Annotated in this window: 203 protein-coding genes, 3 tRNA genes and 1 pseudogene; 127 read left to right on the top strand and 80 right to left on the bottom strand. The window is 54.4% G+C overall.

Going from position 1 to position 229,272, the window contains the following annotated elements; translation table 11 throughout:
• The 9 genes from ACT3RQ_RS10935 to ACT3RQ_RS10895 form a co-directional block, all read left to right on the top strand.
• The coding region (locus ACT3RQ_RS10935) for a PIN-like domain-containing protein (RefSeq protein ID WP_444680478.1) at positions 1 to 859 on the top strand (859 nt) is incomplete at its 5' end.
• Between the two features lie 47 nt (positions 860 to 906).
• Positions 907 to 1,221 (top strand): hypothetical protein, encoded by a 315-nt coding sequence (locus ACT3RQ_RS10930; RefSeq protein ID WP_444631122.1) that lies wholly within the window; start codon positions 907 to 909, stop codon positions 1,219 to 1,221.
• Between the two features lie 35 nt (positions 1,222 to 1,256).
• A complete protein-coding gene (locus ACT3RQ_RS10925) occupies positions 1,257 to 2,186 on the top strand; it encodes a DUF4238 domain-containing protein (protein ID WP_444680477.1) in 930 nt (309 codons plus the stop codon).
• The gene (locus ACT3RQ_RS10920) at positions 2,179 to 2,715 is read left to right on the top strand and encodes a hypothetical protein (RefSeq protein WP_444680476.1); all 537 of its coding nucleotides are present in this window, start codon (positions 2,179 to 2,181) and stop codon (positions 2,713 to 2,715) included. The genes ACT3RQ_RS10925 and ACT3RQ_RS10920 overlap by 8 nt, the downstream gene beginning before the upstream one ends.
• A 171-nt stretch (positions 2,716 to 2,886) precedes the next feature.
• A complete protein-coding gene (locus tag ACT3RQ_RS10915) occupies positions 2,887 to 3,303 on the top strand; it encodes a lysozyme inhibitor LprI family protein (protein WP_444680475.1) in 417 nt (138 codons plus the stop codon).
• 91 nt (positions 3,304 to 3,394) lie between these two features.
• Positions 3,395 to 4,048 carry a DsbA family oxidoreductase gene (locus tag ACT3RQ_RS10910; protein ID WP_444680474.1) on the top strand — a complete coding sequence of 218 codons (654 nt, stop codon included), beginning with the start codon at positions 3,395 to 3,397 and terminating at the stop codon, positions 4,046 to 4,048.
• Positions 4,049 to 4,108: 60 nt separating this feature from the next.
• Positions 4,109 to 4,756: a glutathione S-transferase gene (locus ACT3RQ_RS10905; RefSeq protein ID WP_444680473.1), complete on the top strand. Its 648-nt coding sequence runs from the start codon at positions 4,109 to 4,111 to the stop codon at positions 4,754 to 4,756.
• Between the two features lie 71 nt (positions 4,757 to 4,827).
• Positions 4,828 to 5,325 (top strand): GNAT family N-acetyltransferase, encoded by a 498-nt coding sequence (locus ACT3RQ_RS10900; RefSeq protein ID WP_444680472.1) that lies wholly within the window; start codon positions 4,828 to 4,830, stop codon positions 5,323 to 5,325.
• 21 nt (positions 5,326 to 5,346) lie between these two features.
• Entirely contained in the window at positions 5,347 to 5,808 is a 462-nt protein-coding gene (locus tag ACT3RQ_RS10895; RefSeq protein WP_444680471.1) for a GNAT family N-acetyltransferase, read from the top strand.
• A gap of 57 nt (positions 5,809 to 5,865) precedes the next feature.
• On the opposite strand, the gene ACT3RQ_RS10890 is transcribed toward ACT3RQ_RS10895, so the two are convergent.
• On the bottom strand, positions 5,866 to 6,993 hold the full coding sequence (locus tag ACT3RQ_RS10890) for a glycerol dehydrogenase (protein WP_087110182.1): 1,128 nt from the start codon (positions 6,991 to 6,993) through the stop codon (positions 5,866 to 5,868).
• A gap of 672 nt (positions 6,994 to 7,665) precedes the next feature.
• On the opposite strand from ACT3RQ_RS10890, the gene ACT3RQ_RS10885 reads away from it, so the two are divergent.
• The 3 genes from ACT3RQ_RS10885 to ACT3RQ_RS10875 all read left to right on the top strand — a co-directional run bounded on the left by ACT3RQ_RS10885 (position 7,666) and on the right by ACT3RQ_RS10875 (position 9,764).
• The gene (locus ACT3RQ_RS10885; RefSeq protein ID WP_444680470.1) at positions 7,666 to 8,262 is read left to right on the top strand and encodes a tetratricopeptide repeat protein; all 597 of its coding nucleotides are present in this window, start codon (positions 7,666 to 7,668) and stop codon (positions 8,260 to 8,262) included.
• Positions 8,263 to 8,313: 51 nt separating this feature from the next.
• Entirely contained in the window at positions 8,314 to 8,574 is a 261-nt protein-coding gene (locus tag ACT3RQ_RS10880; protein ID WP_444680469.1) for a hypothetical protein, read from the top strand.
• Between the two features lie 227 nt (positions 8,575 to 8,801).
• Positions 8,802 to 9,764 carry a ribonuclease Z gene (locus tag ACT3RQ_RS10875; protein ID WP_444680468.1) on the top strand — a complete coding sequence of 321 codons (963 nt, stop codon included), beginning with the start codon at positions 8,802 to 8,804 and terminating at the stop codon, positions 9,762 to 9,764.
• Between the two features lie 79 nt (positions 9,765 to 9,843).
• Here the strand turns inward: ACT3RQ_RS10875 and ACT3RQ_RS10870 are convergent, their stop codons facing one another.
• The gene (locus ACT3RQ_RS10870) at positions 9,844 to 10,266 is read right to left on the bottom strand and encodes a hypothetical protein (protein WP_172118635.1); all 423 of its coding nucleotides are present in this window, start codon (positions 10,264 to 10,266) and stop codon (positions 9,844 to 9,846) included.
• 250 nt (positions 10,267 to 10,516) lie between these two features.
• Between ACT3RQ_RS10870 and ACT3RQ_RS10865 the strand changes: the two genes are divergently transcribed.
• Positions 10,517 to 10,726 (top strand): PcfJ domain-containing protein, encoded by a 210-nt coding sequence (locus ACT3RQ_RS10865; protein ID WP_444665924.1) that lies wholly within the window; start codon positions 10,517 to 10,519, stop codon positions 10,724 to 10,726.
• Between the two features lie 30 nt (positions 10,727 to 10,756).
• Here ACT3RQ_RS10865 and ACT3RQ_RS10860 read toward each other — a convergent pair whose 3' ends face one another.
• The 5 genes from ACT3RQ_RS10860 to ACT3RQ_RS10840 form a co-directional block, all read right to left on the bottom strand.
• On the bottom strand, positions 10,757 to 11,995 hold the full coding sequence (locus ACT3RQ_RS10860) for a PDDEXK-like family protein (RefSeq protein ID WP_444680467.1): 1,239 nt from the start codon (positions 11,993 to 11,995) through the stop codon (positions 10,757 to 10,759).
• 218 nt (positions 11,996 to 12,213) lie between these two features.
• The gene (locus ACT3RQ_RS10855; protein WP_172118640.1) at positions 12,214 to 13,074 is read right to left on the bottom strand and encodes a DUF296 domain-containing protein; all 861 of its coding nucleotides are present in this window, start codon (positions 13,072 to 13,074) and stop codon (positions 12,214 to 12,216) included.
• Positions 13,071 to 14,672 carry an acyl-CoA synthetase gene (locus ACT3RQ_RS10850; protein WP_193055309.1) on the bottom strand — a complete coding sequence of 534 codons (1,602 nt, stop codon included), beginning with the start codon at positions 14,670 to 14,672 and terminating at the stop codon, positions 13,071 to 13,073. The genes ACT3RQ_RS10855 and ACT3RQ_RS10850 overlap by 4 nt, the downstream gene beginning before the upstream one ends.
• Positions 14,669 to 15,838, bottom strand: a complete 1,170-nt coding sequence (locus tag ACT3RQ_RS10845) for an acetyl-CoA acetyltransferase (RefSeq protein WP_192526544.1) — start codon at positions 15,836 to 15,838, stop codon at positions 14,669 to 14,671. The genes ACT3RQ_RS10850 and ACT3RQ_RS10845 overlap by 4 nt, the downstream gene beginning before the upstream one ends.
• Entirely contained in the window at positions 15,838 to 16,677 is an 840-nt protein-coding gene (locus ACT3RQ_RS10840; protein WP_192526545.1) for an IclR family transcriptional regulator, read from the bottom strand. The genes ACT3RQ_RS10845 and ACT3RQ_RS10840 overlap by 1 nt, the downstream gene beginning before the upstream one ends.
• Positions 16,678 to 16,853: 176 nt before the next feature.
• Here ACT3RQ_RS10840 and ACT3RQ_RS10835 point away from each other — a divergent pair, with 176 nt between their 5' ends.
• From ACT3RQ_RS10835 to ACT3RQ_RS10820, 4 genes are all read left to right on the top strand, one after another.
• Positions 16,854 to 17,864: a DctP family TRAP transporter solute-binding subunit gene (locus ACT3RQ_RS10835; protein ID WP_444680466.1), complete on the top strand. Its 1,011-nt coding sequence runs from the start codon at positions 16,854 to 16,856 to the stop codon at positions 17,862 to 17,864.
• Positions 17,865 to 17,939: 75 nt separating this feature from the next.
• The gene (locus tag ACT3RQ_RS10830; protein ID WP_192526547.1) at positions 17,940 to 18,431 is read left to right on the top strand and encodes a TRAP transporter small permease; all 492 of its coding nucleotides are present in this window, start codon (positions 17,940 to 17,942) and stop codon (positions 18,429 to 18,431) included.
• The gene (locus ACT3RQ_RS10825; RefSeq protein WP_444680465.1) at positions 18,424 to 19,773 is read left to right on the top strand and encodes a TRAP transporter large permease; all 1,350 of its coding nucleotides are present in this window, start codon (positions 18,424 to 18,426) and stop codon (positions 19,771 to 19,773) included. Before ACT3RQ_RS10830 ends, ACT3RQ_RS10825 begins: the two co-directional genes overlap by 8 nt.
• Positions 19,774 to 19,794: 21 nt before the next feature.
• Complete coding sequence (locus ACT3RQ_RS10820; RefSeq protein WP_444680464.1) at positions 19,795 to 20,568, top strand: SDR family NAD(P)-dependent oxidoreductase; 774 nt, start codon at positions 19,795 to 19,797, stop codon at positions 20,566 to 20,568.
• A gap of 68 nt (positions 20,569 to 20,636) precedes the next feature.
• Here the strand turns inward: ACT3RQ_RS10820 and ACT3RQ_RS10815 are convergent, their stop codons facing one another.
• The gene (locus ACT3RQ_RS10815; RefSeq protein WP_444680463.1) at positions 20,637 to 21,809 is read right to left on the bottom strand and encodes a UbiH/UbiF/VisC/COQ6 family ubiquinone biosynthesis hydroxylase; all 1,173 of its coding nucleotides are present in this window, start codon (positions 21,807 to 21,809) and stop codon (positions 20,637 to 20,639) included.
• A 123-nt stretch (positions 21,810 to 21,932) separates the two neighbouring features.
• On the opposite strand from ACT3RQ_RS10815, the gene ACT3RQ_RS10810 reads away from it, so the two are divergent.
• Positions 21,933 to 22,835, top strand: coding sequence for an NAD-dependent protein deacetylase (locus tag ACT3RQ_RS10810; RefSeq protein ID WP_444680482.1), 903 nt, complete (start codon positions 21,933 to 21,935; stop codon positions 22,833 to 22,835).
• On the opposite strand, the gene ACT3RQ_RS10805 is transcribed toward ACT3RQ_RS10810, so the two are convergent.
• Positions 22,769 to 23,380: a DNA-3-methyladenine glycosylase gene (locus ACT3RQ_RS10805; RefSeq protein ID WP_444680462.1), complete on the bottom strand. Its 612-nt coding sequence runs from the start codon at positions 23,378 to 23,380 to the stop codon at positions 22,769 to 22,771. The genes ACT3RQ_RS10810 and ACT3RQ_RS10805 overlap by 67 nt on opposite strands.
• A gap of 52 nt (positions 23,381 to 23,432) precedes the next feature.
• Here ACT3RQ_RS10805 and ACT3RQ_RS10800 point away from each other — a divergent pair, with 52 nt between their 5' ends.
• The 4 genes from ACT3RQ_RS10800 (at position 23,433) to ACT3RQ_RS10785 (ending at position 27,281) form a co-directional block, all read left to right on the top strand.
• Positions 23,433 to 24,914 carry a protein adenylyltransferase SelO gene (locus ACT3RQ_RS10800; protein WP_444680461.1) on the top strand — a complete coding sequence of 494 codons (1,482 nt, stop codon included), beginning with the start codon at positions 23,433 to 23,435 and terminating at the stop codon, positions 24,912 to 24,914.
• A 53-nt stretch (positions 24,915 to 24,967) separates the two neighbouring features.
• Positions 24,968 to 26,014, top strand: a complete 1,047-nt coding sequence (dinB, locus tag ACT3RQ_RS10795) for a DNA polymerase IV (protein WP_444631108.1) — start codon at positions 24,968 to 24,970, stop codon at positions 26,012 to 26,014.
• 178 nt (positions 26,015 to 26,192) lie between these two features.
• Complete coding sequence (locus tag ACT3RQ_RS10790; RefSeq protein ID WP_444680460.1) at positions 26,193 to 27,020, top strand: alpha/beta fold hydrolase; 828 nt, start codon at positions 26,193 to 26,195, stop codon at positions 27,018 to 27,020.
• Between the two features lie 9 nt (positions 27,021 to 27,029).
• Entirely contained in the window at positions 27,030 to 27,281 is a 252-nt protein-coding gene (locus ACT3RQ_RS10785; RefSeq protein WP_172118653.1) for a thiamine-binding protein, read from the top strand.
• Between the two features lie 59 nt (positions 27,282 to 27,340).
• Here the strand turns inward: ACT3RQ_RS10785 and gabT are convergent, their stop codons facing one another.
• The 4 genes from gabT to csiR all read right to left on the bottom strand — a co-directional run bounded on the left by gabT (position 27,341) and on the right by csiR (position 31,964).
• Positions 27,341 to 28,615, bottom strand: coding sequence for a 4-aminobutyrate--2-oxoglutarate transaminase (gene gabT / locus ACT3RQ_RS10780; protein ID WP_444680459.1), 1,275 nt, complete (start codon positions 28,613 to 28,615; stop codon positions 27,341 to 27,343).
• Between the two features lie 81 nt (positions 28,616 to 28,696).
• Positions 28,697 to 29,911 (bottom strand): CaiB/BaiF CoA transferase family protein, encoded by a 1,215-nt coding sequence (locus ACT3RQ_RS10775; protein WP_444680458.1) that lies wholly within the window; start codon positions 29,909 to 29,911, stop codon positions 28,697 to 28,699.
• A gap of 39 nt (positions 29,912 to 29,950) precedes the next feature.
• Positions 29,951 to 31,129, bottom strand: a complete 1,179-nt coding sequence (locus tag ACT3RQ_RS10770) for an acyl-CoA dehydrogenase (protein WP_444680457.1) — start codon at positions 31,127 to 31,129, stop codon at positions 29,951 to 29,953.
• A 145-nt stretch (positions 31,130 to 31,274) separates the two neighbouring features.
• Positions 31,275 to 31,964, bottom strand: coding sequence for a DNA-binding transcriptional regulator CsiR (csiR, locus tag ACT3RQ_RS10765; protein WP_087107872.1), 690 nt, complete (start codon positions 31,962 to 31,964; stop codon positions 31,275 to 31,277).
• 118 nt (positions 31,965 to 32,082) lie between these two features.
• On the opposite strand from csiR, the pseudogene lhgO reads away from it, so the two are divergent.
• The 4 genes and pseudogenes from lhgO to ACT3RQ_RS10745 all read left to right on the top strand — a co-directional run.
• Positions 32,083 to 33,191, top strand: a pseudogene (lhgO, locus tag ACT3RQ_RS10760) (L-2-hydroxyglutarate oxidase); the annotation flags it as partial.
• Between the two features lie 207 nt (positions 33,192 to 33,398).
• Positions 33,399 to 34,358, top strand: a complete 960-nt coding sequence (locus tag ACT3RQ_RS10755) for a TAXI family TRAP transporter solute-binding subunit (RefSeq protein WP_193056478.1) — start codon at positions 33,399 to 33,401, stop codon at positions 34,356 to 34,358.
• Positions 34,359 to 34,387: 29 nt separating this feature from the next.
• Positions 34,388 to 34,885, top strand: coding sequence for a DUF1850 domain-containing protein (locus tag ACT3RQ_RS10750; protein ID WP_193056479.1), 498 nt, complete (start codon positions 34,388 to 34,390; stop codon positions 34,883 to 34,885).
• A gap of 34 nt (positions 34,886 to 34,919) precedes the next feature.
• The gene (locus ACT3RQ_RS10745; protein WP_193056480.1) at positions 34,920 to 36,929 is read left to right on the top strand and encodes a TRAP transporter permease; all 2,010 of its coding nucleotides are present in this window, start codon (positions 34,920 to 34,922) and stop codon (positions 36,927 to 36,929) included.
• A gap of 105 nt (positions 36,930 to 37,034) precedes the next feature.
• Here the strand turns inward: ACT3RQ_RS10745 and ACT3RQ_RS10740 are convergent, their stop codons facing one another.
• Positions 37,035 to 39,560, bottom strand: coding sequence for a penicillin-binding protein 1A (locus ACT3RQ_RS10740; RefSeq protein ID WP_444622323.1), 2,526 nt, complete (start codon positions 39,558 to 39,560; stop codon positions 37,035 to 37,037).
• Positions 39,561 to 39,753: 193 nt separating this feature from the next.
• On the opposite strand from ACT3RQ_RS10740, the gene pilM reads away from it, so the two are divergent.
• From pilM to ACT3RQ_RS10695, 9 genes are all read left to right on the top strand, one after another.
• Entirely contained in the window at positions 39,754 to 40,815 is a 1,062-nt protein-coding gene (gene pilM, locus ACT3RQ_RS10735; protein WP_444622324.1) for a type IV pilus assembly protein PilM, read from the top strand.
• Positions 40,812 to 41,384, top strand: coding sequence for a PilN domain-containing protein (locus ACT3RQ_RS10730; RefSeq protein ID WP_193056483.1), 573 nt, complete (start codon positions 40,812 to 40,814; stop codon positions 41,382 to 41,384). The genes pilM and ACT3RQ_RS10730 overlap by 4 nt, the downstream gene beginning before the upstream one ends.
• Entirely contained in the window at positions 41,381 to 42,103 is a 723-nt protein-coding gene (locus ACT3RQ_RS10725) for a type 4a pilus biogenesis protein PilO (RefSeq protein WP_193056484.1), read from the top strand. Before ACT3RQ_RS10730 ends, ACT3RQ_RS10725 begins: the two co-directional genes overlap by 4 nt.
• Complete coding sequence (locus ACT3RQ_RS10720; RefSeq protein ID WP_319643842.1) at positions 42,100 to 42,630, top strand: pilus assembly protein PilP; 531 nt, start codon at positions 42,100 to 42,102, stop codon at positions 42,628 to 42,630. Before ACT3RQ_RS10725 ends, ACT3RQ_RS10720 begins: the two co-directional genes overlap by 4 nt.
• 60 nt (positions 42,631 to 42,690) lie before the next feature.
• A complete protein-coding gene (gene pilQ / locus ACT3RQ_RS10715) occupies positions 42,691 to 44,730 on the top strand; it encodes a type IV pilus secretin PilQ (protein ID WP_193056485.1) in 2,040 nt (679 codons plus the stop codon).
• Positions 44,730 to 45,296: a shikimate kinase AroK gene (aroK, locus tag ACT3RQ_RS10710; protein WP_192526567.1), complete on the top strand. Its 567-nt coding sequence runs from the start codon at positions 44,730 to 44,732 to the stop codon at positions 45,294 to 45,296. The genes pilQ and aroK overlap by 1 nt, the downstream gene beginning before the upstream one ends.
• Entirely contained in the window at positions 45,293 to 46,399 is a 1,107-nt protein-coding gene (aroB, locus tag ACT3RQ_RS10705; RefSeq protein WP_172118668.1) for a 3-dehydroquinate synthase, read from the top strand. The genes aroK and aroB overlap by 4 nt, the downstream gene beginning before the upstream one ends.
• 455 nt (positions 46,400 to 46,854) lie before the next feature.
• Entirely contained in the window at positions 46,855 to 51,297 is a 4,443-nt protein-coding gene (gene gltB, locus ACT3RQ_RS10700; protein ID WP_444622325.1) for a glutamate synthase large subunit, read from the top strand.
• 33 nt (positions 51,298 to 51,330) lie between these two features.
• Entirely contained in the window at positions 51,331 to 52,749 is a 1,419-nt protein-coding gene (locus tag ACT3RQ_RS10695) for an FAD-dependent oxidoreductase (protein WP_192537407.1), read from the top strand.
• A gap of 98 nt (positions 52,750 to 52,847) precedes the next feature.
• On the opposite strand, the gene ACT3RQ_RS10690 is transcribed toward ACT3RQ_RS10695, so the two are convergent.
• Positions 52,848 to 53,783 carry a helix-turn-helix transcriptional regulator gene (locus tag ACT3RQ_RS10690; RefSeq protein WP_444680456.1) on the bottom strand — a complete coding sequence of 312 codons (936 nt, stop codon included), beginning with the start codon at positions 53,781 to 53,783 and terminating at the stop codon, positions 52,848 to 52,850.
• Between the two features lie 405 nt (positions 53,784 to 54,188).
• Between ACT3RQ_RS10690 and ACT3RQ_RS10685 the strand changes: the two genes are divergently transcribed.
• The 3 genes from ACT3RQ_RS10685 to ACT3RQ_RS10675 all read left to right on the top strand — a co-directional run bounded on the left by ACT3RQ_RS10685 (position 54,189) and on the right by ACT3RQ_RS10675 (position 58,989).
• Complete coding sequence (locus ACT3RQ_RS10685) at positions 54,189 to 55,937, top strand: ABC transporter ATP-binding protein (protein ID WP_192537405.1); 1,749 nt, start codon at positions 54,189 to 54,191, stop codon at positions 55,935 to 55,937.
• Positions 55,934 to 57,679, top strand: coding sequence for an ABC transporter ATP-binding protein (locus tag ACT3RQ_RS10680; protein ID WP_192537404.1), 1,746 nt, complete (start codon positions 55,934 to 55,936; stop codon positions 57,677 to 57,679). The genes ACT3RQ_RS10685 and ACT3RQ_RS10680 overlap by 4 nt, the downstream gene beginning before the upstream one ends.
• Positions 57,680 to 57,747: 68 nt before the next feature.
• Complete coding sequence (locus ACT3RQ_RS10675; RefSeq protein WP_087107926.1) at positions 57,748 to 58,989, top strand: MFS transporter; 1,242 nt, start codon at positions 57,748 to 57,750, stop codon at positions 58,987 to 58,989.
• A 72-nt stretch (positions 58,990 to 59,061) separates the two neighbouring features.
• Here the strand turns inward: ACT3RQ_RS10675 and ACT3RQ_RS10670 are convergent, their stop codons facing one another.
• Genes ACT3RQ_RS10670 through ACT3RQ_RS10660 form a run of 3 tightly spaced genes read right to left on the bottom strand, consistent with a single transcriptional unit; the run spans position 59,062 to position 63,679 of the window.
• On the bottom strand, positions 59,062 to 60,099 hold the full coding sequence (locus tag ACT3RQ_RS10670) for an HlyD family secretion protein (protein ID WP_087107928.1): 1,038 nt from the start codon (positions 60,097 to 60,099) through the stop codon (positions 59,062 to 59,064).
• 5 nt (positions 60,100 to 60,104) lie between these two features.
• Positions 60,105 to 61,637: an MFS transporter gene (locus ACT3RQ_RS10665; RefSeq protein WP_087107930.1), complete on the bottom strand. Its 1,533-nt coding sequence runs from the start codon at positions 61,635 to 61,637 to the stop codon at positions 60,105 to 60,107.
• Positions 61,638 to 61,654: 17 nt separating this feature from the next.
• On the bottom strand, positions 61,655 to 63,679 hold the full coding sequence (locus tag ACT3RQ_RS10660; protein ID WP_225736081.1) for a TonB-dependent receptor: 2,025 nt from the start codon (positions 63,677 to 63,679) through the stop codon (positions 61,655 to 61,657).
• A gap of 319 nt (positions 63,680 to 63,998) precedes the next feature.
• On the opposite strand from ACT3RQ_RS10660, the gene ACT3RQ_RS10655 reads away from it, so the two are divergent.
• The 4 genes from ACT3RQ_RS10655 to ACT3RQ_RS10640 all read left to right on the top strand — a co-directional run bounded on the left by ACT3RQ_RS10655 (position 63,999) and on the right by ACT3RQ_RS10640 (position 69,914).
• Entirely contained in the window at positions 63,999 to 65,654 is a 1,656-nt protein-coding gene (locus ACT3RQ_RS10655) for a CTP synthase (protein WP_192537403.1), read from the top strand.
• Positions 65,655 to 65,666: 12 nt separating this feature from the next.
• Positions 65,667 to 66,530 (top strand): 3-deoxy-8-phosphooctulonate synthase, encoded by an 864-nt coding sequence (gene kdsA, locus ACT3RQ_RS10650; RefSeq protein ID WP_444639969.1) that lies wholly within the window; start codon positions 65,667 to 65,669, stop codon positions 66,528 to 66,530.
• Positions 66,531 to 66,587: 57 nt separating this feature from the next.
• On the top strand, positions 66,588 to 67,877 hold the full coding sequence (eno, locus tag ACT3RQ_RS10645) for a phosphopyruvate hydratase (RefSeq protein WP_087107936.1): 1,290 nt from the start codon (positions 66,588 to 66,590) through the stop codon (positions 67,875 to 67,877).
• A gap of 645 nt (positions 67,878 to 68,522) precedes the next feature.
• On the top strand, positions 68,523 to 69,914 hold the full coding sequence (locus ACT3RQ_RS10640; RefSeq protein WP_087107938.1) for an L-cystine transporter: 1,392 nt from the start codon (positions 68,523 to 68,525) through the stop codon (positions 69,912 to 69,914).
• Positions 69,915 to 70,081: 167 nt separating this feature from the next.
• Here ACT3RQ_RS10640 and fdxA read toward each other — a convergent pair whose 3' ends face one another.
• Positions 70,082 to 70,405, bottom strand: a complete 324-nt coding sequence (gene fdxA, locus ACT3RQ_RS10635; protein WP_087107940.1) for a ferredoxin FdxA — start codon at positions 70,403 to 70,405, stop codon at positions 70,082 to 70,084.
• A 157-nt stretch (positions 70,406 to 70,562) separates the two neighbouring features.
• Positions 70,563 to 73,151: a DNA mismatch repair protein MutS gene (mutS, locus tag ACT3RQ_RS10630; protein ID WP_193056488.1), complete on the bottom strand. Its 2,589-nt coding sequence runs from the start codon at positions 73,149 to 73,151 to the stop codon at positions 70,563 to 70,565.
• 148 nt (positions 73,152 to 73,299) lie between these two features.
• Between mutS and ACT3RQ_RS10625 the strand changes: the two genes are divergently transcribed.
• The 9 genes from ACT3RQ_RS10625 to ACT3RQ_RS10585 all read left to right on the top strand — a co-directional run bounded on the left by ACT3RQ_RS10625 (position 73,300) and on the right by ACT3RQ_RS10585 (position 80,453).
• On the top strand, positions 73,300 to 73,833 hold the full coding sequence (locus ACT3RQ_RS10625) for a CinA family protein (RefSeq protein WP_193056489.1): 534 nt from the start codon (positions 73,300 to 73,302) through the stop codon (positions 73,831 to 73,833).
• A gap of 88 nt (positions 73,834 to 73,921) precedes the next feature.
• The gene (gene recA / locus ACT3RQ_RS10620) at positions 73,922 to 74,983 is read left to right on the top strand and encodes a recombinase RecA (protein WP_087107947.1); all 1,062 of its coding nucleotides are present in this window, start codon (positions 73,922 to 73,924) and stop codon (positions 74,981 to 74,983) included.
• A gap of 5 nt (positions 74,984 to 74,988) precedes the next feature.
• The gene (locus ACT3RQ_RS10615; protein ID WP_087107949.1) at positions 74,989 to 75,450 is read left to right on the top strand and encodes a regulatory protein RecX; all 462 of its coding nucleotides are present in this window, start codon (positions 74,989 to 74,991) and stop codon (positions 75,448 to 75,450) included.
• Positions 75,451 to 75,620: 170 nt separating this feature from the next.
• Positions 75,621 to 78,230: an alanine--tRNA ligase gene (gene alaS / locus ACT3RQ_RS10610; RefSeq protein ID WP_193056491.1), complete on the top strand. Its 2,610-nt coding sequence runs from the start codon at positions 75,621 to 75,623 to the stop codon at positions 78,228 to 78,230.
• Between the two features lie 98 nt (positions 78,231 to 78,328).
• Positions 78,329 to 79,579 (top strand): aspartate kinase, encoded by a 1,251-nt coding sequence (locus tag ACT3RQ_RS10605; RefSeq protein WP_087107953.1) that lies wholly within the window; start codon positions 78,329 to 78,331, stop codon positions 79,577 to 79,579.
• A gap of 192 nt (positions 79,580 to 79,771) precedes the next feature.
• The gene (gene csrA, locus ACT3RQ_RS10600) at positions 79,772 to 79,963 is read left to right on the top strand and encodes a carbon storage regulator CsrA (protein ID WP_087107955.1); all 192 of its coding nucleotides are present in this window, start codon (positions 79,772 to 79,774) and stop codon (positions 79,961 to 79,963) included.
• 124 nt (positions 79,964 to 80,087) lie between these two features.
• Positions 80,088 to 80,180: transfer RNA gene (locus ACT3RQ_RS10595), tRNA-Ser, on the top strand.
• Positions 80,181 to 80,197: 17 nt separating this feature from the next.
• A tRNA-Arg gene (locus ACT3RQ_RS10590) sits at positions 80,198 to 80,274 on the top strand.
• Positions 80,275 to 80,376: 102 nt separating this feature from the next.
• Positions 80,377 to 80,453: transfer RNA gene (locus ACT3RQ_RS10585), tRNA-Arg, on the top strand.
• A gap of 135 nt (positions 80,454 to 80,588) precedes the next feature.
• On the opposite strand, the gene ACT3RQ_RS10580 is transcribed toward ACT3RQ_RS10585, so the two are convergent.
• Positions 80,589 to 81,596, bottom strand: a complete 1,008-nt coding sequence (locus ACT3RQ_RS10580; RefSeq protein WP_225733675.1) for a tRNA dihydrouridine synthase — start codon at positions 81,594 to 81,596, stop codon at positions 80,589 to 80,591.
• Positions 81,597 to 81,722: 126 nt separating this feature from the next.
• On the opposite strand from ACT3RQ_RS10580, the gene ACT3RQ_RS10575 reads away from it, so the two are divergent.
• The 3 genes from ACT3RQ_RS10575 to ACT3RQ_RS10565 all read left to right on the top strand — a co-directional run bounded on the left by ACT3RQ_RS10575 (position 81,723) and on the right by ACT3RQ_RS10565 (position 85,214).
• Complete coding sequence (locus tag ACT3RQ_RS10575; RefSeq protein WP_193056492.1) at positions 81,723 to 81,980, top strand: OadG family protein; 258 nt, start codon at positions 81,723 to 81,725, stop codon at positions 81,978 to 81,980.
• A gap of 91 nt (positions 81,981 to 82,071) precedes the next feature.
• Positions 82,072 to 83,880 carry a sodium-extruding oxaloacetate decarboxylase subunit alpha gene (gene oadA, locus ACT3RQ_RS10570; protein ID WP_193056493.1) on the top strand — a complete coding sequence of 603 codons (1,809 nt, stop codon included), beginning with the start codon at positions 82,072 to 82,074 and terminating at the stop codon, positions 83,878 to 83,880.
• Between the two features lie 11 nt (positions 83,881 to 83,891).
• Entirely contained in the window at positions 83,892 to 85,214 is a 1,323-nt protein-coding gene (locus ACT3RQ_RS10565; protein WP_193056494.1) for a sodium ion-translocating decarboxylase subunit beta, read from the top strand.
• Positions 85,215 to 85,287: 73 nt separating this feature from the next.
• Here ACT3RQ_RS10565 and ACT3RQ_RS10560 read toward each other — a convergent pair whose 3' ends face one another.
• Positions 85,288 to 85,920, bottom strand: a complete 633-nt coding sequence (locus tag ACT3RQ_RS10560; protein WP_444680455.1) for an IMPACT family protein — start codon at positions 85,918 to 85,920, stop codon at positions 85,288 to 85,290.
• Positions 85,921 to 86,358 (bottom strand): LexA family protein, encoded by a 438-nt coding sequence (locus ACT3RQ_RS10555; protein WP_172118680.1) that lies wholly within the window; start codon positions 86,356 to 86,358, stop codon positions 85,921 to 85,923.
• Between the two features lie 268 nt (positions 86,359 to 86,626).
• On the opposite strand from ACT3RQ_RS10555, the gene ccmA reads away from it, so the two are divergent.
• From ccmA to smc, 10 genes are all read left to right on the top strand, one after another.
• Positions 86,627 to 87,247 carry a cytochrome c biogenesis heme-transporting ATPase CcmA gene (ccmA, locus tag ACT3RQ_RS10550; protein ID WP_172118681.1) on the top strand — a complete coding sequence of 207 codons (621 nt, stop codon included), beginning with the start codon at positions 86,627 to 86,629 and terminating at the stop codon, positions 87,245 to 87,247.
• Positions 87,248 to 87,250: 3 nt separating this feature from the next.
• Positions 87,251 to 87,979, top strand: coding sequence for a heme exporter protein CcmB (ccmB, locus tag ACT3RQ_RS10545; RefSeq protein ID WP_193056495.1), 729 nt, complete (start codon positions 87,251 to 87,253; stop codon positions 87,977 to 87,979).
• A gap of 14 nt (positions 87,980 to 87,993) precedes the next feature.
• Complete coding sequence (locus ACT3RQ_RS10540) at positions 87,994 to 88,740, top strand: heme ABC transporter permease (protein WP_193056496.1); 747 nt, start codon at positions 87,994 to 87,996, stop codon at positions 88,738 to 88,740.
• Entirely contained in the window at positions 88,740 to 88,949 is a 210-nt protein-coding gene (gene ccmD / locus ACT3RQ_RS10535; RefSeq protein WP_193055343.1) for a heme exporter protein CcmD, read from the top strand. The genes ACT3RQ_RS10540 and ccmD overlap by 1 nt, the downstream gene beginning before the upstream one ends.
• The gene (gene ccmE / locus ACT3RQ_RS10530) at positions 88,939 to 89,415 is read left to right on the top strand and encodes a cytochrome c maturation protein CcmE (RefSeq protein WP_193056497.1); all 477 of its coding nucleotides are present in this window, start codon (positions 88,939 to 88,941) and stop codon (positions 89,413 to 89,415) included. Before ccmD ends, ccmE begins: the two co-directional genes overlap by 11 nt.
• 49 nt (positions 89,416 to 89,464) lie before the next feature.
• Entirely contained in the window at positions 89,465 to 91,468 is a 2,004-nt protein-coding gene (locus ACT3RQ_RS10525; RefSeq protein WP_193056498.1) for a heme lyase CcmF/NrfE family subunit, read from the top strand.
• Complete coding sequence (locus ACT3RQ_RS10520) at positions 91,465 to 91,992, top strand: DsbE family thiol:disulfide interchange protein (RefSeq protein WP_193056499.1); 528 nt, start codon at positions 91,465 to 91,467, stop codon at positions 91,990 to 91,992. Before ACT3RQ_RS10525 ends, ACT3RQ_RS10520 begins: the two co-directional genes overlap by 4 nt.
• Positions 91,983 to 92,453, top strand: coding sequence for a cytochrome c-type biogenesis protein (locus ACT3RQ_RS10515; protein WP_193056500.1), 471 nt, complete (start codon positions 91,983 to 91,985; stop codon positions 92,451 to 92,453). Before ACT3RQ_RS10520 ends, ACT3RQ_RS10515 begins: the two co-directional genes overlap by 10 nt.
• Entirely contained in the window at positions 92,450 to 93,340 is an 891-nt protein-coding gene (gene ccmI / locus ACT3RQ_RS10510) for a c-type cytochrome biogenesis protein CcmI (protein ID WP_193056501.1), read from the top strand. The genes ACT3RQ_RS10515 and ccmI overlap by 4 nt, the downstream gene beginning before the upstream one ends.
• Positions 93,341 to 93,423: 83 nt before the next feature.
• Complete coding sequence (gene smc, locus ACT3RQ_RS10505; RefSeq protein WP_193056502.1) at positions 93,424 to 96,918, top strand: chromosome segregation protein SMC; 3,495 nt, start codon at positions 93,424 to 93,426, stop codon at positions 96,916 to 96,918.
• Between the two features lie 21 nt (positions 96,919 to 96,939).
• Here smc and ACT3RQ_RS10500 read toward each other — a convergent pair whose 3' ends face one another.
• Positions 96,940 to 98,109 (bottom strand): mandelate racemase/muconate lactonizing enzyme family protein, encoded by a 1,170-nt coding sequence (locus ACT3RQ_RS10500; RefSeq protein ID WP_193056503.1) that lies wholly within the window; start codon positions 98,107 to 98,109, stop codon positions 96,940 to 96,942.
• A gap of 99 nt (positions 98,110 to 98,208) precedes the next feature.
• Here ACT3RQ_RS10500 and ACT3RQ_RS10495 point away from each other — a divergent pair, with 99 nt between their 5' ends.
• The 4 genes from ACT3RQ_RS10495 to ACT3RQ_RS10480 all read left to right on the top strand — a co-directional run bounded on the left by ACT3RQ_RS10495 (position 98,209) and on the right by ACT3RQ_RS10480 (position 103,769).
• Positions 98,209 to 99,087, top strand: coding sequence for a LysR substrate-binding domain-containing protein (locus ACT3RQ_RS10495; protein ID WP_193056521.1), 879 nt, complete (start codon positions 98,209 to 98,211; stop codon positions 99,085 to 99,087).
• A gap of 512 nt (positions 99,088 to 99,599) precedes the next feature.
• On the top strand, positions 99,600 to 101,354 hold the full coding sequence (gene zipA / locus ACT3RQ_RS10490; RefSeq protein WP_193056504.1) for a cell division protein ZipA: 1,755 nt from the start codon (positions 99,600 to 99,602) through the stop codon (positions 101,352 to 101,354).
• A 109-nt stretch (positions 101,355 to 101,463) separates the two neighbouring features.
• Positions 101,464 to 103,500, top strand: a complete 2,037-nt coding sequence (gene ligA, locus ACT3RQ_RS10485; protein ID WP_193056505.1) for an NAD-dependent DNA ligase LigA — start codon at positions 101,464 to 101,466, stop codon at positions 103,498 to 103,500.
• Entirely contained in the window at positions 103,497 to 103,769 is a 273-nt protein-coding gene (locus ACT3RQ_RS10480) for a YheU family protein (RefSeq protein WP_172118191.1), read from the top strand. Before ligA ends, ACT3RQ_RS10480 begins: the two co-directional genes overlap by 4 nt.
• Here ACT3RQ_RS10480 and mnmC read toward each other — a convergent pair.
• The gene (mnmC, locus tag ACT3RQ_RS10475; protein ID WP_444680454.1) at positions 103,763 to 105,760 is read right to left on the bottom strand and encodes a bifunctional tRNA (5-methylaminomethyl-2-thiouridine)(34)-methyltransferase MnmD/FAD-dependent 5-carboxymethylaminomethyl-2-thiouridine(34) oxidoreductase MnmC; all 1,998 of its coding nucleotides are present in this window, start codon (positions 105,758 to 105,760) and stop codon (positions 103,763 to 103,765) included. The two genes, ACT3RQ_RS10480 and mnmC, sit on opposite strands and share 7 nt — an antisense overlap.
• A 156-nt stretch (positions 105,761 to 105,916) precedes the next feature.
• A complete protein-coding gene (locus ACT3RQ_RS10470; protein WP_444680453.1) occupies positions 105,917 to 106,216 on the bottom strand; it encodes a YciI family protein in 300 nt (99 codons plus the stop codon).
• 199 nt (positions 106,217 to 106,415) lie between these two features.
• Between ACT3RQ_RS10470 and ACT3RQ_RS10465 the strand changes: the two genes are divergently transcribed.
• The 3 genes from ACT3RQ_RS10465 to ACT3RQ_RS10455 all read left to right on the top strand — a co-directional run bounded on the left by ACT3RQ_RS10465 (position 106,416) and on the right by ACT3RQ_RS10455 (position 109,050).
• The gene (locus tag ACT3RQ_RS10465) at positions 106,416 to 107,357 is read left to right on the top strand and encodes a PHP domain-containing protein (protein ID WP_172118188.1); all 942 of its coding nucleotides are present in this window, start codon (positions 106,416 to 106,418) and stop codon (positions 107,355 to 107,357) included.
• A 64-nt stretch (positions 107,358 to 107,421) separates the two neighbouring features.
• A complete protein-coding gene (locus ACT3RQ_RS10460; protein ID WP_087108002.1) occupies positions 107,422 to 108,045 on the top strand; it encodes an L-threonylcarbamoyladenylate synthase in 624 nt (207 codons plus the stop codon).
• Between the two features lie 228 nt (positions 108,046 to 108,273).
• On the top strand, positions 108,274 to 109,050 hold the full coding sequence (locus tag ACT3RQ_RS10455) for a 5'-nucleotidase, lipoprotein e(P4) family (protein WP_444680452.1): 777 nt from the start codon (positions 108,274 to 108,276) through the stop codon (positions 109,048 to 109,050).
• A 54-nt stretch (positions 109,051 to 109,104) separates the two neighbouring features.
• On the opposite strand, the gene ACT3RQ_RS10450 is transcribed toward ACT3RQ_RS10455, so the two are convergent.
• Positions 109,105 to 109,980, bottom strand: a complete 876-nt coding sequence (locus ACT3RQ_RS10450) for an ion transporter (protein ID WP_444680451.1) — start codon at positions 109,978 to 109,980, stop codon at positions 109,105 to 109,107.
• 88 nt (positions 109,981 to 110,068) lie between these two features.
• Complete coding sequence (locus ACT3RQ_RS10445; RefSeq protein WP_444680450.1) at positions 110,069 to 110,986, bottom strand: CYTH domain-containing protein; 918 nt, start codon at positions 110,984 to 110,986, stop codon at positions 110,069 to 110,071.
• Positions 110,987 to 111,123: 137 nt separating this feature from the next.
• Here ACT3RQ_RS10445 and ACT3RQ_RS10440 point away from each other — a divergent pair, with 137 nt between their 5' ends.
• From ACT3RQ_RS10440 to argA, 3 genes are all read left to right on the top strand, one after another.
• On the top strand, positions 111,124 to 111,804 hold the full coding sequence (locus ACT3RQ_RS10440; protein WP_193055358.1) for a TIGR00153 family protein: 681 nt from the start codon (positions 111,124 to 111,126) through the stop codon (positions 111,802 to 111,804).
• Positions 111,805 to 111,813: 9 nt separating this feature from the next.
• Entirely contained in the window at positions 111,814 to 113,079 is a 1,266-nt protein-coding gene (locus tag ACT3RQ_RS10435) for an inorganic phosphate transporter (RefSeq protein WP_172118183.1), read from the top strand.
• A 188-nt stretch (positions 113,080 to 113,267) separates the two neighbouring features.
• A complete protein-coding gene (argA, locus tag ACT3RQ_RS10430; protein ID WP_444680449.1) occupies positions 113,268 to 114,584 on the top strand; it encodes an amino-acid N-acetyltransferase in 1,317 nt (438 codons plus the stop codon).
• A 318-nt stretch (positions 114,585 to 114,902) separates the two neighbouring features.
• Here the strand turns inward: argA and ACT3RQ_RS10425 are convergent, their stop codons facing one another.
• Positions 114,903 to 115,820, bottom strand: coding sequence for a MurR/RpiR family transcriptional regulator (locus tag ACT3RQ_RS10425; RefSeq protein WP_444680448.1), 918 nt, complete (start codon positions 115,818 to 115,820; stop codon positions 114,903 to 114,905).
• Between the two features lie 210 nt (positions 115,821 to 116,030).
• Here ACT3RQ_RS10425 and ACT3RQ_RS10420 point away from each other — a divergent pair, with 210 nt between their 5' ends.
• Both ACT3RQ_RS10420 and ACT3RQ_RS10415 read left to right on the top strand, forming a co-directional pair.
• Complete coding sequence (locus tag ACT3RQ_RS10420; protein WP_444680447.1) at positions 116,031 to 117,356, top strand: aspartate aminotransferase family protein; 1,326 nt, start codon at positions 116,031 to 116,033, stop codon at positions 117,354 to 117,356.
• A 39-nt stretch (positions 117,357 to 117,395) separates the two neighbouring features.
• A complete protein-coding gene (locus tag ACT3RQ_RS10415; protein WP_444680446.1) occupies positions 117,396 to 117,968 on the top strand; it encodes a carboxymuconolactone decarboxylase family protein in 573 nt (190 codons plus the stop codon).
• 142 nt (positions 117,969 to 118,110) lie between these two features.
• Here ACT3RQ_RS10415 and xseA read toward each other — a convergent pair whose 3' ends face one another.
• Complete coding sequence (xseA, locus tag ACT3RQ_RS10410; RefSeq protein ID WP_444680445.1) at positions 118,111 to 119,451, bottom strand: exodeoxyribonuclease VII large subunit; 1,341 nt, start codon at positions 119,449 to 119,451, stop codon at positions 118,111 to 118,113.
• A gap of 109 nt (positions 119,452 to 119,560) precedes the next feature.
• On the opposite strand from xseA, the gene ACT3RQ_RS10405 reads away from it, so the two are divergent.
• Positions 119,561 to 120,073 carry an opioid growth factor receptor-related protein gene (locus ACT3RQ_RS10405; protein ID WP_444680444.1) on the top strand — a complete coding sequence of 171 codons (513 nt, stop codon included), beginning with the start codon at positions 119,561 to 119,563 and terminating at the stop codon, positions 120,071 to 120,073.
• 20 nt (positions 120,074 to 120,093) lie between these two features.
• Here the strand turns inward: ACT3RQ_RS10405 and ACT3RQ_RS10400 are convergent, their stop codons facing one another.
• Together ACT3RQ_RS10400 and ACT3RQ_RS10395 are read right to left on the bottom strand one after the other, a co-directional pair.
• Positions 120,094 to 120,846, bottom strand: a complete 753-nt coding sequence (locus ACT3RQ_RS10400) for a hypothetical protein (protein WP_444680443.1) — start codon at positions 120,844 to 120,846, stop codon at positions 120,094 to 120,096.
• 106 nt (positions 120,847 to 120,952) lie between these two features.
• Positions 120,953 to 122,683, bottom strand: coding sequence for an SWIM zinc finger family protein (locus ACT3RQ_RS10395; protein ID WP_444680442.1), 1,731 nt, complete (start codon positions 122,681 to 122,683; stop codon positions 120,953 to 120,955).
• A gap of 216 nt (positions 122,684 to 122,899) precedes the next feature.
• Between ACT3RQ_RS10395 and guaB the strand changes: the two genes are divergently transcribed.
• From guaB to ACT3RQ_RS10340, 11 genes are all read left to right on the top strand, one after another.
• Positions 122,900 to 124,369: an IMP dehydrogenase gene (guaB, locus tag ACT3RQ_RS10390; protein WP_087108029.1), complete on the top strand. Its 1,470-nt coding sequence runs from the start codon at positions 122,900 to 122,902 to the stop codon at positions 124,367 to 124,369.
• Between the two features lie 94 nt (positions 124,370 to 124,463).
• On the top strand, positions 124,464 to 126,041 hold the full coding sequence (gene guaA, locus ACT3RQ_RS10385) for a glutamine-hydrolyzing GMP synthase (protein ID WP_444680441.1): 1,578 nt from the start codon (positions 124,464 to 124,466) through the stop codon (positions 126,039 to 126,041).
• A 125-nt stretch (positions 126,042 to 126,166) separates the two neighbouring features.
• The gene (locus ACT3RQ_RS10380) at positions 126,167 to 127,882 is read left to right on the top strand and encodes a class I SAM-dependent DNA methyltransferase (RefSeq protein WP_444680440.1); all 1,716 of its coding nucleotides are present in this window, start codon (positions 126,167 to 126,169) and stop codon (positions 127,880 to 127,882) included.
• On the top strand, positions 127,872 to 129,281 hold the full coding sequence (locus ACT3RQ_RS10375) for a restriction endonuclease subunit S (protein ID WP_444680439.1): 1,410 nt from the start codon (positions 127,872 to 127,874) through the stop codon (positions 129,279 to 129,281). Before ACT3RQ_RS10380 ends, ACT3RQ_RS10375 begins: the two co-directional genes overlap by 11 nt.
• Positions 129,278 to 129,862, top strand: coding sequence for an anti-phage protein KwaA (gene kwaA, locus ACT3RQ_RS10370; RefSeq protein ID WP_444680438.1), 585 nt, complete (start codon positions 129,278 to 129,280; stop codon positions 129,860 to 129,862). Before ACT3RQ_RS10375 ends, kwaA begins: the two co-directional genes overlap by 4 nt.
• Positions 129,859 to 130,857 (top strand): anti-phage protein KwaB, encoded by a 999-nt coding sequence (gene kwaB / locus ACT3RQ_RS10365; protein WP_444680437.1) that lies wholly within the window; start codon positions 129,859 to 129,861, stop codon positions 130,855 to 130,857. The genes kwaA and kwaB overlap by 4 nt, the downstream gene beginning before the upstream one ends.
• Positions 130,858 to 130,865: 8 nt before the next feature.
• The gene (locus ACT3RQ_RS10360; protein ID WP_444680436.1) at positions 130,866 to 131,192 is read left to right on the top strand and encodes a hypothetical protein; all 327 of its coding nucleotides are present in this window, start codon (positions 130,866 to 130,868) and stop codon (positions 131,190 to 131,192) included.
• The gene (locus tag ACT3RQ_RS10355) at positions 131,189 to 133,075 is read left to right on the top strand and encodes an RNA-binding domain-containing protein (RefSeq protein WP_444680435.1); all 1,887 of its coding nucleotides are present in this window, start codon (positions 131,189 to 131,191) and stop codon (positions 133,073 to 133,075) included. The genes ACT3RQ_RS10360 and ACT3RQ_RS10355 overlap by 4 nt, the downstream gene beginning before the upstream one ends.
• Complete coding sequence (locus ACT3RQ_RS10350; protein ID WP_444680481.1) at positions 133,075 to 136,236, top strand: type I restriction endonuclease subunit R; 3,162 nt, start codon at positions 133,075 to 133,077, stop codon at positions 136,234 to 136,236. The genes ACT3RQ_RS10355 and ACT3RQ_RS10350 overlap by 1 nt, the downstream gene beginning before the upstream one ends.
• Before the next feature lie 24 nt (positions 136,237 to 136,260).
• Positions 136,261 to 137,148, top strand: coding sequence for a GIY-YIG nuclease family protein (locus ACT3RQ_RS10345; protein WP_444680434.1), 888 nt, complete (start codon positions 136,261 to 136,263; stop codon positions 137,146 to 137,148).
• Positions 137,149 to 137,338: 190 nt separating this feature from the next.
• Complete coding sequence (locus ACT3RQ_RS10340; RefSeq protein ID WP_444680433.1) at positions 137,339 to 138,289, top strand: DUF808 domain-containing protein; 951 nt, start codon at positions 137,339 to 137,341, stop codon at positions 138,287 to 138,289.
• 35 nt (positions 138,290 to 138,324) lie between these two features.
• Here the strand turns inward: ACT3RQ_RS10340 and ACT3RQ_RS10335 are convergent, their stop codons facing one another.
• On the bottom strand, positions 138,325 to 138,633 hold the full coding sequence (locus ACT3RQ_RS10335) for a hypothetical protein (RefSeq protein ID WP_149573861.1): 309 nt from the start codon (positions 138,631 to 138,633) through the stop codon (positions 138,325 to 138,327).
• Positions 138,634 to 138,797: 164 nt separating this feature from the next.
• Positions 138,798 to 139,409, bottom strand: a complete 612-nt coding sequence (locus tag ACT3RQ_RS10330) for a TetR/AcrR family transcriptional regulator (protein WP_444680432.1) — start codon at positions 139,407 to 139,409, stop codon at positions 138,798 to 138,800.
• Positions 139,410 to 139,583: 174 nt separating this feature from the next.
• Between ACT3RQ_RS10330 and ACT3RQ_RS10325 the strand changes: the two genes are divergently transcribed.
• The 3 genes from ACT3RQ_RS10325 (at position 139,584) to ACT3RQ_RS10315 (ending at position 143,211) form a co-directional block, all read left to right on the top strand.
• Complete coding sequence (locus ACT3RQ_RS10325) at positions 139,584 to 140,816, top strand: MFS transporter (RefSeq protein ID WP_444680431.1); 1,233 nt, start codon at positions 139,584 to 139,586, stop codon at positions 140,814 to 140,816.
• A 360-nt stretch (positions 140,817 to 141,176) separates the two neighbouring features.
• Positions 141,177 to 142,160, top strand: a complete 984-nt coding sequence (locus ACT3RQ_RS10320; protein ID WP_444680430.1) for a DUF1852 domain-containing protein — start codon at positions 141,177 to 141,179, stop codon at positions 142,158 to 142,160.
• Positions 142,161 to 142,188: 28 nt separating this feature from the next.
• On the top strand, positions 142,189 to 143,211 hold the full coding sequence (locus ACT3RQ_RS10315) for a methionine synthase (protein ID WP_444680429.1): 1,023 nt from the start codon (positions 142,189 to 142,191) through the stop codon (positions 143,209 to 143,211).
• Positions 143,212 to 143,330: 119 nt separating this feature from the next.
• On the opposite strand, the gene ACT3RQ_RS10310 is transcribed toward ACT3RQ_RS10315, so the two are convergent.
• The 7 genes from ACT3RQ_RS10310 to ACT3RQ_RS10280 all read right to left on the bottom strand — a co-directional run bounded on the left by ACT3RQ_RS10310 (position 143,331) and on the right by ACT3RQ_RS10280 (position 150,104).
• Positions 143,331 to 144,833: a tripartite tricarboxylate transporter permease gene (locus ACT3RQ_RS10310; protein WP_087108047.1), complete on the bottom strand. Its 1,503-nt coding sequence runs from the start codon at positions 144,831 to 144,833 to the stop codon at positions 143,331 to 143,333.
• The gene (locus tag ACT3RQ_RS10305) at positions 144,833 to 145,285 is read right to left on the bottom strand and encodes a tripartite tricarboxylate transporter TctB family protein (RefSeq protein ID WP_176372196.1); all 453 of its coding nucleotides are present in this window, start codon (positions 145,283 to 145,285) and stop codon (positions 144,833 to 144,835) included. The genes ACT3RQ_RS10310 and ACT3RQ_RS10305 overlap by 1 nt, the downstream gene beginning before the upstream one ends.
• A 53-nt stretch (positions 145,286 to 145,338) precedes the next feature.
• Positions 145,339 to 146,310: a Bug family tripartite tricarboxylate transporter substrate binding protein gene (locus ACT3RQ_RS10300; RefSeq protein ID WP_087108051.1), complete on the bottom strand. Its 972-nt coding sequence runs from the start codon at positions 146,308 to 146,310 to the stop codon at positions 145,339 to 145,341.
• Between the two features lie 77 nt (positions 146,311 to 146,387).
• On the bottom strand, positions 146,388 to 147,089 hold the full coding sequence (locus ACT3RQ_RS10295; RefSeq protein WP_444680428.1) for an RraA family protein: 702 nt from the start codon (positions 147,087 to 147,089) through the stop codon (positions 146,388 to 146,390).
• Positions 147,086 to 148,057 (bottom strand): hydroxyacid dehydrogenase, encoded by a 972-nt coding sequence (locus ACT3RQ_RS10290; protein WP_444680427.1) that lies wholly within the window; start codon positions 148,055 to 148,057, stop codon positions 147,086 to 147,088. Before ACT3RQ_RS10290 ends, ACT3RQ_RS10295 begins: the two co-directional genes overlap by 4 nt.
• A complete protein-coding gene (locus tag ACT3RQ_RS10285) occupies positions 148,054 to 148,890 on the bottom strand; it encodes a citryl-CoA lyase (RefSeq protein WP_192526591.1) in 837 nt (278 codons plus the stop codon). The genes ACT3RQ_RS10290 and ACT3RQ_RS10285 overlap by 4 nt, the downstream gene beginning before the upstream one ends.
• Positions 148,887 to 150,104 carry a CaiB/BaiF CoA transferase family protein gene (locus tag ACT3RQ_RS10280; protein ID WP_192526592.1) on the bottom strand — a complete coding sequence of 406 codons (1,218 nt, stop codon included), beginning with the start codon at positions 150,102 to 150,104 and terminating at the stop codon, positions 148,887 to 148,889. Before ACT3RQ_RS10280 ends, ACT3RQ_RS10285 begins: the two co-directional genes overlap by 4 nt.
• Positions 150,105 to 150,270: 166 nt before the next feature.
• Here ACT3RQ_RS10280 and ACT3RQ_RS10275 point away from each other — a divergent pair, with 166 nt between their 5' ends.
• On the top strand, positions 150,271 to 150,954 hold the full coding sequence (locus ACT3RQ_RS10275) for an IclR family transcriptional regulator (RefSeq protein WP_217883859.1): 684 nt from the start codon (positions 150,271 to 150,273) through the stop codon (positions 150,952 to 150,954).
• 276 nt (positions 150,955 to 151,230) lie between these two features.
• Here the strand turns inward: ACT3RQ_RS10275 and ACT3RQ_RS10270 are convergent, their stop codons facing one another.
• Positions 151,231 to 152,016: an AraC family transcriptional regulator gene (locus ACT3RQ_RS10270; RefSeq protein WP_192526593.1), complete on the bottom strand. Its 786-nt coding sequence runs from the start codon at positions 152,014 to 152,016 to the stop codon at positions 151,231 to 151,233.
• Between the two features lie 107 nt (positions 152,017 to 152,123).
• Here ACT3RQ_RS10270 and ACT3RQ_RS10265 point away from each other — a divergent pair, with 107 nt between their 5' ends.
• The 6 genes from ACT3RQ_RS10265 (at position 152,124) to ACT3RQ_RS10240 (ending at position 156,490) form a co-directional block, all read left to right on the top strand.
• Complete coding sequence (locus ACT3RQ_RS10265; protein ID WP_444680426.1) at positions 152,124 to 152,933, top strand: sulfite exporter TauE/SafE family protein; 810 nt, start codon at positions 152,124 to 152,126, stop codon at positions 152,931 to 152,933.
• A gap of 239 nt (positions 152,934 to 153,172) precedes the next feature.
• Positions 153,173 to 153,913 carry a virulence RhuM family protein gene (locus ACT3RQ_RS10260; protein WP_444680425.1) on the top strand — a complete coding sequence of 247 codons (741 nt, stop codon included), beginning with the start codon at positions 153,173 to 153,175 and terminating at the stop codon, positions 153,911 to 153,913.
• Positions 153,900 to 154,130: a hypothetical protein gene (locus ACT3RQ_RS10255; protein ID WP_444680483.1), complete on the top strand. Its 231-nt coding sequence runs from the start codon at positions 153,900 to 153,902 to the stop codon at positions 154,128 to 154,130. The genes ACT3RQ_RS10260 and ACT3RQ_RS10255 overlap by 14 nt, the downstream gene beginning before the upstream one ends.
• A 228-nt stretch (positions 154,131 to 154,358) precedes the next feature.
• A protein-coding gene (locus tag ACT3RQ_RS10250; RefSeq protein WP_444680424.1) for an IS5 family transposase occupies positions 154,359 to 155,109 on the top strand; the annotation gives its coding sequence in 2 pieces (ribosomal slippage) (positions 154,359 to 154,582 and positions 154,581 to 155,109; 753 coding nt in all).
• Positions 155,110 to 155,194: 85 nt separating this feature from the next.
• On the top strand, positions 155,195 to 155,533 hold the full coding sequence (locus tag ACT3RQ_RS10245) for a winged helix-turn-helix transcriptional regulator (protein WP_444680423.1): 339 nt from the start codon (positions 155,195 to 155,197) through the stop codon (positions 155,531 to 155,533).
• A gap of 24 nt (positions 155,534 to 155,557) precedes the next feature.
• Entirely contained in the window at positions 155,558 to 156,490 is a 933-nt protein-coding gene (locus tag ACT3RQ_RS10240) for a LysR substrate-binding domain-containing protein (RefSeq protein WP_444680422.1), read from the top strand.
• Positions 156,491 to 156,613: 123 nt separating this feature from the next.
• Here ACT3RQ_RS10240 and ACT3RQ_RS10235 read toward each other — a convergent pair whose 3' ends face one another.
• Positions 156,614 to 157,171: an NAD(P)H-dependent oxidoreductase gene (locus tag ACT3RQ_RS10235; RefSeq protein WP_087108069.1), complete on the bottom strand. Its 558-nt coding sequence runs from the start codon at positions 157,169 to 157,171 to the stop codon at positions 156,614 to 156,616.
• A gap of 286 nt (positions 157,172 to 157,457) precedes the next feature.
• Between ACT3RQ_RS10235 and ACT3RQ_RS10230 the strand changes: the two genes are divergently transcribed.
• Positions 157,458 to 158,312 (top strand): AraC family transcriptional regulator, encoded by an 855-nt coding sequence (locus ACT3RQ_RS10230; RefSeq protein WP_225733682.1) that lies wholly within the window; start codon positions 157,458 to 157,460, stop codon positions 158,310 to 158,312.
• Between the two features lie 130 nt (positions 158,313 to 158,442).
• On the opposite strand, the gene ACT3RQ_RS10225 is transcribed toward ACT3RQ_RS10230, so the two are convergent.
• The 3 genes from ACT3RQ_RS10225 to ACT3RQ_RS10215 all read right to left on the bottom strand — a co-directional run bounded on the left by ACT3RQ_RS10225 (position 158,443) and on the right by ACT3RQ_RS10215 (position 160,523).
• Positions 158,443 to 159,198 carry an SDR family NAD(P)-dependent oxidoreductase gene (locus ACT3RQ_RS10225; RefSeq protein ID WP_444680421.1) on the bottom strand — a complete coding sequence of 252 codons (756 nt, stop codon included), beginning with the start codon at positions 159,196 to 159,198 and terminating at the stop codon, positions 158,443 to 158,445.
• Between the two features lie 280 nt (positions 159,199 to 159,478).
• Positions 159,479 to 159,847 carry a hypothetical protein gene (locus ACT3RQ_RS10220; protein WP_087108075.1) on the bottom strand — a complete coding sequence of 123 codons (369 nt, stop codon included), beginning with the start codon at positions 159,845 to 159,847 and terminating at the stop codon, positions 159,479 to 159,481.
• 19 nt (positions 159,848 to 159,866) lie between these two features.
• Positions 159,867 to 160,523 (bottom strand): TetR/AcrR family transcriptional regulator C-terminal domain-containing protein, encoded by a 657-nt coding sequence (locus tag ACT3RQ_RS10215; RefSeq protein ID WP_192526595.1) that lies wholly within the window; start codon positions 160,521 to 160,523, stop codon positions 159,867 to 159,869.
• A 99-nt stretch (positions 160,524 to 160,622) separates the two neighbouring features.
• On the opposite strand from ACT3RQ_RS10215, the gene ACT3RQ_RS10210 reads away from it, so the two are divergent.
• Genes ACT3RQ_RS10210 through ACT3RQ_RS10200 form a run of 3 tightly spaced genes read left to right on the top strand, consistent with a single transcriptional unit; the run spans position 160,623 to position 164,733 of the window.
• Positions 160,623 to 162,059 (top strand): efflux transporter outer membrane subunit, encoded by a 1,437-nt coding sequence (locus ACT3RQ_RS10210; RefSeq protein WP_087108079.1) that lies wholly within the window; start codon positions 160,623 to 160,625, stop codon positions 162,057 to 162,059.
• Positions 162,056 to 163,192 carry an HlyD family secretion protein gene (locus ACT3RQ_RS10205; RefSeq protein ID WP_444680420.1) on the top strand — a complete coding sequence of 379 codons (1,137 nt, stop codon included), beginning with the start codon at positions 162,056 to 162,058 and terminating at the stop codon, positions 163,190 to 163,192. The genes ACT3RQ_RS10210 and ACT3RQ_RS10205 overlap by 4 nt, the downstream gene beginning before the upstream one ends.
• Positions 163,189 to 164,733: an MFS transporter gene (locus ACT3RQ_RS10200; protein WP_444680419.1), complete on the top strand. Its 1,545-nt coding sequence runs from the start codon at positions 163,189 to 163,191 to the stop codon at positions 164,731 to 164,733. The genes ACT3RQ_RS10205 and ACT3RQ_RS10200 overlap by 4 nt, the downstream gene beginning before the upstream one ends.
• A gap of 42 nt (positions 164,734 to 164,775) precedes the next feature.
• On the opposite strand, the gene ACT3RQ_RS10195 is transcribed toward ACT3RQ_RS10200, so the two are convergent.
• A complete protein-coding gene (locus ACT3RQ_RS10195; RefSeq protein ID WP_444680418.1) occupies positions 164,776 to 165,615 on the bottom strand; it encodes an SDR family oxidoreductase in 840 nt (279 codons plus the stop codon).
• Positions 165,616 to 165,723: 108 nt separating this feature from the next.
• Between ACT3RQ_RS10195 and ACT3RQ_RS10190 the strand changes: the two genes are divergently transcribed.
• Positions 165,724 to 166,608, top strand: coding sequence for a LysR family transcriptional regulator (locus ACT3RQ_RS10190; RefSeq protein WP_444680417.1), 885 nt, complete (start codon positions 165,724 to 165,726; stop codon positions 166,606 to 166,608).
• A gap of 358 nt (positions 166,609 to 166,966) precedes the next feature.
• Here ACT3RQ_RS10190 and ACT3RQ_RS10185 read toward each other — a convergent pair whose 3' ends face one another.
• The 4 genes from ACT3RQ_RS10185 to ACT3RQ_RS10170 all read right to left on the bottom strand — a co-directional run bounded on the left by ACT3RQ_RS10185 (position 166,967) and on the right by ACT3RQ_RS10170 (position 169,123).
• Positions 166,967 to 167,263, bottom strand: coding sequence for a DUF1330 domain-containing protein (locus ACT3RQ_RS10185; RefSeq protein WP_417421406.1), 297 nt, complete (start codon positions 167,261 to 167,263; stop codon positions 166,967 to 166,969).
• A 21-nt stretch (positions 167,264 to 167,284) separates the two neighbouring features.
• On the bottom strand, positions 167,285 to 167,962 hold the full coding sequence (locus ACT3RQ_RS10180; protein WP_444680416.1) for a type 1 glutamine amidotransferase domain-containing protein: 678 nt from the start codon (positions 167,960 to 167,962) through the stop codon (positions 167,285 to 167,287).
• The gene (locus tag ACT3RQ_RS10175; protein ID WP_444680480.1) at positions 167,959 to 168,603 is read right to left on the bottom strand and encodes a TetR/AcrR family transcriptional regulator; all 645 of its coding nucleotides are present in this window, start codon (positions 168,601 to 168,603) and stop codon (positions 167,959 to 167,961) included. Before ACT3RQ_RS10175 ends, ACT3RQ_RS10180 begins: the two co-directional genes overlap by 4 nt.
• A gap of 127 nt (positions 168,604 to 168,730) precedes the next feature.
• Positions 168,731 to 169,123 carry a RidA family protein gene (locus ACT3RQ_RS10170; RefSeq protein ID WP_444680415.1) on the bottom strand — a complete coding sequence of 131 codons (393 nt, stop codon included), beginning with the start codon at positions 169,121 to 169,123 and terminating at the stop codon, positions 168,731 to 168,733.
• Positions 169,124 to 169,264: 141 nt separating this feature from the next.
• On the opposite strand from ACT3RQ_RS10170, the gene ACT3RQ_RS10165 reads away from it, so the two are divergent.
• The 3 genes from ACT3RQ_RS10165 to ACT3RQ_RS10155 all read left to right on the top strand — a co-directional run bounded on the left by ACT3RQ_RS10165 (position 169,265) and on the right by ACT3RQ_RS10155 (position 172,772).
• The gene (locus tag ACT3RQ_RS10165; RefSeq protein WP_444680414.1) at positions 169,265 to 170,185 is read left to right on the top strand and encodes a LysR substrate-binding domain-containing protein; all 921 of its coding nucleotides are present in this window, start codon (positions 169,265 to 169,267) and stop codon (positions 170,183 to 170,185) included.
• 127 nt (positions 170,186 to 170,312) lie between these two features.
• Entirely contained in the window at positions 170,313 to 171,473 is a 1,161-nt protein-coding gene (gene lldD / locus ACT3RQ_RS10160) for an FMN-dependent L-lactate dehydrogenase LldD (protein ID WP_192526602.1), read from the top strand.
• Between the two features lie 102 nt (positions 171,474 to 171,575).
• The gene (locus tag ACT3RQ_RS10155) at positions 171,576 to 172,772 is read left to right on the top strand and encodes a Bcr/CflA family efflux MFS transporter (RefSeq protein WP_087108100.1); all 1,197 of its coding nucleotides are present in this window, start codon (positions 171,576 to 171,578) and stop codon (positions 172,770 to 172,772) included.
• Between the two features lie 60 nt (positions 172,773 to 172,832).
• Here the strand turns inward: ACT3RQ_RS10155 and ACT3RQ_RS10150 are convergent, their stop codons facing one another.
• Positions 172,833 to 173,396, bottom strand: a complete 564-nt coding sequence (locus ACT3RQ_RS10150) for a TetR/AcrR family transcriptional regulator (protein ID WP_444680413.1) — start codon at positions 173,394 to 173,396, stop codon at positions 172,833 to 172,835.
• Positions 173,397 to 173,531: 135 nt separating this feature from the next.
• On the opposite strand from ACT3RQ_RS10150, the gene ACT3RQ_RS10145 reads away from it, so the two are divergent.
• The 3 genes from ACT3RQ_RS10145 to ACT3RQ_RS10135 are packed head-to-tail and all read left to right on the top strand — an operon-like array spanning position 173,532 to position 176,340.
• Positions 173,532 to 174,761: an MFS transporter gene (locus ACT3RQ_RS10145; RefSeq protein WP_217883863.1), complete on the top strand. Its 1,230-nt coding sequence runs from the start codon at positions 173,532 to 173,534 to the stop codon at positions 174,759 to 174,761.
• The gene (locus ACT3RQ_RS10140; RefSeq protein WP_087108104.1) at positions 174,758 to 174,973 is read left to right on the top strand and encodes a hypothetical protein; all 216 of its coding nucleotides are present in this window, start codon (positions 174,758 to 174,760) and stop codon (positions 174,971 to 174,973) included. The genes ACT3RQ_RS10145 and ACT3RQ_RS10140 overlap by 4 nt, the downstream gene beginning before the upstream one ends.
• Positions 174,967 to 176,340: an amidase gene (locus ACT3RQ_RS10135; protein ID WP_444680412.1), complete on the top strand. Its 1,374-nt coding sequence runs from the start codon at positions 174,967 to 174,969 to the stop codon at positions 176,338 to 176,340. Before ACT3RQ_RS10140 ends, ACT3RQ_RS10135 begins: the two co-directional genes overlap by 7 nt.
• Before the next feature lie 251 nt (positions 176,341 to 176,591).
• On the opposite strand, the gene ACT3RQ_RS10130 is transcribed toward ACT3RQ_RS10135, so the two are convergent.
• A complete protein-coding gene (locus ACT3RQ_RS10130) occupies positions 176,592 to 177,302 on the bottom strand; it encodes a FadR/GntR family transcriptional regulator (protein ID WP_444680411.1) in 711 nt (236 codons plus the stop codon).
• Between the two features lie 130 nt (positions 177,303 to 177,432).
• Between ACT3RQ_RS10130 and ACT3RQ_RS10125 the strand changes: the two genes are divergently transcribed.
• The 4 genes from ACT3RQ_RS10125 to ACT3RQ_RS10110 are packed head-to-tail and all read left to right on the top strand — an operon-like array spanning position 177,433 to position 181,431.
• On the top strand, positions 177,433 to 178,398 hold the full coding sequence (locus ACT3RQ_RS10125; RefSeq protein WP_192526607.1) for a sialic acid TRAP transporter substrate-binding protein SiaP: 966 nt from the start codon (positions 177,433 to 177,435) through the stop codon (positions 178,396 to 178,398).
• Complete coding sequence (locus ACT3RQ_RS10120) at positions 178,398 to 178,970, top strand: TRAP transporter small permease (protein ID WP_192526608.1); 573 nt, start codon at positions 178,398 to 178,400, stop codon at positions 178,968 to 178,970. Before ACT3RQ_RS10125 ends, ACT3RQ_RS10120 begins: the two co-directional genes overlap by 1 nt.
• Positions 178,967 to 180,238 (top strand): TRAP transporter large permease, encoded by a 1,272-nt coding sequence (locus ACT3RQ_RS10115; protein ID WP_192526609.1) that lies wholly within the window; start codon positions 178,967 to 178,969, stop codon positions 180,236 to 180,238. Before ACT3RQ_RS10120 ends, ACT3RQ_RS10115 begins: the two co-directional genes overlap by 4 nt.
• Positions 180,239 to 180,255: 17 nt before the next feature.
• Positions 180,256 to 181,431 (top strand): mandelate racemase/muconate lactonizing enzyme family protein, encoded by a 1,176-nt coding sequence (locus tag ACT3RQ_RS10110; RefSeq protein WP_192526610.1) that lies wholly within the window; start codon positions 180,256 to 180,258, stop codon positions 181,429 to 181,431.
• Between the two features lie 46 nt (positions 181,432 to 181,477).
• Here ACT3RQ_RS10110 and ACT3RQ_RS10105 read toward each other — a convergent pair whose 3' ends face one another.
• Genes ACT3RQ_RS10105 through ACT3RQ_RS10090 form a run of 4 tightly spaced genes read right to left on the bottom strand, consistent with a single transcriptional unit; the run spans position 181,478 to position 185,418 of the window.
• Positions 181,478 to 182,323 (bottom strand): ABC transporter ATP-binding protein, encoded by an 846-nt coding sequence (locus ACT3RQ_RS10105; protein WP_444680410.1) that lies wholly within the window; start codon positions 182,321 to 182,323, stop codon positions 181,478 to 181,480.
• Positions 182,320 to 183,393 carry a FecCD family ABC transporter permease gene (locus ACT3RQ_RS10100; protein WP_444680409.1) on the bottom strand — a complete coding sequence of 358 codons (1,074 nt, stop codon included), beginning with the start codon at positions 183,391 to 183,393 and terminating at the stop codon, positions 182,320 to 182,322. Before ACT3RQ_RS10100 ends, ACT3RQ_RS10105 begins: the two co-directional genes overlap by 4 nt.
• Positions 183,390 to 184,466 (bottom strand): FecCD family ABC transporter permease, encoded by a 1,077-nt coding sequence (locus ACT3RQ_RS10095; protein ID WP_444680408.1) that lies wholly within the window; start codon positions 184,464 to 184,466, stop codon positions 183,390 to 183,392. Before ACT3RQ_RS10095 ends, ACT3RQ_RS10100 begins: the two co-directional genes overlap by 4 nt.
• The gene (locus tag ACT3RQ_RS10090) at positions 184,426 to 185,418 is read right to left on the bottom strand and encodes an iron-siderophore ABC transporter substrate-binding protein (protein WP_444680407.1); all 993 of its coding nucleotides are present in this window, start codon (positions 185,416 to 185,418) and stop codon (positions 184,426 to 184,428) included. Before ACT3RQ_RS10090 ends, ACT3RQ_RS10095 begins: the two co-directional genes overlap by 41 nt.
• 210 nt (positions 185,419 to 185,628) lie before the next feature.
• On the opposite strand from ACT3RQ_RS10090, the gene ACT3RQ_RS10085 reads away from it, so the two are divergent.
• Complete coding sequence (locus tag ACT3RQ_RS10085) at positions 185,629 to 187,755, top strand: TonB-dependent siderophore receptor (protein WP_444680406.1); 2,127 nt, start codon at positions 185,629 to 185,631, stop codon at positions 187,753 to 187,755.
• Positions 187,756 to 187,892: 137 nt separating this feature from the next.
• Here ACT3RQ_RS10085 and ACT3RQ_RS10080 read toward each other — a convergent pair whose 3' ends face one another.
• Both ACT3RQ_RS10080 and ACT3RQ_RS10075 read right to left on the bottom strand, forming a co-directional pair.
• Positions 187,893 to 188,405 carry a hypothetical protein gene (locus ACT3RQ_RS10080; RefSeq protein WP_444680405.1) on the bottom strand — a complete coding sequence of 171 codons (513 nt, stop codon included), beginning with the start codon at positions 188,403 to 188,405 and terminating at the stop codon, positions 187,893 to 187,895.
• Positions 188,406 to 188,503: 98 nt separating this feature from the next.
• Positions 188,504 to 188,935, bottom strand: a complete 432-nt coding sequence (locus ACT3RQ_RS10075; RefSeq protein ID WP_444680404.1) for a MerR family transcriptional regulator — start codon at positions 188,933 to 188,935, stop codon at positions 188,504 to 188,506.
• Positions 188,936 to 189,006: 71 nt separating this feature from the next.
• Between ACT3RQ_RS10075 and ACT3RQ_RS10070 the strand changes: the two genes are divergently transcribed.
• The gene (locus ACT3RQ_RS10070; protein ID WP_192526617.1) at positions 189,007 to 190,029 is read left to right on the top strand and encodes an SO_0444 family Cu/Zn efflux transporter; all 1,023 of its coding nucleotides are present in this window, start codon (positions 189,007 to 189,009) and stop codon (positions 190,027 to 190,029) included.
• Between the two features lie 68 nt (positions 190,030 to 190,097).
• Here ACT3RQ_RS10070 and ACT3RQ_RS10065 read toward each other — a convergent pair whose 3' ends face one another.
• Positions 190,098 to 191,504, bottom strand: coding sequence for a PQQ-dependent sugar dehydrogenase (locus ACT3RQ_RS10065; RefSeq protein WP_444680403.1), 1,407 nt, complete (start codon positions 191,502 to 191,504; stop codon positions 190,098 to 190,100).
• A complete protein-coding gene (locus tag ACT3RQ_RS10060; protein ID WP_192526619.1) occupies positions 191,501 to 191,929 on the bottom strand; it encodes a DUF2231 domain-containing protein in 429 nt (142 codons plus the stop codon). Before ACT3RQ_RS10060 ends, ACT3RQ_RS10065 begins: the two co-directional genes overlap by 4 nt.
• A gap of 453 nt (positions 191,930 to 192,382) precedes the next feature.
• Here ACT3RQ_RS10060 and ACT3RQ_RS10055 point away from each other — a divergent pair, with 453 nt between their 5' ends.
• The 3 genes from ACT3RQ_RS10055 (at position 192,383) to ACT3RQ_RS10045 (ending at position 195,728) form a co-directional block, all read left to right on the top strand.
• Positions 192,383 to 193,105, top strand: coding sequence for an MIP/aquaporin family protein (locus ACT3RQ_RS10055; protein ID WP_192526620.1), 723 nt, complete (start codon positions 192,383 to 192,385; stop codon positions 193,103 to 193,105).
• A gap of 82 nt (positions 193,106 to 193,187) precedes the next feature.
• A complete protein-coding gene (gene glpK / locus ACT3RQ_RS10050) occupies positions 193,188 to 194,693 on the top strand; it encodes a glycerol kinase GlpK (protein WP_087108130.1) in 1,506 nt (501 codons plus the stop codon).
• A gap of 282 nt (positions 194,694 to 194,975) precedes the next feature.
• A complete protein-coding gene (locus tag ACT3RQ_RS10045) occupies positions 194,976 to 195,728 on the top strand; it encodes a potassium channel family protein (RefSeq protein ID WP_087108132.1) in 753 nt (250 codons plus the stop codon).
• A gap of 72 nt (positions 195,729 to 195,800) precedes the next feature.
• On the opposite strand, the gene ACT3RQ_RS10040 is transcribed toward ACT3RQ_RS10045, so the two are convergent.
• Entirely contained in the window at positions 195,801 to 196,703 is a 903-nt protein-coding gene (locus ACT3RQ_RS10040; RefSeq protein ID WP_444680402.1) for a LysR substrate-binding domain-containing protein, read from the bottom strand.
• A 182-nt stretch (positions 196,704 to 196,885) separates the two neighbouring features.
• Here ACT3RQ_RS10040 and ACT3RQ_RS10035 point away from each other — a divergent pair, with 182 nt between their 5' ends.
• Positions 196,886 to 197,464, top strand: a complete 579-nt coding sequence (locus tag ACT3RQ_RS10035) for an NAD(P)H-dependent oxidoreductase (RefSeq protein WP_444680401.1) — start codon at positions 196,886 to 196,888, stop codon at positions 197,462 to 197,464.
• Positions 197,465 to 197,486: 22 nt separating this feature from the next.
• On the opposite strand, the gene ACT3RQ_RS10030 is transcribed toward ACT3RQ_RS10035, so the two are convergent.
• The 4 genes from ACT3RQ_RS10030 to ACT3RQ_RS10015 form a co-directional block, all read right to left on the bottom strand.
• The gene (locus ACT3RQ_RS10030) at positions 197,487 to 199,568 is read right to left on the bottom strand and encodes an FUSC family protein (protein ID WP_444680400.1); all 2,082 of its coding nucleotides are present in this window, start codon (positions 199,566 to 199,568) and stop codon (positions 197,487 to 197,489) included.
• Between the two features lie 3 nt (positions 199,569 to 199,571).
• Positions 199,572 to 200,444 (bottom strand): efflux RND transporter periplasmic adaptor subunit, encoded by an 873-nt coding sequence (locus ACT3RQ_RS10025; RefSeq protein WP_087108141.1) that lies wholly within the window; start codon positions 200,442 to 200,444, stop codon positions 199,572 to 199,574.
• 11 nt (positions 200,445 to 200,455) lie between these two features.
• Positions 200,456 to 200,674, bottom strand: coding sequence for a DUF1656 domain-containing protein (locus ACT3RQ_RS10020; protein ID WP_192526625.1), 219 nt, complete (start codon positions 200,672 to 200,674; stop codon positions 200,456 to 200,458).
• A 116-nt stretch (positions 200,675 to 200,790) separates the two neighbouring features.
• Positions 200,791 to 201,540: a hypothetical protein gene (locus ACT3RQ_RS10015; RefSeq protein ID WP_192526626.1), complete on the bottom strand. Its 750-nt coding sequence runs from the start codon at positions 201,538 to 201,540 to the stop codon at positions 200,791 to 200,793.
• A 407-nt stretch (positions 201,541 to 201,947) separates the two neighbouring features.
• On the opposite strand from ACT3RQ_RS10015, the gene ACT3RQ_RS10010 reads away from it, so the two are divergent.
• Positions 201,948 to 203,702, top strand: coding sequence for a mechanosensitive ion channel family protein (locus ACT3RQ_RS10010; RefSeq protein WP_444680399.1), 1,755 nt, complete (start codon positions 201,948 to 201,950; stop codon positions 203,700 to 203,702).
• Positions 203,703 to 203,872: 170 nt separating this feature from the next.
• Here the strand turns inward: ACT3RQ_RS10010 and ACT3RQ_RS10005 are convergent, their stop codons facing one another.
• Together ACT3RQ_RS10005 and ACT3RQ_RS10000 are read right to left on the bottom strand one after the other, a co-directional pair.
• Entirely contained in the window at positions 203,873 to 204,472 is a 600-nt protein-coding gene (locus ACT3RQ_RS10005; RefSeq protein WP_444680398.1) for a nitroreductase family protein, read from the bottom strand.
• A gap of 241 nt (positions 204,473 to 204,713) precedes the next feature.
• Positions 204,714 to 208,181, bottom strand: a complete 3,468-nt coding sequence (locus ACT3RQ_RS10000) for an acyl-[ACP]--phospholipid O-acyltransferase (protein WP_444680397.1) — start codon at positions 208,179 to 208,181, stop codon at positions 204,714 to 204,716.
• 140 nt (positions 208,182 to 208,321) lie between these two features.
• Between ACT3RQ_RS10000 and ACT3RQ_RS09995 the strand changes: the two genes are divergently transcribed.
• On the top strand, positions 208,322 to 209,068 hold the full coding sequence (locus ACT3RQ_RS09995) for a helix-turn-helix domain-containing protein (RefSeq protein ID WP_444680396.1): 747 nt from the start codon (positions 208,322 to 208,324) through the stop codon (positions 209,066 to 209,068).
• On the opposite strand, the gene ACT3RQ_RS09990 is transcribed toward ACT3RQ_RS09995, so the two are convergent.
• Positions 209,065 to 210,012 (bottom strand): LysR family transcriptional regulator, encoded by a 948-nt coding sequence (locus tag ACT3RQ_RS09990; protein ID WP_444680395.1) that lies wholly within the window; start codon positions 210,010 to 210,012, stop codon positions 209,065 to 209,067. The two genes, ACT3RQ_RS09995 and ACT3RQ_RS09990, sit on opposite strands and share 4 nt — an antisense overlap.
• A gap of 97 nt (positions 210,013 to 210,109) precedes the next feature.
• Here ACT3RQ_RS09990 and ACT3RQ_RS09985 point away from each other — a divergent pair, with 97 nt between their 5' ends.
• Both ACT3RQ_RS09985 and ACT3RQ_RS09980 read left to right on the top strand, forming a co-directional pair.
• Positions 210,110 to 211,045, top strand: a complete 936-nt coding sequence (locus ACT3RQ_RS09985) for a DMT family transporter (RefSeq protein ID WP_444680394.1) — start codon at positions 210,110 to 210,112, stop codon at positions 211,043 to 211,045.
• A 36-nt stretch (positions 211,046 to 211,081) separates the two neighbouring features.
• Positions 211,082 to 211,957 (top strand): putative RNA methyltransferase, encoded by an 876-nt coding sequence (locus ACT3RQ_RS09980; protein WP_444680393.1) that lies wholly within the window; start codon positions 211,082 to 211,084, stop codon positions 211,955 to 211,957.
• A 137-nt stretch (positions 211,958 to 212,094) separates the two neighbouring features.
• Here ACT3RQ_RS09980 and ACT3RQ_RS09975 read toward each other — a convergent pair whose 3' ends face one another.
• Both ACT3RQ_RS09975 and ACT3RQ_RS09970 read right to left on the bottom strand, forming a co-directional pair.
• Positions 212,095 to 212,301, bottom strand: a complete 207-nt coding sequence (locus ACT3RQ_RS09975; RefSeq protein WP_018917934.1) for a cold-shock protein — start codon at positions 212,299 to 212,301, stop codon at positions 212,095 to 212,097.
• A gap of 271 nt (positions 212,302 to 212,572) precedes the next feature.
• Positions 212,573 to 213,736, bottom strand: coding sequence for an MFS transporter (locus tag ACT3RQ_RS09970; RefSeq protein WP_444680392.1), 1,164 nt, complete (start codon positions 213,734 to 213,736; stop codon positions 212,573 to 212,575).
• 137 nt (positions 213,737 to 213,873) lie between these two features.
• Between ACT3RQ_RS09970 and ACT3RQ_RS09965 the strand changes: the two genes are divergently transcribed.
• The 3 genes from ACT3RQ_RS09965 to ACT3RQ_RS09955 all read left to right on the top strand — a co-directional run bounded on the left by ACT3RQ_RS09965 (position 213,874) and on the right by ACT3RQ_RS09955 (position 216,762).
• The gene (locus ACT3RQ_RS09965; protein WP_444680391.1) at positions 213,874 to 214,761 is read left to right on the top strand and encodes a helix-turn-helix transcriptional regulator; all 888 of its coding nucleotides are present in this window, start codon (positions 213,874 to 213,876) and stop codon (positions 214,759 to 214,761) included.
• A gap of 230 nt (positions 214,762 to 214,991) precedes the next feature.
• A complete protein-coding gene (locus ACT3RQ_RS09960; RefSeq protein WP_444680390.1) occupies positions 214,992 to 216,254 on the top strand; it encodes a dicarboxylate/amino acid:cation symporter in 1,263 nt (420 codons plus the stop codon).
• Between the two features lie 34 nt (positions 216,255 to 216,288).
• A complete protein-coding gene (locus tag ACT3RQ_RS09955; protein WP_192526637.1) occupies positions 216,289 to 216,762 on the top strand; it encodes a nucleoside deaminase in 474 nt (157 codons plus the stop codon).
• A gap of 93 nt (positions 216,763 to 216,855) precedes the next feature.
• Here ACT3RQ_RS09955 and ACT3RQ_RS09950 read toward each other — a convergent pair whose 3' ends face one another.
• The 6 genes from ACT3RQ_RS09950 to ACT3RQ_RS09925 form a co-directional block, all read right to left on the bottom strand.
• Positions 216,856 to 217,872, bottom strand: coding sequence for a proline racemase family protein (locus ACT3RQ_RS09950; protein ID WP_444680389.1), 1,017 nt, complete (start codon positions 217,870 to 217,872; stop codon positions 216,856 to 216,858).
• Between the two features lie 47 nt (positions 217,873 to 217,919).
• Positions 217,920 to 219,200 carry a TRAP transporter large permease gene (locus ACT3RQ_RS09945; protein WP_444680388.1) on the bottom strand — a complete coding sequence of 427 codons (1,281 nt, stop codon included), beginning with the start codon at positions 219,198 to 219,200 and terminating at the stop codon, positions 217,920 to 217,922.
• Positions 219,197 to 219,694, bottom strand: a complete 498-nt coding sequence (locus ACT3RQ_RS09940) for a TRAP transporter small permease (protein WP_444680387.1) — start codon at positions 219,692 to 219,694, stop codon at positions 219,197 to 219,199. Before ACT3RQ_RS09940 ends, ACT3RQ_RS09945 begins: the two co-directional genes overlap by 4 nt.
• A gap of 59 nt (positions 219,695 to 219,753) precedes the next feature.
• Positions 219,754 to 220,740: a TRAP transporter substrate-binding protein gene (locus ACT3RQ_RS09935; protein ID WP_444680386.1), complete on the bottom strand. Its 987-nt coding sequence runs from the start codon at positions 220,738 to 220,740 to the stop codon at positions 219,754 to 219,756.
• Between the two features lie 186 nt (positions 220,741 to 220,926).
• The gene (locus ACT3RQ_RS09930; RefSeq protein WP_444680385.1) at positions 220,927 to 221,901 is read right to left on the bottom strand and encodes a GlxA family transcriptional regulator; all 975 of its coding nucleotides are present in this window, start codon (positions 221,899 to 221,901) and stop codon (positions 220,927 to 220,929) included.
• A 179-nt stretch (positions 221,902 to 222,080) separates the two neighbouring features.
• Entirely contained in the window at positions 222,081 to 222,143 is a 63-nt protein-coding gene (locus tag ACT3RQ_RS09925; RefSeq protein WP_444680479.1) for a YqaE/Pmp3 family membrane protein, read from the bottom strand.
• Between the two features lie 300 nt (positions 222,144 to 222,443).
• On the opposite strand from ACT3RQ_RS09925, the gene ACT3RQ_RS09920 reads away from it, so the two are divergent.
• Complete coding sequence (locus tag ACT3RQ_RS09920) at positions 222,444 to 224,510, top strand: TonB-dependent receptor family protein (RefSeq protein ID WP_444680384.1); 2,067 nt, start codon at positions 222,444 to 222,446, stop codon at positions 224,508 to 224,510.
• A gap of 104 nt (positions 224,511 to 224,614) precedes the next feature.
• Here ACT3RQ_RS09920 and ACT3RQ_RS09915 read toward each other — a convergent pair whose 3' ends face one another.
• The 3 genes from ACT3RQ_RS09915 to ACT3RQ_RS09905 all read right to left on the bottom strand — a co-directional run bounded on the left by ACT3RQ_RS09915 (position 224,615) and on the right by ACT3RQ_RS09905 (position 228,961).
• Positions 224,615 to 227,134, bottom strand: a complete 2,520-nt coding sequence (locus tag ACT3RQ_RS09915; protein WP_444680383.1) for a glucose/quinate/shikimate family membrane-bound PQQ-dependent dehydrogenase — start codon at positions 227,132 to 227,134, stop codon at positions 224,615 to 224,617.
• A gap of 237 nt (positions 227,135 to 227,371) precedes the next feature.
• Entirely contained in the window at positions 227,372 to 228,376 is a 1,005-nt protein-coding gene (locus tag ACT3RQ_RS09910; RefSeq protein WP_444631407.1) for an NADP-dependent oxidoreductase, read from the bottom strand.
• Between the two features lie 261 nt (positions 228,377 to 228,637).
• Complete coding sequence (locus tag ACT3RQ_RS09905; protein ID WP_406565430.1) at positions 228,638 to 228,961, bottom strand: septal ring lytic transglycosylase RlpA family protein; 324 nt, start codon at positions 228,959 to 228,961, stop codon at positions 228,638 to 228,640.
• Between the last annotated feature and the right edge of the window lie 311 nt (positions 228,962 to 229,272).

The following is a 229,272-nucleotide window of genomic DNA, read 5'->3' as shown; positions in this document are numbered from 1 at the left end:
AATTAAAGATTCTATAGCGGCTATTTTCGAAAACAGGGTGGGGTCGCCTTACGAAAAAGAAAAGTTACAAGAGCTAATGACGGAAGGCGAAGAAAGGTATAAACAAAAAATACCGCCAGGGTTCAAAGATGGAGCTAAATCTGGTGATAGCGAGGTATTTGTTGAGAAGTGTCGAAAATATGGTGATCTTATAGTTTGGTCGCAAGTAATTGATAAGGCAATTGAATCAGGAAAAGGTGTCGTATTAGTTACTGATGACAAAAAAGAAGATTGGTGGGAAAAGTTTAAAGGAAAAACTGTTGGTCCACGCCCAGAGTTAGTCAAAGAATTTAAGGACAGGGCAAATAATACATTCCATATGTATCAAGCTGACCGTTTTCTAGAATTGGCGAGAGAAAATCTAGACGAGCAAGTCAGCGAAGAAGTCGTTGCCGAGATCAGGGAAGTTAAGCGGCGAGATAAGATTGCTTATAAGCGCATGAAGGAACTGGAGTATCTAAATAGACGAAAGCATGAACTGAATAGTCTATTCAAAGAGCTCGACCACAGTAAGCATAGAATGATGGCATATGAAGAAGAACGCCATATGCTTCAACAACGGATGCATGAGCTAGAGTCAATGCGAAATGAGATGCGACATTATAAAGAACATCTATTGAGAGAAGACATAGATAACCCAGATTATGAGCCAGTAATGAGCCGATATGCGGCTCTTTCTGAAGAGTATGCGCAAGTAAGGCAGAGTCTAGAAAGTTCATCTATGAGACATCAAGAGATGCAAATGCAAATGATGGAACTGGAGAAAGAAGTTGCCCATCGCATGAAACTCATTGAACAAGAAAATGCAGCGGACTCGTAAACTAGCCGCTGATTTTGGCGTTAGGCGGTAGAAGGTAAGTTTGAGCAATGGCAAATAATTGGAATATTCCGGACTGGCTGGAAAAAGAGGTCCGAGCCCGAGATACGGAGTGCGTCTATTGCCGCAATGAATTTACCGCCTTTAAAGTCTCAAGAAAATATACGGCAAGCTGGGAGCACATCATCAACGATGGCAGCATCACTACTAAAGAAAATATTGCTCTTTGCTGTTGCGGCTGTAATGCCAGCAAAGGGCAAAAGCAGCTATCCGCATGGCTGCAAACTAAGTATTGCCGAGATCGGAGCATCACTCCTGAAACCGTAGCGCCGGTCATAAAGCAGGCTATTGAGCGTGGCTTGTAGCACAGCGCTTAACAAGTCGCTTTAGTACGCGGCCGATGGCCACCGGACGCCCTTTTCATTGCGGCTTCGCCTCCATTGCAAGGGCGCCGCTAAGCTCAGCGTTATATTCAACTATGAACAACCCCAAGAATCATCATTATATTCCCCAGTCTTATCAGCTTCTATTCTCGCTAGATGGAAAGAACCTGTTTTATCTGGATAAAAAGGACTCGAGAATTCTCGGGCCTGCTGGCCCTAGGAACTTCTGCTCTGAAAACTTTCTTTATTCTCTAACGGGAGAAGCGGCAAAGGCATCTGACTCACCTACATTGATCGAAAATCCAATGCTATCAACAATTGATGGTGCCTTCGCAACTGAAGTGGGAAAGTTGATATCAGATGATCCAGACAAAACCGATGTCAATTTATATAACCTATCAAGGTTCTTCGGATTTTTATCCGCAAGACATCCAAGTCTTATCAAGGAATTTCAGGATGGATTTGATCGGGCGCTTATCGGAGAAATTTTAAAGCATGCAAGGGGTGATAAAGCCGCCAAGGAAAAAGCGCAAGAAATGGGTTTAGACCTGAATGATGACAGCCTTTTTGAGGGTTTATCATTTTCAGAATCACGTAATATGACGCTTGTGAAGATGATGGAGAATGCAGAAGAAAACGCAGCTTGTATCCATGATTCCATGGGCTGGCTATTTCTTTATTCATTCGAAGCCGATGTCCTTCTTTGTGATCAACCATTTATTATAAAAGACGAACCAATTGTAATAGATCAATTATTCAGCGGTGGGGATGAATACTTTGTTCTCATCCCTCTGTCTCAGCAATTATGCTTGGCTCTATCGTCAGTTAAATCGGATATTAAACATACATACATTAATTCGAGTCAAGCGATGGCAATAAATAACTTAATAATAAACAATGCTGAAAGGTGGGTGATCGGACCCACTAAAGAGTCTATCCATGGCTAAAGAATATAACAAACGCAGGCACGGCGACGGTTTTTTCGTTGCGGCTTCGCCTTCACTACAAAGCCGCGCGTGCTGCGGGCGCTATAGCAAATCAAAAATGAAACTACTCATACTAACGATTACTCTATTTTTATCAGGTTGTGTTATTTATCCCATCAATAAGACGCTTCAGCCGGAGGCTGAAATTCTCGTCACCAATGTGGAAGGCAAGCCCATTCAGGATGCTTGGGTGTATTTAATATCAAGCTCCTACCCTTATGGCTTTGAACAAATGAGAAAGGGAGATAAAACCAGTGATAGAGGTGAGGCGAGCTTTCCAGAAATGAAGGAGTGGCGCACTGAATCGCTAATGATTCACGGCTCAAACGTATTTTTTTGGAATTGGTGCGTAGTAAAAGCCGATTTTGAAACACACTCGACCATGTGGAGTAGTGGTGATGGCTTTCAGCCTCAATACGACGTCACTCTTACGCCAGGGGAAAGCACGCCATGCCCAGAAGAGCCAAATAAAATTGGCCGCGGGCTATAACAAGCACATGTTGCCGGGCTGATTTTAGCTGAGCTCAGGGCTGGCCGCCCGTGCGAGCCATGAATGCGCGGGCAGGGGCGTTCAACGTTTAGATGATCTCCTTTGCGTCGAGTGTGAGAACATGGCGGTTGTGTTCGCTTGGCCAGCACCTTATGTGCGTTTGGGGAAAAAATGAAACAGTGGCTATTCATAGTGCTCGCTTTGCTGTCGTTGTCAGCCGTGGCTGACGACGAGGAGCTTGATTGCAATAACATAAGGAACACGCTTGAGACCAATCGGTGCGCGGCTATCGAATTAGAAGCCGCCGAGGACGTACTTACCCACTATCTGGAAACGAGCATTGAACATAACGCGTTTGACCCTGAGTTAGTCGATGCTATCAAGGTGGCTCAAAAGCAGTGGCAGGCGTATGCCGCTGCCCATTGCGGCGCTGTCTATACGCAGTGGCGCGAGGGGAGCATTCGGAACGTCATGGGCATTACGTGCAGTACCCGTTTAACGAAACAGCGAACGCACGACATCTGGCAAGACTTCCTGACCTATATGGACAGTACGCCGCCGGTGTTACCGGAACCCACTATCGAGTAACGCCTTTATTCGTTACATGACGGTACTGTCGTTACTTTCTATAGGCACGTACCATGCTTTCTTCAGTTTGATCGAATGAGGGGATTGCCCAATGCAAACGCTGAGAATTGACCTGGTGTCCGATGTTGCCTGCCCGTGGTGTGCGATCGGCTACCGGCGCCTGGAACAAGCGCTGGAAACCTTGAAGGGCGAGATCGAGGTCGAGCTTCACTGGCAGCCCTTTGAGCTCAACCGGGACATGCCGCCCGAGGGCGAGCCAATACTTGAGCACCTTTGCCGCAAGTACGGTAAGGATGCGGCCACCATGGAGCAGTCCCAGCGCGAGATCATGAAGGTCGCCGAAGAGCTGGGATTGAATTTCCGTGGAGCCCAGGAGAGGCGGGCGAGCAATACGTTCGATGCCCACCGCGTGCTGGCATGGGCCGCAACGCAAAACCGTGAGACGCCCCTGCAATTGGCACTGTTTGAGGCCTACTTCGGTGAGGCGAAAAATCCTTCAGACCCAGAGGTTCTACGCGAGAAGGCCATTGAGGTTGGGCTGGACGGTGACACGGCCGAAGCCATCGCCCGGTCTGATCAGTACGCGGACGAGGTTCGAGCGGCACAACAGCGATTCATGGAGGCAGGAGTGAGCGCCGTGCCGGGTTTCATCCTCGACGGCCGCTACCTGATTTCTGGCGCCCAACCCGCTGACGTGCTGGTCGATGCGCTTCGTCAGGTGGCTAAAGAAAACGCGAACGGCTAACGTCTCGCATTAGAGTGGTCACCGAGTCTACTGACTTCAATTCAACTGTGAAAAATGCCCATGACGTCATCACTTCATCGCCTTTACTCTTTTCGTCGTTGCCCCTATGCCATGCGTGCCCGGCTCGGCTTATTGTTTGCTGAGTTACCGGTGGAGCTGCGCGAAATCACATTGAAGAACAAACCGGCCCAGATGCTAGCGATTAGCCCGAAAGGCACTGTGCCTGTTTTACAGCTTTTTGATGGTATTGTGATCGAAGAGAGCCGAGAAATAATGGTGTGGGCGCTTGAGCAACAAGATCCGCAAGGGCTGTTAGATGCGAAGGTTAGCGCTCAGTCCAATGCCCTGATCGAGCAAAACGATAATGAATTTAAACATTGGTTGGATCGCTATAAATACGCCGACCGACATCTCGAAATGACCCAGGCAGAGTACCGGCAACGGGGTGAAGCTTTTTTACAGGTTTTAGAGGAGAAGCTGACTCAAAAGCCTTATCTTCTGGGAGATAAGGCGACCATTGCTGATATTGGCATCATGCCTTTTATCCGCCAATTCGCCCATGTAGATCGCGATGTTTTTTATAGCCTACCTTATCCGCACCTGCAGCGGTGGCTACAACACTGGTTGGAACACGCGTTTTTTCTGCAGGCCATGACCAAGTTTCATCCATGGCAAGAGGGGGATGACGTGGTGGTTTTTCCATCTTGAAAAGCGCTACCTGCTTACTAGGGGAATGCCATCCATGTATCGCTCAAGCTATACCAAGGGAATAGAGATGTATGGACGTTAAAATCAGGAAAGCCGAGCCGTCAGATGCGCGCGCAGTAAAAGAAATTTATGAATACCCAAATGCTTATGCGGGCACTCTCCAGCTTCCCCATCCATCTGTTGCCCTCTGGGAGCAGCGTCTTTCAAGCACGCCAGAAAATGTTTACCAGTATGTCGCGCTCATCAATGGAGAAATCGTAGGTGATTTGGGGTTTGAAGTCTGTCAAAACCCAAGGCGCAGGCATGTAGGCTCGCTTGGGATGGGGGTAAAAGATAAATTCCAAGGGCAAGGTGTTGGTAGCGCGCTGTTATCTACGGTGATTGAACTGGCTGATAATTGGCTTAATCTCAAGCGTATTGAGCTTACCGTATACGCAGATAACGAGCGGGCCATTAGTTTATACAAGAAATTTGGTTTTGAAATTGAAGGTGAGTCAGTTGCTTTTGCTTTTAGGGGCGGCGAATACGTGAACGCATACCATATGGCCCGCCTTTCAAATAATGCATGACGAAGTTAAAAGTTAATCCACATGATATTACGAAGAGCAGAGTCAGCAGACTTCACAACGATTTTAAGCTGGCTTAACACGGAACAGACATTCCGTATGTGGGCAGGGCCAGTGGTACGTTACCCGGCAACGCGCACAAGCGCGTGGGCTGACATCGAGGCATCCGAACAAAACGCTTACGCCCTCCTGGATGCTGAAGGTCAAATGGTAGCATTTGGCCAAATACTGCGACGCGAAGGTGGCGTTATTCATCTAGCACGGCTAGTGGTTGATCCCGCTTCAAGAGGGCAAGGCGTGGGCAGGGCTCTTTGTGTAGCGCTTATGAAAGAGGGCGCGTTAGCGCACTCCCTAAACGCTTTTACGCTCAAGGTTTACGAATCGAATAAGCCCGCTTTCCACTTGTATCAATCTTTGGGTTTTGAGTTAAACGGTAGAGTGGATTCAGGCGTTGTTGCTATGATTAAACGTGTAGTAAAGGTTTGATCCGATAGAGGAAAGGACTACGAAGACGGGGCTCCGCAGAGCCCCGTCTTGTAGGCTTTACTCGCTCAATCCCACCTTCTCCATAAACGCCCGTGCGTGCACATCCACCGCTTTAATAGCGTGAACAATCTGCTTGGGCGTTAGCTCATACGCCAGGTTATGGCTTGATTCACCCTCTTTAAGCGCCGCTTCGGCTACACGATAAAGATCTTCTTCGCTTGCCTGGTCAAGCTTCAGCGCTTTCAGCGTCACCGGTAGGCCCAGCGCCAAGTAGAGGTCTAAATACTCTTCCAGCTCCGCCTGAGGCGCTTGGTCGAGAATCAGCTGCGCGACCGTGCCGTAGGCTACTTTTTCGCCGTGGGTCAGGTTGTGAATCTCGCCGTGCAGGGCGGTAAAGCCGTTATGAATGGCGTGCGCTGCCGCCAGGCCGCCGCTCTCAAAGCCCAGGCCGCTGAGCAGGGTATTGGCCTCAACCACGGCTTCAAATGAGGGCGTGACGATCTGCGCCTCGTTGGCTTGGTAGGCCAGCATGGCGTGCTCGAAAAGGATGTCTTCGCACTTCTCGCCAATGGTCGCGCCTAGTAACGTGGCTTTGCCGCCCGCCATGTTGTTGGCGTTAGCACGAATGGCGGCGCGTGCTTCAACCCAGGTGGCCAGTGCATCGGCAATGCCCGAGGCCAGAAAACGCGGCGGCGCTTTGCAGATGATGCCGGTATCGACCAGTACCAGGTCGGGGTTCTTGCTGTAGAAGCGGTAGGACTCAAACTCGCCATCGTCGCTGTAGATGACCGACAGGGCGCTTGTTGGCGCATCGGTAGAAGCAGTGGTTGGCAGTATGGCACAGGCGGCTTCGAGCTTTTCGGCCACACCCTTGGCGGTGTCAATGGCTTTACCGCCACCAAAGCCGATAACGACATCTGCCTGCTGCTTGCGGCCAAGCTCAACGAGGCGGTCGATTTCGCGGGTAGAAGCCTCACCCTCGAACACTGCGCGCTCGAAACTGACGCCTTCGCCTTCCAGGCTCGCGCTTAGCTCCTTACCCGCGATGTCCCAAACCACATCGTCGGCAATCAGCAGCGCCGTTTTCCCGAGCGCTGACACATAGTGTCCGGCGCGGGCGGTAACACCTTCCCCCTGCACGTAGCGGCCGGGGCTGATAAAGACTTTCTCGTTGATGGCTGTCATGGCAAATCGTCCCTAAAAGAGAGTGGGTTGCCTAACCATTGGTAACACATGAAAGGTGCATGTGTATTGCGTTCGTGTGACTTATTAGCGCTTATGTTGACCGCTGTCAGCCTTGTCGCAGGTTTGTATCTTGGCCACGCTAGCTTAGGTGTGGAAAGGCTAGCAGCAGGTTAAGACCTGTTACTATCAAGAGATATTTGTGTAGGTGACTGCTCTTTTAATATAGTGCAGAGCGATGAATCCGGTACTAAAAGGCGGGTAACAGGTGCAACAATCACATTGAGTGGAAAGCAGCGTTTGTTTATAGCCGACGGGGCTACCCTGACATCAACGCGGTGAGCCTGAGCAAGCATCTGATAGTGGATAGTTAGCGGTACAGGAGATAGAGCAGGTGATCTTTGAAAAAAACGGAAATTAGATGAAGCAGTACGCTGCTCTAACTGTGGTGGCAACACGCAATACATCGTGCCGATCACATTTGGCAATATCGCCCTTATCGCACTCCAGATAATTATATTCGTGATGGGACTTGGCGCTCTCATCTTTTATGTAGCAAACGATATAGCCTCTTTTTTGGGTCTGCTGCTGCTTAGCTCTGTAAGCATTGCAAGGCCTCTTTATAGAACGCGACTGATCTGTAAAGAGTGCGCTGCACCCATTCATGACGCTACCTTGAAGTGGACGCTTGGCTCTGGCCCCTTCAAGCGTATTCCCCGCCTGCGCCGGGTAAACACTGACGTTAAACAGCCTATTCTCAAGGCATGGCTACCTAACGCTACCTGGAAAAAATTATGTATTTCCTATCATCAGTTTATGGCGGCCAGCTTCGAAGATAATAACGAGGCGAGGTCAGTCCGCCATCTCAAGCAACTGGATGCGCTGGGAGGCGAAAAAGGAGCGCTTGGGCTTGGTTATCGCTACCTCAATGGCAAGGGGGTAAAGGAGGATCATGCCAAGGCTTACCAGTATTTTGAAAAAACCGCAGGTCTAAATGGCAAATGGTGTATAGAGGCGGAGTTTCAACTGGGCTGTATGCACATGCTAGGGCAGTTTGTGCCCGTCCATGACGTCAAGGCCGGTGAGTACTTCGAGAAAGCAGCCCATAAAGGTCATTCGCTTTCCCAATATAACTGGGGGCTGGCGCTCATTGATGGCTGGGCTGGCTACGAGGATTATGTGAAAGGCTGTGAGTGGATAGAAAAATCGGCCGCTGCAGGTGTGCCCGAGGCACAGGAGGTACTGGGTCGACTAAATAAATTTAAGTCGTAGGGTGCTAAACGGCAGTATATTACATCTACCAGCGAACGCTTTTTTCAATCGTTGAGCATCGTCGTCAATATTCAAAAAGTACTGTGGGCGCTCAATGGACTGGGGCAAGTGACGCTACAGCCGGGTTTCATGGCGCTTTTTCTACTGCTTATGGCTGCAACCTCGCAAAAGGTTGGCTATTTAAAATATAGAAGCAGCCTTGATCCTGTCAGTTGGGGGGCTGTTTGGGCGTTTACCGTTTTACGCGTTTCTGGGAGTCACTATTTATCTTGCCATGTTTCTATATTGCTGGAAGAGAAGGCGGCGGCATGAACAGTTCTGCGTTCAATGCGAGAAGGTTGTTACGCGAAAAGCGGTCGAGCAATGCTCCTGTGGTGGCGAAGTGGGATATTTGGCAGATTACAAGTACGTCAAGGAGCAGGAAAATACCAATTGAAAACCCACAATCATCGTTGTTTCGCTTGCCGAAGAAGCCGATTTCAAGTCATAACGTCTTGTGCAGGCTGTGTTAAGCCGAGCTTCAAATCACTTGGATAATTATGAACCTGCTCTTTCTAGGCACCTCCGCCGGTGTGCCCACCAAAAGCCGAAATGTGACTGGCATTGCTTTGCGCGAGAGCAAGGGCAAAGGCTGGTACCTGATTGATTGTGGAGAGGGCACCCAGCATCAGGTTTTGCGTACGAAGCTGTCGTTTCATTCATTAAACGCCATTTTGATTACCCATGTGCACGGCGACCACTGCTATGGGCTGCCGGGCATACTGGCGAGCGCGGGAATGAACGGCCGAAAAGCGCCGCTTACCATTGTCGCACCCGCAGGCATCAAAGCGTGGTGGGAGGCTACTTGCGAGGCCACGCAGCTAAGCTTGCCTTTCGCGCTGGAATTTATCTGTTCAGATGACCTGCCGAGCATTGAGTTTGAAAACATGGCGGTTGCCACGTTCAAACTTTCCCATGGGGTGGCGTCCTATGCCTATGCGTTGACAGAGAAAAACGTCGATGCTGCCTTGGACATCGAAAAGCTCATCCAGAAGGGGGTTCCCAGAGGGCCGTTGTGGGGGCAGTTAAAAAAAGGGTTCGATATTGAGTTCGCGGGTGAGACATTAACAAGCCATGAGTTTTTACTCCTCAAGTATGAGGCCAGGAAAGTGGTCATCGCGGGGGACAATGCCCAGCCTGAGCTGTTGTGGGACGCGTGCTCAGGGGCGCAAGTGCTGGTACATGAAGCCACGTATACGCAGGAAATGGCCCAGAAGGCGCTTGAAGTAGGGCATAGCTACGCCAGGCTTGTGGCTGATTTTGCCGAATCGGTAGCGCTGCCCAACCTGGTGCTGACGCACTTTAGCCCGCGTTATCAGCTCAACCCCCTGGCATCGCCCTCTATCGAGGATATCCGCAAAGAGGCCCAAAGCGCCTATTCGGGCGCGCTTTACCTTGCGCGGGATTTTCTTGAATTTAGCCTGGATAAGTCGGGCCACTTTTCTGAAGTGGCGAGCGAATAAGTTTTCCCGGTTTTAACGATTCTTGCGAATGGGCGGCTACCCGAAAGCAGGTAGCCGCTTCTTGTGATTGCCGGGAAAATCAGTCGCGGCAGTAGCCTTCGCCTGCTTGCACTACCAGGCAGTCTTCCTTCTCCGCTAGCCATTTCAAGCCGGTGGCTTCGCCGTCTCCGGCGCGAAGTCGCTGCTGGCCGTCATCGCGGCTGAAGCTAATGCCGTCGTCTGTGGCTTGCCCTTCGAATGTGCCGTGTTGGTCGGCGTCCAGGCCGTACTGCATTTCAAGCAGATAATGGCCGGGGCCTGCCGTCTCGTCCTGTTGGACTTCAAGGTATAAACCCTCCACCCCCGTCCATCTGCCGACCCATTGATCGGTAACCTCGTGAGAGAGCTGGCTTTGCTCGGCTACCGTATCTGAATCGGCGGCACTTGATGCGGCGGTATTGGTGTCTTGATTACACCCGCTGATCAGTATCATGGTGCCTAGGGCTAACGCTGTTTTCATCATGGCGAGTGTCACCGGCGGTGGGGTAGTTGAAGGGTAATCTGAGATTCGTCTTGATCAAGCCCTTTGGCGGAGATTAAAGGTACAGCACTCCCAATAGCGAGCTTTACGAGAAATAGACTACCCCTTTTTTTGCGCATCTATTCGCTAAAACACGGTACTTATATTAGTTACTAACACCTTCTGAGCGTATTCAACCCACAGACCGCTGCATTAATATTCAGTATCATTTAGAAAATCCGATATTGTTGCGTTGGAAAGTTGGGATGCTTTACTGGCTGAAGGCAAGCAAATGCATCACTGCATTGGCAGTTATGCGGCACAAGTCAGCGCTCGTCAGGTATTTGTCTACCACATGGAAGCACCAGAAGCGTTAACCATCGCGATCTCCTCACAAGGCAGCCAGTGGGGAGTGCAAAATACGTGGCTATTGCAATGCATTACCGAGCGAGGCGTCACTTGAGGCAATACAGCGATGGTTAACTGCTCACTATTAGGAGTGGGTTGTGGCTTGGGCTTCTGGCAGGAAGGCGTGCTCGTTCACCCATTTCGCTAAATCGCCCAGCGCTTTCATGGCGCCTGCTTTAGTGTACTCGTGGGGCCATGCACTCAATGCTAAACAGCGCCCTTTAACTTCGTACCAGGTATGCGTGTCATTACCGTCTCTGTACCAGCTACAGCTCGGCTGTTTAGTGTCAGGTGTTACGTCCAGGAAAGCTTGCTCGATATTTTTTAGCCAAGGGTCATTGCTTGTTTGGCTTTCCAGATATACTCGAACTTCAAAACCGATACTTTCATCGCCTTCTGACACTGAAGAAGGATAATAAATGAGACATATTTGGGCAGCTCCTGAATTACCCCAAGTACTGGGGGAAAAGCGCCAGGCTTTTATATTGTCACCCCAGTCCTCGGGGTTATTTTTGGTATTAATGTCTGTCGTCGCTATTTGCAATGCAGCAGCAATATGACTTTTACCTTCCGCCACCAGTTCTTGCTCGAATTGTTTCAAACGTTGAGATGCTTCATATAAGCTATTGAAATGCTTTAACGAAAAATCCAGTTCGTTTTTTGTCATCGTCTTTTCTTCAGTTGGGTGGGCGATAGAGGCGAGATGCTGTAATAATTCCTGGTAGAAAACTTGCCATTTTGTCTGATTGGACGGGGCCACGTCTTGCCCGTAAAGTTCATACGCCGAGGCCACTATTTCCGAGTAGGATAGCGTCGGCCAGCCTGCGTTACGGGCGGGTATCCGAACACCTTCTTTGGTGTCATCCGGGCATAAAACGCACTTGTAGGTGGTAACCGCATAGCTTTCCAGCAATTTGTCATAGGCATAAAACGGATTATTCGTCGCTGCAGCCCATACTTTATGCTCGATGCCTAATACGAAGTCGTTTCCCGAAACCACTAAGTCCAAGCGTTTGGTTGACTCGCTTTCAACATTCCAGCTTCCTACTTCCCGTTCGGTAGTGATTGCTTCCCAGTCGACTTGCTGTAGATCGTCATGATCAAACTTACGAGCTAGCGCATGCAAAATGGCCTTGGCTAACCAGTGCGGTGCGCCGGGATAGCCGCCCATAAAGAAGGCCATTAAGTCGGATAGCCGGTTCTCATGCTGACCTGGCCCTGCAACGGAAAACAAATTGGGTGTTAAAGGTTCTGGTTTAGGCAGCAGTGCCAATTTCTCGAAAAAACGCTCCAACGCTGCCAAATCGGCCGATTCTAAAGACATTGATTAATCCTAAAGAGTGGTAAATGGATCCCGTCCATTAGCTTGCTGCCTAATTATACTATTGGCGAATGCGAATCGTATGACTAGGTAACCTTAAATTATCCAGCGATAATTGGTCACGCGATAGCATAGCGTTAAGGGAAACTGTCGGTATTCGTCATCGTTGCCAGGCGGGCCACGTGGCGCTGACGCCTTCTACGTTAACTGATAAGAGCGAATTAAAAGCTCAGCAATAGCTCACAGGTAACGCAGATAGCATTTCGCCCAGGGGCAAGCGCTCCTTGATGTTGTTCGCCACCGATACCGACAGAGACTGCTTGAAGTGAGGGTTGCCCATCTTTCAATGTTCCATCGAGTATCAGTATTTCATTCGCGTGGCTTTTAAGCTGGTGGCCGTCTGTAAAACAGGTTTGCACCAGGCTTCCAAGGCCCATGATCTGTGCCGTATCAATCCCGTAACGTTTAGCGGTTGCTGCGATGGCGGCATTGAGGTCTTGATTCGGGCGTAGCGTCAGTAAAAGCGCATTGGGCTTAGCAGCACTGCTGGCACCCTGGTAAGGCGCAAAAAGAGGAAACCGGGTTTCTTCATCAGCCGTGACGGCCAAATAGGCGCCTTCTATCGCGATACACGACACCTCAATGTCATTGGCTAATATCGACGCGGGCGCTAGCAGATGGCCAACCGCGGTATGCCCATCGCCTTGCTGCCATATCCCGTGGCAATGCAGGAAAGGTTCACCATCACGCAGGCCTACATGAATGCCTGCGGTGTGTATGTTTGCCGGTGGTGATAAGCGATGCGTTTCACTATACCAGGCAGCATGTTGCCCACTTGGGTCATCGCCCGGGATGACATAGTGAAGCGTTTGCATCGCTGCATTATTGATCGTTAAGTACGCTGACGAGATGGCCTGCTTTTGAAGCGCCTGGACGATGGCGTCATGTAGCGTTTGGCCGCCTTCAAGCGTGAGTGATCGCTCTTGTGTATGGCAGAGCTGCGCCTGGTAGCGCGTTTGTGCAGGCGTGCCTGGGTGTTCGATATAGCCAAGCGCTACCGCATTGCTGGGAGGAGAACTCATGTTGCCTCCTGTAATTCACCACGCTCAGTTAATGTTTCACGAATGAGCTTTTTAGTGATTTTTCCGTAAGCCGTTTTGGGCATTTCTTCCCAGAATACGTAGCTTTTAGGCATCTTGTAGCGAGCAATGCGCTCACTCAGCCATGCATTCAAGGAGGCAGTATCCAGTGGCTGGCCGGGGTAAAGCACACACACGGCCATGCCGACTTCACCCCAGACAGGGTCAGGTACGCCCAATACGGCTGTTTCGGAAATGGCAGGATGGCTAAGCAGCTTCTCTTCGATCTCGCGAGGATAAATGTTGGAGCCGCCCGATATATACATATCCGAAACGCGCCCGGTCAGGTAAATGAATCCTTCTTCATCCCGATGGCCCAGGTCACCCGTTAAAAACCAGCCATCTCGAAAGCTCTTTTGATTGGCTTCGGCGTTATTGTAGTAGCCCGCAAAAACAGCCGGCCCGATGACGGCGATTTCTCCCGTTTCACCGGCGGCCACTTCAGCACCGTTGCTATCCTGAATTTGCACCTGCATGCCGGTACGCGAAAAGCCGCAGCTCCCGATTTTCATGTGGTTATCGTCAACGTGGTGAAGCGCAGGGGGTAGCACCGTTATATTGCCGGTTACCTCGCCAAGCCCGAAATACTGAACCAGCACAGACCCTAATGTTTCCAGCGCTTTCACCTGGTCGGACCGGTACATGGGCGCACCAGCGTAGACAACGTAGCGTAAGGAGGAGTGGTCATGCCGCTTTACACTGGAGTGCTCAATGAGCATTTTGACAATAGTGGGCACGGTGAATAGGTTGGTCACGTTCCACTTTTCCACAAGCTGCCAAATCACCTCGGGGTCAAATTTCTCGTCCGCCGGGAGTATGGTTTTAACGCCGTGAGCGACTTGGGCAAGCTGATGAACGCCCGCGCCGTGCGACAGAGGCGCGACGACGATAGACGCGTCAGAGGCGTTGGTTCCTGGCATCAAGTCACATAAATGGTTAGTGACAACGAAGGCCATTTGGCCATGGGTCAGTACGGCTGCCTTGGGGCGTCCGGTGGTGCCAGAGGTGAAGAAAAACCACGCAGGGTCATCGCGATTAACCGCGGCGGCTGGCATGTGCTGGCCTGAAAAGCGTTCAACCAGCGTTTCGTAATCGACGGCGAAATCACTCTCTCCAATCGAGATCGTCACATCAATAAGAGGGGCACAAGCGGCGGCGTGATGGGTAAAGCTGGCGCCACAAAGCAGGCCTTTTGCCCCAGAGGATTCAGCCAGGTAAGCCACTTCGTCGGGCGACTGACGATAGTTGGTCGGCACCCATACGGCGCCTATTCTCCAACAGGCAAACATCGCTTCAAACATTTGGTGGCAGTTGGAGGACTGAACCAGTAAGCGGTCACCCTTTTGCAGGCCCATTTCATGGCGGAGCGCGTACGCAAACGCTTGTGAACGCTCCTCCATCTCTTTCCATGTCCAGGTCTTTTCGCCCCACACAAAACCAATCTCATTCGAGAAGCGGCGCGAGCTTTCGGTGAGAAGGTGAGACAGATTCATCACTCGGGTAGAAACAGGCACGAGGCTATTGTGTTCATTCAGGCTCATTTCACACGCTCCAGAATAGACACGTAATTAGTGACCGCCGCGCCGCCCATATTGAAGACGCCAGCCAGGTTTGCATTGGGTATTTGCATTTGTTCCGCCTCACCCATTAACTGCATGGCGGCCATTACATGCATGGAAACCCCGGTAGCGCCGATAGGATGACCTTTGGACTTTAGCCCGCCGGATGGGTTGACGGGCAAGGCGCCATCTTTTTGCGTGATACCTTCCTGAATAACACGATAGCCCTCCCCCTTCTTGGCGAGCCCCATCGCTTCGTACTCAAGCAGCTCGGCGATAGTGAAGCAGTCGTGTGTTTCGACGAGGGATAAATCCATAATGTTGACGTCAGCGCTTGCGAGCGCTTTCTGCCAGGCCATCGATGCCCCACGAAACTCCAATATGTCTCGTCTTGAAAGCGCCATTAAGTCATTGGCTTGCGTTCGTGCCCGAAAGGCAATCGCACGCTTTAATTGAGCGGCCGTCTCAGCATCGGCAATAATCATGGCTGCGGCGCCATCCGATATGAGCGAGCAGTCTGTGCGACGCAAAGGGCCTGCGACCGTCGGGTTGTGGTCTGAAACGGTGGCGCAGAAATCGACGCCGATATCTTTGCGCATTTGGGCATAGGGGTTAAACACGCCGTTGGCGTGGTTTTTGGCCGCGATCATGGCGAGTTCGTAGGAGCGGTCCCCGTAGGTTTGGAAGTAACGTTCCGCAATTTCGCCGAACACCCCCGCAAAGCCCCCCGCAATATGGGCTTCTTCACGGTGATAGCTGGCGCTTAGCAGAATGTTGCCCACTTCAGCAGTGGGCGTTGCCGTCATTTTTTCAGCGCCGATGACCAGGGCGATGCGCCCACGCCCAGACTCTATAAAGTCGAGCGCGCCATGCAGCGCTGCGCTGCCTGTTGCGCAGGCATTTTCGTAACGCGTGGCGGGCGTGTGCGCAAAGCGCTCGTCGCCCATCGCCACCAGGGCTGCTTGGAAGTCCTGAGCCGAGAAACCGTTGTTATAGACACCGACAAAAATGCCGTCGATAGCCTCATGATCGACGCCTGCATGAACGAGCGCATCCTGAACCACGCTTTGCATCAGCGCTTGGGTGTCGGGTTCGGGCAATTTTCCAAAAGGGGAGTGGGCCCAACCGACGATCTGTGCTTTTGTCATTATTTGCTCCTGGCGAGGGGAGTGGGAGATGTTTGATGTCTTGTAAATTCAGCGGCTAACAGATGCTCAATCGCTAACGCCTCTTCTTTTAATCTCGGCACAAGCGTTTGGGAACGACGTGGTTCCTGCATACGGCTCTCTATCGCTGCTAGCGAAAGTGAGCCGGCCAGTACGCCATCAGGCCAACGTAGGGCAATGCCGATTCCCCATGAATCCGCAAACACCAGCCCAGGGTTAACGGCATAGCCCTGCAACCGCGTTTCGTTCACCAGGTTTACCATATGCTCTGGAGCCAGTTGGGGGTACTGCTGTTCAAGGAGCGGGCGTTGTGCATCTAATACGTGGGTAATTTCAGCGTCAGGCAGCGCTGCCAACATGGCGAGTGAGCCTGCGCCTACTCCCAGAGGATGATAGGCGCCTTGCACAAGGGCATGGGTCCGAATGGGATAAACGCCGTCTTCACGATACAGACACAGCGAGAAGTGGCCTCGGCGGATAGAAAGACAGGCGGCATCTTCCGTTCGCTGCGCTAAACGAGCGACATTGCACGTAGCCAGTCGCGTCAGGTTATGTTGCTCGGAAGCTCTGTGGCCCAGCAAATAGGCTTCTGGGCCTAATTGATAATGATGATTAGCGGGCGATTGCTCTACCATTCCTGCATTAATAAGTGCCAGCAGCAATCGTCTTACCGTGGGCTTGTTTAAACCACTGTGCCTGGTTAAATCGGCCAGTGAGCTGCCTTCGGCTTGTCGAGCAATCAGGCTTAATAACCCCAGTGCACGGTCGACGCTTTGTGCACCAGCGGTTGTGCTCTCCGTTATTAAGGCTTTGTGTTCCATATTATGGACCGATTGTTGTTGTAATGGCGCGTGTATTGAGCTTATTTTGCTGATACTTTGACTTTCTGGAGTGCTTTTGGCAAATTTTTATTGTCGTATATATAACGAATGGTCCATATTGTGGATTATAACAATCAAGTGCGTTAGCACGGATACGCCACGAGGAATAGAACATAATGAAACGCCATGCTTTTTTAAAAACTGTCTGGGCCACCTCTGCTGCAAGCTTGCTTTTTGCCAGTGCGGCATCCGCTGAAACATTAAGGCTTTCTCATAACACCGGTGACACCACCACGTGGCATGAAGCCGCTGAACTCTTTAACGACTTGTTAAATGAAGCCTCAGAAGGCGAACTGTCGGTTCGTACGTTTCCTAACTCGCAGTTAGCGGGTGGCGACCAGATGCGCCAGTTTGAAATGGTGGGTAGGGGCGCTATTGATTTAGTGATGACCTCCGCCATTAATGTCACGCCGTTAATACCTGAAATGGCTGTTTTTTCACTGCCTTATCTCTACGACGGTTATGATCAGGTAGACGCCACCATGAACGGCGAGCCGGTTAAGTTGCTTGAAGAGATCATGGATGAAAAGGGCGTTAAGGTGCTGGCCTGGGGTGAAAGCGGTTTTCGTGAACTGACCAATAGTAAACGGCCGATTCGTAGCCCTGACGATATGCGCGGGTTAAATATGCGCGTGGCAGGTCCTATGTATGTTGATGTTATGGATGCATTGGGCGCCAACCCGCAGCAAATGCAGTGGGTCGAGACGATCTCGGCATTGCAGCAAGGCGTTGTTGACGGTCAGGAAAATGGAATTGGTGCCGTTATCATTCCCCAGCGTATTTATGAAGTGCAAGACTATATAACGCTCTGGCACTACTCGTATGACCCTATCTTTTTAGGCATTTCCAAGCAGCGTTGGGAAAGCTTCGATGCTGAAACGCAGGAGATGGTTCAGCAAGCGGCTGACCAGGCCATGGCGCATCAGCTCGCCATTACACGCGAAAATACGGCTGAGGGCGTCAATTTACTTCGTGAGCAAGGCATGGATATCACCGAATTGACCCCGGAAGAGATCGAGGTATTTAGGCAAGCAACGGCACCTGCCTTTGATATCTGGGCTGAAAGAGTCGGTCCTGACATCGTTTCCAGCTTTGTCGAAACGATAGAAAGTTCCAAGCAGCAATAACGAATAGCATTTACTGACAATAACTCTGACTAACCTTAGTCAGAGTTATTGGTGTCAGTATAGGGTCAATGCCTTATGAAATTTATAATTAACGAATTTGAAAAAATAGTATGCACTGGCCTCTTCTTGAGTATGGCGCTACTTGGCTTCGCTAATGTCGTTGTTCGATACGGTACTAACTACTCGCTTGCCGCGACAGAAGAACTTCTTACCAATGGGTTTTTGATATTAACTATTTTTGGCGCGGCGATTGCGGCAAGGCGGGGTGAACACTTGGCGGTAACTGTTCTCTATAACGTATTGCCAAGGCACGCTAAAACAGTCGTCTTTATGTTGTCTGTGCTGCTGTCTGTAACGTTACTATGCATGTCAGCCTATTTCTCCTGGGAAGTGTTAAGCAATCAGTTTAATAGTGGAACCCGCTCTTACGGCCTAGGGTTACCCGCCTGGTACTACCACGTTGCGATACCTTTTGGCTTTATTCTCATTGCTATTCGATTTTTGCAGCGTGCATGGCAAGAAATGAACGGCAACGTGGAACCCACGATCGGAGGCGCAGATGTTTGATATCTTCGGCACGCTTTCGACAGGTTCACAGATGATTACCGTCTTTTTCCTGCTGCTTTTGTTGAGAGTACCCGTCGCATTCTCACTCGGTCTATCCGCTATTTATGCAATGTGGCACATGGGGTTTGGATTAGATCTCGCCGGTGATTTGATTGCGACAGGTATTACCAAATTTTCATTATTAGCGATTCCCTTCTTTATTCTTGCTGGAACGTTGATGGGAAGGCTTGGAATCGCTGACCGGATGATCCGATTTTTCAGAGTACTGGTGGGTGGTCTTCCCGGTGGAATGGGCATCGTCGGTACGGTCGTTTGTTTGTTTTGGGGTGCTGTTAGCGGTTCTGGCCCGGCATCGGTTGCCGCCATTGGGCCCATGATCATAAAAGGCATGGAAGAAGACGGCTACCGCAAGGCCTATGCTGCAGGTTTGGTGTGTACGGGCGCGGCCTTGTCGATTGTTATCCCGCCTTCTATCGGGTTGGTGATTTACGGCGTTATTGCTGAAACCTCAATATCGAAGCTGTTTATGGCTGCCATTTTACCTGGCTTGATGATGGGCGGTTTAATGATAGTGACCCTGCCGTGGGGGCGCGTGAAAAACGCGGGAGCTGCGGGATCATCGGGCCTGTCATCTGAACCTTCCGTTATGTCGATGGGCGATAACCCTTACCCGCAACTGGGCTATGCAGGTCGATTATGGGCTTCCTTTAAAGACTCTTTTTGGGGCTTGCTCACGCCGGTCGTTATTTTGGGAGGGATATACGCCGGTGTGTTTACCCCTACGGAAGCCGCATTAGTGGCCACTATCTATGCGTTGCTGGTGGGTGCGGTCATCTATAAAACATTAAGCATCAAAAAATTGTATGAAGCCGTTAGTGATGCGGCGGCATCGTCTGCCGTCGTTATGCTGGTGGTTGCTTACGCAAGCCTGTTTGGTTGGGTGGTGACGGTTGATGACCTGGTAGGCACTTACTCTTCCATGCTGTTAGGCATGAGCAACAATGAGTGGGTTGTTTTATTGGTTATCATGCTGATTTTGCTGATTATTGGCATGTTTATGGATGCGGTGACGGTGATGTTTATTTCGTTACCGGTGTTTCTTCCTATTGTGCACCAGCTTGGCTGGGACCCTGTCTGGTTTGGTGTTTTGGTGATGATTAACCTCTCCATTGGCCTGATAACACCACCTGTGGGTATTAATCTTTATGTCGCTGCGAATGTGACAGGTCTTTCCATTGAAAAAATAGCGCGAGGCACCTTTATTTGTGTTGGCGCGTGTTTGGTAGGGCTCGCATTAGTGGCTTTTTTCCCGCAGATATCCATGCTTTTGGTCAGTCAATAATAACGAGAGAAGAGGTGCTTGATGGTCACTAAAAAAGTTGCCGTTGTAACCGGTGGTGCGCGGGGAATCGGGCTTGCTGCTGTAGAGATTTTTCTTGCAAAGGGTTATGACGTAGCCGTGGTGGATATGAGCTACACGGCTGCCAACGAATTGGCCGAGACGTACAGCGGCGTGCTGCCAATCGAAAGTGATGTTTCTAATCCTGATGACGTTAGCGCCATGGCTGCGGCCATCGAGCGCCAATATGGTCGTGTCGACGCGCTAGTCAATAACGCAGGAATAGCCGCTCTTCATCCGATAGAGGAGACTGGCTTTGATAGTTGGAAAAAAATCATGTCGGTGAACCTGGACGGCACCTTTCTTGTTACGCAGGCCCTTACGCCGCTGATGAAAAAGGTATCCGGAGCGATTGTTAACGTAGCTTCTATCGCGGGTTTGCGCGCCAGTACGTTAAGAACGGCTTATGGTACGTCCAAGGCGGCGGTTATTCATTTAACCAAGCAGCAGGCAATGGAGTTGGGCGAGCACGGTATAAGAGCCAACTGTGTAGCGCCTGGGCCCGTAGAGACGGAGCTATTGGCAAAACTGGTGGAAGCCGCGCCGGAAATGAAAGCAAGCTACCTTGAGACCATTCCTCTTAACCGGTTTGGCCAGGAGAAAGAAATAGCCGAGGTGATTGCCTTTTTATGCTCCCCGGAGGGCGGGTATGTCACGGGGCAGACAATTGCGGTTGACGGTGGTTTTCAGTCAGCGGGAGTGGGACTCACCGCCTTACGAAGTGCTAATAACCCGTAAGTAGCTGGCGCAAGCTCCATTACTTGGCAGCCTGCGCCACTGCGTTTACCGACCGTTATCAAATACGTTTATCCCCTCTTAAACGGATTCAACCCATTGGCCTGCTGCATCATCATGCGCTTGGCGAGTGGGAAGCGTTCGGCCAAATGCAGGCTTAGATCACCCAGCTGGCGCAGCGGTTTGGCACCGGTGAACAGATGGTGGAAGCTGTCGGTCGCGGCGATCATGGCCTGGTTTGCCACGCGACGCTGGCACTCGAAACGGTGCAGGTTAATGTGGTCGCCCGGGTCGCGGCCTTTAATAACCATCTCGGCCAATGTATCGGCATCGTGCAGGCCAATATTCAACCCTTGGCCTGCCAGCGGATGAACCACATGGGCAGCATCGCCAATTAACGCCAAGCGCTTGCCGATATAGCGGCGGGCGTGCTGGCGCTTAATCGGGAAGCTGGCGCGGGCGACAATGCGGGTCAGTTTGCCCAGCCGTTTAGGGTACGCGTTTTCAATCGCCGCTTTAAGCGCGTCGTCATCCAGCGCTTCGCGGGCTTTGGTCGTCTCATCATGGTCGTACCACACTAACGATGCCCGATGGCCGGGTAGCGGCAGCATGGCGATGGGTCCGGTCGGCGTAAAGTATTGCCAGCTCACATCCTGCTGAGGAAGCGCTGTTTCCACGTTCACAATCAGCGCCCGCTGATGGTAGTTATGGCTAGTCACCTCGATGCCCGCTAGCTGGCGTAGCGTTGAACGCGCGCCGTCGGCACCGACCACCAGGCGCGCGCTCAGCATCTTGCCGTTATCCAGTTCGACCACCCGCTTGTCGCCAGCAATCAGCGTATTGATAGGTGCGCAGTGGGTATAACAGGTAACGCTGGGCAGCTCTTTAAGGCGCTGCCAAAGGGCGTACTGAAGCGTTCGGTTTTCAATAAACAGGCCAAAATCGTCCATGCCGCTATCACTGGCAGAGAACACGCTATGCCCAGTGCCGTCCAGGTTGGAGACATCAATATGGCGGAAGGGGCAGCAGCGCTCCTGGGGCAGGTCTGTACCACTGAGCTTAACAAACGCCAGCGAGCGGGCATTAAGCGATGAGATACGCAGGTCGTAATCGCCGCTCATGGGGGTGGGCGCGGCACCTCGTTCGATCAGTCCGATAGAGTAACCCGCATTACCCAGCCGGGCAGCTAGCGCGGCGCCGACCATGCCACCGCCAACAATGATGATATCGTGATCCTTCTGCATGAGGCGCTCCTTGAATGCGTCGTCGGCACCGCGTCAAGTACGTTGCATGTGCCCATAATGTCCTACAGTATCGTCGAGATAGGGGAAACTTGCCTAGGGCATCAATTGACGCAGGCCGTGGAAATGGGAAAAAGTGTGGCCCAAGCGGGGTTTGAACTTGCTCGCTTTATCGAGCAGCACCCCAGGTTGTGGGTAATTACCGGCGCAGGTGTGAGTACCGATAGCGGTATTCCCGACTACCGCGATGCTAACGGGCAGTGGAAACGGCCACCTCCCGTTCAGCATGGCGACTTTATGGCATCGCTTGGTGTGCGCCAGCGCTATTGGGCGCGTGCGCTGGTTGGGTTTAAAGCGCTCCGCGAAGCCCAGATAAGTGGCGCTCACCAGGCGTTGGCCGCGCTAGAAGCGATGGGTTTTGTGGAGCTTTTGGTAACGCAGAATGTTGACCGCCTTCATCAGCGGGCAGGTTCAAAGCGTGTCATCGACCTGCATGGCCGGGCGGATCTGGTGAAGTGCATGACCTGCCATTATCAGATGATGCGCCACGCGATGCATAGCGAAATGGCGCGCATGAATCCTGCCTTTGCGGTACTGAATGCGACCCACGCACCGGATGGAGACGCTGACCTGGAAACCGATTTCAGTACATTTCGCGTGCTTGATTGCCCGCGTTGCGGCGGTATTTTAAAGCCCGACGTGGTTTATTATGGCGATGTAGTACCTGTAGAGCGTCGTCAGGCGGCGCAGGCAGGCTTGAATAAGGCGGATGCGGTGCTGGCCGTAGGCACGTCGTTAATGGTGTTTTCGGGCTACCGCTTCTGTCGTGACGCCCATGCCATGGGGCTACCTGTTGCTTCGCTGTCGCTGGGTGTTACTCGGGCAGATGCGCTACTCAGCTATCAATGGTGCGCCCCATTAACGCCGGTATTAACCCACGCCGTTAAGCAATTGACGCTGGGTCAGCGCGCTTTGGATACCCACGGGTTGCCTTCCAGCCAAAACCGCCAGGGCGCATCACGATCATGAGGCTCGGCGTAGTCGATGCCGACACGCGGACCGCTGGCAATGGGCGTCGAGTGGCTGCCTGCACATACCCACAACTGCTCGGTGCGCGTCATATCGTGGCCGTAAAGTGCTTTATCCACGCCAAGTGCCCGGGTGAGTTTGCCGGGCCCGTTACATAATTGCCTGCCCGGTATACTGCGCCGCTCGCGCATGGTCTGTTCGTTAAGTACGGGTTCAACAGCGCGGATCAGCACCGCACAAGGCGAGCCTTCAGGCTCGGTAACGATATTAAGCAGCCAGTGCATGCCATACACCAGGTACACGTAGGCGTGACCGGGCTGGCCGAACATCGCCGCCGTGCGAGGCGTTAATCCACGGTGGGCATGGCAGGCTGAGTCGTGGGCGCCGCAATAAGCTTCGGTTTCGACAATACGCGCCGCCATCTGAACGCCGTCCATGACACGCACTAACCAGCAACCTAACAGGTCGTTGGCGACGGCGACGGTATCGCGTTGATAAAAGCCGCGTGACACCGGAGGCAAAGGTAACCCGTGAAGTGATGACATTATCTCACCGCCTGCTTGAGTGAACTGCTAGGGTATTAGGAGATAACGCCCAATGATAGAGGAGGTGACTGTGCTGACGTTTGAGCATTTTTACAAAACACTGCCTGAGCCGCTGTGGATAGCGTGCCAGCCCACGCCGATAAAAGCGCCCAGCTTAATTGCCTTTAATCACTCCCTTGCCCAAACCCTTGGGGCGAGTGAGGTACCTGATAATGCCACGCTGGCGCAGTGGTTTAGCGGTAATACGCTGCCCCCAAGCGCGGACCCTATTGCGCTTGGCTATGCGGGCCACCAGTTTGGTAATTTTGTCCCCCAGCTTGGTGATGGCCGGGCGCTTTTGCTGGGCGAAGTGGTAGACGAGCAGGGCCAGCGGCGGGATATACAGCTGAAGGGCAGCGGGCGAACCCCTTTTTCACGCGGCGGTGATGGCCGCTCGCCCTTGGGGCCTGTGCTGCGTGAGTACCTGGTCAGTGAATTTATGGCGGCGATTGGCGTACCCACTACGCGGGCGCTGGCCGCGGTAGCCAGCGGAGAGGTGGTTAGACGCCAACTACCTGAGCCAGGGGCTGTGTTCACCCGAGTGGCTCGCAGCCACGTGCGCGTCGGCACTTTTCAGTTTGCTTCGGTGCTGCGTAATGAACAAACCCTAAAAGCCTTGGCGGATTACGCGATTGAGCGCCACTACCCAAGCGCGGCCCAAGCCGATGATCCTTATCTGGCGCTGCTGGAGGCGGTTGTTGCCCGCCAAGCCGCGCTGGTGGCGCACTGGATGAGCGTAGGCTTTATCCACGGTGTGATGAATACCGATAACACCAGCATTACCGGGGAGACCATTGATTACGGCCCCTGTGCCTTTATGGAGCAGTTTGATCCGCAAAAGGTGTTTAGCTCTATTGACGAGGCAGGCCGCTACGCCTTTGGCAATCAGCCCGCGATTGCCCAATGGAACCTGGCCCGCCTGGCGGAAACGTTACTGCCGCTAATGCAGGCGCCGGGCGATGAAGCGGTGGAGCAGGCAACGCAGGCCATTCATCGTTTTACCGATATACATGCCGATGAGCAGCGCAAGCGTCAGGCGGATAAGTTAGGGCTTTCGTCTGATAGCGAGCAAGCCAATACGCTGATGGCGTCGCTTGAAATCCAAATGTCCCAAGGCAAGATGGATATGACGGCAACCTTTGATGCGTTGACCCAGTACGCGGCCTCACCGGGTGCCCAAGCCCATGATGCCGTGCTTGCGTTAACCACTCAGCCTGACGCCTTGGGCGCGTGGATAGAAGCCTGGCAGGCCGAGTGTGTTGCTCATCAGGATGCAGCGCGTTGGGAGGCGATGCGGCACGCCAATCCGGTCGTTATTCCGCGTAATCACCGCGTTCAGGAGGTCATTAATGCCGCTTACGAGGGCGACTACGCACCTTTTCATACCTTGCTTGCAGCGGTGACCAAGCCCTTCGATGATTCACCGGAAGCGCGCCGCCTAGCCGTTCCCGCCACCAGCAGCGAACAAGTATTAAGAACGTTCTGCGGAACCTGAACAGGAAAAACCTGTGATAAACTGTGTTTTTTTACAGGTGAGAAGGGTGGCCAGTGCGCAAAATTATCCACTGCGACTGTGACTGCTTTTACGCGGCGGTAGAAATGCGCGACAACCCGGCGCTCAAGGATATTCCCATTGCCATTGGGGGGAGCGTCGAGCAGCGCGGGGTGGTCGCAACCTGCAATTATCCCGCCCGCGAATACGGCATTCATTCCGCCATGCCGATGGCTCAGGCACTGAAACGCTGCCCACATTTAACGCTTATCCGTGGCGATATGGCCAAGTACAAGGAAGTGGCGCGCCAGGTCTTTGCGATCTATCGCGAGGTGACCGATTTAATCGAACCTTTGTCGTTGGACGAGGCGTTTTTGGATGTCTCCGAAGTGACGCTGCACCAGGGAAGTGCCACGCGCATGGCGCAGGCGATCCGCGAGCGGGTTCGGCGGGAGGTAGGCATCACCGTGTCGGCGGGGGTAGCACCCAACAAGTTTCTCGCCAAAATCGCCAGCGACTGGAACAAGCCGGACGGCCTGTGTGTGATTACGCCTGATGAAGTGGAGCACTTTGTGCAGGCGCTGCCGGTGAAAAAGATTCATGGAGTGGGCCCACGCACCGCTGAAAAGATGGCGCGGCTGGATATCCATACCTGCGCTGACCTGCGTGCTCGCCCACTTACTGAACTGGTGGAACAGTTTGGCCGCTTTGGTAAACGCCTGCACGAGCTAAGCCTTGGCCATGACGAGCGACCGGTTAAAACCCATCGTGAGCGTAAATCGGTAAGTACCGAGCAGACCTATGCCAAGGACCTGCCCACGCTTGCGGAGTGCCGCCAACAACTCCCCGTGCTGTTAGAAGATTTAGAGCGCCGCTATGCCCGCCTGGACCCACCGCCTGGCGTAAGAGGGTTAATGGTCAAGGTGAAGTTTAACGATTTTACCCAAACCACGGTGGAGCATGCCGACCCCGCGCCCAACCTTGAGCAGTTCGAGACGCTGTTGAACGTTGGTTGGGCGCGCGGCGAGCGCCCGGTGCGTCTGCTGGGGGTGGGGTATCGCTTGGCAGAAGCCGCACCGGCCGAGCAGCTATCGCTGTTTTAGAAATCAGCGGCTACCGATATTTTGTTAGCCTGTTAAACCTTATGTCGATTGACGCTCTTTAGTCCGCACGTTAAAACGGTTGTATGAAAACGCTTATATGAGAAAGATTGTATGAAAACGGTATTGCCACGTGTACTGGCGACCATAACGGCGGCGTTAAAGGCCCAAGAGTTTTTTTATGACAACAACCCCCGCACGGCCTCATCTGATGTTTGCCCATGCCAATGGGTTTCCTGGGCTAAGCTATAAAAGTCTGCTCGAACCCTTGGCCGATACCTTTGAAATCCACCCCGTGGACCGGCTTGGCCATCATCCAGACTACCCAGTGAACCACAATTGGGCCAACCTGGTGGATGAGCTATTAAGCTATCTGCCGGATACCCAAGCGCCCCTGCTAGGCGTGGGCCACTCGCTGGGCGGCACGCTGATGGCCATGGCGGCCGACAAGCAGCCCGAGCGTTTTTGCGGGGTGATCCTGCTTGACCCGCCGTTGATGCTGGGAGCCGATGCCTGGGCCATGAAAGTGGCCAAACGTTTTGGCTTTATGGATCGCATTACACCGGCAGGTAAGACCCAAGGGCGGCGCAGCGTATGGCCAAGCCGCGAGGTGATGGCTAAATCCTTAAGTCAGCGCGGCCTCTTTAGCCGCTTTACCCCGGCAGCGCTTAACGACTACATTGAAGCAGGTACCCGGCTTTTAGAGGATGGCAGCGCAGAATTGACGTTTGATCCGCGTGTCGAGGTGGAGATTTTTCGCCACTTGCCGGACCACCTTTCGCGCTTGCCGAGCCGGGTAGGCTTGCCGCTGGCGATTATTGCCGGTCAGGAGTCGGATTTGCTTACCGCAGCGCGTATCAAACGTTTGAAGCGGAAAGGCTTAACCGTAAGCGACACTCCAGGAACCCATATGTTTCCGATGGAGCACCCCGACGAAACACGGTTAGCCATTCTGGCCGCTTGGCAGCGCTTTTCGAGCGTAACTGGCAGGCCACCACACACAACGTAAGGAGGCGTTATGTATCTTTCTGTACAGCTTAGCTACTACCCGCTGGGCAATGATGTTAAACCGCTAGTAAAAGACGTGGTCAAGCGCCTTGAGGCGACGGGGCTAGAGGTGTATCCCAACCGCATGAGCACTCAGATATTTGGTGAGTTCGATGCGGTGATGGCAGCCTTGAGCGAGGTGATGAAGTGGTCGTTTGAGACCTACGGCAAAGCGGTATTTACGGCCAATTTCCTGGAGGGCGATCGACGACCCCGTGATTGATTTGGCGACGAAACGCCGCTCAATTTGAGCGGCGCGTTTGTTTTCGACACGTGTTCGTTCTAAACCAGCGATTCTAGGCATGACTCGATAATATCCAGCCCTTCGTTCAAAACGTCGTCTTCGATGGTAATGGGCATTAAAAAGCGGATGGTGTTGCCGTACATCCCGCAGGAAAGCAGAATCAAACCCTCTTCGCGGGCCTTTTTGCATAATGCGCTGGCAAGCTCTGCATTGGGCGCTCGGGTAGTTTTATCAGCAACGAGTTCAAAGGCGCCCATAGCGCCCATGTGGCGAACATTAGCGACGCTTTCGTAACGTGCCTGCCACTGATTAAAATGCTTGGCCAGCTTATCGCCGAGGGCTTGGCTTTTTTCCAGGATGTTCTCTTTCTCAAACACTTCCATAACGGCAAGTGCAGCAGCGCAGGCGGTTGGGCTGCCTGTGTAGGTGCCGCCCAGTGAGTTGGGGCCAGAGGCATCCATTATTTTATCGGTACCTACTACGGCTGAAATCGGCATGCCATCGGCCATGCTTTTGGCCATGGTCATGATGTCGGGCTCAACACCGCTGTGCTCAATGGCGAACATCTTGCCTGTGCGCCCGAAGCCAGACTGCACCTCGTCAATAATCATCAGAATGCCGTGCTCATCACAGATGTCGCGGATCTTTTTAAGAAACGAGGCAGGCGCCGGGTAAAAGCCGCCTTCGCCAAGCACGGGCTCCAGGATGATGGCGGCGGTATTGGACGGGCCCGCGTCGGTTTTAAGCGCCATCATCAGGCCGCGAAGGGCTTCATCTTCACTGACACCGTGATAATCGACCGGGTAGGGCGCCCGAAATACGGTGCCTGGCATGGGGCCAAAGTCGGTTTGATAGGGCGCTACTTTGCCGTTCATCGCCATGGTGAAGAAGGTGCGGCCGTGGTAGCCGCCATCAAAGCAGATGACGTTAGCGCGTCCGGTCGCTGCGCGGGCAATCTTGACGGCATTTTCCAGCGCTTCGGCGCCGGAGTTGGCCAGCATTACCTTGGCGTGGCCACGAACCGGTACCAGGTGGCTAAGTTTTTCGGCTACTCGAACGTAGCCTTCATAGGGCATGACCGTTTGGCAGGTATGCATTACCTTGTCGAGCTGTGCCTTCACCGCGGCAACCACTTTAGGGTGGCGGTGGCCGATGTTCAGGACGCCGATTCCGCCAGCAAAATCGATAAATCGGTTGCCATCAGCATCCCACACTTCAGCGTTTTCGGCATGGTCGGCAAACGCTGTGGCAGGGCTCGCTGCGCCGTTGGCAACGTATTTCCGCTTTAGTTCGTTTAGCTCAGCATTGCTCATGGCTCAACTCCTATCTAATAAGGGATAGGCTTTCAGCATAGTGCGTAATTAATAGGCGTAAACACCGTATACGCCGAGCAATCAAATAATACCTGCCTCACGCAGTGCCTGTTGTTGGGCCGAGCTAATGCCGATGTCGTTTAACACACGTTCAGTATGCTCACCCAAGCCTGGCGGTGCTGTGCTGGCGCTCATGGAATGACCATTGACGCGAATAGGGTTAGCCACCAGATCCACCTGGCCAGACTGTGAGTGGGGCAGGGTCTGTTTTAAGCCGCGCGCTTTTACATGCGGGTCATCAAATACGCGGTCCAGCGTATTGATGGGGCCGCTGGGCACGCCTGCTGCTTCAAAAGCGGTGAGCCATGTATCCATGGTTCGCTGAGCAAGGGCCGCTTCGAGTAGGGGCACGAGTGTTTCACGGTGGTTAACGCGGGCGCCGTTGGTGGCGAAACGCTCATCGAGCGGCAGATCGCTTAGCGAGAGCACCTCACAAAAGCGCGCAAACTGTGCGTCATTGCCTACGGCCACAATGATGTGTCCATCCGCGGTCGAAAACGCTTGATAGGGCACGATGTTAGGGTGCGCATTGCCCAAGCGTTGAGGCACGTTGCCGGAGGTTAAGTAGTTAAGCGCTTGGTTGGCCAGCACGCCTACCTGGACATCCATCAGCGCCATATCAATATGGCAGCCAACGCCGCTGTCACGGCGTTGGTAAAGCGCTGCCAGCACAGCGTTGGCGGCATACAGGCCAGTAAAAATATCGGTAAACGCCACGCCGCTCTTCATCGGGCCGCCACCGAGTTCACTGTCGGGTTTGCCGGTCAAACTCATGATGCCGCCCATGGCTTGAATCATAAAGTCGTAGCCTGCGCGGTGGGCGTAGGGACTTTGCTGGCCAAAACCGGTAATCGAGCAGTAGATCAGCGCCGGGTTAAGTTCTTTTAGGCTGGCGTAATCCAGGCCGTATTTCTTCAGGCCGCCGACTTTAAAGTTCTCAAGCAGCACATCTGACTGGGCAACGAGCTGCTTGATCAGCGCCTGACCCTCTGGCCTGGCCATATCAATCGTCACCGAGCGTTTTCCCCGGTTGGCGCACAGGTAATAGGCTGACTCTGCGGTGTCTTCAAGCCAGGGAGGCCCCCAGTGGCGCGTGTCGTCGCCGCTGCCTGGGCGCTCGACCTTCACTACATCGGCCCCCATGTCCGCGAGCATTTGGCCACACCAGGGCCCGGCCAGTACGCGAGAAATATCGAGTACCTTAATGCCTGCCAGCGGTTTGGTTACGTTGCTCATGATGATTCCTGTGGCCTGTTGTGGTTTGTGCGCGGCAGCTTAGAAAAATGCCTGAATGCCGGTTTGAGAGCGGCCAAGAATCAATGCGTGAACATCGTGGGTACCTTCGTAGGTATTCACCGACTCCAGGTTCACCATATGGCGAATTACCCCATACTCGTCGGAAACGCCGTTACCGCCGTGCATATCTCGCGACATGCGCGCAATATCCAGCGCCTTGCCGCAGTTGTTGCGTTTGATCAGCGAAATCATTTCCGGCGCCCAGTTGCCGCTATCCATCAGACGACCCACCTGAAGCGCGGACTGAAGGCCCAGAGTGATTTCCGTTTGCATATCGGCCAGCTTTTTCTGAATCAACTGGTTAGCCGCCAGCGGGCGGTTAAACTGCTTGCGGTCCAGGGTGTACTGGCGGGCGGCGTGCCAGCAGAATTCAGCGGTGCCCATTACACCCCATGCAATGCCATAACGCGCTTTGTTCAAACAGCCAAAAGGCCCTTTAAGGCCGCTGGCGTTAGGCAGCAGGTTCTCTTCAGGGACAAAGGCGCCATCCAGTACGATTTCACCGGTAATCGAGGCGCGAAGTGACACCTTGCCTTCAATTTTGGGGGTGGAGAAGCCTTCCGTGCCGCGCTCGACGATAAAGCCTTTGATCTGGTTGTCGTGGGCAGCCGACTTGGCCCATACCACGGCGATATCGGCAATCGGGCTATTGGTAATCCACATTTTGGCGCCGGTTAACCGGTAGCCGCCGTCGACTTTTTCCGCGCGGGTAATCATCGCGCCTGGATCAGAGCCGTGGTCGGGTTCGGTAAGGCCAAAACAGCCGACCATTTCACCGCTGGCAAGCCTGGGCAGGTACTTTTGTTTTTGCTCTTTTGAGCCATACGCTTCAATGGGATACATCACCAGCGATGACTGTACGCTCATGGCCGAACGGTAGCCGGAATCGACACGCTCCACTTCTCGGGCTATCAAGCCGTACGCAACGTGGTTAACGCCTGCGCCGCCGTACTCCGGGGAAACGGTCGCGCCCAGCAGGCCCAGTTCTCCCATCTCCGTCATGATCTCGCGGTCAAAGCGCTCTTCACGAAATGCACTTAACACACGGGGCTGCAGGTTGTTTTGGCAGTAATCGTGGGCGGCATCGCGAATCTGGCGCTCTTCCTCGGTGAGCTGGTGCTCCAGCAATAGCGGGTCGTCCCAATTGAAATGTGTCATTACATAGTCTCCTGAGGATTCTTGAGGGAAACAGGTTCGCGTCGACACATCCAGGCGCCCACGCCGATCCAGCGATCTACTTTGAAAGCCATTCCAGTTTATCGCCGTTATTTAAAAATATCTACATTTTTTTGAAATGAAGAATTTATTGGATGCCGCGAGCCTTAAGCACTTGCGTAATGATGGGGACTGGCGTCATCAAGTGGTCGCGCATTAACGTGTCAGCCTGCTCGGCATTGCGGGCCAAAATAACCTCAACAAGGGCGGCGTGCTCTTGGCGCTTTTGCGCTAGTGCGGTGGGCGACATAACGGTTTCCTGTAGCCACAAGTGGCGGTAACGTTCCACCTGATCAAACAGAGTGTGGCGCATTTGCAGCAGGTGAGGGGAGTTGCAGCCGCTGGCAATCGCGGTATGGAACGCCTTGTGACGTGTATCCCAGCCATCAAGTAGTTCATCGGGCGAGCTGATATCGGTTACCCTGGAAAGCCGGTGTGCCGTGGCTACCACCGAGGCTTCCCACTCATCGTCGCCCCGCTCGATGGCCAGGCGCAAAATAAGCCCTTCCAGCTGGGCACGTGCGTCGTAAATATCATTAAGCTCAGCAAGTGACATGGGCGCTACGCGGTATCCCCGCTGGCTAATAGCCACGACCAGGCGGTCGGCTACCAGTTGCGAAAGCGCCTCCCGTAGCGGCCCGGTGCTAACGCCGTAATGCTCCTTTAAGCGGCTCATAAGGAGCTTCTCTTCAGGCGCATAGCGGCCTCGGATAATGTCGTGCTTGAGCGTGCGGTAAGCGTTAATCGCTAAATTTTGACGCGGCGCATCTGGCTCCATGGCAATCTCCATTGCTATAACGTCGGCTCGCTGGTGAAAGGGTGGCAAACCGGCGAAGATATAAGAATAGCGGCTATTATTACTAAAAATTAACACTTTGGCATAAGAGGCGTGATTGATGTGGGATTTCATCATTATTGGCGGCGGAATCCTTGGGATGTCTACCGCAATGCAGCTGCAGCAGACCTACCCTGATAAGCGTCTGCTGGTGCTTGAAAAAGAGCACGGCCCCGCTCAGCACCAATCCGGCCATAACAGCGGTGTTATTCATGCCGGGGTGTACTACACGCCGGGTAGTTTGAAGGCGCGGTTTTGTCTTGAGGGCAACCGAGCAACGCGGGCGTTTTGTGATCAGCATGGGGTCGATTACGCCATTTGCGGCAAGCTGCTGGTGGCCACCGATGCCCTTGAGATCCAGCGCATGCAAGCGCTTTGGGAACGTACTGCGGCCAATGGTCTGGAGCGTGAGTGGCTTAGCGCGGAGGCGCTTAAAGAGCGTGAGCCGAATATCCGTGGCGAGGCCGCTATTTACGTCCCTTCAAGCGGTATCGTCGACTATGCCCAGGTGACTCGTGCCATGGCCGCTGAATTTGAACGCCTTGGCGGGAAAATTCGCTATGGCGTTGAGGTGAAAGGGTTGGAAGAGCGCCGTGCCGAGGTGGTGGTCACCACCTCCAGCGATACGTTGAGCAGCCGCTACCTGGTGACCTGTGCCGGGTTAATGGCTGACCGGGTGATCCGCATGCTGGGTCAGAAGCCAGGCTTTACCATCTGCCCGTTCCGGGGGAGTACTATTTATTGCCCGAGCAGCATAATCATATCGTTAACCACTTGATTTACCCTATTCCGGACCCGGGCATGCCATTTTTGGGCGTGCATTTAACCCGAATGATCGATGGTCGCGTAACGGTCGGCCCCAACGCGGTATTAGCGTTAAAGCGTGAAGGCTATCGAAAACAGGATATGTCGCTACGCGATATAGCTCAGATGTTGTCCCATCCCGGTATTTTAAAGGTATTGGGCAAGCACCTTAAGCCAGGAATTGGGGAGATGAAAAACTCGTTCTATAAGCGTGGCTACCTGGAACTGGTCCGCAAATATTGCCCTGATATCACTATTGATGACCTTCAGCCTTACCCGGCAGGCGTTCGCGCCCAGGCCGTATCCCGTGACGGTAAGTTGGTCGATGACTTTTTATTCGTCAATACACGGCGGACGGTGAACGTCGGCAATGCTCCTTCGCCAGCGGCAACGTCAGCGCTTCCTATTGGGGCGCATATTACTCAGCAGGTCGTGGCACTATTGTCCCATTAACATCAACGCAACAGCCGTGCTAACGTCACGTGGCCGCCGCTGCGAATGCAGCGGCAAGCACAACAAATATTCTGATCGTCACGCATACTTATAAGTCCAAGCCGGACGGAGGCAACTCGCATGCAAACACTAAAATATGCAGCCGCAGCATCGCTGCTCGCCATAGCACTGCCCGCCAGCGCCCAACAGCTTTCTATCGCCACTGGCGGTACCGGGGGCGTTTACTATCCTATTGGCGGCGGCCTGGCTGAAATGATCAATAACCATATTGAAGGTGCTCAAGCGACGGCGGAAGTGACCGGCGCCTCGGTTGAAAATATGGGGCTCATCATGCGCGGCGATGCCGATCTTGCCACCGCACTGGCCGACACGGTGTACCAAGCCTATACCGGCACCGACGATTTTGAAGGCCGTCAGGTGGAAAACACTCGGGCGCTGGCATCCCTCTACCCCAATGCGGTGCAGTTGGTGACGCTTGCCGAATCCGATATTCAAAGCATCAATGACCTGGCGGGCAAGCGAGTTTCGGTTGGCGCACCGGGTAGCGGCACCGAGCTTAACGCCCGCGCCGTACTGGAATCCAACGGCATTAGCTACGAAGACTTCACTCCCCAGCGGCTCAATTTCAACGAAACGGCCGATGCCATCCGCGATGGCGATATTGATGCCGGTTTCTGGAGCGTAGGCCCGCCTACCAGCTCAATTCTTAACCTGGCCGCCACTCGCGACATTCGCTTGATCAACCTGTCCGATGAAGAAATTGCCAACGCGCAGGAAGAGGAAGCGGTGTTTGCTCCCTATGAGCTTGCCGCTGGCATGTACGACGGCATGGGCGAAGCCGTTCAGACTATCGGCATTCCCAATGTCCTGGTGGTTAACGCCGATATGGATGAAGAGCTTGCCTACCAGCTGACCCAACTGCTGTTTGAGCATACCGATGAGCTGATTGCCGTCCACCCCGCCGCCAACGACACCACGATTGAGTTCACCATGAATTCAACGCCCGTGCCGCTGCACCCGGGCGCAATTCGCTATTTTGAGGAAATGGATGTCGAAATTCCGGACCGTTTGCGTCCGTAACGACGCCTTCATCTAACGGAGCATTCGTCATGCAGTGGCAACAAAAACTGATGGCGCTCCTGTTGGTCTGCTTACCGTTTGCCGAGGCTGGGGCTTCCCCCGCCTCGGCGTCTGCGTACCTTACGGTTACCACTGAAGATGGCGAAACGCTGTTGGAGGAAGCCGCTCCTGAAGGCGTGCGCTGGTGCATTCAGTGGCAGCATTCGGTCGAACACTTCACGGTGCTGGATTGCTATCGCAACGCCAGCGGTGTCATGCAGCTTGAGCGCAGCCACCAGCCCGACTTTGCCGCAGGACTTGGGCACATTGTGGGTCGAGGCGAGCAAGTGTCTGATGGCCAGGGCGGCTACTGGATCAATGCGATTAATGAGCCTGTCATCAATAACCGGTATGTACTTCGAGTCGGTGCTAATGCGGTCAATCATCAAGTGGTGTGGCCCGATGGCGAGCACCCTGACATTAGCCTGAGCGAGCAAGCGGCAGGGCAGCGAGTCATCATCCAACTGGGTGAGCCAGAGCGCTTCTAAAAGAAACAAGCGAGACAACACTTCCGAGGACTTCATGAACGAATCCACTCCACCGCCGGTATTAATGCCGGGCGGTAATGCGATTCAACCCCGCCTGGTACTGCGGTGTATCACCATCGTGGCTGTCGGGCTTTCCCTGTTTCAGCTCTACTCCGCCGGTATTCAGCCGTTGGGGCTGTTTTACCAGCGCGGTATCCACCTAGCGCTGATTATGCTGTTAGCGTTTTTAATGTTCCCGGTTTTTGGGCCGAACCGTAAGCGAGGTGTACTTGGCTGGGGAATTGATCTTGTCTTTTTAGCGGGCGCGCTGATTACCGGCGGCTATCTTGTGCTGTTTTTAGACGAGATTATCAATCGTGCGGGTTTCTGGAGTGAAACCGATATTCTGGTGGCCTGCATTGCGACGGTCACGGTACTGGAAGCCAGCCGTCGTGCCGTGGGCTTCGGGATGACGATTATTGGCGTGCTGGCCATCATATACGCCTTTGCCGGGCCACGCGGTGAGCTGCCTTGGCTTGGCGAGTGGCTGCCCGGTATTTTAAATCATCGCGGCTATTCTCTGGACCGAGTAGCAGGCCAGCTATACTTGGGTCAGGAAGGTATCTTTGGTTTGCCGTTAGGGGTTGCCGCGACCTACATTTTTATATTTGTGCTGTTTGGGGCGTTTTTAGAGAGCACCGGGGCGGGAAAATTCTTTATTGATATGGCCTACGCAGCCACAGGGCGCCAGCGCGGCGGCCCGGCGAAGGCGGCTGTGCTGGCGTCGGCGGGCATGGGGTCTATCTCGGGTAGCGCGATTGCCAACGTGGTCACCACGGGCGCGTTTACTATCCCGCTGATGAAAAAACTGGGCTATCAGCCTAGGCAGGCGGGAGGAATTGAAGCCGCTGCCTCCACTGGTGGGCAAATTATGCCGCCGCTGATGGGCGCAGGCGCCTTTTTGATAGCCGAGTACACCAATACGCCGTACCTGGATATTGTCAAAGTCAGTATTTTACCGGCGATCATGTACTTCGCGACGGTGTATCTGTTTGTACATATTATTGCCCTTAAACAGGGAATGCAGGGCATGCCGAGAAGCGAGCTGCCGAAAATGCGCCAGGTCATGAAGGATGGTTGGCATTTTCTGCTGCCGCTGGCCGTGCTGGTGTGGCTACTGGTAATGAACCTTTCGCCCATGCGGGTCGGCTACTACGCGGTAATTACCATGATTGCCGTGGCGGTTTTACGTTACGCGTTATGGTACTTCTTTGTCGCGCCTGGCCAAGGCCAGCCGGTGACAGTCAGGCGGACCCAAGAGGTGGTTTGGATCGGCCTGGTGAAGCTGGTGCAGGGCCTTGAACTGGGCGCACGCAATGCCGTGGCGGTTTCCATGGCGTGTGCGGTGGCAGGCATTATCGTGGGTGTAGTTGGGTTAACCGGCCTTGGGCTTAAGTTCTCCTCCATGATGCTCGCTTTCTCGGGCGGCAATCTGGTGCTTGCCCTGGTCATGGTGTTGTTGGCAAGCCTGATTCTGGGTATGGGCCTGCCGGTTACCGCAAGCTATATCGTGCTGATTGTTCTGGTGGGCCCGGCGCTAACGGCGGAGTTTGGCGTGCCGCTACTGGTCGCTCACCTGGTAGTATTCTGGTACTCCCAGGACTCTAACGTGACGCCGCCCATCGCCTTGGCAGGGTTTGCCGGGGCTGCAATCGCGGGCAGTAAACCGATGGAAACCGGCTTTCAGGCGTGGAAGTTTGCCAAAGGGCTTTATCTCATTCCGTTGTTTATGGTGTTCAATCCGGAGATTATTGTCGGCGGCCCGGTGCCGGTGGTGATCTGGAATGCCGTTATTGCTATTTTTGCCCTGTGCGCCTTTGCCGCCGCCCTTGAAGGATATTTGTTTACCCGTATGGGCTGGTTGTCGCGCCTTGCCATTGGCGCCGCTATCGTAGGGGTTTTCTACCCTAGCCTGATCACCGAGATTGCCGGTGTTGCCGTCATGATCGTTGCGATTGGTACAAATTGGCGAGCCAGTAAGCATGAAGCGCCGAGTATTGCATAGCGCTTAAAACGATGGCGAAAGCTGGATGTAAAAAAAGCCCGGAGACCATTAGGTTTCCGGGCTTTTGCGTTTCTTGCCTTAGCGGTTACATGGCTTCAGGCTTGCTTAGAAGATGGACTCTGCTGTGCCCGAGCCTTGTGAGCCGCTGGCCTCTTCCAGCTCTCGGCTAATCCCGCGCGGCTGGTAGGCGGGCAAGTGGTCGCGGTGGAAGAACTCGCTGATGCCTCCCGGCTGATTGTCATGTAAGCGTCGGCCTGAGTTAGGGTCTACCCGCGCAGTCACCACCGTATCAGGACGCTCAGGCACGGCGGAGGGTGTGCCTTCAAGCGCCTTGCCCATAAAGGCGTTCCAAATAGGCAGTGCAGCGTTGGCGCCATACTCGGCAATGGTTTCGTTGCTGTCTTTGCCCACCCAAACGGTTGTCACCAGGTCGGTGTTAAAGCCTGCAAACCATGCGTCACGCTGGCTGTTGGTGGTGCCGGTTTTACCGACGATATCTTCACGGTTAAGGCTCAGTGCCCCACGGCCAGTACCCGAGGTAATAACATCACGCAGCATATCGCGCAGAATGTAGGTGGCCGCTGCGTTGGCAACGCGTTTGGCAACCGGGTATTCACGGCCATCAATCTCAACGGTTTCCTGACCCTCTGCACAGCTGGGGCAAGCCACCTGGGGTGTCGCTTCATCAATGAGCTCATGATCATCATTGCGAGTTACACGTTCAATAAACCACGGCGCCACTTGAAAGCCGCCATTGGCAATCACGGAGTAGGCGTTGGTCATTTCCATAGGCGTTAGGCTTGCGCTGCCCAAGGCCAAAGAGAGGCCATGAGGCAGGCGGCCTGGCGCGAAGCCAAAACCTTCCAGATAGTTGATCGTATGATCAAGCCCCATCGCCTGTAGAACGCGAATAGTGACCAGGTTGCGCGAACGAGCAAGCGCCGGGCGTAAGCGCATTGGCCCTGCGAAGTCACGGCTGGAGTTAACAGGGCGCCAGAGCGAGTTACTGCCGTCATCCAATACAACAGGCGCGTCATTGATCACGGTGGAAGCGTTCATTTCGCCATCTTCAAGTGCCGCAAGGTAAATGAAGGGCTTGAAAATAGAACCCGACTGGCGCTGTGCCTGAACCGCGCGATTAAACTTGCTGGCGTTAAAATCAAACCCGCCCTGCAAGGCGAGAATCGCGCCGGTACGTGGGTCCTGAGCAACGAGAGAGCCTTCTGCATCTGGCCGCTGAGAAAGGCGTACGGTGCCATCCTGGGTTTCGAGAATGCGAACCAGGTCACCGCGTACGGCAATCTGGTCGGCAGAGCTTGGCTCAGCACCACGACTGCGTGGGCTGTTATAGGTACGTGCCCAGCTTAGGCCGTCCCAGTTAATGGTTTTCAGCTCGCCGCCACGGGTAAGTACCTGCATTTCACGACCACCGCTTTCCACGACGATGGCGGGTTTTAACAGGCCATACTCGGGGGTACGCTCAAGTACTTGCAGCCAGTTACTAACATCGCCTTCAACACCGGCGATTTCCGTTTGGCTACGCTCGGCGGCCTGGCGGGCTGTCTGACGAATTTCAGGCGACTCGGCAAGCTCTTCTTCCAATCCTTGGGTTGCCGTACGCTCTTGGGCTTCAACCAGACTGGGGGCGATATCGTGCTGTTCAGCACCCCGCCAGCCGTGGCGTAAATCATACTCAAGCAGGCCAGTTGCCAGGGCCTCGCGGGCAAACGGCTGAAGCTCACTGTCCAGCGTCGTATAAATGCGGTAGCCGCCGGTGTACGCCGCATCGCCAAAGCGCTCAATCGCATATTGACGCGCCATTTCTGCCACGTAAGAAGCATCTACTTCGGTTTGGGTGAAGTGGCGACGTGCAGTAACCGGCTCCTGTACGGCAGCCTGATAAGTGGTGTCATCAATAAAGCCCAGCTCGCGCATACGGAACAGAATCCAGTTGCGACGAATCAGTGAGCGCTCGGAGTTGGCCAGCGGGTTAAACGCGGAAGGCGCTTTAGGCAACCCGGCAATCATGGCCGTTTCTGCAAGCGTCAGTTCGGAAAGCGGCTTGTCGTAATAGGTATCGGCAGCGGCTGCAATGCCATATGCTCGATTTCCTAAGAAAATTTTGTTAACGTAAAGTTCGAATATCTCATGCTTGCTGAGCAGTTTTTCCATCTGCAGAGCCAGCAGAATTTCACGCAGCTTACGAGTAAAGGTTTGGTCAAGCGTCAGCATGTAGTTACGCGCGACCTGCATGCTGATGGTGGAGCCGCCTGATTGAATACTGCCACTTCGGGCCAGCTCTACTGCGGCACGGGCAAGCCCTCGAGGGTCAACCCCCGAGTGCTCAAAGTAATTGGTGTCCTCGGCGGCCACCAGAGCGTTGACCATGTTCTGAGGTATTTCGTCGAAATCAACGACGATGCGCCGTTCCTCACCAAACTCACCGATTAACTTACCGTCATTGGTGAAAATTCGCAGAGGTGAGTGAAGCTCGAAGTCTTGCAACTGACGAACATCAGGTAAGCCAGGCGAAAAATAGATAGCCGCTCCCACCATGGCTAATACGGCGGCCCCGACTAACGACACGATAAGAAAGAACAGCGACAGAATGAGGGTTCGCAAAAACGTCATGAACAGAGGGCACCCATGAAAAGGAGAATAGGATCGGCATCCAAGCGGCCGTATCGCGCAATTGGCTGCCATTATAGGAAGGCGAGGCAGCGGCCACCAGTGTTGATATGCCGTAAATATAACGGCGCGTTACCTGACTAGCGCGTTATGCCACTACTTCTTGGGCATATCAGATGGCAGGAATAAACTCATAATGCGCCTGTTTAAAGCCAGTAAGGGATTGATCGGCATCGATATTACATCGACCGCCATCAAACTGTTGGAGCTTAAAAAGAGTCACGACACCTACCAAGTGGAAAGCCATGCGGTTTGCTCACTTCGTGACGGTGCAGTGGCTGAACGGCGTATTCAGGACATTAATTACGTCACAGATAGTTTAAAACGTGCCATTGACCACGCCAAGCCCTCTACGCGTAATGCCGTGGTAGCACTTCCTGCCTGCATGGCGATTACTAAAATGCTCACGTTTGCTGCTGAGTTGAACGAGCAGGAAATCGAGGAGCGTTTGATGATCGAATCAGACCGTCATCTGCCTTTTCCGTTCAATGACGTGGCGTTTGATTTTGCATGCATGGGGCCTGCTCCCTTGGCTGCGCATTTACAACAAGTAATGTTGGTGGCTTGTCGTCAACAGGATGTTTGGCAACTGACAGAACCCTTGGTGCGTGCAGGACTGGAACCCGTTGCGGTGGATGTCGAAACCTTTGCGATTGAACGTGCCTTTGCTGCGCTGCGCCCTCCGCTATCAGCGGCGTCTGACCCTGCCGCAAGCGTTGCGTTGGTCGATATCGGGGCGCAGACAAGTACGTTTCGCGTTTTTCATAATGCACGCACCGTTTACGTTCGCGAAAACCTGCAGGGCAGCGAACCGTTAACCGCCGCGACTCAAGAGCGATACGCGCTCAGTCGAGAAGATGCCTTGTGGGCTCGTCAGCATGGCGGCTTGCCAGATGATTTTCAGGACGTGGTCCTGAAACCTTTTCTGGGTGCATTCGCACAAAGCATTGCGCGAGCCTTGCAGCTTTATATCGCCACCAGCCGCCAATCGCCTGTGGGTCATATCGTGCTAGCCGGTGATATAAATGCGCTGCCGGGGTTAGCGACCTTTATGGCTGATACTTGTCAGTTACCGGTGACGCCGCTAAATCCGTTGCAGACGATGCCGGTCAACAAACGCGTGGATAGGCAGGCGCTTACTCTGAATCTCCCCGGCTTGCTGACCGCAAGCGGCCTTGCGATGCGGGCACCTTTATGAGCATTACGATCAACCTGCTGGCCTGGCGGGAAGAGCGCCGAGAACAGCACACGCGACGCTTTTATACGGTCATGCTGTTGTTACTGATCGCCGGTATCGCGCTGGGTAGTGGGGTTTCGCATGTCTATCAGAGGATGCTGGGCGCTCAGGAGCAGCGCAATGCGTATATCGCTGCTCATATAGAGCGTTATACACATGAAATTAGTGAAGCTGAACGCACTGTTCTGCAGGGAGAACAGCTGCGCCAGCAGTTAACCCGCTTCCAGCGCCTGCTTCAACAGCGAACACAGACGGCTCAGCTGTTTAACGACCTTGCCGCAAGTCTTGGCGAGGGCGTGGTCTTTCAGCACCTTGAACAGCGCCATAATCGGCTAAGCGTATCCGCGGCCGCAGAAGATGAGCGTCAGATAACCGAGCAGTTACGTCGTCTTGCTGAAATGCCGGGGTTTGATATTCCGGTACTCTCCGAAATGGTCAGTGATCCGCAGGGCAGTGGGAGAACCTTCCATTTTGAAGTAACCCTCACTCAGCCGAGCGTTTCTTTGGTCGATTCTGGAGTATCGCCATGAAATCAGGGGCGCCGCTATACCTGCTGCGATGGGGAAAGGTGTGGCAGCAAGAGTGGCAGCGTTTGCGTGCGCTTGACTGGCAGACGCTTGATCTACGTGATGCAGGCGCATGGCCCAGGTTATTAAAAGTGCTGAGCGGCGGGATGGTGTTTCTAATGGCGTTAGTGGTGACCTGCGCATGGCTGGTGAGTGAGCATCGTGCGTCGCTGGCACAGGCACAGCAACAAGAGATAAGGCTGTTAAGCGATTACCGCAGCAGTGTTCACGCCGCTGGTTTGCTGAACGGTGCGCGTACCCAACTGGCTGGCCTGGAGGAGCAAATGACTCGGATGCGTGCCCTGTTAACACTCCAGGCGGCGCTTCCAGCGTTACGGGATAGCATTAGAGACGCTGCTGATGAGAACCAGCTCACCATCGATGATATTTATCTGCGTCCTGTCGTTAGCCAAGTGTCAGAACATCCTATTGATATTCAGGTAGTAGGCGATTATCACCAGTTGGCGCAGTTTGTTACTGATATTAGTCGGTTGGAACACCTTGTCACGCAGCATGACATTACGCTTGCGCCGATTGATCAAGCTGCGAGCAGATTGTCTCTGTCGTTTGTGGCTAAGGCCTATAGCGACGCTGATGCTGTCAGCCAGGATGAAAGCGAAGAGGCTGAAGGCGAAAAGGGTGGCGGCGAAAATAGCTTAAATCGGCGGGAGGAAGATCAGTGAAGTGGCTTGCCCGCGTGATGAGCTGCCTGGTCAGCGTCGTTTTGCTTTCTGGTTGTCATGGGCCTGAGCTTGATCAACTGGATGACACGCTCTCAAGGATTCGCCAAACCCCAGGCACTCCCTCCGCTTCGCGTATTGAGCCACTGGTTGTATATCCCGTAGAGGCGTATGGCTACTCAGACACGCGCAGTCCTTTTCAAGCAGTGCAGTCGCCTTTGCAGATAGCTGACGTAAACCAGGATGCCCCGCTGGTGCCTGACGCACAGCGAACCCCCGAGCCGCTTGAGCGTTTCTCTATTTCGGAGCTTCGCCTGGTGGGCACGCTGGTTATGGGAAAGCGCCATGTCGCGTTGATAGAAACGCCAGATGGGCATGTAACCAGTGCCCGTGCGGGAGACCATGCGGGCAGCAATGGCGGGCGTATCACGCATATTGAGGCGCACAAAGTCCGTATTACCGAGCGCATTACTACTCAGCAGGGGTGGCAAGAGCAGCAGGTTCTCCTTTCGCTGACATCGCCGCCATGATCAACCCAGGCAACTCGGTGAGCTTACCGAAAGCCTCTTTTTTTCTTATCGGAGCACGCCATGGCCGTGGTTAGTCGAATCATTATGCTTGTGTGGGTGGTACTGCCTTGGCAGGCAGTGGCGTCGGTGTTAACCGATATTGAGGTGCATCCTGTAAGTGCTGGCGCCGTGGATATTGATCTGCACTTCAGCGGTGGCGTCGCCAACGTTCAGGGTTATCGCCTGGAGGCTCCGCCACGCCTGGCGCTGGACCTGGTCGATACACAAAATGGCTTGGGTCATCGCCACATTGAGGTAGCGCGTGCGGGTGTAGAGCACATTAAGGTATTGGAAGGCAGTGGCCGTACGCGGTTAGTTATCGGCCTGGCCAACTCGTCGAATTACACCTCCCGGGTAATGGGGGATCGGCTACGAATTTCCTTGCGTGAATCGACAACGCTTGAATCGCCAATAGAGGGCTCCCTTGACGCCCTCCAGGGCCCGCAGATTAGCGCTATTGATTTTGAGCGTGGGGCTGATCAGGCAGGTCGCTTGCTGGTGACGTTTGACCGCGAAGGCGTCGTCGCAAGCGTTCAGGAAAGCGGCCATGCGAATGTATCGGGCGGCGAGGTAATTGCCACATTGCCTAACGTAACGCTGCCGGATGCGCTTAGCCAGATTTATGACGTCACCGATTTTGCGACACCGGTGATGCGGATCACCCCTCACGTTGATGCGCAGGGAGCGCGTTTGGCACTTACCATCGACGGCCCCTATACCATGCTCTCTTCACAACATGGCCGTGTGCTGAGTATCGAAGTGCAGCCTGCTGACCAGCAACGCTTGGCCGATCATGAGCTCCCGCAAGATAGTTTTAGTGGTGAGCGGATAAGCCTGAACGTCCAGGATATGGAGGTACGTGCGGTGCTGGTAACGCTTGCTGAATTTACGGGGCTAAACCTGATTGCCAGCGAAAGTGTGACCGGACGTATCACGCTGAACCTTAATGAGGTGCCCTGGGATCAAGCGCTTGCCTTGATGTTAAAAAGCCAAGGACTTGCAAGTCGTGAGCATGGCAACGTTATCCTGGTGGCGCCTGTCGCCGAGCTTGCTGAGCTTGAACGCCAGGAAATTGAGGCTCACCGCTATCATGAAGCACTGTCACCAACCATTGATGAATTTATCGAGGTTAAGTACGCGCGTGCTGAAGATCTTGCTCAGTTGCTGCAGGGTGAGGATGGCTTTGGGCTTCTGACCGAGAAAGGGCGGATCAGTGTCGACCCAAGAACCAATGCCTTATTGGTTCAGGACACGGCGAACCAGGTAAGTATTATCAAGCGTACTCTGGAGCGCCTGGATGTGCCGGTGCGTCAGGTGCAAATTGAAGCGCGCATCGTTATCGCCCGGGACACCGCTTCTCGAGCGCTAGGCGTTAACTGGGGCGCTTCGACGACGCGAGGTTTTCAGGCGTTGGATAACGGCAATGTTGGCGCGCGCAATATCAATCCGGATGGCTTGAACCGTGCCCGCAGCGGTTTAGCGGTAGACCTGGGCGCGCCTTCAGGGCCAGGTACAGGATTTAGCTTTGGTTACTTGTCCGGCGACATTTTGCTGGACCTGGAGCTTCGTGCGCTGGAAAGTGAAGGCAAAAGCCAAACCATCTCGCAGCCAAGGGTCATCACGGCCAATCAGCGTACGGCAATTATTCGCCAAGGCGAGGAGCGCGCATTTCAGAGTGTCGATGCGCAGGGAAACCCCGATACTGAATTTAAAGAGGCCGAGCTTTCGTTGGAAGTGACACCGCAGATTACGCCGGATAATCGTATTATCATGGACCTGGTGGTGAAAAATGATAGTTTCAGGGAGTCGGGATTTGGCGGAGAACCGCCCATCGATACCAATCAAATTGAAACGCAGGTGCTGGTCGATAATGGCCAAACGGTTGTATTGGGCGGCATTTTGACCACGGAACAATTAAACCAAATGACCAAAACACCGCTTTTGGGTGATATTCCTTTGCTCGGACACCTGTTTCGCTATACCGAAGAGAGCAATGAAAAGGTAGAGTTGTTAGTCTTTATTACTCCACGACTACTTGACGATGGCTTGGCGGTTCGCTGATGCAGGATTTACCCAACCTTTTTTTGATCGGCCCCATGGGGGCTGGTAAAAGCACAATAGGTCGCTTGTTGGCGGCAGAGCTTACGCGCACGTTTTATGATAGTGACCACGCCATACAGGATCGCTGCGGTGCGGATATCCCGTGGATCTTTGATGTAGAGGGTGAACCCGGTTTTCGCCAGCGTGAGCTGCAGATGATCGATGAGCTGACAAGGCTCTCCTGCGTGGTGATGGCAACCGGCGGCGGCGCCGTGCTGCACCAGGATAATCGCCGGATGCTGCGTGAGCGCGGAACGGTGATCTACCTGATGACCACGGTTGAACAGCAGCTTAAACGCACGGCGAAAGACCGTAATCGCCCGCTTCTTCAGTGCGCAAACCGGGAGCAGGTGCTCAACGATATGTTTGCTGCCCGCGACCCGCTTTATCGCGCCACCTCGGATATTTCAGTGCGCACGGATCGGCGTAGCCCGCGCGCCGTAGTCAATGAGATATTGCGCCGAGTGCGGCGTTTGACCGACCCGCTGGAAAATAGCGCCACGCTTAACTCAAAGGTATCCCAATGACACAGCCCGCCAGTGCTCAGCGTACACTTCATGTTGCGTTGGGTGATCGCAGTTATCCGATCCATATTGGCGCCGGCCTGCTGAGCGACCCAGAGGCGATAACGCCCTATCTGGCCGGTAAGCAGGTGATGGTGGTGACGAATGAAACCATCGCGCCCCTTTATCTGGAGGCACTGTGCGCCAATCTTCCTGACGATGTGGAGGTGCGTACCGTCGTTCTACCTGACGGGGAACAGTACAAGAGCATTGAGCAGGTTAGCCGCATTTGGGACGCGCTGTTGGAGGCAGGGTTTAACCGCCGCTGTACGCTGATTGCGTTAGGCGGCGGCGTAATTGGTGACATGGCTGGGTATGCCGCCGCGTCGTACCAGCGCGGCGTGGCCTTCATTCAGGTGCCCACCACGCTGCTTTCCCAGGTGGACTCTTCTGTCGGAGGGAAAACGGGCGTTAATCACCCGCTTGGCAAAAACATGATTGGTGCTTTCTGGCAGCCGAAAGCGGTACTGATCGACATTGCAACGCTTGCGACACTGCCCGAGCGAGAGCTTTCTGCCGGGCTTGCTGAAGTTATCAAGTATGGCTTTATTCGTGATGAAGCGTTTCTTGGCTGGCTTGAGGCCAATATGGCCGCGCTGCGTCATATTAGCCCCGACGCCATTGTCGAAGCCATCGCACGCAGTTGCCAGATTAAAGCCGACATTGTGGCCGATGACGAAACGGAGCAGGGCGTGCGCGCATTGCTCAATCTTGGTCATACCTTTGGTCACGCGATTGAGGCCCACCAGGGGTATGGCAACTGGCTGCACGGCGAAGCAGTCGGTGCAGGCATGGCCATGGCGGCTGCCCTTTCTCAGCAACTGGGGCGTATCAGTAGTGCTGATTTAACGCGTATCCAGGCGGTGATTGAAAGCGCTGGCCTTCCTCTTCATGCCCCAGCGGATATGCTAAGTGACGACTTTTTAGCCCGGATGCGTCTGGATAAGAAAAACGTGGATACCAGACTTCGGCTGGTGCTGCTAAACGCTACCGGCGATGCATGTGTTGATGACACGACGCCAGAGGCGTTAGTGCGTGCTTTGTTGGATAACTACCCACGGCTGTAACCCGCCTGTAAACGTATTTTGTGCTCACTAAGCCCACCGACAAGGTGGGTTTTTTTATGGCCCGATGTTACCAGGTGATGCGCCGAATAATGTTATTAGCATGCCGTATGCACTATCGGCATGGCTATATTAGGGGTGTTTAGACTAAAGTTTAACGCTCGACACCCTTCGTTGAAATAGCGTTATATGGCTTTTTAAGTGTTTGAAGTGTATGCATTTTTCGTTGAAGGGTGGTTTGCAACTATAGGATTTGAAAAGACTTTTCGGGGTTTTGATGTTGGCGGTGATTGCGCTGGCGGGGAGCAAGTCGCTATGCTGAGCGACCATTTTCTTGCGGCAGTGAATCGGGGAAACACCCAGTTATAGGCGGGTAGAGGTTTGTGTGTGAAAAGAAAAACCGTCTATTAAATCATAATAACGCTGCTAATAAAACACCTTTGACTAGAGGCACGCCCATGAATAAAGGTCTTCACCAGCCCGGCGAGTTTCGCGATAACTGCGGCTTTGGCCTTATTGCCCATATGGAAGGGCAGGCCAGTCACGATTTGCTGAAAACCGCTATCGAATCACTCACCTGTATGACGCATCGGGGCGGGATTGCCGCTGACGGTAAAACCGGTGATGGCTGTGGGTTGCTGCTTAAAATGCCGACCCGTTTTATGCGCGAAGCCGCACAAGACGCGCTGGAGATTACGCTGGGCGACCAGTTCGCCGTGGGCGTTGTTTTTCTACCCAACGATGATGCCCGTGCCGAGGCTGCGCGCGAGACGTTTGCGCGCGAGCTGAGTGTTCGTGGCCTAAATGTCGTCGGCTGGCGCGTTGTGCCCACTGATTCAAGCGTTTGTGGCCCCATGGCGCTTGACTGCCTGCCGCGTATCGAGCAGGTCTTTATCGAGCCCGGTGAGAGCGAGCAGTTCACTGTTGATCTGTTTATGGCGCGCCGTTATACCGAGCAGGCTTTACGGGCCGAAGAAGACTTTTATGTCGCATCGCTCTCCTCTGACGTGGTGTCGTATAAAGGCCTGGTCATGCCGGAAGATCTTCCGGCGTTTTATAAAGACTTAAACGACCCGCGTCTGGAAACTGCTATCTGTGTTTTCCACCAGCGCTTTTCAACCAATACGGCGCCGCGCTGGCCGTTGGCACAGCCGTTTCGTCTGCTGGCTCACAACGGTGAAATCAATACGATTGAGGCTAACCGCGGTTGGGCGAACTCACGCAAAGCCAACTTCGTTAACGAGCGCCTGCCCGATATCGCCCAGTTGGATGAAATCGTTAATACCACGGGGTCCGACTCTTCCAGCATGGACAATATGCTGGAAGTGCTGCTGACGGGGGGGATGGAGCTGCACCGTGCGGTACGCATGATGGTACCGCCTGCCTGGCAAAACGTTGAAACCATGGATGCTGAGCTGCGCGCCTTCTACGAGTACAACTCCATGCACATGGAACCGTGGGATGGTCCGGCGGGTGTGGTCATGACCGATGGCCGCCAAGCGGTGTGTATGCTGGACCGTAACGGCCTGCGTCCCGCTCGCTGGGTCATCACCAAAAACGGCTATATCACCCTGGCATCTGAAATTGGTACTTACGGTTACAAGCCTGAGGACGTGGTCGCCAAAGGCCGCGTAGGCCCTGGTCAAATGCTGGCGGTTGATACCCAAACCGGCGAAGTGCTGCATACCCGGGATATTGATGACCGCCTGAAGTCTGCTTATCCCTATAAGCGCTGGCTCAAGCAGGAAGCCAACTATCTGGAATCCGCGCTCACCGAGCTTGCACGCTTCCAGACCATGGAGGCTGATGCGCTGAACGTGCACCAGAAGATGTTCCAGGTGACGTTTGAAGAGCGTGACCAGGTGCTGCGTCCGCTGGCCGAAAGTGGCCAGGAAGCCGTGGGTTCCATGGGTGATGACACCCCCATGGCGGTGCTTTCTAGCCGTCCGCGCCTGTTAACCGACTTCTTCCGCCAGAAGTTTGCTCAGGTAACCAACCCGCCGATTGATCCGCTGCGTGAAGCCATCGTGATGTCGCTGGAAACCTGCTGCGGTGCTGAGCTTAACGTTTTCAAGGCAACGCCTGAGCACGCGCATCGGTTGATCCTGACTACACCGGTACTTTCACCACGTAAATTTACCGCGCTGGTTAGCCAGGACGACCCGGCCTTTGCAAGCCACACGCTGTCAATGGGCTACGACCCGGAACAGCAGAGCTTAAAGCAGGCGCTGAATGCGCTCTGCCAAGAGGCCGAAGCCCAGGTGAAAGCGGGCAAGGTGATCCTGGTACTTACCGATGCGGAGCTGCCCAAGGGCATTATTCCTATTCAGGCGCCGCTCGCCGTTGGCGCGGTGCATACGCACCTGGGCCGCCTGGCATTGCGTCCCAACGCCAATATTATCGTTGAGACTGGCTACGCCCGGGATGCCCACCAGATGGCCGTGCTGTTTGGTATCGGTGCGACCGCCGTGTATCCGTGGCTTGCCTATCAGATTATGGCCGATATGCACCGTACGGGTGAGCTTACCGGCAACCCGGCCGACGACCGTGAGAACTATCGCAAAGGCTTGCAAAAAGGCCTGTTCAAGATTCTCTCTAAAATGGGCATCTCAACGCTGGCCTCCTATCGTGGCTCCATGCTGTTTGAAGCCGTCGGGCTTTCAGATGAAGTGATGAACACCTGCTTTGTGGGTATGGCCTCGCGTATACAGGGCGCAGGCTTCGCTGAACTACAGATGCAGCAAGAGCTGTTGGCCAAGGACGCCTGGATTACCCGTAAAGGTATCTCCCAGGGCGGTATGTTCAAGTATGTGCATGGTCATGAGTACCATGCGTACAACCCTGATGTAGTAAAGTCGCTGCAGGCAGCCGTTCAGGAAGGCAGTTACGCCAAGTGGAAAAAATTCGCGCAGCTGGTGAACGAGCGTCCTGTCGCGACCATTCGTGATCTGCTCACGCTTAAAGCCGCTGAAACGCCAATTCCGCTGGATGACGTTGAGCCGGTTGATGCGCTGCTGCCACGTTTTGATAGCGCGGGCATGTCCCTGGGCGCACTCTCACCAGAAGCCCACGAAGCCCTGGCCCAGGCCATGAACGAAGCCGGCGGACGCTCCAACTCCGGCGAAGGCGGCGAAGACCCCGCACGTTACGGCACCATTCGCAGCTCCAAGATCAAGCAGATTGCCTCGGGCCGCTTTGGGGTCACGCCGGCTTATCTGGTCAATGCCGAAGTGCTGCAGATCAAGGTGGCCCAAGGCGCCAAGCCGGGCGAGGGCGGTCAGTTGCCGGGTGGCAAGGTCAACGCGCTTATCGCTCGCCTGCGCCATGCGGTGCCCGGCGTCACGCTGATTTCACCGCCGCCGCACCACGATATCTATTCAATCGAAGACCTGGCACAGCTGATTTTTGACCTCAAGCAGGTTAATCCAGAGGCGCAGGTATCGGTGAAGCTGGTATCCGAGCCGGGTATTGGCACTATCGCCACGGGCGTTGCCAAGGCTTACGCCGACCTCATCACAGTATCTGGATACGATGGCGGCACCGCTGCAAGCCCGCTCACCTCGATCAAGCATGCTGGTTCCCCCTGGGAGCTGGGCTTGCCTGAGGTGCATCAGGCGCTGCGTATCAATGGCCTGCGCGACAAGATTCGTCTGCAGACCGATGGTGGCCTTAAAACCGGCTTAGACGTGGTCAAGGCGGCCATCCTGGGGGCGGAGAGCTTTGGTTTTGGTACCGCGCCAATGGTAGCGCTGGGCTGCAAGTTCCTGCGTATCTGCCACCTGAACAACTGCGCTACTGGGGTTGCCACCCAGGACGACTTCCTGCGCGGCGAGCATTTCCGCGGCACGGTGGATATGGTCAAAAACTACTTCCGCTTTATCGCTGAAGAAGTGCGTGAGCTGATGGCCATGCTAGGCGTGCGCCAGTTGACCGACCTGATCGGGCGTACCGACCTGCTGGAAGTGTTGGAAGGCAATACGGCAAGCCAGCGCAAGCTCGATTTAATGCCGCTGCTGACGAACGATTTTGTACCTGCTGATGCGCCGCAGTTCTGCAAGGTGGGCCGCAACGTACCTCACGACCCGGGTGCTAAAAACCAGGAAGTATTGGCAGCGCTTAAAGAGGCTATCGAGAGCCAGTCGGGCGGTGAGTTCAGCTTCAACATCACTAACTGTGATCGCAGTGTGGGTGCGCTTAGCTCAGGCGCTATCGCCAAGCGTTATGGGGAAGAAGGCCTGGAAAACGCGCCCGTTACCGCACGCTTTACCGGGGTGGCAGGGCAGAGCTTCGGCGTCTGGAATGCCCGCGGCCTGAATCTGTACCTGGAAGGCGATGCCAACGACTACGTGGGCAAGGGCATGAACGGCGGCAAGATCGTGATCGTGCCACCTAAGGTTAGCCAGTTCGAAAGCCATAAAACCGCGATTATCGGTAACACCTGCCTGTATGGCGCAACCGGCGGCACGTTGATGGCCGCGGGCACCGCAGGCGAGCGTTTTGCGGTGCGTAACTCAGGCGCCACGGCGGTGATTGAAGGCGCTGGCGACCACTGCTGCGAATACATGACCGGTGGTCTGGTATGCGTGCTGGGTGAAACGGGCGTTAACTTTGGTGCAGGTATGACCGGTGGATTTGCCTACGTGCTGGATGAAGACCGTACCTTCGTGGACAAGTACAACCACGAGCTGGTCGAAATTCATCGCATTAGTACGGAAGCCATGGAGGCGTATCGCCGCCATCTTCGCGAGCTGATTACCACCTATGTCGAAGAGACGGGTTCCAGCCGTGGGGCCGCGATTTTAGAAGACTTTAGCGACTACCTGCGTCATTTCTGGCTGGTGAAGCCAAAAGCGGCAAGCCTGGGCAGTCTGCTGGATCAATCTCGGCGTCAGCCGCAATAAACCGCCTGTGTCTACGCTTCGAGGAGAGAAATCATGGCTAACCGTTTAAACAACGATTTCCAGTTTGTTGATGTGGGTCGTCAAGACCCACAGAAAAAAGCCGCCCATACGCGTGCCAAAGAATTCGCTGAGATTTACGAACCGTTCAAACCCACTGATGCGGCAAGCCAGGCGCATCGCTGCCTGCATTGCGGCAACCCTTACTGTGAGTGGAAATGCCCGGTTCACAATTACATTCCCAACTGGCTACAGCTGGTCGTGGAAGGCAACATCATCGAAGCCGCTGAGCTTTCGCATAAAACCAACTCGCTGCCCGAAGTATGTGGCCGCGTATGCCCGCAAGATCGGCTGTGTGAAGGCGACTGCACGCTCAATGACGGCTTTGGCGCGGTCACCATCGGTTCTGTCGAGAAGTACATTACCGATACTGCGTTTGCCATGGGCTGGCGCCCGGACATGTCCAAGGTCGTGTGGACGGATAAAAAAGTCGCGATTGTCGGCGCCGGGCCTGCCGGGCTTGGCTGTGCCGATATTCTGGCGCGCAACGGCGTCAAGCCCGTGGTATTTGATAAGTACCCGGAAATCGGTGGCCTGTTAACCTTCGGCATTCCTGAGTTCAAGCTTGAAAAGAACGTGATGGAGCGTCGTCGGGCGGTATTCGAGGAAATGGGTATCGAGTTTCGCCTGAATACCGAAATCGGTACGGATATCGAGTTCGATACGCTGCTCCAGGAGTACGACGCGGTTTTCCTGGGCATGGGGACGTATAAATACATGGAAGGCGGCTTCCCCGGTGAAGACCTGCCCGGCGTGTACAAGGCGCTCGATTTCCTGATCGCTAACGTCAACCGCTGCCTGGGATTCGAAAAAGATCCCAACGATTACATCTCGATGGAAGGCAAGCGCGTCGTTGTTCTCGGCGGTGGCGATACCGCCATGGACTGTAACCGCACCTCGATCCGCCAGGGTGCTGCGAGCGTTACCTGTGCTTATCGCCGTGACGAAGAGAACATGCCCGGCTCTCGCCGTGAAGTAACCAACGCGCGCGAAGAGGGCGTCGAGTTCCTGTTCAACCGCCAGCCGGTGGCGGTGGTGGGCGAAGAGAAGGTTGAAGGCGTGAAGGTTGTGCGCACTCGACTCGGCGAGCCTGACGAAAACGGTCGCCGCCGCCCTGAGGTGGTACCAGGTTCTGAAGAGATTATTGCCGCCGATGCCGTGGTCGTAGCGTTTGGTTTCCAGGCAAGCCCTGCGCCCTGGTTTGAGGGCTCGCGCATTGATCTGAACGAGCGTGACCTGGTAAAAGCCCCAGAGCACGGCCAGTTCGCCTTTCAGACCAGCAATGAAAAAATCTTTGCCGGCGGCGATATGGTGCGCGGCTCTGACCTGGTGGTCACGGCTATTTATGAAGGCCGCCAGGCCGCAGAAGGCATCATGAACTACCTGGGCGTGTAATTCACCTTTACTCCAGCTGTCCGGGGCCTTAATTGGCTCCGCGACTACCCCGGCATCAGGCAAACGCGAGACTCCCCAGCCTTTGATTCGACATACTGCTAGTGTGCTCCTCGCACCGATTTCGGCGTACAGCCGAAAAACTTTGTGAAGGCGGCAGTGAAATTATTTGGGTGCTGGTAGCCGACCTGATAGGCCGATTCCGATACCCGATATCCTGCGGCCAGTAATTCTTGCGCTCGCTGCATGCGCATTGCTAGCAGGTGTTGGGCAGGGCTTGTGTCATAGGCTTGGCGAAAGCACCCCTTGAGTTTGTATTCACTGATACCAAGTTTGGCGCACAAGTAGGCATTGTTTAGAGGCTGATCCAAGCGCGCACGCATATAGGCTTCGATTCTTTCAAGCAAGTCCACGTCTCGCCCGATAATTCGTTCTTTCTGCCCCTCCGCAGGGGTTAGCAGGTTGAGTTGTTCGCCGAGTAAGCTGAGGGCATGGATACGCTGGCGTAATCCGTCCTGCTCACCTACCCACGGGTGCTTGTAAAAGCTTAGATGTTGACTGGCGCGGCTGTTAACGTGAGATAGTTGGCGAAAGCTTTCATTGTGACGCAAGGGCTTACCGAGCAGTTGGTCACAGCGCTGTGGTCCGATATAACGCCTTAATGCCGATTCCGATACCACTAATCGTAACTGCTGAGTCTGCTTGTCGGCGGCGTAGCGGCGCTCACCACCCCCTTCCTGAAATACAGACACTGTCGTTTGGTTAGCCGAGAAGTGCAGACGATTGCCTGTACGGTCAAGAAACTCTGATTGACCAGATAAGCCGAAAGTAATCACCAGGGTGCGCTCATTGCCTTCGTGTTGACAGACTTCACGTAATACACGTCCAGACGAGATTTTGGAACGAACAACGGAAAAGCCTGCTTCGCAATCCAGCCGCTCAATCAGGGTATGGCGATGGGGTAAATCGCACTTATGGGAAACCCATTCAGTTAGATGTTGAGCAGTGGTCAACGTTGGGCGTGACAAATTATTCACAGCAAAGCCTTCCTTATTTCCATCCTACTGAGTGCTCTCTATTGCAGAGCATCCAATCATTGCAGAACCAGTCGCCTTGTGATTGAGCTCATAAGAGCACAAGCCCCATAGGCATAAAAACAGCCTAGTCGGAATAGGATATGAATAACGCTGGATGCAATATTAAATGAGAATGATGTGTATTTATTTTGAAAGTATCATTCGTTGACTGCTCAGCCAAGTGGAAGTTGCCGCTTACACACCGTCTGAGTTGGTGTTGAGCGGGGAGTGTGTTTTTAGGGCATATCCGTTTCAGTGTATGTGGTCAAAAGAGGAGGAACTGATGATTTCGATCCTTGTAATATCATCGCTGACAGGCAAATACCCATCATTAGTCTCTGCGCTGACTAACGCGAAGGAGAATTCATGAACCCGGTTCTCTGGCGCTTGTCGCGGCCTTTGCGTCCTTCGATTTTACTGGCTGCGTTCGGCCAAGTGGTTGTCACCGCCTGTCATGTTGGTCAGGCGCTATGCTTAGCCAGTGCTTTGGCCGGGCTATTCGCTGACCAGCCATTGTCCGAACTATGGTGGCCGCTGTCGGTTTTTTTTGTTTTTACTTGGCTACGCATCGTGCTGATGGGGTTGTCTGAAGCACTCGCTATGCGTGTGGCAGGGCTTGCCCGGCACTACTTGCGTCAGCGCCTGATTGGTCAGGTATTACGTGTGGCGGCTGATCCGGCCAGCGACCGAGATAGCGGGGAACTGAGTACCACCTTGGTGCAGTCGGTGGAAGCCTTGCAAGCCTATTACAGCCGTTATGTGCCTGCAGTGCTGGGTGCGGTGTTTGGTGGCGGGGGTGTGCTACTGCTAATGGCGTATTTCGATAGCCGTTCTGCCCTTGTGGCTGCTCTTGCTGCGCTGGCGCTACCCTTTACTGATCGCCTCTGGTTGCGTTGGCGGCGCGCTTCTGCAGGTGGGTTGTTCGCGAGTATGGGGCGTTTTTCCGCGTATTTGCTCGACAGCTTGCGCGGCGTCACCACGCTCAAGGCCTTCAATGCTCAGACCCGGCGCCGTCAGGTACTCAGTCAACAGGCACGGGATCTGCGTGAGCAGGCCATGGGTGTGCTTTACGCCATTCTCATGCGTAACGGCGCAACAGGGCTGCTTAGCTTGGGTGGTTTAGCGTTGGTGACTGCGCTTAGCGCTCAGCGCGCCGTTGCCGGTGAGCTATCGCCGTTTGCGTTGTTGGCCGTTGTGCTGCTGGCCCGCGAGGCCTTCGGTACGCTGGAAAAGCTTGATAAGACCTTCCACATTGCATGGTCGGGTAATGCGGCGGCGGCCCCCGTCATTCGTTTACTTGACGCTATACCTGGGGTGCCAGAGCCGATTGAGGCCCGGGCTTTACCGACCCATCATGGAGTGGCCTTTGATAGCGTTAGTTATACCTGGCCGGGTGGCTGCGAACCTGCGTTGCACAATGTGAATTTTACGCTTGAGCCTGGTGAGTTCGTGGCTGTGGTAGGGCCCTCTGGCGCAGGAAAATCGACCCTGGCAGCTCTATTGATGCGCTTTGTTGCACCTGACTGCGGCCGCGTCAGCCTGGGCGGCGTTGATCTTCGCGATTTGCGCGTCAATGACGTATACGAAAACGTCAGTGGCGTGTTCCAACATAGTGTGCTGCTGCATGGCAGCATCGAAGAGAACTTGAGGATGGGGGCTCCTCAAGCCAGTGATGAGGATCTGGCTGAGGCATGCCGGGTAGCGTCACTGGAATCGTGGATTTCAAGTCTTGAAAAAGGCGTTGCCACTGCCGTGGGAGAAGGCGGCGCGCGACTTTCTGGCGGTCAGCGACAGCGCATAGCTATCGCACGTGCTTGGCTAAAAAATACACCGGTCATGGTGTTGGACGAGGCGACCGCGAACGTGGACGTTGCCAGCGAAACCCACATTGGAGAGGCCATCGAGCGGCTTCGCGGTCAGCGTTCGCTACTGGTGATTGCACATCGTCTAGCCAACGTTCGGAATGCCGACCGCATTCTGGTGCTTGATCGTGGTCGTTTAGTTGAGATCGGTGATCACCACAACCTACTGACCCGAAATGGCCTCTATGCGCGCCTCTGGAACCGGCAGCACGCCCACGAAGCGTCGCCCCAAACCGAGGAAGAACTAATATGAAAGTCAATGCCCACGAAATTCCCCAGGGGCCGCGTAGCACATGGGGTGACCTGTTACGCCTTTCCGCTGGCCAGCCGCGCCTGCTAGCACTCACTATCGCTGCTACGCTCATTGCCCAGGCTGGCATGGTGACAAGCCTTGCGTTGGGTGCCTGGCTAGCAGGTTTGGCGCTGACGGGTGCACCGGAGAGCCTCTGGCAACCCGTGCTTTGGGGCATGCTTGTCAGCGCCGTTGCTGGGGCCGGTGGTCGCTGGTGGCAGGCACATATCTCCCATGCCTTTGCTTTTGCTCTGATCGAAACGCTGCAGGTGGGCATTTACGACGGTCTAGAGCGTGCCGCCCCAGGTGGTTTGTCCGACACCCGCAGCGGCGAGCAGGCCAACGTGGCGCTGAACGATGCTCAGGCGCTGGAACACTTTTTTGCCCACACCCTGGCCGATACCATCGCTGCAGTTGTGGTACCGCTGTTGGCACTGCTGGCGCTGGCCTGGATACAGCCTTGGCTTACTTTAGTGTTACTGCCATTTCTGCCGACTCTGACCAGCGTGCCATTCTGGCTGGGGGAGCGTGCTTTTCGCCAGGGGCGCGAGATGAATGCCGCGCTAGCGGGACTAAACGCTGAAGTGATTGAGGGCATTGAGGCGCGTCGAGAGATCCTCTTGTTCAATCAGGAGGCGGCTTGGCGCGCTCGGCTGGGGCAGTATCTGGCGCGGCTGAAGAGCGAGCAGCGTCGTTACGCCTTGCGAACAGGCGCGGAGCAAGGCGGTATAGAGCTGATCCAGTCCTTAGCATTGATCACCGCGCTGGTGGCCAGCGCAGTGTTGCTTGAATATCAAGCCCTAGCGTTGGCTCAAGTTCCGCTATCGGTCGTGCTGGTAGGCGCGGCACTGCTACCTTTGGCAGAGGTAGCGCGCAGTGCCAGCCAACTGGGTGCAGTGCGCGCCAGTGCGGCACGGGTGTTGGCGTTGCTGCATCAGCGTTCGCCGATTCAGGACAATGGCCAGCGATTGCCTAAGGATGCCAGCATCGAATTCAACCAAGTGGTGTTCGCCCATTCCGAGCGCCCTGTGCTGCAGGGTGTCAACTTCCGGGTAGAAACGGGTGAGATGGTCGCACTGGTTGGCCCCTCTGGATCTGGCAAGACCACCTGCGCCAACTTACTAATGCGCTTCTATGAGGTGCAGAGCGGCACAGTGAAGCTGGGCAGCGAAGATCTGCGTGATATTCCCCTATCCGAGCTGCGCCACTGGATCGCCTGGGTTGGTCAGGAGGCCTACTTGTTTGACGACAGTATCGAGGGCAACTTGCGCTTGGGCAAACCAGAGGCGACGCAGCAGGAAATCGAAATCGCTGCGCATCAGGCCCAGGCCCACGATTTCATTCAGGCCCTACCTGAGGGCTACCAAACGCGTTGCGGCGCGAATGGTGCGCGGCTTTCAGGTGGTCAGCGTCAGCGTATCGCCATCGCCCGGGCACTGCTGTCTCAAGCGCCCGTGCTGGTAATGGATGAAGCTTCATCCAGCCTCGATGCTGACAGTGAACATGCCCTGCAGCAGGCCTTGTTGGCGCTTCGTGGGCAGTACACGCTACTGGTGGTAGCACATCGTCCAAGCACCATTGCTCAGGCTGACAGGGTCGTACTCCTGCAGGATGGCTGCATTCTCGATCAGGGCTCTCATGAGCAGTTGCTGCACCGTTGCGAGCAATATGTCCAGTTGCTCGCGCAGCCAGCCAGCGCTTAAAAACACATGCTTAGCAACGAGTACCTTAAGCGTTTAGCTCCAGAAACTTAAAACCTGGGAATACCGACATGAAAGCCCCCGCCATTTCGTACTGGTCGTTGCAGTTGCTGCTCGGCTGGATCAACTTCGCTATGACCGCACCAATGATCTATCTCTACCTAGGGTTACCGCTGGTGATGCGCCAGCAGGGGTGGTCCGGCACCGCCATCGGCCTCTTCCAATTGGCAGGGTTGCCGGCCGTGCTCAAGTTCGTATTGGCTGCTCCGGTAGATCGCTGGGCGCGAGATACCGCCGGTTATCGGCGCTGGAGCTTAGTACTGTTGGTCGGTTATGCCGCAAGCCTTGTAGCGCTGGCGGGGCTCGACATAGGAAAAACGGGCTTCACGACGTTATTCGCCCTGGCGATGCTGGCTAGCTTATTCGGCACTTGGGCCGACGCGCCGGTCAATGCCTTGGCTATTCGCTGTTTACCCGAGACTGAACGTATGCGCGCAGGCACTATCCGTTCAGCCGCCAGTTCATTGGGGGCAGTGTTCGGGGGTGGTGCGATGCTCATTTTGCATGATCGTGTTGGCTGGTCTTGGCCGTTCTTTGTGCTGGGGGTTGGACTGTTGTTGGCCCTTGTCGGACTTTATCTCATACGCCCAGTGCATCTTGATACGATAGCGACACCCAAACGCTCAGAGGTGGGGGTGCGCCAATGGGTTGGCTATTTCGCTTCTGCTCAGCGTCGCCGTTGGGTGGTCGTGTTGATGCTCTATTTCCCCTTTATTGGCACTGCCTGGGTATACCTTAAACCGTTACTGCTCGATCAAGGACTGCCGTCCGGTCAGGTGGCCGTGGTAGCTGGTTTGCTGGGTGGCGTGGTCGGTGCTTTGGGCAGTCTGCTAGGCGGTTATGTCACTTACCGTCGTGGTTTGCACTATGCCCTGCCTGGCTTTGCAATGCTCGCCCTCGTTGCCTTGGCTGCATTATCGGCGGCGTTGGCCAGCCATGCGAGCTTGCCGTTGCTAACTGCCTGCACCGTGCTTCTGGCGCTGGCCATGGGCGCCTCGGCTGGATTAGTGTTTGGCATGATGATGTACTACACCCGTGAAGGTTTGACGGCTGTGGACTATGGTCTGCAATCGAGTCTATTCGTGCTCACGCGTACGGTTGTGCCCATGCTCGCAGGGCTGCTGCTTGACCATTTCGGGTATCTGGGCATGTTAAGCGCTCTGATGGCTGGCATGCTGGGAATAGGTTACTGGAGCCTGCGATTTGTGCGGGGCATGGGCGAGATGCCACCAAAGATGGGGCGTGTCGCCTGATTCCCGAACCGTTGTGGTCACTATAGTGGGGTACTGCGGAGCTAGGTCGGTTGTGCTGAGAACATCGTGATGTTAGCCGTGTCCGGTGTCGACTTCCGGCACCACTGACATGCCGACTTTTAACTGTTGGGCTTGAGGTTGACCTGGATCGATGGCGATGCGCACCGGTAGACGTTGGACGATCTTGGTGAAATTACCTGTGGCGTTGTGGGGTTGAATGGCTGAAAAGCTCACCGAGCTGGCTGGGCCTAGGCTATCCACTCTGCCGGTTAGGGTGATGTTGGGGAGAGCATCGATGGTGAAACTTACCGGTTGGCTGGGCCGCATACGGGCGATTTGTGTTTCACGGAAATTGGCGGTGATATAGAGATTGTCCAGAGGAACTAAGGTCAGCAGCGTTTCACCGATTTTCATATAGCCGCCGAGGCGCACCACTTTCTGAGCGACGATACCTTTCACCGGTGCTGTAATGTGGGTGTAGGATAATGCCAATTCCGCTGCGTCCAGTTTGGCCTGAGCGATGTTTTGCGCCGCTTGGGCTTTCTCTAGGTCGGCCTGCAACACTTCCAACGCCTGTTGGGTAGCGGTATAGGCGGCCTGGTCGCCGATCAGGGTGGCCCTTGATGCAGCTAACTCTGCCTCTGCCCTTTGCAGCGACTGAACGGTACCGGCACCGCGGGCGCGCAGGTTGAGGTAGCGTTCTCGCTCCTGTCGAGCCAGTGTCACTGCGGCCTGATCGACGTCAAGTTTTGCCTGTGCTTGATGAATGCGACTTTCCTGACGCACGATTTGCGCTTGTAGACTGACGATTTCCGCAGCTGCCTGGGCCAGTCCAGCACTTGCTTCTTCCACCTTAGCTCGTGTATCGCTGTCATCGATCTCTACTAGCAGGTCGCCGACGCTCACCGTCTGGTTTTCTTCCACCAGTACCCGCTGTACACGACCGGCAACCTGCGACGCCACCCGTGTTAGATCTGCCTGTATATAAGCATCGTTGGTGGATTGATATCTGGCGGCGCTTTCCGGGCGGTTCAGCGCATAGACACCCGTAATTGCCAGGGCCAGGAGTATCAGAATGAAAGGAGTTCGCAAGCGACGTAATGAGGTCATGGCTATTATTCCGGTGAACGAGAGGGAGGTGACGGTGGCGTTACGGGCGTGAGACAGAGCGTCAGCGGAATCAGCATCAGGGCAAGCACGCTAAGTGCCCGGTAAGCGTCGGCGGTGGCCAGCGTGACGGCTTGGGTAGTGACGGCGTCGGACAACGTCATCAGTTGGTCTTCATGCATTCCTAGGGCGGCGCCAGCTCGAGCCATGCTGTCCAGCAACATGTCGCTGTGAAAATGGCTTTGAATCAGTATCAACTGAGTGACCAGCGCGCTGCCCAGGGCGGTGCCGAAGGCGCGCAGCATATTCACCAGCCCGGATACGAAGGGGCCTTCCATTGGCTGTACCACACTGGTAGCCAGAAATAGCAGTGAGACCACCGCCATTGGCTGGCCGATCGCTTGCAGTGCTTGTACAGCGACGAACTGGTGCCACATCCATTCACTGGTGATTTGGGCGCCTAGCCAGCAGGCTATCGCCACAATCAGCAGGCCAGTGGCAAATACCTTGCGTGCATCCATCCAAGGCTGGTATAGAAGCAGAGCCACCAGGGAGCCGAGCACCAACTGTGGTAGCCCGATGGTGAGCCCAACGGCACTGGATTGCAGTGGTCTATAACCTTGCACTTGGGCGAGAAAATTAAGCGGCAGTAGAGCGCCGGACATCAGCACAACCAACAGCCCAACAAACAGGGTGAAGCCCAGCCCAAGGTTGCGCCGGGAAAGCAGTTGAAGGCGGATAAAAGGGCTGGGATGATGCCACTCGCTGAGCAGACCGGCGAAGGTGGCGATTAGGCCGCCAGCAAGTGCACTGCAGATCAGTGTTGAATGAAACCAGCCAAGACGTACACCCTGACTGAGAACTATCGCAAGCAGCGCTAATCCGGTAACCAGACAAATATGGCCGATCCAGTTGCCCTGACCGAAGCGCTCATGGCGTGGTGGATCCTGAGGGAGGCCCCATGCACATAGCGCTAAGCTGAACATACCCAGCGGAACGATTTGCCAGTAGACCCACCGCCAGTCGAACAACTGATCTGTCCACACGCCAGCCAGCCACACCGCCAGATTGGGTGCTAGGGTGGCAGTCATGGCGAATAGCGCCAAACCGTGCAGGCGAATATGAAACGGCAGAAAACGCAGCGCTGCCATCATCAGTGTCGGGATCAGACCGCCAGCGACGGCACCTTGCAGACCGCGCAGTAGGAGCATGGACGGTAGCGACTGGGCAAAGGGCAGTAGTAATCCGAGCAGCGTGGCAGCGGAGATTAACACCAGTTGATAACGGCGCAGTGATAGGGTGATGGCGAACCAGGCGGCAAACGGTTGTACCGTGATTTCGCCAACGAGATAGACGGTATCCAGCCAGGAGGCAGCGTCGGCACCCAAACCATGGGCGCCGCGAATATCTGGCAATGATAAGGCAGGAACCCGGTTGTTAAATCCTGCCATGATGGCTGCGATGAATACGCCGGTCAGCCCGGCGATAAGCCGAGGGCCAAAAACAGGCTGGGCTGGGGTGGCGGTGCGGGTATTAGGCATGGAGAGCGCTCCGGCGATCACAATCGCCAAGTGAAGCGCATTCCTACCTCCCGGGGCGGGCTGTAGATGGTGACGAAGCCGTTCTGGTAGCCCACGGCGTCATAGCGCTTATCGCCGATGTTGTCGGCGTAGGCGGCGAGCTCCCAATCACCTAACTGATAGCCAGCGACCAAGTTGAGCAGTGCATAGTCGTTACGCTCGTATTGGTTGGCGGCGTCTAGGTAGACTTTGCTGCTACCGACCAGGCTGCCCTGGGTGTACCAGCCTTCTGGATCGTCGTAGCGTAGGCTCAAATAACCGGTAAAATCGGGAGCGAAAGGATTGTGATTACCAGCGTAGTCGGCTGAGCCATCTTGGAATTGATCAAATCGGGTATGGTTCCAGGCTAACCCCCCTTTAATTTGCCACCCATCGCCAAGCAGATAGTCAAGGTCGAGTTCTACCCCTTTAGAGGTGGCTGTGGCAGCATTGGTGATGTACATCATGCCGGCGGTGGGCATTTGCATGACTTGCATGTTGTCGATGTCCATCAGATAGGCGGCGAGAGAGTAACGCAGGCGCCCTTCGGCTAGCCAACCCTTAGCGCCGGTCTCGTAGGACCAAGTTTTCTCTGGACCGAAGGACTGATAGTTCGTTGCGGGGGATAATATATTGAACCCACCGCTACGCACGCCTCGCGAGATACTGGCGTACCACTGATTGCGTGGGCTGATTTCATATTGCAACGCGATCTTGGGCGAAAAGTGCGACCATGATTCCGACCGGCTTGCCGCACCACGTGGGTGTAGTTCCACCTGATTGTGCTCAATGCGCCCACCGGTAGAAAGGCGCCAGTGTTGTGCCAAGGGTAGGTTCCAATGGGTAAACAGGGCTGTCGTTTGGCTTTCCTGATTGGCATGAAGATCCACAGAGCCCATCATATTTTTGCTGATACTATGCAGCCGGTTATCACTGCTATCGCCGTAGACGCCGAGCAACCACTCTGTCTCGCCAAGAGCACCCTCTAAGCGAAGCTCCTGGGATAGCGTGCGTAGCCGGTTGTCACGACCTACGTGCAAGATATCCTCGGCCCTGAAATCGGTATCCTGCTGTATATGATCCCGGAAATCATTCCAGGCAGTGACGGAATGGAGACTCAAGTCCGAGGCGAATTCATGTTCCGCGGTTAGTGCTAGGGTTTGCCCCCAGGATCGGTTCCAACTTGGGGTGCCTGAGGCAACAGTGGCACGATGCGCGCTAGGTGCCCCCCAGCGGGATGCACCATCATCATACTCTTGGCGCGTATAGCGCAGTGCCAAATCAGTCGCATCACCAGGCGTCCAGCGCAGCCCTAGGTTGAGATCGTGCCGATTGCGGTCATCTTCATTACTGCCGGTGTGGATGTTGTCGATAAAACCATCCTCACTCGACGTGCTACCCGCAATACTGGCATAGAGATTGTCCTGAACGATGGGGTGACTGACGGCGAAGCGAACGGCTCGATGGCCATGGTTGCCGGCTTCACCGCTAACAGTGGCGCGAGGTTGGTTGTCCATCGGCTGGGTGTGGATAGCAATGACGCCAGCTTCGGCATTACTGCCATAGAGTGTGGACTGAGGGCCGCGTAGTATCTCGATTCGGTCGACGTTAAGTAGGCTGCTCTCGAATCCCTGAGCAGACAGTGTTGGTACACCATCCACCAGAAGCAACGTTGAGGTGGAAAAGGTGTTGAAGTTAGCCGTTAGTCCCCTCATTACGGGAGAATTCATGCCGGCCTGTCCGAATGGCTGAAACGATAACCCAGGAACCCGTCCCTCTAACTGTTCGAGGCTGGTCAGGCCCGCTGCTTCAATTTCAGAACCATCAATCACCGCGACACTGGCAGCCACATTTTCCAGTGGCTGCTCGGTTTTTTCCGCGGTCACCGTTATCGGTGTGAGGGTGGCGGGGGCTTCACCCTCTGTCGTTATTGCTGAGTTTGTCGTATTCGCCCACCCGGGGACGGCTTGCAGGCAACTCATCATGGCTGCCAAATGGAAAATTCGACGTCGCTTGTGCTGCATCTTTCGTTTCCCCTTATTCCCTTATGTTATTTCATTACGTGCTAATTTCCCCGCTACAATCTCATCGGTACGGGGAATACGCTGAGAACAAGGATACTCTTAAGGCAAATAGTAATCATTGCTATTAAGTATGGTGGTTGGCGGTTTACCTATGAATGTATGCAAGCGCAGGGCTGGGGCAGCTGCCCATTCTGGTTCGGCCGAGCTGATTTTGACTGCTCAGTTCAAATTGAGCCTTGGGGCGTAGTCTGCTATTCTGTCGTCCCATCCTGGTGTGGCTTTCTGTTACGCCTTTTGATCACGTTTCGACAGGTTTTCCATGACACGATATATCTTCGTGACCGGCGGCGTTGTGTCCTCTCTTGGCAAGGGCATCGCGTCGGCCTCGCTGGCGGCGATTTTAGAGGCCCGCGGCCTTAAGGTCACCATGCTCAAGCTCGACCCGTACATCAACGTGGACCCGGGCACCATGAGCCCGTTCCAGCACGGCGAGGTGTTCGTCACTGAGGATGGCGCCGAAACCGATCTGGACCTTGGCCACTACGAACGCTTTATTCGTACCAAGATGACCCAGCGTAATAATTTCACCACTGGCCGTGTTTACGAGCACGTGCTGCGCAAAGAGCGCCGTGGTGATTACCTGGGTGGCACGGTGCAGGTAATTCCGCACATCACTGATGAAATCAAGCAGCGCGTTTATGCCGGCGGCGAAGGCTTTGACGTGGCGCTGGTGGAAATTGGTGGCACAGTCGGCGATATCGAATCGCTGCCGTTTTTGGAATCCATCCGTCAGATTCGCAGCGAGCAGGGTGCTAATCGCGCGCTGTTTATGCACCTGACGCTGGTGCCGTATATCAAGACGGCGGGCGAGACGAAAACCAAGCCTACCCAGCACAGCGTTAAAGAGCTGCGCTCGATTGGTATTCAGCCGGATATTCTGATTTGCCGCAGCGAAGTCGAGCTTGAAGAGAGCGAACGCCGCAAAATCGCGTTGTTTACCAACGTTGAAGAGCGTGCGGTCGTACCGCTTCAGGACGCAGATACCATCTACCGTATCCCGCTGATGCTTCATGAACACGGCCTGGACGATATCGTCTGCGATAAGCTGCGCCTTGATGCCGAGCCCGCCGATCTTTCCGAGTGGGTGAAAGTGCTGGACTCCAAGCTTAATCCGCTCAAGTCCGTAAGTATCGCCATGGTCGGTAAGTACATGGAACTGCTGGACGCGTACAAGTCGCTTAATGAAGCCTTGATTCATGCAGGCATTCAAGGGCGCATCAAAGTCAATGTCGACTATATCGACGCTGAGGACATCGAACGTCACGGCACCGAGCGCCTAGCGGGTAAAGACGCTATTCTGGTGCCCGGCGGCTTTGGTGAGCGAGGCGTGGAAGGCAAAATTATGACCGCCCAGTTTGCCCGCGAAAATAACGTGCCTTACCTGGGGATCTGCTTAGGGATGCAGGTAGCGGTTATTGAATTTGCGCGTAACGTGGCGGGCTGGAAAGATGCCAACTCCACTGAGTTTACCCATGACACTCAGCACCCGGTGGTCGGCCTGATTACCGAATGGCTGAATGCGGAAGGTAAAATTGAGCTGCGCGATGCGGCGTCTGATTTAGGCGGCACCATGCGTCTGGGCGGCCAGATATGTCATCTGACCTCCGGCAGCAAAGCGCGTGAAGCTTACGGCTCTGATGAAATCGTTGAACGTCACCGCCACCGCTTCGAAGTTAATAACCAGTTTATTGACGAGCTGGAAAAAGCCGGCCTGGTAATTTCAGGTAAAAGCGTTGATCAGTCGCTGGTTGAAATGATCGAGTTGGCCGATCACCCTTGGTACGTGGCGTGTCAGTTCCACCCGGAATTTACCTCCACACCGCGTGACGGGCACCCGCTGTTCTCGGGCTTTGTGAATGCAGCGCTGGAGCACAAAACGGCGCGTACCCGATCTCACGCGACACCTCAGGAATAAGGGGGGAAGCCAATGTCTTCTCAAGCACCTTTTCAAGAGCGTCACATCAACATTGCCGGCCTAACCGCCGGCAATTCTTTGCCCTTAATGCTGCTTGGCGGCATGAACGTGCTAGAGTCGGCAGAGCTTGCCGACGAGGTAGCCCAAGCCTACGTCAGCGTGACGCAAAAGCTCGGTATGCCGTATGTATTCAAGGCGAGCTTTGACAAGGCCAACCGCAGCTCGATTCACTCGTACCGTGGTCCGGGTATTGAAAAAGGCTTGCAGATTCTCGCTGATATCAAGTCGCGTTATGGCGTGCCGATCATCACCGATGTTCACGAGCCCTGGCAGGCGGCCCAGGCGGCAGACGTCGCGGATATCATCCAGTTGCCCGCTTTCCTGGCGCGCCAGACGGATCTGGTGGTGGCGATGGCCAAAACCGGTGCCGCGATCAATATCAAAAAGCCCCAGTTTTTAGCACCTCATGAGATGCGCCATATTCTCAGCAAGTTTCAGGAAGCCGGTAATGATCGCCTGATGCTGTGCGAGCGCGGTTCAAGCTTTGGCTATAACAACCTGATTGTCGATATGCTTGGGTTTGGCGATATGAAGCAGACTGGCTACCCAGTGTTCTTCGACGTTACCCATGCGCTGCAACGCCCCGGCGGGCGTGCTGATAGTGCGGATGGGCGGCGTGCCCAGGTCGCCGAACTTGCCCGTGCAGGCGTTGGCGTCGGGCTTGCGGGGCTGTTTTTAGAAGCGCATCCTGATCCGGATAACGCCAAGTGCGATGGTCCCTGTGCGTTGCCGCTTGACCAGCTTGAGCCATTTTTAACGCAGCTATCTCAGCTTGATTCATTGGTGAAAAATTTTGCGCCGTTGACCATTCGCTGATCGCGGCCATCATGCGATACATAACCTTCTAATAGACCGCCAACCAAGGAGACTGTCATGACCAAAATTGTAGATATCAGTGCACTGGAAGTACTCGATTCACGCGGTAACCCGACGGTGCTAGCGCGTGTGCGCCTTGAAAGTGGGGCAACGGGCGAAGCCTGCGCACCCAGCGGTGCTTCTACCGGTTCGCGTGAAGCGCTTGAGCTACGTGATGGCGACAAAGCACGCTATCTCGGCAAAGGTGTACTGACAGCTGTCGATGCGGTCAATGGCAAAATCCGAGAGGCGCTGCTTGGTATGGACGCACGCGATCAGCGCGGTCTGGACGATGCCATGCTGGCGCTGGATGGCACTGACAACAAAGCCACTCTGGGTGCGAATGCAATTCTCGCGGTATCGCTGGCGGCCGCTAAAGCCGCGGCTAACGCCAAGGGCGTGCCGCTTTATGCACACATTGCCGAGCTTTACGGTCAGCCAGGTCAGTACAGCATGCCCGTGCCGATGATGAACATCATCAACGGCGGCGAGCATGCGGATAACAACGTGGATATTCAGGAGTTTATGGTGCAGCCGGTCGGCGCCAAAAACTTCCGTGAAGGCCTGCGTATGGGCGCTGAAATTTTCCACGCGCTGAAGAAGGTGCTGTCTGCCAAAGGCCTGTCTACCTCTGTGGGCGATGAGGGTGGCTTTGCCCCTGACCTGGCGTCCAATGCGGATGCCTTGGCTGTCATCAAACAGGCGGTGGCGGATGCTGGTTATTCGCTAGGCAGTGATGTCACGCTGGCACTCGACTGCGCGTCGTCTGAGTTCTACAAGGATGGCCAGTACAATCTTTCCGGTGAAGGTAAAAGCTACGATGCACAAGGCTTTACTGACTACCTGGCAGGCTTGTGTGAAGACTATCCGATTGTCTCTATTGAAGACGGTATGGATGAGTCGGATTGGGATGGCTGGAAAGCCCTCACCGACAAGCTGGGCGATAAAGTGCAGCTGGTGGGCGACGATCTGTTCGTTACCAATACCAAAATTCTTAAGCGCGGTATCGACGAGCAGATTGGTAACTCGATTTTGATCAAGTTTAACCAAATCGGTTCACTGTCTGAAACGCTGGACGCCATCAAGATGGCTCAGGATGCAGGCTTTACTGCGGTTATTTCGCACCGCTCCGGTGAAACAGAAGACACCACCATTGCTGATTTAGCGGTGGGCACCTGTGCAGGCCAGATTAAAACCGGCTCCTTATGCCGCTCTGACCGGGTTGCCAAATATAACCGCTTGTTGGTGATTGAGTCAGAACTTGGCGATGTCGCTTATCCCGGCTTGAAGGCTATCAAGGGCCAATAACGGGATTTGTTAGCTGTCTTGTAAGAAATGTCTCAAGATTTTGTAAGACATGTCCTACAAAAGCCGACGAAAATCGCTCGACGTGGGTAGGAAAAGTAGAAAATTTTCGTCTAATTTAAGTTTATCTAATTGATTTTAAGTTGTTTTTTATTGAAGGGCAGGCCACTTAGGCTTGCCCTTTTTGTTATAGGCCGCCTTGAGATGACATTGTTATCTGCCACAATGCATTCAGGACAGGGGAGGCAGGGATGCTTTAGACAGAATGCAACGCAATGGGGTGTAAACAGGCCCACCGAATGACACACTGAGGTGAATTTCGGTAGGGAAGCGGCCTGAGGAAGTTGACACATGGAGCGGTCAGAGGAAGTGTTTGGAGCGGGCGACCTAAGGGTCGCCTTTTTTTGTGCTTACGTTTTATACCTACGTACGTTGAATACCTGGCAAGAGGGTTGTTCCCGGTGTTTCTTACAACCGGCCGACGCAACCAGCCAAATGATTCCTAGGTTATAAGTAAAATCCATTTTTATTCTTCTTCGCTATTACTTACCATGGCCCGCAGAATTAGCAGGCTATGCTTCTGCTGCTGCGCTTGTCACACGGTACATCGTTGATGTGCCGTTTTTTGTTATTCAGGAGGTGCGTTACATGCATGGGTTGATTGCGATCAACGTGTTGGTCTTTATACTGGCGATTGCACTGCTGGCGCGCTGGCAGCGGCGCGGTGCCAGCCTGTCTCGCGTGGTGCTTGCAGGCCTGGTCATTGGGGTGGTGCTTGGCGCGCTATTGCAATGGGGATACGCCGGATCAGAGGTGCTTGAGGGCACCATCGACTGGGTAAACCTGGTAGGCGGTGGCTATGTCCAACTGTTAAAAATGATCATTATGCCGTTGGTGCTGGTGACCATTTTATCTGCTGTTACGCGCTTACATGATGCCAGTGCGCTGGGCAAGATTAGCCTGGGTGTACTTGGCATGCTCATGCTGACAACGGCGATTTCTGCCGTTATCGGCATTAGCATGACCCAGCTGTTTGGATTGTCTGCCGAGGGGCTGGTACAAGGTGCTCGCGAGCTGGAGCGCGGCCAGGCGATTGTCGAGCGCAGTGTTCAGGTGGCAGACCTGACCATCCCACAGCTTCTGCTCTCGTTTATTCCCAGCAATCCGTTCCAGGATTTAGCGGGCGCACGACCCACCTCCATTATCAGTGTGGTGATCTTTGCGACGTTTCTCGGCTTGGCCGCTCTGGGCATCAAGCGTGAAAATGCCGCGATTGGCGACAAGCTTATCGAAGGCATCGATATTGTGCAGAAGTGGATCATGCGTTTGGTGCGCATGGTGATCCGCCTTACGCCCTACGGGGTACTGGCGTTAATGGCCAAAGTGGTTTCTACGTCGAATCTCAACGATATCTTTAATCTGCTCGGATTCGTCGTTGCCTCCTACGTTGGCTTGGCACTTATTCTGGTCATGCATGCGCTATTTTTGATGGGCGTTGGGGTTAACCCCAAACGCTATTTTCAGAAGGTCTGGCCGGTACTCACCTTTGCCTTTACCTCACGTTCAAGCGCGGCCACGATTCCTTTGAATATCGAGGCGCAGGTAGACCGCATTGGCGTACCCCCTGCGATTGCCAACTTTTCAGCCTCCTTCGGAGCGACCATCGGCCAAAACGGCTGCGCGGGGCTTTATCCGGCCATGCTGGCCATGATGATTGCGCCCACGGTGGGGATTGATCCGTTTTCACTGGAGTTTCTGGCAACGCTGGTACTGGTCGTGACGCTGGCCTCTTTCGGCATTGCCGGTGTTGGCGGCGGGGCAACCTTTGCCGCGATCATCGTGCTCTCAACGCTTGACCTACCGATTGCTTTGGCGGGGCTTCTCATCTCGATTGAGCCGTTGATTGATATGGGCCGCACCGCCATCAACGTCAACGGTTCAATGACGGCGGGTACGGTGACCAGTCGTTTGCTCAAGCAGCACGACGCGGCTATTTTTGCTTCCAACGATGACCAGTTGGACGAGCCGAAAGCAGCGTGATTCAACTGACAAATTAAGCAAGCTACAAAAAGCCGCCTTCGGGTGGCTTTTTGCGTTTGTCGCGTGCGTTATCCTTGAAGAGGAGGGACAAGCAGACATAAAAAAACCAGCGCGGACGCTGGTTTTTAAGCCGATGGCTAACGACACGGTACTAAAAGCGTGCTGTGTTATCGCTCCAGCTTGTCGATCTTGCCGCTCTTGCCATCCCACTCTTCGGCATCCGGCAAGGCATCTTTCTTTTCAGCTATGTTGGGCCACACTTCAGCCAACTCAGCGTTGATCTCGATAAACGGTTCTTGCCCATCCGGCAGCTCATCCTCTGAGAAGATGGCTTCGGCCGGGCACTCAGGCTCGCATAGCGCACAGTCAATGCACTCGTCCGGGTGAATCACCAGGAAGTTGGGGCCTTCATAAAAGCAATCGACCGGGCAAACCTCTACACAGTCGGTGTATTTGCATTGGATGCAGTTTTCGGTAACGACAAACGTCATCGCGCTATCCCTCTTGCGGGACCGGGGGAGGTCCCGGTCATAGGTCAATCATGAATGGTTATAAAACGGCTGTTTCTTATAAGCTAAAAAGTATGGGCGACATTCTAGTGGCGCCCATACCTCACGGCAAGCACTTGGCTATCTTCTCTTGTACCGGTTACAACAAATCTCGCCATTGATAGACCAACGCCAGCGCCTCGCGGGGCGATAAATCATCAATGTCGGCACGCTCCAGTGCTTCTAAAACCGGATGTGGCGCACTGGCAAAGAGATCGTTTTGCTGGGGTGACGGGCTATTGGCAGGAGTCTGTTGTGCCGGGCCTGGGCGCGCCTGATGAGTGTCTACATCGCGCTGTTCCAGGTCAATCAACTTTTCACGGGCGCGCTTGATAACGTGGCTTGGAACACCGGCTAGTTGGGCGACCTGTAAGCCGTAGCTTTGGCTGGCCGGGCCTGCCTCAATGCGATGCATAAACACAATGCTATCGCCATGCTCTGTAGCGGTTAAATGAATGTTTTCCACGCCTTCGGCCTGCTCGGGAAGGGCGGTCATTTCAAAGTAGTGCGTAGCAAAGAGCGTCAGTGCCTGCGCCTGCGCCAAGTGCTCAGCGCTTGCCCAGGCCAGGGAAAGTCCGTCGAAAGTACTGGTGCCCCGGCCGATTTCATCCATCAGCACCAGGCTATGCTCTGTGGCATTGTGCAAAATATTAGCCGTTTCGGTCATCTCGACCATAAAGGTGGAGCGCCCACCGGCAAGGTCATCCGAGGAGCCTATGCGGGTGAATATCCGGTCGACAGGACCAATCTCAGCCGCATCGGCAGGCACAAAGCTACCGCTATGGGCTAGCAGCGCGATTAAGGCGGTCTGGCGCATATAGGTCGATTTACCGCCCATATTGGGGCCGGTAATAATTAGCATGTGACGGTCAGGCGACAGCACAACGTCATTGGGCACAAACGGCTTGTCGCTTACTTGTTCCACTACGGGGTGGCGGCCAGCGGTAATGCTAATGCCAGTCGCGTCGCTCAGGGTCGGGCGCACCCAGTTAAGCGCATCGGCACGTTCGGCAAATGCACACAGTACATCAAGTTCGGCAAGCGCCCGGGAAGTGCTTTGTAGCGCCATGAGGTGTTCGTTGAGTTCGCTTAGCAGGCGTTCATACAGCCACTTTTCACGGGTCAGTGCGCGTGACTTGGCGGAAAGCGCTTTGTCCTCAAACTCCTTGAGCTCGGGGATAATAAACCGCTCGGCGTTTTTCAGCGTTTGACGGCGAATATAGTCAGCCGGTGCCTGTTGGGCCTGGGAGCGGGGTAGCTCTATAAAGTAGCCGTGCACCCGGTTGTAACCCACCTTGAGGTTGGCAAGGCCAGTACGCTCACGCTCACGTAGCTCCAGTTGAACCAGGTAGCTGCCAGCGTTTTCGGCCATGCCGCGATGTTCGTCAAGCTCGGCATCATAGCCATCGGCAATCACACCGCCATCGCGGATCACCACCGGCGGGTTCTCGATCAACGCCCGGCTCAGCTGGTCGGCGATATCCGGATAGGGGCGAATATGCGGACGCAAATTATCCAGCGTGCTGCCGCTTTCTACGCCACCTAACTGCTGCTCAAGTGCTGGCAACGTATTAAGGGCGTCTCTTAAGCGGGCCAGGTCGCGTGGGCGGGCACTATAGAGCGCGACGCGGGCCAAAATACGCTCTACATCACCCACATCATTGAGTGTGTCGCGTAGCGTCATGTACGCCGCGTCGAGGCTTAAAAGTGCCACCCCCGCCTGGCGGCCCTGCACGGTTTCACGCTGGCGTAGGGGGCGATTCAGCCAGCGCTTTAAAAGCCGCGACCCCATGGCGGTGGTGCAGGTATCCAGTACACTGGCAAGCGTGTTGTCCGTGCTACCGCCAAGGTTGATATCGATCTCTAAATTACGCCGGCTGGCAGCATCAATGACCACCGCATCATCACGGTTTTCAACGCTGAGTGCCGTTACGTGGGGCAAGCGCGAACGTTGAGTATCACGGGCATAATCAATCAGTACCCCGGCGGCCACTAGGGCGGTGGTAAGGTGGGCGCAGCCAAACCCACGCAGGTCCTGAACTTCAAATTGGTCGCACAGGCTGCGATTGGCGCTTTCCAAATCAAACAGCCACTCGCCCTGGCGACGCAAGCTGCGCTTCTGCGACCACATGTCGGGCAGCGTCAGGCTCTCAGGAACCAGTAGTTCGGCGGGTGAAAGGCGGGTCAGCTCGGCAAGCATTTCGGCTTCACTTTCGACTTCCAGCACGCTAAAACGCCCGCTGGATAGCTCAAGCCACGCAAGCCCCCAGCGGTCACTGCCGGGTGCCAACGCGACCAGCACGTTGTCGCGCCGGGCATCCAGGAGCGCCTCATCGTGCAGTGTGCCGGGTGTTACGATGCGCACGACTTGCCGCTCAACCGGACCCTTGCTGGTTGCCGGGTCACCAATTTGCTCGCAAATGGCCACGGATTCACCGGTAGCCACCAAGCGGGCCAGGTAGCCTTCGGCGCTATGATAAGGAACGCCCGCCATCGGGATGGGTTTGCCACCGGATTGGCCACGCTGGGTAAGCGTGATATCCAACAGCGCAGCCGCGCGCTTGGCATCATCAAAAAACAGCTCGTAGAAGTCCCCCATCCGGTAGAACAGAAGGACGTCAGGGTGTTCGCGTTTGATCTTTAAATACTGCGTGATCATGGGCGTATTGGGGGGGATGGCCTGTGACATGGGCGTCCTGATTGAGCGTGGCGTAAGCGCATTTCGCTTACGGCATGTTCATTAAATAAAAGCGTTAAATACGTTCTTTGAGCGATTTCGTTGAGAAAGCTAAACGCAGTATTCTACGCTGACTGATATCTTACATGAAGGAGCGACCATGACGCCCAGCATAACGAGCCTAAAAAATCTGGATTTGTCCCTGCTGGCGCAGCGGCTTGGAAAGCTTTGCCAGCAGTTGGATATAGAGGTGACCACGGCAGAGTCGTGTACCGGTGGCGGCATTGCCAGTGCGATCACCTCGGCTGCCGGCAGCTCGGCCTACTTCACAACGGGTTACGTGACGTATGCTAATGCGGCTAAAACGCGGCTGATCGGTGTCTCAGACGTTACACTACACACCCATGGCGCTGTCAGTGAGGCGGTGGTGAATGCCATGGTGGCCGGTGCCTGCCGTGATAGCGGCGCGCAATTGGGCGTGGCGGTCAGTGGTGTGGCAGGCCCCGGGGGCGGCAGCGATGAAAAGCCGGTGGGTACGGTGTGGTTGGCCTGGGGCGATGTTAATCACCAGGACGCCAAATGTTTTCATTTTCCCGGTGATCGCCAAGCGGTACGCGAGCAGGCCGTTCGCGAGGCGTTGGCAGGGCTGGTGGCGCGCCTGGATATGCTGGCTGAGGGTCAGGAAGAGAAATAATCGTTAAAAACCACGTTGAGGATTTGTTTAGCGACGAATTTTTGGCATAATACTGGTTAATTATACAGTCTGTGATGAGGGTGTTTGCATGGCTCAGGATGACAACCGTACGAAAGCGCTAAACGCCGCACTTAGCCAAATTGATCGTCAGTTCGGAAAAGGCACGGTAATGCGCTTGGGTGACGCGCCTCGCGTTGTGATGCCGTCAGTCTCCACTGGCTCGCTGGGGCTGGATATTGCGCTTGGCATTGGAGGGTTACCCTTTGGCCGAGTAGTCGAAATCTTTGGCCCTGAATCCTCCGGTAAAACCACCCTGACGCTTTCCGTGATTGCTCAAGCACAGAAGCAGGGCAAGGTGTGTGCGTTTGTCGATGCCGAGCATGCGCTTGATCCAAGCTATGCGGAAAAACTGGGCGTTAACCTCGATGATTTGCTGGTTTCCCAGCCGGACACGGGTGAACAGGCGCTTGAAATCACCGATATGCTGGTGCGCTCGGGCGGCGTTGACGTGATTATTATCGACTCCGTGGCAGCGCTTACTCCGCGTGCGGAGATCGAAGGGGAGATGGGGGATACCCACGTAGGCCTGCAAGCACGTTTGATGTCTCAGGCGCTGCGTAAAATTACCGGTAATATTAAAAACGCCAACTGTTTAGTGGTCTTTATCAACCAGATTCGCATGAAAATCGGCGTTATGTTTGGTAGCCCGGAAACCACCACAGGCGGTAACGCACTGAAATTCTACTCCAGTGTTCGGTTGGATATTCGCCGCACTGGCTCGGTGAAATCGGGCGATGAAGTCACCGGTAACGAAACGCGCGTTAAAGTAGTTAAAAACAAGGTAGCACCGCCGTTCCGTCAGGCCGAGTTCCAAATTCTTTACGGCAAGGGTATCTACCATGCCGGTGAGGTGGTCGACTTGGGCGTACAGTGCAACCTGGTTGACAAGGCAGGTGCCTGGTACAGCTATAAGGGCAGCAAAATCGGTCAGGGCAAGGCAAACGCGGCTCAGTACCTGGAAGAGCATCCGGCCATTATGGAAGAGATCGAAAGCCAGATCCGCGAACAGTTGCTTGCCAAGCCTGACCCCAAGAAAGAAGAGGCATCGGCTGCTGATGTTGCCGCCGATGCTGACGACGACCTGCTGTAACGCTTATGTTTGCTTCGTCACGTGATGCCACCCCACGCGACATCGCACTACAGCTGCTATCTCGGCGCGAGTACTCTCGCGCTGAGATAGCGCAAAAGCTAAAACAAAAAGCCGTTGCTACCGCTGACATTGAGGCGTGCCTGGATACCCTTGAAGAGCAGGGGCTTCAGTCAGACGTCCGCTTTGCTGAAAGCTTTATCCGTTCACGCATTATGCGCGGTCAGGGCGTGATACGGATTAAAGGCGAGCTGCGTCAACGCGGCATCAGCCAGGAAATAGTGGCAGAAACCCTCGCTACCGTAGAAGAGAATGAAGGTGTCGATTGGTTTGAACTGGCCAGTGATACCTTATCGCGACGCTTTTCCTCCCCCGGTGAATCCCCCAAAGAGCGGGCCAAACGAGAGCGCTTTCTAGCGTCACGAGGCTTCGATTTTGAACAAATTCGTTACGCGCTCTCTTGCCTGTAAAGCCTTCTTTCATCACTATTGTGGGTTATCGTTTTCTGACGTCTTTAGCTCTTAGCCATTAACTGCCGCTTTAGTCGTTAGACAACTGCGCTATAATGGCGTTTTTGCGACCCCAGCGGGTAGCGGCGACAGCGCCCTGGGGCATCATGCTTTATTGTTACGGATACCCTATGAGAAGCGCAGAGATTAGACAGGCCTTTTTATCCTTTTTCGAAGAGCAAGGGCATACCATTGTGCCCACAAGCTCACTGGTGCCAGGTAACGACCCGACATTGCTGTTTACCAACGCGGGCATGGTGCCGTTCAAAGATGTGTTTCTTGGTCGTGACCCACGCCCTTATGTGCGTGCCACCTCATCTCAGCGCTGCGTGCGTGCCGGTGGCAAGCATAACGACCTGGATAACGTTGGCTATACCGCACGCCACCATACGTTTTTTGAGATGCTGGGTAACTTCAGCTTTGGTGATTACTTCAAGCGGGACGCTATCCGCTTTGCGTGGACGTTTTTAACCGAAACGCTGGGTCTGCCTAAAGAGAAGCTGTGGGTCACCGTGCATATTAGCGATGATGAGGCCGAGCGCATCTGGAAAGATGAAATCGGCATCGACCCGGAGCGCTTCTCCAGGCTGGATGAAGATAACTTCTGGCAAATGGGCGATACCGGCCCCTGCGGCCCCAGCTCAGAAGTTTTCTTTGATCACGGCCCTGACGTATGGGGTGGTCCTCCCGGTAGCGCTGACGAAGATGGCGACCGCTACATTGAGATCTGGAACCTGGTCTTTATGCAGTTCGATCGCGATGCCCAGGGCACGCTGAACCCGCTGCCCAAGCCCTCTATTGATACCGGTATGGGGCTTGAGCGGGTAGCGGCCGTTATGCAGGGCGTGCACTCCAACTACGAGATCGACCTGTTCCAGAATTTGCTCCAGGCGGCCGCCAAGGCGACCGGGCATGCCGATATGGCAACGCCTTCGCTACGCGTTATTGCGGACCATATTCGTTCGTGTGCATTTTTAATCGCCGACGGCGTGCTGCCTTCAAATGAAGGCCGTGGTTATGTGCTGCGGCGCATTATCCGCCGAGCGGTTCGCCATGGTCACAAGCTGGGCGCCACCAAGCCGTTCTTCTATACGCTGGTGGATGCACTGGATGCCGAGATGGGCGATGCCTATCCCGAACTGCGTGAGGCGAGCGCCCAAATTGCCCGTATTTTGCTGAAAGAAGAGGAGCAGTTTGCGCGCACGCTGGACCACGGCATGGGCTTATTGAATACCGCGCTTGAGGAGCTTGATGGCAACGTGCTGTCGGGTGAAACCGTGTTCAAACTGTATGACACGTACGGTTTCCCGTTTGACCTTACGGCGGATGTTTGCCGTGAGCGCGGTGTGACGTTGGATGAAGTTGGTTTCCAGCGCGAGCTTGACGCTCAGCGCGAGCGTGCCCGTGCGGCCAGCCAGTTTGGCGCCGACTACAGCGCCTCTATTGAGCTGGATGGCGAAACCCAGTTTACGGGGTATGACCAGCTTGAAGATCAGTCCACGGTAACTGCTATTGTGGATAGCGAAGGCAACGCCCTTGTTGCGCTGGAAGTAGGCCAGAAAGGCACTGTCGTATTAGACCGTACCGCGTTTTATGGTGAATCGGGCGGCCAGGTGGGCGATACCGGCTACTTATACGTAGAGGGCGGCCGCTTCGAAGTTACCGATACACAAAAGCAGAACGGTCATCATCTGCACCAAGGCGTGATGATAGAAGGCACGTTGAACGTGGGGGCCAGCGTTCGTGGCGAGGTTGATGCCAGCTTGCGCTCTGCGACCATTCGCAACCACTCGGCCACTCACTTGCTGCACAAAGCCTTGCGCATGGTGTTGGGCGATCACGTGCAGCAGAAAGGCTCACTGGTAAATGCAGAACGTCTGCGCTTCGATTTCAGCCACTTCGAGCCTCTGAGTGCTGATCAGTTGGCAGAGGTGGAGCGTCTGGTTAACGAGCAGATTCTTGCTAATGCGCCGACGTACGTTGAGCAGATGAGCCTGGAGCAAGCCAAGGCCAAAGGGGCTGCGGCGTTGTTTGAAGCCAAGTATGCGGAAAATGTTCGCGTATTGACGATCGGTGCTGACGGCTTTTCGATTGAACTGTGTGGCGGTACTCACGTTGCACGAAGTGGTGATATCGGCTGCTGCCATATCGTCAGTGAAGTAGGTATTGCCTCTGGCGTGCGGCGCATTGAAGCCATTACCGGCGAGAATGCGTTGGCGTACTTCCGCGAGCAGGAAGCGCGCGTGCAGCGGTTGGGTGATCGCTTGAAAACCAAGCCCGAGCAGGTGGAAGCCCGCGTCGAGTCATTGGTCGAACGTAATCGCAGCCTGGAAAAAGAGCTTGAGCAGTTGAAGGCTAAGCTTGCAAGCGCTGCGGGTAGCGACATGCTGAGCCAGGCGCAGGAGATCGGCGGCGTTAAGCTGCTGGCGACTCAGTTGGAGGGAGTATCCGGTAAGGATCTGCGTGGCGTGCTCGACCAACTTAAAAACAAGATTGGCTCTGGCGTTATTATCCTGGGCGTTGCCGATGAGGCGGCGGGCAAGGTCAGCCTGATTGCAGGCGTGACTCAAGACCTGACCGAGCGCGTTAAAGCCGGTGAGCTGGTTAACCATGTCGCCTCGCAAGTTGGCGGTAAAGGCGGTGGTCGTGCTGACATGGCGCAGGCGGGTGGCAGTCAGCCAGAAGCGCTGGCTGGCGCGTTAAGTAGCGTCCCCGCATGGCTGGAAAACATACTTAGCTAATCACAAAGGCCGGTGGCAATTAACTGCAACCGGCCTTTTGCTAACTTAATATAATTACTTTCATCCCCCATTCCCGGACGAATAGGAAAAAACGGCATATGGCACTATACGTACAGAAGTTCGGTGGCACCTCGGTAGGTTCTGTTGACCGTATCAAAGCCGTGGCGGAAAAGGTCAAGGGCTTTCGTGACCAGGGCCACCAGGTCGTGGTCGTGGTCTCCGCCATGAGCGGAGAGACCAACCGGTTGACCGATATGGCCAATGCGCTTAATGATGACCCTGCCCCGCGTGAAATGGATATGCTGCTCTCGACCGGTGAGCAGGTAACGATTTCATTACTCGCCATGGCGCTCCAGCAGGTTGGCGTTGCGGCCACTTCGCACACCGGTGCCCAGGTCGGTATTCATACTGACAATGCTTACACCAAAGCGCGTATTCAGCGCATTGAAACCGAAGACCTTAAGGCTGACCTCGACGCAGGCAAGGTCGTGGTTGTGGCTGGTTTTCAGGGCGTTGATGAAGACGGCAATATCACTACGCTAGGACGTGGTGGCTCGGACACTACCGGGGTAGCGCTTGCTGCGGCACTCGGCGCCGATGAGTGCCAGATCTATACTGACGTTGATGGGGTTTACACCACTGACCCCCGCGTATGCACCAAGGCACAGCGCCTGGAGTGCATTACGGTGGAAGAAATGCTGGAGCTTGCAAGCCTGGGCTCCAAAGTACTGCAAATTCGTGCGGTAGAGTTTGCGGGCAAGTACAACGTTCCCCTACGGGTACTGTCGAGCTTTGAAGATGGCCCCGGTACCCTAATTATTGCAGATGCTGACCAAGACGAGGACTCCATGGAAGAACCGCTGATTTCCGGTATCGCGTTTACCAAAAATGAAGCCAAGCTGACACTGCTGCACACGCCCGATGTACCAGGTGTTGCGTCGCGCATTCTTGGCCCTATCGCTGATGCCAACATTGAAGTCGATATGATCGTGCAGAACGTAGCACCGGCGGGTGACTACACCGACTTTACCTTCACCGTGGCGAAGGGCGACTACAAGACCACCAAGAAGCTGCTTGAAGAAACGGTTATTCCTGACCTGGGCGGTGGTGAGCTGCGTGGCGATGACAATATCGCCAAGGTATCCCTGGTCGGTGTTGGCATGCGCTCTCACGCCGGTGTTGCCTCGAAGATGTTCCGTGTTTTGGCTGATGAAAACGTCAATATCCGTATGGTTTCCACCTCTGAAATTAAAATCTCAGTGGTGATTGATGAAAAGCATATGGAACTTGCCGTTAACGCGTTACACAAGGCATTTGGCCTGGATAAGTCAGATATAGAATCTGAATAACATTTCTGCCTTAAACCTTCTACGCTGAAGAGGTACTCGCTACTTGCTGGTGGTGAGCTTTCTTTCAACGGGAGGTTTAGTTGTCATGGAGTCAGAGGCATTGGTTAGCGCGCCGCTATGCCGCATAATGGCTTAGTGGCGCCTCTGGTGGACACAACCCGTTGTATAAAACGTCTGAGAAGGAGATCAGCCATGCTCATCCTAACCCGCCGAGTTGGCGAAACATTGATGATAGGTGATGAAATCACCGTCACAGTGTTAGGTGTGAAAGGTAATCAAGTGCGTATCGGCGTCAATGCGCCGAAAGACGTGGCTGTACACCGTGAAGAGATCTATCAGCGCATCCAGCGCGAGCGTAGCAGTGAAGAAAGCGAAGCAGAATAAATGGTCGCTTTTATCGCGCCCAATACAGGGCGTATCAACGGTAAGATGAAGCTGGCGCGAAAAAAATCGGCATAGGACTAGACAGCAGTCGCTGAAATCGGTAACATTCGCGCCGTGCTGTTGAGGAGAGGTGGCCGAGTGGCTGAAGGCGCTCCCCTGCTAAGGGAGTATAGGGTTTATAGCCCTATCGAGGGTTCGAATCCCTCTCTCTCCGCCAGCCGCACATTAGAAGATGCGCCCGTAGCTCAGCTGGATAGAGTACCTGACTACGAATCAGGGGGTCGGAGGTTCGAATCCTCCCGGGCGCGCCATCTTCTAACCTGATGTAAGGCGGAAGCCTATAAGTATTTCATTACAAGTATTTAAGCATAAGCTCTTCATCATGTTTAGTAATGAGTATTTACATCACTAAAGCGCCCGTAGCTCAGCTGGATAGAGTACCTGACTACGAATCAGGGGGTCGGAGGTTCGAATCCTCCCGGGCGCGCCAGATTCTAAACCCGTTCTCTTTTATGAGAGCGGGTTTTCTGCTTTCTAGCCTGACCAAGGCGGCTCGCGCTTTGGTTTTGGATCGTTTTAAGCGCCCCGCATTGCGAGGGCGCTTTTTTTTGGTCAATGCTCTTGCTTAGTGGCAGCTGACAGCCGCCTCAGGGTGCGCTGTGTCGATGACCAGGCTTTTAAGCAGGGTATCAAGGTCTGTTAGGCGTTTAACGCGCTGAAAGTGCTGGTTGGCTTCTTCATTGCCCTGGCGCATCTGTGCGAGCCACTGCTTTACCAGCGAGACCACAACTCGGTCGGGTAGATGCTGCCGCTGAAGGTGCGCGTACTCCTTGATCACGCTGGCACGCATTGGCCATGTGGTTTCAGGCAGTCGTTCGCCGGTTCGCTGCCAGTGCCGGATACGTGGCGCAAGCCAGGGGTCTGCTAGCGCGCTACGGCCTAACATCACATCTCTGCAGCCTGACAGGGTGCGCGCTTTCCAGTACGCCTCCAGCGTCCATATATCGCCATTGGCAACCACGGGTATCGATACCTGCTGGCGCACTCGGCCGATCCACTCCCAGTGGGCCGGAGGGCGATAGCCTTCATCACGTGTGCGGCCGTGAACAACCAGACGAGCGGCACCGCCTGCCTGGGTCGCCTGGGCGCAGGCGACGGCTAAGCGCCGGTCTGAAAAGCCCAGGCGGATTTTAGCGGTGACCGGAATTTGACCCTCAAGTGCTTCGGAGACGGCCTTCACTGCCTGGTAGACGCGTTCAGGGCGGCGTAGTAACGAGGCGCCTCCATCATGCCGATTAACCAGCTTGGCCGGGCAGCCGAAATTCAAGTCCACGCTGACAGCGCCTAGCGCTAACGCCTGGCGAGCATTTTCAGCCAGCGCCTTAGGGTCAGAGCCAAGCAGTTGCAAATGCACGGGAATGCCGCTGGCGGTCGCAACAGGGCGGTTGGTAAGCTCAGGGCAGTGCTTGTAAAACACTCGGGGCGGGAGACGCGTGTCGACCACGCGGACAAATTCGGTAACGGTCCAATCAAAGCCTGCCTCACGCGTTAATAAGTCGCGGGTGAGGGCGTCGATAACGCCCTCCATCGGGGCGAGGCCAATTTTTCCGTTTTGTAGTAAATTAACAACCATGACTTCCACTATGGCGCGATTGCGTTTTATGCTGGGTGTGGCAGGTTAGTGTATTACTTTGACGGCGCCAAGGGACTTTTAGAACCCTTTAAGCGTTAATTTATGCTCTACAACAAGAGAGACATTATGCAGAATGCAGAACTACTCCAGGAGGGGCTCGCAATTATGGGGCTTGGGATGGGCTTTGTTTTTGTTTTTCTTACTATTTTAGTCATTAGCGTTACGTTGATGTCAAAACTGTTGGGACGTTTTCAGCCGACGCCTGTGCCGACGTTGGCAGGTACAAAGCCTTCGTCTGCTCCCGCGTTGAGTGGCGAGGACGAGGAAGTGACTGCAGTTATCAGTGCTGCGGTGCATCGTTACCGCTCATTAAAGCGTCACTAATCGGTAATTTTTTAGTCAGCCTATCCCCTTATTTGCCTTTATTTTGTTAGTTTTACTACATATCAATAATTTTAACGTGTGAGCTACTGCTATGAATGAGACAAAACGCCCGCTGGGAATTACCGATGTGGTACTGCGTGATGCCCATCAATCACTGTTTGCGACCCGCTTGCGTCTGGACGACATGCTGCCCATCGCTGAAAAGCTGGATCGTGTTGGCTACTGGTCGCTAGAGACCTGGGGTGGCGCCACCTTTGATGCATGCATTCGTTATTTAGGCGAAGACCCATGGGAGCGCATCCGGGCATTAAAAGAGGCGATGCCCAATACGCCTCAAGCCATGCTGCTGCGTGGTCAAAACCTGTTGGGCTATCGCCACTATGCGGATGACGTAGTCGATAAGTTTGTCGAACGGGCCAAAACCAATGGCGTTGATGTATTCCGTGTGTTTGATGCCATGAATGACCCGCGCAACCTGGAGCGCGCGATTACAGCGGTTCGTCAGGTGGGTGGGCATGCGCAGGGCACTATTTCCTACACGGTAAGCCCGGTACATACCCTGGATAGCTGGGTCGATCTAGCGACCAATATTGCCGAAATGGGCGCAGACTCGCTGGCTATCAAGGATATGGCGGGGCTGTTAACGCCTTATACCGCATTTGAGCTGGTAACGCGGCTGAAGAAAAATCTGTCTATTCCTGTTCACCTGCATTGCCATGCCACGACAGGACTTTCCACTTCCACCATTCTTAAGGCAGTCGAGGCCGGTATCGATAACGTCGATACTGCGATTTCGTCCATGTCTATGACGTATGGACATAGCCCCACAGAGTCCGTTGTTGCGATGCTCAAGGATACCGACCGTGATACCGGGCTGGACCTTGAGCTGTTGGAAGACATCGCGGGCTATTTCCGTGAAGTACGTAAAAAGTACGCTGCTTTTGAAGGTTCGTTACGCGGCATCGATTCGCGCATTCTGGTAGCCCAGGTGCCAGGCGGCATGCTGACCAATATGGAAAGTCAGCTGAAAGAGCAGGGTGCGGGCGACAAGCTGGACGATGTGCTTGGCGAAATTCCTCGCGTGCGTGAAGACCTGGGATTTATTCCGCTGGTGACGCCCACGTCGCAAATCGTCGGTACCCAAGCGGTAATGAACGTGATGATGGGCGAGCGTTACAAGTCCATTTCCAAAGAGGTGCAGGCGCTGCTGAAAGGCGAATACGGCGCGGCACCCGCCCCCTTTAACACCGAGCTTCAAGCCCGCGTGCTGGAAGGCGGTCAGCCGATTACCTGTCGCCCGGCGGATAACCTTGCACCTGAAATGCAAAAGCTGGCGGCAGAGCTTAAAGAGAAAGCCGGAGTCGAGCAGGTACGCCTGGCAGAAGGCGAGTGTGAAATAGATGATGTCCTCACCTACGCCCTGTTCCCGCAAATCGGTCTGAAGTTTCTTAAAAATCGTGATAACGCGGATGCTTTCGAACCTGCGCCCCAGGCGGCTGGTAGCGAGCCTGCCAAGCCTCCGGTGGTTACTCAAGGCAGTGCGCCAGAGGCGGCACGTGGCCCTGAAACCTATACCGTAAAACTCAATGGCAAAGCGTTTGTAGTGGAAGTTTCTGAAGGCGGCGATATTGGCCAGGTGCAAGAGCAGTCGGCTGCGCCTGCGGCGAGCCCCGCCCCGGCGGCCAGCCGTGGTGAAGCCATAGAAGCACCGCTTGCTGGCAATATCTTCAAGGTGAATGTGCGCCCTGGCGACCAGGTAGCGGATGGGGAAGTGGTCATCATTCTTGAAGCTATGAAAATGGAAACCGAAATTCGCGCCAGCAGTGCCGGCACGGTATCGAAAGTCAATGTTAGTGAAGGCGACAGCGTAGCTGTTGGCGACGTACTGATTGAGCTTTAAGGGCCTCGGGAATGGATAAGCTAGTCACGTTATGGGAGGGCTCGGGGCTTTATAACCTTGAGCTTGGCCAAGTGGTCATGATCGGGGTCGGGCTGCTGCTGCTCTATTTGGCGATCCATAAGAAATTTGAGCCGCTGCTGTTGGTGCCGATTGGTTTTGGGGGGATTCTTGCCAATATTCCCGAAGCTGGCCTTGCGATTTCAGCGCTGGACCAGGCCATTGAGGTTGGCAAGCCTGCCGTGCTTCAGCAGGTTGGTGCCGCGCTGGGCGTAATGCTGGATCCTTTGGCAGGTATTGATGCGTGGCGTGAAACGCTCAAAGTAGTTGCCCATGGTGAGGTAGCGCCAGAGCAGCTGCGTGCCGCTAAGGATATTGCGACAAGCGTCGGTTACAGCAATGGCATGCTGTATAACTTCTATTCAGTGGCCATTGCATCGGGTATCGCGCCGCTGTTGATCTTTATGGGCGTGGGTGCCATGACTGACTTTGGCCCGCTGCTTGCCAACCCTCGTACGCTGTTTCTAGGTGCTGCGGCCCAGTTTGGTATTTTCGCCACGCTGTTTGGTGCTGTTGTGCTGACCTCCATGGGCATCATGGACTTCTCGCTGAACCAGGCGGCAGCGATCGGGATTATCGGCGGCGCCGATGGGCCAACGTCTATCTATGTGTCCAGCGTGCTTGCGCCAGAGCTATTGGGTGCTATCGCGGTGGCGGCCTACGCGTACATGGCGCTGGTGCCGTTAATCCAGCCACCTATTATGCGGCTGCTAACCACTAAAAAAGAGCGTCAGATAAAAATGACGCAGCTGCGCCCCGTCTCCAGGCTGGAAAAAGTGATTTTTCCTCTCATGCTGTTGATCCTGGTCGCGCTGTTTCTACCCGACGCAGCACCGCTTCTGGGGATGTTTTGCTTTGGTAATTTGATGCGCGAATGCGGCGTGGTAGAGCGGCTTTCGGATACCGCCCAGAACGCGCTGATCAACATCGTGACGATCGTTCTAGGGCTTTCTGTTGGCTCAAAGCTGATGGCGGAAAGCTTCTTGACGGTGGAAACCCTCGGGATTCTAGGGCTGGGTATTGTGGCCTTCGGAATTGGTACCGCCGCCGGCGTGTTAATGGCCAAGCTGATGAACCTAATGAGCCGTATGCCGATTAATCCGCTGATAGGTGCTGCCGGGGTATCCGCTGTGCCTATGGCGGCGCGTGTAGCTAATAAGGTCGGTCTGGAATCCAATCCGCATAACTTCTTGTTGATGCATGCGATGGGTCCAAACGTGGCAGGGGTAATTGGTTCTGCCGTGGCTGCCGGGGTAATGATTAAATATTTGGGATAAATAGACAGGATTGACGGGGAAGCAGAAGTGCCCCATGCACGGCTTACGGTTTACTCCGTAAGCCGTTTTTGGTTCAGGGGGCGGGGGCGTTTACTGGGGTAACGTCCAGCGTGCACTTTAGGCGATTTTCCAAGGGGGAAAGGTCGAACGTATGGTCGCGGGGCCAGCCAATGGTGAGCTGAACACCTTCGCCATCGTAGTTGACGTGTTCAATGGGGATGGCCTTTTCGTCGCACCAGGCGCGGGCGATAGCCTCGCTGGCAAAGGTAAGGCGTAGCGTGTAGGCGTCTCGCTCAATCACTTCACGCGTCGGTAAGGTTTCCAACGCATGGCTGATGGCTTGAGCGTAAGCCCGTGCCAGCCCGCCGGTGCCTAGCTTGGTGCCGCCGAAGTAGCGCGTCACGACACCGCCGATTTCACCCATTTGGCTGCCTTGAAGTACCTGGTACATTGGCCGACCGGCCGTGCCGCCAGGCTCGCCATCATCGGAAAAACCAATCAGTGTTTGCTCCCCGGGCGGCCCAGCAATATAAGCCGTACAGTGATGGCTGGCATTGGGGTGAGCAGCTCTTTCCGCTTCAAGAAGTGCACTAAAAGCGGCCACATCTGGCGCATGGCATAGCCACGCCAGAAACTGGCTTTTTTCGACCTCTATCTCGGCGGTATGCCACTGCGAGGCAGCTAAATCAGGAACTTGATAACGCAATCAGTGCTCCATAAGGCCATAAGAATTGGCAGCAAGGTCGTTGGCACTATCCTGCGCCACACCCATTACCATTCCTAACACTTGAATATCGCGATTGTGCAAAAAGAGATCCGGCGCTTGGGTGTCGGCAGGCCATAAATGTACGCCAAAGCGACTGATCGAGAGCTGCTTCAACGCAACAGGCTGCTGATTGATGTGAGCGACGGCGGTTTCTTCGTGGGTATCGCATTGAAAACGCCGAATAATAATGACATCTCCATCAAACAAGTTGCAATCACGCATTCGGTTACCACGTATTTTTAGGGCGTAGGTATTGTGGCGCGTTCTGCGTGGTGCTGTTTTAAAGGCGCGTGCCGATTGAATGCCTTTAGGTGCGCAGGACGCGCTGCTCAATACGGTAGAACCGGCGTGAGTTGGTGCTGACATCGATATATTCATAGGAAATTCTCCAATGCAGCGCCCTTTCCCTAGGCGTTTAGTAGTGGCAAGCCAGCAGGTTGTTGGCATGTCTTTTCATACAGTGTTTTAGTATACAGCTGTTTTTGCATACAGTGGTAGTGCTGTTTTTATCCAGTGCCTTTGGCTATTCAAAATGCTGGTCCCGTCGGCACGCTTGGTGCATTCTCACGGCCGCTGCGATTGGCTGGAGATAACGTGGCTTTCCGTGTAGAGTTTTGGCTAACTATCAACCTGTTGGGAGACACCTTTGAGCCTGTGCCTGCAAGCACGACAACTAGCCTGTGAGCGTGATGGGCGCTGGCTATTTGAAGGGCTCGATCTCACGATTCGCAGCGGTGACATCGTTCGAATTGAAGGCCCCAATGGCAGCGGCAAGACCACGCTGTTAAAGCTGCTGGCAGGTCAACTGAGTGATTACCAAGGCGAGCTTTTCTGGAACGGCGCGCCACTTCGCAAGGTGCGTGAACATTATCTGGCCAACCTGCTGTATCTGGGGCATTCGCCAGGCATCAAGGCTGGGCTTTCACCGCTTGAAAACCTGGCCTGGTACCAGGCGCTAAGCGGCGAGCGGGGGAATGAATCGCAGCGCCTGAGCGCTTTGGAGCAAGTAGGGCTTGGCGGTTTTGAGGACGTATTGGCCGGCCAGCTTTCGGCGGGTCAGCAGCGCCGTGTGGCGTTGGCCCGGTTAACGCTGACGCGCCGTCCACTCTGGGTGCTTGACGAGCCGTTTTCCGCCATTGACCACCAAGGCGTAGCCGCGCTTGAAGCGCAGCTTTCAGCTCATGCTCAAGCCGGGGGGAGCATTCTGGTAACCACTCACCATGGGCTGAATGCTTCGCCCGCCGCTCGCTGTATTCAACTGGGGTAGACAATGACGCAGGGGCAGAAGGCGACCACTACACTACTTGAAACGCCGGTGCCGGGCGGGCTGTGGATCGCCTTTACCGCTACCCTGAAGCGTGATGTAACACTGATGTTCAGACGCCGCGGCGAGCTGTTCAATCCGCTGGTCTTCTTCGCGCTGGTGATAACGCTGTTCCCAATCGGCATTTCACCCGACCGCGCCGTACTTGCGCTGATCGCGCCAGGTCTTTTGTGGGTAGCGGCACTTCTGGCGGCGCTTTTGTCGCTGGATAGCCTGTTTCGCACCGATTATGACGACGGCAGCCTTGAGCAGATGCTGCTCGCGCCTCAGCCGCTAGCCGCGCTTAGCCTGGCCAAGGTGCTGGCCCACTGGTTGTTGACCGGGCTGCCGCTGGCACTGGTCGCGCCGCTTCTGGGTGTGATGCTGGCCCTGCCTCCGGGCAGCTACGCGGTGCTTGCGCTTTCGCTTTTACTGGGCAGTGCCAGTTTGAGCCTGCTTGGCGCGATTGGTGCGGCGTTGACCGTCGGTATCGCGCGAGGCGGTGTACTGCTGTCGCTGCTTATACTGCCGCTGTATATACCGGTGCTTATTTTTGGGGTCGGGGCGGTGCAGGCTGCTGTCATCGGTGAAGGTGTCGCGGCGCACCTGGCCATGCTCGGGGCCCTGCTGGCCGCGTCGCTACTGTTGGCTCCCTGGGCGATTGCCGCCTCGCTACGCATCAGTATCAACGGTTGAGGACAGAACACGCCATGTGGACCTTTATTCATAAATGGGGCTCTCCCAAATCGTTTTATGCAATGAGTGCAAAGGTGCAGCCCTGGTGCTGGGCAGTCTCCCTGGTACTCATTGCGACCGGTACGGTATGGGGGTTAGCCTTTGCACCCACCGAGGTGAATCAGGGGCAGGGCGATAGCTTCAGGATCATTTATGTCCACGTGCCCGCCGCCTTTCTTGCCCAGTCGGTGTTTGTTTCGATGGCGGCGGCGAGCCTTGTCTTCATGGTATGGAAGATCAAGGTGGCGGATATGGCCGCGACAGTTATGGCGCCGTTTGGGGCGGTGATGACGTTTGTGGCGCTTTTTTCCGGGGCGGTGTGGGGTGTCCCCACCTGGGGCACTTGGTGGATGTGGGATGCCCGACTGACCTCCATGCTGATTCTGTTGTTCCTGTTTCTGGGTGTGATCGCCCTGCGCAGTGCTTTTGCCCGTCGTGAGGGGGGATCAAAAGCGGCTTCGGTACTGGCCATGGTTGGGGTCATCAATATTCCGATTATCAAGTACTCGGTGGACTGGTGGTTTACGCTCCACCAGTCGGCGACCTTTACGTTGACGTCGCGGCCCCTCATGCCCACGGAAATGTGGCTGCCGTTACTGATCATGGTGCTGGGCTTCTACTGTTTTTTTATCGCTCTCACACTGATGCGTACGCGGAGTGAAATCCTGCGTCGGGAAATTGATAAGCGCTGGGTCAGGGATTTGATCAGGGAGGCGCGGTAATGGCATTTACATCGTTTGGCGCGTTCTTGGCCATGGGCGGACACGGACCTTACGTGTGGGCGGCCTGGGGCGTCACGGCACTTTTGATGGTTGCCTGCATCATTCATGCTCGTTTTGAGCGCCGCCAACTGGCCAGTGCTGTAAAACGCCGTGCCCGGCGTGGTGACCGTCATCCACCCCATCAAACGAGACATGCTGATGACACCTAAACGTCGCCAGAAGCTGGTGATCATTCTCGGCGCGCTGGCGCTAGCCGCCGTGGCGGTAGGCCTCACGCTCTACGCCCTGCGCGCTAATATCAACCTGTTCTACAGTCCGGTGCAGATTGCCCAGGGTGATGCGCCCATCGAGCGGACAATCCGTGCAGGCGGTATGGTAAAGGAGGGCACGGTTATCCGTGACCCGCAAAGCCTGAACGTCGAGTTCCTGGTAACCGACTACGTGGACGAGCTTGCGGTGGCCTATAACGGCATCCTGCCGGATCTGTTTCGCGAAGGGCAGGGCGTGGTGGTGGTAGGCAAACTGTCTACAGATGGGCGGTTTATCGCTGACAAGGTGCTTGCTCGCCACGATGAAAACTACATGCCGCCCGAAGTGTCGCAAGCGTTAGAAGAGGCAGGCTACTCGCCTGCTGATTATCAGGGCCAACCGGTTGAAGCAGCCAAGCGTGAATAGGTTGAGCCAATGTCCTATACCCTAGAGTCCGTGTCATGCTGGAGTGCCGATGTTGGTAAAACTGATCCCTGAGCTTGGGCACTTCGCGTTAATTATTGCCCTGCTAATGGCGGTATTGCAGGGCGTAATGCCATTAGCCGGAGCTGCCACGCGCAGGCCGCTTTGGATGGCATATGGTCATCCCATGGCCACGGGGCAGTTTCTGTTCATCGCGGTGGCTTATGTGTGCCTAACCGCCAGCTATGCGGTGGATGACTTCAGCGTGGCGAACGTCGCCAACAACTCCAACTCGCTGTTGCCCTGGTACTACAAGCTCAGTGCGGTGTGGGGCAACCATGAAGGGTCGGTGCTGTTGTGGAGCCTGATGCTGGCGGGCTGGGGGTATGCTGCTTCGCGCTTCTCAGGCGGCCTGCCTCGCGACATGGTAGCGCGGGTACAGGGTGTGATGGGCTTGATTAGCGTGGGATTTTTACTGTTTATCCTGCTGACGTCCAATCCCTTCGAGCGGCTTTTGCCCAACGTGCCTCACGATGGCGCGGACCTTAATCCGCTGCTTCAGGATATTGGCTTGATTGTTCACCCGCCGATGCTCTACATGGGCTATGTCGGGTTTTCCGTCGTGTTTGCCTTCGCCATTGCCGCGCTGCTGGGGGGGCGGTTGGATGCGGCCTGGACGCGCTGGGCGCGCCCCTGGACCAATATTGCCTGGGCCTTTTTGACGGTGGGTATTGCATTGGGCAGCTGGTGGGCCTACTACGAACTTGGCTGGGGAGGCTGGTGGTTCTGGGACCCGGTGGAAAACGCCTCGCTGCTGCCCTGGCTAACCGGCACTGCGCTGATCCATTCGCTGGCTGTCACCGAAAAGCGCGGCTCGTTTAAAAGCTGGACCGTACTGCTGGCCATTTTTACCTTTTCGCTATCGCTGCTGGGTACCTTTCTGGTGCGTTCTGGTGTGCTTACCTCGGTGCACGCGTTTGCCAATGACCCCTCACGCGGCTTGTTTATTCTGGTGCTACTGACGATCACCGTGACGCTTTCTCTACTGATATTTGCGCTGCGCGCGCCCCGCGTGAGCCATCATGCGAGCTTCAACTGGCTATCACGAGATTCGCTGCTGCTTATCAACAATATTCTATTGGTCATCATGACCGTGACTATTTTGCTGGGCACGCTCTACCCGCTGATTTTAGACTCGCTCAAGCTGGGTAAAATCAGCGTGGGCCCACCGTACTTTAATGCGCTTTTTGTACCGCTGACGGTTGTGATGTGTCTCTTTATGGGGCTTGGTCCGGTCGCTCGCTGGAAGAACATGTCGGCCAGTGAGCTGTGCCGTAAGCTGTGGCTTGCTGGCGTCGCTGCGCTGGTGCTGGGTATGGTGTTGCCGCTGATATACACCGGTGAATGGAACCTGTGGGCCTCATTGGGTATTGTGGCTGCGCTGTGGATCGTGCTGCCGATTGGGAAGGACATGTGGGATAAAACCCGCCACGGCGCCAGCCGCCTGGCGGGTTTGCGCAAGCTTTCCCTGGCGTATTGGGGCATGGTGCTCGGGCATGTGGGAATTGCAGTGACGATTATTGGTGTGGCCGTGGTGTCCAACTATGCCACTGAGCGCACGGTGCGTATGGCGCCGGGCACCGAGCTTGACGTCGCGGGCTATCAGTTCACGTTGACGGAGCTTAAAAGCCGCCGAGGCGCCAACTTTATGGCCGATACGGCCGTCATTCAGGTGCGCAATATCGAATCAGGGCATGGTTTTATTATGCGCCCTGAGAAGCGCTTTTATCTGGCAACGGGTATGCCCATGTCCCAAGTCGCGCTACGCCCCGGCTTGTTTCGGGATCTTTACGTTGCCATGGGTGAAGATTTGGAGGATGGCAGTTGGGCCATGCGTATTCAATATAAGCCTTTTGTACGCTGGCTTTGGTTGGGCGGTTTGTTGATGGCGTTAGGCGGCATACTGGCAATAGTGGATAAGCGCTATCGCCGAACCAGAACGGCCGACCGTGCCGACGTGGCCCGCTCGCCCAAAACGCAGGAAGCCGCGCTATGAGCCGTCGACTATGGCTGTTACTGCTACCGCTGGGTTTTCTTCTGGTGGCGCTGTTTTTATATCAGCGTTTGCAGCATGACCCGTCAGCCCGGAACTCGGCGCTGATGGCACGTGAGTTTCCGACATTTGAGGCCACCACGTTGCGTGATGAAGGCCGCCTGGTCGATCAAACGCTGCTCCAAGGGGAGGTCTCACTGGTTAATGTGTGGGGCGAATGGTGCCCGGCCTGCAAGCAGGAAATGCCCCAGCTTTTGGCATTGGCCGACCAGGGGGTTCGTATGGTCGGGGTGAACTATCGCGATACCCGCGAGAAGGGAATGCACTTTTTAAACGAGTTTGGCGACCCGTTTGAAGTGAATATCTTTGACCCTGATGGCAGCCTGGGCTTTGATCTCGGCGTTTATGGCGCGCCGGAAACGTTTCTGGTTGATGCCGAAGGGATAATTCGCTATCACCATAAAGGCGATATCTCGCCTCAGGATATGGCCGAGCGTATTTTGCCGGAGGTCGCCAAATGGCGTTAATACGTACCCTGGCCGTGCTCTTCCTGCTGCTGTTGTCGGCAAGCGTTGTGGCGGAGGGAATCGAACTGCGTGAGTTTGACGACCCGGTGCTGGCGCAGCGTTATCACGCATTAACCGCGTCCATGCGCTGCCCACTGTGTGAAAACCAGGCCATCAATGATTCGAACTCGCCTATCTCCGCCGATATGCGGGAACGGGTGTATCAAATGCTGCAGGATGGGCGCTCCGATAGCGAAGTGATCAATCACATGGTAGAGCGCTTTGGCGACTATGTTCTCTATAATCCGCGCCTGGAGAGCCGTACCTATCTTCTGTGGGGGCTGCCCATCGGGTTAGGCGTCGGGGGTGTTTTGATCGTGCTGCTGATTGTACGCGCACGGCGCCATGCGTCTGCCAAGGCGCTAAGTGCTGAAGAGCGCGCTCGGCTGGGTGCGCTGATTCAGCGCAGGAGATCCTCATGACGCTTTTATGGGTCGCCATGGCGATTATCATGTTGCCAGCGATTGTCTTGCTACTTTCCCCGCTGCGTAAGGCGCATGCGCTTTATGATCAGCAACGTGCATATGAAGCCAACGACACTTCGGCCGAGCAGAACGTGGCCATTTTTCAGCGTCGGCTTACCTCGTTAGAGACGGCTCATGCGCGTGGCGATGTTAGTACCGCGCAGTTTGAAGAAGGAACGCTGGAACTTGAGCGTAGCCTTCTGGAAGATACTGCCACGCTGGCCGTACGACCGCTACAATCGCCCCTTGCCGGGCGTTTAGCTGTGCCATTGATTGCCTTGAGTGTGGTGGCCATCAGTCTTTTTTGGTACCTGGAAGAGGGGGCCGAGGGTGATCTTGCCCTGTATGGCGTTCAGCAGGAATTACTCAACGACCCCGGCGCTACTCCAGACACGTATATTCGTCGTATGGAAGAGCAGGCCGCGCTTCAGCCGGGCAATGCCAACGTGTGGGCCTCGCTGTTTCCGCTGTATCGCGATACCGGCCAGGAAGATAACGCCATCGATGCGCTGGAACGGCTCATCGCGCTGGAAGGCCGGCTCCCTGCACTGCTCGCCCAGCTTGCGCAAATTCGCTTCTTTATGGCAGGGCGTGAGCTGACCCCGGATGTGCAGCGTTTGGTGAATGAAACGCTGGCTCAGGACCCACGCCAACCAACGGTGCTCGGTCTGTTAGGCATTCACGCGTTTGATAACGGCGATTACGAGGGCGCAATGGACCGCTGGCGCCGCGCGCTGGCAACGGTCAACGATCCGAACACGGCCGACTCGCTACGCGAAGGTATCCGCGCGGCCCAGGAACGCCTGGCCGATACATCCGAAACAGCGGCGGCTGATGAGCTCTGAGCCAATCACCGCTGCCGAAGTCGTTATGAATCATGTATTTTGAATACGTCTCATGTTTATAAATAATTTTTTGTAGGATTGGCATGCGCTTAACCTCTATCCGCCTTGTTGGATTCAAGTCGTTTGTCGATCCGGTCACGGTGCCCTTCGACGGTAATATGACCGCGATTGTCGGCCCCAATGGCTGTGGCAAGTCCAATATTATCGACGCCGTGCGCTGGGTGATGGGCGAGTCTTCCGCTAAAACCCTGCGTGGCGAGTCCATGGCCGACGTTATCTTTAATGGCTCGACCGGGCGCAAACCGGTGGGCCAGGCGTCTATTGAGCTCAAGTTCGACAATCGCGATGGCACCATGGGTGGCGTGTATGCCCAATACGCGGAGATCGTGGTCAAACGGTTAGTGACTCGTGACGGCCAGTCCAACTACTTCTTCAATGGCCAAAAGTGCCGTCGACGGGATATCGCCGACCTGTTTATGGGCACCGGGCTTGGCCCGCGCTCCTACGCGATTATCGGCCAGGGCATGATCTCGCGATTGATTGAAGCTCGCCCCGATGACTTGCGCTCAACGCTTGAAGAAGCCGCGGGCATTTCCAAATACAAGGAGCGCCGCCGCGAAACCGAAAATCGTATGCGGCGCACCCAGGAAAACCTTGAGCGTTTGGACGATATTCGCGAGGAGCTGGATAAACAGCTTGAGCGCTTAAAGCGCCAGGCCGAGGCGGCCAAACGCTATCAGGAGTTAAAGCAGCAGGAGTACCGGCTTAAAGGCGAGCTGGCACTGCTACGCGGGCGCACCTTGCGGGCAGAGCAGTCGCAGCAGGAGAGCCGGGTTCGTGAGCTGGAAATCTCAGTTGAAAAAGATGTGTTTGGCGTACGCCAGTGCGAAACCCGCCTGGAGCAAGCTCGTGAGCAGCACGATGAGCTGGCCGAGGTACTGGAGCGCCACCAGCAGCAGTTTTTTGAAACCACCACGCGCATTGCACGGCTGGAGCAGGATCAGGCTCACCGGCGTAGCCGTGAGTCCCAGCTAGCCAACGATATTGCCACTGCACGGCGCGAGCTGGATGAGCAACGCCTGGTGAGCGAAGGCGACCGAGAGCGCCTTGCGGCCATCGACGAACGCTTTGAGGATCTGGCGCCCGAACACGAAGTGCTGGAAGAGCAGCTGGACGCCCTGGAACAGGCCTTGGCCGATGCTACCCCCGCCATGGAAGCCGCCGAGCAGCAGTGGTCGGACGCCGAAAATCGCTGGCGCGATGCCAGCCGCGAAGCCGACCGCAGCCAGGACCAGCTACGCGATTTAGAGCAGCGTATTCAACGCTTACAGGCAGAGAGCCAGCGGCGGCGCCAGCAGCGCGGCGATTTGGCGGACTTGAGCGCGCTACGCGAAGAGCACGCTCAGTTCCAGGCACAGTTGGAAGAAGCTGAAGAGCGTTCCGAAGCCTTCACCCAAACGCGTGAACAGTGGCAGCAGCAGTACAGCGATGCCAAACAGCGTTATCAACAGGCAACGCTTACCCGTGATGATAAACGCGCTGAATTGAGCCAGCGCCAGGGTGAGCTGGCCTCGCTGCAAACCTTGATGGATGCCGCGCTGGCCGACCATGACCCGGACATGGAAGCAACCCTGGCAACCCACGGGCTAAGTAATGCCCCTCGCCTGGGGGAAACCCTCAGCGTGACACCCGGTTGGGAGACGGTCATTTCCTGGCTGTTGGCGCCCTGGTTGAATGCTCGCCTGGTCGCAAGCCACCAGCTTGCCGCACTGCCGCAGGCGCTGGCTACCGACTGGTGTTTGATTGATGAGCAAGCGCCCGCCGCTTCAACCCAGGGCCAGCGGCTGGATTCACTGGTAAGCGGCGCTGGTGCGATAGGTGCATGGTTAGCAAGTATTCACTACGTTGAGTCCGGCGCCGAGGCTGAGCAGCTTGCGCCCGGCCTTGCAGCGGGAGAAAGCGTTGTTAGCCGTGACGGCGTTTGGCGGGGGCGCGGCTGGCTGCATCAGCAGGCCAATGGCGAAGGCGTTGATGCCTTACTGGTAACGCGGCGCCGTTTCAAGGAGCTGGACGCCCTGCGCGAGCAGGATGAAGAAGCGCTGGCGCTGGCTGAAGAACAGTGCGAAACGACCAGTGAGACTATTGAAGCCCTGGAGCTTTCCCGTGAACAGCAGGCTGAGCAGGAGCGTGGCCATGCTGCAAGCGTTCAGCAGTTGGCCATTAAAGAGCGTAGCGCTGCCCAAAAGCTGGAGCATTTGGAGAGCCGGGCCACCGAGCTTGATGCGGAGCTTGGGCAACTGCAAGAGGATGAGGCAGCGTTAACGCTTACCCTGGAGGAGCAGCGTGCCCGCTGGCACGTGGCGATGGAAACGCTGGAAACCACTGCACAAGCACGCGAAGAGGCCAGCGAGCAGCGTGGCCGCCAGCGCGAACAGCGCGACCAGCTGACTCAGCAACACGGCCCGTTAAAAGCACAGCAGCAGACGTTGGCATTAGAGCGTGAACGGTTAACCGCTGAGCGGAGTAGTTTGCGCGCCCAGCAGACGCGCTCCAGCGAAAGCGAAGAGCGCTTGACGCTACGCATAGCAGAGCTAGAAGAGTCACGGGAAACGCTACTTGAGCCGGACGAGTTGGCCGGTGAAGAGCTTGAAGAGCTACTACATCAGCGTGAGCAGCAGGAGCGCCGCCTTAACGAAACGCGCCAGCAGGCCCAGTCGCTGACAGAACAGCTGCGCAATGATGAGCTGGCCCGCCAGCAGCACGAACGCAATCTTGAACAGAGCCGCGAGCAGCTTCAGCAGCGGCGTATGGATGTTCAGGCGCTGGCGCTAAAAGCGGCCACGCAAGATGAGCAACTGGCCGAACTGGGGCATGACGCCGATGCCCTGGCCGAGAACCTGCCAAGCGATGCCAGTGAGCAGGTTTGGCAGGAGCGTTTGGAAAGCACTGGCGAGAAGATACGCCGCCTGGGCGCCATTAATCTGGCAGCGATTGAGGAGTACGACCAGCAGGCCGAGCGACGCAACTATTTGGAAGCCCAGCACGCCGAACTGACCGAAGCGCTGGAAACCCTGGAGCGAGCGATCAAGCGTATCGACCAGGAAACGCGGGTACGTTTCAAGGAAACGTTTGATCAAGTGAATAGCGGTTTGCAGGAGCTCTTTCCCCGCGTGTTTGGCGGTGGGGCGGCCTGGCTAACGCTTACCGGTGATGATCTTCTGGAAACCGGGGTGGCGATCATGGCGCGTCCGCCGGGTAAGAAGAACAGCACGATTCATCTGCTCTCCGGTGGGGAAAAAGCACTGACTGCGCTTTCGTTGGTGTTCTCGATCTTCCAGCTCAACCCTGCGCCGTTCTGTATGCTCGATGAAGTTGACGCGCCGCTGGATGATGCCAACGTGGGTCGATATGCCAAGCTCGTAAAAGAGATGTCGGAAAACGTTCAGTTCATCTATATCACCCACAACAAGATTGCCATGGAAGCCGCCGAGCGCCTGATGGGGGTGACCATGCAGGAACCCGGCGTGTCGCGCCTGGTATCGGTGGGGATTGATGAAGCCGCCGCGTTGGTGGATTAGGCGAATTAAGGCAGAATTTTCTTAGCCTTCGCCTAGCTCACGCATCACTGCATACAGCCTGGATTTGGCTTCAAAGCCTACGCCTGGAAGATCGGGCAGGCCGACGTAGCCATTTTCAACCTGAATGCCGTCAGCGAAGCCACCAAACGGCTGGAAGACATCCGGATAGGATTCGTTGCCGCCCAGGTGCAAGCCTGCGGCGATATTCAGTGACATTTGGTGGCCGCCGTGGGGTACGACGCGGCGCGATGACCAGCCAAGCTCATCCATCACGTTCAGCGTGCGCATGTACTCCACCAGCCCATAAGAGAGGGCGCAGTCGAACTGCACGAAATCGCGATCGGCACGCATGCCGCCATGGCGTAGCAGGTTACGGGCGTCCTGGTGCGAGAACAGGTTTTCGCCGGTCGCCATGGGTAATTCATAGTGGTTGACAAGCTCCGCCTGAAGCGCGTAATCCAGCGGGTCACCGGCTTCTTCGTACCAGAAGAGGTTATAAGGCTTCAGCGCTTCGGCGTAAGCGATTGCCGTTTTCAGGTCAAAGCGCCCATTGGCATCTACCGCCAGGCGGCTGCCATCGCCAACGACTTCAAGCACGGCTTCGATACGCCGAATATCTTCTTCAAGCGGGGCGCCGCCAATCTTCATTTTTACCACGTTGTAGCCACGCGCCAGGTAGCTACGCATTTCGTCCTGCAGCCTGGTGTGGTCTTTACCAGGGTAATAGTAGCCACCAGCCGCATATACCCAGACCTTATCGTCGGCCTGGCCGTTTCGATAACGCTCGGCAAGCAACTGGTAGAGCGGTTTGCCCTCAATTTTGGCGACTGCATCCCAAATTGCCATGTCGATCGTGCCTACCGCGACCGAGCGCTCACCGTGCCCGCCGGGCTTTTCGTTTTTCATCAGGGTGTTCCAGATAGCAAACGGGTCCAGGTTGTCGCGGGCGTGATCAATGAGCGTGTCGGGGTTGGCCTCGGTGATTCTATCCAGAAAGCGGTCCCGCATGAGCGCTCCCTGGCCATAGCGCCCGTTGGAGTTAAAACCGTAGCCAATCACGGGTTTACCGTCGCGTATCACATCAGTGATGACGGCCACGACCGAACAGGTCATTTTGGAAAAATCGATATAAGCGTTGGCAATCGGGGAGGCAATCGAAACGGTTTTCTCGCGAATATCCACAATACGCATGGCAAGCTCCTTGGTGGTTAAGTGCTTAACCCTATGCGTGACAAGGGGGGCTGCCCAATGCTATTACTAGGTGCTCCCATGCTGAAACGGCATTGCCCCATGGAACTCGTCTGGTTAGAAGACTTTACCGCCCTTGCCGAGCACGGCAGTTTTGTACGTGCTGCAAACTCCCGACATATTACCCAGCCCGCGTTCAGCCGACGGATCCGCGCGTTTGAACAGTGGATGGGCGTTAGCCTGTTTATTCGCACCCCACAGGGCACCACGCTCACCGACGCCGGTAAACACATACAGGCCAGTGCGTTTGACGCAATTGGCCGACTGTACCGCTTGCGGGCTGAAGCACAGCAAATTGCCGGGGAAGCGACCCGAACGTTGCAGTTTGCAGCGACGCACTCGCTGTCATTTACGTTCTTCCCCCGTTGGATAAGAGCCCTGGAGCAGGGAGCGCCCATGGAGGCCGTGCGCCTTCACTCGGATACAATGTCCACGTGTGAGCAGTTGTTGTTACAAGGTGACTGCCAGTTCTTGTTAAGCCATCGGCATTGCGCTGTTCCCTCACGGTTATCGCCTGACCAGTTTGAGAGTATAAAGGTGGGCGAGGATTCGCTGATTCCACTGGTGGGAAAAGAATTAAGCAGTTCTCAGTGCCTGGAAGTGTTGCCTTACCTGGGATATACCGATGCTTCGGGATTAGGCCGTGTTGTTAACCACTGGCTTAATGAAAATGCCACTTCTCTTATAAGTGCACCTCGCTTTACCAGCCACTTGGCTGCGGTGTTGATGTCCATGGTGTTGGAAAATAAAGGCCTGGCATGGATACCTAAAAGCCTTTCAGAACAAGAGATTAGCGATGGAAGGTTGGTGCGTGCATTAGATGATTCGTGGGACATCCCGTTAGAAATACACCTGACCCGACCACGTGTATTAGCCAGCCACTTTGCGAACGCATTCTGGCAAAAGCTGTCCAACGGTTAAGCAAATAACTGCTACAACTGTTAACAAATTGAGTAGAAATAATAAAAAAATGTGTAAAAACGCTCAACTTATCTATATTGATCATTATAAAATTGTGGTTAATGCTATGGTAGGTTTACCTTGAACTAGTGTGGCTGAGCTGGATTAAAGCCTTTTGCTGTTTTTATATACAGTAGTGGCAGGTTGGTTGTTAAGCTCGCTTCGCTTTAAGGATTAAGTAAACATTAAGTAAGATAGATTCAGTACATATACACTAGGATTAAAGAGCAGATTCACGACCTGAATAATAGCAACTGAGTCTGATCACGATGAACGTCAATATTGCTTAGAAAACGTCAGGAACTGTACTTAGGAACTGTGCTTAGGAACCGTGCCATAACGTAGAAATCGCTAAAAAATGGCTCTATTTATAGTAACCGCGCTATGCTAGTGGTATTTATTTACCACCTGAAAGGTTTTCACTCAGGTATGGCGCTTTAGTAACCGGTTAAATGACCCATGGAATGTTCGACATGGAACTAAGAGAATGGTTAATCATTTTAGGACTGGCGTTGGTGTCGCTCATCGTAGTCGACGGTGTGCGACGACTCCAACGCCAGCGGCGCGTCCCTCGTCTGGACCAGGCGGTTAAGGACCTTCCCGAGGCGAAGCTAACCGAGCTGGATGATGAGGCTAAAGAAGCCGAAATTAGCTGGGAGCTTCCGAACGGTGGCGCACGTGTCGTTAAACCTGCGGACTATAGTGGGGTCGGCGCGAAACCCAAGTTGGAACGTCAAGACCATCCAGGGCCTTCCAGAGTGCTATCCGAATTTAGGCGCTCCTTTGCCAATGCGGTCCCTAAGCGTAAAGCGACTACTCCGCCAGTGGATACAGCAGCATCTGCACAGCCTCAGCGCCAGGCCGCTGCGCCTAAAGCACACCCGGCTGACATTGATCGTCGAGAGCCAAGCATCTTCCCGAATAGCGACGCTCCAGCGGACGTGAGCCAGGTTGAACCCCAGCCAACGGCACAAGCCAATCCTGTTAACACTCAGTCGGTAGACAAAACAGCGTCAGAAGCGCATGCGCCTATTGCCGAGCAAGTGCCAACCCAAAGCAAGCCACACACTGGAGAGCCGTCTATCTCCCTATCTACTGCCAACGAAGAGTCCGTTGCTGCGAAAGAAGAGTCAGTCGCGGTGAATGAATCCGTCGCGGTGAATAAGGAGAGCCCCGCTGAGCCGGTCCTCGCTGTTGAAACAGACGCCGATCCTGTGTTGCGTGCAGAGCCAGAAGATGCCGCTTCGGCCAGGGCGCCCAAGCGTCGTCAACTGCGTGAAGATACGGCCGGCGAGTATGACGAGCTGGATGATGATGCCGTTGATGAGTATCGGCTGGTTGATTTTGAGGGTATGGGCCGCTCGCTTAAACGTCGCCTGATACAGCGTCGCCAAGAAAAAGCCCGTAAGAAAGCTGAAAAGGCCAAGCGTGCTGAAGCCGCCGCCAAGCTGAAAGCAGAGCGCAAAGCGCTTGAAGCCGAACAGCGCCGCGAAGCAAAAGAAGCCGCCGAGGCAGAAAAAGCCCGCATTGCCCAGGAGCAGGCCGAAGCTTGCGAAGCCGCCGAAATTGCTGCGGAAGCGCAACGGGCCGCTGCACGCCATGACGAGTCTGAACCTGCTTATGCGCATGAAACATCAGCGGATCAGTACGATGACTATGAAGCCTACGATGAAGCGCCGGTGCGTGGCTCGCGTGATAATGTCGTACGTGCTCACCCAACGCTTGAAAAAGCGTTGCGTCATGATGTGCCGGGTGAACATGCCAAAGAAACATTGACCAACGCCGATGAGGTGGTGGTTATCAGCGTGCTCTCCCGGGACCCGGAAGGCTTCGATGGCAGCAAGTTGCTGGATCTCATTATGGCGTGCGGCCTACGCTACAGCCGTGCCATGGGTGTGTTCCACCGCTTTGAAACAGAAAGTGACGACAGCGAACTTCAGTTCTCAATGATTAACGTGGTTAAACCCGGCACATTCCCTATTGAAGAGATGGGTGAGTTTGTAACGCCAGGGATCACCTTCCTGATGCCCTTGCCGGGAGCGGTCGACAGCTCTGCAGCCTTTGAAGCCATGGTGGAAACCGCTATGGTCGTGGTTCGCCATATGAGTGGCGAGCTGAAGGATGAAAATCGCAGCGTCATGACGGCTCAAACCATTGAGTTTGCCCGCCAGCGGGTGCATGATTTTGAACGCCGCCACCGCTTGCATCGCCACATGCAAGCCCACTAAGTAGCGCTTGCTGTTAAACACCCGCCTTCTTGCAGAAGGCGGGTGTTTTTGTTCCAGGATGTGTCTTTTTTGTGATTGATTTTAGCCCGTACGATGGAAACCAACGTTAATGAGTCAGCCTGACCCCCAAGTGCTGGAAGCAGTCACCCAGCTGCGCGCCGAGCTTGATGAAGCCAACTACCGTTACTACGTATTGGATGAGCCAACGTTATCGGACGCTGACTATGACCGGAGACTGCAACGCTTAAAGCAGCTGGAAGCTGAAAACCCAACGCTCGTCTCTCCGGATTCACCGACTCAGCGCGTGGGTGCGGCCCCTGCTGATGGCTTTCCTTCGGTCGCCCACGCCATCCCCATGCTCTCGCTGGATAACGCGTTTAGCGGCGACGACATCGTGGCCTTTGCTGAGCGCGTCGCAGAGCGCTTGGAGTGCGCAGCAGATGACGTTGAGTTTACCTGTGAACCGAAGCTTGATGGCGCTGCGGTATCGCTGGTGTATGAGCAGGGCGTGCTGGTGAGTGGCGCCACCCGTGGCGATGGCCGCACCGGGGAAGGCATTACCTCTAACCTGCGTACGCTGCGCTCGGTGCCTTTAAAGCTAATGGGCAAGCACATTCCTGAGCTTTTGGAAGTGCGCGGTGAAGTCATCATGCGCCACCAGGGGTTTGAAGCGCTTAACGAGCGTGCACGCGAGGAGGGCAGTAAGGTATTTGCCAACCCGCGTAACGCCGCTGCCGGTAGTTTACGTCAGTTGAACCCCGAGATTACTGCTACCCGCCCGTTGGAGTTTCATGCCTATCAGGCGGCGCGTCTGGAACCGGACATGGGCGACACCACGCATAGCGCACTAATGGATCGACTGGTAACGCTGGGCTTTCGCGCCAGCGCGGAGTTAAAAGTGCTGACCGGCTCGCAGGCGGTCGTTGAGTATTGCGAGCAGTTGGGTGAGAAGCGCGACCAGTTGGGCTACGACATCGACGGCGTGGTGATCAAGGTGAATGCACTGCGCTATCAGCGTGAGCTTGGGTTTGTGGCTCGCGCACCCCGCTGGGCAACGGCGTTTAAGTACCCCGCTCAGGAAGAGATCACCACGCTGAATGACGTTGAGTTTCAGGTAGGCCGTACGGGTGCCATCACACCAGTGGCAAGGCTTGAACCCGTTAGCGTTGCAGGCGTTACCGTTTCCAACGCGACGCTGCACAACGCCGATGAAATCACCCGCCTGGATGTCATGATTGGCGATACGGTGGCTATTCGCCGCGCAGGCGATGTGATCCCCCAAGTGGTCCGGGTCGATAAGGAAAAACGCCCAATAGACGCGCAGCCGATTGTGTTCCCCGAGCACTGCCCGGTGTGCGGTTCGGATATCGAACGCGTGGCAGGCGAAGCGGTAGCGCGTTGCTCGGGTGGGCTTTTCTGCGCTGCCCAGCGTAAAGAAGCGCTCAAACACTTCTCCAGCCGCAAGGCCCTGGATGTAGATGGCCTGGGCGTCAAACTGATCGACCAACTGGTAGAGCTGGATTGGGTGAAAACACCTGCCGACCTGTTTCACCTGACGGTTGAGCAATGGCAGAGCTTGCCGCGTATGGGCGAAAAATCGTCCATTAATCTGGTCAACGCGCTGGATAAAGCTCGTCATACGACGCTCGCTCGGTTTATCTACGCATTGGGTATTCGCGAGGTGGGTGAGGCCACCGCTGCCAATCTGGCGAGCCATTTTGGAACGTTGCAAGCGCTTCAAGCAGCCGAACAGGCAGCGCTTGAGGCGGTCAACGATGTTGGCCCCATTGTGGCGGCCCACGTACACACCTTTTTCCGCCAGCCCCATAACCAGGAGACCCTTGCTGCCTTGATTGAGGCAGGCGTCACCTGGCAGGAAGCCGACGTTACCCAAGGCCCTACACCGCTAGAAGGCCAAACCTGGGTGCTGACGGGCGCCATGGAAAGCATGACCCGTGACGAGGGCAAGGCTCGGCTACAGGCGCTTGGCGCCAAAGTAGCGGGTAGCGTTTCGAAAAAGACCACGGCGCTGGTCGCCGGTGAAGCGGCCGGTAGTAAGTTAACCAAAGCGGAACAGCTGGGCGTAGAGGTTGTGGATGAAGCCACCTTTATTGAGCGCCTTGCGCAGTGGGAGCAGAGCGAATGAGCCGTTTCATTGAAGTACCCGCCCGCATGTTGCCGCCGGAAACCCTTGATGCGTTGCTGGAGGCGTTTGTTACCCGGCAGGGTTATGACACCACCGATACCGGCACGGGGATGAAAGGGTGGGTCGACGAGCTGAAACAGCAGTTGGCGCGCAGTGAACTGATTATTGCCCATGACCTCAAGCTTGAAATGACCGAAGTAATGACCTTGGCGCAGTGGCGTTCCTTCGGTCGTGATCTGGCAGATGATGAGGAAGAGGGTGACTACTGACCGCGAATAATCGCGCTGATAATACGTCGCCCAGGATGAAGGTGGTCGACCAACTGAGCCTCAAGCGGCATGGGGTCATCAAGCAGTCGGGAGGCAATAAGCTCGGCGCATAACGGCGCACTGGAAAGCCCGCGGGAGCCGTGGGCGGTAGATATCCACAACCCTGGGTAGTGCTCACCCGGGGCGTTTGGCACTCGCGAGGCGTCTTTTGCCAGCACGGCATAGGCTGTCTGCCAGGCCGAGGCGTTGGGGACTGGGCCTGCATAGGGCGTTTTATCAGGGCTTGCCGCGCGTACCGCCGCACGTCCTTCAAGCGCCTGTGGAGTCAGGTGGGTGCCTGCGCTTTCAAGTTCTGCCACCAGCGCTGGAAGCGTTTGGCGAAGCTCATCAATATTGCGCTGGTGGTCGGTATCGGTCACGTCGGTAGAAGCATTGTTGGGCACGAAGCTTGCCCCAAAGGTAAGCACCCCTTCAATGGCGGGCGACACATAGCCACCGGCGCATACCACCCGCTCAGGGCCTTTTACGCCGGCGGGCAGCCTCACTTCACTGACCTGGCCGCGCACCTGTTGGAGCGGCAGGCTGGCCGTCTGAGCATACGTATTGGCGTAGTGAGCGCTTGCAATCACCACCTGGTCTGCACTTATCGTATTTCCATCAGCAAGTGCGAGCTGCCAGCGGTCATTTTCACGCGTAAGGGACGTAACATCGCCCTGTCTCAGCGTGATATTAGGCGTTTGGAGTAAGTGCTCACATAGCGCTTTGGGTCGCACCCAGCCTGCGTGTGGATAAAACAGGGCGTGTTCGGCTTCAATGGCCACACCGGCTTTCTCACTCAACCCTTGGGTAAGCGGCGACACCACGCTTTCGGGAAGCGCATGCTGCTCGCTAAAGCGCTGCTGGCGCTTGGTCTCTTTCGCGTTGGTGGCCAGTTGCACGACGCCGCAGGGCTGCCAAAGCGTTGGAACCTTGAGCTGATTAAGCCAGCGCTGGCTGTATAAAAGGCCGGAGAGATAAAACCGGCTTTGGTGGTTGGTGTCGGCCGCAAGCTTCACATAAAGCGCCCCCTGGCGATTACCCGAGCCGCCTGCGCCGGGTGTTTCGCGCTCGATCACCGTCACATTAACGCCACGCTTGGCAAGTGCTGCCGCCACGCTGCACCCAGCGATCCCTGCTCCGATAACCGCTACCTTCTGCGTGGGAAGAGGCGCTGGCGGCGTAAACCAGGGCGCTGCCTCACGGCGCTTATCGGTAGGCGGTGTGTCAATCATGCCTGCCAATATTTCGCGCTTACGCCCGCAGCCCGGGACTTTTTTCCAGCTAAAGCCTGCCGCTTTCAAGCCCCGCTTAACAATGCCCGCACAGGTGAACGTGGCAAAGGTGGACCCCGGCCGAGAGCGCGCCGCCATGGCTTCAAACAGCTCGGGCTGCCACATTTGTGGATTTTTAGAAGGCGCAAAGCCGTCCAGAAACCAGGCATCGACCTGACCATCTAACAGCGCCAGCCGCTCGGTGGTATCGCCATAATGCAGATCCAGCGTCACGCGGTCGCTCAGGTGCAGGCGGTGTACGCCGCTAACGGGTGAGGGCCACTGCTCGCAAAGCCGCTGTGAATAACCGGCAAGCGACGGCCAGGCGCGTAGGGCGCGCTCAAGCGACACCTGATCCAGGGGATACTTTTCTGTGGATAAAAAATGCAGCCGCGCCCCAGCGGCCGCGTGCTGCTCAAAGCAGGCCCAGGCACACAGCATATTAAGGCCCGTGCCAAAGCCGGTTTCCCCGATCACAAAGGCGCGCGTGTTTTCCCAAGCGGCAAATCGCTCAGGCAAGCGGTTGGTATTTAAAAAAACGTGCTCGGTTTCTTCAAGACCGCCCTCACGGGAAAAGTACACGTCATCAAAATCATCCGAGTGCGGTGAAGTGTCACTCCAGGAGAGTAATGGCGCGCTTAACGCCGCTAAAGGGGGTAGATCAGTAAGGCGTTGAGGCACGCGGATATCCGTAATGACTGAAGTGGTTAAAAAATAATCAATTTGTTAATCAGGGCGCTATCTCTGGCTTAGCGAAAAGCGTCCGCCGGGTTTGCACAGAGTTTTCCACAGGCTCTGTGAATTAGCAGGCGGACCCTCCACACTCGCCCTAATCGGTCAAGGCAAAACTTTCTTGAACGGCTTAACAATTACCTTGGCATAGACACCCGCAATGATGTATGGATCGGCGTCAGCCCAGCCCTGAGCGGCTTCCAAACTGTCGAATTCAGCCACCACCAGGCTGCCGCTAAAACCCGCGTCGCCGGGGTTTTCAGCATCCGCAGCGGGGTGCGGGCCCGCGAGCACCAAGCGACCTTCATCGCGTAGCGTTTCCAAGCGTGCCAAATGGTCCGGGCGGGCCGCCAGGCGGCGTTCAAGGCTATTCGATACGTCTTCACTAATAATGGCGTAGAGCATGGGGATAACTCCTTAAAAGCATGTAGTAAAGCGCCCTATGCAGCATTGACCGCATCCACATAAGCGCGCACCATGGCGAGCGTTTGTAAATCGTCCCACGCGCAGCGCTGTGAACACCAGGTCTTTTGAACACGGCACATTATGACTGTTCGTGGTAGACATCCCTATTCTGACAAACTCGCCACATGACGTCATGCCCATGCCTCTACTTCCTGCAACGTTACTTCCTGCGGTGTTTGATGCCGATCAGCGCTATACGGCTGACCTGCATATGCACTCAACGGCGTCGGATGGCGCGTTAACCCCCACGGAGTTGGTATCTCTGTGCGCAGCGCGTGGCCTTACCCACATGGCGCTGACAGACCATGACACCATGGACGGCATCGACGAGGCCGGGAAGGCGGCGGTACAAGCCGGACTATGCCTGGTGCCTGGCTGCGAGTTATCCACTCGCTGGCAAGGCATTAACATCCACGTCGTGGCGCTGATGCCCGGTGGCCTGCAAGGCCCGCTGGTTGAAGGGCTTGAACAGCAGCGGCTGGCGCGTATTCAGCGCGCAGAAGTGATCGCCGAGCGGTTAGAGAAAGTGGGGCTTAAAAATGCCTTGGAAAAAGCCCGTGAGCAGGCAGGCAGTGACCGCCCGCTAGGCCGACCTGATTTTGCCCGCGCGTTAGTGGCCGAGGGGGTTGTGGCCGATTGGGCCACTGCGTTTAAACGCTACCTTGGCAGCGGTAAAAAAGGCGATGTTAAAGCTCACTGGCCAGAAATCAGCGAAGTCGTCGAGTGGGTGGTGGCCTCTGGTGGCGTTGCGGTGATTGCCCACCCTTTACGCTACGGCTTAACCCGGCGTAAGCGAGGGCAGTTAATGGATACCTTTCAGGCCGCAGGCGGTGACGCGGTTGAATTGGTCAGCGGCCAGCAGAATCCGGATGTCACAAGGGACCTGGCCCGTCAAATGGTCGAACGAGGGCTTTACGCCTCGTTAGGCAGCGACTTCCACTTTCCCGGCAGCCACGCCGCACCAGGCAGCATGAGCATGGTGCCGCGCACGGCCGCGCCGCCCATTTGGCAGCACCCTCGCTTAGCGCATTTACGCGATGCCCCCGCTGGTCCATTAGCCGCTGCGTCAGCTATGGTATGAGTAAGCGTTTGATAAAAGCGAATACCCTAATGGACTGAAACGCGCCCACGGGCAGGAGTAGACAATGAGCCAATATTTCCAGATTCATCCAGAAAACCCACAAAAGCGCCTGATTGATCAAGCGATCGAGATTATTCGCAAAGGCGGTGTGGTGGCTTATCCCACTGACTCAGGTTACGCGTTAGGCTGTCATCTGGGCGAAAAGAAGGCCATTGAAAAGATCAAATGGTTGCGCTCGCTGGATGACAAGCACAACTTTACGCTGATGTGCTCGGACCTTTCGGAAATTGGCACCTACGCCAAGGTAGATAATGCGGTGTTTCGGCTGCTGAAAGCGCATACACCAGGACCGTACACCTACATTCTGGATGCCACGACAGAAGTCCCGCGCCTGCTGCTGCACCCCAAACGTCGCTCCATTGGCGTACGCGTACCTGATCACCGGATTGCTCATGCGCTACTGCAAGCGCTTGGCGAACCGCTAATGAGCGTTACGCTGATTCCGGTGGGGGAGGATCTGCCCATGAGCGACCCAGAGGAAATTCGTGACCGCTTTGAAGCGCATTTGGACCTGATTATTGACGGTGGCGCCTGCCACCTGGACCCCACCAGCGTCATCGACCTGCGAGAGCTACCGCCCAAAATTGTCCGTGCCGGACGCGGTGACACGGCTCCCTTCGCCAACTGACTTACCCACGCCATGCTCTGGCAGCTGCCAGGCATGGCGCGATCTGTTTATCTGCACTCCCGATGTAAATCTATCGTCACCTTTCATGCCAGTTATACTCTATTTTTATTATTTGAATGACCAATAAAAATAAATTAGGCTAAAAACGCCAAATGTTCATAATAATTTTTTATAAATTGAGTGGAATTCGCTTTCCGCCCGATCATCATAAAAAATGGAGAGTGCTTAATGACGATGTTCCGTTATCGCAGTGCCGTTATTGCTTCGGCTTTCGCAAGTCTGGCAGCGTTACCTGTGTCTGTTAATGCTGTGGCCAGCGACAGTGCCGCTTGTGAGATGAATGAGTACGCAATGGGGCTTCGCTACCAACAGCAGGCTGCCGAAGTCATCGCGTTGCAGCGGCAGGGGTTCGAGCTGGCAACGTACCGCTTGAAGGACCAGATAGCTGCCCATGGTGAAGACGCTGAGCTGGCTATCATTACCGATCTTGATGAAACCGTTATTGATAACAGTGCGTTATTGGTGCGCGATATGCAGGCGTGTCACGACTTTACGACTTGGGACACGTGGAAACACTGGGAGCGCGAAGGTGAGCCGAGCCTGATTCCGGGCGCCAGAGCTTTTTTGGAATTTGCTGATGAGCAGGGCGTTGCCATCTATTATGTCTCTGACCGCTATGAGGAAAACAAGTCGGCAACGCTAGCCACTCTGGAGACGTTAGGGTTACCCCAAGTGTCCGAGCAGAGCGTTATGCTGCTGGGGCCGCCCAAAGGCGAGCGTCGGGCCGTCGTGGCCGAGCAGTACGCGCTGGTGATGCAACTGGGCGATACGCTTCACGACTTTTCTGACGTGTTTGCTGGCGTTGAGCTGGAGGAGCAGAAACGGCTGGTAGATGAAAACGCTGAACGGTTTGGGCAGGACTGGATCGTGTTCCCCAATGCGACCTATGGCAGCTGGCGCAACGCTGAGCTTGATGCCTGGCAGGCTCCCTTCGAAGACAATTAAGCAAGACATTAAGCAGAGGCCGCCTGAACCGGCGGCCTTTTTCGCTTGAGGCGATTACGTCTCTTCAGTCTGTTTCTCTTTGCGCGGGTCTTCACTGTTTTCATCCAGCCAGGTGCCACAACGAAGGCAGTAGAGTGCGTCTTTTTCGTGCCGGTCGTGGCCGCATCCTGGGCACGCTTCATCGGAGTAGCGGTCTTCACGGATTGAGCGGATCACCTGGGCTGAAAAAATGCCGGTAGGCACGGCGATAATCGAGTAGCCAATCAGGATGAGAAGCACAGTAATCGCTTTGCCAAGCGCTGTGCCCGGCACGATATCGCCATACCCCACTGTGGTAACGCTGACCACCGCCCAGTAGATCGACATGGGAATACTGGTAAAGCCGCTTTCCGGCGACTCGATGGTATACATCAGCGCGGCAAACATGGTGACAACCATAAAAATACTGCAGAAAAACAGCAGTACCTGGCGCACGCTACGCTTTAATGCTTCGATCAGCAGTCGTCCTTCGCCCACAAATTCCATCAGGCGCAGGATACGGAAAATGCGCAGCACGCGGAGTATGCGAATAATCACCAGCGCATGAAAGCCGGGCATCAGCAGTACCAGCCAGGCTGGCAGGATGGAGATTAGATCGACCACGCCATAAAAGCTTTTCAGATAGATAGTAGGACGTTCAAGGCAGTAGATGCGTACCGCAAGCTCTACGGTGAACAGAATCGTAAAGCCCCACTCCAGGTAGTAGAAAAGCCAGCCATACTCTTGGGAAAACTCCTGAACACTGCCGAGCAGAATGACGGCGACGCTGCCCAAAATCATCACAATCAGCGCAATATCGAATCCTTTGGCAGTGGGCGTGTCGGACTCGAAAATAATGTGGAACAGCTGTGTGCGAAGCCCTTCAGCGGCAGGGGTCAGGTTAAAACTCATGGCGATCCTGATGAAATGAGCAATCACTTATCACAGTGATTAGGTCTATGGGCAAACGTGCTTGAATCTATCTAAAACAACGTAAAGGTTAGCTTAGCTCGCGTTGCAGCGCTAAACGATGGGAAAGCGTCAGGAGCGTCACGCCATAGGCAATACGGGGTTGACCAGCGTCATCTAGCGCTGTGGATAGGTGAGCCGCCTGGGCCTTCATGTCCTCAGGCAGTGATGCGTGTTCGGCCAACCGGGTCAGTGCCTCATGGGTAAGGTCCAGGAACGGGCGCTGCTGGCTGTCGTGGTAGGCATCAAGGGCAAGCGTTGCCCGGTGTAGCCATTCAGCAGGTGTCGTTGCGTTAGGAAGCGGCCACTGTTGGGCGCGCAAGGCGTTACCCCGCGATGCCTTGCTGCTATCAGATGGGCGAAGCGGAACCTGTTCTGCCAGCGCAATCGCCAGCGACCAGAGCGCTTGCGGGTCACCGTTTTTAAGCTCCAGTTCTACTTCACAAATGGGTGTGCGGTAGTCACCACTTTCAACTTCGCCTTCATCCAGTACCAGCTCAATCTGGCTGCCCTGCCAGTCGAGCTGCCAGCTATATCGGGTAAAGTCGGTGCGCAGTATGGGAGCTAGATGCGTTAGTCGTTCTCTGAGCACTTTGTGGGCAGGTCCATTATTGACCGGCTCGTCGCTGAAAGGTGGCAGTGCGGCGAGACCTGTCTGGTCGAGTTCAGCGCATGCGACCGGCCACTCCCACTCCTGGCGGCTGGAAAATCCGCCACCCCCCTGGCCCGCCGTTTTTACCGTTTGCAGCACGCGGCCATCAACTTGACGAAGACGCACCGCGATTCGTGCGTTGGCCATGTCATGGGTCGGTGTGTCGAAGTAGGTATTGGCTAAGGTCTGGATTAACGGTGTTTTTGTGTCGAGAAAAGGGTGGTGCTTGAGCGCCTCAATACTGGCTTGGGCAAGCGCAAGCTTTATCTCTACTTCGATTGGTGTTGCATTTTTCATGACAATAGCCACTCTTAAACGTGAAGTACTGGTTAAATTTTTGCTACCAATATGAAGTTTTCATGACGGCGGCGAGCGCACTCTTTATACTGGCGTCGCCATTTCCAGGCTCCCCCGAAAACAGGCTAAAAGGCTCTATGGTTACCTCCAACCCTTTTTCCGCGATGTTTGGCCGCTCGCCATTCCAGCCGCTGCTGGCCCACATCGTCAAGGCCAATGAATGCGCCGACCAACTGTTACCGTTTTTTGAAGCATCGCTTGCTGGCGATTGGGATACCGCCACTGAGCTGCGTGAAAACGTAACCCGTTTAGAACACGAAGCGGATGTGCTGAAAACGGATCTACGGCTCAACCTGCCCAGCACCATGTTTCTGCCGGTTTCACGGTCTGATCTACTGGATTTGATTAGCGTCCAGGACAAAATCGCCAACAAGGTGCGCGACATTACCGGCATTATGCTAGGCCGTAAAATGCGCGTGCCTGATGAGCTCGCTGATCCGATGCGCGATTATATGGCGACTAGCGTGGCATGTGTGGCCCAAGCGCGCCAGGCCCTTGAAGAGCTGATGGAGCTTTTAGAGTCAGGCTTTGGGCGTAACGTCGCGGATGTTATGAGCAACATGATCCGTGAGCTGCATAACCTTGAACACCAGGCAGACAGTCAGCAGGTGGCCATTCGTCGCCAGCTGTTTCAGCTTGAAAGCCAACTACCGCCCGTCGATGTGATCTTTCTTTACAAGATTATCGAATGGGTGGGTGAAGTGTCTGACCGTGCTGAGCGCGTAGGCAGTCGCTTGCAGATTTTGACCGCACGCTAAGGGAAACCAATGCAAATTATTGCCCAGTACGGCGAGATATTTATTATTCTGGCCTGTTTATTTGGCTTTTTCATGGCGTGGGGCGTCGGCGCAAACGATGTTGCCAACGCCATGGGAACGTCGGTGGGGTCGAAAGCGATCACCATCAAGCAAGCCATCATCATTGCTGTTATTTTCGAATTTTTAGGTGCCTGGCTTGCCGGTGGTGAGGTTACCGCCACCATTCGTGGCGGCATCATCGATCCCAACCTGCTTGAAGCCAACCCACAGTTTTTGGTTTACGGCATGTTGTCGGCGCTGTTGGCGGCAGGCATTTGGCTGATGGTCGCTTCTGCCCGTGGCTGGCCGGTGTCGACCACACACTCCATTGTTGGTGCCATCGTCGGTTTCGCGGCGGTAGGTCTAGGCGTTGATGCGGTGGCCTGGGACAAGGTCGGCCAGATTGCCTCTAGTTGGGCTATTTCTCCGCTGATTGCCGGTACCATCGGCTATATGCTGTTTAAGTCGGTACACCACTTGATTTTCGAGAGTTCAGATCCGTTAGCGGCGGCCAAGCGCTATGTGCCGGGCTATATATTTTTGGTCGGCTTTATTGTTGCCATGGTGACGCTGACCAAAGGCCTTTCCCATGTTGGTCTGCATCTTAGCTTCAGCGAAAGCCTGCTGCTTTCGATTCTGATTGGTGTGCTGATCATGGGCCTTGGCATAGTGATGCAGCGGCGTATCAAGTACACCAAGAACGCCAATGACCACTTTGGCTATGCCAATGTTGAGCGTGTTTTCGGCGTGCTGATGATCTTTACCGCGTGTGCCATGGCCTTTGCTCACGGTTCCAACGATGTCGCCAATGCGGTGGGGCCGCTGGCCGCCGTCATAAGTGTCGTGCGCAGCGAAGGTATGATTGATAGCGCGGCGTTGGTGCCCTGGTGGGTGCTGATATTGGGCGGCGCGGGTATCGTCGTTGGTCTGGTGACGTATGGGCGTCGGGTAATTGCGACCGTGGGCACCGGGATCACCGAGCTCACTCCTAGCCGTGGCTTTGCCGCAACGCTTGCCGCGGCGAGTACCGTCGTCGTTGCCTCGGGCACGGGCCTGCCAATTTCAACGACCCATACGCTGGTTGGCGCGGTGCTGGGTGTCGGGCTGGCGCGCGGTATGGCGGCACTTAACCTGCGCGTTATTGGCACCATTGTTGTCTCGTGGTTGATTACCCTGCCCGCCGGTGCAGGCTTAGCGATTGTGTTCTTCTTTATGTTTAAAGGCATGTTCGGCTAACGGTGTAACAGGCGGCACCACCCGGCGCACGCCCGCACGGAAAGCCTCAAGATCAGCGGCACCTTCATGCAGATTTGCGCTAGCCGATTTGCAATAGAAGGTGCCGCTGTTTTTTGCGCTCTGGTAAAGTAGCGCGAGTAGTGTTGTAAACGTCGTTTTTTCTTTCACCTGCTGCCGGAGAGCGGCCCTTGGATAAGCATTTCCCCTTTGTTGATTGGTTTCGTAACGCATCCCCCTACATTAATGCGCACCGGGGGCGAACCTTCGTCATCTTGATTGAAGGCGAAGCCATGGCGTCTGGCCGTGGGGAGCAATTGATTCAGGATTTAGCCCTGCTGCATACCTTGGGCGTGCGCTTGGTGGTGGTATTTGGCACCCGCCCGCAAGTGCAGGAAGCGCTTGGCCAGGCCGGTGTTGAACCCATGCGCATTAACGGACGCTGGGTGGCCGACCGCGCCGTAATGACCCATGTAGAGCAGGTCGCTGCCCACCAGCGGCTTTGGCTTGAAGCACGGTTATCACTTGGCCTGCCCAGCACGCCACTGCATGGCGTAGAGCTTAGCGTGATTTCCGGTAACCTGGTCACCGCCAAGCCCTTGGGTGTTCGGGAGGGGGTGGACTTTGATCATAGCGGCGAAGTACGCCGCGTTCGGGCTGGCGCCATTGAAGGGCTGCTCGACAAGGGCTCGCTGGTACTCCTGCCGCCGCTGGGTTTCTCAAGCACCGGCGAAGTGTTCGACCTGGACGCCGCAGAAGTTGCCCAGCATGCCGCCGTAGCGCTCAAGGCCGACAAGTTGATCCTGCTGGGCGAATCAGAAGGCTTACAGGATGAGGGGGGCGCCTTGCTGCGCCAGCTAACGCCAGGCGATGCTGAACCCCGGCTTGAGAGTGCGCCGCCCGGCAGCGAGCTTGCCCGCCACCTTCAAGCTGCGTGCAACGCTGCACGAGAGGGGGTGGCCCGCACCCACCTGTTGTCGTGGCGCAATCACGATGCGCTGCTGGGTGAGCTTTTTACCCGCGACGGCGTGGGCACCATGATTACCCAGCACCGCTACGAGCAGCTACGCCCGGCTAAACTCAACGATATTGCAGGGCTTCTGGAGTTGCTTGAACCGCTGGAGCGCCGTGGCATGCTAGTGGCGCGCTCGCGTGAGCGTTTGGAGCATGAAATTGATGACTATATGGTTATCGAGCGCGATGGCATGGTGATTGGCTGCGCCGCGCTGCACGTATTCCCTAACACCACGGTTGCCGAGTTGGCCTGCGTAGCCGTGCACGGTAACTACCGTGGGGGCGAACGCGGTGAGCGCTTAATGGAAGCGCTGGAGCGCCGCGCACGCCAACGCGGTGTTAGCGAAATATTTGTATTAACCACCCACACGGCCCACTGGTTTGTGGAGCACGGCTTCCAGGCCGCCAGCCTTGAAGAGTTACCCCCTTTAAAGCGCGAAGCCTATAACCACGCACGTAAATCGAAGGTATTACTGAAAACGCTGAAAGCTTAGCGAGGTCAGGTCAATAACGTAGCGTGTGGTAAGCGCAGCGCACCCGCGGGAGCAGCGCGCAGCGGTGCCGGGGTTGAAGTTTGATGGTGCATTTGGGCGGCAAAGCCGCCCAGCTCTCTTGCATCTTTTGGCCTTTAACATCTTTTGGTTTTTAACACCTGTGCCTGGCTTACGTATTTAAAATAACCCCACCGTTCAGGTGTAATGCTGTTCGGTTAAGGCTTGCCGGTGACCGAATAGTATTACGCCCTCGGTCGGGCATTTTTTATGGGCAGCATCAATGCTTTTTCCGCCCGAAGCCAACCAAAGCGGTACTGTTCACTCTCGCCGGGGGAGCGCATTCGAGTAGGTATTAAGATGCGCAAGGTGGTCATCGGCGTCCTGCAGCGCTTCTAGCGTGGCAGGGCGGTCACGCTCGGCCAGCAACGTGCAGAGCACTTCCGAAATGGCCAGCGCAGGGGCCAGAGTATGAAAGAAGCTGTAGCTCTCAGTGGCGAAGTAAACCGTATGCTCGGAAATACTCACCAGCGGTGATACCTCGCTATCGGTGATCGAGAGAACCGCCAGGCCCTTATCTCTTGCTAGCTGCGCAAGCGTTAGCGTATCGCTCGCGTAGGGGTTGATGGATATGGTCAGCAGCACCTCATCCGGTTTCGCACGAATCAGGGCATCGCCACCCGTGCCAGCAGGCCCATCAAGATGAACTGAGCGCTCGCCCAGCAGCGACATGACGTAATGAAAATGCCAGGCCACCACATGGCTTGAACGTAACCCCAGCACATAGATTTTTTTGGCTGCAGCCAGCTTGCTGGCCATGGCGGTCAAGCGTTGTAGCGGTTCAGGCTCGCAAAGCGCGGCTATTTGGGCGCTTAACCCGTGCAGCATGTGATGCGCAATATCACTGCCTGGCGCGCTTGCCGCCTGACCATCACGTTGGCGCACCTTGGCCGCAAAGCCATCGTTTCGCTGACGCACCGTTTGTGCATAGTGGGCGCGAATTTCGTTATAGCCCTGAAAGCCCAGCACTTTGGCAAGCCGCGTCATGGTCGCCGGTTGAACCGCCGCCAAGCGCGCCAATTCGCGCATAGACACCAAGGCCACTTCTTCCGGATGCTCAAGCACGTAGCGCGCGGCCTGTTGTAACTGGGTGGACATGCCATCGAACTGCGCAATGATCTGCTCTCTTAACGGATCGTTCTGCGATACAGGGCTTTTTGACGCAGAGCTTTTTGACATAGGGCTTTTTGATGACATAGCAGAGCTGCCTCTTGAAGACGCCCAAGGGCTTTAGATGATTGCGCACAAGGGTAAGGGCGCTTTCGATAAAATAATGATCCAATTGTTTTAATTTTTCAATTAAAGATTGGTGTGTTGCATTGGCGACCTCGGTCGTGTCACTCTTATTCTAAATAGGGTGGTTGATGGTCATCTGAAGAGGAAAGGGCTATGACGCGTATTCTTCATCGCAGTATTGGTCAGGCGTTACCGCATGCGGCGTCAGCGCAGGGCGTTTATATCACTGATACCGAGGGGCGCCGCTACCTGGATGGTTCGGGCGGGGCGGCGGTGACGAGTGTGGGGCACGGCCATCCGGAAGTGCTGGCGGCCATGCGCGCTCAAATTGATAACCTCTGCTACGCCCATACCGGCTTTTTCACCACGGATGCCGCCGAGGAACTGGCCGAGCAGTTGGTGAACCTGGCGCCAGACGGGCTGGATTATGTCTATCTGGTATCCGGCGGTTCAGAAGCCGTAGAGGCCGCGTTAAAAATGGCCCGCCAGTATTTTGTCGAAACCGGCAGGCCAGAGCGGCGGCATATTATTGCCCGGCGCCAGAGCTATCATGGCAATACACTGGGCGCGCTTGCCACTGGCGGCAACGCCATGCGTAGGCAGCAGTTTCAGCCGCTTTTGCCTCAAACGCACCACGTTTCGCCCTGCTACACCTACCGTGACAAGGCAAGCGACGAATCTCCTGAAGCGTATGCCGCAAGGCTTGCCGATGAGCTTGAGGCCAAGATTCTCGAGCTGGGCCCTGAAAGCGTGATGGCGTTTGTGGCCGAACCGGTGGTGGGAGCGACCCTTGGCGCGGTGGCCTCTGAGGCCGATTACTTCAAGCGGGTGCGGAAAATCTGCGATCAGCATGGCGTACTGCTGATTCTCGATGAAGTCATGTGCGGCATGGGGCGAACGGGCACTCTGTTCGCCTGCGAGCAGGACGGCATCACGCCCGATATTCTCACCGTGGCCAAAGGCCTGGGTGGCGGCTACCAGCCGATTGGGGCTGTGCTATTGTCCTCCGCTATTTATGATGGCTTCGCCAACGGCTCCGGCCTTTTTCAACATGGGCATACGTACCTTGGACACCCGGTTGCGGCGGCTGCGGCGAACAAGGTTGTCGAGATCATCGCGCGGCCTGAAACGCTAGCGAATGTAAACGCCATGGGCGCGCGCTTACAAAGCGGCCTTGAAGCAGCGCTGGGCGCGTCACCTTACGTGGGCGATATTCGAGGCAGGGGGTTGTTTCGTGGCATCGAGCTAGTGGCCGACCGCGAGCTAAAGACGCCGTTTGATCCCGCTCGAAAGATTCACGCCAGGATCAAACGCCAGGCCATGGCACGAGGCCTGATCAGCTATCCCATGGGGGGGACGATTGACGGCGTGTATGGCGATCACGTGCTGCTCGCGCCGCCGTATACGATTAATGCGGACGAGATTGATCTACTCATTGAACGGATTGCTCAGGCGATTGACGCCGTAATAGCCGAATAACCTGGCGCGATAGCCAAATAATACAAGAGGAAATGCACCATGAAGCAGTCTCCCTGCCCGCCGATGAGCGACGCCGACTGGCCAGAAGCGTTTGCAGAGTTACGTGAAGGTTTTGCAGGCGCGATGAACGTCTACCGCACCATGGCACATCATCCGGCCCTGCTAAACGCCTGGGCGCCGTTGCGGCAGCACGTGGTGAAGGACAATGCCTTGGGCCCCGAGTTAACCGAGGTGGTGATTCTACGTGCCGGTTTTCGCCTGGGGTCGGCCTATGAGTGGGCCCACCATGTCAGCCGTGCGCTGGCGCTAGGGTTTTCTGATGCGAGGATAAACGCTATTCGTGGCGTGCCTGAATCAATTAACGGCGTTGATGGCCTGATTGTTAACGCGGTAGATGCGCTACTCGACAAGCGAATGCTGGCAAGCGATCAGGAAGAAACATTGGCCGAGGCGATTGGGCGTGAAGCCGTGATCGACCTGATGGCCATGGTCGGCTTCTATTCGGTGCTGGGGTATTTGCTCAAGACCTACGACACGCCGATTGATGAGGGTATTCAAGAAGAGGCGCGGTCGAACCCAGGGCTGTTTTCGCTAACACCGCCGCCTGTATAGCAAGCTAAGGTCTCGGGCAGCCCTACGCGGGGGCGCTGTGAACCCTTCCCTGGGCGCTACTTTCGCCATCCTTGGCGAAAGACCCCCGCTACGGGCTGCCCGAGACCACGCAGTTACTCACGTAGGTATCTTCAATACATCCCTACTTAAACCGCCGCTTTACCTCGACATTCAGCCTGCCTTCACCCAAACGCAGCGAGAGTTTCTGGCCAGGTTTGGTCTCCTCGGCGCGGCGCACGACCTGGCCCTTGTCATCCTGGGCAATGGCGTAGCCCCGGCCCAGTACGGCCAGCGGGCTAATCGCATTAAGCTCCCGTGCGGCGCTGGTTAAACGCGCCTGCTGGCGTTGAAGCTGGCGCTGCATGGCGTTTTCCATACGGCGGTGCAATTGGCCCACCCGCTCGCTTTCTGCGCGGTGCAGGCGCGCCATGTCCTGGCTCGCCAAGCGCTTGCCCAGCTGCGTTACGCTTGCCTGCTGCTGAGTAAGCGTTTGCTGCATAGCGCGATTTAAACGCTGGGCAAGGGTCGCCACGTGCTGGCGCTGGCGGTTTAACTGCTCGCCGGGGTGGCGAAGCCGTGCGCGCAGGCTATCCAGCTGCTGGCTATCGCGCTCCAACCGGCGCTGCATGGCGCGGTGCAGGCGGCTTTGCTGATCAACTAGCTGGCGCTTCAAAGCGTGTTGATCCGGTACCAGGCGCTCGGCGGCAGCGGAAGGTGTAGGGGCGCGTACATCGGCGGCAAAATCTGCAAGCGTGACATCCACCTCATGGCCCACCGCTGACATTACCGGCAGGCGTGAATGAAAAATCGCCCGTGCCAAGTGCTCGTTGTTAAACGCCCATAAATCTTCCAGGTTGCCGCCGCCCCGTGTGATTAACACCACATCGCGCTCAGGGTCCAACCGTGCCTGGCGGTTGAGTAGCCCAAGTGCTGCGATCATTGCGGGTGCCGCTTCCACGCCCTGTACCGGCACCGGGATTAACGTGACATCCGCCAGAGGCCAGCGCGCCGCTAAAACGGCCAGTACATCACGAATAGCCGCGCCGGTGGCAGAGCTTAAAATCAAAATCTTGCGCGGCGGAAAGGGCAGGGGACGCGTATTGGCAAACACGCCCTCGGCATCCAGCTGGGCTTTTAAGCGCTCAAAGGCGGCCAGCAGCTCGCCAAGCCCTGCCGCCTGCACGGCTTCGGCAATCAGCTGGTAGTCACCGCGCGGCTCAAACAGCGACACCCGCCCGCGCAGTTTTACCTGGTCGCCATCGCGCATCGGCGCCGACACAAAGCGTGCCCGCTGACGAAACAGCGCGCAGCGCACTTGGGCGCGGTCATCTTTAAGCGTGAAGTAGATATGCCCGGACGCCGGGCGCGAAACATTGGAAAGCTCACCTTCCACCCACACTTCGCCCACATCGCGCTCAAGGGTTTGCTTGGCGCGCTGGTTGAGTTGGCTGACGGAGAGTGCAGTGGGCATTGGTGCGTTCATTGCTATCCCTTGCTTTAGGGAATCCAGGAATCTTTACGGCTAGTCGAGTAAAGTGGTGTCGTTACTTCAAAGTATCATTGTATTACCGAGGGAATCACGAGGAAATGCTATGAGCCACCAGCTTACACCGCTGATCGCTTTTTACCGTAGCGAGGCACCAGATCATAAAGGGCGCTATATCAATGCCATTTGGGCCTTGTCGCACTTCTGGCTGGAGCACACCCATGATTATATTCAATGGCTTTTTCCCATTCCCGAGGCTGGCCGTTTTAACGGTTTTGCTCCGCGACTGACTGATGTCGAGCGTGAAGTGTTTCACGACGATAGTGTGTTACGCGAGCAGCAGCGAGTATCGCTGGATGTGATGTTAAGTTTTTTGGGTTTAGTGCGCGATGGGCTCACCATTACAGCCCAACCGAGCCTCAATATCCGTGACCATATTTGGCTCAAAGCTGGTGGGCATAATCACCTACGTATCTCGCGGATGATTCGTTCTTTGGCACTTTGCCACCAGTGCGATCTGGCGCTGGCTCTTCAGCAAGCCGTCATACACATTGGTACCGAGCAGGGCATCGTTTCGAATGCCTCTATCCAGTATTGGAGCGAGGCACATAAGGAGTAGCCTGTATTATTCGGTTATTGTTACTGGCATGCCGCAATAATAGAAAAGCCGTAAAGCCTTACGTCTGGCGTTCCTTCAACGAGACAGCCTCTTCGGCGTGATGTGGTCACTGGGTCTGTCAGTGGCTGGAAGTAGCTGAAGTGGTGGCTCGCGGGGTCATCATTATTCACGTCGGTATCTAACTGAGATACGATCCTTTCGTGTGTTGCAGCGCTGAGTGCTTCCCATTGCTCCATGTTGCCCTTCTGTCTGTTATCTACATGCAGGTAGAGGGCGATAGGGAGCTTGATGACCTTCTTCTTTAGTGCTTTTCCCAGGCTTGTTTCATCAAGCTCGATGAGCTGATTGACGGCTTTCTGCCACGGGCGAACGAGCCGCTGTGTAGTTGTTGTGTACTCTTCACCAGGTTGACGACCATTCACAGAAGCACGAATGACTTTCAGTTCGACGAGAAAGCTGGTGCTGCGATAGTCGAAAATGATATCCACTCGGCCTTTGCCGCTGGCGTCATCTGTCTGACGAGATACCTGTACTTCAGTGGCAATGTGGCCAATCTGGCTATTAAAGCCATCACTGAGCAGCGCCTTGATAAAGGTACCGTAGAGTTCCCGCTCATTGGGAATACGCGTATTGCCAATGAAATGACGCGTATCTGGATCGTCAAGCGCTTCCCCCAACGCACTGCATAGTATCACCATCATATCGCGCGAAACACGTGCTCCCGTGATGTTATCCGGATTGCTGTAGTAGAGCTGCCTAGGTTGGTTTGCCATTGTCATTACCTTTTATTAATAATAAACAGCATGATACACCTCGTAGCCATATTATTCGCTCAAGGGGCTGCTTGGAGCGCTGGTTGAGTTGGCTGACGACTATCTCTTATTTGAGCGTGTCTGGAAAGGCTTCACTCAACCACTTAATGAAGTTCCGCTTGGCTTTAAATTCACTACATAACTGCGTCAGCATGTGCGCGAAAGCGGTGTATTGAGCTGGAGTTTTCAGGCTCTTTTTCAGCTCTTTCAGTAATGCGATGCCTTGGCGATAGCCCTGCTTATTGGTTTGTTCCACATATAGCCGTACCAACCGTAGGTAGAGCGGTATCTGGGCATCGGGAGAGGGCAGGGATTTGGCTAATTGGTACAGCAAGTGCGCTGATACTTTATGCTCAGCGCACAATGCTTGGGCATCGTCCAAACGACCCTCGTGCAAGTAAATTTCCAATAAGCTGTCTTTTGCCCGCTGTGCTTGGTAGAAAGACATCTTCTCCGACGGTTGGGTGATGCATTTTAATAACCAGTCACAGGCCCGTTGGCGATAATCGGTGGCTAGCTGATGTGCTTCTATTAGCGCTACTAGCTGCCGGTAATCTTCCAACTGCTGGGTATGCTGATAGATCCCCCACTGTTGCTTTGCCGCCGCGTCTGCTTCGCCGCGATGCAGCTTTAGGCGTATCTCAAGCCGGTTGCGTTCAAGCCGCCAGCGATAGTCGTTTTTTGCCTCGCACTCAGCAGCATACGTTAGCCATGCTGCCACCTGGTCCCAGGCTTCATACGCTATACACAGCTCAGCAGCCTCTAGGCAGTCCTTCTCATCGCTGATGGTTTTCTGATACAGCGCCAGCATTGCGGGCAGGTCACCGGCGGCTTGCGCACGTTTGAGTAACGGCTCGCGCAGGCGAGTCAATCGGTAGCGATCATCCCATTCCATGGTGGCTGCTTGGTTCGGCAGCTCATCCAGGGCTTGTTGCAGGCGCTCATGGTAGGCGCTTTGGCTCGCTTGGCTTAGCACATCCAAATAGGCATCGGGAATGGGTGGGTATCGATCCTCTTCCCCGCCAAATGATTTTTCATAGAGATAGTCTGCTAGTTTGTTGGCAGGCCAATCGAGCCGCTTTACGGTCTTAATATGCAAAGTGTGCAAGAGGTGTTCGCAGTGGAAACGGAAGCCGCCGGAGTCATCAATGGTTTCCAGCGCTTTATCCATGCGCGCGAGTGCGTAGTCCACCAGTGCCAGGCTTTTTACTGGGGGGAGTTGCGGCACCTGTTCGGCCAACTGTTCAATAACGGCTTCTGCCTTACTGAAATAGTGGCTCACTTGAGAATAGCGGAACAACCCACGATTGATGGGAAACGCAGCGGTGATGCGTTTTTTCAGCACTTTGTGATCCAGCACGCCAAGTGCTGCATCCGACTTCAACGACCACTGTTGGTGCAGCACAGGGTCATTTTCAATAAGCGATAACAGAGCCTCGACCAGCGAGGGTTTGTCTAACGACTCAACGTAAGCGTGAATGCGATCTGAAGTGTCGCCTTCTACCCGTTGTGCTTGCTTGGCTTGCTCTGCGCGGAACGCTAGCGCAACGGCCACGCAGTGCTTGCAGAAATCAATGCCTTCGGAGGCAGGGCAATTACAACCTCCGCTCAAACCTTGCTTGGTTAACTTCAATGCCACATGGTAAAGCTCGCTGCCCTCGACGTCAGCGCTAATGGTGGAACCGCTTTTATCCCAATGGATCACCATGCCCTGTTGGTAATATTGAACCCCTCGGGAAAAAGCCGCATCACCCGCCAACATAACCAGCTGTGAGTCTGAAATTAACGTCTCATCCATTGTCGCCACCTGACATTTCTATAGAGCTAAATGACGTATAAGTTAACATTAACTGTAGGGTGATGGCCGTCACGGGATATGCGCTAGCAGCGAGTCAAGCAGGAGCAGTGACGTTGAGTAGGGGCAGTAGCATTGCTGGGGAACCCCTCAAAACGCTATAATGGGGGATTAACTTTTCACGCCCCTTCTTCCCACATCAAATTGGGTGTTGCCGCTATGCTACGTATGGCCCAAGAAGCGCTTACGTTCGATGACGTACTTCTCGTTCCTGGCTTCTCCGATATCCTCCCCAAGGATGTCAGTCTCAAAACTCGCCTGACCCGTAATCTCTCGCTTAATATCCCGCTCGTTTCTGCTGCGATGGACACCGTGACCGAAGCGCGTTTGGCGATTGCGATGGCTCAGGAAGGCGGCATCGGCATCATTCACAAGAACATGACCATGGCCCAGCAGGCCACGGAAGTGCGCAAGGTCAAAAAGCACGAAAGCGTCATCGTAAAAGACCCGGTCACCGTTAGCCCCAAGGCCAAGCTTGAAGACCTTCTCGCCATGGCGAAAGAGAACGGTTTCTCCGGCTTTCCGGTGGTGGAAGGCGAAACGCTGGTAGGTATCGTGACCGAGCGTGACATGCGCTTCCAGCCGAACGTCGGCGACAGCGTGGCCGATATCATGACCCCGCGTGATCGACTGATTACCGTCAAGGAAGGCACTGATCTTGAAGCCAGCAAAGCCAAGATGCGCGAACACCGCATTGAGAAAATGCTGATTGTCGATGACGCCTTCCACCTGCGTGGCCTGGTCACCTTCCAGGATATCGAAAAAGCCCGCACCTACCCGATGGCCGCTAAAGACAGCGATGGCCGCCTGTTAGTAGGCGCTGCCGTAGGTACCGGCCCGGAAACCCCGGACCGTGTTATCGCACTGGCGGAAGCAGGCGTGGACGTGATCATTGTCGATACCGCTCACGGCCATTCCCAAGGCGTTATTGACCGCGTTAGCTGGATCAAAGAGCACTACCCGGACATTCAGGTCATCGGCGGCAACATTGCCACCGGCGCCGCTGCCAAAGCATTGGCCGAAGCGGGTGCCGACGGCGTGAAAGTGGGCATCGGCCCAGGCTCCATCTGCACCACGCGTATTGTGGCCGGTGTGGGCGTGCCGCAAATCACCGCCGTTTCCAACGTGGCCGCTGCGCTTAAAGAGTATGACATTCCGTTGATTGCTGACGGCGGCGTACGCTTTTCTGGCGACCTGGCCAAGGCAATTGCCGCTGGCGCAAGCGCGGTGATGGTTGGTGGCCTGCTGGCCGGTACCGAAGAAGCACCGGGCGAAGTCGAGCTGTTCCAGGGCCGTACTTATAAAGCCTACCGTGGCATGGGTTCCATGGGCGCCATGGCGCAGAACCAGGGCAGCGCCGACCGCTACTTCCAGGATAAGGACGCCGGTGCCGAGAAGCTGGTGCCTGAAGGTATCGAAGGCCGCGTACCTTACAAAGGCATGATGAGCGCCATCGTTCACCAGATGATGGGCGGGCTGCGCGCCTCCATGGGCTACACCGGCTGCCGCGATATTCAGGAAATGCGCACCAAGCCGGAATTTGTCCAGATTACCGGTGCTGGCTTTAACGAATCCCACGTTCACGACGTGCAGATCACCAAAGAAGCTCCCAACTACCGGGTGAGCTAACCAGCGCTTTAAGTAACACGGCGGCGGGCATTGCTCCGCCGCTTGCTTTTCGGCCTTACCAGCAGTACCTCCACTGCTTACTCGAGATACCGCCATGAATGATATCCACGCCCACAAAATCCTGATTCTCGACTTCGGCTCGCAGTACACCCAGTTGATCGCCCGCCGGGTGCGCGAAATTGGCGTATTTTCTGAGGTTCGCGCCTTCGACATCACCGAAGAAGAGATCCGCGAGTACAACCCCAACGGCATCATCCTGGCCGGTGGCCCGGAGTCCGTGACCGAGCTGGACTCCCCGCGTGCGCCGCAGTGCGTGTTCGAAATGGGCCTGCCCGTGTTTGGCGTTTGCTACGGCATGCAGACCATGGCCGAGCAGTTGGGCGGTAAGGTAGAAGGCTCCAACAAGAGCGAGTTTGGCTACGCGCAAATCCGCATCGACGCTGAGAACGCACTCTTCAAAGACATCAAAGATCACGTAGACACCGAAACCGGCAAAGCCCTGCTGGATGTATGGATGAGCCACGGCGACAAGGTTGCCCAAGCGCCTGCCGAGTTCACCATTACCGCTTCCACACCCAGCTGCCCAATTGCCGCCATGGTCTGGGAAGAGAAGCAGTTCTACGGCGTACAGTTCCACCCGGAAGTGACCCACACCCTGCAAGGCCAGCGGATTCTTGAGCACTTCGTGCTGGATATCTGTAAAGCTGAAAAACGCTGGACACCTGCCCAAATCATCGAAGACCAGGTACAGCGCGTACGCGAGCAGGTCGGCGACCGCCATGTACTGCTCGGCCTTTCCGGCGGCGTAGACTCTTCCGTAGTTGCCGCGCTGTTACACAAAGCGATTGGCGACCAGCTGACCTGTGTATTCGTAGATAACGGCCTGCTGCGTAAAGCGGAAGGCGACCAGGTGATGGAAACCTTCGCCAAGCACATGGGCGTCAAGGTGATCCGTGTAGACGCCGAAGACCTGTTCCTGGGCAAGCTGAAAGGCGAGAAAGACCCGGAAGCCAAGCGCAAAATCATCGGCAACACCTTCATTGACGTGTTCGATGAAGAAGCCAGCAAGATTGAAGGCGTCGAGTTCCTGGCCCAAGGCACTATCTACCCGGACGTGATCGAATCCGCTGCCTCCAAAACCGGCAAAGCGCACGTGATCAAATCCCACCACAATGTGGGCGGCCTGCCGGAAACCATGAAGCTCAAGCTGGTTGAGCCGCTGCGCGAGCTGTTCAAAGACGAAGTGCGCAAGCTTGGCCTGGAACTCGGCCTGCCCTACGACATGGTGTACCGCCACCCCTTCCCAGGGCCGGGCCTGGGTGTGCGTATTCTGGGTGAAGTGAAGAAAGAGTACGCCGACATCCTTAGAGAGGCCGACGCCATCTTCATCGAAGAACTGCGCGCCGCCGGCTGGTACGAAAAAACCAGCCAGGCATTCGCCGTGTTCCTGCCGGTTAAATCGGTAGGCGTAGTAGGCGACGGCCGCCGCTATGAGTGGGTCATCGCCATTCGTGCAGTTGAAACCATCGACTTCATGACCGCCCGCTGGGCGCACCTACCCTATGAGCTGCTGGAGACTGTCTCCAATCGCATCATCAATGAGTTGGGTGGGGTTTCGCGGGTGACTTATGATGTGAGTAGTAAGCCGCCTGCTACTATTGAGTGGGAGTGATTGGTTCCTTCGTTTCTAAGGTTCTGAACCCGCCGCAAGGCGGGTTTTTTGTGAGTGGTAGCAATGACATCTGGCGCTTGGCTGCAGTAGCATAAGGCCAGTTATTTAATTCAAGTGAGTAGTTGATGAACAACACGGAACAGCAATTCCTCAGGTCCCTGGACGACAAGCTCTGGAAAGCCGCCGATAAGCTGCGCGCTAACCTGGATGCCGCCAACTACAAGCACGTGGTGCTGGGCCTGATTTTCCTGAAGTACGTGTCCGACTCCTTCGAGGAACGCCAGGAAGAACTGCTGGAGCTGTTCAAAACCGAGAACAACGACAATATTTATTACCTGCCCCGCGACGACTTCGATAGCGACGAGGAGTACCAGCAAGCGCTGCTTGAAGAGCTTGAGGTATTGGATTACTACCGTGAAGCTAATGTGTTCTGGGTGCCCAGGCCGGCTCGTTGGAGCACCTTAAAAGAGAAAGCTGTGCTGCCCGTGGGTAGCGTGTTGTGGCAAGACGGTACCGGTGCTGAAGTAAAGCTGCGTTCTGTCTCTTGGTTAATCGACAACGCCCTGGAAGAGATTGAAAAGAGCAACACTAAGCTCAAAGGCATTCTCAATCGCATCAGCCAGTATCAACTAGACAACGACAAGCTACTGGGCCTGGTCAACACCTTCTCTGACACCTCATTTACTAAGCCAGTTTTTGAGGGTGAGAGGCTGAGCCTGCAGAGCAAAGACATCCTTGGCCATGTGTACGAATACTTCCTGGGCCAGTTCGCCCTCGCTGAAGGTAAGCAGGGCGGCCAGTATTACACCCCTAAGAGTATCGTGACCCTAATTGTCGAAATGCTGCAGCCTTACTCTGGCCGTGTTTACGACCCAGCCATGGGTTCCGGTGGCTTCTTCGTCTCCAGTGATAAATTCATCGAAGAGCACGCAAAAGAGCAGCAGTACGACCCCAGCGAGCAGAAAAAGCACATCTCCGTGTATGGTCAGGAATCTAACCCAACTACGTGGCGCTTGGCCGCCATGAACATGGCCATCCGGGGCATCGACTTCAACTTCGGCAAGAGAAATGCCGACACATTCCTGGATGATCAGCACCCCGACCTACGCGCCGACTTCGTGATGGCCAACCCGCCGTTCAACATCAAAGACTGGTGGAGCGAATCCCTGGCTGAGGACGTGCGCTGGAAGTATGGCACTCCGCCGAAGGGCAACGCTAACTTTGGCTGGATGCAGCACATGCTCCACCACTTGGCACCGACCGGCAGCATGGCCCTATTACTGGCCAACGGCTCTATGAGCTCAAACACCAATAACGAAGGCGAAATCCGCAAGCGGCTGGTAGAGGAAGACTTGGTAGAGTGCATGGTCGCTTTACCGGGCCAACTATTCACCAATACCCAGATCCCTGCCTGCATTTGGTTCCTGACCAGAGACAAAGCCAATGGCATGGTGCGCAACGAGAAGAAGCGCGACCGCCGAAAGGAACTGCTGTTTATCGACGCCCGCAATCTCGGTTATATGCGTGACCGGGTGATGCGTGACTTCACCAATGATGACATCGCCAAGATCGCCGACACCTTCCATTCCTGGCAGCGTGGTGAAGGCTATGAAGATATCGCTGGTTTCTGCAAATCGGCTAGCTTGGACGAAATCACAAAGCATGATTTTGTGCTGACGCCGGGCCGTTATGTGGGCGCTCAGGAGCAGAAAGATGACGGGGAGCCCTTTGCGGAGAAGATGGCGAGATTGACCGGCCAGTTGCGAGAGCAGTTTGCGGAAAGTGACCGGCTGGAGGCTGAGATCAAGCGGAATCTTGGGGGGCTAGGGTATGAGTGCTAATTATTTAAAGACAACCATCGGCGCCCAGCTAACCTTGCAACGTGGCTTTGATATTACGAAAAAACAACAACAACCCGGCACGGTTCCTGTTGTGTCATCAGGCGGGGTTTCAAGCTTTCATAATGAATCAAAAGTAACTGCTCCTGGCGTTGTACTCGGACGAAAAGGAAGCCTCGGTACGACGTTTTTATTGCAAGAGGACTTCTGGCCCCACGATACCACGTTGTGGGTTAAGGACTTCAAAGACAACAATCCGGTCTTTGTTTACTACTTTTTCCTCAACATGAGCGACGTCTTAAAAAAAATGGACGTTGGCGCTGCGAACCCCGCTTTAAACAGAAATCATGTGCACCCAATGGAAGTGTGGTGGCCTGTTCGCCACGTACAGGATCAGATTGCCGAGATAATGTCAGCTCTTGATCGCAAGCTCACAAATAACAACCAAATCAACCAAACCCTCGAACAGATGGCCCAAGCCATCTTCAAAAGCTGGTTTGTTGATTTCGAGCCGGTTAAAGCCAAGATTGCTGCCAGGGAGCGCTGGTACGCGATGCAACCTACAGACGAATCCGCCTCTCCGGTTTGCTACGCCGATGATGCCGATTCATTGCCAGACCTGGAAACTTGGATGAATCTGGCTGCTATGCAGGCCATTTCTGGCAAAAATGAAGTGGAGCTAACCCGTCTCCAGACCGAACAGCCCGAGCAGTACGCCGAGCTGCGTTCGACCGTTGCGCTGTTTCCCTCAGCGATGCAGGAAAGTGAGCTAGGGGAAATTCCGGAGGGGTGGGAATGCTTGGCTCTCGACCAGATAGCCAAGTACCAGAACGGACTGGCTCTCCAAAAATTCCGACCTGAAAACGAAGATAACTACCTGCCGGTGGTGAAAATTGCTCAGCTCAAAAAGGGATACGCAGATCACGAGGAAAAAGCATCCCCCAATATCAAACCAGATTGCATCATCGAAAATGGGGATGTTGTATTTTCTTGGTCTGGCTCATTAATGGTCGATACGTGGTGTGGAGGCAGAGCAGCGCTAAACCAACATTTGTTCAAGGTAACCTCCGAGACTTACCCCAAATGGCTGTATTTCTACTTCACTCGACATCACCTTGAGGAATTCCAGCGCATCGCTGCGGACAAAGCGGTCACCATGGGGCATATAAAGCGTGAACACCTCAAGCGGGCTATGTGCGCGGTTCCTGATGGAAGCATCATTCGGCGTACCGGCAAAACACTGGAGAACATACTGAATGAGCAGATCGAGCTTCGACTTGAAACAACAATCTTATCTATATTGCGTGATGCTCTGCTGCCAAAGCTTCTCTCTGGTCAAATTACCCTTACTGAGAGGGAAGATTTTCGAGAGGCCCATGTCTCCAAGGAGATGGCTCTATGAGTGACACCCGTCGGAAAATTGACTTATACCTCTTGTCCTTAGCCTTGCTTTTCGTGTTCTTCTTAGTTATTTCGACGGAGCTTCCATCATCCTCATTTAGCTGGAGCAACTTTGAATCATGGAAAGGCTTAGCCTCTAACAATATTCTTCCGATAATATCAGTAGCGGCTTTGTTATATTGCATTTTTTCCTATTTCCGCTTTGATTATGATCTGAAAGGAACCACCAACATACCTTTCGAAATAGACAATATTGAAGACATTAATTACGAGCACCTTACATTCCTTGCCACCTATGTTGTGCCTCTGATCAGCTTTGATTTTGGCAGTGGCCGACAAATGATCGTTCTGGCGCTGCTTTTGGTTGTGATGGGAATAATTTACATAAAAACAGATCTCTTCTATGCGAATCCATCTCTGGCTCTCTTAGGGTTTCATATATATAAAGCTAACGGGAGCTTCAAAAATGGTAAGAGGAACGGCATTGTGGTTATTTGCCGAGGAAGATTATCAGAAAAACAAAAAGTCTCTTACATCCGGTTGGATGATAGAATTTATTATGTGCGCAGGGGTGCCGAATGAACGCAGGAAATCTGAAAAAATCTCTTAACAACTATTTTGATGATTACGATGATATCGGAGTCACAGTCTATGCTGTGCTGAAAAACCAGGATTCATCTGATCCAGTTAAGCTTGACATTGAGGCCGATGCTCTAGGTGGCCTTAAAGAACTGTTTATGGATAGCCTGCGAGATACCCTTTTAGATAAAGACGAGCTGTCAATATTAAACCTTTCATCCTCGGACGAGAGAGTTGATGCAGTTTATGTTTATGATCTTGAGCTTCCGGTTGAACTAACCTCTCTAGAAAAAGTCATTACGCAAGATAACTTGCCTCTCTTGAATTTGAATGATGAAAGCCTTTCGTCAATAAAATCATTGCTAATCGAGATCGGAAATAACGTCGGTCAACTTGTTTTATATAAAACAATGGCGTCCATCAATATCTATGGCAGGTCGAGCTTCTTTTTGAAGAAGTCGCAGAGTCGTCTTGAAAAGCTAAACGATGAGTTTCTTCGAGTCAGTGCCGGCTTCCAGATGCTGCGCATTGATGATTCATTATTAGTGATAGATTTAGCCACTCTGGAGAAAAGCTTTGGCTTTCACGACGTAATAAAACGAGAGGCCGCTTCTGGGATCAGCGCTATCGAAAGTGCCTCGCTAGTTGAAAACCCAGATGTTCTTCACGAACTTATTGAAGATGTTAAGTACGCACGAAAATTAACAAAAGTTGCCAAGTCATCGCCTGTCATAAAAGCCGGCATCCCCAGCACTACGATTGTTGACTTCTGTAAAACGTTCCCCAGATTAGCGGGAAGGATCAGGTTCAACGAGAATGAAGATAAAATTCTTCTTGACACAAAAGTGTCGAAAGATCTTTTTATCAATTTGCTGATGGACAATTACCTTACCTCTGAGCTGACTAGTTACCACTATACAAGCGTCGCGAAAGATAGCGTAGATAACGAGGAAACAAATGACTCATCCTCTACTGATAGTAATCAGACCGATGAGTGACACGCCAGATGGTTGATCAACAAGTACACATCCTCACCTCAACCGATGGCCAGACGCAGCTGGAAGTGGCGCTTGAGCAGGAAACGGCCCAGCTGAGTCAGGCCCAGATGGGCCAACTCTTTGATACCAGCCCTGAGAACGTGCTGATGCACCTTCGAAACATCTTTAAAGACGATGAGTTGGAGGAGCTGGCAATTACTAAGGAATTCTTAGTAGTTCGTCAGGAGGACAATCGCCAGGTTCGCCGCGTCAAACACGACAATCTCGATGCCATTATTTCGGTTGGCTATCGGGTTAGCTCCAGACCGCGCGCCAGGGGTAATGCTCCGTTATGATTGAGATCTATTCAGTAGAGGACATAGCCGCACTGAAAGAAAGCGTCGATGTCGAATGCAAATTGGCCGCCGGCCAAGACGGCAAGGGCAAACTCCCAAAGGATTTCTGGGAAACCTATAGCGCCTTTGCTAATACTTATGGCGGCGATGTGTTTCTGGGTATTAGGGAACGATCAGCTGGGCAATTCGAACTTTCTGGCATTGTAAACCCGCACAAGGTGATCGACGAGTTGTGGACAGGGCTAAATAATCCACAAAAGGTCAGTTCCTCTGTTCTTCGCGACCGGTGGGTCAAGGTGGTCGAAATTGATGGCCACTCAGTTATCCATGTGCATGTGCCTCAGGCGACTCGTAAACAGCGACCGGTATATATCAAGGGCAACCCTCTGCTCGGCACCTACAAACGCTTTAACAGTACCGATCAACTGCAGAGTGAGGAATCCGTCCGCAGGATGTTGGCTGAGCAGGTGGAAGACACCCGCGACGGTGAGACATTGCAAGGTTATGGGCTGGATGATCTGGACATAGACAGCTTCAATCAATACCGCCAGATGTACATTAACCGGCAGCCCGACCATCCCTGGAACCAGTTGGATGCGCAAGAGTTTTTGTATCGCATCGGTGGCTGGCGAAGGGACCGCGAAACTGGGCGCTCCGGGCTGACACGGGCTGGTCTGCTGATGTTTGGCCACCTGACCGCAATCAAAGAAGCCTTCCCCAACTACATGCTGGACTACCAGGAGCGGCCGGAGCCAAAGGCGGAACTTCGCTGGGTTGATCGATTAACACTGGACGGTTCGTGGTCGGGCAACGTTTTCGATTTTTATAGGCGAGTGATACGTAAGCTGACAACAGACCTGAAAATCCCGTTCCTGCTCGAGGGAGATCAACGACAAGACGACACCTCTGTGCACAAAGCTCTGCGCGAAGCGCTAGTGAACACGCTGGTTCACGCGGACTTCTCCGGTCGTGCCTCTGTATTGATCGTAAAAAGACCCGACATGTTTGGCTTTCGAAACCCCGGACTTATGCGAGTCCCGAGAGATATTGCACTGGTCGGTGGCAACAGCGACTGTCGGAATCGTCTGCTCCAAGATATGTTCCGCTTTATTGGTCTCGGTGAGAACGCTGGATCAGGTCTTCCAAAGATTTTCCAGGGGTGGGTTAGTCAGCACTGGCGTGAGCCGGTTCTTCGGGAGGCAGATAGTCCCAGTGATCAGACCCTACTCGAACTCCACATGTTGAGCTTGGTGCCAGAAGAGGTCCTAGAGGAGCTTAAACAGGTCCTTGGGGAAGAGACGTTCTCACAACTGACGGACCGTGAGAGGCTAGTGCTTATCACAGCCCAGATTGAAACAACCGTGGATCATGGACGGATGATGTCGATCCTCGATATACATCCTCGGGATCTGACAACACTTTTGTCGGGATTGGTCGAGAAAGGATTGATTGAGCGAGAGGGCGCGGGACGTGGGTCTGTCTACTTCCTTCCGGACGCACGGTCTAATGACCTGCTGCGTGAGAATGGTGCTGATGAGACGTTAAGTTCCAAAGGTCCGGAGCTTGGGTCCGGACCTTTGAATAATAGGTCCGGACCTTTGGAGGGCAGCTCTGGACCTTTGGCAGAACTACAGGATATTGCTCGGCCAATTGCGGAAAGAAAAAAAGCATCAAGATCTGACGTTGAATCCGTAATATTGGCCTTGTGCGAACGCCAACCGCTTCGTCCTGAAGAGCTGGAGCAGTTGCTCAATCGTTCGGCGGAGTCTCTGCGAAAGCGATACCTGCAACCCATGGTTAAATCAAGAAAGTTACGGTTGAAGTACCCAACCAAGCCCAATCATCCGCAGCAGGCCTACATGCTAGGAGACGATACGCAGTGATCACTGAAGATGCCCTAGAGCAACACTGTTTGGAATGGTTCGCCGAAGGCGGCTGGGAAATCGCCAATGGGCCGGATCTTGCCCCAGAGGGTGACGCCCCAGAGCGGGCGGATTACCGGCAGGTGTTGTTACTGGCGGATCTTGAAGCGGCCATTGCCCGTATCAACCCGCACGTACCCCAGAGTGCCATTGAGCAAGCGGTGTCCGTGGTGCGCAAACCCGGAAGCCTGGATATGGTCGTCAGCAATCGGGCCTTCCACCGCCTGCTGCTGGACGGCGTGCCGGTAGAGTATAAGCGCGACGATAAGGTGGTTCATGATCAGGTCTTTTTGGTGGATTTCTGCGAACTGTCCGCTAACCGGTTTAGGGCCATCAACCAGTTCACCATCGGGGGTGTCAAGCAGCTGCGCCGTCCGGATGTCATCTGCTTTATCAATGGGCTGCCGTTGGCGGTATTGGAGCTGAAAAGCCCCAGTGCCGAGAACGTGAATATCTGGGATGCCTACAACCAGATTCAGACCTACAAGGAGGAAGTCTCGGATCTATTCGTTTACAACCAAGCGGTGGTGATCAGTGACGGCTATCTGGCCCGGATAGGCTCCCTCACTGCTAGCCAAGAGCGCTATATGCCCTGGCGTACCCTCAAGCACGAGGACGACAAGCCTCTGCTGGAGTGGCAACTGGAAACCATGGTGCGGGGGTTCTTTGATCGGGAACTGTTGCTGGACTATATCCGCTACTTTGTGATTTTCGAGACGGACGCGCACAAGCTAATCAAGAAGATTGCAGGCTATCATCAATTTCATGCGGTGCGTGAAGCGGTGCGTGCCACAGTCATTGCCGCCCAGGCGCCAGAACAGGGCTTCCATGCCAGAGAGAGACGTGCGGTTTATGGCGATGAAGTGCATCCTGGCAGCAAGAAAGCCGGGGTGGTGTGGCATACCCAGGGGTCGGGTAAGAGCATTTCTATGTGTTGTTACGCCGGCAAGCTACTGCAACAGCCCGCAATGAATAACCCCACCCTTATTGTAGTGACCGACCGCAACGATCTGGATGGCCAGCTGTTCGCCACCTTCAGCGCCGCCCGAGAATTGCTCAAGCAGGAGCCGGTGCAGGCGGATGATCGGGATACCTTACGTCAGCTGCTTTCGGAGAGGGAATCTGGCGGTATTATCTTCACCACGATGCAGAAGTTTGCCCTGCTGAATGATGAGTTTGGCCACCCGGTACTGAACGATCGACACAACGTTGTTGTGATCTCCGATGAGGCCCACCGTAGCCAGTACGGCTTGAAAGCCACCCTCAAGAAAGACGGCACCTACAAGTTTGGTTACGCCCGCCACATGCGGGATGCTCTGCCTAATGCTTCGTTCATTGGTTTCACCGGCACCCCTATTGAGAGCGAAGACAAAGACACCCGCGCCGTGTTTGGCGATTACGTCTCCATCTACGACATTCAAGATGCCGTCGACGATGGAGCGACGGTGCCCATCTTCTATGAGTCACGTCTGGCCAAGCTGGACATCAACCGCGACCAGATCGAAGAACTTTCGGCTCAGGTTGATGAAGTAGTGGAAGACGAAGAGGACGTTGGCAACCGTGAAAAAACCAAGGGCGAGTGGAGCCGCTTGGAAAAGCTAGTGGGTGCCAGCCCGCGCTTACAACAGGTCGCAGAAGACCTGGTAAAACATTTTGAAACCCGTTCCAGCACCATTACTGGCAAAGGCATGATCGTGGCGATGAGCCGGGAAATTGCAGTGCATCTCTATAATGCGCTGGTGACACTTCGACCGGAGTGGCACGACGATGACCCAGAGAAAGGCGCGATCAAGATTGTCATGACTGGCTCCGCCTCTGACCGGGCGTTGCTACAGCCGCACATTTACAATAAGAAAACCAAAAAGCGCTTTGAAAAACGCTTTAAAGACGTCAACGACACGCTCAAGTTGGTGATCGTACGGGATATGTGGCTCACCGGCTTCGATGCTCCTTGCTGTCACACGATGTACGTAGACAAGCCTATGAAGGGCCACAATCTCATGCAGGCCATTGCCCGGGTCAACCGTGTGTTCAAAGACAAGCCCGGTGGCTTGGTGGTGGACTACATCGGCATTGCCAATGAGCTCAAACATGCTCTGAAAATCTACACCGACGCCAAGGGTAAAGGAACTCCTACCCATAGCGCCGAAGAGGCCTACGCCATCCTGGTAGAAAAGCTTGATGTCATCCACGGCATGTTCGCCCCCGGCCCCAAAGGTAATGGCTTTGACTACAGAGGGTTCGATACTGAACCACATAAATGGCTGATAGCCACCGCTAACTACGTGCTTAGCCTTAAAGATGGCAAGAAACGCTTCCTGGATACCGTGCTGGCGATGAACAAAGCCTTCTCCCTGTGCGCCACGCTGGATGAAGCCCAGGCGCTACAAAAAGAATTGGCGTTCCTGTCCCAGGTGAAGACTGCCATCACCAAGTTCACCAGTGTTGACAAGAAGCTCACCGAGGAAGAGAAGAATACCGCTCTCAAACAGATTTTGGACAATGCGGTGGTCTCCGAAGGCGTTACCGATGTCTTTGCTTTATGCGGTTTGGACAAGCCCAATATCGGCCTGCTCTCTGATGAGTTTCTGGAAGACGTTCGTCAGATGCCCTATAAGAACTTCGCCGTAGAGCTCTTGGAAAAGCTGCTCAAAGATGACATCAAAGCCAAGACCCGCAACAACGTTGTTCAAGAGAAGAAGTATGCGGACCGTTTGAAGGAAACCCTGCGTCGGTACAACAACCGGGGCATTGAGACGGCGCAGGTCATTGAAGAGCTGATCGCGATGGCCAAGCAGTTTCAGGCGGAGTTGGAGCGGGATGCCGCTCTTGGCCTGAACCCGGACGAGGTCGCCTTTTACGACGCCTTGGCCAGCAACGAAAGTGCGGTGCGTGAACTGGGCGACGAAATCCTGAAAGCCATCGCCGTCGAGATCACGGAAAAGCTACGCAAATCTACCACTGTCGATTGGCAGGTGCGGGAAAGCGTAAGGGCGAAGCTGAGGATTCTGGTGCGCCGCACATTACAACGCTACAAATACCCGCCCGATCAGGCTCCGGAAGCTGTGGAGCTAATACTGCAGCAAGCAGAGGTTTTATCGAATCATTGGACAGCTAATTAATTCCTCCCTCAGTATGGAATCAACATGACATCCACCCAAGCCCGCCCGACCTCCATCCGCATCTTTCTCGCTGATGGCACCCCTGAAGGCCTGCGCGTGGTCGAGAAATCCAACTGGACGGGCAGGGCGGTGGTGGCTAATCGCTCTCAGTTGGAGCGTGCGCTGGCCAGAAGCGAAATGGTCCAGCCGGGCGTGTATGTGCTCACCAGGCTAACGGAAGATGGTGCGGCCAAGTTGTATGTAGGCGAAGCCGATGTGCTCGGGGAACGTATCAAACAGCATGTATCGGGTAAGGAGTTTTGGACGCGGGTGGTTGCCTTCACTAGCACCAACGAAGGCTTGAACAAAGCCAATGTGCGTTACCTAGAAGCAGGTTTACTGGCCTTGGCGAAGACCGCTAACCAGTGGGCGCTGGATAACGGCACTTTCCCCGCTCTACCGCCGCTTTCAGAGGCTGATCGTGCTGATGCCGAGTGGTTTTTAGTCGAGATGCTGGTGATTTTTCCTTTGCTAGGGATCGATGCGTTTGAGTCTGCTAGCAGTCAGACCGCTACCAAACAAATAGAAAAAGCTGAGCAGCCATTGACGCTTTATCTAAATGAGCGTGGAGCTGAAGGCACCGGTAGAGAAGTGGCGGATGGCTTCGTGGTATTAAAAGGCTCTTTAGCCCGTGTTGAAGAAACGATATCTATTCACGACTACATGCGTGAACAGCGCCAGCTCCTCCAAGAGCGCGGCGTGCTGGCTCCGCTGGATAGAAAGCTGGTCTTCACCCAGGATTTTCGTTTTTCGTCGCCTTCTACCGCCGCTGGCGTATTGGTTGGTGGCACTTCAAACGGGCGGATTGCCTGGAAAAATGCGAACGGCAAAACATTGAAAGCTATTCAGGACGAGCGCTTGACGAGTATTTAATATGTGCTTAATGAACTTTTCTTAGGGTCAATAATATCCTCCATTTGGTGCCGTTTTTAAGCATACTCAACGAGTGGCAGCTAATTGAGAGGGAGACTGAAACAGCATTGCCCTTAGTACAAAAGACGCGCTCCGCCCAACCCGCTATGCGCTTTACTATCTACACCTGCTATTCACGGAGAAAACATCCATGGCCATAGGCGGCTTAATAGGATTACTGGATGACATTGCCGCATTGGCGAAGTTGACCGCTGCATCACTGGACGATGTGAGTGCCGCCGCTGGGCGGGCAACGGCGAAGGCGGCCGGGGTGGTGGTGGATGATACGGCGGTAACGCCGCAATATTTGCAGGGGGTGGCAGCGGAGCGTGAATTGGCGATTGTGAAGAAAATCGCATTGGGGTCGATCCGCAACAAGCTGATTTTTATCCTGCCGGTGGCGCTGCTGTTGAATCACTTTTTGCCCGCGCTACTGCCGATCATCCTGATGGTGGGCGGCACCTACTTGGCCTTTGAGGGCACTGAGAAGGTCTGGCACAAGCTCTCTGGCAAGCATGACGACGACAAGCCTGCGGTAGAGAAAGGGCCGGAAGCTGAGAAAAAGATCGTGAGTGGTGCCGTTCGCACCGACCTGATTCTGTCTGCTGAAATCATGGTGATCGCGCTTTCTACTGTTTCCCATCAGGGGTTCTGGTCACAGCTGGCGAGCCTGGTGGTGGTCGCGTTTGTTATCACTATTCTGGTATATGGCGTGGTGGCGCTGTTGGTCAGGATGGATGATGTCGGCCTGAAGCTCGCCCAGCGGGACAGTTCGGGCATGCAGAAACTAGGCCGTGGTCTAGTGACGGCCATGCCCAAGGTGCTAGCGGCCATCGCCGTGGTGGGTACCATCGCCATGCTCTGGGTGGGTGGGCATATTTTGATGGTCAATCTGGGTGCCGAGGGAACGGGTTGGTTCAACGCGCCCTATGCGTGGGTACACCACATTGAGCATGGCATTAGCGAGGCAACCGGTGCCTTGGGCGGCCTGCTGGGCTGGAGCTTCAATACACTGTGCTCTGCGGTGATTGGCTTTTTGGTGGGTTCGGTGGTGGTGGGTGTGCTGCACCTCGTTCCCTTCCAGAAGGCGCATTCGGCATAAGTGGGCCGCGACGGGTGTACCAGAGAACCAAGAGTTTAGTTATAAACGCTTTCACAGTTGTCGCGATACAGCGGGGCATCGGTGCCCAACGCCAGTCGCTTGGTGTTGCTGTTGTAGTAGAAGCGACCGGACTCGGCGCCTGAAAGCGCATAGTCGCCGCACACCCCATACCCCTTGTTGACAGTCGCCAGGTTGGAAATTTCGGCCGGTGCTTGGCTATTAAGACGCTCCGAAATCGTCTCGGCGATGTGGGCATCACGCTGGGCCTCGGAATAGGCCTGGCCACCGAATATCAGGCCAGCCACGACGAAAATGGCGACGACGGGAATCCATAAGTTATGCATAGCGTGTCCAGTGAAAGAATATAAGCGTGCATGAAGTCTACAGAAAACTATTTAGCGGGATAATAGCTTTTTGCTCGTCCAATTTCATTTCACTGCTCTCTACGCTTTATGCAATGGCTAAAAACGGTTGCTCCCGCCGTGCTGACAGCCTTTCCTCAGCGCTGCTAATGACGTGCGGTGTCCCACAATTTCATGAGCTCTGTAATAGAGGCATTGAAGGCCGATATCTTGATGCCGTCTCTTGCTGATAGTGATACTCCCAGCAGAAAGCTACTGAACGCCGTGCCTAGGGCGCGTGCATCGGTCCCTTCGGAAAGCTCGCCCGCGGCAATGCCACGCTCAACGCAGCGTACAAACCCGGCATGAGTACGCGCCCGTGAAACGGCCAGCGGCTTTGTCACATGCGTATGTTCGGGTTTTGATGCGCTCATGGTCCCCAGGGCCACCATGCAGCCTTTTGGATGCCCGGATTCGCACTGCATTTTCACCGAACGACGTAGCGTCAGTTCCACCGCTTCTCTGGGCGGTATGGCGTCATCCCATAAGCCGTCTGTCACGCGGGCGTAGCTATCCAGGTAGCACTGAACCGCCTCTTCGAACAAGGCTTCCTTGGAGCCGAAAGCCGCATAAAAGCTGGGCGCAGAGATGCCGCCGCCTATCTGAGCCTTGAGTTGGCTTAGAGACGTTGTCTCGTAACCCTGCTCCCAGAAAAGGTGCATCGCTTGCTCAATGGCTTGCTGTCGATCAAACACTCTGGGGCGCCCCATCTGTGCCATTGCGAACTCCCTTACGTTACTAAATGCAGACGACTTATATACTAGTCGATACAAAAGTCGTTGACAATAATCTATTCGGTGTCACATATTTATACCGATCGATACATATGTTTCGAAAAATGCTCTGGGTACCTGCTGCCCTGCGCTAACCTTCATCTTCGAAAGGGTATTCTTGTGGCTTACTCCTCTATTCAGGCAGAATCGGCGGCGACCGATAAGCTGCCCATGTCCGCACTGCTGGCCTTGGCCATGACGGGCTTTATCTGCATCGTGACAGAAACGCTGCCAGCAGGGTTATTGCCTCAAATCAGTGAAGGGCTCGGGATCAGTCAAGCGTTGGCGGGTCAAATGGTGACGACGTATGCGCTGGGGTCGATGCTGGCGGCAATTCCGTTGACGATTGCGACACGTGGATGGCGGCGGCGCAATGTCCTACTGCTCACCATCATCGGATTCTTCGTTTTCAACTCGATCACGGCGCTGTCCAGTAGCTATGGCATAACGCTGATTGCCCGCTTCTTTGCCGGTGTTGCCGCCGGGCTGGCCTGGAGTCTTCTCGCGGGTTATGCGCGGCGTATGGTGGCGCCTCATCAACAGGGGCGTGCCATGGCCGTGGCGATGGTCGGCATCCCCGTGGCGTTGGCTCTGGGGGTGCCTCTTGGCACCTACATGGGCTCGATCGCCGGCTGGCGTACCGCTTTCTGGGTCATGTCCGCGTTGACACTTGTTCTGGTTGTATGGGTAATGGCCAAGGTTCCCGACTATCCCGGGCAGTCGGCAGGCGAGCGTATGCCATTGCGAAAAGTCTTTACGACGCCGGGCGTGCGGCCAGTGCTTGCCGTGGTTATCACATGGATGCTGGCCCACAATATTCTCTACACCTACATTGCTCCGTTCGTGGGGGCCGCGGGGCTCGGCGAACGGATTGATCTGGCGCTATTAACCTTTGGCGTTGCATCACTTGGCGGTATCTGGATTGCCGGCAAGCTGGTGGACAGTCATTTGCGAACCACGGTGCTGACAAGCCTTGCTGCGTTCGCGATCACCGCTTTCATCTTTGGTTTGAACACTCAAAGCCCCGTTGTCGTCTTTATCGGCATTGCGGTGTGGGGCGTCACCTTCGGTGGGGCTTCCACTCTGCTGCAAACCGCGCTGGCGGATACGGCTGGAAGTGGTGCCGATGTGGCGCTTTCCATGAATGTAGTGACATGGAATGCGGCGATTGCGGGTGGTGGCGTTGCTGGCGGTATGCTGCTTGATTCATGGGGAGTAGGCGCCTTCCCCTGGTCGCTGGTGATCCTGCTGGTTATCGCCTTCATCGTCGCTTGGGTGGCGCGTGCGCATGCTTTCAAACCTGGCCCGCGAAATGCAGAAACCCTGGGAGAATCCAGTTCAAGCGGCGCTTGATAGAAGCGCCTCTATCGCAGCAGCTTAAAAGAGCGGCAGGATGACCTGCATGAAGTGTGATCCGCACCATCCGTGGATCCATGCGTGCCGGGTCATCCTGGGCTGCAATGGGGGCGGGCTAAACCTACGCTACCGGCAATTATGAATATTTCTAAACTTCCTATGAAATAAAGACATTTTTATTCATCTTCAGGCTCCTGTATAAAATCCACAGTGCTCTTCGTTATAGACCCTTCGCAGCTTCTTGTTGGCCAGGCCGTCAGGCACAAACGCTGTGAAGATGCCGGATTGAACCTGCCGAGCAGTCCAATAAGAGCGAAGAACAGACTCCGTTTCCTCAACATTGGATGCCAGATAACGATGAATAACGACGTCGCATTTACTATTAAGCGTATCGGCTTCGATGAGCATTATCGTCCGTCGGACAATACGCGTATCACGACCAACTTTGCCAATTTGGCCCGGGGCGAAAGGCGGCGCGAGAACCTGCGCAATACGCTGGAAATGATCAATAATCGTTTCAATGCCTTGGTGCATTGGGATAATCCCGAAGGGCATCGTTATTCCGTCGAACTCGACATCATTTCCGTGAGTATGGAGGTTGGCGCAGGAGGCCATGAAGCGCCTTTTCAAATCATCGAGATACTCAAAACCAGTTTTCTGGACAAGCAAACCGGCAAACGCATCGACGGTATCGTAGGGAACAACTTTTCATCCTATGTTCGAGATTACGACTTTAGCGTGCGCCTTTTAGAGCATAACAAGCACCAGTCGACTTTCAGTATTCCAGATGATTTTGGTGTTCTGCACGGCAACTTGTTTAAAAGCTTCGTGAATTCATCCGTTTACAAAGAGCATTTCGGGAAACCTCCCGTCATATGCTTGAGCGTGTCGGATAACAAGATCTATCACCGAACCGATAATCAGCATCCCGTATTAGGCGTTGAATATCAGCCGAACGAGTCTTCGCTGACCGAGCAGTACTTCAAGAAGATGGGGCTTCAGGTTCGCTACTTTATGCCTGCCAATAGTGCTGCCCCCTTGGCGTTTTATTTTTCTGGCGACCTGCTCAACGATTACACCAATCTTGAGCTTGCCGGCACCATCAGCACCATGGAATCTTTTCAGAAGATTTACCGGCCTGAGATCTACAACGCCAATGCGGTTGCGGGCAACGTCTATCAACCCAACTTGAAGAACCCGGACCATTCGCTCACGCAAATCGTTTACGACCGAGAAGAACGTAGCCAATTGGCCGCCGAGCAGGGGAAGTTTGCTGAAGAGCACTTCATCAAACCCTATCAGGCGATGCTTGAGCAGTGGTCTTCCAATGGCTCGCTTTAACCTAATCAAACGCACGGGATGATGACTCATGAGTAAACACTTACCCACCTCGACGGCGGGCAGCCTGCCCAAACCCTCTTGGCTTGCTGAGCCCGAAACCCTTTGGTCGCCCTGGAAACTGCAAGACGAGGCGTTGATTGAAGGTAAACAGGATGCGCTGCGCGTGTCGCTGCAGGAACAGCAGCAGGCCGGTATCGATATAGTCAGCGACGGCGAGCAAACGCGTCAACATTTCGTGACGACCTTTATTGAGCACCTTAGCGGCGTCGATTTCGAAAAGCGCAAAACCGTGAGAATTCGCAATCGCTACGATGCGAGCGTGCCGACGGTCGTGGGCGAGATCAACCGCCATAAGCCAGTTTTCGTCGAAGATGCCAGGTTTTTGCGCCAGCAAACCCGCCAGCCCATCAAATGGGCGCTACCGGGCCCGATGACCATGATCGACACGCTGTATGACGATCATTATAAAAGTCGTGAGAAGCTGGCGTGGGAATTCGCCAAGGCACTTAATCAGGAAGCCCGAGAACTGGAGGCAGCGGGGGTCGATATCATTCAGTTCGACGAACCTGCGTTCAACGTATTCTTCGATGAGGTGAATGACTGGGGAATCGCCGCCTTGGAAAGAGCCATTGAAGGGCTCAAATGCGAAACCGCTGTCCATATCTGTTATGGCTATGGCATTAAAGCCAATACGGATTGGAAAAAGACGCTGGGATCGGAGTGGAGACAATACGAAGAAGTCTTCCCCCGGCTGCAAAAATCCAACATCGATATCGTTTCGTTGGAGTGCCAGAACTCCCACGTGCCCATCGAGCTGATCGAACTTCTTCGCGGCAAGAAGGTGATGCTGGGTGCCATCGACGTCGCCACCAACACCATCGAAACGCCGGAAGAAGTCGCCGCAACACTTAGAAAGGCACTTCAATTCGTTGATGCCGACAAGCTTTACCCTTGCACCAACTGTGGCATGGCGCCGCTTTCTCGCTCGGTCGCCAGGGGTAAACTCAGTGCCTTGAGTGCTGGAGCGGAGATCGTTCGAAAAGAGCTTTGATATCTTAACGTCAGTAAAAATCTGGTTTCTATCTGGGAACGAGGTGGGGCTGACGACTTTGAACGCCTGCTCCTATACATGGCAGAGCAAGCGTTCAGATTAAGTAAATCAGATCTAGCTTAGCCCTGAGCAAGCGCGCGGCGTGCTTTAAGCGTGGAAAAAAAGCTCCATATCAAAATCAGCGCAGCAATGGCGAGGATGGTGGCGCTGATCGGCCGCTCAATGAAGGTCGCAAAATCTCCCGACGAGAGCAGCATGGCGCGGCGGAAGTTGTCCTCCATCATCGGGCCAAGTACAAACCCCAAAATGAGCGGCGCCGCAGGGAAAGCCAGTTTGCGCATCAAAACGCCCAACGCACCGAATATCATCACCAATAGTACGTCGAACGAGCTGTTATTGACGCTGTAGGTGCCCAGGCAAATGAACATCAATACGGCGGGAAACAGCAGATGATAAGGGACGGCAAGCAGGCGTACCCATAGACCAATAAGAGGAACGTTAAGGATAACCAGCATAATATTACCGATCCAGAAGCTCATGACGAGACCCCAGAAAAGGCTCGGTTGCTCTGTCATCAGACCGGGGCCAGGTGTAACGCCATGAATAATGAGCGCACCTAACATTAGTGCCATTGTCGGGCTACCGGGTATACCCAAGGCCAGAGTCGGAATGAACGAGGTTTGGTCCGCTGCGTTATTGGCGGATTCCGGAGCCATGACGCCTTCAATTGCTCCTTTACCAAATCGGCTTGGATCTTTGGATGAGCGCTTTTCCACTGCATAAGCGATAAACGCGGCCAGTGACGGGCCTGTTCCCGGTAGGGCGCCAAAGAATGAGCCAATGCTTGAGCCGCGCAGCATCGGGAACCACGAACGTCGCATATCATCGCGCGTAGGTTTCATGGCGCGTAGCGTCAGGTCAGACGATTTAAAGCGGTTTGCCTTAACACTGCCAACGCTAATAATGAGCTCCGCTACCCCGAACACTCCCATGGCCAGTGCTACCAGGCTAATGCCGTCACCGAGTTCTGGGATACCAAAGGCAAAACGTTGTGTGCCTGTGTAAACGTCGGTACCGATACTGCCAAGGAAAATACCCAGCATGACCATGACGAAGCCTTTGACTGCGGAGCCATCAGCAATACCGGTCGCCGCAATTAGCCCTAGCAGCATTAATGAGAAGTACTCAGCGGGGCCCATGCTCAAGGCATATTGTGCAATCACCGGTGCGAAAAGGGTCAGGATGACGATGCCGATGGAGCCGCCAACGAAAGAGGCCACTGTGGTCATAAACAGAGCAACGGCACCACGACCTTTTTGTGCCATCGGGTAGCCATCTAAACAGACCACCGCATTGGCAGGCGTGCCTGGCACGTTAAGCAGGATAGACGCCGTGCTGCCACCGTAACTCGTGCCGTACCATATTCCTGCCAGCATTATGAGTGCTGATGTCACTTCCATATGAAACGTTATGGGAAACAGCATGGAAATGGCGGCTAAAACGCCAACGCCCGGAATAACGCCAAGCAGTGTTCCTAGAAACACGCCAACAAAGCAGAAAAACAGGTTGCTGAGCGAAAGTGCGGTGTGCAAACCAAGTGAAAGATTGCCAAAAAAGTCCATTAGAATGCCCACCTGAAGATCGGTATGTTCATGCCAAGTGCCAAGCGGAAGATCAAAATGGCCACCAGAATGAGAAAGGCGATGAGTGCCAAAACCGTCTTGATTCGCAACTGCTTATCGGCAAGCGAGGTGATCAGTGTTAACAGGAAAATGGCAGGTACTAAGCCAACACGTGGTACTGCAAGAGAGAAGACCAAAATCCCGCTGAGGATAGCGGCTAGCGGGCGCCACTCAATGCTTGGCATTGGAAAATGTGGGCGCGATGCGCCTCCAATGGAAAGCATTATGCCAAGCAGGGCAATAATCGATCCTATGCCCATAGGAACCATGCCAGGCCCCATACGCTGAAGTGACCCAAGGTTATAATGCGTAGTGGCATAGGCGGCAATAATTAAGCCAAAAGCTGCCAGTGCCATCCCCGTAATAATGTCAACGATATCGCGATTTAGCATAATGATGTCTCCCATAAGGCCGAGCAAATAAATCAATGCCCGGCCTTAAATGATCACTCCACTGTCGCGCCCGAGGCGCTTACTGCTTCAGCCCAGCGCTCATACTCGGCCTGCAGGTAAGCAGCAAATTCATCGGCGGAACCACCTTCCACCGTACTGCCCTCGTTCTCTATCGTTTCGATCAGGCGTTCATCCTGAAGCGCCTGATTGATAGCGGCGTTAAAGGTTGCGACTACATCGTCGGGAAGACCGGCGGGGCCGACCACTGCTTTCCAGTCGGAGGCTTTAAAACCTTCATAGCCTAACTCGGCTATCGAGGGAACGTCGGGTAGGGCTGCATTGCGCTCAAGCGAGGTAACCGCTAACGCTTTTAATGAGCCTGATCGGATATGCGACAATAAGCTGGGAAGGCTGGCAGTCACAAAGTCCACATGTCCGCCAATAGCGTCTGTTACCGCTTGGGCCGCACCGGGGTAGGGCACATGCATGAACTCTACGTCTGCTTGGTCGCTAAATACTTCCATTGACAAGTGACTCACCGTGCCAGAGCCGGGCGTACTCATGGAAACCTTGCCTGGGTTTTCTCTGGCGGCGGCGACTAAAGATTCAAAATCTTCGTAGGCCGAGTTCTGGTTAACGGCCAGCACCATGGGTTGAGAACTAACTAGCGCAATAGGCGTAAAATCATTTAATGAGTCGTAGGGAATGCTGGCGTACAGCGTTGGGTTAATCGCCATGTTAGACGTTTGCCCCATGCCCATAACTTGCCCATCATTTTTAGCACGCGCGAGTTGTGAAAGGCCGATGTTGCCTCCAGCTCCGCCGCGGTTCTCAATAACAAAGTTCCACCCTTGCTGCTCGGAGAGCTTCTCTGTCAGTACGCGTGAGGCAAAATCTGTACCTCCTCCAGCGGAGAAGGGCACAATAAAGTCGATCGATCCTTTGGGATAGGATTGGGCCATTCCTACGGTAGGAAGTATAAGCAATGCGGCGCAGGCGATAGATTTTAAAGCGTTGTTTTTCATAGCGTGTTCCTTATTATTGATGTTGTCGTACTGCTTGTTGTTGTGTGCTGAAGTAATGCTGGGTGTTGAAGTAATAGCTAAAGCGGACAGCCTTTCTTACGCAGGATGGAGTCAAAGCGCTCGCGGTCGACCTCGCCGGTCTCATTCTGCGCACGTATGCGCGCCTCTTTCTCTGCCTGGGCTTGGCACAGGCTTAAAAGTGCCTCGGCTTCACTAGCGGGAATAGCGATAACACCGTCGGCGTCTCCCAGAATCAAGTCGCCAGGCATCACTGTCATGCCGGCACAGGAAATGGGGATGTTTATTTGACCTGGGCCATCCTTGCTGGGGCCACGATGAACATGGCCACGGGCGTAAGCCGGTAAGGCGCCTTCGGCCCATTCAGCGACATCGCGTAGCGCGCCATCAATCACGAAGCCACCTAGTTGGCGAGCAATTGCTGTTGTGCGCATCAGCCCACCAATCACTGCGGTAGAGAGGTCGCCGCCCCCGTCGATAACGATAATGTCGCCTGGCTGGGCGCGCTGTATGGCGACATGCACCATGAGGTTGTCACCTGGGCGGGTACGCACCGTAATAGCTGTACCACACATGGTGAGCCCAAGGTCGTTGTGATAAGCGTGAAGGCCTACTGCCCCTGTATGGCGTCCCATCACATCGCCTGCATGAGCGACCGGCACTTGTTTAAAGGCGTTCAGCAGCTTTTGCGTTAGGGTGGTTTGGCGCGGTTGGATAGCAAAGCCAGCAGGCCATGTTCCGCCATCAAGCGTCATGCTCATTGAGTTATCTCCAGCAAGTGTTCATTGACGATACGTCCATGCGCAGGGGGGTGCCCAGACAGCAGTGCCAAGGCATTTTCGGCAGCGGCACGGGCAGTCAATGCCAGCGCTGCATCGCTATTGCCGCCTACATGCGGAGTGAGTACCACTTGGGGTAAGCGCAGAAGAGGATGGTTTTCAGGCGGGGGCTCAATATTCAAGGTATCCAGCCCCGCGCCCTTCAGGTGGCCAGCCATGATGGCGTCGGCCAATGCATTCTCATCAATCAGCCCACCGCGTGCGGTGTTGATCACAATGGCGCCCGAGTGAAGCTTCGCGAGTGCTGCGGCATCAATCAGGTTCTGGGTAGAGGGCAATAGCGGGCAGTGCAGAGAGAGGACATCGCTACTGGTTAGCAGGTCGTCCAGATTAGCCGCCTTGGAAATACCTTCTGGCATGGTTTCAAGGGCGGGGTCATAAGCGATAACGCGCATACCAATGGCATTGGCCATTCGGGCTACATGACGGGCGATGGTGCCGCAACCCACCAGCCCCAGCACACGGCCTGAAAGTTGTAAGCCAGGGGTTTGTCTCGGCCATTCACCGGTACTAACACGTTGGCCCAGATCCGACACGTTACGCGCCACGGTGATCATCAGGCCAATGGCTAGCTCAGCGACCGACTGCGCATTGGTATCACCGACGACTGTCACAGGAATACCCAGCTCAGCCGCTGCTTGAATATCTACTGCGTCATGGCCTACGCCGTGGCGGGATATCGCGCGCAGCCCTTGGCACGATGCAATGGTTGCTTTATTCAGCGTGAGCGTGCGTGCGATGACGGCGTCGATAGGCTGGCTGGCCATTATTTCACCCAGGCTATCTTCCTCCCCTTTGGGGATGAATAGCAGACGGCAGCCTGCTTGTTCCAGCACTTCCCGGCCTTCGTCAGCCAAGCGAGGGGCCGTCACCAGAATCGTATAACTCATGGCTGGCCGCCTTCCTGCTCAACACTACGGGGAGCATGGCCGGTATAGGTCCAGGTTTCGGTACGGGGGAGTGGGCCTTTATTGCGCTCGGGTCGCTGCATCTGTTCCCAGGCATGGCTCATGATGCCTACCGAGCGAGATAGCACGAACAGGCCGCGGCATAGCGCTGGTGGAAATCCCAGTGCCGCATAAATAGCACCGGTTGCACCATCCACATTCATGGGAATTGCACGGCTGCGGCCTTGGGATATCTGGCGCTCAACTTCTTCTGCAATGTCGGCGAAATGAGTGTTGATGCTGTCGTCGGCTGTGGCGCGTAGAACCTCCATCAGTTTGGGGGCTCGTGGGTCTTTAGGATGGAAGCGATGCCCGAACCCTGGGATATAGCGCACGCCACTCTCTTTAAGCTTGGCAAGCTCGGTATGGGTGGCAGAGGTAATATCTTCACCAGCTTCACAGCGTGCCTGGATAGCGTTATATAGCGCCACGCACTGCTCGCCCGCACCGCCATGTACATCGCCTAGTACGTTGGCTGCAGAAGCCATGGCGTTGTTGATGCCTACACCGCAGGTGGATGCAATGCGCGCAATGGCAATAGACGGCGCTTGTGGGCCGTGGTCAATGGAACTCATCAGTACCGTGCTTAACAGAGACGCCTGGGCTGCACTGGGTAGATCGCCGCGTAGCATCAACCAGATCATTTCCGGAAAGCCAACCTTGCCAATCAGGTCCTCAATGGCGTAGCCGTGGTAGCGAATTATACCGGGGGACATTTCTATGATATCGGTAGACCACCAGTCTTCACCGGCGGTACGGCGGTTCTCTTCAATCATTTTTCCGTCTCTTTGGTTGTTATGTTTGGATGAGTGAAGGCGGCGCGTGCGGCAGCGTCATAGCCGAGCTCTGCAAGAATCGCATCAGTGTCCTGACCCAATGTGGGAGGCGGTGTTTTGGGTTCGGGATCGCCGCTGCCCAGGCGAAAACCTGAGCGCACTACTGAGAGGTTTGTCTGGCCGACGACGCCGGGGAACGTGCGCGTTAACTCACGCTCTTCGACCTGGGGGTGGCGAAGCGCCTGAGGAACGGTGAGCACTTCGCCTGCGGGTATGCCGCGGGCGTTCATTTGTGTTGCCCACTGCTCAGCGGAAGCGCTTTGCAAGGCGGCTTCCAACTCGATAGTTAAAGCGTTACGGTTGCGCTTGCGCTCTTCACGTAATTGAAATCGTGGATCGGATATCAAATCCACGCGCTCTATCAACTGGCACAGAATCTCGAACTGTTCCTGCTTATTGGCAGCGATGTTCAACAACCCATCACCAGTGCGGAAGGTGCCGGATGGGGCCGCCGTTGTATTTTGGTTTCCCATAGGAAGTGGCTCAATGCCACACGTCAGCCAGTTGGACACCACCCAGCCCATGGTGCCCATCATGGATTCAAGCATGGATACATCAATAAACTCGCCGTGCCCGGTTCTATGTCGGCCGACCAAGGCGCTGGAAATGGCGAAAGCTGCGGTCATACCACCGATGGTGTCGCAAACGGGGTAGCCAACGCGCAGTGGTGCAGACGTTTCATCGCCTGTCACGCTCATTACGCCGGAAAGACCTTGGATAATCTGATCGTAAGCAGGGTTCTTTGCCAGCGGGCCGGTTTGTCCAAACCCTGAAATAGCACAGTAGATCAGGCGTGGATTAAGCGCTTGAAGGCTCTCATGGCCAAGGCCAAGCCGGTCCATTACGCCAGGGCGAAAGTTTTCGACCAATACATCGGCGGTTTGTACCAGTTTGCGAAAAGCCTGCTTGCCTTGGTCGGATTTTAGATTGAGCTCAATGGAGCGCTTGCCCGCATTCTGGGCGAGAAATGAAACGCCCATTAACTGGGCATTCAGTTCGGGGTCAGCGCCTAATTGGCGGGCCAAGTCTCCACTTCCGGGTTGCTCAACTTTGATGACATCGGCACCCTGCTGCGCTAACTGATAGCAGCAGTAAGGACCAGCAAGAACGTTGGTCAGATCCAGTACCCGAATCCCTTTTAACAGTTCAGACATGGGGCTTGCCGAATGCTGTAATTTTGATAAGCGGCATAATGGTTCCTTTTTGTTCTGTCAGGCATAATGATGTTCTTTATGGCAGAACGATTTTTACATGTCAAACATGTTCTATTTTAAAAATGTTTGTTCTGTCAGGTAGAACTATATGCAGTGGAGGTGTAGCTTGGTCCAAAAGCAAAATCGAGTAGAAGCCGTTGAGCGTGCTTTAACGATCCTGGAAGCGTTTACAGATCAGGAGAGATCGCTGTCGCTCGTTACGTTAGCGGAGCGTACGGGGCTTTATAAAAGCACTATTCTTCGGCTGATAGGATCCTTGGAGCGCTTTGGATATATCGTTCGTGAAGGCGATGGCACGTATGCTTTGGGGCCCAGCCTATGGCGGTTAGGAAATCTATTCCGTCATACAGGAGATATGGGCGAGCTTATTCGTCCACAGTTGACTAAATTGGTAGGGCAAACTCAGGAAACGGCATCGTTCTTTATCCGCTTGGGTAACCAGCGCATGTGCCTTTATCGGCTGAACTCGCCAAAGCCTGCCCGGCACCATCTGGATGAAGGGGCATTGCTACCTATCGAACGGGGGGCGACAGGCCGCGTTCTTTTAGCGTTTAGTGGGGAAGAAGGCGCGTTCTACGATGATATCCGTACCAAAGGCTATGCCTTCTCGAAGGGCGAACGAGACCCGGATGTTGCTGCCATAGCGCTGCCGGTACTCGACCGGCATGGAGTAATGCGCGGCGCAATATCCGTTTCTGCATTAATCACCCGATTAACCGATGATAAAGTCGAATCAACAGTCGAGCTGCTCAAAGCGAGTTGTGACACCTTGCGTGAAACCATGCCTTAAAAAGTATTACCACAGAGACAGCAGGACTGTTGAACACTGGTCTAATTGTCTCGCGTATTTTAGCCCCCAAGCTGCTGTGCCCAATGAGAACCCCTTGCCTTAAATGGTGAAGGAGGAGGCTGCTCTTGCGGGCTTCTTGATAGGTGCTGCCTTGGGACCAGGCGCGGGCGGCGGTCATGCCGGAAAAACGCAGAGTTACCGCGCCTTCCATTACTTCAAAGTCGCCGTAAAAGGCGACCAGCAAGAAGTCGAACAACTGATCAGTAGGCGTGCTTGCTACTCTTCCAGCTGACGAGTAGCCGCCCGGACGAAAGCGGTGGGAGATTGACCAAGTACCTTACGAAACATGCTGGAGAAAGCGGCCGGGCTGTCGTAGCCGAGTTCCAGCGCGGTGCGAGTAACGGAACGGCCGGACAGCAGTCTGGGGAGGGCGGCCATCAGGCAGGCCTGTTGGCGCCATGCGGCGAATGACATGCCGGTCTGCTGACGGAATAGGCGATTGAAGGTGCGCTGGCTGCGATGCAACTGCCGGGCCCAGTCCTCAGGAAGAGTGTGAATGTTCGGCTGGCCGAGAAACGCTCGGCACAGGCTGGCTAGTTGAGGGTCATGGGGCAGGGGCGCAAACAGCGGCAGGGCCTGAGCCTGTTGCAGTTCGTATAGGAGTAGGTGTGCCAGAGCGCCGTCGCGGCCATTTTCATCATAGAGTGCGGGTATATGGGCGGAAGCCAGCAGCAGGTGATGCAAGAGTGGCGTCACGACGAGCACCTCACAGCTGCATGAAGCACGTGGCGCGACGTGGGGCTCGATATACAGGCTTCGGGTGCTCACTCCATTCATGCGCACCTGATGACGCTTGCCCGCAGGCAGCCAGACACCGCTATAGGGCGGCACCATCCAGGTGCCGTCATCCGTATTGACTTCCATCACGCCTGTCATGCCATAGAGAAACTGGGCGCGGCGATGGGTATGAAAGTCAAGGAGTGTGCCAGGGCGGTAGTCAGTGCCGATGGCCACCATGGGCCGTGCCACATGATCCACGTCTGATAGAGGAGTATTGAGCATAATCGTCATTATGGCTGAAATGCGATGATTATTGTCCAAAAATCGAATGTCAGCCAGTTCTAGCCGGAATATTCTCTCTGCTGTTGAGTTTCATCAGGAGAGTGGCGGTGTATAGCGTATTACTTCTTTGTGGCGGGTTGGCGGGCGTCACCACCGTGTTGTTCGGTTTCGGTGGTGGATTTGTGGTGGTTCCCTTGCTGTATACCTTACTGATTGCCGTCCATGGGCCGGATAGCGCGGCGGGTATGGCGGCCATGCATATCGCGGTGGCCACCTCGACGGCGCTGATGATCTTCGCGGCTTCAATGGCAACATGGCGTCATCATCGGCGACAGACCGTGCAGTGGCATCTGGTGCGTCCGTTAGTCGGCTATATCGCCATGGGGGCGGTGCTCGGCGCGGCAGTGGCAGTATCGTTAAGTGGAGAGTGGGTGCGCTGGGCGTTTATCGGCTATCTGGGTATTACGATTGCGGATGCCGTTCTGCGGCCCGGTTTTCTGCGTCAGTCAGGGAGTGATGTGCGTCCTATGGGGTGTGGGGTAACGGTGATGACGGGGACATTGATTGGTGCGGTGGCCGCTTTGCTGGGCGTTGGTGGTAGCGTGATGACCGTGCCGCTCATGCGACGCAGAGGCGCGAGTATGACCGCGGCCACGGCCATGGCCAATCCGTTGTCGTTGCCCATGGCGGTGAGTGGCACCGCGACATATGTGTTGCTGTCGGCAAATCATACAGCGTTAGGAAACTGGTATGCCGGTTATGTGGATCTGCGTGCCTTGCTGGTACTTGCGGTGGGCTCATGGCTCGGTATCCGCCTGGCGTCGATCTGGATCGGGCGCATCCCTGACCGTATTCATGCCAAGGTGTACCTGCTATTGCTGACAATGGTGCTGGTGGTGATGGTTTTTATGCATTGAATCGAGCCAGGCTCCCACGATTGCTACTGCCAAATCGTTTTTAGTCGGGGCAGGTGTTAGGTGCTTACTGTTACGGTGCAGAGATCATGTGGCTTATTCTGTATGAATAAACAGTTGCTGTGTTAAGGTTTACTATAACCTCTTATAGCAGGTGCGCTTGAGTATTTGCTTTGGTGTGCAAAGGTGAATATTGCTGCATTGAGTGATGCTTGCTTGGCCAGTGCATGTTTTGGAGGTGCGTGGCGCTTGATGTAAACCTGGGGGCAACACTTATGAATGATCAGCAAATACAAATATTCACCAGCGAAGATGGACAAGCACACCTTGAGGTGACGCTGGAGCAAGAGACTGTTTGGTTAAGCCAAGCGCAGATGGCTGAGCTGTTTAACACCAAGCGCCCTGCAATCACCAAACACTTAAGTAATATCTATAAGAGCAAAGAGCTGGATGAAAACAGCACATGTTCCATTCTGGAACATATGGCTGAGCATGGGCAGCGATACCGCACCAAACACTACAACCTTGATGCCATTATTTCTGTTGGTTATCGGGTTAGCTCAAAGCGTGCCACTCATTTCCGCAAGTGGGCAACTCAAGTATTAAAAGACCATTTGGTGCATGGCTACACTCTGAACCAGCAACGCTTAACCGAGCGAGGAATAGAGTTCGAGCAGGCGGTAAGTTTGCTCAGCCGCACCTTAACCAATCAAGGCTTGGTCTCCACAGAAGGTGAAGCCGTCGCCCGTGTGATCAGCGATTACGCACGCTCTTGGAGTTTGTTACAAGGCTACGATGAGCAGCAATTAGCTGAATTAAATATCAAGCAACCTGATATGCAGTCGCTGGGATTGGAAGAAGCCTTGAAAGCCATTGGCGAGTTAAAGCACGCCTTAATCACCAAAGGTGAGGCAACCGAGCTGTTTGGGCAGGTGCGAGGCGATGGTTTGACATCGGCCTTGGCTACTATTGGCCGATGGTAACAAACGCTGTGGCTCGTTTTTGTTTCTATGGTACCTGCGCCGCAACGCGGCCCTACTGGCTCGGCCCGTTGAGCAGTTGATCAACGACAACACTCTGGTGGCGCTGGCGCTGGCGCTGGCGCTGGCGCTGGCGCTATTAGTCGCGGAGAGCCTACCCGGTCAAAAAACGCTGATGATTCGACTGATCGAGCATTTTATACTGTTGAAAGAAAGCTGATTATCTGTGTCACCTCAAATCACGAGCGCTGCCTTGGGCTTCATAGTAAGCTGCTTTCATCTGGGTGCACCATCCATCTTTTCAGGTAAAAGTGCGCAGCAAAGCGCTAGCCACTGCGGAAAAGATATTCTAGGTACTAGGGCGTGTCCTCATTTTGAAAGAAAGGCTGTCCCTCATTGATTTTCTGTGGGGTTATGCGACTCTTCTCAACAGAGGGGGAGTACTGCCATGACACGATATGTTTTGACCGATGATATTTGGGAACAGCTTCAAGTCACCATGAAAGCAAAGGGTTGCCACCGCTGGCCCAATGATCGAAATATAATGGAAGCAATACTCTGGAAACTCCGAACCGGCGCTCCCTGGCGCGATATTCCGAGTGAGTTTTGCCCCTGGAAAACGGCCTATAATCGCTTCAACCGCTGGGCCATCAAAGGATTGTGGGAGCAATTTTTTTGAGCTACGAGGCGAAATTGATACGGAGTGGGTATTCGCCGACGGAAGTTACCTCCGCACTCACCAGCATGCGAGTGGAGCTCGGCATGGAGAAGAGCGGGCCATTGGAAAATCACGAGGAGGAGCTACCACCAAACTTCATATGCTCGCCGATGCGCATGGAAATCCGGTCGATTTTGAAGTCACTGGGGGTAACGTCCACGACGCCACGGTTGCAGAGCACCTCATAAAGAAGATTGATCAAGCCGACCACTTCATTGCTGACAAGGGCTATGATTCTGAGGCCATCCGTGAACATGCCAGGGCAAGGAGCATCAACCCGATCATTCCCAAAAGATCAAACAACAAGACGCCAAACCCGGGGTTTGATGCCTTTCTCTACAGGCATCGCCATTTGGTAGAAAACCTCTTTGCTCGGCTGAAACACTTTCGCAGTATTGCCACTCGCTTTGAGAAACTGGCACGAAATTTCAAATCCATGGTTTACCTGGCGTGCACCTTCATTTGGTTGAAAATGAAATGAGGACACGCCCTAGGGGATAATTGAAAAGTAGGCACTGTTTTGATATGTAGGGATATATTTTATACTAATGGCGAGAGTGTAACGGGTGAAGAACGAAGGTCATGAGTACCGATGCACTGTTGAAGCGACCGTTGCGGTTGCTGGCGGCAAATGGAAACCGCTGATCATTTACTATCTACTCAGCGGAACCAAAAGATTTGGAGAGCTTCGCAAGCTTATCGGTGGCATCACGCAGCGGTCGTTGACATTGCAACTTCGAGAGCTTGAATCGCACGGTATTATCTCTCGAGAAGTGTTTGCCGAAGTTCCACCACGCGTCGAATACTCGCTGACCGAGCTTGGACTTACTCTTTCCCCTGTGCTCAACGCCATGAAAGAGTGGGGAGATAGTTATCTCTCTTGGCAGCAAGATAAAGAGCAATGATATTGATGAAACTAGCTGGCTCTTTTGGAACTGGTAAATGATATGGCCAACCTGCGCGCTTTGGACCTCAATCTTCTGGTTATCTTGCATGCTCTGTTAGAGGAGCAACACGTAACACGAGCAGCACGTCGTCTCGCGCTTTCGCAACCTGCCACTAGTAACGCACTAGACAGGTGCCGACATGTTTTTGATGATCCTTTATTGGAGCATATTGCAGGTGAAATGCGATTAACGGCGAAAGCCCAGTCGCTAAAAGAACCGTTGTCCCAAGCACTGCTTGCCATATCGGCTGTCGTAGAGACACCGCAAGCTAAATTGACGCAAGTTCGCCAAACGGTCCGCTTGATAATGGCAGATCAACCAGGCCTTACGGTCATGACCCACCTTTTAACCAGGTTAAGTACCAGCGCTCCAAAAGTGAATTTAGTGCTATTGCCATGGTGCAGCAGCAAGGATGCTCTGCATCGTCTGGAAAATGGTGAGGCTGATATTGCGATATCAACGTTTTCTGCGCTGCCTCCAACATTCCATCGTCAGGAAATTGGGTATGAGGGCTATGTTGTGGCCATGCGGGCCTCGCATCCTGCCGTTCGGAAGTTTAACGTGGATGAGTGGCTGGCCTGGCCACATATCGTTGTTTCCGGTGAAGGGGATATACGCGGGTCTCTGGAAGGAGTGTTAGCCCAACAAGGAAAAGGTCGTCATGTCGGTGCTGTTGTACCGAATTTCACCATGATCGAGCCCTTGCTTAGAGCAACGGATATGATTGCTACCACACCTATAAATTGTCTTTCTGACACCCAAGCCCTAGCGATTTTCGAGCCGCCCATCCCGGTGCCAGGCTTCAGTCTACATTTAGCTTGGCATGCGCGAAGAGATGGCGATTTGGTCGTACAACATGTGACCGAAACGCTGCGATGCCTCTTTCAAACAGAAGGCATCGCAGCAGCGATATAATGCACCGCCAGCGATAAGAAATTGTCCTAAAACACCACATGGAAAGACCCCAGCTAGTAGGGGATACCAGTGAGGAATCTTTTGCGAGGAATTGGTAACATGACTATTTAACTCACTCATCACTCAAACCTCCTGTGGCTCGGGTGATGCAATCCAGGATTTTAATACCTCTGCATAACGGGCCCCTTCGGTCTTGAGCTCGTCCAGAGACAGCTGATTGGCACGGTAGACGATAAAAGGGTTGCTCCAGGTCAGCTCACAACGGTGGGCTGTCGCGCGAATCGGGGCAAGTAGCTCAAGCATGGTGAACATATTACGCCCGCCCTTGCTATAAGCGTCGGGCGTATTGCCTGCGGTCACCGAGACCATTATGGGCATGCCTCGTAGCCTGCGCCCCTCCGACTCGTAGTTAATGTAGAACAGTCGCGTTAGCACGGCATCTAGCCATGCTTTCAATATCGGCGGGGTAGCGTACCACTGCATAGGGTACTGCAGGACGACCCGGTCCACGGCCAACAAACGATGCACCTCGGCACCGGTGTCAATCTCGCCATTGGGGTAAGCTCGCTGTACGTCGAAGATTTCGACATCATCGATTTGGGAGGCGGCAGTGGAAAGGGCTGCGTTGGCATGCGAGCTCGCAATATCAGGATGGAAAAGTAGTACAAGTGTTTTCGACATGGGAATACTCCGGTTGGGATTACCCCGCTAGCTTTATCCTGTGTGCATTATTTGTCTAATGGATAGTTGATATGGCTATCTATTGATTTGGTGAATGGCTGGTGTGAGTAATAATGTTTGTCTCAATTAGCCTAGGAAAATGCCGGATTTAATATTATTTTAGGCGACAGCCTGTGATCATCGGTTCACTGACTTTGCTAATCCTATAAGCCGGTTGGTCCTGATTATCGACTCCAGCTACTATCGGTTCATGAATACAAACCTTATAGATATAGTGCGTCGATATTTGGATGCACATGCAGATACTGTGGGCCTCGCGCAAACACCGGTTTCCGGATTGACGATTATTCGCTCGACCAAACCAAGCGATCTGCAACATGCCATTCCCAACCCGCTTATCTGCTTGATATTGCAAGGCACGAAGCTCGTCACGTTGGGAAAGGAGACCTACAATTTCGAGGCAGGAAACTCGCTGTTGATCACGGCCGATGTCCCAACGGTCAGTCAGATTACGCACGCCAGTACCGATAAGCCCTATATGGCACTTGTGCTGGATCTCGATCCGGTGGTAATTAGCGATTTGGTACTGGATATGAAAATGGTACCGAGGGTGAACGGAGCCGCCGTACGTTACGATGCGACTGATACGGATGTGCAGGATACGGCACTGCGTTTGATGAAACTTCTGGATCGCCCTGAGTCTCTGCCGGTGCTACATAGCCAACTGGTGCGAGAGATGCACTATTGGCTGTTGTCTGGCCGCCATGGAGAAGCCATTCGGCGCCTCGGAGCCCCAGAAAGTCGTGAGCAGCGAATCTCCCGTTCAGTTGCTATTCTTCGCGCCGATTTCAGGAAGACACTACCGGTGGAACAGCTTGCCGCTGAAGCGGGGATGGGCGTCTCGTCTTTTTATCAGCACTTCCGTGCTGTGACGTTGCTCTCGCCATTGCAGTTCCAGAAACAACTTCGACTTATTGAGGCCCGCCGACTTATGGTGTCGAGAGGTCTGTCTGCAAGCAGTGCAGCCTTTGACGTGGGTTACGAGAGCGTTTCTCAATTTTCAAGGGAGTATCGACGCCTGTTTGGCCTGTCACCAAGCCGGGATAAGGAATCCGCTAAGAAAGTGCTTCATACCAAATAAAATTAACAGTTCGGCCGTTGCTCACAGAGAAAAATTTACGATTTTTCAGTCCGGACACTAACATAAAAAGCCTGCCGTAAAGGCAGGCTGTTGGTTAGCTACATGCATGTACCTAGCGAAACTATTCTGATCAGATACCTTGCCCGCCGGATACTTCAATCCGTTGCCCGTTCACCCAGCGATTGTCGTCGGATAGTAGGCTAGCAATCATAGGCCCGATATCATCGGGTACTCCGACGCGGCCAAGTGCGGTCATATCAGCGAACACTTTGTTAAGGTCCGGGGTATCCCTTACGGCACCCCCTAGAAAGTCGGTTTCGATAGCGCCGGGCGCAACGGTATTTACCGCTATTCCTCGTTCACCAAATTCCTTCGCCATATATCTGGAGAGTACTTCCACAGCCCCTTTGACTGCCGAATAAGCAGAGAAGCCCGGGAATGTACCTGTGGTCAGCCCGGAAGACAGGTTTACGATTCGTCCACCGTTAGCCATTAGTGGCAGTAAAGATTGTGTGAGGAAAAATACCCCTTTGAAATGTACATCAACCAATCGGTCAAACTGTTCCGGGGTGGTTTCGGTAATAGGAGCCATATCTCCATGGCCGGCATTGTTCACTAAATGATCGAACGTCTCGCGTTGCCATATGTCATTCAGCACTTTTCGTAGCTGATCGACAAGCTGCGGGAAACTGGCGATATCTACTGTATCTAATTGCAGAGCAATGGCCCTACGGCCTAGCCCCTCAATTTCCTGAACCACTGCCTCGGCGTTTTCTCGGCCGCTATGGTAGGTCAGGATTACATCGCTGCCTTTGTGGGCAATGCTGAGCGCAGTATTTCGGCCGAGGCCTCGGCTCCCACCTGTAACGATAGCGATACTCGACATGCTTCACCTCCACTATGTATTTGTGTAACACCTCGCAATTATTGCGAATATGGTGAAAGAGTACGCAGCCGGAACCTCGAAGAATTTTGCCTATTTCTCCAAATTCGCTAGCATTATTAAAATCAGGATAGTGAAGCCCTTTAGTATTCTGAATGAGCATACGTTGCAGACAGGAAGATGCGGTGCATGAAACTGGAAGTTGGAACTCGCCCTGTATCGAGTCGAAAGGTCGGTCAGCTAGTAATACTTGTTTTTGTGGTGAATATCCGGATGGGCTAAGTCATCGCGCCTCTAGTAAATTATTAATTTCACTCTCAATTGAATCCTCTACTGCGGCTCGTACTGGATAGCCGAATGCCTTGCCCAGAGGTGCCAAGGCGACACGCAGAGATAGCGCTACGGCTGGGCTTTTGACGATGACGATGTTACCCGCACACACACGCTTGAGGTGTTCCCGGTTGCGCTTGAGCCATAGGGAAAAGCGCTTTCTTTCTTCCTTATCGACTTCCTGATCCCGGTTCGGCACCTCGCGTGTCAATAGGACGAACTGTTCGCTTTGGTGCAGCAAACTATCCAATTGTGATTCCCAATTGGAGGATCCAATAGAAGATATCCAAACGCGTGGAAAGTGGCTGGTGTCGATATGCATATAACAATCCTCTGAATGATTACAGCCGATGATGAGGAGAGGTGATTCGTTGCTTAATTCCTGCGATGAGTAAATCCAAGCCCGTTGCAAAACGATTGTCGAAATCTTCTGAAAAGATCGCCTCGCGTGCGGCCCAGCTATGTGGATATTTCTCTCGCGCTGAGTCGAGAAAAGTCTGCTTGCGTGCAGCCAGGTCCAGATTGCTCTCGGGACCCAGTGCTTGCTCCTCCATCACGAGACCCAAGACATAGTAGGTCACCGTGAAACTGGAGGTGGCGGCTAGCTCTGCATTTGCACCTGCTTGGATAAAAGCTGAGATCATGGCTTCGCCAGTACGCAACACGTTGTCGGTAACGACATAGGTGCCAGCAAACACTCTTGCGCCATCGCGGTGTCGTAACAGCGCTAGCCGAAGTTCTACAGCGACTTGGCGAACACGATCCTCCCATGGCTGTGCTTCAGGTAGATCCTTTGCAACAGCGTCAACCAAGGCATCGGCCATACCGTCGATAAGTGACTGTTTATTTTCGAAATGCCAATACAGCGAAGGTGCCTGTATCTGAAGCGCTTGTGCCAGCTTGCGCATCGTCAGTCCTTCAATCCCATATCGGTCAAGTAGTGACAGTGCGGTCTCGATGACCCTGGATCGCTCGATTCGAGGTGCTTTTGTCGCCATGTTCTTTCTCTCATGTTCTTGCTCTGCAGAGGTTGACATCTAACACTGTTAGTCTAGCATGACGCACTACTGCCTAACAGCGTTAGATTGGTGTTGACCATGAAATACCTCTGGAACCTTATGCTCGCAGTCACGCTTTCGGGTTGTGCCAGCATGGGGGATATAGAAGATCCCCAGTCCGCTTTGAATACCCCGAAATCATTTGGGGCGGTGGATACAGGGTGGCATCGGCCATCACCGCATTGGTGGGAGCGATATCATGACGCCGGTTTGAATGCGTTGATAGATCAAGCGCTTGCCCAGAGTCCTGACATACGGTTGGCGCAAATACGGGTCTCTCAAGCGGCGGCTGTTGCCGATCAAGCCGGTGCGGAACATGGGCCCAACGTGGACGGAAATGCTCGTGCAACGCGTAAACGTTATGCAGAGCAATACGATGTTGGCGCACCTTTGGCGGGGCACTATGGATCGACGTATGTTCTTGGGGTTGAAGCTCGCTATACCTTCGATTTCTGGGGGCGCCAGCGTGCTGCCTTGAAGGTAGCGCTGGGGGAGACGGCAGCACGGCAAGCCGAGGTGCAAGACGCAAAGATCTTACTCACAAGTCAGATAGCCGAGAGTTGGTTTGAGCTATCTAGATTACTAGAGGTGAAAAAGTTAGCTGAGAACGCTCTCGAGTTGCGCACTCAGACTCTGCGTATTGTCGAGTCTCGAGTTAAGGCGGGGCTCGACACCGAGGTTGAGCGCTGGCAAGCCGAGGGTGATTTGCCCGCTACGGAACGTGATATTGCTGAGCTCGACGAACAGATCGGCTTGCAGCGAAACACATTAGCAGCCTTGGCAGGGCTGCCGATGAATGCGTTGGCCGATGCGGTACCAGACCTGGAGCCAACACAGGGCACCTTCTTGCCGCCCTTTATACCTGCTGAATTGATCGGGCAGCGTGCCGATGTCGTGGCGGCGCGCTGGCGCGTGGAAGCGGCCACCCAAGGCATTGAAATCGCCAAGGCCGATTTTTATCCCAATATTAACTTGCATGCTTTCGCAGGTTTGGCTCGGCAAGATCTTTCTGTGGGGCTATCTGACTGGCTGGATGCTGGTAGCCGCACCTACAGTATTGAACCTGCCATCAGTTTACCTATTTTCGATGCTGGCCGATTGCGTGCTCATCTAAAAGAGCGTGTATCGGATCTTGATGTCGCCGTTGAAACCTACAACCACGTGTTGCTGACGGCTGTTCGTGATGCAGCGAATCAAATGGTCTCGCTGGGTGCGCTGGAGCCACAGCTTCAAGCTCAAGAGCGAGTCCTGACGACTAGACGTACAGCATTTGATCTAGCCAAGCGGCAGTACGCGTCGGGTTTGACTAACTATCTGACCGTGTTGAATGCCCAGAATGCCCTACTTCAAGCGCGTAAACAGCAAGCGGATATAAGATCGCGAGCCTTGGTGCTTGATGCCGAACTCAACCGCGCTTTGGGTGGCGGTTTCGATACCTCAAACTCAACCATGCATTTTACGGGTAAGTCATCATGAGTACGTCTGAAGTAGGTAAGCGGCGGTCCTGGGCTCTGCGTTTGGCACCATGGGTCGGATGTATTGCCATTTTCGTGTTGGTGGTAATGGTTACAACACATTGGCGTCACTGGACAAGTAATCGAACGATACAAACCACTCAAAATGCCTTTGTAAAATCGAATTTCGCGATACTAAGTGCCAGGATCTCGGGGTATATCAATGTATTACCCGTCGGTGATTATCAAGCCGTCCAGGCGGGTGACATTATTGCTCAGATTGATGATGCCGATATTCGGCTCAGGATCTCTTCCAGAGAAGCGGCCCAAGCCAAGGCCCAGGCTGAGTTGGAGAACCTGGATAGGGAGTTAGCCCAGCAGCTTGCACGCATTGAGCAAACTCAGGCCAAAGTGCGCGCGGCCGAGGTAAGGGCGCGCCAGTATCGAACCAGCCCAGAACGCCAGTCTGAGCTGGTTCAGGAGGGAGCATTATCCCGTCAAGTTTTTGAAAGAGCCCAGGCAGACTTGGAGCACGCTGAAAGCCAACATGAGGAGGCGGTTGCAGAATTAGAGTTAGCAAACACTTCGTTGAGTGTTTTGGAAGGCCAAAGGGCCGTCCGTCGAGCCGAGCTGGATGCAGCCACCGCTGATCTCGAAGCTGCTCGCCATGATCTTGACTATACGCGGATCGTAGCACCTTTCGATGGTGTCATTGGCAAGCTGAAGGTTCAGCGTGGCAGCCTGGTCACCACTGGAACACAAATTGTTTCTCTTGTCCCATCAGCGCGGCCTTACATCATCGCCAACTATAAGGAAACGCAGCTCGCACGTGTGAGAAATGGTCATCCAGTTGAGCTGACTGTCGATGCATTGCCCGGGATAAAGTTACATGGCCGTGTAGCGGAAATTGCTCCTATGAGCGGTGCTGAAACCGCATTATTGCCCGCTGACAATGCTTCAGGGAATTTTACCAAGGTTGTGCAGCGAATACCGGTTCGTATTGAACTGGAACCTGGGCAGGAGACTATCTCGGCGCTACGGCCAGGGATGTCAGTTAAAACTGATATCAATACCGGTGGAAAACTAATAACACCCTATCCGTCCATCTCTTCAGAGGTGGCAAGCCTTGTGGCTCGTCATGGAGAAGCGCAATGATGAAGCTCGTGGGCATGCTTTCCAATGCCTCTCGGCCGCGGCCCATCCTGACGGTAATGGCCATTTTTCTGGGAGCAGTACTTACCACCTTGCAGGGGCGGCTGTTTTCCATGGCCTTGCCCGACCTGCGTGGCCAGTTTGGGTTGGATGTACTAGAGGCTGCTTGGTTGGGGACCGCGCTGAATGGCGCCCAACTGATTACCATGCCGATTGTCCCTTGGCTAGCCACGGTAATCGGCCCGACGCGTGTATTGGTCACTCCCAGTCTCGTTCTGGGGCTGGCAACCTTGTTGATTCCCGTATTTGCGCAGAACTATCCCATGCTGCTTATTCTGCACTCCGTCACAGGGCTATGCTTGGGGGTTTACCTCCCTCTAACGATCTCTTTGGCACTGCGCAATCTACAGCCACATTTTTGGCTGATGGCCATGGCTGCCTATAGCCTGCGTGTCTCAACGGGAATGGATGCGGGGGTAGGCATCTCTGGATTTCTCGTGGAAGAGATCAGTTGGCACTGGGTTTACTGGGCCGCGAGCATTGTCGCACCACTGATTGCTCTGCTGGCGTGGAAAGTGATACCTCTGTCACCTGTCGATCATGAAAAATGGCATCAGGTAGATTGGGGAGGCATGGGACTATTCTGTAGTGGATTAGTGCTGATTTTTATGGGTCTTGAATCGGCTGAGCGATTGGGATGGTGGGACTCTGGTTTCGTCGTTTCCGCTTTAGTAGGTGGGGGTATTCTTTTTTCCTCTGCCGTTGTGCGAGCAGTGATAAGTAAGGGGGGCAAGTTTGGCGAGCTTATCGGGCTGAGCAACTGGAATGTCAGAATCTGCATGGTGATTGCCTGCTTATTTGGTGTTTTGATGACACCTACTTCACTGCTTATTCCAACATTTATTCAAGAAATGGGAAATCTCAAGCCACTGCAGGTTAGTACTGCCACTTTCGCTGCGTTCGGCGCTTATTTGGCCTCGATACCGTTGGCCATCTTTCTAGCTCGACGGATAGAGGCACGGTTACTGATTATTCTAGGGCTCACGGCGATCGCCGTTGTTGCATGGGTGGGGGGCGGCATCAATCATAGCTGGAGAACGGAGCAGTTTATCTCCATGCTTATTTTCCAGGCTCTGGGTGAGAGCATTATGCTGATTGGTTTGATTGCTGCTTTTGTCACCAATATTAATCCGCAGCATACGATAGCGCTGGGTGCTTATATTCCGATCGCTCGTGTAATGACCCCGGTAGTGGCAGGCGCCGTTATGTCGACTTGGTTACGGATGGCAGGGGATACGAGCCGTGCATCACTAAGTATGTATTTGCAAGGAGGAGATCCTGTCGTTGTTGAAAGTTTATCCAGCATAGGGTTGTCGGGTATTGCACAAGTGCTCACTCGAGAATCACATGTGCTTGCCCATATTAGCGGATTTCACTTAGTGTTTTGGGTGAGTATTTTGTCACTTGCTCTGGCTACACTGCTACGTTCATCGCCTCCTAACCCAATCACGCCACCTGTGGTCGCTGCGGGAATCTCTGGCTAGAGGCGTGTTCTTTTTTTACGCGTCAGATATGGCGTGCAACGCCTACTCGATGAACTCATCCATATCGGCAGACAGGGTTACCTCCTTACCCGCCTCCAATACATTGAGCCTTTGCGTTAGCGCTTGGTTAATGGAGTGATAGGCCGTGCTGCCTAATGCCAGCCGTAATGGGGGAGTGGACATATCGACTGTTTCGATGATGAGATTAACGGTTTTTGTCGCATCGCCTTTAATAGTGAAAGCACCAGAAGCTAACGCACGACGAATCTCGCCCGCTGGCGTCTCTTCATATACCGACACCGTCTGCGTGCGGTCCAGCGCATCCGCAAACTGGGTGGCGGTGGGGCCTGGTTCGGCAATAATGAAATCAATACCCCAGGGCGCCACCTCCTGAGCAACCGACTCGACAAACCCCTCAATTCCCCATTTGGTGGCATGGTAAAGGCTGAAGCATGGGTAGGCGATTTGACCGCCTTCTGACGACATCTGCACGATACGTCCGCCCCCTTGCTCGCGTAGATGAGGCAGTACCGCACGAATCAATTGGATTGAGCCTGTGAGGTTTGTCGCTATTTGTCGCTCGATCTGTTCGTCACTTGCTTCTTCGGCGGCGCCAAAAACTCCATATCCCGCGTTGCTGACGACGACATCAATTCGGTCGAACGTTGAAAATGCTTGCGACACCGCCTCTCTCATTGCCCGTGTATCGGTAACATCGAAGTTAACTACCTGTAAACGGTTACCGTGCTTGGCCTGCAAGTCGTCCAGGGCGCCGTTGCGCCGTAGCGTGGCCACGACACGGTCGCCGCGTTCAAGTAGATATTCGGTAAGAAGGCGGCCAAGGCCGGTAGAGGTGCCTGTAATAAGCCAGGTTTTAGCCATGAATTATCTCCTGTGAGTTGATTGAGCGTTGCAAGAGATAGGTTAGGCCAGTAATACTGTTAATAAAATACTCAACAATTGAGATGAAGTAGTGAAGGGTGTTCACCAATGGGTAAGCCAACGTTAACCGATCTTAACGCCTTTAAAGCGGTGGCTGAACATCGTAGCTTTCGCCGTGCTGCTGACCTGATGGGCGTTAGCCGGTCATCACTTAGCCACACTGTACGCACCCTTGAACGAAGATTGGGCACGCGGCTTTTACACCGAACCACGCGGAGTGTCTCGCTAACCGAGAGTGGCGAGCGCTTACTCCTGCGCTTGAATCCGCTGCTAGGTGAGCTGGATACCCTTCTGGAAGAGGCATCGAGTCATGAAGGTAAGGTAACGGGAAGATTGCGCATTAACGGTAGCGAAGCGGCTATTCGCCTGTTACTGCAACGTACCGTGCCCCGGTTTCTAACGCTTTACGATAGCGTCGAGCTTGATCTGGTCGCGGAAGGGCGGCTAGTAGATATTGTGAAGCAGGGCTTTGATGCGGGCGTAAGGTTAAGGGAGGCCGTCCCCAAGGATATGATCGCTATTCCCGTAGGGGGTGAGATACGTTTTCTTGCCGTTGCTTCTCCTGGCTATTTAAACGGCAAACCGATTCCTGAAACGCCCGACCAACTCGCCATACATCGGTGCATAAGGCAGCGGTTGCCCAGCGGGAAACTTTACCGTTGGGAATTCCAGCAATATGGTCAGGATATGTTGGTTGACGTGCCTGGCGTTATGACGCTGGACAGCAGTCAGTTGATGGTGGAGGCGGCAGTGGCTGGATTAGGCATTGCCTATGTACCGGAACCCTATGCTCACGCCTATCTTCGCGATGAAAAGCTAGTAACGGTGCTTGAGGATTGGTGCCCTCACATACCCGGCCTGTATCTTTACTATCCCAACAACCGGCATGTACCGCCCAGCTTGCGAGCATTCATTGATTTGCTGCGAGAGTGACGCGCGTTCCTGAGGGAGGAATCAGTCAGCTACTTCCCACCATTATTGGGGGGCTGAAGTATCATTAGTAGGGATGGGAGCCTGCTATGGAATTACCGAGCGGTAATTATTAAAGGATTAAGGTTAAAAATATGAGAATAGTTACTGAGCGGTAATCTAATGCTGGGCTTGCGCTGTTCAAGATCAGCCAAGCGGTTATTGGGTGGGTGTTCTTTGCACTAAGCAGGCCAGCATATCTTCGGTCTGCCAGAAACATCTGGCTGGAAGCGAGGGGAGGGATAGGGCGTAAAAAGATAAAAGGGCCGTTCGTTAAACCACGAACGGCCCTTTGTGCGTCTACGCGTAATTGCAAAAAGGCTTACGCCTCTTCAACCCCATCCACAATAAATACACGGTAGTCCGCACCCTGGAAGCGGTGTTTACGGGCTTCCTGGTAGGCGTCGCTTTGGTACCAGGCGCGGGCGGCGGCCATGTCGGGGAAGCGTAGGATTACCGCGCCTTCCATATTGCTGCCTTCCATTACTTCAAAATCACCGTAAAAGGCGAGCGGCTTCGGGTCGTGGCCTTCGCGGGCGGCTTTTGCCTTGGTGGCGTATTGCTCCATTTCCTTGGCGTCGTGAGTGCGTTCACGAGTCAGTACAACGTAAGCCGGCATTCCATTCTCCTTGGGTAATTATCAGGAAAGCTTCTTCAACAGTGCTTGGGCGGTGGCTTCAGACGAACCGGGGTTTTGGCCGGTAATCAGCAGGCCGTCGACGAGTACGTAAGAACTCCAGTCATCGCCTTTACTGTACTGGCCGCCGCTCTCTTTAAGCATATCTTCGACCAAAAACGGTACCACGTTTGTCAGGCCAACGGCGTCTTCTTCGCTGTTGCTGAAACCGGTCACTTTACGGCCCGCGACCAGCGGCTTGCCGTCGCTACCTTTCACATGGCGCAGCACACCGGGGGCGTGGCATACCGTGGCGACCGGCTTGTTGGCGGCCATTGCGCCTTCGATCAAGCGGATGGAGGTGGCGTCTTCGGCCAGGTCCCATAGCGGGCCGTGGCCGCCTGGGTAGAACACGGCATCGAATTCCGCCAGGTCAACGTCGACCAACTTGTGCGTGTTTGCCAACACTTGCATTGCTTCACTGTCGGCCTCGAAGCGCTTGGTGGCGTCGGTTTGAGCATCCGGCACGTTGCTGTTGGGGTCGAGCGGCGGCTGGCCACCAGCGGGGGAGGCCAGGGTCAGCTCGGCACCTGCGTCTTTAAACGTATAGTAAGGCGCGGCCAGCTCTTCGAGCCAGAAACCGGTTTTGTTGCCGGTGTCGCCAAGCTTATCGTGTGAGGTAACGACGACTAGGATTTTCATGATTGCGTCCTTTCCTGGGTGAGAGAGAGGTTGGGGGCGAGGTCTAACAGAGCGTAGGTGGCTTTTAAGGCGGCATCCAGGGGCACCCGGTCACGGGTAATCTTGGCGCGCAGGCTGGCACCCAGCCATAGCTGGTAAAGGGTGGTAGCCAGTTCCAAGGCACTGCCGTGAATGTTGACAGACTGAGGCAGCGAACCATCGGCAGCGGCGGCTTCGATTGATTGCGCTAACCTGGCAATAATGCGCTCAGTACCGTGTTGCAGCACGCGGCGCATGCGCTCGGAAAGATCGCTGACTTCGGCGGCAAGCTTCACCGCCAGGCATTTTCCGCTGGGGTCGCAATGGTGTTGGGTATCCCGCCAGTGCGCCCAGTAGCTGAGAAAACGCTCAGCGTGAGAAGCGCCCGACTGGGTAAGGCGTTCTTCAATTTGCGCGAGATAACCACTGAAGTAGTCTTCCAGCAGTGCTTCGCCAAACGCTTCTTTGGAGCTGAAGTAGTGATAAAAGGAGCCTTTAGGCACCTCGGCGGCTTTGAGAATCTCGTTAAGACCTACCGCCGAGAACCCCTTGCCACCGATGATGACCTGGCCGGTGTTAAGAATGCGCTGCCGGACATCGCCGGTAACAGGTGTCATATTCATAGCCACTAGCTTACGCCTGATTAGACCAGTCGTCTATAAGGGGCGCATCACTGTTTCTATGCCGATTAGGCGTTTCTGCAATGTTGGTCTTCACCCTCGCGTTTTCAAAAACAGTGAATCTTCCTGGTTAGTTGGAGAGTCTCGCAATTACTTTGATTTCAAAATCGAAGCCTGCCAGCCAATTCACGCCAACCGCCGTCCAATTGGGGTAAGGCTTGTCTGGAAACGCGCGGTTCTTGGCTTCCAGCACGGTCGCGAATTGGGCTTCAGGATCCGTATGAAAGGTTGTGACATCGATGATATCGTCAAAGCTTGCGCCCGCAGCTTCCAGCACGCTTTGCAAGTTGTCGAAGGCGAGCTGAACCTGTGCGGCGAAATCCGGCTCGGGCGAACCATCTTCACGGCTGCCCACTTGGCCCGATACAAATAGCAAGTCGCCCGAGCGGATGGCCGCAGAATAGCCATTCTTCTCGTAAAGCGCCTGTCTGCTTTGAGGATAAACTGCGTTACGTGTTGCCATATCTCTTTCTCCATCCGTTGTTCAAATACCGGCTTGGCCGTTGGGTGATCTACTGTAGGTCTGCTGTCAGGCTGGATAAACAGAGAATTCTGGTCAACACTGTTTGCACTTTCCAAACAATCACAAGGCGGCAACGCTGTAATGGACCGTTTCAATGCAATGCAGGCATTTGCTCGGGTCGTCGAGACGGGCAGCTTTACCAAGGCCGCTGAAACGCTGCAAATCAGTAAAACCAGTGTGACCCAGTTAGTGCAGCAGTTAGAGGCACGGCTGCGGGTAAAGCTTCTTAACCGCACCACACGAAAAGTTAACGCGACGGCAGACGGCGCGGCCTACTACGAGCGCGTTATAAAACTGTTAGCCGATATGGATGATGCTGAAACCAGCCTCTCCAATGCGGTGGTGTCGCCGCGCGGACGGCTTAGAGTCGATGTGCCCAGCCCGTTTGCGCGAATGGTTTTGATACCGGCGCTACCGGGTTTCTACGCACAGTACCCCGATATTCAACTTGATATGGGTGTTAGCGACCGCTTGGTGGATTTAATTGACGAAAACGTGGATTGCGTAGTGCGCGGCGGAGAACTTACCGATTTATCGTTGGTAGCGCGCCGGATAGGGGAACTAAGTGTTGGCGTTTACGCCGCGCCCAGTTATCTGCAAAAAGCGGGGGTGCCTTCGCATCCGTCAGCGTTATCTGCCCCGCCTCATTACATCGTCGGCTTCAAGTGGCGTGCTGGTTTGGCTTCCCTCTATACCCCTTACCACGAAACAGAGAGCGTTAGCGTCCAGGGGCGCCATAGGATTACGGTCGATGATGGCAATGCAGCGCTTGCGGCAGGTTTAGCGGGGCTTGGCACGATTTTGCTGCCTGATTACATGGCCCGGGAACACGTTGCACGTGGTGAGTTAGTGCCCTTGTTCGAAGAGTGGCACTTGGACCCCATGCCGATGTTCATCGCATTTCCGCCCAATCGGCATGTAAGCGCCAAGCTACGTGTGTTCATTGATTGGGTCATCGCGCTAATGAATGAGCGTGAGCTGGGGCATAAACCAAACCGCTAATAGACTAAAGTTCAGGGCAGCGAATGGCTATAGAGGCGGCGTAACTTGGTACGCTAGCGAGGGTTAGCATGTAAGGTTTCAAACATACGCTCACTTCTCCGTTCCCGTGTCGAGTTAAGGCGAATTCATGATCATTTCAAGCCCTTCTGATTACCGACAAGCTGCCAAGCGGCGTGTTCCTCGTTTTTTGTTTGATTACCTTGATGGCGGTTCGGTGACGGAAAGCACGCTGCGCAGCAACGTAGAGGCGCTGCAGGCTATCCCTTTGCGCCAGCGCGTGCTGCAGGGCGGCGGTACGCCGTCGCTTGAAACTGAAATTTTAGGCAGCCAGTGGAAGATGCCGGTTGCGCTGGCGCCGGTGGGTGCCACGGGCATGTATGCTCGGCGTGGCGAGGTACAAGCCGCGCGCGCCGCAGAGAAGGCGGGGATTCCCTATACGCTTTCCACGGTGTCGGTTTGCTCGATCGAGGAAGTGGCGAAAAATGCCCACGGCGAGCAGTGGTCTCAGCTTTACGTGCTGAAAGATCGCGGCTTTATGAAAAACGCCCTGGAGCGTGCCTGGGAAGCGGGCATGAAAACGTTGGTGTTTACCGTGGATATGCCACTGCCGGGTTCGCGCTACCGTGACCGTCGCTCGGGTATGTCAGGCCCCAATGCCAAGCTGCGCCAGTATGCTCAGGCAATCACTCACCCGCAGTGGGCGTTTGATGTCGGGCTTAAAGGCAAGCCGCTGTCGTTCGGTAACATTGAGGCCTACACCGGGCATGAAATGAACATGGACGACTACATGGGCTTTCTGGCGAAAAACTTCGACCCCTCCATTAGCTGGAGCGATCTTGAGTGGATTCGTGAGAGCTGGAAGGGCAAGCTGATCATCAAAGGGCTGTTGGATAAAGAGGATGCACGGGATGCGGTGCGCTTGGGGGCTGACGGCATCGTGGTTTCCAACCACGGTGGGCGCCAGTTGGATGGGGCTATTTCCACCGCTCAAGCGCTACCGCATATTGCCGAGGCCGTGGGCGATGAACTGACGGTCCTGGCGGATTCTGGTGTGCGCTCTGGGCTTGATGTGGTGCGTATGCTGGCGTTGGGTGCCCAGGGCGTACTGTTGGGCCGCGCTTACGTTTATGCACTGGCCGCACGGGGCGAGCTGGGCGTTTCCCACCTGCTGGATCTGATCGCCGCTGATATGCGTGTCACTATGACGTTGATCGGTGCCAACTCGCCCGCCGAGATCAATTCAAACCACCTGGATGCTGTGGTTAAAGAGATAAAAATGAGCGAGTAGCACACGCTGCCCTTAAAATGTTCAACGATTGGCTGGTGGTGGCGTCAGTCGGTATCATAGTACTGATGTTGTCGACCATGACGCCTTTCTACGCGAGCTTTTATGACCCAATCTAAAACGCCCTTTATTGTGGTGCTGAGCCTGGCATTGACCATGATGCTGGGTCCGTTTTCAATGGATACGTACCTGCCGGCCTTTCCTGTCATTGGCGAGTCGCTGGGGATATCTCAGCAGGCCGTGTCGTTAAGCGTTTCAGTGTATGTGTTCGCGATGGCAGTGGGGCAGCTCATTGGCGGTGCGCTTTCGGACCGCTTCGGTCGCCAGCGTGTATTGATGAGCGGGTTAGCGATTTTTGCGCTCTCAAGTATTGTCATCGGCATGGCGGATTCCTTGAACACTCTGCTTAGCGGGCGGGCCGTTCAGGCCATTGGCGCGGGTTTGACGCTTGTATCGGTACCGGCGCTGGTACGCGACAGGGTAGCGGGCCGCGACGCCGCGAAACTGTTCTCGATGATGGGCTTTATCATGGTGCTGGCGCCGGGTATCGCCCCGAGCGTTGGTAGTGCGATTCTGGCGTTGGGTTCCTGGCACTATATTTTCTTTGCCCTGGCGGTGTACGCGGTGCTGCTGGTGCCGTTACTGGTGCGAGTACTTTTTTCCGGGAAGGGCAAGGTGTCGCGAGCGAAAAGTCCCAAGATGAGCCTGCTGGCACGTTATAAACTGGTGCTGTCGACGAAACCTGCCTTGCCGTTTATCGCTTGGCAGGCTGCCTCCTTTTCCACCCTGATGATGTTCATTACCTACGCTTCCTTTATCTATCAGGGGCACTTCGGTCAGTCGCCCTCAAGCTTTTCGGTGCTGTTTGCGGCTAACATCGTCGCGATGCTTTTCTTCAATATTTGCAACCGTGTACTGCTTTCCAGGATGTCGTCGATGCGCATCCTGCAATTGGCAACGGGCTGTCAGGCGGTCGGCATTGCATTGCTAGTGATGGCTGCCTTTATGGAGTGGCCAATGTACGCTTTCCTGTTTGCCATGATGCTGACCATTGGCACAGTAGGGGCGATCTCACCCAATATTCAGGCCTGCTTTTTGGAGTTTTTCCCCACTAGCAGTGGTACCGCCGCCGCGCTTTTGGGCGCCGCCCAGTTCGGTATCGCCGGGATTTTGAGCGCCCTGTCTGCCATGCTGCCGCATACGCTTGAAGCGGTGGTGTTGGCCATGGCCGCCTGTGGCTCGGTCGCGTATCTGCTGCTTGCCCGCTCAATTATCAAAGGGCGTGCCGCAGTCGAGGCGTAATGAGCCCAACAGCGCCCCTTGCCAAAAGCCCCGTGTTATCCAGAACACGGGGCTTTTTTATTAAGCATCTGCTGAGCTTACTAATTGTTCGAAAAGTGCTTCTATGGCCTGCGTAGTCGGTGTTTCGTTGGCAAACAGGATGCGGTACATCAGAGGCGCCACCACTATTTGGGTGACCAATCCTATATCCATCGGCTGCTCGCCTCTGGCGAGGGCGCGTTCGTTTATTACTTCAATCTGCTGACGCAAGAAGCCATCATATTTACCCGCGCTGGTATGGCCTTCTGTGCCTAGAACATCGCGGAGCATCGCCCGCCCTGGGGCTGATGACATTTCCTCAAAGTACTCAACAAGCCAGGCTAACAAGTCGCTACGCACACTTCCTGTATCGGCTGGCGGCTGCTCCGGCTGCAGTTGTTCGACGGCAACGTCGGCCAGTAACTGGGCAAGATCACCCCAGCGACGGTAGATCGTCGAGGGGGTGACGTCAGCGCGTGTGGCAATGGCGGGCACCGTAAGCCCGGCCCGGCCTTGCTCTTGTTGCAGATCTCGAACGGCTTGATGAACGGCAGCCTGAATACGAGCGCTGCGGCCCCCTGGACGAGGAGTGGGTTTGTTGGTCATGTGTCCCTTCAGTACCTATTCGTCGGCACGGTTTCGTCGGTACGGTGCAATAAATCACTAAAGCAAAATATTTGCGTTAGTGATTTATTGAGTTTATGCTCTTTAAAGCTAATATTTTGCCTTTTGGGAGAGATCATGTCCATCAACGTTTCTGATACTGTCCGCCGTTCCTCTAGCTGGAGTTTGTCTCCCGCCCGTACCGTTTTCCTGCACACAGCGATAATGATTGCCTTTTTAGCAGCATCGAGTGCGCCTACCCCGCTGTACCAACTTTATCAGCAGCAGTGGAGCTTTAGCGCAACACTGCTGACGGTGGTTTTTGCCACTTACGCGCTGGCTTTGCTTTTGGCACTGCTGGTGACGGGGAGGCTGTCCGATCATATTGGTCGACGTCCGGTTATTGCCATGGCGTTGTCGCTACAGATCATCGCTATGGTGGTTTTTTTGGGTGCGGCCGGGCCGGGTTGGCTGATTGGTGCGCGCGCTCTGCAAGGCTTTGCCACGGGTATGGCCACTGCAGCAGTTGGCGCGGCGATACTCGATGTTAGTCGGGAGAAGGGGGCTGTGATTAACAGCATCTCACCACTGCTTGGTATGGCAGCCGGCGCGCTAGGCAGTACCTCGTTGGTCGTGTTGGCGCCTGATCCGCTGCACATGGTGTACGCGTTGCTGCTGGCTATTTTTCTGGTGATGCTGGGCTTGATTTGGCTGGCACCAGAGACGGTGACATATCGCCCGGGTGCATGGGCAAGCCTGAAACCACGCATTACCGTGCCGCTGCAAGCGCGAAAAACGCTGTTATCTGTCACTCCTGCAAACGTGGCAGTGTGGATGCTAGGTGGTTTTTATCTATCGCTTATGCCATCGCTGATCGTTGACGTTACGCATGTGAACACGCCATGGCTGGGTGGTCTTGTCGTCGCAGCGCTAACGCTCACCGGCGCCATAGCGGTTCTGGCGGCTCGCAAGCTGAGCGCTTTTACAACCCTCTTGTCTGGCGAGCTTGCCTTGGTCGCAGGGCTGGTTGTCATTTTGGTCGGGGCTAACCAGGGAAACGCTGTCTTGCTGTTGGTCGGGTCGGTTATTGCGGGGTTTGGGTTTGGCGCGAGCTTCCTCGGGGCTGTACGCAGTGTCCTGCCGTTGGCTGAGCCCCATGAACGTGCCGCGCTGATGGGCGTGTTCTATATCGAAAGTTATCTGGCCCATAGCGTGCCCACGATGGCTGTCGGCTTCCTGGCGCAGAAGGCCGGCTTGCTGGCCGCGGTCAATATCTATGGTGCGGTGATCACTGCACTGGCCTTACTCGCCATTATCCTGCTGCTTGTGCAAGCGCGCACTTCAATGAAGAAAGGAAATCAAGCATGACTGCTCAAACTGTTTCTCCTATGTCCGCCGAGGAAACCTTGGCTCTGGCTACCAGCTTGGGGCTGCCCCTGAACTCTGAACGTGCGCCACTGATTGCGGGTGTCCTGCATCACATACACACGGTCATTGCCCGGCTTGACGAATTACCTATCGATGAATCATGCACTCCTTCATTTACCTTTGATGCTAGCCAGGGGAACCAACCATGCTAAATCCATTAAACCTGACACTGGCCCAAGCCAGTGCCGCCATCGTGGCATGCGAACTGTCACCAGTAGAATTGGTGGATGCGGCCTTGGCGCGTATTGGTGCGCGAGAGCCAGAGATCAACGCTTTTGTATCTGTATGGGAAGAAGCCGCCCGTGAGCAGGCACTTGAGGCCGAGCGAGACATTCAACATGGCCGTTACCGTGGGCCGCTGCATGGCATTCCTGTCGCGCTGAAAGACCTGTTCGATGTTGCTGGCCAACCCACCACGGCCAGCTCCCGTGTTCAGGGCGGACACCTGGCCGAGGCCAACAGCGCGGTAACGGATGCCTTGCTGCGTGGCGGCGCGATACTCCTGGGCAAGACCCATTTGCATGAGTTCGCTTTCGGCCTGACCACACCTCAAACGCGCAATCCGCTTGATCCACAGCGTACGTCGGGGGGCTCCAGTGGGGGCTCTGCCGCAGCGGTTGCTTACGGCGGCGCTTGGGCAGCCATGGGGACCGATACCGGTGGCTCGATTCGGGTGCCCGCAGCACTTTGCGGGTTAGTCGGGTTCAAGCCTACGTATGGCTTGGTCTCTCGCCACGGTACTATGCCCCTGGCCTGGTCGCTCGATCATGCGGGCCCTATGGCACGCACGGTAGAGGATGTTGGCCTGTTATTGCAGGCAGTGATGGGCTTTGATGCGCGCGACCCCGCTAGCCGTACTCCTCCTGCCTCTTTCGATACCAACGCACAGTCAAATGTGCATGGGCTGCGTGTTGGTATTCCACGCAACTACTATTTTGACCACGTTGCGGAGCCAGTCGCCGCGGCGGTTAGGCGTGCGGCAGCGCATCTGGAACAACAGGGCGCCGTGCTGGTGGAGGTGGATATTCCGCTGGCTGACTACCTCATCCCGACTCAGTGGGGTCTGATGGTGGCCGAGGCAGCAACCGTACACGCCAAGGACATACGCCAATCAGCATCGCTATACGGTGATGATGTACGCAGCTTGCTCGAAGCCGGACAACTGCTGCCAGCAGGCGATTATCTGAAGGCGCAGCGTGCCCGAGGCCTCATCGCTAAGCGCTGGAGTTCTCTGTTTTCAGACATCGATGTTTTACTGGCACCCACCGTTCCTCAGACAGCAGCACGCTTGGAGCAGGATACGTTTGATTGGGACGACGGCAGCCAAGAGAGTGTCTCCGAAGCGTATGTGCGCTTATGCGCACCCGCCAATGTGACCGGACTACCCGCGCTGACGGTGCCATTTGGTAAGGATCATCAAGGGCTGCCCGTGGGGGTCCAGATTATGGGCAAGGCATTTGATGACGCCAAAGTGCTACAGGTTGGGCGGGCCATTGAGCAGCCTCTTTCCCCCACTTAACCGAGCAGGCATTGAGTTCGAGAAAGTGGTGACGTCAAGGCAGCTACCAAGGATTGTTTGGTAGTTGCCTTAAGCACCAGGTTGCACAGAACGGCCAAGCACATCCACGTCTTCTTCAGGCCTGTGTCTCCCTATCGGCAGTAGATACACGCTTACGTTTGCACGGCCCATGCCGCCCCAGCGGTATCATCATGGGTTTTCCCGTGATCGGGTCGTCGATGACCCGGCTTTCCAGGCCAAAGGTATTGCGCTTATGGCTGGCCGTGTAAAATGCGTGAAAGCGAGGCCTCGATATGATGCTGCATAGCCGCTCTGGCTTGTGTGTCATCAGCCGCACGAATAGCGTCGATAATGGCAGCGTGCTCTTGTGAGACCTGTCTGGATTGTAGAAATCTTGGTAAGTCAGAGGTTTTTTTACCTAATTTGGCGGAGAAAATTACGCCTGTTTGCAGCGCTAATATAGAGCTAAGAAGGAATTTGTTGCCTGATGTTCTGGCGATCTGTAAATGAAAGTCAAAATCCTCCTGAGTGCCTTGCCCTCCGTTTCTAAAGACATCCTGTAAAGCATGATGCTTGTCTTCTATGCGCTCAATATCACTTTCATTGCGCTTTTTTGCTGCTAATACCGCTGACTCGGTCTCGATTAACATTCGAAAATCAAATAGTGCAATCAGATCATTAAAGTTGTTTACAAAATTGGGTGCGTCAAGTGCCGTTGAGGGTCTTGCAATAACAAAAAGCCCGGATCCTTGACGAGAAGCTACAAGGCCCTCTGCTTTTAGCTGTGCAACCACATCCCTTACTGCACTACGACTTAACTCGTAGCGATTCGCTAGTTCAGCCTCTGTGGGTAGCCTTGAGCCTCGAAGATATTGACCACGAAGAATCCAGCTTCGCATGTCCTCATGTAGTTCTTTCGTCTTTTCAACTTTAGTCTTTGTTGTCACGTTTAATACTGCCATGTTGCGATTGTTTTGATTGTAAAACAAGTGCTTATTGATTTTATTTTAAGCCTTTAATAAACAAATTGATAAATTTGTTTGTCCAGAGTGTACTGTTCAAGGCGATTTTAAAACCAATAAGGAGATAATAATGCGCGCACGCCATCAACTAACAGGTCTTCTTTTTGCTCTGTCTTTAGCACCTTTGGCTCAAGCTAATGACTTTGTGTTTGGTCATATCTATGAGGCAAGCCATAGTCATCATAAATGGGCACTATGGGCCGCTAATGAAATCGAAAAGCGAAGCGATGGGCGGCATCATGTTGAGGTTTTTCCCTCCTCTCAATTAGGCAACGAGGTTGAGCTTAACGAAGGTCTCGACTTGGGAACGGTAGATATCATTTATACCGGGAATGCGTTTGCTGGAAATGCTTATCCGCCTATTGCTTTGGGCAGTGCTCCTTTCGTTTTCCGGGATTTTGATCACTGGATGACTTATTCAAAAAGCGATCTTTTCCAAGAGCTTGCCGAGGGATATGAAAACTCTACGGGGCATGTGCCGCTTGGTTTGATCTATTTTGGGCAGCGCCACGTCACCGCCAATAAGCCGATACTCGCACCTGATGATATGCAGGGTATGAAAATTCGTGTACCAGATGCTCCGTTATTACTGATGTTCCCAAGGGCGGTAGGCGCTAACCCTACTCCAATCGCTTTTTCGGAAGTCTATCTAGCGCTTCAGCAAGGTGTGGTCGATGGCCAAGAGAACCCTCTGCCCATTATCCAGGCGATGAAGTTTGATGAGGTACAGTCTGATATCTCGTTGACCGGGCATATCTTTGATAGTCAGCCGATCATTATGAACGGCAGTGCCTGGTCGCAGCTCTCCGCCGAAGATCAAGCATTGTTCCTGGAAGTATTCAGCGAAGCCGCCGAGCAAGGAAGCCTGGATATCCACCAACAAGAGCAGGATTTGGTGTCCTGGTTCCAGGAGCAGGGCACGCAAGTGCATGAGGTAGATCGCGAGGCCTTCGCTGAAATGGTCAAGCCGAAGCTGACCGATGAAAACGCCGGCTGGACCGTTGACCAATACCAGCGTTTGGAGGCGATTGAGTAATGATGGGGGACAAAGGCGATCACCGTGATGAAGTAGCGGCGATGTCAGCACAACCTGGCCGCGAGAGCGCGGCCGGGAGTCTTGAACAGCCTGGTGTCTGTGAGAATAGCTCGACGCCAAAGTGGGTGTTTGAGGATCATGTGGCACTGGGAGTTCTAATCCTTCTGGGTGGCGTGGTGTTTGCGCAATTTTTGTCGCGCTATGTTTTTAACCACTCCATCGGCTGGACCGAGGAGGGTGCTCGCATGCTATTGGTGATGCTGGTGTTTATCGGTGCGGCGGGCGCTGCTTCGCGGCGTGGTCATATTTACGTAGAAATCCTTGAACTCATCTTGCCAGATAAGGCGAAACGTTGGCTGCGAGGATTCAACAATCTGCTTAGCGCAGCATTCTTTGGTTACGTGGCATGGCTTGCATGGCAGGTCGGCCAAAAGGTCTGGCATTCCAGTATGAGTACGTTGCCAATCTCGAAGGGCTGGCTTTATACCGTGGTTGCCGTAGCCTGCGCGGCGATGGCATTTCGTTTAGCCCGCCAGGGCGTTGCCTTCTGGCGAGGCAAGGAGGAGAAATGATCATTCTGCTTTTCGTAGCGTTGGCGTGCCTGCTGTTGATTGGTGCGCCAGTCGCGGTGGCGTTGGCGGGGTCATCGCTGGTTTATCTACTGGCCTCTGGCCGGATCCCCGATATCATTCTGATTCAGCGCATGGTGGGTGGCGTGGATAGCTTTCCACTGCTTGCTGTACCTTTCTTTATTCTGGCAGGCAACTTGATGAATGTCTGCGGGGTAACCGAGCGAATCTTCCGCTTCGCCGATGCGATGGTGGGGTGGACGCGTGGTGGCCTGGGGCACGTTAACGTAGGTGCTTCAGTGATATTTGCGGGCATGTCGGGTGCGGCAATCGCTGATGCTGGCGGCTTGGGTGCCGTTGAAATCAAGGCAATGCGCGATAAAGGCTACGATGTTGATTTCGCCGTGGGAATTACCGGGGCCTCTTCGACTGTCGGGCCAATTATTCCGCCGTCGCTTCCGCTTGTGGTTTATGGAGTTGTAGCATCTGCCTCCATTGGCCAGCTGTTCATTGCAGGCATTGTGCCAGGCCTGTTGATTGCGGCAATGCTGATGGCAATGGTCGCGGTGATTTCTCATCGGCGTGGCTACCCAATTGGCGAGCGCTTCTCGCTACGCCGCCTGCTCTCTACGTTTATACATGCAGCGCTTTCGCTACTTATCCCCGTCATTATTGTAGGCGGTATCGTTTTGGGGATTTTTACTCCAACCGAGAGCGCTATTGCAGCCGTGGCCTATGTGTTGGTATTGGCAACGCTGGTTTATCGCAGCGCAGGTTGGCGCCAGATCATCACAGTTTTCCGCGAAACGGTGGAAATGACCTCTGTTGTGCTACTTATCGTTGCCGCCTCTTCTATCTTTGCCTGGATTCTGACGCGCGAAGGGGTTCCCGCTGCGTTCGCAGAAGCGGTGATGACAGTCGCCGATAATCCTATCGTTATTCTGCTGCTGATCAATTTAATTTTATTAGTGGTTGGCTGCTTTATGGAGACGGTTGCGGCCATCACTATTCTAACGCCCGTACTGTTGCCACTGGCTATCCAGGCGGGCGTTGATCCCGTTCAGTTCGGCATCATCATGGTGCTTAACCTGATGATTGGTCTGCTTACGCCCCCGGTCGGGCTAGTGCTTTTTATTCTGGCACGAGTCGCCGATATATCGTTCCCCCGTGCGGTAAAGGCAACACTTCCTTTTATTGCGGCACTTCTGGTGTCACTGCTGTTGATCACGTTTATTCCTGCTTTGACGCTATGGCTGCCTAGCCTGATTTAGTTTGGAGATTAAGTCGCATGAACCATCTGCAAAATACCCCTTCGGTTGCCCAGGATGCTGTTGTCGAGGCGATTGATATGGTGCCTATAGGTAGCTATCTTCCGGCGGACGGGGGCTATGGAAGTGCAAGGGAAATCGGCCATGCGCGAATGGCAACCCTCGTTTTCGTGCGTCTTTCGGCAGGCATTATGGGTATTGGTGAATGCTATGGCCCGCCGAAGACGACACTTGCCTACCTGGATATACTCCGCGAGGCATATGTGGGCAAAAGCGCTTTCGATCATCGAGTGATCTGGCGACGAATGACGAACGTGCTTTATCACGTACGCGCCCAAAGCCAGCTTGCGGCTGCCGTTAGTGGGTTGGATATCGCCCTTCATGACGCATTGGGCAAACTACTGGGGCTACCCATCTATCGATTATTGGGTGGAGAAGCGCAAACATCGGTGCAAGTTTACGCATCGGGTGGCTATTTTCATGAACCGGCGGCATTGCCATTGGAAGCACAACTTGAGCGCGTTGCTGGGCAGTTTGAGGGCTACAAGATTAAAATTGGCCATGGCATCAAAAGTGATATTGAGCGAATGCAGAGTGCCCGCCAAATTCTTGGTGATGATGTCGCCATCATGGCGGATATCAACGGTGCCTACACGGCGGATATAGCACTAGAGTCGATGGCTGCTTTGGCACCGCTGCGACCTTATTGGATTGAGGAGCCGGTAGCGCCAGAGGATCTTCCCGGCTTTCGCCGCCTTGCGGCTCGCCGTGAAGGCCGTATTGCTGCGGGTGAGGCGTCGGTTAACGCAGTGGAGTTTCGTGAGCTAGCCGCGACAGGAGGTGTTGATGTTCTAATGCCGGATCTCAACCTTTGCGGGGGCTATGTAGAGGCACTACGTATCGCTGATATGGCCCACCTCAACGGGCTAAGAGTCTCGCCTCACGTCTGGGGGAGTGCTGTTGGCATTATGGCAGCGGCACATTTCGCTGCCGCAATTCCGCCGCAGCCGCATCCTGATCGCGCGCACACACCCACTTGGGTTGAATTCGACGTGTCGGCAAACAATCCACTGCGAGAAGCGCTTTTGACCGAGCCGCTAGCGCTTTCTCAAGGCCGCTTGGCGTTGCCTGAACGGCCAGGCTTGGGTATAGACATCGATAAAGAGAGATTAGAAGCACTCAAAATCGATTGCTAGATGCCAAGTAGGAACGAACAACGTTCCGCTTATCTGTGCAGGGCAATCACTGCATTGGATAGCACTTCTTATCGGCTAAAAGCGGCATGGTTTTCTCTACACCCCCATGCCGCCCCAGCGGTATCATCATGGGTTTTCCCGTGACCGGGTCGACGATGACGCGGCTTTCCAGGCCAAAGACATCGCGTACCATCTGTTCGGTAAAGACGTCTTCCGATGAGCCAACGGCGTAGACATTGCCGTTCGCCATGGCGACTAGCTTGTCGGCGTAACGGGCGGCCAGGTTCAGCTCGTGAAGCACCATCACAATGGTGGTGCCGCGCGTTTGGTTTAAGTCGGTGAGCAGGTCGAGCACTTCGATCTGGTGGTTGATATCCAGAAAGGTAGTGGGTTCATCCAGCAGCAGTACATCGGTTTGCTGAGCAAGCGCCATGGCGATCCACGCCCGCTGGCGCTGCCCGCCGGAAAGTTCTTCTACGGCGCTGTCGGCCAGGTTGGCCATGTGAGTCGCGCTTAAAGCATCGGCCACGGCGGCTTCATCGGCAGCGCTCCAGCGTTGGAAAAGCCCTTGATGCGGGTGGCGGCCGCGGCTCACCAGCTCAAGAACGGTAATGCCTTCAGGCGCGATAGGCGACTGAGGCAGAAACCCCAGCTGTTGTGCCAAGCGGCGGGCGGGCAGCTTATGAATGGCATTTCCATCCAGCAACACGTTGCCTTGCTCCGGTGTCAGGAGCCGTGAAAGCACGCGTAACAGCGTAGATTTTCCACAGGCGTTAGCGCCCACAATAGCGGTTGTTTGCCCCGCTTGAACGGTTAGGCTGACGTCATTAAGAATGGTCCGTTCGCCGTAGCCTGCGGTCAGGTGTTGGGCGAGTAGCGACGAAGCGCTCATAGGGTGCCTCTGCTTTTATTGTCGCGAGTAATCAGGTAAACGAGATAGGGGGCGCCTAATACGCCGGTCACAATGCCGACCGGATAGCGGGCAGGTAGCAGAAACTGGCCCGCGTAGTCTGCTAAAAGCACCAGCAGAGCACCTACCAGCGCAGAAGGAATCAATAGCGAGCCGTTGCGCCCCACTAAACGTGCCGCAATGGGACCGGAAAGAAACGCCACAAACGCGATGGGACCGGTTACCGCAGTGGCAAAGGCGACAAGTGCCACGGCGGTAATCACCACAGTAATTCGCGTGAGGGCTAGACGAACGCCTAATCCCACCGCGATATCGTCGCCCATTCGCAGGGTTTCCAGGTCTCGGTGGCGGCTTAACAACAGCCCGCCAAACAGTAGCAGGGCGATAAACAGCGGTAGTGCCTGCTCAAGCTGGACACCGTTAAGGCTACCTGCCATCCAGCGTAATGCTTCCTGTAGCGACCAACTGGGCGCGCGCATTAAAAGGTACGCCGTAACGCTTTGTAGCATCGCGGCCAGGCCAATGCCGATGAGAATTAATCGAGCGCCGGTTACGCCTTGCTGCCAGGAGAGCCCGTAGATTAACAGCGCCACGCCTAGCCCAGCTGCAATCGCAATGATTGAAACTGCCGTGCCACTGAGCGATAGCACCACAATGGCAAACACTGCGCCGGTGCTCGCGCCGGTGCTAATGCCGATAATGTCGGGGCTTGCCAGCGGATTACGCAGTAGGGTTTGAAAAGCGACACCGCCCAGTCCAAAACAGGCGCCTGCCAGCACCGCAACCACGGCCCTTGGTAAGCGTAATTCTCGCACGGTAAAACTTGCCCCGGGCACCTCAGCGCCACCCATAATGCGCAGCACCGTGGTGAGTGGCGTAAAGGATTGCCCCAGCATCAAGGTCAACACTACGCCTGCCAGTAAACAGGCGGCCAATACCGCAAGTATCCGCCCCCGGCGCTTGGCGTGTGCCCGACGCATCTGCCTATAAGGATGATGTTCATGGTGTTGAGAGAGGGATGAAGGGGTGGCGTTATAAGAGGGCGGGTTCATAGCGCACCTACTTTGCGGTTGCGTACAATCCAGATAAACACGGGTGCACCGATAAAGGCGGTAACGATGCTTGCATCAAGCTCTGCAGGATGCGCTACCAGTCGCCCCACCACATCTGAAAACGTTAACAGTACGGCGCCACCCAAGGCGGAAAATGGCAATAGCCAGCGGTAGTCACCGCCGACAAGCAGGCGGCAGGCATGTGGTACCACCAGCCCGACAAAGCCGATGGGGCCACAGATAGCCGTAATCGGGCCGCATAGCAGTACCGCGCCCACCGCCGACATGGCTCTGGCGACGGCGACTTTTTCGCCCAGGCCCGCAGCGGCATCGTCGCCCAGTGCCAGCAGGTTGAGCTTGCGCGCGGCGAGTAACGTGATCACAAAACCTGCGAGCAGAAAAGGCAGTACGGGCATGATCTGGTTGTACGTCGCGCCGCCAATACCGCCCACCAGCCACGACTGCGCCAGCCCCGCAATATCGCCGCGTGGCAGTATAACGGCCGTCGCCAGCGAGCTTAACGCCGCCGTCGTAGCGGCCCCGGCCAATGCCAACCTGAGCGGTGTGGCGCCCCCGCGTGCCAGGCTGGCAATAGTGTAAACCGCCACGGCGGCAAGCCCGGCACCCAGAATAGCCGTCCAGATGTAGGTCGTGGTTTCATCAATCCCAAACCACGCGATCCCTATTACAATGGCCAGTGCTGCACCGGCGTTAACGCCTAACAGGCCGGGGTCGGCAAGCGGATTACGGGTAAGCCCTTGCATAACGCCTCCCGATACGGCGAGTGCCGCGCCCGCAAGCACTGCCAGTAGAGTACGCGGCAAGCGACTCGCCACGGCGGCATCGCCAATGGTTTCTACCTGCCCGCTTAGCGCCGCCACTATCTCTGGCCAACCCACCGTGCGAGCGCCAAACGCTACAGAAAGCGTTAGCGCCAACGCAAGCAGCGCCAGCAGCATTAGGCCTCCAGCAAGGCGTGTGCCTCGCTTTTTACGCTGCCGGGTAACGCTAGCGGTTGGCGCAGTAACGACGCTACTCTGCGTGGCGTGCGGCTTCTGAGAGCAGGTCAGCATAATCGTCTAATAACCATGAAATCGACATGGGTGTCGGGTTGGCCGCAGTACCCAGCGGACTATTGTCGAGCAGCACAATGGCGCCGTTTTCAACGACGGGCAGCCGAGAGGTCAACGGATGGGCTTCGAGCTGTTCAATCAGCGCTTGTCCGCCGTAGGTGACCAGAATATCCACGTCTGCCAGTTGGTCGATTAGCTCAGCGCTGATTTCGCCTGAAAACGTGCCCGGTGCCGAGTTGGCTTGAACGATCTCTGGCGAGACCAGCCCCAGGTCATGGAAGAATCGCACTCGTGCATCGTTATCGGTGTAGAAAGAGATGTGCCCCAGGTTGGTGGGGTCGAGGTGCGTCACGAACATGGCTGTTTTGCCCTCTAGTTCGGCATGCGCCTGGGCAGTTTCAGCAATTTGGCGTTCAAGGCGTTCAATCAGTGCCTGGCCTTCGTCGGCCATGCCCATGCCAGCGCTATTGAGAAGAATCATATCGCGCCAGTCTGTCGCCCACGGGCCTTCGGAGTAACCGACGACCGGGGCAATTTGGCTCAAGGTGGTGTAGTCCGCTTGGCTAAGCCCTGAATAGGCCGCAAGGATTACATCAGGCTGGCTGGCCGCAACGGCCTCAAAATCAATACCATCACCTTCATCGAACAGGGCGGGGGGCGCTACTTCAAGTTCTTCAAGCCTGGCCTCCACCCAAGGCAGCAAACCGTTGCCGTTGGTATCGCCAAAATTAGCGGCAGCAAAGCCGACCGGTACAACGCCTAACGCCAGCGGCACCTCGTGGTTCGCCCACGCCACGGTGGCGATTCGTTCCGGTTTTTCCTGAAGGATGGTGGTGCCAAGGGCGTGTTCGATTTCTAACGGGTACTCTTGGGCGCTTACGGACGTAGCACCGAGGCTGCACGCCGCCAGAAGCGATACGCAAACGGATATGCTCTTACGCAACAATGCCATAGCTTCCTCTAAAGCTTTAGTTCTGATAATCGATAGTCTTGGAATTGATGGTCATTACGAAATGTGGTTAGTATAAAACGTGTTCTAAATAATTATGATTTACATTACCACTATTGACTACTCCAGACCACCTCCGGATACTCTCACGGCCTTTTTCACAAAAATCATCAGGCGGCGGGGCGGGTTTATTCACTTCCAGGGATCTTGAACATGTTTGACAGCACTAGCACAGTCTGGCCCAACACGAATCGACTACGGTGGCAGCAGACCACTACCGCCATACTGTGCAGCACAACGCTCATCACGATTCCCATGATTGGGAATGCACAGGAAGCAGGCGACGGTAATGGCAATAACGGAGACTATCGCCTCGCCCCGATTATCGTTAATGCTCAGGCTTATGCTGATGATGATGCCAACTCGATAGTGGCTCAAGAACTATGGGTGGGCGGTAAGGTCGCCACCAGTCTTCTCGATACGCCCGCCTCCGTATCGGTCATTACTGAAAAAGAGATTGAGCAGCGAAACGCCTCTACCACTGAAGAAGTCTTGCAATATACGCCAGGAGTTATCACCGGTTACTACGGCACGGATGACCGTAACGACTATTTCAAGATCCGGGGTTTCCAGGCTACCACCTATCGTGACGGGCTTACGCTAGGCTCAATGCGCGGTGTTCGTGAGGAACCGTTCGCCTATGAGCGGGTTGAAGTATTACGTGGGGCCAACTCCACACTTTTCGGCCCAGCCGACCCGGGTGGCTCGGTCAACTTCGTGAGCAAACGACCCAAATTTGAAAGCTTTGGTGAAGGGTATCTATCTTATGGGTCATTTGATCACAAAGAGGCCGGTATTGATGTTGGCGACATATTGAATGCTGATGGGACGTTGGCCTACCGCTTCACCGGTACTATCAAGGACAGTGATCGTGAGTATGATCATTCCAAAGATAACCATGGCTTCTTGATGGGGAGCTTGGCTTGGGAGCCAACAGAGTACACCTCAGCGAGCGTCATATTCGATTATTTAAAGCGGGATGACACTCCTAATAGCGGCGGTTACCCACTCGACCGGGAGTATGATCGTAGCGTCTTTTTTGGCGAGCCTGATTTCAACTATCATGATGTTGAGCGTACCAGTGTTACTGGGCAACTCATCCATGATTTCAATAACGGGCTGATTCTACAAAGTAATCTGCGCTATAGCGATCTGAAGGACGACTTCGGTTACGTCTATATCACTGATTCTGCAGCGCGAGTAGGCAGCGTGTTGGATCGCGATTATTTCGGTTCCGACAGCAAAGCACGGGAATTGATCGGTAATGCTCTCCTGCAATACGATGCTCGCTTTGACTGGTTCGATAGCAGCACTATTGCGGGGGTAGAGTATCGTGATGCTTCAACTGAGGACAGTTCCTTTTTTGGAGACTCAGCGCCTATCGACATTGCAAACCCTGTATATAGTGGCGGTCCAACCAGCCTGAACGTTTACAGTAGCAACAAGCAGGACTACACGACCAAATCGGTTTTCTTGACGCAAAATTTGTCTTTCTATGATCGCTTCATTGTCACTGGGGGCGTGCGCAATGATTCCTTGGATATCTCTAGTGAAGATAGGGATGGCGTTACCACGTCTGATGATTTTTCTGAAACTTCCGTTCGCGGAGCACTGACCTATCGAATCACTGATGAAATTTCTACCTATATCAGTATGGTGGAGTCGGTTGCACCACCTTCTATAGGTGTTAAGCCTGAACGGGGCGAACAGTATGAAATTGGTGCGAAATACGCGCCCTTCGGTACAAATGCGCTGTTCTCTGCAGCGATCTACGACCTGACCAGAAATGACGTCACTATCTCGGTAACGCAGGATAATGGGGTGATTGAACGGGAAACTGTTGGTGAATCCCGTGTAAAAGGCCTTGATCTGGAAGCGAAAGTTGAGTTGTCTGATAACTTGAGCTTAATCGGCGGCTATTCCTACATGGATTCAGAAGTGGTGCGCGACGACAACGCATCCAGGCAAGGAAATGAATTTGCCATTGCTCCTAAACATTCGGCTTCACTCTGGGGATATTATACGCTTCCCGCGACGCCCATGAGCATTGGTCTGGGTGCACGTTATACAGGTACCTATTACTATGATGTCGGCAATACATCCAAGAGTGATGCCGCAACACTCTATGATGCGGCCTTAAGTTATCAAATCGTCGAAAACACTGACCTCACCGTTAACGTTAGTAACCTGTTTGATGAGCAACACGTCGTTGGGTCAGCCACAGCAAACTACTATAATCCGGGGCGTGAAATTACCGCAAAAGTCAGTTACCAGTGGTGATGTGATCTCACCAGATTGCATGGTAATTCGCTAACGCCCTAGAACACCCTGGCTTGGATCGGGGTGTTTTTTTTGCTAATAATAATTTGATTGTTACTGGTTAACGCTGGCTGAGTCAGTGTCTCTTAAGCGTGTCGTTATGTGTCCCGGTCTGGTGCCGGTTCGTTAGTGTCTACCGTCGTCGGAACTTTACTCTCCAGCGCAGCCAGCGCAATTTTATAGCAATCCTCAATATGGCTATTGCCCATATACTTCATCGCCGTAAAACTGATGCCACCCGCCACGGCGCTGCCGACAAAGGGTACGTATTTAGCCACACCGGTTGCTGCTACTTTAACGCCCATCTTTTGAAGCAGCGATATCACCAGTTTTTTGGTGATGTACTTCCCGGCCATCTTGCTGCCGACATTGGAAATAGCGGTCATCACCATCACTTTTGATTCGGTATCCAGGTCTTCGATTTGCTCGGGCGTTAGGCCGAATTTATCGTTTATTTTGGGAATGAGTCTTAGCAATATGGCAACGTCTGACCCGATATCCACGCCGGGAATGGGGATGATCGCTGTGCCAGCAGAAAGGCTGGAGCTTCTGGTCACCATTGAGTGGCATGTTTTTCTGATGGCTTCTAGCTCTTCGCGTGATTCGATCATTTAAAAGCCCTTTTTACGATGCGCTAACACCATTGTAGTCGATAGCTACTTGAGGAAGAGGGGCGCCTCGCCACGCTTCTACGCATCGTCGCCTCTATTTATCCACAGCCGTGTTCGCTGCAGGCAAGCGTGTGGTCGTATAGCGTTTGGATGATCTGGCAGTCGGCGGCTTTGCCTCCTCGGCACTGCTGTACTACCTGGCGTAGCTCAGTAGCGAGCGCTTGCAGCTTGGCAATGCGCGCTTCCAGATGTTGAAGGTGCCGAGTGGCGATGTCGTCAGCCGCGCCGCAGTCGGTGTCTGGGTGGTCTGAAAGTGCCAGTAATTCTTGAATGCTATGTAGATCGAGACCGAGGCTGCGGCCGTGACGAATAAAGCCGATACGCGCAAGCGCTGCTTGATCGTAATGCCGGTAGCCTTGCTCGCTGCGTTTGGCGGGTGGCAGTAACCCGAGCTTTTCGTAATGACGAATGCTTTCCGGTGAGCAGCCTGTGCGGGTAGCCACTTCACCAATGCGATATGTGTTTTTCATCGGCTTGACCCTGTAACGATTACAGGGTTTAGGCTAGCCCCTATTCCCACTGTGGACAAGCAGGTGATGACATGACGCTGGTTATAGAGCTATTGCAAATTGCGTTAACGGCGGCCCCGTGGCTGCTGTTGGGGTTGGTAATTGCTGGGCTGATTAAAGCATGGCTGCCGGAACACGTGCTGCAGCGCTGGATGGGAGGGCGTGGCTTGGGCAGCATTGTGCGGGCGGCGGTCATAGGTATGCCCCTGCCGCTGTGTTCGTGTGGCGCGATTCCTACCGCTATTGCTTTGCATCGTGGTGGTGCGGGGCGTGGGCCCACGACGTCTTTTTTAATCAGCACGCCGGGGGTGGGCGTTGATTCCATTCTACTGACCAGCGTACTGCTTGGCCCGCTGATGGCCGTCGTGCGCGTCATCGGTGCATTAGTAACGGCCATTGTCACCGGGCTGCTAGTCGGATTAACGCGTGAACCTGCCACTCCCGCCCCTGCCACGCCTGGCGGCTGCTGCGCTTCATCCGGCTGTCATACGCCCACCGCGAAAGCCGACGAACCCAGCGGTTTGAAGGCCGGGCTGCGTTATGCGTTTAGTGATCTGTTGGATGATATCAGCGCATGGGTGTTTGCCGGGCTGTTACTGGCGGGCGTACTGGTAACGCTGGTGCCGCCTGATACGCTGGCCCATTACTCAGGTGGGCTGCTGGCGCTTGCGCTGATGGCCGTGGTGGGCATCCCACTCTACATTTGTGCGGCAGCGGCCACGCCGGTTGCCGCTGGGCTGCTGTTAGCGGGGATTTCACCGGGTATGGCGCTGGTTTTCCTGCTGGCAGGGCCGATCACCAGCCTGGCGACGTTAGCGATATTGCGTCGCGAACTGGGCAATGCCGCGTTGGCGGTTTATCTCGCCAGCGTGCTTGTCGTTACTGTGCTCGTAGGTTGGACAGTAGATGGCGTGCTGGGAATGACGGGCTGGAATGTGGTCGATCAGGCAAGCGAGGTTCAGGAACTACTGCCTGTTTGGCTGGAGTGGCTAGCGCTGGCCGTGCTGGCTTTGGTGGCTGTTCGCCCCGTGCGTAAGCGCTTGCTGGGGTTTTAAACATTCACCGTTTGAGACAGCGTGATAAAGCAGCAACGGGTAGGGAGTACCTACCCGTTGCTTGGTGGTTAGTCAGCCTCTTGGGACGTTGATGGCTGCTCGGGTGGCTCGGTGGGTGTTGGCCCGGGCTCCTCTGGCTCAGAAGCGTTTGCTTCAGGCTCCTGCACCGGTGGGGCGGGCGGATTATCCGGCGTAACCCGCCAAATCGCATTGGTCAGGTCATCGGCAATAATAAGCGCGCCATCCGGGTCAATAGTGACACCGACCGGGCGGCCAAGTGCTCTGCCATCATCGGTAAGAAATCCGCTGGCAAAATCAATCGGGTCGCTGTCAGCAAGCTGGCCGTTGCTGAAGGGGATGTAGCTTACCTTGTAGCCAACCGGGTCCGCGCGGTTCCAGCTGCCGTGCTTACCCACAAAAACGCCCTCGGCGTACTCTTCGCCCATGGCGGGAGTAGAAAAAGCCAAGCCAAGCGGGGCTACGTGAGAGCCAAGGCTGTAGTCCGGTGCAATCGCAGACGCCACTTTTTCAGGATCTTCCGGGCGTACGCGAGGGTCAACATGCTGCCCCCAGTAGCTGTAAGGCCAGCCATAAAAGCTGCCCTCCTGAACCGAGGTGAGATAATCAGGCACCAGGTCCGGGCCTAATTCATCACGCTCGTTCACCACTGCCCAAAGCTGATCGGTTTCTGGGTGGATGGCGAGCGCCGTGGGGTTGCGCAGGCCGGTGGCATAAGGGCGGTGCGCGCCCGTATCGACATTGATCTCCCACACTTCGGCGCGATTAACCTCCGCCTCCATGCCCCGCTCGGTAATATTGCTGTTCGAGCCGATACCGACATAAACAAACTGCCCATCGGCACTGGCGGTCATCGCCTTGGTCCAGTGGTGGTTGATCGCTGAGGGCAGTTGCGCAATGACCTCGGGCGGCCCGCTGGCTTCTGTCTGGCCCTCTTCATAATCAAAACGCACCAGCGCATCCTGGTTGGCCACATAGAGGTTGTTGTCTACCAAGGCCAGCCCATAAGGCGCGTTAAGGTCTTGTGCGAAAATCATCTGTTCGTAGTTGCCGTCGCCATTGTCATCGCGTAGTAGGGTTAAGCGGTCGCCGCCCTCTACAGCGGTGTTGCCTTGGTCCTTGATGTACCCAGCGATCACATCCTTGGGCTTTAATGCCGGTGCATTACCGCCGCTACCTTCTGCCACCAGAATATCGCCATTAGGCAGCATGATGGTTTGCCGGGGCACCTTAAGATCAGAAGCAATCCTGGCGATGGTGTAGCCCCCAGGTACCGTCGGTAGCCTGTCGCCCCATTCGGCGGGCTCGGGGACGGTCATGTCTGGCAGCAGCCCGCGCTGTGGCTCGGGGAGTGTTGGGTTGGGGCCAAAGGGCTGTTCTACATCAAAGGCATTCGCGCCGCTGGCAGCCAGCATAAATGCCAGCGGCGTTGTGTAACGAAGGGCGAAATGTTTCATGACGTTGCTCCGACAGTGGGCCGAGAAAAACCGATCCAAATCGCTGCGACGCTCAATACGGTAACGATGATCGAAAGAATAAAGCCAGTGGGCATCATGGCCCAGGCATCGCGGGCATGCACTAGGGCATTGATAAAGCCAAGTATCCAGATGACCAGCAAGAGTGCTGGGTAAGCCAGAACAAGCCCGCGACGATGTTCGGCACGAAAGAGACCGATAATTGCGCATAGAAACGCCAAGCCTGCGAAAACAAGCCCGCCAGCAATTAACCAGGAAGAAAATGTGCCCCATTGAATATGAAAGCTTTTCGAGTAGGCGTAATCGCTTAACGCGGCGCCAAGAAAAAGTGGAAAAATGCTCACCAGTAATACGGCATGAAGCGGATAGATACCGCCTGGATAGGTCGTCGTTGTAGACCTCCTCATGATACGCCCTCCTTGATAAGTGACCCCAAAAAACGTGGTCAAACCCGCTCTCTATACGGGCTTACGATAGCCAGCTGGATAGCTGACAACGTGAGTATAGGTCACATTTTGCTACCCCAAAAATTGCCATGTTTTTCGGTAAATACAATAAGCGCAGAAGATGAGCGCTGCGGTAACTATCGAAAAAAATATGTTCGTTAGTTGATGTGAGGATGTTTTTTGTGAACAGGGAATGATTAATTATTATAAGGAAAGGGGGGTTGAACTAATGTCTATTTGTTTAAAAATTTATATTAATCAAAAGCATAGTTGGCTATTCGGAATAGAGTTGTTTTTTTATATTGTTTTTTTCAATACCCCCTATAGGATGAAAAAAGGAAAGCGATATTTTCTAAAAAGAACATTCGATCGCTCTAAACAGAGCGAACCATTCACATGGAATAGCTGGTTACGATGCTTGAAACAATTTTTCTATACGAAATAGTGGGTACGGCCATATTGACGCTCTTGGGGTGTGGCGTAGTCGCTAACGTGCTGCTGAACAAAACCAACGGGAATGGCAGCGATGGCATCGTTATCTTCTTTGGTTGGGGGCTCGCGGTCTTTTGCGCGGTTTATGTCGCCTATGAGACTGGGGCACATATCAATCCCGCCGTTACGCTTGGATTGCTCGTCGGCCCGGCGACGGAATACGCCCCCGGCATCCCTATTAACGCTGTGACCACTGCGGCCTACTTTGCGGCTGAGCTCATCGGTGCCTGGTTGGGTGCCACCGTTTGCTATCTGGCCTATAAAAAGCATTACGACGCGACCGAAGACGCGTCAAGCATACTGGCGACGTTCTCTACAGGCCCGGCGATTCCTTCTTACGGGTGGAATCTGGTCACTGAGATCATCGGTACCTTTGTGCTGGTGTTCGTCATTATCATGTTTGGTCATACACCTTCTGGGCTTGGCCCGTTGGCGGTGGCATTGCTGGTAGTATCCATTGGTGCTTCGCTGGGTGGGCCTACAGGCTATGCGATCAACCCCGCTCGGGACTTGGGGCCGCGCATTGCCCACGCATTACTTCCCATTAAGCACAAGGGGACGAACAACTGGTCTTACGCTTGGGTCCCTATTTTAGGACCCCTTATCGGCAGTGTCCTTGCCGGGCTTGCCGCTTATGTTTATTAAGTCAGCTGGGCTTATTAAGTCAGCCTGCTGATTTGATCCTTTTTAAAACAATCATTTAACGTTAACGCTTGAGAGGCATTTCATGAGCCAGAAAAACTACGTTCTCGCTATTGACCAAGGCACCACCAGCACGCGGGCGATGCTGTTTGACCATGAAGGCCGGGTTGTCAGCGTAGCCCAGCATGAGTTTGAGCAGATTTTTACGCGCCCGGGTTGGGTCGAGCACTGCCCTCGCGAAATCATGACCAGCGTGCTGACCACCTTGACCGAGGTGATTAACAACAGCGGCGTTGATGTCTCCGAAGTTGCCTCTATCGGTATTACCAACCAGCGTGAAACCACCGTGGTATGGGATAAAAATACCGGGCAGGCCGTACATAACGCCATCGTCTGGCAGTCGCGTCATTCCGCCGAGATCTGTGATGAGCTGCGCGAAGCGGGCCATGCCGATATGATTCGCGATAAAACCGGGCTGGTCATTGATGCTTACTTCTCTGCCACCAAATTGAAGTGGATTTTCGACAACGTAGCGGGCGTTAAGGAAAAAGCGGAAAAGGGCGATTTGCTGTTCGGCACCATCGACTCCTGGCTGGTGTGGAACCTGACTGGCGGTGCTGTGCATGCGACCGATGTCAGCAACGCATCGCGCACGATGCTGTTTAATATTCGTGACCGGAAGTGGGACCCGGAGCTGCTGGCACTGTTTGGCGTACCTGAGTCAATGCTGCCCGAAGTTAAGTCCAGCAGTGAAGTTTACGGCAACGTGCTGCCTAAATTCCTGATGGGCCAGGAAGTGCCGATTGCCGGTATCGCTGGCGACCAGAACGCCGCGCTGTTCGGCCAAGCCTGTTTCGAGCCGGGTATGGCGAAAAACACCTATGGCACGGGCTGCTTTACGTTAATGAACACGGGCACCCAAGCCACGCCGTCTAAAAATGGCCTGCTTACTACTGTTGCGTGGGAAGTGGATGGCACGCTGGAATACGCCCTTGAAGGTAGCGTATTTGTGGCGGGCTCGGTGATTCAGTGGTTGCGTGATGGCCTGAGAATGCTGGGCAAAGCGTCTGATTCCGAAGCGTACGCCACGCGCGCTAAGGATAATGACGGCGTTTATATGGTGCCTGCCTTTACCGGGCTGGGGGCACCTTACTGGAACTCTAACGTACGCGGCGCCATGTTTGGGCTCTCTCGGGGCACTCAAAAAGAGCACTTTGTGCGCGCGGCGGTCGAATCACTTGCCTACCAAAGTGCCGATGTTCTTAAAGCCATGCAGGCGGATGCCGACATTGCGTTAACCGAGCTTCGCACCGACGGTGGGGCGATCTCCAATGATTTTCTCGCTCAGTTCCAAGCCGACATACTGGGGGTCGACGTACTGCGTTGTGAGGTGAATGAAACCACTGCGCTTGGCGCGGCGTATCTTGCTGGCCTCGCCGTTGGCTTCTGGAAGTCGCGGGATGAAATCGTTGCACAGTGGGCGCTGGAGCGTCGCTTTGAGCCACAGATGAAAGATGAAAAGCGCGACGAACTTTATGCCGGCTGGAAAAAGGCCGTCAACGCTACCATGGCATTCCACGTAGAGTCCTAAGCGTAACGCTGTAAGCGCAGGTGTTTGTCACGCCCCGGCCCAGGCCGGGGCTTTGCGTTATAGGCGCCCGCGTCGCATTAATAATGACCCGCAAGGAGCCATGCCTTTTTCTTTACAATCTCTTATTCCTTCGGGTTTACTTGGGCTTGGTTAATTAAAAGTGGTCTAGCTATTAGACGTACTACGCTTGAGGCGACCAGGAGAATAACCGTCTGAATATTCATGCCACTATGGCAAGACCTCGATTGGCTTGCTTCACCCCGCGACCGTTGAGGCGAAGGCATGAATAAAGCCACGCTTTATCAACAGCTGGCGCCTGAAGCTCGGCATGAAAAGGGGCTTTCAAGGCTCAATCAGTTTATCTGCCTGTTGATTCTACTTGCCTCGATGACTGCCATATTGGAGACAGAACCGACGCTTCGCCTGATGGCTCCTGGGCTTTTTCCTGCTCTAGAAGCCATCTTTGTCGGGTTGTTTATGGTGGAGTATCTGCTGCGTTTGTATGCCATTGGTGAGGATCCTCGTTATCGAGGCTTGGGCGGCCGGCTGCGTTATATTTTCTCGTTTTGGGCACTGATAGATCTGATGGCGATTTTGCCCTATTTCATGGGCTTTATCGTTTATAACAATGCCTTTTTACTGCGTTTATTACGGCTGGCACGTATGTTGCGCTTGGCACGGCTCGGGCGGTTCAGCCAGGCTTGGGCCTCTTTAGCCGATGCACTAAAATCCCGTTCCCACGAGCTGCTACTTAGTGCGGGCGTCGCCGGTTTATTGCTGCTTTTTTCATCCTGCTGCCTGTATGTGGTGGAAGCTGCTGCCCAGCCTGAAGCCTTTGGCAGTGTGCCGCGCGCCTTGTGGTGGAGCATCGCAACGCTCACCACGGTAGGTTATGGCGATGTCACACCCGTCACAGCGCTGGGAAAAGTGTTCGCAGGCCTAACTGCCGTGGCCGGTATCGGCCTTATTGCTATGCCCACCGGCATTTTGGCCGCTGCGTTTAGCGATGCGTTTCAAAATAAACGTAATTCGTAAAGAGAGTGTAGAGTGTCAGGTTCAGAATAATGGATATTTTATTCCAGAATGCTTGATTCACTATTTACCGCTTTAACTCTGCAGATACTCCTCCGGCAGGCGTTCGGCCAGAAAGTCCATAAACAGCCGGGCGCGTTGGGATAGTGTGGCTTGGCGGTAGTAGACGGCATTGATGGCCTGCATTTGAAGTTCGGTATGATTGGGCAGTACATCGACCAATGCACCTGCCTTGCGGGGCTTGATGGTCATGAAGTCGGCAAGGCAGACGATCCCTTCCCCTTTAAGCGCTAGCTCAATCAGCGTGCTGCCGCTGGAGGCGGAGAGGGCGGGCGTAATATGTAAGCACTCACCATCGGCACGGCGCAGCGGCCAGTGGTTAAGGTGTTCAAGCTGGCTGAAACCGAGCAAACTATGGTGCTCAAGGTCTTCAATACTTTGAGGAGTGCCCGCGCGCTCAAGGTAAGCAGGGCTTGCCAAGAGGCGAAGCGGGCTATGGCCCAGGCACCGTGCATGCAGAGAAGAGTCGTCCAGCTTGCCAATACGGATGGCGAGGTCCACACGCTGTTCCAGCAGGTCAATAAAGCGGTCGTGGGTATCCAACTGTAGCGTTATGCCTGGGTAGCGGGCACGAAACTCACCAAGTACCGGCACAATGACAAACTGCATAAAGCTGGGCGCGGCGTTCACCCGTAGCCGCCCTTGAGGTTGGCCGTGGTGATGCTGAACGGACTCTTCCGCGGCTTCTACCGCCGTTAGAATACGGCGGCAGTGCTGTAAAAACGTTCCTCCCTCTTCAGTTAGCTCCAGGCGGCGGGTGGTTCGTCGTAGCAGGGTGGCGCCAAGCTTGCGTTCCAGGCGGTTAAGCGCTCGGCTGACGCCCGATACCGTAATGCCCAGCCGTTCGGCGGCGCCGGTGATCGAACCGCTGTCCACCACGGTAATAAATGCTTGCTGCTCTTCAAGCGTGGTTTTCATGAGCGTTGTTCTTACCTGTTCAGGTTAAACACGGTTGTTGATTTTATATCAAAAGTCTCTTGCCCGTGGGCGGGTTTTTCCATGTTTTTAAGCATCCCATAATAGGCGGCATTCAAGCCATGCTGATAGGACTATCTCCCATCGGCAGGCAAAGCTATCTATTGGGTAAGAGGTTTTTAACGATGAAGATTCTGTTAATCAATGGCGGCAAGCCGTTCGCACATTCTGGCGGTGAGCTCAATAATACCCTGCATGATGTCGCATGGCGTACGCTCGCCGAGTTGGGCCATGAAGTTCGCGAGACGGTAATTGAACAGGGTTACGAAGTCGAGGCCGAGGTGGGAAGATTTCTTTGGGCGGACACCATCGTCTATCAGATGCCGGGTTGGTGGATGGGCGCGCCCTGGAGCGTTAAACGCTACATTGATGAAGTCTTCACCGCCGGGCATGGCTCGCTGTATGCCAGCGACGGCCGCTCGCGCCAAGACCCCACCAGGCAGTACGGCAGTGGCGGCTTGTTACAAGGGCGTCGTTATATGCTGTCGCTCACCTGGAATGCGCCGCTGGCCGCCTTCGATGAAGCGGATAACTTCTTTGAAGGGCGCGGTGTCGATGGCGTTTACTTCCCGTTCCATAAGTCTCAGGAATTTGTTGGCTTGGAAGCACTGCCTACGTATATCGCCAACGATGTGATCAAGGCGCCAGACGTTGCTCGTGATATGGCCGCTTATGCTCAGCACCTGACGCGCCTGTTCGGCTAAGTGAATTGATGTTATTACGGGATTAGCGATCTTGTACTTCTTGAGTAAAGTGCTTGGCCGGCGGTTTCGACGGGCGCTGAGGGCGTTCTGCCATAATGTGTGTCAAGCGCTCAAGGGATAGCTCCAGTCGCTCAATCAAACCTTCCAGAAGTACACGGCGATCAGCGGGTACATCACCGTAACGTTTAATGGCCTCTTCCAGCTGTTGGCCTGCGGCGTGAATGCCCTGCGGCTCTCGTCCATTAGCGCTCTCTTCAAAACCGTTGGCCAGCGTATGCAGCAGGTTTTGGTGTGCTTCACGAATTAGTGGATGCGGAGCATCATCAAGCCGGTCGCGCAGACGCAGCGTGGCCGTACCCAGGTCAAGCCCGGTCAGGCCGAGTATAAACAGGTGGCGCTGCTCTTCGGGAAGCATGTCGTCGTGCTGGGCCAGCTGCAGAAGGCGGTCGGCCATGTGGCCACTGAACCGGGTTTCGGCATCGCGAATGGAGCGCCGCCGCAGCCCATGAATATCCTGGGATATCGCCTTGATCAAACGCCGCCGTCTTAGCCTTGTGCCCAAACCTGGCAGTAAACGAAAGCCCATCATGACACACGTCAGCCCAATGACGACGGCCACTGCTCGGTTGGCAAAACTGTCAAATGAGAAGTCCATGCCGTTACCGGGCATGGTGAGCATGATATTGAAAATGGTGAAGGAGAGGCAGTAACCCATGATGGCTGGGTTGGTCGCGCCCAGTAGCCCTAAAAACAGCGGGGCACCGAAAATCATCGCCAGCATGGGAAAGCCGTGTGCTTGGGAAAGCAGTACGTGGCCGAATAAAAAGGCGCTGGGGATAGCGGCCAGCATGCCTTTGTAGAACATCATGGTGATCATGACAGGGTTATCGCGGCTGGCAAAAAAGGCCGAGAACAGTGTGCCCAGCATCATGGCGATCATCGCACTTTGCCATGCTGTTACGATCCAAAACACAGCAAGCAGCGCGAATACCAGCCCTGCGCGTAAGGCGTTAATGCCGGCGGTCAGATGGTCGCGGTGCCAAGCCAGCGGTGATGAGCGAAGCGTGTGGCGGGTGGGGAAGGCTATCGCTTCGCGAGCGTCGAGCATGATCATCGCATGGCCAATCGATTCGCGTAGCCCTAAGCGTAAGCGGCGATCAAGCGGCGCTAATGCGCTACTTTCATTGCTTTCATGAACCAGGTGGCGTAACGCCTGGAGCTCTTTTCTAGCCTGGGGAACGCCTTTTACGTGCTCCGCCTCACGCAACCCCTTCGCGACCTGACAGGCAAGTGTGAGGCTTTGCGGATCAAGCCGATCAGCATGGTCGTGCATAAGCTGATGAAGCGCCTGCACGTTAGCGAAAAAGCGCAGCGTACGCCGTGTAAGCACATGGGTGGCGCGAACCCGGCCAGCACCTTCCGGGCCTTCAAAGCGTGCGGCTTGACTATCAGTTTCCAGCAGAGTGAGTGGCCCCAGGCTACCGCGCAGTGCAGTTTGCATGGCCGCGATATCATCGCTGGCCTCAAGGCGCAGCGCGGCATGTTCGAACGCCTGGTTAATCACCGTGTCGGCTTGGGTTGCCAGGTGAGTACCTACATGCGAGGGCCATAACAGCGAGCTGACCAGCATAGCGCAAATGGCACCCAGCCCCAGCTCGGAAAGGCGCGCTACGGCAATATCAAAAATGCCAGCGGGCGTACTGTTGCTGGAAATCACCACAATCAGCATGGCGGTAACCGCCGCCATCAGGCAGCCGTAGGTGTAGTTGTTACGCCAAAGTGATCCCACGTAGGTGCACAGCATGATCCAAATAGTTAAAAAAAGGAGCGCCGGGACCCGTGCCTGGGCAAACAGGGCCATGATGACGATGCCCGCAACGGCACCGATAAACGTACCACCCAGCTGGCAGATGCCTTTCTCGATCACCATGCCGCTCATCGGGCGGATCTGAAGAAACGCCGCTGACATCAATGCCCAGTAGGGGCGCTCCAGATCGAAAAAAAGCGCGATGTAAAGTGCGAGCATCATCGCCAGGGTGGTCTTGATGGCAAACTTGACCGCCGTGGCGTCAGGCATCAAGTAGGTTTGAATGAACGGCGACATGGTTTAGTCAGCCTGTTGGGCGGGATGAACACGTACGGTGGCTGTCATGCCTACGCTGAGTAGCATTTCATCGGGAACCTCATCCAGCGTTATACGTACCGGAATACGCTGCGCCAGCCGCACCCAGTTAAACGTGGGTTGTACCTGCGGCAGCAGTTGCTGATTCAGGTTTGTGTTACTGTCGGCAATGCCGCGACCAATACCGGCAACATGGCCATTGAGATGAATATCACCATTCATCAATATCACATCGACAGGGTCGCCCACGCTGATCGACGCCATTTTGGTCTCTTCAAAGTAGCCCACCACGTAGTAAGAGTTATCGCTGATGATGGCCATCACCGAGCTGCCGCGGTTAACGTAGTTACCGGCTGAAAACTGCATGTTTAGTACGTGGCCGCTTACCGGTGCGGTTATTTGAGTGCGTTCTAAATCAAGCTCAGCGCTTGCCAAGTCGGCTTGGGCCTGTTGTAAATCGGCGGCGGCAATTCGTGAGTTGATCTGGGCGACCTGTTGGTCTTCGGCGCTAATCGCTTGGCTATTACGTAGCTGGTTGCGGCGACTTTCTTCGGCACGGTTAAGCTCTAACGTCGCGTCACGATGTGCAACCGTTGCCTGTGCTCTATCGACCGCTGCTTGGTAACGCGCATCATCAATCGTAAACAGAAGCTCGCCCTGGTCGACGTGATCGGTGTCCATCACATTAAGTGTTGTCACCCATCCGGAAACATCGGGGGTGATGGTGACCACCTGCGCATGAACGCGGGCATCACGGGTCCAGGGCGTATAAAGGTAGTAGTGCCATAGCCAAATACCGGCCGCAATGGCAATCGCTACAATAACCAGAGTAAGTAGAATACGGAGCGAGTTGCGCATCAGAAACTCTCTTAAGGGCTTTCAAGCAAAATGGTAAACACGTAGGTGATGCCAGCCGTCAGGATGACAAATAGCGATAAATCGAACCATGCCGCATACCACAGCGTATGGTTTCCCAGCACCCAGTGCAGCAGTGTGCGGATGACCAGCGTGGCAACAAAGCCAAGCAGGGCATAGGCCAGCAGCGGGCTGAGATAAATGCCGCCGAATGCAATTTCCTGAAGACCCATAATACTCCTTCATGACGGCCGATAGCGTCCATCAAACGACCAGGATGAGCAGTCAATGACGAGATAAGATGGTTTTTCTATCCAGTAACCTCATAAGCATCGTGCCCTCGCGTTAACTAAAAGCGCCACGTAATGCCGGCGATAGGTCCGCCCATTTCGATATCGATGAGTGAGTCTGTTTCATCGCGTTTAACCGATAAATGGCGATAGCCGCCTGAAAGGTAAAGCGTATCGCTGAACTGGTAGTTGAGTGTAGCGACAACTTGCCAGGTGTTTTTTTTCGACATATCCAGGCCGCCAATATCCGCATGAAGCAGTGTGGACCAGTTGGGCGCCCAGAGTGATCGCAGGCGTGCCGCCACAATAGGATCTACCCACTGTTTGGTTTTGGCGACATCAATGCCCAGCGCAGGAATGTTGATGTCGGTATCAATTTGCCAAGCACGTGCACCTGCCAGTAGATCAAGCTGCTGTGTCGGGGTCGTCATCACTTGATAACCCGCAGCGGCCGTTATAAAGCGCTGACGTAGCTTACTATTCGCGACAATGCCGAAGGGCAGCGTGCTTGCCTGGCTAAGGGAGGCCCATGAAATATCGCCAAAAAGTACTAAGCGATCCTGGCGTGCGGTGCCGGTCATGAAGAAGGCGCCATCCAAGTCATCCAAAATGCTGCTGAAAGAGCGTGAAGTACTAACTGTAGGGGCATTTTCAAGCGGGCGCACATCGCCTGCCAATCCGGCCATCCAGACATAGGGGGTAAGCTGAAACCGCCAAGCTTCCTCATTAATGTCATCAGCGTTGATGGGCAAGGCAAGGCCTGCTGCGATGATACCTATAATGGCTGAAAATGACCGTAATCGACGCATCTAAAGGTTCCCCTGCTGTGTTTTATTCGGTTTCCGCTCTTTTTTTGATTAACACGCTGCTTATCCCAACGCCGTTTTGGGGAGACGTTTTATCGGCCTCGTTAGAGTAAGCTATAGTGAGGTTAGATGCTTTGCAAGTCGCTAATATGACCCTAGTCACACTGTTTTTTTACCCAACCTAAGCGACGCTATGCAGCTTTGTTGCAAGGCCTTACGAATAGGCATAACAGACCGACTCTTTATGCGTGAGGCGGTGGGCAGTATTGATATATTGCTGTTTAGGACTTCGCCTTGCGTCATACCTAAAGGTAGGCTGTAATTTATTTTTTCACCTTCACTGACATGGATAGTCCAGTAACGCTGGATGTTAGTGCAGATCTTTTGACTCCCAAGTGAATATGGGGCTTATGAAAGCACACAGCTCGTGGCCTACATGGATGGTACTGGTAATTGTATTCGCGTTTTCTAACCTCTGTGCCGCGCAAACTCAGGGCGAAGAAGGCGAAGAAGCTACACAGTGGTTTACCACGGATGAACTGAATGTAGGGCTGGGTGAAGCGCCCGACGAGATTAACCGTATGTCGCCGAGGGAAGCGATTCGGAGTTTTCTTGAGCTGACTGAGGAGGAGGACTATCAGGGTGCCGCCCACGTACTGAATCTTGCCGAACTGTCGCCAGAAGAGCAGCAGGAGCGTGGACATGTGCTGGCCATGCAGTTAGCTGAGGTATTTCGGCGCGGCGAGTGGCTGAGTGCGTCGAACCTTTCAGGCCGCCAGGATGCCGTTATCGAAGATACCACCGGCGAAAACCCGCTTGCTGGTGATCCGCGACGGGATATTGAGTTGGCCTCACTGCAAGCCGATGGTGAAGCTTACGACATTCGCCTGGGGCGATACCGAGTAGAAGACGAAGACCCCATCTGGCTAATCATGCCGGGAAGCGTTGCCTCAATCCCTTTACTCTACGATGAGTATGGCCCCTCCATGGTTGAGGAGTATATACCCGACCGATTTAAAACCACGTTCGGCTTTCTAATGGTATGGGAGTGGATTGCCGTTCCCGCCTTTCTTGTATTAATTGTACTGCTGGGCTGGGGCATCTACACCTTTGTGGGCCTAATGGCCCGATGGCTACCTTCTGGCGCGCCCAGTATTTTTGCCGCGCGTATCAAGGGGCCGATGTCGCTCATTGTCATGTCGCTTGTCACGCAGATGCTGCTTGAGTATGTCGTCTCTTTCTCTGCAGTGGCAATGACCACATTCCGTGTTCTGCTGATTACTGTTATGGCGTGGGGAGTCGGCACGATTGCGCTGCGTTTGGTGGACACAATCATGCTGCGCATGGCCCGGCGGCTAGTGGGGGAAATCGACGACACCAAACCAAAGGATGAACGTAGGCTTCTCACCACGCTCTATGCGGTACGCCGGGCCGTGATACTGGTGATGGTGTCGGCAGTGACTATCTACGTGCTAAGCCAGATCCAGCTCTTTGAGACGCTGGGCCTTTCATTGTTGGCCTCGGCCAGTGTGTTGGCGGTCTTGGTTGGTATCGCCGGGCAGACCGTGCTGGGCAATATTCTTTCATCCATGCAGTTATCGCTTGCCAAGCCTATTCGTATCGGCGATCTGGTGATTTTTGAAGATGAGTGGTGCTATGTGGAAGGTATTTTCTATACCTTTATTCGGCTGCGGGTGTGGGATGATCGGCGAATCGTTGTTCCGGTAACGTACTTTGTCTCCAAGCCTTTCCAGAATCTGTCGGTCAAGAGTGCGAAAATGTACCGTAGTATGGAGCTGATTCTGCATCTAAGCACCGATATTGCGTTATTGCGCAAAAAGTTTCTAGAGTATGCCCAAGAAGAAGATAGCGTCATTGAGCACCATAAACTCCTGTGTTACGCGACCGGGCAAACGGCGACAACGCTGGTGATTACCTGCTACTTTGTGGCTTCTGATCCCATGTCGGGCTGGACCGCTGAAATGAATATCCGGGAAAAGCTGCTGACCTTTATACGTGAAGATCATCCCGATTGGTGGCCAAGAGACGTTATGGTGATTAGCCATCAGGACGTCGCTCGCGCGGAAGGCACCAAGCCCCACAAAACAATTATGGGGACAAGCAGTGAAAAGCCCACACACTCTGAGCCGCGTAAGGAAGAGTAACCTTGTGAAAATGGGGCACTAGATATGGACCTCCAGGAGATGGGCCTTTTCCGACCGTCTTTGTTGCCCGAAAAAGCCCGCTTTTAAAACGCCACCACCCGCGGTTTTGGGTAAACCAGCGGGCGGGCGTTAGCATATTTCTATGCAGTGAGACGTTAAGGTGTCGCTACTTAAGCGAAGATGCGGAAACGTTCTTCGTCATCCATAAATGTCTTCTCGCCTAACGGCGCCTCATGAGAGCCGAAGGGCATTTGCGCACGCAGTTTCCAGGAAGCTGGCAGGTCCCAGGTTTCAAATACGGCGTCGTCGATAATCGGATTATAGTGCTGCAAGCTGGCACCGATATCGGCCTCGGCAAGGGCGGTCCAAACGGCAAACTGGGCGATGCCCGTGGCGTGTTCTGACCAGGCAGGGAAGTTGTCGGCGTAAAGTGGAAACTTCTCCTGCAATCCTTTGACAACGTCCTGATCTTCAAAAAACAGTACGGTACCCGCGCCAGCGGAAAAGCTATTGATCTTTTGCTCGGTCGGCGCAAAGGATTCAGCAGGCACGATGGCACGCAGCGTATCCAGCACCAGTTGCCAGAACTTGTCGTTCTGCTCGTTGAACAGAATGACTGCGCGCGAGCTTTGGGAATTGAAGGCAGTGGGGGCCAGTTTCACCGCTTCCTTGATCAGGGAAGTGGCGTCGGTTTGACCGATGGAAATGTTTTTACCAATAGCGTATTGACTACGACGTTGCTTGTAAATATTGATAGCTGGGTTGGACATAAAGCATTCCTCTTTTAGTGGGTAGGAGCCTTTACGAAGCAGTAATTCCATAGGACTATTAGCTTAACTTAATACACATTTGTTCTGGATGCTATAAGTAAAAATTATCGGCTCGGATAAAAAAGCGCTTCTTCACACCCGTAATTAAGCCTTTGAAACCAGGCAGTTCTTTTAGACACTGCCTGGTTTCTACAGCGCTAATGGGAGCCCATTATTCACGGTTGGGCTACTGTAGCGAGGGCTACTCGCTTTCGGTTAGTTGTTCCTGCGCCAAGCGTTTGGCACCGGCGATATCAGGCTTCCCGGAACCCAGTTGCGGTAATTGATCAACGGTGAACCAGTGGCTGGGAATCATTAGCGATGAGACACCCTGGCCGCGTAGGGCCGTTCTGACAGCCTGTGCATCCAGCGGGGTTTCCGAGAGCAAGACAATACGCTCGCCTTTATTAGCATCCGGTATGTTGACCGCCATGATGGCGGTATCGGGGTCGGCAAGCGTGGCTTTAACAGCCTGCTCCACCGCGCCGAGGCCAATCATCTCACCGCCAATTTTAGCGAAGCGTGAGTAGCGATCAACAATGGTCAGAAAACCATCTTCATCCAGATAACCCTTGTCTCCGGTGATATACCAGCGCTGGTCGTTGAGATTGCACACTACCTTGGCGGTACGTTCAGCATCGTTCAGGTACCCTTGCATGACCTGCGGCCCGCTAATCAAAATCATGCCTGCTTCGTCAGTGGAAAGCTCTTCAAAACTCTCCGGGTCAACAATTTTGAAACTCGTGCCGGGTAGCGGCATGCCAACCGTGCCTATCTTGGCCCCCCGCTGCACTTGCAGGTAGTTTACATCCAGCGTATCGGGAAGATTAACCGCCGCTACCGGCGAGGTTTCGGTTGCGCCGTATCCTTCATAAATCAGCTTATGAAATTTAAGCTGGAACGCGCTGCGTACGCTGTCGTCGACCTTTTCCGCCCCGGCTACTACCACTCTGATGCTATCCAGCATGAGCGGATGAACATTGGAGCTGCGAGTGAACAAGCGCAGAAACGTCGACGTGCCACACATAATGGTTGCCCGGTGCTTGGCAACCGCTTTTGCAATACCCGCCGCATCGGTCGGGTCGGGGTGGCACACCAGGGGCAGGCCCTCAATTAACGGTAAGAACTGAGTAACCGTGAGGCCGAACGCATGAAACAGCGGAAGCGAGCCCATCATGACGTCGTTATGCTCGGTATTCAGCGCGTCGGATGTTTGCTTAACGTTCGCCATTAGGTTGCGGTGGCTTAACATCACGCCTTTTGGCTGTCCTTCGCTACCGCTGGAAAACAGGATGGCGGCGGTGGCCTCGGCATCATGTGCTCGGCAGTAGCAGAGGCGCAGCAGCCAGGTCGGCAGCAAGCGGACGCTAAGCCATGTGCCTAAGCGTTCAGCCCGGCCCATGGAGGCTTGTAGTGTTTCCAGGTAAACAACGTTTTGGTTGGCAAGTAACGCCGATACATCAAGCCCACGGGCGTTAAGTTTTTCCACGAAACGCGTAGACGTGAGAACGGTATCTATCCCCGCTTGCGAAAGGGCCGAAGCCAACGCATCGCCGCTGGCGGTGTAGTTAAGGTTGACCACCGTTTTTCCCGCCAGCAGTGTTGCCATATTGGCGAGTACACCCGCGCTACTGGTAGGCAGTAACAAGCCGATGTTCTGCGCTTTGCTCTGTTTACGGATGCGCTTGGCCATCAGAATACTCGCCGTGAGGGCTTTAGCGGCACTCAATGGGCGGCTGATCGTGTCCGTGAGCGCCAGCTTTCCTGGGCGGCGTTTTACGCTGCGTATCCAGGCATCCGGCAGGATGTGCAGGTTCTCCATCGAGAGCTGCCAAGAGCGGGTAGCCTGCTCAAAGATGCGTCGCTTGAGTACATCGGCTGGGGTCTCTTTTGGCAGCGCTTGGCCAAAGACCACAACGATAGAGCGGTGTAGCGGTGCATGGCGTAGCTCTTTAAGCTTGCTGGAAGAGTGCGAGAACTGGCTGCCCCATAGCCCACGTAGATAAAACGGAACGATTTTTACGTCGGGATTGGCCATTTTGCAGGCCCGCTCATAGCCTCGGCGAAATTCGCCCAGCTGCCCGGTGCGGCTGATAGCGCCTTCCGGAAACAGGCAGACCACTTCACCTGCGTTGAGCAATTCGGCAACGCTATTAAGTGCCCGCTCGGCGGCAGCGCCGCGCTCAATGGGGATACAGCCCAGTGCTTTAAAAAACCAGCGCAAATACCAGCGCTGATAAATGCTTTTAAGCATCACAAAACGCACCGGCCGAGGGCTTGCGATCTGCACCATGGCCCAATCAATCCAGCTGATATGGTTGCCCAGTAACAGCACGCCGCCTTGGGCAGGCAAGTTTTCCAAACCGTAAACATCAACGCGATAGCGGCGGGTCAGCAGAAAGCCCAGTAAAAAACGCACCAGACTTTGGGGCAGTTTTATAATGGTGTAGCCACCCCCTATCATCGCTACGCTAGCGATCACAAGTAATAAATAGTGGCTATCCACGCCCGCCAAAGCAAACAGCGCCGTGAGCGCCAAAAAGCCCAGCATGGCGATATTTTGAATCCAGTTATTGGCTGCCAACACCGTGCCCAGCTCGTTATCCGCAGCGTGGAACTGGATCAGGGCGTTGAGCGGCACAATAAACAGCCCGCCCATTAAACCGATAAACACAAAGTTCAGCGCTTGGCTGAGTGGCGTTGTGAGTAGCGGTAAGCACCATAAACCAACGGCAACGCCCAGAGCGCCCACCGGAATTAAGCCGGTTTCAATACGGTTGCGCGAAAGACGACTGGCCAGCACCGAACCCAGCGCAATACCGATGCCGCTAGCGGCGAGAATGCCTTGCAGCACCAGCGTGTTATCAATGCTGAGCGCGGATTTGGCGTAGGCAGGAAAGGCGGCTAACAGCACTTGGCCAACAGACCAGAAGGTGGCAAGGCCGATAATCGACAGTCTTAACACGGGCTGGCGTGCAATGATGCGCAGATTATCTTTAAGCGCGCTGCCTTTTATATAGCGCTGCCAGGTCAGCGGTGTGCTGGGCGGCTGTGGGGTATCCAGTGGTAGACGATAAAGCGCCACCACCTGAATGATGCTATTGAGCACTAATAGCCAGCCTAGCGGAGCAATTTGGCGCAGCAACTGCTCAGGGGGCTGGTTGGCCAAGGGGGTCCATGCTTCAAAGAAGGCAGTAAACACCACCGTGCCCGCTAAAATGGCACCAATGGTAACGGCCTGGACGATACCGTTCGCTTCGGCCAAGCGGGGTTTTCCAAACAGCGTTTTGACCATGCCGTATTTGGCAGGTGAGTAAAAGGCTGACTGTATCGCCAGCAGTAGCGTCATCGCAAAAGCCAGCCAAAACCAGCCTTGATAATAAGCCGCCGTAATGCCTAGTGATACCACGACCGCTGCCCACGCCGAAACGCGTAGGATACGTACTTTGGGATAGGTATCAGCCGCGTGACCTGATGGGCTAAATAGTGCAATGAACGGGAGCAGGATTAACCCGTTTACCAGCGCAGTAAGCACTATTTGGGTGGTGCCATCGTAGCTTTTGAAGATCGAATTCTGAATAACGATCTTATGCCCCAAGTCGAGAAAAGCATTAAGAAAGATAGCGATGAAGTAGGGCCATGCGCCCTTCATCTGTAGCACTCTTTGCATGTTCACTAAGCCTTATAAACCCCTTTAGATGGTAGCAATCTGTCCAAACCAGGCCTTGGGTGCAACCTTGTTAGACCAGGTTGTGTTATACGTGCTTTAAAGTATCATTATTTGCTACGTTGAGGTGTCTGGAGGCGCTTATGTCCCAAGTGGGGTGTTTAATTGATACGTTGAAGCGCCAGCTTCGTGCTCAGGGTAAAACCTATGCCGATGTGGCTCAGTGGCTGGGCCTAAGCGAGGCGTCCGTTAAGCGTCTGTTTGCTGAAAAGCACTTTACCCTGGCGCGGCTTGAGTGCATCTGTGATCAACTCAATATCGAATTTGCCGAGTTGGTACAAGCCATGCAGGCAGAAGAGCTACGGCCCCAGCAATTGACCCAGGCTCAGGAGCAGAGCATCGTTGACGATCGTGAGCTATTTCTGGTCGCTGTCTGTGTTGTTAATGGCTATAGCTTTGACGAAATTCATCATCAGTATCAGTTAAGCGAGACGGAGTGTACACGTCAGCTGCTTAAGCTTGAGCGGCTAAAGCTTATTGAGTTGCTACCTGGTAATCGTATTAGCCGCCGCGTAGCTGCCAATTTCCGCTGGCGCTCTGGCGGCCCCATTCAGCAGTTCTTCCAAACGTATATTGCGAATGAATTTTTTCGCTCACGCTTTGATGGCGAAAGCGAGCAACTGCTGGTCCTCAATGGTCTGCTGTCCCGAGCAGGCAATGACGAGTGGCAGCAGATAATGCAGCGCCTGGCCAAGGAGTTTCACGCCCTGTGCGAAAGAGAAAGTAGTTTTCCTCTGCATAAGCGCTTTGGTACTACGTCGGTATTAGCGGTGCGCCAATGGAAATATGCGTTGTTTCAAGACTATACGCGACAGTTGGATCATTCTTAATGATGTGGGGATGTATTTTGAAATGTCTCCGCCTCTTGGGTTATCCATTCGCTAAAGTGTGTGACCGCTTCGGGTGCGCCTCCGCTCGCCGGTAGAATAAGATCGTAAGCAAAGCGTGATACGAGCGCGTACTTCTCTTTAAAGGGACGTACTAACACACCACTAGCCAGCCGGTCGGCAATTAAGGGATAGCTTGCCAGTACTACGCCTTGGCCAGCAATGGCTTGGTCTAGCGCCAAACTATAAAGCGAGTATTGCATGGGGGTGGGTAAGTGGTGGTTTTTTACACCGACGCTATTAGACCATTCGCTCCAGCTCGGTACAGGACTGAAGGCCGGAGTATGCCGCTGCCATTCAACCGAAAGCAGCGGTTGTGCCAGCAAGTCTTCTGGCACCCTAATTTTATTTTTGAAAAGCAGCGCAGGCGAGCACACAGGAAATAGCACGTCTTCGAATAATCTAATGCTATTGACGCCTTGCCACGGACCTTGGCCATAACGCAGTGATAGCTTGGCACGGTTAGGCAACCACAGTGGTGGCGTTAAATTCGCATCGGCATCAAGCGATATATTGATGCCACGTTCACGTGCTTCGAATCGATGAAGTCGCGGTAGTAGCCAAAGCTGTAAAAAAGAAGGTGGCGCGCTAATAATCAGCTCAAAAGCTTCGCTAGAGCGCTGTGTGATATGTTCCACCCCACTTGCAATAAGTGATAACCCCGCCTGCACATCGTCGAGCAGCATTTTACCCGCCTCGGTGATTAACACGCCATTGGCGTGTCGCTCGAAAAGAGTGACGCCCAACCTTGCCTCTAGCTGTTTGACTTGGCGACTAACGGCACCAGGAGTAACGCTGAGCCGAGTGGCGGCTTTTTTGAAGCTGTTTTCACGAGCAGCCTCAGAGAAAGCACGCAGTGCATTAAGCGGTAGTCTTTCAATTTTCATAGCGTGAGTTTTACTAAGCCTAGGTCGGATAAGTAATCGTTTGTAGAGAGTTTCCTCTGCTGATGCAATAGCCGTCTTATTGCATAGCGAGGTCTACATGCGCAATCTTGAGCCAGATATAGCAACAAAGGTTTACCACAAGGACGTCGTTTTTGAGCGAAAACCCCTAGGGCGAAGAGCGGCATCGTTAATGCTTCTCTTCTGTCTGATATTAGGGTTTCAGCAGGTTGCTATAAAAGGGGTGGCTGAGGAAATATCGCCACTGTCTCAAATTGCTTTACGCTCTTTGCTTGCCGCTATGCTGGTAATACCTTGCGCGCTCTGGCAAGGCATTGGTTGGCGAGATGTGCGCGCGCATTGGCGGCCGGGGTTACTCGTTGGCTTAGGTTTCACGAGTGAGTTTGTCTTTTTGGCTTGGGGGCTTCATTACACGCTGGCTTCTCACATGTCTATTTTTCTCTATACGGCGCCTATTTTTGCGGCGTTAGGACTGCATTTAATGGTTCCGGGGGAGCAGTTGGCTCAACGCCAGTGGTGGGGTATTGGCTTGGCTTTTACAGGAATGGCCATTGCGATAGCGCCCGGTCAAGCGGGCAGTATGGATACGGAAATACTGATCGGTGACATGATGGGAATAGTGGCGGGGTTATCTTGGGCAGCGACGACGGTGGTGATACGCAGAAGCTCGCTTTCCGAGCAGCCCGCTGAACTCACATTGAGCTATCAACTAAGTGTAATGGCACTGCTGCTATTGCCAGCTGCGTTAATATCGGGGCAGCTAATGAGCGCTCAGTTTACCTCAACGGTAATTTTAAGCCTTGGTTTTCAATCAATTATCGTTTCCTTTGGCGCTTTACTACTGTGGTTTTCGTTATTGCGGAGCTATCGTGCCTCGCAGTTAGGCGTGTTCTCTTGTTTAGCACCGCTTTTTGGTCTGCTTTTTGGTACCCTACTGCTCAACGAGCCTTTGAGCTTTAACTTTTTAATCGGTGGTGTGGCTATCATGCTCGGTATCGTGGTGGTAGTGCGCTAACTACTGACTCATCCTTCGCTGAAAAAAACTCATTTTATGTTATCGAACGCGTTTCAAGCGCTTGCCTGCCCACTCGATGGCGACCCGCTGACTCAGGCAGAAGGCGCATGGTGCTGCCCGGCAGGGCATAGTTTTGATATTGCCAAACAAGGCTATGTGAACCTTTTGCCGGTTCAGAAAAAACGTTCAAACGATCCCGGTGACAGTAAGGCCATGGTGGCTGCCCGGCAGCGTTTTCTGAATGCAGGATATTACCAGCCTATTGCTGAAGCTCTTAATCACGCTGCCTTGAGCGGCGTGTCGGAAAATATGCCGCTAAGCTGTCTGGATGCCGGTTGTGGTGAAGGCTATTACCTGCGCAAGCTGGCCCAAGCGGCGCCTGATACGGCTCTGCTTGAGTTAATCGGCTTGGATATTTCCAAGTGGGCGGTCATGGCAGCGGCCAAGCAAAGCCGTCAGCAAGAGCCGAACCGTCAGCAGGAACAGTCAGCCACCTGGGTGGTCGGCAGTAACGCCAACTTGCCCGTGCAAGCTGCCTCGTTGGATAGGCTGTTATGCATGTTCGGCTTTCCCGTGATGAGCGAGTTTTCCCGAGTGCTTAAGCCAGGTGGAGCGCTATTACAGGTGGAAGCAGGCGCAAATCATTTGCGCGAGTTGCGCGAAATCATCTACCCAACGCTTAAGCCTGAACGCAGTGGTGAGCAGGCAGTGCCGGAAGGGTTTGCTGCGCAAGCATCGGAAACGGTCAGTTATTCGCTCACGCTGAATGGCAAAGAGGCTATTGCGGATTTGCTGGCCATGACCCCGCACCTTTATCGGGCAAGCGCTGAGGGCCGAGAAAGAGCGGCAGCACTGAAGACACTCATCGTGAGTGTTGATGTGCGAGTGATTAAATGGATTAAAAACGCATAGAAGAAGGGTAGGCAAGCCGTGGTTGGCGGCTTGTTTGGTTTGGTCAGAACTTTACCAACCCCAAACGCAACAAGGCCCGCCGAGGCGGGCCTTGTCAGTCAGACCCTAGGGTCTGAGCAAACACTTAATAATAAATATTAAGAAGTTTGCTTGATGTTAGAAGCCTGAAGGCCTTTTTTACCCTGGGTAACGTCAAAAGAAACGCTAGCGCCTTCTTGAAGGGTTTTGAAGCCGTCAGACTGAATTTCGGAGAAGTGTGCAAACAGGTCGTCGCTGCCGTCAGAAGGAGCGATGAAACCGAAGCCTTTAGTGTCGTTGAACCATTTAACTGTGCCAGTTGCCATGATTAAATCCTTTCGCGCATAAGCGCCGTAATAAAGTTCCTGGTATTACCCAGATTGAAGTAGCGGGTGAAACAAGGAATACAATATCAGGCTGCCGAAAGAATCGTACGCTTCTGAAACCATGCTGCTTGCTAACCAACTGACGATACAGTGCCATGATTCGCGGCGCGCGTCAACGGGTTTGTGCATTTGTTTTCTAAGCCCAAGGCAATATTTCACTCTTGCGCACCACTGGCCATGTCGCGAGTGCTAAGTACTTAATACTAATTACTTAGTGGCTGCGCTTGTGCATGGTGAGCTGCAATAACGCACCGCTTGCAGCAAGCGCACCAGCACTTAACGCAAGCGTCCAAAGAGGAAAGGCACTGGCAAGCATAAGCCCGCCTACCGCCGCCCCAATCGCGCTACCCAGGTAAAGCGCTGATTCGTTCAGGGCCACGGCGAGATTGCCATCGCCATGCGGTTTGCGAACGTGCATTAGCGCGTTATTTTGCGGCACCTGTAACGCCCAGCCGACGGCTCCCCATAGGGCGATAGGCACAAGCGCAAGCCATGGATGCAGAGCTGCTGCAATTGGCAGGCTTATCAGTGAAACGGCCAAGACCAGCATAATAGTCAGTACAACGCTGGAGCCTTGGCTCTTATCCACAACCGGTCCAATTAAAAAGCTGCCCAAAATCCCGCCAACGCCCCAAACCCATAAATAAAGTGCAATAGAGGGAGGGCTGCCAGAAGTTGATGCTGCTATAAGCGGTGAAATAAAGGTATACATCCCAAGACTTGCTACGGCAGCTAACAGCGAGACAGCTAAAATGGTCATGGTTGTGGGGTGCTTCAAGATGACCAATTTGCGCCGCAACGATATATAAGGCGCTTCGGGAATATCGGGGAGCTTGTAGTACAGGCCTGCCAGGGAAATCGCGCCAAGCAGTGCAATCAGCCACATGGCCGAGGCCCAGCCCAGTTGCTCTGCGAGTAATAGGCTAAGCGGTACGCCAAGCACGGTGCCACTCGCCATTCCGCCCATAATCATCGCAATGGCGTTGCCGCGCTGCGCTTCAGGTGCGAGTGCCGCCGAGGCTGCAATTCCTAGCGCCAGATAAACCCCAGCTCCCACGCCAGCCAGTGCTCGCCAAGCCATTAGCGTGACAAAGCTTGTGGCCAGCGCGCTTGCAACATTTGCAACAACGAAGATCGCCAATGCGAGGATTAACCCTGTGCGCTGCTGATGACCTGGCAGGAGCGCGACCACGATGGGAGAAACCAGGCCATACGCCAGTGTAAATGCCGTTACCAGTTGTGCCGCCATTGCATCTGATACTAAAAAAGCGGGAGTAATCAGGGGAATAAGGCCTGCGGTGACATAAGACGCCATCCCCAAAGAAAAGGCGCCCAAGGCAATTAAATAAATCGATAGTCGAGAAGAAAATGCCATTAGGTTCTCCAGTCAGGCTCATACGTTACTTGGTAGGCATCTATTGCTGACGGCTGCCAAGCGGTGAGTGCGCTATTCTGGAGAGGCTTTAAAGGGGGTACAATTTAACTGTTTATACTATTACTAAAGGCAACAAGATGGCGGCAGTACGTTCTTTAAACCGCACCCGCACCGAGCTTGGGGAATTCCTGCGTAGCCGACGCGAGCAGGTAACACCTGAAGAGGTTGGTTTACCCGTGGGTAAGCGGCGGCGCACGCCTGGCTTACGCCGCGAGGAAGTCGCGGCACTCGCCGGGGTTGGATTGACCTGGTACACGTGGCTGGAGCAAGGGCGCGATATTCGCGCCTCGGCAGATTTCCTCGACCGCCTTGCGCGTACGCTTAAGCTTGATGCCACCGAGCGGCGCCATCTGTTTTTGCTGGCGCACCAACGGCTCCCCGCTGAGCCGGGAAAAACATGGTGCATAGTGCCGCCTTTGATACTTCGTCTGATGAACGATTTACCCACTCGGCCTGCCTACGTGTTGAATTTGCGCTGGGATGTGCTGGCCTGGAACCACGCGGGTGATCGTCTGTTTGGCTTCTCTAAACATCCACCGGAGCAGCGCAATCTTCTGTGGCTACTGTTTACCGATGCAGCCACTCGCGGGCTTTTCGACCCTTGGGAAGTGCAGGCCCGCCAAATGCTCGCCAGTTTTAAACGCGATGCGGCCCGCGCGCCAGAAGACCCGGCGATCAATGCGTTGATCAAAATGCTGGTCCACGTGGATAAGGATTTTAAAACGTGGTGGGCAGGGCAGGATATCCACGGACCTTGCCATGGCGTTCGACACTTTCACTTCGCGCCGTTAGGGGCGCTCGATTTTGAGCATACCTCGTTGTTGGTTGACGAAGACCGCCACCTGCGGCTGGTCTATTACGTTATTAAAGACGGCGCCACTGAAAACGACGTTGCTAACCATGGCATGGGTAACGAAGAGGCGTTTAATCGCTGGCTTCTGGACGCACACACGCCAGCATCATAATGAGTGGTTCCAGGCTTTTTCCAATAGACAGCGGCTGGACGTTCACTTAAAAGATAATAGTGATCTATTCGTAAATGGTTAAAGAACGCGTTCCCTGTGCACGTCAGGCGTTTCTTGAATGGGTTTCGAAGGCCCGATGGCATATAAACGTTGTATTTTAGCCCCGGCTCCGTAGGGTGACGTTTTCAGTTGGCGGGCTCTAATGAGCTTTCTGGGTAAAGGTGACTAACATGGCGGCGCTTTTGAAAGGGTATATGCGCTCTTCGTTGATTCTACGTGTCACGATCGCGTTGCTGCTGGGTGTGGTGGTGGGTTTGTTGGGTGGGGAAACCATCGCCACTTGGCTGGCGCCGGTCGGCGATCTACTGCTGCGTCTGCTGACGTTTCTAATTGTACCCATTGTACTGTTTACGCTGATGGTCGGTATCAACCAGTCAACGGTGGGCAGCGTTGGCCGCGTTGGTCAAAAGGTGCTGCTGTATTACTTGGCCTCTTCCGCGTTCGCAATTGTGGTGGGGCTATCGGTTGCCTCACTGCTTAATCCAGGCAGTGGCATGACGCTGGATGACAGTGCGAGCTTCTCAGTGCCGGAGAATCCGGGACTCGTTGATGTACTGCTTAATATCGTACCGAACAACATTATTGGCGCGTTGGCTGACCAGAACCTGCTCGGCATCATTTTTACTGCGTTGGTGTTCGGTGTCGCTTTGATGAAGGTGCGCCAAAGCGAAACGCACGGCAAAAGCGCTGAGCGGTTGTATGAAATGATCGAAGGCTTGAATGCCGTGACGCTGAAGGTGATGTCGGGCGTGCTGCATGTCGTACCGATTGGGGTATTCGCTATCGTGGCGGAAACCGTCAGCCAGCAGGGGCTTGAAACGTTACTGTCGTTGGGTGACATGGTCATGGTGCTTTACATTGCCCTGGCCGTTCAACTGGCGATTTACTGTGTCATCATGCGGCTTTTGGGAGTGAAACTGCGCCGCTTTTTTCGGGAGGCGCGTACGCCGATGGCCACGGCGTTTGCCACGCAAAGTAGCGCGGGTGTGCTGCCACTGACCATGGATGCCGCCCGCCGTATGGGCATCGCGCAAGGGGTGTATGGGTTTAGCCTGCCGCTGGGAGCGACCATGAACATGGATGGCGCGGCGATCCGGATCGCTATTTCCGCTGTGTTTGCTGCCAATGTGATCGGCGCACCGCTGGATCTTGCCAGCATGGCGCAGATTGTAGTGATCGGTACGCTGATTTCAGTTGGCACTGCGGGCGTACCGGGGGCGGGTATCATCATGATTGCCACCGTGTTTGCTCAGGTAGGGCTGCCTATCGAAACCGTCGTACTGTTAACCGCTATTGATGCGCTGGTAGGAATGGGCGCCACTGCCCTGAACGTAACCGGTGATTTAGTGGGCACGGCGGTGATCGCCAAAAGTGAAGAAGGCAAACAGAAAGACGTGCCTTTAGACGATATATCTTCCACAGTGAAAGAGTAACGAGCAAGGCCATTAATCGACAGGAGACGCCGGGATGAATGACCAGGAACTCACTTACTTGACCCGTGCCATTGAGCTGGCTGAAGAAGCCCTTGATGCGGGCGATGAACCCTTTGGTAGCGTGCTGGTAAGTGCACAAGGAGATATTCTTGCCGAGGACCGTAACCGAATTGTCAGCGGTGACGTGACGCAGCATCCCGAGTTCACGCTGGCACGTTGGGCAGCACAACACATGACGCCAGAGGCGCGCGCTAAGGCAACGGTGTATACCACAGGTGAGCACTGCGCCATGTGCGCAGCCGCGCATGGTTGGGCAGGGCTTGGCCGGATCGTTTATATCAGCTCATCTGAACAGTTAGGGCGTTGGCTAAATGACCTGGGCGTCGCACCACCTGCGGTAGCCTCCTTCCCTATTCAGCACATTGTGCCAGGACTTGAAGTAGCAGGCCCGTTAGCGGGGTGGGATGAAAAGGTCCATGCGCTGCACCAACGGCGCCATGCCGTTTAGCGAGTAGCAACAAAAGAGCCGGAGATTTCAACACCAAACGATCACTGCAATTTACCTTCCCCCCGAAGCGCGATGTACGGGGGGAAGGCCTCTTTAACGAATTACAAAACCCTTGCCGACGGAATCACGCTCGTCAATCAGCCATTTGGCGTAACCGATGAGTTCGGCCGTGCCTTGCACGCTAGGTCGAATAGCGGCATATCCTCCAATATCGGTTTTTCCTAATATTTTGCCGATGAAACGACCGCTGCCCAATAGGCCCTCAGAGTAAATTTCCTTGCCCTCTTCAAGTTCGTTTCTTGCATGAAACATTGCCATCATTGCACTGGTTCCCGTGCCGCCAGGCGAGCGGTCTAGCTTACCGCCTGAGAACACATGAACATTACGGTAAAGTGAGTCTGGGTGTGTTCCTTCGTGCCAGAACGTAACGAAGTTCAGCCCATTAATATGAGAGTGAACAGGATGGCGGATCGACATGCGCTTATTAACCTCCGCCTTAACCGCCTCTCCTGCCATCGAGAAATAGCTACCATTTTCAGGGCAGATTGGCTGCTTATCAGAGGGAATGCGAATGATGGCAAAGAAGTTACCACCGAATACCAAGTCGGCTTTAAGTGTCCCTAGGCCTGGAACTTCGATGGGAATATCCTGTTCCATTACGAAAGCGGGAACGTTCTCAAAGCGAGTCCAATGCACTTTGTCGGCGTCAGCCTTGACCTCCGATACGACGGTGCCCGCAGTGGTTTCAAACCGGATGCGGGTAATGCCATCTTCTTGTGCTGGCGGCGCCAAACGGTGAGAAACCATTGCCATGGAAAGCGCTATAGTGCCATGTCCACACATGTCGACGAACTGTTCGCCATCCATCCACAGCATACCTGCATCATGATGTTCGTCAGAAGGTGGAGTAAGAAAAACACCAAACATGTGCTGATGACCGCGAGGTTCACGCATCAAACTTGTGCGGACATGGTCATGATGCGTCTTTAAATAAGTGCGTTTAGCCAAGATATTGCTGCCAAACGGGTAGGGGATACCCGCATGTACGATGCAGGTTGGCTCGCCTTCAGTATGGGTATAGATAACATCAAGAAATTGTTGGTTGTTCATGGTTGCTTCTTCCTCTGAACTGCGTTGTTGAATATATTAATATTGGGTTAAAGGCCAAACCAGCGGGGTACGCTCATGACCATGCCAGCAGGCCAGACGATCACGGCAATCAATACCGCCAGCATGACGGCAATGAAGGGCAAGTTGGCATAGGTAATGCGGATGACATCGACACGTGATATCACGCTAGTAATAAACAAGGCGGCCCCAACGGGTGGTGTTTGCTGACCGATGCCCCAGCAAAGGATGACCACCATGGCGAACTGGAGAGGATCTATTCCCAGTAATTGAACACTTGGTAGAAACAGTGGCACCACTATGAACATCATGGCGATGCCATCAAGGAAAGTGCCGGCAATGATCAATACAAGGCTCAATATCAGTAAGAAACCGATAGGCCCCATATCCAGGGCTGCGATTGGACCGAGGACTAACTGCCCCAGGCTTTGATAAGTGAAGGTATAGCCGAGTGTATGTGCCGCTGCAGTTACAAACATAACCGCACCGGTTAGCACGGCACTTTCAACCAGTGCCCGGTAAAGCGCTTTAGGCGAAAGCGAACGGTAAAGAACCATGCCTGCAAAAATGCCGTAAGCGACCGCTATCGCAGAGGCTTCTGTCGGTGTGAAAATACCTCCAAGAATGCCCCCAAGAATAATCACCGGCATCAGGAGCGCTGGGAAGGCGCTTATAAAGCTACTACCAAGATGTTTGAGCGAGAAGGCTTCTTCAATAGGGTATTGGCGCTTTACCGATATCCACCACGCCATTAGGATCAGGCCGATGGCGATGACAAGACCTGAAACAAGCCCCGCAGCAAATAAAGCACCTGTTGAAAGACCCATATAAGCACTCAACAACACCATTGGAACGCTAGGAGGAATAATAATGCCTATGGTGGAAGATGAGGCAGTTACTGCGGCAGTAAAAGGGGCGGAATAACCTCGTTTGACCATCTGAGGTATCATGACGCCGCCTACGGCAGCCGTATCTGACATGGAAGTGCCGCTCATGCCTGCGAAGAACATGGACGTTAAAATATTAACCGCTGCTAGCCCACCGCGTATGGCCCCTACCATTGATCTAGCCAAATCCACCAGCCGTGCTGAAATGCCACTGTGGTTCATTATTTGGCCCGCAAGAATGAACAGAGGAACTGCCAACAGCGGAAAAGACTCAGTACCTCTATATAAACGTTGCACCAGTACCAGCATATCGACGCCCGCAAAAGCCAGCACGCCGATAGAGACAAGCGTTAACGCAAAGGCGATCGGCATCGCTAGACCAATCAACGTTAAAAGCGCGAGTAGTATTATCAGTAACATCATAGTTCTGGTTCCTCCAATGCATATCTTCGTGCAGCTTCATAGGGAGGTATCTTCGCTTTAGCGGCAACGAAACACTGGCGAAGTAACTCCAGCAACATGCCTGCGCCGGAGATAGGCACTGCGGAATAGAATAACCATTGAGGAGCACCTAGCATGAGCGTGGTGCGGTTTGAAAAAGTCAGCGTTTGCTCAAGGCCCCACACAACCATGATGATGCAAACCAAACAAATAAGCGCTTGATTTATGAAGAAAAGAATCCATTGTCCTCGATAGGGGAGTAAAGCTGCGATAACATCAATGCGCAGATGGGCGCCCTGACGGAGTGCGAGATAACCGCAGAAAAAGGTGACGTAGACTAGCAGGCCTACTAAAACTTCAGCGCTCCATGATAGCGAAGCATTGAGAAGGTAGCGCGCAGCCACTGACGCTAACGCCAGGAGAGTAATGGCAGCCAACAGCAGTGCCGCGACCGCTTCAAAAAAACGATCAAGCATGGTAGTGCTCCTGGGAGTAGCGGCGGGCAAGAAGCGCCCGCCGGGAAGAATGCTCTGTTTTAAGGTAGGTCAGCGATGCGTTGTACCAGGTCTTGCGCTTCTTGAGAAAGATCGTCAGTAAAAGAATCCCAGAGCGGTTGAGAGGCTGTTATAAAGGCATCGGTATCAACACTGTTAACTTCCATGCCACTTCCTTTTACAAGCTCCACGACACTTTGATCGGCCTGCTCTCCAAAATTAGTGGTGGCTTCGAATGCTTGCTCTCCACCTTCAAGTAGAGCTTGCTGTACGTTGGCATCAAGGTCTTGAAAGCGCGATTCGTTCATCAGTAGAAAACCAACGGTGTAAACATGACCAGAGAGCGAGAGATAATCTTGCACTTCGTAAAAGCGACTAGCCTCTACTTCAACCAGAGGGTTTTCTTGGCCATCAAACACTCCGGTTTGAAGTGCAGAGTAAAGTTCTGGATAAGGAAGTGGGGAAGCGTTAGCGCCATAAGCATTAAACATTTCGACACGCTGGCGGCTACCTGGTGTACGGATCCTTAGCCCATTAAGATCCTCGGGTTTTTCAATGGCATGCCGATTGTTGGTAATATGACGAAAACCACCTTCATAGAACCCAATAATGCGATAGCCTTGTTTTTGAAGCGTATCTCTTAATTCTTCACCGATTTCACCACCTAGCACATTGCGCACATGTTCTCGGTCTCTGAAGAGATAAGGAAGAGAAAGAATGCCCATGTCTTCATCAATGGTAGTAATCGGTGTTTCAATAGTGGCTATGTCTAATAATCGCGTATCGATTGCTTCAATATTGCTCACTTGGTCGCCGAGTGAACCCGAGTCAAAACGTTTAATGTCGACGTTATTATTGGTAGCTTCGCTAACGTAGTCAGCCAAGGCATTTAATCCCGCCATTTGAATGCCTTGCTGACTACCGATAGTCGCTGCTCGAAGTTCTATTTCGGCGGCAGCGACATGGCTTGTTAAACCGAGCCCTATAATGCAAGAAACGATATGCCGTGCAGGGAAAAGTGCTTTCATGGTGACGCTCCGGAGGTTGTTTTTGCTGGAGTCATGTCACGGACCTTTATGATCACGTGTATCTAGAGTAGAGTTACGTTGGCGTTATTTATAGAATGTAATAGACAAAAAATTGAATTATTTAGACAAGTTTTGATTGTTAAAACGATTAAAAAATTAGTATTTGAAAGTTGATGTTGAAGCGGTTTACGTATTTTCTTGCCGACGAGATTGACTGGGAGTGCAAGCGTAATGTGCTTGAAAGTCCCGCGCTAGATGGGCCGCATCGGAGAAACCACAGTCTGCCGCAATTTCGGAAATTGAACTATCAGTGTGATGCAGAAGCCATTCTGCATAGCGCAGACGCATGATTTTAAAATAGCGCATTGGCGTAGTTTTAAGCTCTTGACGAAACAGCCGATCAAGCTGTCTAGGGCTCAAATTGATACGCTTGGCTAGATCACAAGTATTTAGGCGTGTGTTTAATGATTGCTCCATGGCAAGTACGGCTACTCGAACGCGCTCATCGCGAATTTCTTGAATAGCTTCGAAGAAATGCGTTTGGGGTGAGTTCGATGTCCGCATGCCATTCAGCATCATATGACGAATAGCCTGCTGGGCTTTTTCTGGACCACATGTTCGATGGATTAGATGAAGCGCCATATCTGTTGCGCCTGATGAGCCCGCACAAGTGATAACGCTGGCGGACTCTAAAAATATTCGATCAGGTGTGGCCTCGATTTTTGGGAACTGCTGCCGAAAATCGTTGATCACGTTCCAGTGTACACATACTCGCTGCCCTCTCAGTAAGCCCGCACGGGCGATTGCAAACGTGCCAGTGCAAACACCAACAAGTTTTACTCCTTGTTTTTGGGCTTCTTTTAAGTAGTGGCTGAGTGCTTTATCTTCATGAGGATTGAGATAGTTATTGCCACCGCAAACGGCAATATGCGTGAATTCATGGGGCTCACGGTAAGGTATTTGTGGGTGGGCTTCTAAGCCACAGCTTGAGACCACAGGGCCTGGTCCCATGATTTGCCAACTGCAATGGATTTGACGACTTCGTCCTCCTTTATCGGCTGCCAAGCGTAATGAATCGATAAAACCGGCAAACGCGTTCATGGTGAATAACGGAAGCAGGATAAATCCGACGCGTAAAGGGGGACGACGTCTTTGCAGCATATGAAGGCGGCTCATGTAAGGTTTACAGACACTACTTCATAAAGTATGCATTGAGCTTGCCAACAGTACCAGGGTTCGACCATCTTATGTAAACGAATAGACGCTGTAATAAAATCGAGTCTATTGTCGCTAAAGAGGTTGATCGTTAAGTGTCTGTTTTACTATATAATATCTGAAATTCAGTGCGTTAAGATCACATAAAGCGCGTGAATGATGCCGGGGGTAAAGCCAAACAGTGTCAGGATGGTATTTAGCCAAAAATGTCTTTTTAGGCAACCTCTTAAAACACACCTAACGGAGGCAGGATGATGGCAAAAATCATCTTGATCGGATCCGTTGCTGTCAACGCCATAAAACCTCCTTTGCTTAAATAGCTTGCGACTGTATCAGTGTAGAAGTTATGCCCACATTTTCTGATTAGCCAAGATGGGCGTATTGCAGATATGAATTGTCATCTGCGGCGTTATTTCTATCTTTAATTAACGCTTTTTTTCAACATCCTTAACTATCATTTTTTATCAGAAAAACGGGGAAGGGAATCCATGTATAAGTTACTACCGCCATCACTACTACTTGCAAGCTGCGCTGTTTCTGGCCCGCTTTGGGCACAAGCCGAGCCAGTATCTACCCAAGCGCTGCCCACCGTTGAAGTGAGTGCACCCCGTTTAGCACGTGAGCTTTATGCCACACCGGCTGCGGTTTCTATTCTGGATCGAGACGCCATTGCTCAGGGCCAGCAGCGTGTGCGGTTGGATGAGTCTTTGGTACGCGTGCCGGGTGTGTTTGTACAAAACCGGGATAATTTTGCCCAGGGCCAGCGTATTGCAATACGTGGCTTTGGTGCGCGTGCGCCGTTTGGCGTGCGTGGTATTACGGTGATGGTTGATGGCATTCCTTATACCTTGCCCGATGGCCAAGCGCAGTTGGATGCCATTGATCTGGACAGCGCCGAGCGCATTGAGGTGATTCGTGGGCCTTCCTCGGTGCTTTATGGCAATGCCGCCGGTGGGGTGATTGATGTGACGACCGCTGACGGGCGTGATAATCCAGGTACACGGCTGCGAGTAGGGGTAGGCAGTGATGGGTATCGTAAAGCTGCCCTGCAAACCGGTGGCGCCCAAGGGGAATGGTCACACCACGTCAGTTTTTCAGCCTTGAACATGGATGGCTATCGCGATCAGAGCTCTACTGAAAAGTATTTGTTGAATGCCAAGCTACGCCGGGAGCTGGGTAGCGAGCGTGTTCTAACCGCGATTGTAAACCTGTTGGAAAACCCGCGCTCGGAAGATCCCGGTGGGCTGACGCTTGGAGCAGCTATGGATAATCCTAAAGGTACGGTTGACTCGGGATTTTATTCTCCAACACGTTTAGATTCACACCAGAAGGTTGATCAGCAGCTAGTTGGTTTGCAGTATGAAGATTTGGCTGCAGGCCCGGGTGAACTCTACCTTAAAGGGTTCATTGCGCGACGCGATTTTGAGCAGCAGTTGCCCTACGTGGGCGACAGCCGATTAGGGTATAAGCGTGATTACATGGGCGCCAGCGCTGAATACCATCATGATATTACCCTGGGCGAGCTGCCGCTGAGCTATGTCGCGGGGGTTGATGTCGCGCGCCAGAGCGATGATCGCTTCCGTAATGATGTGAACGCCCAGGGCGCGGTAGGTGATCAAGTGGCGGATGAAACCCAAAAGGCCACGTCGGCGGGTGTTTTTGCTCAGGGCGACTTGGATATCACCGAGCAGGTAACGCTTTCGTTAGGTGCGCGGTTTGACCGTGTGGAACTGGATATAGATGACCGATATATCGCCGATGAAGATGGTGACCAAAGCGGTGAGCGTACCTATAACGAGTGGAGCGGCTCTGCCGGGCTTAGCTATCGCTATCGTCCTCAGCATCAGGTGTATATCAATACCGGGACTGCCTTTGAAACGCCTACGTTCGCTGAGTTTGCTAACCCGGCAGGCGGTGGCTTTAACCCATCTATTGAGCCGCAAAAGGCCTGGAACCGTGAAGTGGGTATGCGCGGGTATATTGAGCCGCTAGCGATGGATTACGACGTTGCTCTGTTCTCGGTACGTGTGCGTGATGAGCTAGTGCCTTATGACGATGGCGGGCGTACCTTCTATCAAAATGCGGGCGATACCAATCGGGACGGCCTGGAAGTAGCGCTGGGCTGGCAGCTTGCCGATCAGTGGCGGCTAGACAGTGCGTTGACGCTGGCGCGCTATGAGTTTGACCGGTTTTCCACGCCTGATGAGCGCTTTGATGGCAAGCGTATCCCCGGCTTGCCGGAGCAAACCTGGGTCAATCAGCTCACCTGGGAGAGCTCAGCGCACCGTTTTGCCACGCTTGAAACGCAGTACACGGGAGATATGGTCGCTGATAACGCTAATGAAACCGATATAGATAGCTACTGGCTGGTGAACCTTCGCGCGGGGGATGGTTGGCAACTGGGACGCGATACACGCTTAAACGCTTATGTGGGCGTGCGTAACCTGTTTGATCAAGAGCACTATGCCAACGTCCGCTTGAACGGCACCTATGGTCGTTACTATGAACCGGCACCGGGGCGCAGCGTTTACGGTGGGGTAGAGATGCGCTTCTAAGCCCGTGGTATAGGCAAAGGCTTCGGTAGTGGCCACTACACTGTAACGACAGCGGGCAGCCCAAGGGCTGCCCGCTGTGTTATGACGAGACGATGAGTAAACGCTTATTCAGGTAGTGCGTACCCGATAACGTAATCGCCCATTTTAGTTCCGAAAGTGCCGTGACCACCCGCCGTGACCACCACGTACTGACGGCCATCGGCGCCGGTATAGGTCATGGGAGTGGCTTGGCCACCGGCGGGCAAGCGTGCTTTAAAGAGCTCTTCGCCCGTGGTGATGTCGTAACCACGCAGATACTGGTCCAGCGTGCCCGACATAAAGACAACGCCGCTGGCGGTGGAGAGCGGGCCGCCTAGTGCCGGAACACCCACCGGCAAACCAATCGGCAAATCAAAGGGCATGCTGTCACGCGTAGTGCCGTTGCGGTGCTTCCACACGACCTCGGCATTTTGCAGATCGATACCCGCTACATCGCCCCAAGGCGGTGCCTGGCAGGGCAAATCAAATATCGACAGCAGCGGCCCTAGTTCAACGGCGTACGGGGCTCCTGCGTTTGGCTGTAGCCCTTGTTCGCTGGCAGACCCCTGGCCTTCTTCAACCTCATCACGAGGAATCAAGCGCGAGATAAATGCCAAGTACTTGGCCCCGGTGAAGAGCGCTTGGCGCTCAGGGTCAACCGCAACGCCGCCCCAGTTCATCACCCCGACGTTGCCCGGGTAGATGATACTGCCTTCAAGCGAGGGGGGCGTGTACTGGCCTTCATAGCGCAGTGAGTTGAATTGAATACGGCACATCATTTGATCAAACGGTGATGCACCCCACATGTCGCGCTCGGTTAGCGGTGGGGGTAGCAGATTGAGTGCCGAACGCGGCTGAGTTTCTGCTGTCCAGTCGCCTTCAATGGCGCCCTGGGGCGCAGGGATTTCTTCAATCGGCACGATCGCTTCGCCGGTTTCCCGGTTAAGCACGTAAAGGCTGCCCTGCTTTGTCGGCTGAATCACCGCGGGTTGAACGCCGTCACTGGTCGCCAAATCAATCAGTACGGGTTGAGCGGGCATATCCATATCCCACAGGTCGTGATGAACGAACTGATAGACCCAAGCAACCTGGCCGGTTTCGAGTTCAAGCGCCACCAAGCCTGCGCTGTAGATTTCATCGTTTTCGGTACGGTCCGCGCCATACTGGTCGGGCGTTGCATTGCCCATCGGCAGGTACACCAGTCCCAGCGTTTCATCAACGCTAATGGGCGCCCATACGTTGGGCGAGTTGCGCGTGTAGGTTTCGTCATCGGCAAGCGGTTCTGTTTCTTCCGGGTTGCCGCTATCCCAGTTCCATACCAGCTCGCCAGTGCGCACATCAAAGGCGCGGATAACGCCTGACGGCTCATCGGTTGAGCTGTTATCCGTCACGTGGCCGCCCAGGATGACCAGGTTCTCGGTCACGGTGGCGGGGGAGGTGGAGTAGTAGCCGCCTGGGTTGAAGCTGCCGATGTTGCGGGTTAGATCAACTTCGCCGTTTACCCCAAACCCTTCGCACGGCTCACCGGTGTCGGCATTCAGGGCGATCAGGCGGGCATCGGCGGTGGGCAGGTAAAGACGGCGCGGGCACATCACATCGGTTTGGCTAATAATTGCCGAGGGCGCATTGTCGGCATCACCTGCAGCGGTTTCAGTCAAACCACTAAGAATAGCAACGTCGATATCAAAGGCGCTGGCATCCGCAAAGAGTTCAGACGCCTGAACGCCTGCTTCGCTCGCATCATCTGTACCGCTGTCTGCGTAGTTGGCAGCATCGTAGTACGCAAGGCCTCGGCAGGTCATGTGCGCCCAGCCCGAGAAGTCGTCGGCGCCCTGGGTGCTGATTTGCGGGTCAAACTCCCACAGGGTTTCACCGGTTTCGGGGGAAAGCGCCATAGCGCGGCTGTGAGAGGTACAGATATACAGACTGTCGTTAGCTTTTAACGGCGTATTCTGGTTGGTAATTTCGGGAGGGGCGTCGGGGCCCGCCTGGTCACCGGTCTGAATACGCCATACTTCTTCCAGTTGGCCAATATTTTCAGGGGTGATTTGACTTAACGATGAGTAGTGCGTACCCGCGTTGGTGCCGCCATAGGCGGGCCAGTCATCGCCTGCTACCTGGGCGGGGTTGACGCTCTCACTACCCGACGTGCTGTTATTGGCAAGCGTGCCATCAATGGTCGTGGGGTCATCAAATTGGCTGGCGATAGCCACCACTATAGCGGCTGCAATGCTGGCGCTCAGCGCAAGGCTGCCGCCTCGTGAACGAAGCGGCTTTCGCCACCAGGGAAGCAGCATGATGATGCCGATGAGCGCAAGAATGGCGACGCGGGGAACCAACTGCCACCAATCCAGGCCAACTTCCCACAGTGCCCAAAGCAGCGTCGCTATTAAAATTAGCGCATAAAGCCAAAGGGCAGCGCCCCTGCGCATAGCGAGTAAAATACCGGTGGCGGTAATGCCAATGCCAACGATCAAATAGTAGGCACTGCCGCCGAGGCTAATGAGTTTGCCGCCGCCTACCGCTAACGCCAGGCCTGCAACAATCAGTAAGAGGCCTAGCAGTAAGGCAGGCCATTTCCCACGTGCTCGTGTATTTTCATCCATGAGTGTTCCCCCTGTTTATTACGATTGACAGCTTATTACGTTTGATAGCTGTTGATGGCTAGGCTTGGTACCGGCTCCGACGGGGTTTACCCATCAAACAGGTGACTGAGCTGCGCCGAAAGTACCAGTAATGGATGTGAACTGATCAAACGGCGTTGGATAGCGCATAAAAAAGCCACGCTATAAAGATAGCGTGGCCATGGTGTGTTGCTACTATTTATTCATTCTAACACGGTGTTAGCGCTCTAGTGCCACTAGCATCTTGCCAGTATTACCACCTTTGAACAGCTCCAAAAACGCCTCCGGTGTGCCCTCCAGGCCCTCTTTAACCGTTTCCTTGTAATCAATTTTACCCGCCGTTACCTGGGGAGCCACTTCCTTGAGGAACTCAGGGTAGTGATCCCAATGGTCTGCCACAATAAATCCTTGCATCTTCGCTTTGCGTACCACCATTTGAGACAGATTGCTGGGGCCTGGCGTGGGTTTTTCGGCGTTATAACTTCCGATCATGCCGCAGACCGCAATACGAGCGCCTTCATTTAGCTGGCTTAATGCGGCTTCCAGGCAAATGCCTCCCACATTTTCAAAATAAACGTCAATGCCTTCGGGGCTGGCCAGCTGTATCGCATCGCTTAACTCGTGAGCGCTGCGGTCGCGGTAGCTAACGGGCTCAACACCCAACGACTCAAGCCACGCAAGCTTATGCGCTGCACCTGCAATACCGACCACGTGACAACCCTTGGCCTTGGCAAGTTGAACCACTAGTGAGCCCACCGCACCGCTGGCAGCACTTACCAACACATTGTCGCCAGGGCGGCACTCGGCAATGCGGTTAAGGCCGGTCCAGGCAGTCATGCCAGGCATGCCCAATACCCCAAGATATGCCTGCTCGGGTACATCAGCGTTGGGTAGTGGATAAACGCCTGATGAAGAGATCTGAGCGATATCGCGCCAGCCACCCATATGGCTAACAATATCGCCCTCTTTTAAGCGTTCATCGCTGGAGGCAATCACTTCGCCTATTGCGCCACCTTCCATCGGCTGACCCAGCCTGAACGGTGCGACATACGTATGTTGCCCGCTCATACGGCCGCGCATGTAGGGGTCTACCGAGAGCCAGCGGTTGCGAATACGCACTTCACCTGGGCTGAGATCAGGAAGTGATTGGGAGTCCAGAGTGAACAGTTCACGTTCGGGTAAGCCGTTGGGGTAATCGGTGAGGGTAAAGAAATGAGACTTCATGCATACCTCCAGTCACGTGAAAGCGTATTAACGTACTTGAAACAGATGTACTTGAAGCATAGAGATCATTACCTTGCGCGCAAGTTCGTTTTTTTTTGAAGTCATTTATGCGGTAAGCCAAGCATCTAAAACACCAGGCAAGAACAGGAGATAAAAAAACAGGGCGCTCAAATGAGCGCCCTGTAGGATTCAGCGAATAACAGAAGTGATGTGTCGTTGAGCGGCTAAGGGGTACCACACACTTAGGGGGTGTGCTATCCGTTAATCCAGCAACGTTACCATAACCGGGGCTACTCCCTGGTTTAGCATGCCCAGTGTGCGTGCTGCTCGTTTGGATAGATCAATAATCCGCCCTTTTACAAAGGGGCCGCGGTCATTGATCAGCACTTCTACTTCTTGCCCTGTATCAGGGCGGGTTACCAGCACTTTCGTCCCAAACGGTAAGCTAGGATGAGCAGCGGTGAGTGCCTGCTGGTCAAACGCTTCTCCGCTGGCAGTGAGCGCGCCTTGAAAGCGATCACTGTAGTAGGAAGCAACGCCTTCCTGTGTATCTGTGTCGTTGGCAAACGCGCTATTTGCTGTCATGGCGATAAGCAGGACAGCTAAACAACTCGTTCGAAATAGTCGTGTAGGGGCTCCCATTGGAGTACCTCAGTTATTCGTGTCGGTCGAGAGTCTCGCAAGCATCAATGAGGTGCCGGATAGGCGAAGGGATGGTAACGCGCTCTTTCAGAGTCAGCAAGCTTTAAGACGTTCGGTACAATTGGCCCCAAAGTTACGTGTTTTTTGATGTTCCCGTTATGACCTTGCATTTCAGGGGGTTAACGGGAGATGTCGGAATATAAGTAAAGTTCTTCTGGTACATTAAAATGATACCGCTCATTGAGCATTTTACT

Source organism: Halomonas sp. AOP43-D1-4 (assembly GCF_052446175.1).
In the GTDB taxonomy this organism is placed as follows: Bacteria; Pseudomonadota; Gammaproteobacteria; order Pseudomonadales; family Halomonadaceae; genus Vreelandella; species Vreelandella citrativorans.
Note: the sequence above shows the minus strand (reverse complement) of the source record. Positions and strands in the feature narration are given on the sequence as shown.

Coding starts and splice junctions, on each gene's coding strand:
- ACT3RQ_RS10315 (WP_444680429.1), top strand. CDS start 142,189: ATGAGTAAACACTTACCCACCTCGACGGCGGGCAGCCTGCCCAAACCC.
- ACT3RQ_RS10300 (WP_087108051.1), bottom strand. CDS start 146,310: ATGAAAAACAACGCTTTAAAATCTATCGCCTGCGCCGCATTGCTTATA.
- ACT3RQ_RS10030 (WP_444680400.1), bottom strand. CDS start 199,568: ATGTCGCCGTTCATTCAAACCTACTTGATGCCTGACGCCACGGCGGTC.
- ACT3RQ_RS10295 (WP_444680428.1), bottom strand. CDS start 147,089: ATGAGCATGACGCTTGATGGCGGAACATGGCCTGCTGGCTTTGCTATC.
- ACT3RQ_RS10450 (WP_444680451.1), bottom strand. CDS start 109,980: ATGAGTTTTAACCTGACCCCTGCCGCTGAAGGGCTTCGCACACAGCTG.
- ACT3RQ_RS10090 (WP_444680407.1), bottom strand. CDS start 185,418: ATGGCATTGTTGCGTAAGAGCATATCCGTTTGCGTATCGCTTCTGGCG.
- ACT3RQ_RS10280 (WP_192526592.1), bottom strand. CDS start 150,104: ATGTCTGAACTGTTAAAAGGGATTCGGGTACTGGATCTGACCAACGTT.
- ACT3RQ_RS10400 (WP_444680443.1), bottom strand. CDS start 120,846: ATGGCAAACCAACCTAGGCAGCTCTACTACAGCAATCCGGATAACATC.
- ACT3RQ_RS10175 (WP_444680480.1), bottom strand. CDS start 168,603: ATGAATATGACACCTGTTACCGGCGATGTCCGGCAGCGCATTCTTAAC.
- ACT3RQ_RS10190 (WP_444680417.1), top strand. CDS start 165,724: ATGGGTAAGCCAACGTTAACCGATCTTAACGCCTTTAAAGCGGTGGCT.
- ACT3RQ_RS10840 (WP_192526545.1), bottom strand. CDS start 16,677: ATGGAACACAAAGCCTTAATAACGGAGAGCACAACCGCTGGTGCACAA.
- csiR (WP_087107872.1), bottom strand. CDS start 31,964: ATGGAGCCAGATGCGCCGCGTCAAAATTTAGCGATTAACGCTTACCGC.
- ACT3RQ_RS10825 (WP_444680465.1), top strand. CDS start 18,424: ATGTTTGATATCTTCGGCACGCTTTCGACAGGTTCACAGATGATTACC.
- ACT3RQ_RS10515 (WP_193056500.1), top strand. CDS start 91,983: ATGGCGTTAATACGTACCCTGGCCGTGCTCTTCCTGCTGCTGTTGTCG.
- ACT3RQ_RS10440 (WP_193055358.1), top strand. CDS start 111,124: ATGGTTACCTCCAACCCTTTTTCCGCGATGTTTGGCCGCTCGCCATTC.
- csrA (WP_087107955.1), top strand. CDS start 79,772: ATGCTCATCCTAACCCGCCGAGTTGGCGAAACATTGATGATAGGTGAT.
- ACT3RQ_RS10150 (WP_444680413.1), bottom strand. CDS start 173,396: ATGACCAACAAACCCACTCCTCGTCCAGGGGGCCGCAGCGCTCGTATT.
- ACT3RQ_RS10895 (WP_444680471.1), top strand. CDS start 5,347: ATGATATTACGAAGAGCAGAGTCAGCAGACTTCACAACGATTTTAAGC.
- kwaA (WP_444680438.1), top strand. CDS start 129,278: ATGAGTGACACCCGTCGGAAAATTGACTTATACCTCTTGTCCTTAGCC.
- ACT3RQ_RS09965 (WP_444680391.1), top strand. CDS start 213,874: ATGGCGGCAGTACGTTCTTTAAACCGCACCCGCACCGAGCTTGGGGAA.
- ACT3RQ_RS10220 (WP_087108075.1), bottom strand. CDS start 159,847: ATGCATATCGACACCAGCCACTTTCCACGCGTTTGGATATCTTCTATT.
- ACT3RQ_RS10210 (WP_087108079.1), top strand. CDS start 160,623: ATGAAATACCTCTGGAACCTTATGCTCGCAGTCACGCTTTCGGGTTGT.
- ACT3RQ_RS10235 (WP_087108069.1), bottom strand. CDS start 157,171: ATGTCGAAAACACTTGTACTACTTTTCCATCCTGATATTGCGAGCTCG.
- ACT3RQ_RS10745 (WP_193056480.1), top strand. CDS start 34,920: ATGAACGAATCCACTCCACCGCCGGTATTAATGCCGGGCGGTAATGCG.
- zipA (WP_193056504.1), top strand. CDS start 99,600: ATGGAACTAAGAGAATGGTTAATCATTTTAGGACTGGCGTTGGTGTCG.
- ACT3RQ_RS10850 (WP_193055309.1), bottom strand. CDS start 14,672: ATGAGCCTGAATGAACACAATAGCCTCGTGCCTGTTTCTACCCGAGTG.
- ACT3RQ_RS10815 (WP_444680463.1), bottom strand. CDS start 21,809: ATGCAGAAGGATCACGATATCATCATTGTTGGCGGTGGCATGGTCGGC.
- ACT3RQ_RS10205 (WP_444680420.1), top strand. CDS start 162,056: ATGAGTACGTCTGAAGTAGGTAAGCGGCGGTCCTGGGCTCTGCGTTTG.
- ACT3RQ_RS10495 (WP_193056521.1), top strand. CDS start 98,209: ATGGAACTCGTCTGGTTAGAAGACTTTACCGCCCTTGCCGAGCACGGC.
- ACT3RQ_RS10110 (WP_192526610.1), top strand. CDS start 180,256: ATGAACCATCTGCAAAATACCCCTTCGGTTGCCCAGGATGCTGTTGTC.
- ACT3RQ_RS10930 (WP_444631122.1), top strand. CDS start 907: ATGGCAAATAATTGGAATATTCCGGACTGGCTGGAAAAAGAGGTCCGA.
- eno (WP_087107936.1), top strand. CDS start 66,588: ATGACCAAAATTGTAGATATCAGTGCACTGGAAGTACTCGATTCACGC.
- ACT3RQ_RS10725 (WP_193056484.1), top strand. CDS start 41,381: ATGAAATCAGGGGCGCCGCTATACCTGCTGCGATGGGGAAAGGTGTGG.
- aroB (WP_172118668.1), top strand. CDS start 45,293: ATGACACAGCCCGCCAGTGCTCAGCGTACACTTCATGTTGCGTTGGGT.
- ACT3RQ_RS09995 (WP_444680396.1), top strand. CDS start 208,322: ATGTCCCAAGTGGGGTGTTTAATTGATACGTTGAAGCGCCAGCTTCGT.
- ACT3RQ_RS10100 (WP_444680409.1), bottom strand. CDS start 183,393: ATGAACCCGCCCTCTTATAACGCCACCCCTTCATCCCTCTCTCAACAC.
- ACT3RQ_RS10330 (WP_444680432.1), bottom strand. CDS start 139,409: ATGGCACAGATGGGGCGCCCCAGAGTGTTTGATCGACAGCAAGCCATT.
- oadA (WP_193056493.1), top strand. CDS start 82,072: ATGAATGAGACAAAACGCCCGCTGGGAATTACCGATGTGGTACTGCGT.
- ACT3RQ_RS10310 (WP_087108047.1), bottom strand. CDS start 144,833: ATGGACTTTTTTGGCAATCTTTCACTTGGTTTGCACACCGCACTTTCG.
- ACT3RQ_RS10855 (WP_172118640.1), bottom strand. CDS start 13,074: ATGAGTTCTCCTCCCAGCAATGCGGTAGCGCTTGGCTATATCGAACAC.
- ACT3RQ_RS10165 (WP_444680414.1), top strand. CDS start 169,265: ATGGACCGTTTCAATGCAATGCAGGCATTTGCTCGGGTCGTCGAGACG.
- ACT3RQ_RS10080 (WP_444680405.1), bottom strand. CDS start 188,405: ATGATCGAATCACGCGAAGAGCTAGAAGCCATCAGAAAAACATGCCAC.
- ACT3RQ_RS10120 (WP_192526608.1), top strand. CDS start 178,398: ATGATGGGGGACAAAGGCGATCACCGTGATGAAGTAGCGGCGATGTCA.
- ACT3RQ_RS10115 (WP_192526609.1), top strand. CDS start 178,967: ATGATCATTCTGCTTTTCGTAGCGTTGGCGTGCCTGCTGTTGATTGGT.
- gltB (WP_444622325.1), top strand. CDS start 46,855: ATGAATAAAGGTCTTCACCAGCCCGGCGAGTTTCGCGATAACTGCGGC.
- ligA (WP_193056505.1), top strand. CDS start 101,464: ATGAGTCAGCCTGACCCCCAAGTGCTGGAAGCAGTCACCCAGCTGCGC.
- ACT3RQ_RS10750 (WP_193056479.1), top strand. CDS start 34,388: ATGCAGTGGCAACAAAAACTGATGGCGCTCCTGTTGGTCTGCTTACCG.
- ACT3RQ_RS09945 (WP_444680388.1), bottom strand. CDS start 219,200: ATGATGTTACTGATAATACTACTCGCGCTTTTAACGTTGATTGGTCTA.
- ACT3RQ_RS09905 (WP_406565430.1), bottom strand. CDS start 228,961: ATGACAGCAAATAGCGCGTTTGCCAACGACACAGATACACAGGAAGGC.
- ACT3RQ_RS10905 (WP_444680473.1), top strand. CDS start 4,109: ATGACGTCATCACTTCATCGCCTTTACTCTTTTCGTCGTTGCCCCTAT.
- ACT3RQ_RS10675 (WP_087107926.1), top strand. CDS start 57,748: ATGAAAGCCCCCGCCATTTCGTACTGGTCGTTGCAGTTGCTGCTCGGC.
- ACT3RQ_RS10415 (WP_444680446.1), top strand. CDS start 117,396: ATGAAGCAGTCTCCCTGCCCGCCGATGAGCGACGCCGACTGGCCAGAA.
- ACT3RQ_RS10470 (WP_444680453.1), bottom strand. CDS start 106,216: ATGCTCTACGCCATTATTAGTGAAGACGTATCGAATAGCCTTGAACGC.
- ACT3RQ_RS10180 (WP_444680416.1), bottom strand. CDS start 167,962: ATGAAAATCCTAGTCGTCGTTACCTCACACGATAAGCTTGGCGACACC.
- ACT3RQ_RS10575 (WP_193056492.1), top strand. CDS start 81,723: ATGCAGAATGCAGAACTACTCCAGGAGGGGCTCGCAATTATGGGGCTT.
- ACT3RQ_RS10125 (WP_192526607.1), top strand. CDS start 177,433: ATGCGCGCACGCCATCAACTAACAGGTCTTCTTTTTGCTCTGTCTTTA.
- guaA (WP_444680441.1), top strand. CDS start 124,464: ATGAATGATATCCACGCCCACAAAATCCTGATTCTCGACTTCGGCTCG.
- ACT3RQ_RS10755 (WP_193056478.1), top strand. CDS start 33,399: ATGCAAACACTAAAATATGCAGCCGCAGCATCGCTGCTCGCCATAGCA.
- ACT3RQ_RS09970 (WP_444680392.1), bottom strand. CDS start 213,736: ATGGCATTTTCTTCTCGACTATCGATTTATTTAATTGCCTTGGGCGCC.
- ACT3RQ_RS10730 (WP_193056483.1), top strand. CDS start 40,812: ATGAGCATTACGATCAACCTGCTGGCCTGGCGGGAAGAGCGCCGAGAA.
- ccmI (WP_193056501.1), top strand. CDS start 92,450: ATGACGCTTTTATGGGTCGCCATGGCGATTATCATGTTGCCAGCGATT.
- ACT3RQ_RS10555 (WP_172118680.1), bottom strand. CDS start 86,358: ATGAATATATCGATGTCAGCACCAACTCACGCCGGTTCTACCGTATTG.
- ACT3RQ_RS10670 (WP_087107928.1), bottom strand. CDS start 60,099: ATGACCTCATTACGTCGCTTGCGAACTCCTTTCATTCTGATACTCCTG.
- ACT3RQ_RS10420 (WP_444680447.1), top strand. CDS start 116,031: ATGACGCGTATTCTTCATCGCAGTATTGGTCAGGCGTTACCGCATGCG.
- ACT3RQ_RS10010 (WP_444680399.1), top strand. CDS start 201,948: ATGAAAGCACACAGCTCGTGGCCTACATGGATGGTACTGGTAATTGTA.
- ACT3RQ_RS10065 (WP_444680403.1), bottom strand. CDS start 191,504: ATGAAACATTTCGCCCTTCGTTACACAACGCCGCTGGCATTTATGCTG.
- guaB (WP_087108029.1), top strand. CDS start 122,900: ATGCTACGTATGGCCCAAGAAGCGCTTACGTTCGATGACGTACTTCTC.
- ACT3RQ_RS10225 (WP_444680421.1), bottom strand. CDS start 159,198: ATGTCGAGTATCGCTATCGTTACAGGTGGGAGCCGAGGCCTCGGCCGA.
- ACT3RQ_RS10520 (WP_193056499.1), top strand. CDS start 91,465: ATGAGCCGTCGACTATGGCTGTTACTGCTACCGCTGGGTTTTCTTCTG.
- ACT3RQ_RS10335 (WP_149573861.1), bottom strand. CDS start 138,633: ATGCATAACTTATGGATTCCCGTCGTCGCCATTTTCGTCGTGGCTGGC.
- ACT3RQ_RS10615 (WP_087107949.1), top strand. CDS start 74,989: ATGTTTGCTTCGTCACGTGATGCCACCCCACGCGACATCGCACTACAG.
- ACT3RQ_RS10380 (WP_444680440.1), top strand. CDS start 126,167: ATGAACAACACGGAACAGCAATTCCTCAGGTCCCTGGACGACAAGCTC.
- ACT3RQ_RS10785 (WP_172118653.1), top strand. CDS start 27,030: ATGTATCTTTCTGTACAGCTTAGCTACTACCCGCTGGGCAATGATGTT.
- ACT3RQ_RS10055 (WP_192526620.1), top strand. CDS start 192,383: ATGCTTGAAACAATTTTTCTATACGAAATAGTGGGTACGGCCATATTG.
- ACT3RQ_RS09940 (WP_444680387.1), bottom strand. CDS start 219,694: ATGCTTGATCGTTTTTTTGAAGCGGTCGCGGCACTGCTGTTGGCTGCC.
- ACT3RQ_RS10355 (WP_444680435.1), top strand. CDS start 131,189: ATGATTGAGATCTATTCAGTAGAGGACATAGCCGCACTGAAAGAAAGC.
- alaS (WP_193056491.1), top strand. CDS start 75,621: ATGAGAAGCGCAGAGATTAGACAGGCCTTTTTATCCTTTTTCGAAGAG.
- ACT3RQ_RS10915 (WP_444680475.1), top strand. CDS start 2,887: ATGAAACAGTGGCTATTCATAGTGCTCGCTTTGCTGTCGTTGTCAGCC.
- ACT3RQ_RS10605 (WP_087107953.1), top strand. CDS start 78,329: ATGGCACTATACGTACAGAAGTTCGGTGGCACCTCGGTAGGTTCTGTT.
- ACT3RQ_RS10925 (WP_444680477.1), top strand. CDS start 1,257: ATGGCCACCGGACGCCCTTTTCATTGCGGCTTCGCCTCCATTGCAAGG.
- ACT3RQ_RS10740 (WP_444622323.1), bottom strand. CDS start 39,560: ATGACGTTTTTGCGAACCCTCATTCTGTCGCTGTTCTTTCTTATCGTG.
- ACT3RQ_RS10340 (WP_444680433.1), top strand. CDS start 137,339: ATGGCCATAGGCGGCTTAATAGGATTACTGGATGACATTGCCGCATTG.
- ACT3RQ_RS10025 (WP_087108141.1), bottom strand. CDS start 200,444: ATGCGCAACTCGCTCCGTATTCTACTTACTCTGGTTATTGTAGCGATT.
- ACT3RQ_RS10805 (WP_444680462.1), bottom strand. CDS start 23,380: ATGTCATCACTTCACGGGTTACCTTTGCCTCCGGTGTCACGCGGCTTT.
- ACT3RQ_RS10820 (WP_444680464.1), top strand. CDS start 19,795: ATGGTCACTAAAAAAGTTGCCGTTGTAACCGGTGGTGCGCGGGGAATC.
- ACT3RQ_RS10845 (WP_192526544.1), bottom strand. CDS start 15,838: ATGACAAAAGCACAGATCGTCGGTTGGGCCCACTCCCCTTTTGGAAAA.
- pilM (WP_444622324.1), top strand. CDS start 39,754: ATGCGCCTGTTTAAAGCCAGTAAGGGATTGATCGGCATCGATATTACA.
- ACT3RQ_RS10195 (WP_444680418.1), bottom strand. CDS start 165,615: ATGGCTAAAACCTGGCTTATTACAGGCACCTCTACCGGCCTTGGCCGC.
- ACT3RQ_RS10500 (WP_193056503.1), bottom strand. CDS start 98,109: ATGCGTATTGTGGATATTCGCGAGAAAACCGTTTCGATTGCCTCCCCG.
- ACT3RQ_RS10000 (WP_444680397.1), bottom strand. CDS start 208,181: ATGCAAAGAGTGCTACAGATGAAGGGCGCATGGCCCTACTTCATCGCT.
- ACT3RQ_RS10685 (WP_192537405.1), top strand. CDS start 54,189: ATGAACCCGGTTCTCTGGCGCTTGTCGCGGCCTTTGCGTCCTTCGATT.
- ACT3RQ_RS09990 (WP_444680395.1), bottom strand. CDS start 210,012: ATGAAAATTGAAAGACTACCGCTTAATGCACTGCGTGCTTTCTCTGAG.
- ACT3RQ_RS10920 (WP_444680476.1), top strand. CDS start 2,179: ATGGCTAAAGAATATAACAAACGCAGGCACGGCGACGGTTTTTTCGTT.
- ACT3RQ_RS09975 (WP_018917934.1), bottom strand. CDS start 212,301: ATGGCAACTGGCACAGTTAAATGGTTCAACGACACTAAAGGCTTCGGT.
- ACT3RQ_RS09920 (WP_444680384.1), top strand. CDS start 222,444: ATGTATAAGTTACTACCGCCATCACTACTACTTGCAAGCTGCGCTGTT.
- ACT3RQ_RS10580 (WP_225733675.1), bottom strand. CDS start 81,596: ATGGTTGTTAATTTACTACAAAACGGAAAAATTGGCCTCGCCCCGATG.
- pilQ (WP_193056485.1), top strand. CDS start 42,691: ATGGCCGTGGTTAGTCGAATCATTATGCTTGTGTGGGTGGTACTGCCT.
- ACT3RQ_RS10375 (WP_444680439.1), top strand. CDS start 127,872: ATGAGTGCTAATTATTTAAAGACAACCATCGGCGCCCAGCTAACCTTG.
- ccmD (WP_193055343.1), top strand. CDS start 88,740: ATGGCATTTACATCGTTTGGCGCGTTCTTGGCCATGGGCGGACACGGA.
- ACT3RQ_RS10525 (WP_193056498.1), top strand. CDS start 89,465: ATGTTGGTAAAACTGATCCCTGAGCTTGGGCACTTCGCGTTAATTATT.
- ACT3RQ_RS10455 (WP_444680452.1), top strand. CDS start 108,274: ATGACGATGTTCCGTTATCGCAGTGCCGTTATTGCTTCGGCTTTCGCA.
- ACT3RQ_RS10625 (WP_193056489.1), top strand. CDS start 73,300: ATGACGCCCAGCATAACGAGCCTAAAAAATCTGGATTTGTCCCTGCTG.
- ACT3RQ_RS09930 (WP_444680385.1), bottom strand. CDS start 221,901: ATGCTGCAAAGACGTCGTCCCCCTTTACGCGTCGGATTTATCCTGCTT.
- ACT3RQ_RS10045 (WP_087108132.1), top strand. CDS start 194,976: ATGAATAAAGCCACGCTTTATCAACAGCTGGCGCCTGAAGCTCGGCAT.
- ACT3RQ_RS09960 (WP_444680390.1), top strand. CDS start 214,992: ATGGCGGCGCTTTTGAAAGGGTATATGCGCTCTTCGTTGATTCTACGT.
- ACT3RQ_RS10660 (WP_225736081.1), bottom strand. CDS start 63,679: ATGCAGCACAAGCGACGTCGAATTTTCCATTTGGCAGCCATGATGAGT.
- kdsA (WP_444639969.1), top strand. CDS start 65,667: ATGTCTTCTCAAGCACCTTTTCAAGAGCGTCACATCAACATTGCCGGC.
- ACT3RQ_RS10395 (WP_444680442.1), bottom strand. CDS start 122,683: ATGGATGAGACGTTAATTTCAGACTCACAGCTGGTTATGTTGGCGGGT.
- mutS (WP_193056488.1), bottom strand. CDS start 73,151: ATGTCACAGGCCATCCCCCCCAATACGCCCATGATCACGCAGTATTTA.
- lldD (WP_192526602.1), top strand. CDS start 170,313: ATGATCATTTCAAGCCCTTCTGATTACCGACAAGCTGCCAAGCGGCGT.
- smc (WP_193056502.1), top strand. CDS start 93,424: ATGCGCTTAACCTCTATCCGCCTTGTTGGATTCAAGTCGTTTGTCGAT.
- ACT3RQ_RS09985 (WP_444680394.1), top strand. CDS start 210,110: ATGCGCAATCTTGAGCCAGATATAGCAACAAAGGTTTACCACAAGGAC.
- ACT3RQ_RS10870 (WP_172118635.1), bottom strand. CDS start 10,266: ATGATGAAAACAGCGTTAGCCCTAGGCACCATGATACTGATCAGCGGG.
- kwaB (WP_444680437.1), top strand. CDS start 129,859: ATGAACGCAGGAAATCTGAAAAAATCTCTTAACAACTATTTTGATGAT.
- glpK (WP_087108130.1), top strand. CDS start 193,188: ATGAGCCAGAAAAACTACGTTCTCGCTATTGACCAAGGCACCACCAGC.
- ACT3RQ_RS09910 (WP_444631407.1), bottom strand. CDS start 228,376: ATGAAGTCTCATTTCTTTACCCTCACCGATTACCCCAACGGCTTACCC.
- ACT3RQ_RS10015 (WP_192526626.1), bottom strand. CDS start 201,540: ATGCGTCGATTACGGTCATTTTCAGCCATTATAGGTATCATCGCAGCA.
- ACT3RQ_RS10680 (WP_192537404.1), top strand. CDS start 55,934: ATGAAAGTCAATGCCCACGAAATTCCCCAGGGGCCGCGTAGCACATGG.
- ACT3RQ_RS10005 (WP_444680398.1), bottom strand. CDS start 204,472: ATGTCCAACCCAGCTATCAATATTTACAAGCAACGTCGTAGTCAATAC.
- ACT3RQ_RS10770 (WP_444680457.1), bottom strand. CDS start 31,129: ATGACACATTTCAATTGGGACGACCCGCTATTGCTGGAGCACCAGCTC.
- fdxA (WP_087107940.1), bottom strand. CDS start 70,405: ATGACGTTTGTCGTTACCGAAAACTGCATCCAATGCAAATACACCGAC.
- ACT3RQ_RS10345 (WP_444680434.1), top strand. CDS start 136,261: ATGACATCCACCCAAGCCCGCCCGACCTCCATCCGCATCTTTCTCGCT.
- ACT3RQ_RS10465 (WP_172118188.1), top strand. CDS start 106,416: ATGCCTCTACTTCCTGCAACGTTACTTCCTGCGGTGTTTGATGCCGAT.
- ACT3RQ_RS10290 (WP_444680427.1), bottom strand. CDS start 148,057: ATGAGTTATACGATTCTGGTGACGGCCCCTCGCTTGGCTGACGAAGGC.
- ACT3RQ_RS10875 (WP_444680468.1), top strand. CDS start 8,802: ATGAACCTGCTCTTTCTAGGCACCTCCGCCGGTGTGCCCACCAAAAGC.
- ACT3RQ_RS10035 (WP_444680401.1), top strand. CDS start 196,886: ATGAAGATTCTGTTAATCAATGGCGGCAAGCCGTTCGCACATTCTGGC.
- ACT3RQ_RS10835 (WP_444680466.1), top strand. CDS start 16,854: ATGAAACGCCATGCTTTTTTAAAAACTGTCTGGGCCACCTCTGCTGCA.
- ACT3RQ_RS10270 (WP_192526593.1), bottom strand. CDS start 152,016: ATGCTCAATACTCCTCTATCAGACGTGGATCATGTGGCACGGCCCATG.
- ACT3RQ_RS10185 (WP_417421406.1), bottom strand. CDS start 167,263: ATGCCGGCTTACGTTGTACTGACTCGTGAACGCACTCACGACGCCAAG.
- ACT3RQ_RS10095 (WP_444680408.1), bottom strand. CDS start 184,466: ATGCTGACCTGCTCTCAGAAGCCGCACGCCACGCAGAGTAGCGTCGTT.
- ccmE (WP_193056497.1), top strand. CDS start 88,939: ATGACACCTAAACGTCGCCAGAAGCTGGTGATCATTCTCGGCGCGCTG.
- ACT3RQ_RS10460 (WP_087108002.1), top strand. CDS start 107,422: ATGAGCCAATATTTCCAGATTCATCCAGAAAACCCACAAAAGCGCCTG.
- ACT3RQ_RS10130 (WP_444680411.1), bottom strand. CDS start 177,302: ATGGCAGTATTAAACGTGACAACAAAGACTAAAGTTGAAAAGACGAAA.
- ACT3RQ_RS09915 (WP_444680383.1), bottom strand. CDS start 227,134: ATGGATGAAAATACACGAGCACGTGGGAAATGGCCTGCCTTACTGCTA.
- recA (WP_087107947.1), top strand. CDS start 73,922: ATGGCTCAGGATGACAACCGTACGAAAGCGCTAAACGCCGCACTTAGC.
- ACT3RQ_RS10215 (WP_192526595.1), bottom strand. CDS start 160,523: ATGGCGACAAAAGCACCTCGAATCGAGCGATCCAGGGTCATCGAGACC.
- ACT3RQ_RS10285 (WP_192526591.1), bottom strand. CDS start 148,890: ATGATTGAAGAGAACCGCCGTACCGCCGGTGAAGACTGGTGGTCTACC.
- ACT3RQ_RS10425 (WP_444680448.1), bottom strand. CDS start 115,820: ATGTCAAAAAGCTCTGCGTCAAAAAGCCCTGTATCGCAGAACGATCCG.
- ACT3RQ_RS10790 (WP_444680460.1), top strand. CDS start 26,193: ATGACAACAACCCCCGCACGGCCTCATCTGATGTTTGCCCATGCCAAT.
- ACT3RQ_RS10020 (WP_192526625.1), bottom strand. CDS start 200,674: ATGGGTCTTCAGGAAATTGCATTCGGCGGCATTTATCTCAGCCCGCTG.
- ACT3RQ_RS10810 (WP_444680482.1), top strand. CDS start 21,933: ATGGGAAAAAGTGTGGCCCAAGCGGGGTTTGAACTTGCTCGCTTTATC.
- ACT3RQ_RS10435 (WP_172118183.1), top strand. CDS start 111,814: ATGCAAATTATTGCCCAGTACGGCGAGATATTTATTATTCTGGCCTGT.
- ACT3RQ_RS09935 (WP_444680386.1), bottom strand. CDS start 220,740: ATGAAAGCACTTTTCCCTGCACGGCATATCGTTTCTTGCATTATAGGG.
- ACT3RQ_RS10910 (WP_444680474.1), top strand. CDS start 3,395: ATGCAAACGCTGAGAATTGACCTGGTGTCCGATGTTGCCTGCCCGTGG.
- ACT3RQ_RS10860 (WP_444680467.1), bottom strand. CDS start 11,995: ATGTCTTTAGAATCGGCCGATTTGGCAGCGTTGGAGCGTTTTTTCGAG.
- ACT3RQ_RS10775 (WP_444680458.1), bottom strand. CDS start 29,911: ATGAGCAACGTAACCAAACCGCTGGCAGGCATTAAGGTACTCGATATT.
- ACT3RQ_RS10040 (WP_444680402.1), bottom strand. CDS start 196,703: ATGAAAACCACGCTTGAAGAGCAGCAAGCATTTATTACCGTGGTGGAC.
- ccmB (WP_193056495.1), top strand. CDS start 87,251: ATGACGCAGGGGCAGAAGGCGACCACTACACTACTTGAAACGCCGGTG.
- ACT3RQ_RS09955 (WP_192526637.1), top strand. CDS start 216,289: ATGAATGACCAGGAACTCACTTACTTGACCCGTGCCATTGAGCTGGCT.
- ACT3RQ_RS10480 (WP_172118191.1), top strand. CDS start 103,497: ATGAGCCGTTTCATTGAAGTACCCGCCCGCATGTTGCCGCCGGAAACC.
- ACT3RQ_RS10075 (WP_444680404.1), bottom strand. CDS start 188,935: ATGAAAAACACATATCGCATTGGTGAAGTGGCTACCCGCACAGGCTGC.
- ACT3RQ_RS10360 (WP_444680436.1), top strand. CDS start 130,866: ATGGTTGATCAACAAGTACACATCCTCACCTCAACCGATGGCCAGACG.
- ACT3RQ_RS10640 (WP_087107938.1), top strand. CDS start 68,523: ATGCATGGGTTGATTGCGATCAACGTGTTGGTCTTTATACTGGCGATT.
- ACT3RQ_RS10070 (WP_192526617.1), top strand. CDS start 189,007: ATGACGCTGGTTATAGAGCTATTGCAAATTGCGTTAACGGCGGCCCCG.
- aroK (WP_192526567.1), top strand. CDS start 44,730: ATGCAGGATTTACCCAACCTTTTTTTGATCGGCCCCATGGGGGCTGGT.
- ACT3RQ_RS10695 (WP_192537407.1), top strand. CDS start 51,331: ATGGCTAACCGTTTAAACAACGATTTCCAGTTTGTTGATGTGGGTCGT.
- ACT3RQ_RS09950 (WP_444680389.1), bottom strand. CDS start 217,872: ATGAACAACCAACAATTTCTTGATGTTATCTATACCCATACTGAAGGC.
- ACT3RQ_RS10655 (WP_192537403.1), top strand. CDS start 63,999: ATGACACGATATATCTTCGTGACCGGCGGCGTTGTGTCCTCTCTTGGC.
- ACT3RQ_RS10145 (WP_217883863.1), top strand. CDS start 173,532: ATGTCCATCAACGTTTCTGATACTGTCCGCCGTTCCTCTAGCTGGAGT.
- ACT3RQ_RS10405 (WP_444680444.1), top strand. CDS start 119,561: ATGAGCCACCAGCTTACACCGCTGATCGCTTTTTACCGTAGCGAGGCA.
- gabT (WP_444680459.1), bottom strand. CDS start 28,615: ATGAGCAATGCTGAGCTAAACGAACTAAAGCGGAAATACGTTGCCAAC.
- ACT3RQ_RS10060 (WP_192526619.1), bottom strand. CDS start 191,929: ATGAGGAGGTCTACAACGACGACCTATCCAGGCGGTATCTATCCGCTT.
- ACT3RQ_RS10800 (WP_444680461.1), top strand. CDS start 23,433: ATGATAGAGGAGGTGACTGTGCTGACGTTTGAGCATTTTTACAAAACA.
- ACT3RQ_RS10830 (WP_192526547.1), top strand. CDS start 17,940: ATGAAATTTATAATTAACGAATTTGAAAAAATAGTATGCACTGGCCTC.
- ACT3RQ_RS10135 (WP_444680412.1), top strand. CDS start 174,967: ATGCTAAATCCATTAAACCTGACACTGGCCCAAGCCAGTGCCGCCATC.
- ACT3RQ_RS10540 (WP_193056496.1), top strand. CDS start 87,994: ATGTGGACCTTTATTCATAAATGGGGCTCTCCCAAATCGTTTTATGCA.
- ACT3RQ_RS10890 (WP_087110182.1), bottom strand. CDS start 6,993: ATGACAGCCATCAACGAGAAAGTCTTTATCAGCCCCGGCCGCTACGTG.
- ACT3RQ_RS10665 (WP_087107930.1), bottom strand. CDS start 61,637: ATGCCTAATACCCGCACCGCCACCCCAGCCCAGCCTGTTTTTGGCCCT.
- ACT3RQ_RS10445 (WP_444680450.1), bottom strand. CDS start 110,986: ATGAAAAATGCAACACCAATCGAAGTAGAGATAAAGCTTGCGCTTGCC.
- ACT3RQ_RS10140 (WP_087108104.1), top strand. CDS start 174,758: ATGACTGCTCAAACTGTTTCTCCTATGTCCGCCGAGGAAACCTTGGCT.
- ACT3RQ_RS10565 (WP_193056494.1), top strand. CDS start 83,892: ATGGATAAGCTAGTCACGTTATGGGAGGGCTCGGGGCTTTATAACCTT.
- ACT3RQ_RS10085 (WP_444680406.1), top strand. CDS start 185,629: ATGTTTGACAGCACTAGCACAGTCTGGCCCAACACGAATCGACTACGG.
- ACT3RQ_RS10320 (WP_444680430.1), top strand. CDS start 141,177: ATGAATAACGACGTCGCATTTACTATTAAGCGTATCGGCTTCGATGAG.
- ACT3RQ_RS10305 (WP_176372196.1), bottom strand. CDS start 145,285: ATGCTAAATCGCGATATCGTTGACATTATTACGGGGATGGCACTGGCA.
- xseA (WP_444680445.1), bottom strand. CDS start 119,451: ATGAACGCACCAATGCCCACTGCACTCTCCGTCAGCCAACTCAACCAG.
- ACT3RQ_RS09980 (WP_444680393.1), top strand. CDS start 211,082: ATGTTATCGAACGCGTTTCAAGCGCTTGCCTGCCCACTCGATGGCGAC.
- ACT3RQ_RS10900 (WP_444680472.1), top strand. CDS start 4,828: ATGGACGTTAAAATCAGGAAAGCCGAGCCGTCAGATGCGCGCGCAGTA.
- ACT3RQ_RS10200 (WP_444680419.1), top strand. CDS start 163,189: ATGATGAAGCTCGTGGGCATGCTTTCCAATGCCTCTCGGCCGCGGCCC.
- ACT3RQ_RS10105 (WP_444680410.1), bottom strand. CDS start 182,323: ATGAGCGCTTCGTCGCTACTCGCCCAACACCTGACCGCAGGCTACGGC.
- ACT3RQ_RS10155 (WP_087108100.1), top strand. CDS start 171,576: ATGACCCAATCTAAAACGCCCTTTATTGTGGTGCTGAGCCTGGCATTG.
- ACT3RQ_RS10170 (WP_444680415.1), bottom strand. CDS start 169,123: ATGGCAACACGTAACGCAGTTTATCCTCAAAGCAGACAGGCGCTTTAC.